This is a genomic window from Micromonospora sp. NPDC023888, assembly GCF_040639415.1.
Lineage (GTDB): Bacteria > Actinomycetota > Actinomycetes > Mycobacteriales > Micromonosporaceae > Micromonospora.
Genome location: NZ_JBEZZW010000001.1, coordinates 1 through 230,686 on the forward strand (window position 1 = coordinate 1; position 230,686 = coordinate 230,686).

General features: G+C 72.1%; 201 protein-coding genes, 1 pseudogene and 1 riboswitch (1 of these 203 cut by a window edge). Of the genes and pseudogenes, 133 read left to right on the plus strand and 69 right to left on the minus strand.

The window, feature by feature from the left end; translation table 11 throughout:
* Nucleotides 1-109: 109 nt before the first annotated feature.
* A complete protein-coding gene (locus AB0F61_RS00005; protein ID WP_357801485.1) occupies nt 110-952 on the minus strand; it encodes an endo alpha-1,4 polygalactosaminidase in 843 nt (280 codons plus the stop codon).
* A gap of 117 nt (nt 953-1,069) precedes the next feature.
* The gene (locus AB0F61_RS00010; protein ID WP_357801486.1) at nt 1,070-2,362 is read right to left on the minus strand and encodes a CAP domain-containing protein; all 1,293 of its coding nucleotides are present in this window, start codon (nt 2,360-2,362) and stop codon (nt 1,070-1,072) included.
* Between the two features lie 373 nt (nt 2,363-2,735).
* Between AB0F61_RS00010 and AB0F61_RS00015 the strand changes: the two genes are divergently transcribed.
* From AB0F61_RS00015 to AB0F61_RS00025, 3 genes are all read left to right on the plus strand, one after another.
* Nucleotides 2,736-2,930 carry a hypothetical protein gene (locus AB0F61_RS00015; protein WP_030487463.1) on the plus strand — a complete coding sequence of 65 codons (195 nt, stop codon included), beginning with the start codon at nt 2,736-2,738 and terminating at the stop codon, nt 2,928-2,930.
* 357 nt (nt 2,931-3,287) lie between these two features.
* Nucleotides 3,288-6,902, plus strand: coding sequence for a chromosome segregation protein SMC (smc, locus tag AB0F61_RS00020; RefSeq protein WP_357801487.1), 3,615 nt, complete (start codon nt 3,288-3,290; stop codon nt 6,900-6,902).
* The gene (locus AB0F61_RS00025) at nt 6,902-7,522 is read left to right on the plus strand and encodes an HAD-IA family hydrolase (RefSeq protein WP_357801489.1); all 621 of its coding nucleotides are present in this window, start codon (nt 6,902-6,904) and stop codon (nt 7,520-7,522) included. The genes smc and AB0F61_RS00025 overlap by 1 nt, the downstream gene beginning before the upstream one ends.
* A 7-nt stretch (nt 7,523-7,529) precedes the next feature.
* On the opposite strand, the gene AB0F61_RS00030 is transcribed toward AB0F61_RS00025, so the two are convergent.
* The 6 genes from AB0F61_RS00030 to AB0F61_RS00055 form a co-directional block, all read right to left on the minus strand.
* A complete protein-coding gene (locus AB0F61_RS00030; protein ID WP_357801491.1) occupies nt 7,530-8,051 on the minus strand; it encodes a DinB family protein in 522 nt (173 codons plus the stop codon).
* A 53-nt stretch (nt 8,052-8,104) separates the two neighbouring features.
* The gene (locus tag AB0F61_RS00035; protein ID WP_357801493.1) at nt 8,105-8,635 is read right to left on the minus strand and encodes a DinB family protein; all 531 of its coding nucleotides are present in this window, start codon (nt 8,633-8,635) and stop codon (nt 8,105-8,107) included.
* Between the two features lie 42 nt (nt 8,636-8,677).
* Nucleotides 8,678-9,172, minus strand: coding sequence for a universal stress protein (locus AB0F61_RS00040; protein WP_357801495.1), 495 nt, complete (start codon nt 9,170-9,172; stop codon nt 8,678-8,680).
* A 9-nt stretch (nt 9,173-9,181) separates the two neighbouring features.
* Nucleotides 9,182-10,801 (minus strand): MDR family MFS transporter, encoded by a 1,620-nt coding sequence (locus AB0F61_RS00045; RefSeq protein ID WP_357801497.1) that lies wholly within the window; start codon nt 10,799-10,801, stop codon nt 9,182-9,184.
* A 145-nt stretch (nt 10,802-10,946) separates the two neighbouring features.
* Entirely contained in the window at nt 10,947-11,387 is a 441-nt protein-coding gene (locus AB0F61_RS00050) for a MarR family transcriptional regulator (RefSeq protein WP_357250448.1), read from the minus strand.
* 10 nt (nt 11,388-11,397) lie between these two features.
* A complete protein-coding gene (locus tag AB0F61_RS00055) occupies nt 11,398-13,125 on the minus strand; it encodes an alkaline phosphatase D family protein (RefSeq protein WP_357801498.1) in 1,728 nt (575 codons plus the stop codon).
* Between the two features lie 116 nt (nt 13,126-13,241).
* Here AB0F61_RS00055 and ftsY point away from each other — a divergent pair, with 116 nt between their 5' ends.
* The 10 genes from ftsY to AB0F61_RS00105 all read left to right on the plus strand — a co-directional run bounded on the left by ftsY (nt 13,242) and on the right by AB0F61_RS00105 (nt 25,211).
* Complete coding sequence (gene ftsY, locus AB0F61_RS00060) at nt 13,242-14,429, plus strand: signal recognition particle-docking protein FtsY (RefSeq protein WP_357801500.1); 1,188 nt, start codon at nt 13,242-13,244, stop codon at nt 14,427-14,429.
* Nucleotides 14,430-14,435: 6 nt separating this feature from the next.
* A complete protein-coding gene (locus AB0F61_RS00065; RefSeq protein ID WP_357077819.1) occupies nt 14,436-15,299 on the plus strand; it encodes an aminoglycoside phosphotransferase family protein in 864 nt (287 codons plus the stop codon).
* A gap of 275 nt (nt 15,300-15,574) precedes the next feature.
* Nucleotides 15,575-16,987 (plus strand): ammonium transporter, encoded by a 1,413-nt coding sequence (locus tag AB0F61_RS00070; protein WP_357801501.1) that lies wholly within the window; start codon nt 15,575-15,577, stop codon nt 16,985-16,987.
* Between the two features lie 25 nt (nt 16,988-17,012).
* Nucleotides 17,013-17,351, plus strand: a complete 339-nt coding sequence (locus AB0F61_RS00075) for a P-II family nitrogen regulator (protein WP_172862163.1) — start codon at nt 17,013-17,015, stop codon at nt 17,349-17,351.
* Between the two features lie 16 nt (nt 17,352-17,367).
* The gene (locus AB0F61_RS00080) at nt 17,368-19,698 is read left to right on the plus strand and encodes a [protein-PII] uridylyltransferase (RefSeq protein ID WP_357801503.1); all 2,331 of its coding nucleotides are present in this window, start codon (nt 17,368-17,370) and stop codon (nt 19,696-19,698) included.
* A 280-nt stretch (nt 19,699-19,978) separates the two neighbouring features.
* The gene (locus AB0F61_RS00085; protein ID WP_357801505.1) at nt 19,979-21,139 is read left to right on the plus strand and encodes a sensor histidine kinase; all 1,161 of its coding nucleotides are present in this window, start codon (nt 19,979-19,981) and stop codon (nt 21,137-21,139) included.
* Nucleotides 21,136-21,792, plus strand: coding sequence for a response regulator transcription factor (locus AB0F61_RS00090; RefSeq protein ID WP_357801507.1), 657 nt, complete (start codon nt 21,136-21,138; stop codon nt 21,790-21,792). Before AB0F61_RS00085 ends, AB0F61_RS00090 begins: the two co-directional genes overlap by 4 nt.
* 114 nt (nt 21,793-21,906) lie before the next feature.
* The gene (gene ffh / locus AB0F61_RS00095; RefSeq protein WP_112581984.1) at nt 21,907-23,466 is read left to right on the plus strand and encodes a signal recognition particle protein; all 1,560 of its coding nucleotides are present in this window, start codon (nt 21,907-21,909) and stop codon (nt 23,464-23,466) included.
* A 68-nt stretch (nt 23,467-23,534) separates the two neighbouring features.
* Nucleotides 23,535-24,113 (plus strand): Uma2 family endonuclease, encoded by a 579-nt coding sequence (locus tag AB0F61_RS00100; protein ID WP_357801509.1) that lies wholly within the window; start codon nt 23,535-23,537, stop codon nt 24,111-24,113.
* 18 nt (nt 24,114-24,131) lie between these two features.
* A complete protein-coding gene (locus AB0F61_RS00105; RefSeq protein WP_357801511.1) occupies nt 24,132-25,211 on the plus strand; it encodes an amidohydrolase family protein in 1,080 nt (359 codons plus the stop codon).
* Between the two features lie 26 nt (nt 25,212-25,237).
* Here the strand turns inward: AB0F61_RS00105 and AB0F61_RS00110 are convergent, their stop codons facing one another.
* Nucleotides 25,238-25,840 carry a TetR family transcriptional regulator gene (locus tag AB0F61_RS00110; RefSeq protein WP_357801513.1) on the minus strand — a complete coding sequence of 201 codons (603 nt, stop codon included), beginning with the start codon at nt 25,838-25,840 and terminating at the stop codon, nt 25,238-25,240.
* Nucleotides 25,841-26,025: 185 nt separating this feature from the next.
* Between AB0F61_RS00110 and proS the strand changes: the two genes are divergently transcribed.
* From proS to AB0F61_RS00170, 12 genes are all read left to right on the plus strand, one after another.
* Nucleotides 26,026-27,432 (plus strand): proline--tRNA ligase, encoded by a 1,407-nt coding sequence (gene proS, locus AB0F61_RS00115; RefSeq protein WP_357801515.1) that lies wholly within the window; start codon nt 26,026-26,028, stop codon nt 27,430-27,432.
* Nucleotides 27,433-27,444: 12 nt separating this feature from the next.
* Nucleotides 27,445-28,092, plus strand: a complete 648-nt coding sequence (locus tag AB0F61_RS00120; protein WP_357801517.1) for a DUF402 domain-containing protein — start codon at nt 27,445-27,447, stop codon at nt 28,090-28,092.
* 229 nt (nt 28,093-28,321) lie between these two features.
* Nucleotides 28,322-28,810, plus strand: a complete 489-nt coding sequence (gene rpsP / locus AB0F61_RS00125; protein ID WP_357801519.1) for a 30S ribosomal protein S16 — start codon at nt 28,322-28,324, stop codon at nt 28,808-28,810.
* Complete coding sequence (locus AB0F61_RS00130) at nt 28,785-29,045, plus strand: RNA-binding protein (protein WP_172862164.1); 261 nt, start codon at nt 28,785-28,787, stop codon at nt 29,043-29,045. The genes rpsP and AB0F61_RS00130 overlap by 26 nt, the downstream gene beginning before the upstream one ends.
* Nucleotides 29,045-29,599 carry a ribosome maturation factor RimM gene (gene rimM, locus AB0F61_RS00135; RefSeq protein WP_357801521.1) on the plus strand — a complete coding sequence of 185 codons (555 nt, stop codon included), beginning with the start codon at nt 29,045-29,047 and terminating at the stop codon, nt 29,597-29,599. The genes AB0F61_RS00130 and rimM overlap by 1 nt, the downstream gene beginning before the upstream one ends.
* Nucleotides 29,600-29,610: 11 nt before the next feature.
* Nucleotides 29,611-30,384, plus strand: coding sequence for a tRNA (guanosine(37)-N1)-methyltransferase TrmD (gene trmD, locus AB0F61_RS00140; protein ID WP_357801523.1), 774 nt, complete (start codon nt 29,611-29,613; stop codon nt 30,382-30,384).
* Nucleotides 30,385-30,527: 143 nt separating this feature from the next.
* Nucleotides 30,528-30,884, plus strand: coding sequence for a 50S ribosomal protein L19 (gene rplS / locus AB0F61_RS00145; protein ID WP_030487486.1), 357 nt, complete (start codon nt 30,528-30,530; stop codon nt 30,882-30,884).
* 182 nt (nt 30,885-31,066) lie between these two features.
* A complete protein-coding gene (gene lepB, locus AB0F61_RS00150; RefSeq protein WP_357801525.1) occupies nt 31,067-31,936 on the plus strand; it encodes a signal peptidase I in 870 nt (289 codons plus the stop codon).
* Nucleotides 31,937-31,946: 10 nt separating this feature from the next.
* Complete coding sequence (gene lepB / locus AB0F61_RS00155; RefSeq protein ID WP_357801527.1) at nt 31,947-32,582, plus strand: signal peptidase I; 636 nt, start codon at nt 31,947-31,949, stop codon at nt 32,580-32,582.
* Nucleotides 32,583-32,629: 47 nt separating this feature from the next.
* Nucleotides 32,630-33,115: an NUDIX domain-containing protein gene (locus AB0F61_RS00160; protein WP_357801528.1), complete on the plus strand. Its 486-nt coding sequence runs from the start codon at nt 32,630-32,632 to the stop codon at nt 33,113-33,115.
* Entirely contained in the window at nt 33,109-33,921 is an 813-nt protein-coding gene (locus AB0F61_RS00165; RefSeq protein ID WP_357801530.1) for a ribonuclease HII, read from the plus strand. Before AB0F61_RS00160 ends, AB0F61_RS00165 begins: the two co-directional genes overlap by 7 nt.
* Nucleotides 33,918-34,241: a DUF2469 domain-containing protein gene (locus tag AB0F61_RS00170; RefSeq protein ID WP_007075222.1), complete on the plus strand. Its 324-nt coding sequence runs from the start codon at nt 33,918-33,920 to the stop codon at nt 34,239-34,241. The genes AB0F61_RS00165 and AB0F61_RS00170 overlap by 4 nt, the downstream gene beginning before the upstream one ends.
* 59 nt (nt 34,242-34,300) lie before the next feature.
* Here the strand turns inward: AB0F61_RS00170 and AB0F61_RS00175 are convergent, their stop codons facing one another.
* Nucleotides 34,301-35,428, minus strand: coding sequence for a sulfite oxidase (locus AB0F61_RS00175; RefSeq protein ID WP_357801532.1), 1,128 nt, complete (start codon nt 35,426-35,428; stop codon nt 34,301-34,303).
* 255 nt (nt 35,429-35,683) lie between these two features.
* Between AB0F61_RS00175 and AB0F61_RS00180 the strand changes: the two genes are divergently transcribed.
* Nucleotides 35,684-36,373, plus strand: coding sequence for a peptidoglycan DD-metalloendopeptidase family protein (locus tag AB0F61_RS00180; RefSeq protein ID WP_357801534.1), 690 nt, complete (start codon nt 35,684-35,686; stop codon nt 36,371-36,373).
* Here AB0F61_RS00180 and AB0F61_RS00185 read toward each other — a convergent pair.
* The 5 genes from AB0F61_RS00185 to AB0F61_RS00205 form a co-directional block, all read right to left on the minus strand.
* Nucleotides 36,294-37,475: an aminotransferase class V-fold PLP-dependent enzyme gene (locus AB0F61_RS00185; RefSeq protein ID WP_357801536.1), complete on the minus strand. Its 1,182-nt coding sequence runs from the start codon at nt 37,473-37,475 to the stop codon at nt 36,294-36,296. The two genes, AB0F61_RS00180 and AB0F61_RS00185, sit on opposite strands and share 80 nt — an antisense overlap.
* Nucleotides 37,476-37,518: 43 nt before the next feature.
* Nucleotides 37,519-38,631: a tyrosine-type recombinase/integrase gene (locus AB0F61_RS00190; RefSeq protein WP_357801537.1), complete on the minus strand. Its 1,113-nt coding sequence runs from the start codon at nt 38,629-38,631 to the stop codon at nt 37,519-37,521.
* Nucleotides 38,632-38,702: 71 nt separating this feature from the next.
* Complete coding sequence (locus AB0F61_RS00195) at nt 38,703-39,947, minus strand: DNA-processing protein DprA (protein WP_357801539.1); 1,245 nt, start codon at nt 39,945-39,947, stop codon at nt 38,703-38,705.
* Nucleotides 39,944-41,464 carry a YifB family Mg chelatase-like AAA ATPase gene (locus AB0F61_RS00200; protein ID WP_357801541.1) on the minus strand — a complete coding sequence of 507 codons (1,521 nt, stop codon included), beginning with the start codon at nt 41,462-41,464 and terminating at the stop codon, nt 39,944-39,946. Before AB0F61_RS00200 ends, AB0F61_RS00195 begins: the two co-directional genes overlap by 4 nt.
* A gap of 33 nt (nt 41,465-41,497) precedes the next feature.
* Complete coding sequence (locus AB0F61_RS00205) at nt 41,498-41,857, minus strand: YraN family protein (protein ID WP_355032957.1); 360 nt, start codon at nt 41,855-41,857, stop codon at nt 41,498-41,500.
* A 188-nt stretch (nt 41,858-42,045) separates the two neighbouring features.
* On the opposite strand from AB0F61_RS00205, the gene AB0F61_RS00210 reads away from it, so the two are divergent.
* The 5 genes from AB0F61_RS00210 (at nt 42,046) to frr (ending at nt 47,064) form a co-directional block, all read left to right on the plus strand.
* Complete coding sequence (locus AB0F61_RS00210; protein ID WP_357801543.1) at nt 42,046-43,185, plus strand: hypothetical protein; 1,140 nt, start codon at nt 42,046-42,048, stop codon at nt 43,183-43,185.
* Nucleotides 43,186-43,629: 444 nt separating this feature from the next.
* On the plus strand, nt 43,630-44,532 hold the full coding sequence (gene rpsB, locus AB0F61_RS00215) for a 30S ribosomal protein S2 (RefSeq protein ID WP_357801545.1): 903 nt from the start codon (nt 43,630-43,632) through the stop codon (nt 44,530-44,532).
* Nucleotides 44,533-44,666: 134 nt separating this feature from the next.
* The gene (tsf, locus tag AB0F61_RS00220; RefSeq protein WP_357801546.1) at nt 44,667-45,494 is read left to right on the plus strand and encodes a translation elongation factor Ts; all 828 of its coding nucleotides are present in this window, start codon (nt 44,667-44,669) and stop codon (nt 45,492-45,494) included.
* A gap of 161 nt (nt 45,495-45,655) precedes the next feature.
* Complete coding sequence (gene pyrH / locus AB0F61_RS00225) at nt 45,656-46,423, plus strand: UMP kinase (RefSeq protein ID WP_238433181.1); 768 nt, start codon at nt 45,656-45,658, stop codon at nt 46,421-46,423.
* 83 nt (nt 46,424-46,506) lie between these two features.
* Entirely contained in the window at nt 46,507-47,064 is a 558-nt protein-coding gene (gene frr / locus AB0F61_RS00230) for a ribosome recycling factor (RefSeq protein WP_204943784.1), read from the plus strand.
* Nucleotides 47,065-47,139: 75 nt separating this feature from the next.
* On the opposite strand, the gene AB0F61_RS00235 is transcribed toward frr, so the two are convergent.
* Complete coding sequence (locus AB0F61_RS00235; protein WP_357801549.1) at nt 47,140-47,583, minus strand: hypothetical protein; 444 nt, start codon at nt 47,581-47,583, stop codon at nt 47,140-47,142.
* A gap of 444 nt (nt 47,584-48,027) precedes the next feature.
* Here AB0F61_RS00235 and AB0F61_RS00240 point away from each other — a divergent pair, with 444 nt between their 5' ends.
* The 3 genes from AB0F61_RS00240 (at nt 48,028) to AB0F61_RS00250 (ending at nt 51,993) form a co-directional block, all read left to right on the plus strand.
* Nucleotides 48,028-49,467 carry a phosphatidate cytidylyltransferase gene (locus AB0F61_RS00240; RefSeq protein ID WP_357801550.1) on the plus strand — a complete coding sequence of 480 codons (1,440 nt, stop codon included), beginning with the start codon at nt 48,028-48,030 and terminating at the stop codon, nt 49,465-49,467.
* 104 nt (nt 49,468-49,571) lie between these two features.
* Nucleotides 49,572-50,729, plus strand: a complete 1,158-nt coding sequence (gene rlmN, locus AB0F61_RS00245) for a 23S rRNA (adenine(2503)-C(2))-methyltransferase RlmN (protein ID WP_357801552.1) — start codon at nt 49,572-49,574, stop codon at nt 50,727-50,729.
* Nucleotides 50,730-50,760: 31 nt separating this feature from the next.
* Complete coding sequence (locus AB0F61_RS00250) at nt 50,761-51,993, plus strand: DivIVA domain-containing protein (RefSeq protein ID WP_357801554.1); 1,233 nt, start codon at nt 50,761-50,763, stop codon at nt 51,991-51,993.
* 76 nt (nt 51,994-52,069) lie between these two features.
* Here AB0F61_RS00250 and AB0F61_RS00255 read toward each other — a convergent pair whose 3' ends face one another.
* The gene (locus tag AB0F61_RS00255; RefSeq protein ID WP_357801556.1) at nt 52,070-52,291 is read right to left on the minus strand and encodes a DUF2631 domain-containing protein; all 222 of its coding nucleotides are present in this window, start codon (nt 52,289-52,291) and stop codon (nt 52,070-52,072) included.
* Between the two features lie 291 nt (nt 52,292-52,582).
* Here AB0F61_RS00255 and AB0F61_RS00260 point away from each other — a divergent pair, with 291 nt between their 5' ends.
* From AB0F61_RS00260 to AB0F61_RS00270, 3 genes are all read left to right on the plus strand, one after another.
* Nucleotides 52,583-54,163, plus strand: a complete 1,581-nt coding sequence (locus tag AB0F61_RS00260; RefSeq protein WP_357801557.1) for a Rieske 2Fe-2S domain-containing protein — start codon at nt 52,583-52,585, stop codon at nt 54,161-54,163.
* Nucleotides 54,164-54,290: 127 nt separating this feature from the next.
* Entirely contained in the window at nt 54,291-54,980 is a 690-nt protein-coding gene (locus AB0F61_RS00265) for a TMEM175 family protein (protein ID WP_357801559.1), read from the plus strand.
* A 198-nt stretch (nt 54,981-55,178) separates the two neighbouring features.
* The gene (locus AB0F61_RS00270) at nt 55,179-55,583 is read left to right on the plus strand and encodes a hypothetical protein (protein WP_357801561.1); all 405 of its coding nucleotides are present in this window, start codon (nt 55,179-55,181) and stop codon (nt 55,581-55,583) included.
* A 70-nt stretch (nt 55,584-55,653) separates the two neighbouring features.
* Here the strand turns inward: AB0F61_RS00270 and AB0F61_RS00275 are convergent, their stop codons facing one another.
* Together AB0F61_RS00275 and AB0F61_RS00280 are read right to left on the minus strand one after the other, a co-directional pair.
* Nucleotides 55,654-57,249 (minus strand): NAD(P)/FAD-dependent oxidoreductase, encoded by a 1,596-nt coding sequence (locus tag AB0F61_RS00275; RefSeq protein WP_357801563.1) that lies wholly within the window; start codon nt 57,247-57,249, stop codon nt 55,654-55,656.
* 91 nt (nt 57,250-57,340) lie between these two features.
* Nucleotides 57,341-58,186, minus strand: coding sequence for a YhjD/YihY/BrkB family envelope integrity protein (locus AB0F61_RS00280; protein ID WP_357801565.1), 846 nt, complete (start codon nt 58,184-58,186; stop codon nt 57,341-57,343).
* 51 nt (nt 58,187-58,237) lie between these two features.
* Between AB0F61_RS00280 and AB0F61_RS00285 the strand changes: the two genes are divergently transcribed.
* Together AB0F61_RS00285 and AB0F61_RS00290 are read left to right on the plus strand one after the other, a co-directional pair.
* Nucleotides 58,238-58,789 carry a GNAT family N-acetyltransferase gene (locus tag AB0F61_RS00285; protein ID WP_357801567.1) on the plus strand — a complete coding sequence of 184 codons (552 nt, stop codon included), beginning with the start codon at nt 58,238-58,240 and terminating at the stop codon, nt 58,787-58,789.
* Between the two features lie 448 nt (nt 58,790-59,237).
* The gene (locus AB0F61_RS00290; RefSeq protein WP_357801569.1) at nt 59,238-63,206 is read left to right on the plus strand and encodes a CARDB domain-containing protein; all 3,969 of its coding nucleotides are present in this window, start codon (nt 59,238-59,240) and stop codon (nt 63,204-63,206) included.
* A 186-nt stretch (nt 63,207-63,392) separates the two neighbouring features.
* Here AB0F61_RS00290 and AB0F61_RS00295 read toward each other — a convergent pair whose 3' ends face one another.
* The 3 genes from AB0F61_RS00295 to AB0F61_RS00305 all read right to left on the minus strand — a co-directional run bounded on the left by AB0F61_RS00295 (nt 63,393) and on the right by AB0F61_RS00305 (nt 64,456).
* Entirely contained in the window at nt 63,393-63,836 is a 444-nt protein-coding gene (locus AB0F61_RS00295) for a hypothetical protein (protein ID WP_357801571.1), read from the minus strand.
* 114 nt (nt 63,837-63,950) lie between these two features.
* Nucleotides 63,951-64,217, minus strand: a complete 267-nt coding sequence (locus tag AB0F61_RS00300) for a hypothetical protein (RefSeq protein WP_357801573.1) — start codon at nt 64,215-64,217, stop codon at nt 63,951-63,953.
* Nucleotides 64,214-64,456, minus strand: coding sequence for a hypothetical protein (locus tag AB0F61_RS00305; RefSeq protein WP_357801575.1), 243 nt, complete (start codon nt 64,454-64,456; stop codon nt 64,214-64,216). The genes AB0F61_RS00300 and AB0F61_RS00305 overlap by 4 nt, the downstream gene beginning before the upstream one ends.
* Nucleotides 64,457-64,593: 137 nt before the next feature.
* Here AB0F61_RS00305 and AB0F61_RS00310 point away from each other — a divergent pair, with 137 nt between their 5' ends.
* From AB0F61_RS00310 to ispG, 6 genes are all read left to right on the plus strand, one after another.
* Nucleotides 64,594-65,475, plus strand: a complete 882-nt coding sequence (locus AB0F61_RS00310; RefSeq protein WP_357801576.1) for a helix-turn-helix transcriptional regulator — start codon at nt 64,594-64,596, stop codon at nt 65,473-65,475.
* Complete coding sequence (locus AB0F61_RS00315) at nt 65,465-65,662, plus strand: DUF397 domain-containing protein (protein WP_357801578.1); 198 nt, start codon at nt 65,465-65,467, stop codon at nt 65,660-65,662. Before AB0F61_RS00310 ends, AB0F61_RS00315 begins: the two co-directional genes overlap by 11 nt.
* Before the next feature lie 1,090 nt (nt 65,663-66,752).
* On the plus strand, nt 66,753-67,412 hold the full coding sequence (locus AB0F61_RS00320) for a Uma2 family endonuclease (protein WP_357801580.1): 660 nt from the start codon (nt 66,753-66,755) through the stop codon (nt 67,410-67,412).
* 169 nt (nt 67,413-67,581) lie between these two features.
* Nucleotides 67,582-68,793: a 1-deoxy-D-xylulose-5-phosphate reductoisomerase gene (gene dxr, locus AB0F61_RS00325; RefSeq protein ID WP_357801582.1), complete on the plus strand. Its 1,212-nt coding sequence runs from the start codon at nt 67,582-67,584 to the stop codon at nt 68,791-68,793.
* Nucleotides 68,793-70,043: a site-2 protease family protein gene (locus tag AB0F61_RS00330; protein ID WP_357801584.1), complete on the plus strand. Its 1,251-nt coding sequence runs from the start codon at nt 68,793-68,795 to the stop codon at nt 70,041-70,043. The genes dxr and AB0F61_RS00330 overlap by 1 nt, the downstream gene beginning before the upstream one ends.
* A 9-nt stretch (nt 70,044-70,052) precedes the next feature.
* Nucleotides 70,053-71,225, plus strand: coding sequence for a flavodoxin-dependent (E)-4-hydroxy-3-methylbut-2-enyl-diphosphate synthase (gene ispG, locus AB0F61_RS00335; RefSeq protein ID WP_357801586.1), 1,173 nt, complete (start codon nt 70,053-70,055; stop codon nt 71,223-71,225).
* A gap of 70 nt (nt 71,226-71,295) precedes the next feature.
* Here the strand turns inward: ispG and AB0F61_RS00340 are convergent, their stop codons facing one another.
* The gene (locus AB0F61_RS00340) at nt 71,296-71,877 is read right to left on the minus strand and encodes a PadR family transcriptional regulator (RefSeq protein WP_357801588.1); all 582 of its coding nucleotides are present in this window, start codon (nt 71,875-71,877) and stop codon (nt 71,296-71,298) included.
* 112 nt (nt 71,878-71,989) lie between these two features.
* On the opposite strand from AB0F61_RS00340, the gene AB0F61_RS00345 reads away from it, so the two are divergent.
* Nucleotides 71,990-73,330, plus strand: a complete 1,341-nt coding sequence (locus AB0F61_RS00345) for an MFS transporter (protein ID WP_357801590.1) — start codon at nt 71,990-71,992, stop codon at nt 73,328-73,330.
* A complete protein-coding gene (locus AB0F61_RS00350; protein ID WP_357801593.1) occupies nt 73,260-74,099 on the plus strand; it encodes a GNAT family N-acetyltransferase in 840 nt (279 codons plus the stop codon). The genes AB0F61_RS00345 and AB0F61_RS00350 overlap by 71 nt, the downstream gene beginning before the upstream one ends.
* 535 nt (nt 74,100-74,634) lie before the next feature.
* On the opposite strand, the gene AB0F61_RS00355 is transcribed toward AB0F61_RS00350, so the two are convergent.
* Nucleotides 74,635-75,195, minus strand: a complete 561-nt coding sequence (locus AB0F61_RS00355) for a hypothetical protein (protein WP_357801595.1) — start codon at nt 75,193-75,195, stop codon at nt 74,635-74,637.
* A gap of 749 nt (nt 75,196-75,944) precedes the next feature.
* On the opposite strand from AB0F61_RS00355, the gene AB0F61_RS00360 reads away from it, so the two are divergent.
* Complete coding sequence (locus AB0F61_RS00360; protein WP_357801598.1) at nt 75,945-79,451, plus strand: ABC transporter ATP-binding protein; 3,507 nt, start codon at nt 75,945-75,947, stop codon at nt 79,449-79,451.
* A 44-nt stretch (nt 79,452-79,495) separates the two neighbouring features.
* Here AB0F61_RS00360 and AB0F61_RS00365 read toward each other — a convergent pair whose 3' ends face one another.
* The 4 genes from AB0F61_RS00365 to AB0F61_RS00380 form a co-directional block, all read right to left on the minus strand.
* Nucleotides 79,496-80,563 (minus strand): NADH:flavin oxidoreductase/NADH oxidase, encoded by a 1,068-nt coding sequence (locus AB0F61_RS00365; RefSeq protein WP_357801601.1) that lies wholly within the window; start codon nt 80,561-80,563, stop codon nt 79,496-79,498.
* 71 nt (nt 80,564-80,634) lie between these two features.
* Nucleotides 80,635-81,939: a dicarboxylate/amino acid:cation symporter gene (locus tag AB0F61_RS00370; RefSeq protein ID WP_357802067.1), complete on the minus strand. Its 1,305-nt coding sequence runs from the start codon at nt 81,937-81,939 to the stop codon at nt 80,635-80,637.
* 200 nt (nt 81,940-82,139) lie between these two features.
* Nucleotides 82,140-82,814, minus strand: a complete 675-nt coding sequence (locus AB0F61_RS00375; protein WP_357801604.1) for a DUF998 domain-containing protein — start codon at nt 82,812-82,814, stop codon at nt 82,140-82,142.
* Nucleotides 82,807-83,772, minus strand: coding sequence for a glutathione S-transferase C-terminal domain-containing protein (locus tag AB0F61_RS00380; RefSeq protein ID WP_357801607.1), 966 nt, complete (start codon nt 83,770-83,772; stop codon nt 82,807-82,809). The genes AB0F61_RS00375 and AB0F61_RS00380 overlap by 8 nt, the downstream gene beginning before the upstream one ends.
* A 107-nt stretch (nt 83,773-83,879) precedes the next feature.
* Between AB0F61_RS00380 and pcaF the strand changes: the two genes are divergently transcribed.
* The 11 genes from pcaF (at nt 83,880) to AB0F61_RS00435 (ending at nt 99,619) form a co-directional block, all read left to right on the plus strand.
* Nucleotides 83,880-85,085: a 3-oxoadipyl-CoA thiolase gene (gene pcaF / locus AB0F61_RS00385; protein WP_357801610.1), complete on the plus strand. Its 1,206-nt coding sequence runs from the start codon at nt 83,880-83,882 to the stop codon at nt 85,083-85,085.
* Between the two features lie 100 nt (nt 85,086-85,185).
* Nucleotides 85,186-85,998 (plus strand): SAM-dependent methyltransferase, encoded by an 813-nt coding sequence (locus tag AB0F61_RS00390; RefSeq protein WP_357801613.1) that lies wholly within the window; start codon nt 85,186-85,188, stop codon nt 85,996-85,998.
* A gap of 5 nt (nt 85,999-86,003) precedes the next feature.
* Nucleotides 86,004-88,154 carry an EAL domain-containing protein gene (locus tag AB0F61_RS00395; RefSeq protein WP_357801615.1) on the plus strand — a complete coding sequence of 717 codons (2,151 nt, stop codon included), beginning with the start codon at nt 86,004-86,006 and terminating at the stop codon, nt 88,152-88,154.
* A gap of 127 nt (nt 88,155-88,281) precedes the next feature.
* Nucleotides 88,282-88,782: a DUF456 domain-containing protein gene (locus AB0F61_RS00400; RefSeq protein ID WP_357801617.1), complete on the plus strand. Its 501-nt coding sequence runs from the start codon at nt 88,282-88,284 to the stop codon at nt 88,780-88,782.
* Between the two features lie 348 nt (nt 88,783-89,130).
* Entirely contained in the window at nt 89,131-90,717 is a 1,587-nt protein-coding gene (locus AB0F61_RS00405; protein WP_357801618.1) for an amino acid permease, read from the plus strand.
* Between the two features lie 115 nt (nt 90,718-90,832).
* Nucleotides 90,833-92,197, plus strand: a complete 1,365-nt coding sequence (locus AB0F61_RS00410) for a glutamine synthetase family protein (RefSeq protein WP_357801621.1) — start codon at nt 90,833-90,835, stop codon at nt 92,195-92,197.
* Nucleotides 92,198-92,289: 92 nt separating this feature from the next.
* On the plus strand, nt 92,290-93,645 hold the full coding sequence (locus AB0F61_RS00415; protein ID WP_357801622.1) for an aldehyde dehydrogenase family protein: 1,356 nt from the start codon (nt 92,290-92,292) through the stop codon (nt 93,643-93,645).
* Between the two features lie 5 nt (nt 93,646-93,650).
* Nucleotides 93,651-94,418: a 3-oxoacyl-ACP reductase gene (locus tag AB0F61_RS00420; protein WP_357801625.1), complete on the plus strand. Its 768-nt coding sequence runs from the start codon at nt 93,651-93,653 to the stop codon at nt 94,416-94,418.
* An 11-nt stretch (nt 94,419-94,429) separates the two neighbouring features.
* Nucleotides 94,430-95,173 (plus strand): gamma-glutamyl-gamma-aminobutyrate hydrolase family protein, encoded by a 744-nt coding sequence (locus AB0F61_RS00425; protein ID WP_357801628.1) that lies wholly within the window; start codon nt 94,430-94,432, stop codon nt 95,171-95,173.
* 41 nt (nt 95,174-95,214) lie between these two features.
* Nucleotides 95,215-95,766 (plus strand): pyridoxamine 5'-phosphate oxidase family protein, encoded by a 552-nt coding sequence (locus AB0F61_RS00430; protein ID WP_357801630.1) that lies wholly within the window; start codon nt 95,215-95,217, stop codon nt 95,764-95,766.
* 259 nt (nt 95,767-96,025) lie between these two features.
* Nucleotides 96,026-99,619, plus strand: a complete 3,594-nt coding sequence (locus tag AB0F61_RS00435; RefSeq protein WP_357801633.1) for a SpoIIE family protein phosphatase — start codon at nt 96,026-96,028, stop codon at nt 99,617-99,619.
* A gap of 31 nt (nt 99,620-99,650) precedes the next feature.
* Here AB0F61_RS00435 and AB0F61_RS00440 read toward each other — a convergent pair whose 3' ends face one another.
* A complete protein-coding gene (locus AB0F61_RS00440) occupies nt 99,651-99,965 on the minus strand; it encodes an STAS domain-containing protein (RefSeq protein ID WP_357801636.1) in 315 nt (104 codons plus the stop codon).
* A 95-nt stretch (nt 99,966-100,060) separates the two neighbouring features.
* On the opposite strand from AB0F61_RS00440, the gene map reads away from it, so the two are divergent.
* Together map and AB0F61_RS00450 are read left to right on the plus strand one after the other, a co-directional pair.
* Complete coding sequence (map, locus tag AB0F61_RS00445) at nt 100,061-100,918, plus strand: type I methionyl aminopeptidase (RefSeq protein WP_357801639.1); 858 nt, start codon at nt 100,061-100,063, stop codon at nt 100,916-100,918.
* Nucleotides 100,915-101,628, plus strand: coding sequence for a VIT1/CCC1 transporter family protein (locus tag AB0F61_RS00450; protein WP_357801640.1), 714 nt, complete (start codon nt 100,915-100,917; stop codon nt 101,626-101,628). Before map ends, AB0F61_RS00450 begins: the two co-directional genes overlap by 4 nt.
* Before the next feature lie 6 nt (nt 101,629-101,634).
* Here the strand turns inward: AB0F61_RS00450 and AB0F61_RS00455 are convergent, their stop codons facing one another.
* The 7 genes from AB0F61_RS00455 to AB0F61_RS00485 form a co-directional block, all read right to left on the minus strand.
* On the minus strand, nt 101,635-102,372 hold the full coding sequence (locus AB0F61_RS00455; RefSeq protein ID WP_357801642.1) for a nucleotidyltransferase domain-containing protein: 738 nt from the start codon (nt 102,370-102,372) through the stop codon (nt 101,635-101,637).
* A 119-nt stretch (nt 102,373-102,491) separates the two neighbouring features.
* The gene (locus AB0F61_RS00460; protein ID WP_357801644.1) at nt 102,492-102,992 is read right to left on the minus strand and encodes a nitroreductase/quinone reductase family protein; all 501 of its coding nucleotides are present in this window, start codon (nt 102,990-102,992) and stop codon (nt 102,492-102,494) included.
* 81 nt (nt 102,993-103,073) lie between these two features.
* Complete coding sequence (locus AB0F61_RS00465) at nt 103,074-105,854, minus strand: ABC transporter permease (protein WP_357801647.1); 2,781 nt, start codon at nt 105,852-105,854, stop codon at nt 103,074-103,076.
* Nucleotides 105,851-106,585, minus strand: coding sequence for an ABC transporter ATP-binding protein (locus AB0F61_RS00470; RefSeq protein WP_355031867.1), 735 nt, complete (start codon nt 106,583-106,585; stop codon nt 105,851-105,853). Before AB0F61_RS00470 ends, AB0F61_RS00465 begins: the two co-directional genes overlap by 4 nt.
* The gene (locus tag AB0F61_RS00475) at nt 106,582-107,184 is read right to left on the minus strand and encodes a PadR family transcriptional regulator (protein ID WP_357801650.1); all 603 of its coding nucleotides are present in this window, start codon (nt 107,182-107,184) and stop codon (nt 106,582-106,584) included. The genes AB0F61_RS00470 and AB0F61_RS00475 overlap by 4 nt, the downstream gene beginning before the upstream one ends.
* A 52-nt stretch (nt 107,185-107,236) precedes the next feature.
* Nucleotides 107,237-107,674 carry a ferritin-like domain-containing protein gene (locus tag AB0F61_RS00480; protein ID WP_357801653.1) on the minus strand — a complete coding sequence of 146 codons (438 nt, stop codon included), beginning with the start codon at nt 107,672-107,674 and terminating at the stop codon, nt 107,237-107,239.
* Nucleotides 107,671-108,183: a hypothetical protein gene (locus AB0F61_RS00485; protein ID WP_357801656.1), complete on the minus strand. Its 513-nt coding sequence runs from the start codon at nt 108,181-108,183 to the stop codon at nt 107,671-107,673. Before AB0F61_RS00485 ends, AB0F61_RS00480 begins: the two co-directional genes overlap by 4 nt.
* Before the next feature lie 155 nt (nt 108,184-108,338).
* Between AB0F61_RS00485 and rimP the strand changes: the two genes are divergently transcribed.
* The 16 genes from rimP (at nt 108,339) to dapB (ending at nt 125,665) form a co-directional block, all read left to right on the plus strand.
* Entirely contained in the window at nt 108,339-109,028 is a 690-nt protein-coding gene (rimP, locus tag AB0F61_RS00490) for a ribosome maturation factor RimP (RefSeq protein ID WP_357802068.1), read from the plus strand.
* Entirely contained in the window at nt 109,025-110,068 is a 1,044-nt protein-coding gene (gene nusA / locus AB0F61_RS00495; protein ID WP_357801658.1) for a transcription termination factor NusA, read from the plus strand. Before rimP ends, nusA begins: the two co-directional genes overlap by 4 nt.
* Nucleotides 110,069-110,084: 16 nt before the next feature.
* Complete coding sequence (locus tag AB0F61_RS00500) at nt 110,085-110,417, plus strand: YlxR family protein (protein WP_355031873.1); 333 nt, start codon at nt 110,085-110,087, stop codon at nt 110,415-110,417.
* Nucleotides 110,418-110,510: 93 nt separating this feature from the next.
* Nucleotides 110,511-113,531 (plus strand): translation initiation factor IF-2, encoded by a 3,021-nt coding sequence (gene infB, locus AB0F61_RS00505; RefSeq protein WP_357801662.1) that lies wholly within the window; start codon nt 110,511-110,513, stop codon nt 113,529-113,531.
* Between the two features lie 90 nt (nt 113,532-113,621).
* Nucleotides 113,622-113,918, plus strand: coding sequence for a DUF503 domain-containing protein (locus tag AB0F61_RS00510; protein ID WP_030489481.1), 297 nt, complete (start codon nt 113,622-113,624; stop codon nt 113,916-113,918).
* 126 nt (nt 113,919-114,044) lie between these two features.
* Nucleotides 114,045-114,545, plus strand: coding sequence for a 30S ribosome-binding factor RbfA (rbfA, locus tag AB0F61_RS00515; RefSeq protein WP_357801665.1), 501 nt, complete (start codon nt 114,045-114,047; stop codon nt 114,543-114,545).
* Nucleotides 114,546-114,598: 53 nt separating this feature from the next.
* Nucleotides 114,599-115,600 (plus strand): bifunctional oligoribonuclease/PAP phosphatase NrnA, encoded by a 1,002-nt coding sequence (locus tag AB0F61_RS00520; RefSeq protein WP_357802070.1) that lies wholly within the window; start codon nt 114,599-114,601, stop codon nt 115,598-115,600.
* A 101-nt stretch (nt 115,601-115,701) separates the two neighbouring features.
* Nucleotides 115,702-116,109, plus strand: coding sequence for a hypothetical protein (locus AB0F61_RS00525; protein WP_357801668.1), 408 nt, complete (start codon nt 115,702-115,704; stop codon nt 116,107-116,109).
* Nucleotides 116,109-116,318 (plus strand): DUF6186 family protein, encoded by a 210-nt coding sequence (locus AB0F61_RS00530; RefSeq protein WP_357802072.1) that lies wholly within the window; start codon nt 116,109-116,111, stop codon nt 116,316-116,318. Before AB0F61_RS00525 ends, AB0F61_RS00530 begins: the two co-directional genes overlap by 1 nt.
* Nucleotides 116,319-117,017: 699 nt before the next feature.
* Nucleotides 117,018-118,346, plus strand: coding sequence for an MATE family efflux transporter (locus AB0F61_RS00535; protein ID WP_357801671.1), 1,329 nt, complete (start codon nt 117,018-117,020; stop codon nt 118,344-118,346).
* A gap of 31 nt (nt 118,347-118,377) precedes the next feature.
* A complete protein-coding gene (gene truB, locus AB0F61_RS00540; RefSeq protein WP_357801674.1) occupies nt 118,378-119,262 on the plus strand; it encodes a tRNA pseudouridine(55) synthase TruB in 885 nt (294 codons plus the stop codon).
* A gap of 76 nt (nt 119,263-119,338) precedes the next feature.
* A complete protein-coding gene (locus AB0F61_RS00545; RefSeq protein ID WP_357801677.1) occupies nt 119,339-120,268 on the plus strand; it encodes a bifunctional riboflavin kinase/FAD synthetase in 930 nt (309 codons plus the stop codon).
* A 192-nt stretch (nt 120,269-120,460) separates the two neighbouring features.
* Entirely contained in the window at nt 120,461-120,730 is a 270-nt protein-coding gene (rpsO, locus tag AB0F61_RS00550) for a 30S ribosomal protein S15 (protein ID WP_030337594.1), read from the plus strand.
* Between the two features lie 227 nt (nt 120,731-120,957).
* Entirely contained in the window at nt 120,958-123,348 is a 2,391-nt protein-coding gene (locus tag AB0F61_RS00555) for a polyribonucleotide nucleotidyltransferase (protein WP_357801680.1), read from the plus strand.
* Nucleotides 123,349-123,395: 47 nt separating this feature from the next.
* The gene (locus AB0F61_RS00560) at nt 123,396-124,790 is read left to right on the plus strand and encodes a pitrilysin family protein (RefSeq protein ID WP_357801682.1); all 1,395 of its coding nucleotides are present in this window, start codon (nt 123,396-123,398) and stop codon (nt 124,788-124,790) included.
* Between the two features lie 107 nt (nt 124,791-124,897).
* Complete coding sequence (gene dapB / locus AB0F61_RS00565; RefSeq protein WP_357801685.1) at nt 124,898-125,665, plus strand: 4-hydroxy-tetrahydrodipicolinate reductase; 768 nt, start codon at nt 124,898-124,900, stop codon at nt 125,663-125,665.
* 49 nt (nt 125,666-125,714) lie between these two features.
* Here the strand turns inward: dapB and AB0F61_RS00570 are convergent, their stop codons facing one another.
* Together AB0F61_RS00570 and AB0F61_RS00575 are read right to left on the minus strand one after the other, a co-directional pair.
* Nucleotides 125,715-127,289, minus strand: a complete 1,575-nt coding sequence (locus AB0F61_RS00570; RefSeq protein WP_357801688.1) for an MFS transporter — start codon at nt 127,287-127,289, stop codon at nt 125,715-125,717.
* 146 nt (nt 127,290-127,435) lie between these two features.
* The gene (locus AB0F61_RS00575; protein WP_357801690.1) at nt 127,436-128,032 is read right to left on the minus strand and encodes a GNAT family N-acetyltransferase; all 597 of its coding nucleotides are present in this window, start codon (nt 128,030-128,032) and stop codon (nt 127,436-127,438) included.
* A gap of 35 nt (nt 128,033-128,067) precedes the next feature.
* Here AB0F61_RS00575 and AB0F61_RS00580 point away from each other — a divergent pair, with 35 nt between their 5' ends.
* Entirely contained in the window at nt 128,068-129,342 is a 1,275-nt protein-coding gene (locus tag AB0F61_RS00580; protein ID WP_357801692.1) for a glycosyltransferase family 87 protein, read from the plus strand.
* Here the strand turns inward: AB0F61_RS00580 and AB0F61_RS00585 are convergent.
* A complete protein-coding gene (locus AB0F61_RS00585) occupies nt 129,241-129,792 on the minus strand; it encodes a GNAT family N-acetyltransferase (RefSeq protein WP_357801694.1) in 552 nt (183 codons plus the stop codon). The two genes, AB0F61_RS00580 and AB0F61_RS00585, sit on opposite strands and share 102 nt — an antisense overlap.
* Nucleotides 129,793-129,871: 79 nt before the next feature.
* On the opposite strand from AB0F61_RS00585, the gene AB0F61_RS00590 reads away from it, so the two are divergent.
* The 5 genes from AB0F61_RS00590 to AB0F61_RS00610 all read left to right on the plus strand — a co-directional run bounded on the left by AB0F61_RS00590 (nt 129,872) and on the right by AB0F61_RS00610 (nt 135,659).
* Entirely contained in the window at nt 129,872-131,101 is a 1,230-nt protein-coding gene (locus AB0F61_RS00590; RefSeq protein WP_357802073.1) for a crosslink repair DNA glycosylase YcaQ family protein, read from the plus strand.
* Nucleotides 131,102-131,156: 55 nt separating this feature from the next.
* Nucleotides 131,157-131,702 (plus strand): DUF2752 domain-containing protein, encoded by a 546-nt coding sequence (locus tag AB0F61_RS00595; protein WP_357802076.1) that lies wholly within the window; start codon nt 131,157-131,159, stop codon nt 131,700-131,702.
* A gap of 501 nt (nt 131,703-132,203) precedes the next feature.
* A complete protein-coding gene (gene thyX / locus AB0F61_RS00600) occupies nt 132,204-132,944 on the plus strand; it encodes an FAD-dependent thymidylate synthase (protein WP_357802078.1) in 741 nt (246 codons plus the stop codon).
* Nucleotides 132,945-132,991: 47 nt separating this feature from the next.
* Nucleotides 132,992-133,918 carry a 4-hydroxy-tetrahydrodipicolinate synthase gene (gene dapA / locus AB0F61_RS00605; RefSeq protein WP_357801697.1) on the plus strand — a complete coding sequence of 309 codons (927 nt, stop codon included), beginning with the start codon at nt 132,992-132,994 and terminating at the stop codon, nt 133,916-133,918.
* 52 nt (nt 133,919-133,970) lie between these two features.
* A complete protein-coding gene (locus tag AB0F61_RS00610) occupies nt 133,971-135,659 on the plus strand; it encodes a ribonuclease J (RefSeq protein WP_357801698.1) in 1,689 nt (562 codons plus the stop codon).
* A gap of 81 nt (nt 135,660-135,740) precedes the next feature.
* Here the strand turns inward: AB0F61_RS00610 and AB0F61_RS00615 are convergent, their stop codons facing one another.
* The 3 genes from AB0F61_RS00615 to AB0F61_RS00625 form a co-directional block, all read right to left on the minus strand.
* The gene (locus AB0F61_RS00615) at nt 135,741-136,823 is read right to left on the minus strand and encodes an LPXTG cell wall anchor domain-containing protein (RefSeq protein ID WP_357801700.1); all 1,083 of its coding nucleotides are present in this window, start codon (nt 136,821-136,823) and stop codon (nt 135,741-135,743) included.
* A gap of 123 nt (nt 136,824-136,946) precedes the next feature.
* On the minus strand, nt 136,947-138,515 hold the full coding sequence (locus AB0F61_RS00620) for a YbjN domain-containing protein (protein WP_357802080.1): 1,569 nt from the start codon (nt 138,513-138,515) through the stop codon (nt 136,947-136,949).
* 95 nt (nt 138,516-138,610) lie between these two features.
* On the minus strand, nt 138,611-139,090 hold the full coding sequence (locus tag AB0F61_RS00625) for a YbjN domain-containing protein (protein ID WP_357801702.1): 480 nt from the start codon (nt 139,088-139,090) through the stop codon (nt 138,611-138,613).
* 113 nt (nt 139,091-139,203) lie between these two features.
* On the opposite strand from AB0F61_RS00625, the gene AB0F61_RS00630 reads away from it, so the two are divergent.
* Nucleotides 139,204-141,663, plus strand: coding sequence for a DNA translocase FtsK 4TM domain-containing protein (locus tag AB0F61_RS00630; RefSeq protein ID WP_357801705.1), 2,460 nt, complete (start codon nt 139,204-139,206; stop codon nt 141,661-141,663).
* Nucleotides 141,664-141,690: 27 nt separating this feature from the next.
* Here the strand turns inward: AB0F61_RS00630 and AB0F61_RS00635 are convergent, their stop codons facing one another.
* Nucleotides 141,691-142,005 (minus strand): SMR family transporter, encoded by a 315-nt coding sequence (locus tag AB0F61_RS00635; protein WP_357801708.1) that lies wholly within the window; start codon nt 142,003-142,005, stop codon nt 141,691-141,693.
* 60 nt (nt 142,006-142,065) lie between these two features.
* Nucleotides 142,066-142,132: riboswitch (guanidine-III (ykkC-III) riboswitch) on the minus strand.
* Nucleotides 142,133-142,252: 120 nt separating this feature from the next.
* On the opposite strand from AB0F61_RS00635, the gene AB0F61_RS00640 reads away from it, so the two are divergent.
* From AB0F61_RS00640 to AB0F61_RS00670, 7 genes and pseudogenes are all read left to right on the plus strand, one after another.
* On the plus strand, nt 142,253-143,176 hold the full coding sequence (locus AB0F61_RS00640; protein ID WP_357801711.1) for an ornithine cyclodeaminase family protein: 924 nt from the start codon (nt 142,253-142,255) through the stop codon (nt 143,174-143,176).
* Nucleotides 143,177-143,279: 103 nt separating this feature from the next.
* Nucleotides 143,280-144,788, plus strand: coding sequence for a 30S ribosomal protein S12 methylthiotransferase RimO (gene rimO / locus AB0F61_RS00645; RefSeq protein ID WP_357801714.1), 1,509 nt, complete (start codon nt 143,280-143,282; stop codon nt 144,786-144,788).
* A gap of 77 nt (nt 144,789-144,865) precedes the next feature.
* Nucleotides 144,866-145,456, plus strand: coding sequence for a CDP-diacylglycerol--glycerol-3-phosphate 3-phosphatidyltransferase (gene pgsA / locus AB0F61_RS00650; protein WP_357802083.1), 591 nt, complete (start codon nt 144,866-144,868; stop codon nt 145,454-145,456).
* A gap of 203 nt (nt 145,457-145,659) precedes the next feature.
* Nucleotides 145,660-146,124: pseudogene (locus AB0F61_RS00655) on the plus strand (CinA family protein); the annotation flags it as partial.
* A gap of 306 nt (nt 146,125-146,430) precedes the next feature.
* Complete coding sequence (locus tag AB0F61_RS00660) at nt 146,431-146,871, plus strand: helix-turn-helix transcriptional regulator (RefSeq protein ID WP_357801716.1); 441 nt, start codon at nt 146,431-146,433, stop codon at nt 146,869-146,871.
* 202 nt (nt 146,872-147,073) lie between these two features.
* The gene (locus AB0F61_RS00665) at nt 147,074-147,946 is read left to right on the plus strand and encodes a PspA/IM30 family protein (RefSeq protein WP_357801719.1); all 873 of its coding nucleotides are present in this window, start codon (nt 147,074-147,076) and stop codon (nt 147,944-147,946) included.
* Nucleotides 147,947-147,969: 23 nt separating this feature from the next.
* Nucleotides 147,970-148,755: a hypothetical protein gene (locus tag AB0F61_RS00670; protein ID WP_357801722.1), complete on the plus strand. Its 786-nt coding sequence runs from the start codon at nt 147,970-147,972 to the stop codon at nt 148,753-148,755.
* 40 nt (nt 148,756-148,795) lie between these two features.
* Here AB0F61_RS00670 and AB0F61_RS00675 read toward each other — a convergent pair whose 3' ends face one another.
* Together AB0F61_RS00675 and AB0F61_RS00680 are read right to left on the minus strand one after the other, a co-directional pair.
* Complete coding sequence (locus AB0F61_RS00675; protein ID WP_357801725.1) at nt 148,796-152,413, minus strand: hypothetical protein; 3,618 nt, start codon at nt 152,411-152,413, stop codon at nt 148,796-148,798.
* A 164-nt stretch (nt 152,414-152,577) separates the two neighbouring features.
* A complete protein-coding gene (locus AB0F61_RS00680; RefSeq protein ID WP_357801728.1) occupies nt 152,578-153,387 on the minus strand; it encodes a DNA-formamidopyrimidine glycosylase family protein in 810 nt (269 codons plus the stop codon).
* A 109-nt stretch (nt 153,388-153,496) separates the two neighbouring features.
* On the opposite strand from AB0F61_RS00680, the gene AB0F61_RS00685 reads away from it, so the two are divergent.
* Nucleotides 153,497-154,762 carry a hypothetical protein gene (locus tag AB0F61_RS00685; protein WP_357801730.1) on the plus strand — a complete coding sequence of 422 codons (1,266 nt, stop codon included), beginning with the start codon at nt 153,497-153,499 and terminating at the stop codon, nt 154,760-154,762.
* A gap of 25 nt (nt 154,763-154,787) precedes the next feature.
* Here the strand turns inward: AB0F61_RS00685 and AB0F61_RS00690 are convergent, their stop codons facing one another.
* From AB0F61_RS00690 to AB0F61_RS00700, 3 genes are read right to left on the minus strand one after another with little or no spacing between them, the layout of a single operon-like run.
* Nucleotides 154,788-155,030, minus strand: coding sequence for a CPCC family cysteine-rich protein (locus AB0F61_RS00690; RefSeq protein WP_110566168.1), 243 nt, complete (start codon nt 155,028-155,030; stop codon nt 154,788-154,790).
* Nucleotides 155,031-155,055: 25 nt separating this feature from the next.
* The gene (locus tag AB0F61_RS00695) at nt 155,056-155,847 is read right to left on the minus strand and encodes an SAM-dependent chlorinase/fluorinase (RefSeq protein WP_357801733.1); all 792 of its coding nucleotides are present in this window, start codon (nt 155,845-155,847) and stop codon (nt 155,056-155,058) included.
* Between the two features lie 9 nt (nt 155,848-155,856).
* Complete coding sequence (locus AB0F61_RS00700; RefSeq protein ID WP_357801735.1) at nt 155,857-156,354, minus strand: GNAT family N-acetyltransferase; 498 nt, start codon at nt 156,352-156,354, stop codon at nt 155,857-155,859.
* A gap of 145 nt (nt 156,355-156,499) precedes the next feature.
* Between AB0F61_RS00700 and AB0F61_RS00705 the strand changes: the two genes are divergently transcribed.
* Nucleotides 156,500-157,096, plus strand: a complete 597-nt coding sequence (locus AB0F61_RS00705) for a hypothetical protein (protein WP_357801738.1) — start codon at nt 156,500-156,502, stop codon at nt 157,094-157,096.
* Between the two features lie 103 nt (nt 157,097-157,199).
* On the opposite strand, the gene AB0F61_RS00710 is transcribed toward AB0F61_RS00705, so the two are convergent.
* A complete protein-coding gene (locus AB0F61_RS00710; protein WP_357801741.1) occupies nt 157,200-161,840 on the minus strand; it encodes an ATP-dependent helicase in 4,641 nt (1,546 codons plus the stop codon).
* A 177-nt stretch (nt 161,841-162,017) separates the two neighbouring features.
* On the opposite strand from AB0F61_RS00710, the gene AB0F61_RS00715 reads away from it, so the two are divergent.
* The 10 genes from AB0F61_RS00715 (at nt 162,018) to AB0F61_RS00760 (ending at nt 172,229) form a co-directional block, all read left to right on the plus strand.
* Nucleotides 162,018-162,380, plus strand: coding sequence for a hypothetical protein (locus AB0F61_RS00715; RefSeq protein ID WP_357801742.1), 363 nt, complete (start codon nt 162,018-162,020; stop codon nt 162,378-162,380).
* A gap of 104 nt (nt 162,381-162,484) precedes the next feature.
* Complete coding sequence (locus tag AB0F61_RS00720; protein ID WP_357801745.1) at nt 162,485-165,319, plus strand: Na+/H+ antiporter subunit A; 2,835 nt, start codon at nt 162,485-162,487, stop codon at nt 165,317-165,319.
* Between the two features lie 55 nt (nt 165,320-165,374).
* Nucleotides 165,375-165,854: a Na(+)/H(+) antiporter subunit C gene (locus AB0F61_RS00725; RefSeq protein WP_357801746.1), complete on the plus strand. Its 480-nt coding sequence runs from the start codon at nt 165,375-165,377 to the stop codon at nt 165,852-165,854.
* A complete protein-coding gene (locus AB0F61_RS00730; protein WP_357801749.1) occupies nt 165,854-167,359 on the plus strand; it encodes a Na+/H+ antiporter subunit D in 1,506 nt (501 codons plus the stop codon). The genes AB0F61_RS00725 and AB0F61_RS00730 overlap by 1 nt, the downstream gene beginning before the upstream one ends.
* Entirely contained in the window at nt 167,356-167,967 is a 612-nt protein-coding gene (locus tag AB0F61_RS00735; protein WP_357801750.1) for a Na+/H+ antiporter subunit E, read from the plus strand. Before AB0F61_RS00730 ends, AB0F61_RS00735 begins: the two co-directional genes overlap by 4 nt.
* Nucleotides 167,964-168,227, plus strand: coding sequence for a monovalent cation/H+ antiporter complex subunit F (locus tag AB0F61_RS00740; RefSeq protein WP_357801752.1), 264 nt, complete (start codon nt 167,964-167,966; stop codon nt 168,225-168,227). Before AB0F61_RS00735 ends, AB0F61_RS00740 begins: the two co-directional genes overlap by 4 nt.
* Complete coding sequence (gene mnhG / locus AB0F61_RS00745; RefSeq protein WP_357802086.1) at nt 168,227-168,586, plus strand: monovalent cation/H(+) antiporter subunit G; 360 nt, start codon at nt 168,227-168,229, stop codon at nt 168,584-168,586. The genes AB0F61_RS00740 and mnhG overlap by 1 nt, the downstream gene beginning before the upstream one ends.
* A gap of 172 nt (nt 168,587-168,758) precedes the next feature.
* Complete coding sequence (locus tag AB0F61_RS00750; protein WP_357801754.1) at nt 168,759-170,114, plus strand: hemolysin family protein; 1,356 nt, start codon at nt 168,759-168,761, stop codon at nt 170,112-170,114.
* Nucleotides 170,111-171,175 carry a hemolysin family protein gene (locus AB0F61_RS00755; protein ID WP_357801757.1) on the plus strand — a complete coding sequence of 355 codons (1,065 nt, stop codon included), beginning with the start codon at nt 170,111-170,113 and terminating at the stop codon, nt 171,173-171,175. Before AB0F61_RS00750 ends, AB0F61_RS00755 begins: the two co-directional genes overlap by 4 nt.
* Nucleotides 171,176-171,299: 124 nt before the next feature.
* On the plus strand, nt 171,300-172,229 hold the full coding sequence (locus AB0F61_RS00760) for a sporulation protein (protein WP_357801759.1): 930 nt from the start codon (nt 171,300-171,302) through the stop codon (nt 172,227-172,229).
* Between the two features lie 19 nt (nt 172,230-172,248).
* On the opposite strand, the gene leuE is transcribed toward AB0F61_RS00760, so the two are convergent.
* Both leuE and AB0F61_RS00770 read right to left on the minus strand, forming a co-directional pair.
* Entirely contained in the window at nt 172,249-172,920 is a 672-nt protein-coding gene (gene leuE / locus AB0F61_RS00765) for a leucine efflux protein LeuE (protein ID WP_357802088.1), read from the minus strand.
* Complete coding sequence (locus AB0F61_RS00770) at nt 172,920-174,161, minus strand: bifunctional pyridoxamine 5'-phosphate oxidase family protein/GNAT family N-acetyltransferase (RefSeq protein ID WP_357801760.1); 1,242 nt, start codon at nt 174,159-174,161, stop codon at nt 172,920-172,922. The genes leuE and AB0F61_RS00770 overlap by 1 nt, the downstream gene beginning before the upstream one ends.
* Nucleotides 174,162-174,197: 36 nt before the next feature.
* On the opposite strand from AB0F61_RS00770, the gene AB0F61_RS00775 reads away from it, so the two are divergent.
* The 8 genes from AB0F61_RS00775 (at nt 174,198) to rny (ending at nt 184,407) form a co-directional block, all read left to right on the plus strand.
* Nucleotides 174,198-175,538, plus strand: a complete 1,341-nt coding sequence (locus tag AB0F61_RS00775) for an aminotransferase class I/II-fold pyridoxal phosphate-dependent enzyme (protein WP_357801762.1) — start codon at nt 174,198-174,200, stop codon at nt 175,536-175,538.
* Nucleotides 175,539-175,839: 301 nt separating this feature from the next.
* Entirely contained in the window at nt 175,840-176,544 is a 705-nt protein-coding gene (locus AB0F61_RS00780; protein ID WP_357801764.1) for a UdgX family uracil-DNA binding protein, read from the plus strand.
* A gap of 178 nt (nt 176,545-176,722) precedes the next feature.
* Nucleotides 176,723-178,327, plus strand: a complete 1,605-nt coding sequence (locus AB0F61_RS00785) for an FAD-dependent oxidoreductase (RefSeq protein ID WP_357801766.1) — start codon at nt 176,723-176,725, stop codon at nt 178,325-178,327.
* A 231-nt stretch (nt 178,328-178,558) separates the two neighbouring features.
* On the plus strand, nt 178,559-179,869 hold the full coding sequence (locus tag AB0F61_RS00790; RefSeq protein ID WP_357801768.1) for an MFS transporter: 1,311 nt from the start codon (nt 178,559-178,561) through the stop codon (nt 179,867-179,869).
* Between the two features lie 5 nt (nt 179,870-179,874).
* The gene (locus tag AB0F61_RS00795; RefSeq protein WP_030336777.1) at nt 179,875-180,075 is read left to right on the plus strand and encodes a DUF3046 domain-containing protein; all 201 of its coding nucleotides are present in this window, start codon (nt 179,875-179,877) and stop codon (nt 180,073-180,075) included.
* A 184-nt stretch (nt 180,076-180,259) separates the two neighbouring features.
* Entirely contained in the window at nt 180,260-181,306 is a 1,047-nt protein-coding gene (gene recA, locus AB0F61_RS00800; protein WP_053656326.1) for a recombinase RecA, read from the plus strand.
* 14 nt (nt 181,307-181,320) lie between these two features.
* Nucleotides 181,321-182,019, plus strand: coding sequence for a regulatory protein RecX (locus tag AB0F61_RS00805; protein ID WP_357801770.1), 699 nt, complete (start codon nt 181,321-181,323; stop codon nt 182,017-182,019).
* A 621-nt stretch (nt 182,020-182,640) separates the two neighbouring features.
* On the plus strand, nt 182,641-184,407 hold the full coding sequence (rny, locus tag AB0F61_RS00810) for a ribonuclease Y (protein ID WP_357801773.1): 1,767 nt from the start codon (nt 182,641-182,643) through the stop codon (nt 184,405-184,407).
* A 129-nt stretch (nt 184,408-184,536) separates the two neighbouring features.
* On the opposite strand, the gene AB0F61_RS00815 is transcribed toward rny, so the two are convergent.
* The 4 genes from AB0F61_RS00815 to AB0F61_RS00830 all read right to left on the minus strand — a co-directional run bounded on the left by AB0F61_RS00815 (nt 184,537) and on the right by AB0F61_RS00830 (nt 187,859).
* Nucleotides 184,537-185,421: an amino acid ABC transporter permease gene (locus tag AB0F61_RS00815; RefSeq protein WP_357801776.1), complete on the minus strand. Its 885-nt coding sequence runs from the start codon at nt 185,419-185,421 to the stop codon at nt 184,537-184,539.
* Nucleotides 185,421-186,095: an amino acid ABC transporter permease gene (locus AB0F61_RS00820; protein WP_357801778.1), complete on the minus strand. Its 675-nt coding sequence runs from the start codon at nt 186,093-186,095 to the stop codon at nt 185,421-185,423. Before AB0F61_RS00820 ends, AB0F61_RS00815 begins: the two co-directional genes overlap by 1 nt.
* A gap of 84 nt (nt 186,096-186,179) precedes the next feature.
* Nucleotides 186,180-187,046 (minus strand): glutamate ABC transporter substrate-binding protein, encoded by an 867-nt coding sequence (locus AB0F61_RS00825; RefSeq protein WP_357801780.1) that lies wholly within the window; start codon nt 187,044-187,046, stop codon nt 186,180-186,182.
* A gap of 57 nt (nt 187,047-187,103) precedes the next feature.
* On the minus strand, nt 187,104-187,859 hold the full coding sequence (locus AB0F61_RS00830) for an amino acid ABC transporter ATP-binding protein (RefSeq protein ID WP_357801783.1): 756 nt from the start codon (nt 187,857-187,859) through the stop codon (nt 187,104-187,106).
* Nucleotides 187,860-188,054: 195 nt separating this feature from the next.
* Here AB0F61_RS00830 and selD point away from each other — a divergent pair, with 195 nt between their 5' ends.
* Both selD and AB0F61_RS00840 read left to right on the plus strand, forming a co-directional pair.
* The gene (selD, locus tag AB0F61_RS00835) at nt 188,055-189,044 is read left to right on the plus strand and encodes a selenide, water dikinase SelD (protein WP_357801786.1); all 990 of its coding nucleotides are present in this window, start codon (nt 188,055-188,057) and stop codon (nt 189,042-189,044) included.
* Between the two features lie 249 nt (nt 189,045-189,293).
* Nucleotides 189,294-189,773, plus strand: a complete 480-nt coding sequence (locus AB0F61_RS00840) for a hypothetical protein (RefSeq protein ID WP_357801789.1) — start codon at nt 189,294-189,296, stop codon at nt 189,771-189,773.
* Between the two features lie 91 nt (nt 189,774-189,864).
* Here AB0F61_RS00840 and AB0F61_RS00845 read toward each other — a convergent pair whose 3' ends face one another.
* Nucleotides 189,865-190,113 carry a DUF2277 family protein gene (locus AB0F61_RS00845; RefSeq protein ID WP_357247470.1) on the minus strand — a complete coding sequence of 83 codons (249 nt, stop codon included), beginning with the start codon at nt 190,111-190,113 and terminating at the stop codon, nt 189,865-189,867.
* A gap of 162 nt (nt 190,114-190,275) precedes the next feature.
* On the opposite strand from AB0F61_RS00845, the gene fxsA reads away from it, so the two are divergent.
* From fxsA to fxsT, 6 genes are all read left to right on the plus strand, one after another.
* Nucleotides 190,276-190,464: an FxSxx-COOH cyclophane-containing RiPP peptide gene (fxsA, locus tag AB0F61_RS00850; protein ID WP_357801792.1), complete on the plus strand. Its 189-nt coding sequence runs from the start codon at nt 190,276-190,278 to the stop codon at nt 190,462-190,464.
* Between the two features lie 63 nt (nt 190,465-190,527).
* Nucleotides 190,528-192,792: an FxsB family cyclophane-forming radical SAM/SPASM peptide maturase gene (locus tag AB0F61_RS00855; RefSeq protein ID WP_357801795.1), complete on the plus strand. Its 2,265-nt coding sequence runs from the start codon at nt 190,528-190,530 to the stop codon at nt 192,790-192,792.
* Nucleotides 192,776-193,600 (plus strand): AAC(3) family N-acetyltransferase, encoded by an 825-nt coding sequence (locus AB0F61_RS00860; RefSeq protein WP_357801797.1) that lies wholly within the window; start codon nt 192,776-192,778, stop codon nt 193,598-193,600. The genes AB0F61_RS00855 and AB0F61_RS00860 overlap by 17 nt, the downstream gene beginning before the upstream one ends.
* Before the next feature lie 52 nt (nt 193,601-193,652).
* A complete protein-coding gene (locus AB0F61_RS00865) occupies nt 193,653-194,312 on the plus strand; it encodes a TIR-like protein FxsC (RefSeq protein ID WP_357801799.1) in 660 nt (219 codons plus the stop codon).
* Nucleotides 194,309-195,577 carry a TIR-like protein FxsC gene (locus AB0F61_RS00870; protein WP_357801801.1) on the plus strand — a complete coding sequence of 423 codons (1,269 nt, stop codon included), beginning with the start codon at nt 194,309-194,311 and terminating at the stop codon, nt 195,575-195,577. The genes AB0F61_RS00865 and AB0F61_RS00870 overlap by 4 nt, the downstream gene beginning before the upstream one ends.
* The gene (gene fxsT / locus AB0F61_RS00875) at nt 195,574-199,443 is read left to right on the plus strand and encodes an FxSxx-COOH system tetratricopeptide repeat protein (protein ID WP_357801804.1); all 3,870 of its coding nucleotides are present in this window, start codon (nt 195,574-195,576) and stop codon (nt 199,441-199,443) included. The genes AB0F61_RS00870 and fxsT overlap by 4 nt, the downstream gene beginning before the upstream one ends.
* 66 nt (nt 199,444-199,509) lie before the next feature.
* Here fxsT and AB0F61_RS00880 read toward each other — a convergent pair whose 3' ends face one another.
* The gene (locus AB0F61_RS00880; RefSeq protein ID WP_357801807.1) at nt 199,510-200,418 is read right to left on the minus strand and encodes an alpha/beta hydrolase; all 909 of its coding nucleotides are present in this window, start codon (nt 200,416-200,418) and stop codon (nt 199,510-199,512) included.
* Between the two features lie 220 nt (nt 200,419-200,638).
* Here AB0F61_RS00880 and miaB point away from each other — a divergent pair, with 220 nt between their 5' ends.
* Nucleotides 200,639-202,132, plus strand: coding sequence for a tRNA (N6-isopentenyl adenosine(37)-C2)-methylthiotransferase MiaB (gene miaB / locus AB0F61_RS00885; protein WP_357801809.1), 1,494 nt, complete (start codon nt 200,639-200,641; stop codon nt 202,130-202,132).
* A 39-nt stretch (nt 202,133-202,171) separates the two neighbouring features.
* On the opposite strand, the gene AB0F61_RS00890 is transcribed toward miaB, so the two are convergent.
* The 3 genes from AB0F61_RS00890 to AB0F61_RS00900 all read right to left on the minus strand — a co-directional run bounded on the left by AB0F61_RS00890 (nt 202,172) and on the right by AB0F61_RS00900 (nt 207,147).
* Nucleotides 202,172-203,545 carry a cellulose binding domain-containing protein gene (locus AB0F61_RS00890; RefSeq protein ID WP_357801812.1) on the minus strand — a complete coding sequence of 458 codons (1,374 nt, stop codon included), beginning with the start codon at nt 203,543-203,545 and terminating at the stop codon, nt 202,172-202,174.
* A gap of 235 nt (nt 203,546-203,780) precedes the next feature.
* Nucleotides 203,781-205,388, minus strand: a complete 1,608-nt coding sequence (locus AB0F61_RS00895; RefSeq protein WP_357801814.1) for a cellulase family glycosylhydrolase — start codon at nt 205,386-205,388, stop codon at nt 203,781-203,783.
* Between the two features lie 547 nt (nt 205,389-205,935).
* A complete protein-coding gene (locus AB0F61_RS00900; protein ID WP_357801815.1) occupies nt 205,936-207,147 on the minus strand; it encodes a DUF349 domain-containing protein in 1,212 nt (403 codons plus the stop codon).
* 150 nt (nt 207,148-207,297) lie between these two features.
* Between AB0F61_RS00900 and AB0F61_RS00905 the strand changes: the two genes are divergently transcribed.
* The 3 genes from AB0F61_RS00905 to dapF are packed head-to-tail and all read left to right on the plus strand — an operon-like array spanning nt 207,298 to nt 209,847.
* Nucleotides 207,298-208,065, plus strand: coding sequence for a class III extradiol dioxygenase subunit B-like domain-containing protein (locus tag AB0F61_RS00905; protein ID WP_357801818.1), 768 nt, complete (start codon nt 207,298-207,300; stop codon nt 208,063-208,065).
* Nucleotides 208,062-208,985 carry a tRNA (adenosine(37)-N6)-dimethylallyltransferase MiaA gene (gene miaA / locus AB0F61_RS00910; RefSeq protein ID WP_357801820.1) on the plus strand — a complete coding sequence of 308 codons (924 nt, stop codon included), beginning with the start codon at nt 208,062-208,064 and terminating at the stop codon, nt 208,983-208,985. The genes AB0F61_RS00905 and miaA overlap by 4 nt, the downstream gene beginning before the upstream one ends.
* A 7-nt stretch (nt 208,986-208,992) precedes the next feature.
* Nucleotides 208,993-209,847, plus strand: coding sequence for a diaminopimelate epimerase (dapF, locus tag AB0F61_RS00915; RefSeq protein WP_357801822.1), 855 nt, complete (start codon nt 208,993-208,995; stop codon nt 209,845-209,847).
* A gap of 84 nt (nt 209,848-209,931) precedes the next feature.
* Here the strand turns inward: dapF and AB0F61_RS00920 are convergent, their stop codons facing one another.
* Nucleotides 209,932-211,398 carry an NAD-dependent malic enzyme gene (locus AB0F61_RS00920; RefSeq protein WP_357801825.1) on the minus strand — a complete coding sequence of 489 codons (1,467 nt, stop codon included), beginning with the start codon at nt 211,396-211,398 and terminating at the stop codon, nt 209,932-209,934.
* Between the two features lie 183 nt (nt 211,399-211,581).
* Here AB0F61_RS00920 and hflX point away from each other — a divergent pair, with 183 nt between their 5' ends.
* The gene (gene hflX, locus AB0F61_RS00925; RefSeq protein ID WP_357801827.1) at nt 211,582-213,036 is read left to right on the plus strand and encodes a GTPase HflX; all 1,455 of its coding nucleotides are present in this window, start codon (nt 211,582-211,584) and stop codon (nt 213,034-213,036) included.
* Nucleotides 213,037-213,086: 50 nt separating this feature from the next.
* On the plus strand, nt 213,087-214,904 hold the full coding sequence (locus AB0F61_RS00930; protein ID WP_357801830.1) for a hypothetical protein: 1,818 nt from the start codon (nt 213,087-213,089) through the stop codon (nt 214,902-214,904).
* A gap of 67 nt (nt 214,905-214,971) precedes the next feature.
* Here AB0F61_RS00930 and lexA read toward each other — a convergent pair whose 3' ends face one another.
* Nucleotides 214,972-215,757 (minus strand): transcriptional repressor LexA, encoded by a 786-nt coding sequence (gene lexA, locus AB0F61_RS00935; RefSeq protein WP_357801833.1) that lies wholly within the window; start codon nt 215,755-215,757, stop codon nt 214,972-214,974.
* A gap of 542 nt (nt 215,758-216,299) precedes the next feature.
* Between lexA and nrdR the strand changes: the two genes are divergently transcribed.
* Nucleotides 216,300-216,800 (plus strand): transcriptional regulator NrdR, encoded by a 501-nt coding sequence (gene nrdR / locus AB0F61_RS00940; protein WP_145784926.1) that lies wholly within the window; start codon nt 216,300-216,302, stop codon nt 216,798-216,800.
* A gap of 34 nt (nt 216,801-216,834) precedes the next feature.
* Nucleotides 216,835-219,732, plus strand: coding sequence for a vitamin B12-dependent ribonucleotide reductase (locus AB0F61_RS00945; RefSeq protein ID WP_357801836.1), 2,898 nt, complete (start codon nt 216,835-216,837; stop codon nt 219,730-219,732).
* Nucleotides 219,733-219,917: 185 nt separating this feature from the next.
* Here AB0F61_RS00945 and AB0F61_RS00950 read toward each other — a convergent pair whose 3' ends face one another.
* Both AB0F61_RS00950 and AB0F61_RS00955 read right to left on the minus strand, forming a co-directional pair.
* Nucleotides 219,918-220,058 carry a hypothetical protein gene (locus AB0F61_RS00950; protein ID WP_357801837.1) on the minus strand — a complete coding sequence of 47 codons (141 nt, stop codon included), beginning with the start codon at nt 220,056-220,058 and terminating at the stop codon, nt 219,918-219,920.
* A 40-nt stretch (nt 220,059-220,098) separates the two neighbouring features.
* Nucleotides 220,099-220,989 (minus strand): bifunctional 5,10-methylenetetrahydrofolate dehydrogenase/5,10-methenyltetrahydrofolate cyclohydrolase, encoded by an 891-nt coding sequence (locus tag AB0F61_RS00955; RefSeq protein WP_357801839.1) that lies wholly within the window; start codon nt 220,987-220,989, stop codon nt 220,099-220,101.
* Between the two features lie 255 nt (nt 220,990-221,244).
* Between AB0F61_RS00955 and AB0F61_RS00960 the strand changes: the two genes are divergently transcribed.
* Both AB0F61_RS00960 and AB0F61_RS00965 read left to right on the plus strand, forming a co-directional pair.
* Complete coding sequence (locus AB0F61_RS00960; protein ID WP_357801842.1) at nt 221,245-221,814, plus strand: sigma-70 family RNA polymerase sigma factor; 570 nt, start codon at nt 221,245-221,247, stop codon at nt 221,812-221,814.
* Between the two features lie 18 nt (nt 221,815-221,832).
* Entirely contained in the window at nt 221,833-222,798 is a 966-nt protein-coding gene (locus tag AB0F61_RS00965) for a CU044_5270 family protein (RefSeq protein WP_357801845.1), read from the plus strand.
* On the opposite strand, the gene AB0F61_RS00970 is transcribed toward AB0F61_RS00965, so the two are convergent.
* Entirely contained in the window at nt 222,754-223,524 is a 771-nt protein-coding gene (locus AB0F61_RS00970; RefSeq protein WP_357801848.1) for a hypothetical protein, read from the minus strand. The genes AB0F61_RS00965 and AB0F61_RS00970 overlap by 45 nt on opposite strands.
* A 143-nt stretch (nt 223,525-223,667) precedes the next feature.
* Entirely contained in the window at nt 223,668-224,780 is a 1,113-nt protein-coding gene (locus AB0F61_RS00975; RefSeq protein ID WP_357801849.1) for an FAD-dependent monooxygenase, read from the minus strand.
* Nucleotides 224,781-224,921: 141 nt separating this feature from the next.
* Between AB0F61_RS00975 and AB0F61_RS00980 the strand changes: the two genes are divergently transcribed.
* On the plus strand, nt 224,922-225,857 hold the full coding sequence (locus AB0F61_RS00980; protein WP_357801852.1) for a DUF2332 domain-containing protein: 936 nt from the start codon (nt 224,922-224,924) through the stop codon (nt 225,855-225,857).
* 83 nt (nt 225,858-225,940) lie between these two features.
* Here the strand turns inward: AB0F61_RS00980 and AB0F61_RS00985 are convergent, their stop codons facing one another.
* Together AB0F61_RS00985 and AB0F61_RS00990 are read right to left on the minus strand one after the other, a co-directional pair.
* Nucleotides 225,941-226,882 (minus strand): MerR family transcriptional regulator, encoded by a 942-nt coding sequence (locus tag AB0F61_RS00985; RefSeq protein WP_357801855.1) that lies wholly within the window; start codon nt 226,880-226,882, stop codon nt 225,941-225,943.
* Between the two features lie 124 nt (nt 226,883-227,006).
* Entirely contained in the window at nt 227,007-228,281 is a 1,275-nt protein-coding gene (locus AB0F61_RS00990) for an MFS transporter (RefSeq protein ID WP_357801858.1), read from the minus strand.
* Between the two features lie 177 nt (nt 228,282-228,458).
* On the opposite strand from AB0F61_RS00990, the gene AB0F61_RS00995 reads away from it, so the two are divergent.
* Both AB0F61_RS00995 and AB0F61_RS01000 read left to right on the plus strand, forming a co-directional pair.
* On the plus strand, nt 228,459-228,713 hold the full coding sequence (locus tag AB0F61_RS00995) for a DUF5522 domain-containing protein (protein WP_357801862.1): 255 nt from the start codon (nt 228,459-228,461) through the stop codon (nt 228,711-228,713).
* A 111-nt stretch (nt 228,714-228,824) separates the two neighbouring features.
* The gene (locus AB0F61_RS01000; RefSeq protein ID WP_357801864.1) at nt 228,825-229,373 is read left to right on the plus strand and encodes a hypothetical protein; all 549 of its coding nucleotides are present in this window, start codon (nt 228,825-228,827) and stop codon (nt 229,371-229,373) included.
* A gap of 19 nt (nt 229,374-229,392) precedes the next feature.
* On the opposite strand, the gene AB0F61_RS01005 is transcribed toward AB0F61_RS01000, so the two are convergent.
* Complete coding sequence (locus AB0F61_RS01005) at nt 229,393-230,082, minus strand: metal-dependent transcriptional regulator (RefSeq protein ID WP_355032859.1); 690 nt, start codon at nt 230,080-230,082, stop codon at nt 229,393-229,395.
* Nucleotides 230,083-230,183: 101 nt separating this feature from the next.
* On the opposite strand from AB0F61_RS01005, the gene AB0F61_RS01010 reads away from it, so the two are divergent.
* Nucleotides 230,184-230,686, plus strand: the 5' portion of a protein-coding gene (locus AB0F61_RS01010) for a sulfurtransferase (protein WP_357801868.1). Its footprint extends 358 nt past the window's final position; only the first 503 of its 861 coding nucleotides appear in the window; its start codon is at nt 230,184-230,186; its stop codon lies beyond the right edge, outside the window.

Sequence of the window (230,686 nt, forward strand, 5' to 3'; positions counted from 1 at the left end):
CGACGGGGTGCACCCGTTGGAATACAAGCCGGATGTCTGCTGGCAGCTACCGATCCGCCGTGATCAGGAGTGGGTCAAGCGTCCGGACAACTCCACGGCCACCGCCGTCTCAGGGCAGTGGGCAGGCTTCCCGCCACGCATCCAGGTTGCGGTCCTTCCGGATCGAGGCGAAGCCGTAGCCGACGGTGGTGACACAGAAGTCGTCGGTCGAGGCGGCGTACTCCACGTGGAAGACCGGCTTGCCCGCGTCGACGAACGGCAACAGCTTGGCGCACTGGCCCAGCCGGACACACTCCTCGTTTACCGCGAAGTCGAAGTCCGGGGCCAGCGCGGCGAGCTGCGGCACGTCGTTGACCAGCCCGGGGGAGAGGCTCAGCGCGCGGGCCAGCTCGGCGAGTCGGCGGTTGAACAGCAGTTGGTCGTCGAAGTCGAGTGGGAAGCCGGTGCGGGACGCGTACCCGTCGGCGTCGGCGAACGCCACCGCCCCGAAGCCCTTGCCCCGGCACAGCCGGAACCGGTCGGCCAGCACGGGCTCCAGCGCGTCCCAGCTACGGACGTCCAGCCAACGGCTGTCCGGTCGACGGGCTGCCGCGCCCTGCACGGCGTTCGGCAACCGGCTGGCGTCCGGGTCGGCGGAGCGGACCGAGCCGACGTGCACCTGGCAGATCAGCCGGCGGTCCCGGGACCGCAGCTCGGCGGTCTGCGCGGCGGTGGTGTCCACCGGATCGAGCAGGAAGACGTCCGCTTCCACCGCCGGGTCGAGCGGGCCACTGAGCTGCCACTGCCACTGCCACAGGCGGGCCTGCGCGGCCGGCCACTGGGTGGGTGCGCCGGGCGGGGTCAGCTCGGGTCGGCATCCGTACGCCGGCATCACCAGGACGAGTGCGACACCGGCCGACAGGACGCGGCGCAGTGGGCGTACGGCGACGCGTCGCCGCGGCCGGATCCGCATCGGCAGCTCCCGGGTCCCGGACGGCCCGTCGCCGTCCTCACCGGTACGCCGCCCCCACGCTCCGGCCCGGCGTACCTCACCGGGTCAAACGAGCGCGGGGGCGCGAACGACGCGCGGTCAGCGCGGCGCCGCGAAGACCTGGGTCCAGTACGGCCCGTTGCTGCTGGCGATTCCGACGCCGATCTCGGTGAACGCGCAGTTCAGGATGTTGGCCCGGTGACCGGAGCTGTTCATCCAGGCGTCCATCACCGCGGCCGGGGTCTGCTGGTTCCAGGCCACGTTCTCGCCGTACGTGCGCCAGGCGTAGCCGACCCGGTCCAGCCGGACGCCGGCGTTGCTGCCGTCGCTGCCGGTGTGCGACATGTTCTTGTGGTCGGCCTGGTCCTGGCTGTGCTTCTGGGCGGCGGTCATCAGCTTGTCGTCGATGCTCAGCGCCGCGCAGCCGGCCTTGGCCCGCTCGGCGTTGACCAGGTCCACCACCTCACGGGCCTGGGCGCTGACGGTGCCAGTGCCGCTGGAGCCGCTGGAACCGCTGGAACCGTTGCTCGTGCTCGGCGCGCTTGTGCGCGGCGTTCCGCGCCGGGACGCGGCGGTGGTACGCGACGCCTCCGGTGTGGGCTTGACGGCTCTGCTCGGTGTCGGGCTCGGCCGGGTCGGGGTGGGCGTGCTTGTCGGGGACGGCGCGGCGAGGGTGTCGAGGGTCGGCTCCTCGGTCGGTGCCGCGGACGCGGCGAAGGTGTCGTCGACGGCCGTCGGCTGGCTGGCCCCGTCGTCACCGCCGGGTAGTCCGAGCGCGCCGACGCCGAGGCTCACCACGAGGGTGGCCGCCGCGGCGGCGCCACCGATCATCAGCGGCCGTCGCCAGCGGCGGGGGGAGCGGTGTCGCCCCTCGCCGGGCCGGCTGGCACCGGCGGACCAGTCATCGGTCGGCCCCGGGCCGGCGTCGGGCCGCCAACCACCTGTCGTCTCCGGGCCGGCGTCGGCGTGCCAGCCGTCACTCGTCGTCCCGGCGGGGCTGCTGCCGTGCCAGCCGTCACCCGTCGTCCCGGCGGGGCTGCTGCCGCGCCAGCCGTCGCTCGTCGGCCCAGCAGTGCTGTCGTGCCAGCCCTCGGTGGTCGTCCCGGCGGGGCTGCTGTCGTGCCAGCCCTCGGTCGGCTCGTGCTCCGGGCGGTGGTCCGGCCAGGCGGCGGGGTGAGCGCCGGCCGGCCCGTCGGGGGTCTCCGGGGTCGACTGCCAGCCGGTTGTGGGCTGCTCCCGGTGCCACTCGTCGCCGGGCTGGTCCGGGTCGTCACCGAACAGGTAGGCCGAGCGGGGCTCCGGACGGTCGTGCAGCCAGGTCGGCTCGTCGGTCTGCCGGTCGGCGCGCCGGGAGGCGCCGTTCGGGTCCATCGGGTCGGTCCAGCCGTACACGCCTATGCCTCCACGGGTCGGTTGCGGGCCGGGGTGACGCTACGGCGCGCCCGCGACCTGCGGCAACGTGGCTAAGGAAGAGTTAAGGGGAACTCGGACGCCAGGGTGCGGAATTCCGCGGATCCGGGCGTACAGTAAAGGTGTCCGGACAGAGCGTGTCCGTGCCATTGCGGCAGCCCCCCGACAAGTGGACAGGTCGACGTAGAGATGATCTACGGCCTGCGAGAACTTGACGAAGGAGGGGTTTGCGGCTCAATATATAGGTGTCGCCAGTCGCGCCCGGTCATGCCCAGATACAGCCTGGAATGACAGCCGCGTACAAATGGGCGCGCGTTGGTCCGGCCTTTCCGGCAGCGCATATCAAGGAGTCAGCATGGCGAAGGCCCTCTACGGCCACGTAGGTGCAGCGCCCGACCGGCGTCTGCTCGACGAGGTCACCCGACTGCGTTCCAGGGTTCAGGCACTGGAGTTCGAGATCACCCGGTTGCGTGCCGACAATGATCGGCTTGCTGCGGCCGCCGCGGAGGCAGACGATCTGCTCCGTCTGGCCGAGCCGGCGTTGACCTGATCTTCGTGTCGCAAAACTGAATCGCACTCTCGCAAAATGCGCGCCGACACCTCTGTGCCGGCGCGCAACGCTGTCCGCGCCCTTTCGCTGCCGACGATTTATGATCTTGCGGTCGGTTCCGCCGTTACCGCGTGCCCCGTATGCGAATAGCACGCCGAGCGATAAGCCGATCATGAACGGCTCTCGTCCCTGTCGTGATCGCCAGAACAACGGCACGCTCGCGTCTCGGCCTCGCGCCGCACGCGGCCCGGGGCGGGTCGCGTGCCCGCCCGCTCCCACCACCGGGTTAGTCTGCGAGTTCACCCAGGTCCCCACAGCCGGCGACGGTACGGCGGCCACCGGACGAGGATCGAGAAGGTGTATCTCAAGAGCCTGACGGTGAAGGGCTTCAAATCCTTCGCCTCCGCCACGACGTTGAAGCTGGAGCCCGGGATCACCTGCGTGGTGGGCCCGAACGGCTCCGGCAAGTCCAACGTCGTCGACGCCATCGCCTGGGTGCTCGGCGAGCAGGGCGCCAAGGCGCTGCGCGGCGGCAAGATGGAGGACGTCATCTTCGCCGGCACCGCCGGCCGCGCGCCGCTGGGCCGTGCCGAGGTCACCCTCACCATCGACAACACCGACGGCGCGCTGCCCATCGAATACACCGAGGTCTCCATCACCCGCCGGATGTTCCGCTCCGGCGAGAGCGAGTACGAGATCAACGGCAACACCTGCCGACTGCTCGACATCCAGGAGCTGCTGTCCGACTCGGGCATCGGCCGGGAGATGCACATCATCGTCGGGCAGGGCCGCCTCGACGGCATGCTGCACGCCAAGCCGGAGGACCGCCGCTCGTTCATCGAGGAGGCGGCCGGCGTCCTCAAGCACCGCAAGCGCAAGGAAAAGGCGCTGCGCAAGCTCGACGCGATGCAGACCAACCTGAACCGCCTCACCGACCTCACCGCCGAGCTGCGCCGCCAGCTCAAGCCGCTGGGCCGGCAGGCCGAGGTGGCCCGCCGGGCAGCCGCCATCCAGGCCAACCTGCGCGACGCCCGGCTGCGCCTGCTCGCCGACGACCTGGCCACCCTGCGGACCACCCTGGACCGGGAGATCGCCGACGAGACCGCGCTGCGGGAGCGGCGTGAGCAGATCGAGGGCGAGCACGCCGAGGTGCAGGGCCGGCTCGGCGAGCTGGAGGCCGCCCTCGCCGAGGACGCTCCGCTGCTCGCCGCCGCCCAGGACACCTGGTACAAGCTGTCCGCCCTCCAGGAACGCTTCCGCTCGATCGAGCAGTTGGCGCGGGAGCGGCTGCGGCACCTCAGCGCCAGCGGCGACGACGAACGGCCCGGCCGCGACCCCGACCAGCTCGAAGCCGAGGCGGAACGCGTCCGCGAGCAGGAGGAGGAGCTGCGCGCGGCGCTCACCGACGACCAGATCCGGCTGGCCGAGGCGGTCGAGCACCGCCAGGAGCTGGAACGGCAGCTCGCCGCCGCCGAGCGGGAGCTGGTCGCCGCGGCCAAGGCCATCGCCGACCGGCGCGAGGGAATGGCCCGGCTCACCGGTCAGGTCAACTCGGCCCGAGCCCGGACCACAAGCGCCGGTGAGGAGATCGAACGGCTCGCCGTCGCGCACGCCGACGCGATGGGCCGCGCCGAACAGGCACAGGCCGACCTGGACGCGGTGGCCGCCCAGTCCACCGAGGCCGACCGGGACAACGCGGACCTGGACGCCCGGCACGCCGAAGCGGTTGCCGTGCAGGAGCGGGCGCAGGCCACCGTGCGATCGCTTGCCGACGCCGAACGGACCGCGGAGAAGGACGCCGCCACCTGGAAGGCCCGGGAGGAGGCGCTGGCCCTGGGTCTGCGGCGCAAGGACGGCGCCGGGGCGCTGCTCGCCCGCGCCGGCGACGTGCCCGGCCTGCTCGGCAGCCTCGCCGGGCTGCTCACCGTCGCGCCCGGCCACGAGGCCGCGCTGGCCGCCGCGCTCGGCGGTCTCGCCGACGCGGTAGCCGTCAGCGGGGTGGACGAGGCCGTCGAGGCGATGCGGCTGTTGAAGATCTCCGACGCCGGCCGGGCCGGTCTGCTCGTCGGCAGCCCGGCGGGGCCCGGCATGACCGGCTCCGCCGACGCGCTGCGCCCGAAGCTGCCCGATGCCGCCAGGTGGGCCCCCGACCTCGTGGAGTGCAGCGCCGAACTGCGTCCGGCGGTGCACCGGGCACTGCGGGACGTGGCGCTCGTCGACGATCTCGCCGCCGCGGCCGACCTGGTCGCCAACAACCCCGAGCTGCGGGCGGTCACCCCCGACGGCGACGTGGTCGGGGCGTACGCGGCGGCCGGCGGGTCGGCCAAGGCCCCCAGCTACATCGAGGTGCAGGCGGCCGTCGAGGAGGCGCGCAGCAACCGGCTCACCGCCGAGCGCGGTGGCGCCGAACTACGCGATCAACTCGTGGAGGCGCGCGCCGAGGTGGCCGCCGCCAAGGAGGCCGTACAGCACGCCGCCGCCGAGAAACGCGAGGCGGAGAGCCACCGCAACGCCGCCGCCCGCCGGTTGGCCGAGCTGGGCGCGGCGGCGCGTTCGGCGAAGGCGGAGACCGACCGCCTCGGCGAGTCCCGAGCCCGTGCCGAGGCGGCCCGGCAGCGGGACCTCACCGCGCTCGCCGAGCTGGAGGAACGGCTGCGGCTGGCCGAGGAGACCCCGGTCGACGCCGAGCCGTCCAGCGAGGAACGGGACCAACTCGCCGCGATGGTGCCGCAGGCCCGGCAGAACGAGATGGAGGTCCGGCTCGCGGTGCGTACCGCCGAGGAGCGGGTCTCCTCGATCGCCGGTCGGGCCGACTCGCTGACCCGGCAGGCCACCGCGGAGCGGGCCGCGCGGGAACGCGCCGCGGCCCGGCGCGCCGCGCGCACCCGGGGCGCGGGCATCGCCCGTGCCGTCGCCGGCGGCGCCCGGGAGGCGCTCACCCGGCTCACCACCTCTATCGCGACGGCCGAGGAGCACCGCGACGCGGTCGCCCGGGAACGCGCCGCCCGCGAGGCCGAGCTGCAGGAGGTACGCGGGGCGGCCAAGCGGCTCGGCGCTGAGCTGGAGCGGCTGACCAGCCAGGTGCACCGCGACGAGGTGGCCCGCGCGGAGCAGCGGCTGCGCATCGAGCAACTGGAGGCGAAGGCCGCCGAGGACTTCGGGTTGGACGTGGAGACGCTTGTCGCCGAGTACGGTCCGACTCAGCCCGTTCCGCCGACCCAGGTGGACGTCGCGGCGGCCGAGCGTGACGGTCTGCCGGTGCCCGAGCCGGTGCGCTACGAGCGGCCGGTGCAGGAGAAGCGGGCCGCCAAGGCGGAACGTGAACTGGCCCTGCTCGGCAAGGTCAACCCGCTCGCGCTTGAGGAGTTCGCCGCGCTGGAGGAGCGCTTCAAGTTCCTCTCCGAGCAGCTTGAGGACCTCAAGGCCACCCGTCGGGACCTGCTCACCGTGGTCAAGGACGTGGACGAGCGGATCCTGGAGGTCTTCGCCAGCGCCTTCGAGGACACCGCCCGGGAGTTCGAGCAGGTGTTCACAGTGCTCTTCCCCGGCGGCGAGGGCCGACTGATCCTCACCGACCCCGAGGACCTGCTCACCACGGGCGTCGAGGTGGAGGCCCGCCCGCCGGGTAAGAAGATCAAACGGCTGTCCCTGCTCTCCGGTGGCGAACGGTCGCTGACCGCGGTGGCCATGCTGGTGGCGATCTTCCGCGCCCGGCCCAGCCCGTTCTACATCATGGACGAGGTGGAAGCGGCGCTTGACGACGTGAACCTGGGCCGGTTGATCACGTTGCTGGCACAGTTGCGGGAGAAGAGTCAGCTGATCGTCATCACGCACCAGAAGCGGACGATGGAGATCGCCGACGCGCTCTACGGCGTGACGATGCGCAGCGGGGTCACCCAGGTGATCAGCCAACGGCTCAACCGGGCCGACGAGGACGACCAGCGGCACCGCCGCGGCGAGGAGAACGGGTAGTGGCTCGGGAACGCGCGACGGCGCTCCTGCTGGACTTCGACGGCGTACTGCGCCGGTGGGACCCGGCGGTGGCCGCCGTTGTCGAGCGGGAGTACGGCCTCTCCGAGGGGGTGCTCGGCGAGATCGCCATGCAGTGGGGGCGGCTCCAGCCGGTGCTCACCGGCCAGGTCAACCACGCCGAGTGGATGAGCAGCGTGGCGGACGCCCTGACCGAGTCGGTGGGCAGCCCGGAACGGGCCCGCGCCGCCGTCGAGCAGTGGCAGAGCTACCGGGGCGAGGTCGACCAGGAGGTGCTGGCGTTCGTCCGGGAGGTCCGTGCCGCCGGGATCACGGTCGGCCTGGCCACCAACGCCACCGACCTGCTCGACGCCGACCTGGCCGCGCTCGGCCTGGTCGGCGAGCTGGACGTGGTGGTCAACTCCTCTACCATCGGGGTGCACAAGCCGGCCCCGGAGTACTTCCAGGCCGCCTGCCAGGCGCTCGCCACCCCGCCGGCCCGGGTCCTCTTCGTCGACGACGAGGACTGGGCCGTGCGGGGTGCCCGCTCCGCCGGGCTGTCGGCGCACCGCTGGGGCGGCCACGCCGACCTGCGCTACCTGCGGGCGGCCCTGGACCACTGAGCGTCTGTCAGTCGCCGGTGACGCCGTCGATGCGTTCCCGGATCAGGTCGGCGTGACCGTTGTGCCGGGCGTACTCCTCGATCATGTGCACGTACACCCAGCGCAGGTTGAAGGTGCGCTTCTTCGCGCCGACCTCGGTGAACGTCTCGTCGAGCGCGTGGCCGGCGGCGGCCTCGCGGGCCAGCGCCACCTCACGGTGGAAGGTGGCGAAGTCGGCCTCGGCGTCGGCGGCGCTGACGTCGTGGTCGGCGTCCGGGGTCTCCGGGGTGAAGTACGGGTAGTCGACAGGCTCGCCGGCGAAGTTCTCCCGGAACCACCAGGCCTCCACCTCCGCCAGGTGCCGGACGAGACCGAGCAGCGTCAGCCCGGATGGCTGCACGCTCGGCGTGCGCAACTGCTCCCCGGTCAGGCCGGCGCACTTGAGCAGCAGCGTCTGCCGGTGGTAGTCGAGCCAGCCGTCGAGCATGGTGCGCTCGTCGCCGACGTACGGTTCGGGGGTCCGGGTGATCTCCGGTGCGATCCAGGTCATGCCGCGCATCCTGCCTGGCGCCCCGGACAGATCGCGAAGGATTATCAGTTGGGTTAGTCGCCGGTGACGCCGTCGATGCGTTCCCGGATCAGGTCGGCGTGCCCGTTGTGCCGGGCGTACTCCTCGATCATGTGCACGTACGCCCAGCGCAGGTTGAAGGTGCGGGTGCCGTCGCTGCGGGTCAGCGTGAACGTCTCGTCAAGTGACCGACCGGCGGTCGCCGCCCGGGCCGCGTCGACCTCGGCGCGGAAGGCGGCGAAGGCGGCCTCCGGGTCGGCGTCGGTCGCGGCGTGGAAGTCGGCGTCGTTGTCGGTGTCGAAGTCGTAGAGGTCGGGCAGGTCCTGGCCGGTGAAACGCTGGCGGAACCAGGACCGCTCGACGGCGGTCATGTGCAGGACCAACCCGAGCAGGCTCAAGCCGGACGGCTCGACACTCGCCGTGCGCAGCTGCTCGGCGGTCAGGCCGGCGCACTTGTGCAGCAGGGTGTCGCGGTGGTAGTCGAGCCAGCCCTCCAGCATGGTGCGCTCGTCACCGACGAGGGGCTCGTGGGTGCGGTCGATCTCCGGTGCCGTCCATGTCGTCATCGGGCCATCCTGGCGCTCGGGTACGACACTCGCGACAGGATTTCAGGGCACCACGACGACGGGCCAGTGGCCGGTACGGACCAGGCGGGTGGCGACCGAGCCGATCAGCCGGTGCCCGGCCTGCTCGGAGGTGCCCACCACCACCATGTCGGCCTGGAACTCGTCGGCCGCCGCGCACAACTCGCCGTACGCGTCGCCGCGCCGGAACAGGAAGGTCACCGGGATGCCCCACTGCTCGGCCCCGCGCCGGCACTCCCGGCGCAGCTCGTCGGCCAACTCGTCGTGGGTGCGCTGGACCGCGCCGGCGTCCATGCCGGGCACCAGCGCGGTCAGGCCGCTCGCCGAGCTGACGAAGACCACCACCAGGGCGGCGCCCTGCCGGCGGGCCAGGCCTGCGGCGTAGGCACCGGCCCGCTCGGAGGTGCGGGTGCCGTCCACGCCCACCATGATCACCCGAGGGCCGTCCGTGCCCCGTTCGAAGGGCAGCGGGCGGGTCCTGGGGCCGTAGTCCTCGCGGTCCGGTGCTCCCACGCCCATCGTCCTACCTCACCTCTGGTCGCCGGTGCGGATCACTGCCGCGCCCGCGCCGGCTGCGACTGTCGATTCCCGCTCGACCTCGTCGGAAACCGGGTTGCCGTTGTGCTGGCGCAGCGGCACCTCCTTGATGAAGGCCACCGCGATCAGTGCGACCAGCGCGAAGGGGGCGGCGGTCAGGAAGATGTCACCGGCGCCGTGGCCGTACGCGCTCTCCACCACCGCCCGCAGCGGGCCGGGCAGCGTGTGCACGTCGGGCAGGGTGCCACCGCCACCGGAGCTGGAGGCGGGGATACCGAGCTGAGCCAGCCCGTCGGCGGTGTAGTCCTTGACCTTGTGGGCGAGCACCGCGCCGAGGGCGGAGACGCCGATCGCGCCACCCAGGCTGCGGAAGAACGCCACCACCGAGCTGGCCGCGCCGAGTTCGTGCGGGCCGACGGTGTTCTGCACGGCGAGGACCAGGTTCTGCATGGTCATGCCCAGGCCGACGCCGATCAGCAGCATGTAGACGCTGAGCAGTGTGAAGTTGGTGTCCGCGCGGAGCGTGCCCATCAGCGCGAAGCCGATGGTGAGCAGCGCCGACCCGATCACCAGGTACCGCTTCCAGCGGCCGGTCTTGGTGATGACCCGTCCGATGACCGTGGAGGCGACGAGCAGGCCGAGGATCATCGGCAGGGTCATCAGGCCGGACATGGTGGGGCTCTGCCCGCGGCTGATCTGGAAGTACTGGCCGAGGAAGATCGACGCGCCGAACATGCCGACACCGACCGCGATGCTGGCCACGACGGCGAGGGTGATGGTGCGGTTGCGGAACAGCCGCGGCGGGATCATCGGCTCGGCGGCCCGGGTCTCCACCCGGATGGCGAGGGCACCGAGGAGCAGCGCGCCGACGACCATGACGGCGGTCTGCCAGGAGGCCCAGGCGAACTGGTCACCGGCGAGGGAGACCCAGATCAGCAGGACCGAGACGGCCGCGGTGATCAGGGTGGCGCCCCACCAGTCGATCTGCGCCTTCCGCTTGACCACCGGCAGGTGCAGGGTCTTCTGGAGCACGATCAGGGCGACGATGGCGAACGGCACGCCGACGTAGAAGCACCAGCGCCAGCCGAGCCAGGAGGTGTCGACGATCACGCCGCCGATCAGCGGGCCACCGATGGTGCCGACGGCCATCACGGCACCGAGGTAGCCGCTGTAGCGGCCCCGCTCGCGCGGCGCGATCATCGTGGCCATGATCACCTGGGCCAGCGCGGTCAGGCCGCCGGCGCCGACGCCCTGGAGCACGCGGCAGGCGATCAGCTCTCCGGTGCCCTGCGCGAGACCGGCCAGCACCGAGCCCAGCACGTAGATGCCCAGGGCGAGCTGAACGAGGGTCTTCTTGCTGGTCAGGTCGGCGAGCTTGCCCCAGATCGGGGTGGTCGCGGTGGTCGCGAGCAGGGCCGAGGTGACCACCCAGGTGTACGCGGACTGGCCGCCGTGCAGTTCGGTGATGATCCGCGGCAGCGCGTTCGAGATGACCGTGGACGAGAGGATCGCGACGAACAGGCCGAGCAGCAGGCCGGAGAGCGCCTCCAGGATCTGCCGGTGGGTCATGGTGACGGCGGTCGCCGGGCTGGGCACTGTCGCCTGGCTCATCGTTGTTGCCTCCGAGCGGAGTTGAGGTGGAGCGGCGGCTGGTGGTGCGTACGGGCCGCCTGAGAGTTGCCTGAAGCAACCGTATGCCTTGGTTGCCTGAAGCAACAACTTGGCGGATTGACGCTCTATTCCCCGCAGTGGGACGCTACTGCCAGGAGTCGTTGAACCGGCCGAGCAGCCTGGCGAACTCCTCGACGTCCCGGCTCGGCCAGCCGTCAAGCGCGCGCAGGAACTCGCCCAACCGGGCCGCACGAGCGACGTCGAACCGGCGCTGGCCCTCCTCGGTGAGGCGGATCTGCGCGGCCCGCCGGTCGCTCGGATCGGGGTCGCGATGGACCAGCCCGAGGGCTTCCAGCGCGTTGATCTGCCGGCTCAGCGTGCCCTTGCCCACACCGAGCCGCGACGCCAACTCGGTCAACCGGATCGACCCACTGCGCCGCAACCAGAGCAGCAGCCCGTAGGTGTTCGGTTCCAGATTCGGGTGTACCTCCCGGGCGATCTCCCAGGAAACCGCCCGCCCACGACGCAGCAGAGCGGTCAACTCGTGCTCAACCGCCCGGATCGGCTCCGGCAGGTGCTCGTCCACGGCGTAGAGACTACGGCGCGGTCGGCTCCCCGCCGCCGGAGAGTCGACGCCGCATCACGGGGCGTAGGTGCCCGTCCTTCGTGGTGCCCTCGATGACCACGTCCGCCCCACGCCCCTGATGGGTCAGGGTGGCGACCGCGTTGCCGAAGTAGGGACCCGCGAGCTTGCGCCAGCGCACACCCGGCCGCCGTACGCCCGCCGAACGGGCCAACGCCCGGGTCGCCCCCGCCGGGCCCGACGACCAGCCCAACCGCATCAGCGGACGGATGCCGGCCGGCACCTGGTTGTGGATCGGCGAGCAGGTGAGCTGGTGCACGGGCGTGACCACCGCCGGGTCGAGGAACCGGGCCCGAGCCACGTACGAGTGGTGCACATCCCCGGACAGCACGCTGATCGACGCCGGAGGGGCGTACGCCGGACCGGCGCCGACCCGCGCGCCGGACTGCCGCGGAGTGCCGGTGCCGATCCGGGCGAAGGTCTCCGCGAGTGCCTCGAACGAGCGCCGGAACGCCGCCCAGTGCTCCAGGTCAAGAGCGCGGCGCAGCTTCTCCGCCCCGCGCGCCACCCACGGTCGGCGTGAGTCCGCCAGTTTCTCGTTCCACGCCTCGATGTGATGGATGCCCTGCGGGAGCAGCCAGGGCAGCGACGCGCCGACCACCAGGTGGTCGTAGATCCCGTGCGCCTGGTCGAGGAACCAGGACCACTCGCCCGGTGGCAGCATGGCCCGGCTGCCCGGGTCGAGCACCCGGCTGCACCTGTTGTCGAGCATGACCAACCGGGTCCGGCCCAGATCCAGTGCGTAACTCCACTGGTACTGCACCGCGCGCCACCGCTCGGTGTCGTGCGCCAGGTCCGACTCCTGGTCGACCCGGTGCCCGAACTCGCGCAGCACACCCGTGGCGTCCTCGGCGGCGGCGACCTTGGCGAAGACCGGGTCGGCGGCGATCTCCTCCGGGGACAGGTTGCCCAGGTGCTGGTAGACCCAGTACGAGGCGAGCCCGCTGCCGATCCGCTCCTGCCACCATGGCTGCTCGCGCACCTCCGCGCGCCAGGCCGCCGAGGTGTTCCAGTCGTCGATGATCTCGTGGTCGTCGAAGATCATCACACTCGGCACGGTGGAGAGCAGCCAACGGATCTCCGGATCGCGCCAGGACTCCAGGTAGAGCTTGGTGTACTCGTCGAAGCTCACCACCTGGTCGGCCGGGGCGCCCTTCGGCCGCCGCCGCCGCCGACGCAGCAGCCGGCGCACCGTGGGCGAGGTGACATCGGCGTAGACCTGGTCACCGAGCAGCACCAGCAGGTCGGGCAGCGGGTTCGACTCCGGGTCGGCCATCAACCGCCGGGCGTACGCGTCAAGCGCGTCCGGCGGCAGCTTCCGGGTGGTGGCGTGCTGGGTGGTCTCCCGGCACGAGCCGAAGATCAGACTGACCGGCTGGTCCCGGTCGTCGGTGGCCCGGGTGCGGATCACGCTCGGCGGGAAGCCGCTGCTCGGCACCGGCCAGACCACCTCGTCGTCGACGAGCACCTCGTAGGTGGTCGCGCTGTCCGGGGTGAGCCCCTCCACCACCACCAACGCGTAGTGGTGCTCGTACGCCGAGAAGGTGGCCGCGGTGCCGGTGGCGCCGTCGGCGGTGCGGACGGTGACCACGGCGGGCGCCGCCGTCTCCACCCAGATGGTCGCCCGGGTGTCGACGACTCGCCGCAGGAGGGGGCCGATGAGGAGGTGGGCGGCGGGCATGCGGCCGAGCCTACCGCCGGTTCTCGGCACCAGCCGGGTGCGGTGGCTGAGACTCCGGGCACCGGTCGGGGTGCGGTGGCTGGGACGCCGTCGCCGCCATCTGACAGGATTCCGGCATGGCCGAATATCTCGTCCTCGCTCTGGTCCTGCTCGGTGTGTTGATCGCCGGCACGGTCGGGCTGGTCGTGCCGCGACTGCGGCGGCGGCCCGAGCCCCCGCTTCCCCGCACCGAGGTCGACACCAGAGCCGAGGAGGATCTCGCCGGCCCGCCGGTGGAGGCACCGGAGTCCGATCTGTCCACCGGCGTCCTGGTCGAGCCACCGCCGGTCATCGAGGCGCCCGCACCGGTGGAGGTGCCCGAGCCGACCGCCGGACGGCTGGTCCGGCTCCGCTCGCGGCTGTCCCGCTCGCAGAACGTCTTCGGCAAGGGCCTGCTCGGCCTGCTCGCCCGCGACCACCTCGACGAGGACGTCTGGGAGGAGATCGAGGACAGCCTGATCACCGCCGACGTCGGCGTCGACGCCACCCGCGACATCGTCGACCGGCTCCGCGAGCGCACCCGGGTGCTCGGCACCCGCTCAGCCTCCGAGCTGCGGGCGCTGCTCGCCGCCGAACTGGTGAACGCGCTCGACCCGAGCCTGGACCGGTCGCTGCGGACCACCCCGAAGGACGGCGTGCCGGCCGTGGTCCTGGTCGTCGGCGTCAACGGCGCCGGCAAGACCACCACCTGCGGCAAGATCGCCCGGGTGCTGGTGGCCGACGGCCGGAGCGTGCTGCTCGGCGCCGCGGACACCTTCCGGGCCGCCGCCGCCGACCAGCTCGAGACCTGGGGCTCGCGCGTCGGCGCGGAGACCGTCCGGGGGCCCGAGGCCGCCGACCCGGCCAGCGTCGCCTTCGACGCGGTCAAGCGCGGCATCGAGACCGGCGTGGACACCGTGCTCATCGACACCGCCGGCCGCCTGCAGAACAAGGTCGGCCTGATGGACGAGCTGGGCAAGGTCAAGCGCGTGGTGGAGAAGCAGGGCCCGATCGACGAGACACTGCTCATCCTGGACGCCACGACCGGCCAGAACGGCCTGGAGCAGGCCCGGGTCTTCACCGAGGTGGTGAACGTGACAGGGGTGGTGCTGACCAAGCTCGACGGGACCGCCAAGGGTGGCATCGTGATCGCCGTGCAACGCAAGCTCGGCATCCCCGTGAAGCTGGTCGGCCTCGGCGAAGGCAAGGACGACCTGGCCCCGTTCGACCCGGCGCAGTTCGTCGACGCGTTGCTGGGGACCGAGGCCACCGGACGGGACGCGTAGTCTCGGGTGACCACCGACGATCGCGCGTACGCGGGCTGGCGCGAGCCCGGCCACCCCTCGCAGCGCCTCGGGAGACCGTACGTGACTTCGCAGGAGATCCCGCTGCACGGCGGCAACGTGAGCACCGTCGTCCGCGTCGGTGACACGGTCCGCCGCAACGCCGGGCCGTGGACCCCGTCCGTGCACGCCCTGCTGCGACACCTGGAGTACGTGGGTTTCACCGGCGCGCCCCGGGCGCTCGGGATGGATGAGCGCAACCGTGAGGTGCTGTCGTACCTGGAGGGGGAGTGCGGCGAATACCCGCTCGCCCCGCACTGGGTGACCGACGAGGCGCTTGTCACAGTCGCCACCATGCTGCGGATGTTCCACGACGCGCAGTACGGGTTCACCCCGCCGCCGCAGGCGGTCTGGCGCTCGTTCGGGCCCCCACCACCGGACACCGAGGTGATCTGCCACCACGACGCCGCGCCGCACAACGTGATCTGGCGGCCGGACGGCACCCTTGGGCTTATCGACTTCGATCTCGCCTCGCCCGGGGCGCGGATCTACGACGTGGCGTACGCGGCCTGGACCTGGGTGCCGATCTTCGCGGACCGGGACTCGATCACGCTGGGTTGGAAGCACCCGGACCGGCCGCGCCGGCTCCGGCTCTTCGCCGACGCGTACGGGTTGATCCCGCGCGACCGGCATCGGCTGATCCGGACCATCCGCAAACGGATCGTGGACCACGTCGAGGGGATCCGCCGGATGGCCGCCGCCGGTGAGCCGGCGTTCGTCCGGATCGTGCACAAGGGCCACCTGCGCCGGCCGATGCGGGATCTGCGGCTGCTCGACTACGAGCGGCACGCCCTGGAGAACGCCCTCCGCTGAGCGCCGAGGAGTCGATGCTCGGCCGGTCCCGTCAAGCGGACCGGTCGATGGGTCTGGCCGGTCAGCCATCGACGTCCGCCGTCCGAACGATCCACCATTGTCCATGCTGCTGACTGTGCGGACTTCGTGACACGTACGAAACAACCCGTCACGAACCGGAAACCCGCACGGGACCGTGGGTGAAACAGCCGGCCGCGAAGCTTCCGCGCAACCGGCCTACGGGCGACGCTGCCCCGGAAAGCCGCGAAGGAGGACTTCACCTTTAGGAGGCCAGCGTGCCTGAAGCACCGACGATCGACGGCGCCAATACCACGTGGCTGCTGGTTTCGACCGCGCTCGTGCTGCTCATGACCCCCGGCTTGGCGCTGTTCTACGGCGGCCTCAACCGGGCCAAGGGCGTACTCAACATGATGATGATGAGCTTCTCGGCTATCGGGCTCATCTCTATTCTGTGGTGGTTCTACGGTTTCAGCGTCGCCTTCGGGACCGACGTGAACGGCTTCTGGGGTGACCCGGGCGCGTACCTCGGCACCAAGACCTTCCTCGCCGAGAGCGACCTGTGGGGTGCCACGGCGGAGAACCCCAGCGGCATCGGGATCCCGCTCTACGTGTTCATGGCCTTCCAGATGGTCTTCGCGGTGATCACCGTCGCGCTGATCAGTGGTGCCATCGCCGACCGGGCCAAGTTCGCCGGCTGGCTGCTGTTCGCCTTCGGCTGGGCCACGCTCGTCTACTTCCCGGTCGCGCACTGGGTGTGGGGCGGCGGCATCATCGGCGGCGACATCCACGCGCTGGACTTCGCCGGTGGCACCGCTGTGCACATCAACGCCGGTGCGGCGGCCCTGGCCGTGGCGCTGGTGCTCGGTAAGCGGCTCGGTTGGCCGCGCGAGGGCATGAAGCCGCACAACATCCCGCTTGTCGCGCTCGGTGCGGGTCTGCTGTGGTTCGGCTGGTTCGGGTTCAACGCCGGTTCGGAGTTGACAGTCGACTCGGTCGCCGGCCTCGCCTTCATCAACACCCAGCTCGCCACGGCGGCTGCGGTGCTCGGCTGGATCGCTGTCGAGTGGGTCAAGGACCGTAAGCCGACGATGGTCGGTGCCTCGTCCGGCGCCGTCGCGGGTCTGGTCGCCATCACCCCGGCCTGCGGCTTCATCGCCCCGTGGGCGTCCGTCCTGCTCGGCATCGTCGCCGGTGTCGTGTGCGCGCTCGCCGTCAGCCTCAAGTACAGGCTCGGCTACGACGACTCCCTCGACGTGGTGGGCGTGCACTTCGTCGGTGGTTGGATCGGCTCGCTCTGGCTCGGTCTCTTCGCCACCAACTCGGTGAACGCCGCGATCACCGACGTGGTGGGCGCCTCCGACGGTCTCTTCTACGGCGGCGGCGTCACCCAGCTCGGACGGCAGGCCCTCGCCGGTCTGATCGTCACCGCCTGGTCGTTCGGCATCGCCTGGGTGCTCGCCTTCGTCATCGAGAAGACGATCGGGTTCCGGGTGAAGGCCGAGGCCGAGGTCGAGGGCATCGACATCGGCGAGCACGCCGAGAGCAGCTACGACCTGTCCCCGGCCGGTGGCGGCACGGGCAGCGCGTTCGCGATGGCCGGCATCGGCACCCCCGGTGGCGGCACGACGAGTGGCGCGAAGTCGGAGGCGGAGCCCGCCGAGCCGGTAAGCGAAAAGGTCGCCGGTTAACGTTCCTGGGATGGAGGGGTTGGACATGAAGCTGGTGACCGCGGTCATCAAGCCGTACCAGCTGGACGCGGTGAAGGAGGCCCTGCACGCCCTCGGGGTGGCCGGGCTGACCGTCAGCGAGGTTCAGGGGTACGGGCGGCAGAAGGGGCACACCGAGGTCTACCGGGGTGCCGAGTACACGGTCGAGTTCCTGCCCAAGATTCGGGTGGAGGTGCTCACCGACGAGATCGACGTGGACAAGGTGGTGGACGCCATCGTCGGGGCAGCCCGCACGGGCAAGATCGGTGACGGCAAGGTCTGGGTCACCGGTGTCGAAGAGGTCGTCCGGGTGCGTACCGGCGAACGCGGCCTCGACGCACTCTGATCTGACCACGACCGACATGACCTCGTTGATCAAGAAGGACGCGTCAGGCGACACCGCTGACGGGGACGCGAACCTCTTGATCAACGAGGTCGTCGGCGTTCCCGGGGGGATCGGGGAGGCCGCCCGGCTGGCTCGGGCGGCCTCCTACGACACCTTTCTGCGCGGTCTGCTGCCGGCGCGCGACGGAGTGGCACTGCTCGCCGTCGGGGGGTTGGGTCGCCGCCAGTGCGCCCCGTACAGCGACCTCGACCTGGTGTTGCTGCACGCCGGGGTGCCCGGCATCAACGAGTTGGCCGCCTCGATCTGGTATCCGATCTGGGACGCCGGCCTGCGCCTCGACCATTCGGTACGAACCGTCGCCGAGGCGCTCTCCGTTGCCCAGGACGACGTCAAGGTCGCCCTCGGGCTGCTCGACGCCCGCCTGGTGGTGGGTGACCAGACGCTTGCAGACGCGCTGTGCCGGACCGCCGCCGATCACTGGCGGCGCACCGCCGTACGGCACCTGCCCGGCCTGCGGGAGGTCACCACCGCGCGCTGGCAGGCCCACGGTGAGCTGGCGTTCCTGTTGGAGGGCGACCTCAAGGAAGCCGCCGGTGGCCTGCGCGACGTGGGTCTGCTGCGCGCGATCTCCGCCGCCGGCATCACCGACGCCCTGCGTCCCGCCGTACGCGCCGCCCACCTTCGCCTGCTGGACACCCGGGACGCCCTGCACCAGCAGGTCGGCCGCCGGGTCGACCGGTTGGTCGCCCAGGAACGCGACGGGGTGGCCGCCCTGCTCGGTCTGCGACAACTCCAGCCCGGCGCGTCTGACGCCGCGCGGCGGCCTGGAGCCGTCGTGGAGGACGGCGACGCCCTCCTGCGCCGGGTCGCCGGTGACGCCCGCACGGTCAGCCACGCCCTGGATGACGCCTTCCGCGCCGCCGACCGGCTGCGCTCCGGTCGGTCCCGAGGCGGCAACGGCCGCCCGGCACGTCGACCGGTGGCCCGTGACGTGGTCGAGCACGACGGCGAACTGGTGCTGGCCCGGACGGCGATCGGGGCACGCCCCGATCCGAGCCTCAGCCTGCGGGTGGCCGCCGCCGCGGCCACGACCCGCCTGCCCATCGCACGGGCCACCTGCGAGTGGCTGGCGGCCTACTGCCCGCCGCTGCCCGCGCCCTGGCCGGCCGAGGCCCGGGCCGCGCTCACCACTCTGCTCGGCGCCGGGGCCGGCCTGGTGCCCGCCTGGGAGACCTGCGACCGGTACGGCCTGGTCGACGGCTGGCTGCCCGAGTGGACCCGGCTACGCAGCCTGCCCCAGCACAACCCGGTGCACCGCTACACCCTGGACCGGCACCTCGTGCAGACCGCTCACGAGGCCAGCCGGCACGCCCGCGAGGTGGAACGCCCCGACCTGCTGCTCCTCGGTGCCCTCCTGCACGACATCGGCAAGGGCCTCACCGGCGATCACAGCACCGTCGGCGTGCCAGTGGCCCAGGCGGCGGCGACCCGGATCGGTCTGCCCCCCAGCGAGGTCGAGCTGATCGGCACGCTGGTCCGTCTGCACCTGCTGCTGCCCGACGTGGCGACCCGCCGGGACCTGGCCGACCCGGTCACCATCGCCTCGGTGGCCGAGGCGGTCGGCGACACCGGCACCCTCGACCTGCTGCACGCGCTGGTCCGGGCCGATGCGGCGGCGACCGGGCCGGCGGCCTGGTCGGACTGGAAGGGCCGGCTCGTGGCCGAGCTGGTCGGCCGGGTCCGCACCGCACTCGACACCGGCGTGCTGCCCGAGCCGCCGGCACCGGACCCGGAGCTGCTGGCCGGGCCACTGCCGGTCGTCCACCTGACCGGGGACCGGGTGTCGGTCGCCGCAGCCGACCGGCGGGGCCTGCTCGCCACGGTTGCCGGCTGCCTGGCCCTGCACCGGCTGGAAGTGATCTCCGCGGACGCGTCGGTGGTCGACGGCCGGGCTCTGGTCGAGTGCCGGGTGCAACCCCGCTACGGCCTGCCGCCGGATCCGGTGCCGCTCCGCGCCGACCTGCGCCGGGCGGTAGGCGGTGACGTGTCGGTCACCCAGCGACTGCGCGGCCGGGCGCTCGCCGCCCGTGGCAGCGGTGCCGCACCCCGCGTCGTCTGGCACCGCGAGGCGGCCACCGACGCCGTTTTGCTGGAACTCCGCGCGGCTGACGCGGCCGGGCTGCTCTACCGGGTCACCTGCGCGCTCGACGAGGCGGGCGCACTGGTCCGCGCGGCGCGCATCTCCACTCTCGGCGCCGACGTGGTGGACGCCTTCTACCTGGTCGGCGGTTGGCCGGACGACGCCACCCGGGCCCGCCTGGAGGAAGCGGTCCTCGCCGCCGTCTGATCCCCCGACGGCGCCGTGCGGGCAGTCGCTGGCCGCCCGCCGTGCGGTGGTGCTCTGCTCGGCCGTCGGACGCTCGTGCCAACCGGTCACTCCCACGAGCGTGATGCCACACAGTCATCTTGATGCCTCAGAGTCATCAGGCTCATGCGGGTGTCCGCCGCCGAAACGGTGCGGTCGGGCGTGCCGGCCGCTCCCGGGTGGCGGGTACGCCCGGGGGCGTAGCGGCGATACCGCCCGTGGACGCACGTCGGAGGGCGCCGGCGCGGGCAGAATGACGGCCATGCGGTGGAGTGGGCAGTGGGCGAGGCGGGCGGTTCCGGACGCCGCGCTCGCCCTGGCGCTGCTCGGGTTCGGACAACTCGCCACCGGTCTGGCCGGGGACAACCAGCCGGGGTCGAGGCCGGTGGACGGGGTCTGCCGGGTGCTGATCGCGGTCGCCGCGATCGCCCTGCTGGCCCGGCGGCGCGTCCCCGTCACCACCCTCGCCCTGGTGAGCGCGGCGAGCGTGACGTACCTGGTGCTCGGCTTCCCGTACGGGCCGATCCTGCTCACCTTCCTGGTCGCGGTGTACACGGTGGCCGTGCGGCTGCCGGTGCGTCCGGCGGCGCTCGCCACCGGGGGCGCGTTCGTGGTGTTGCTGACGCACGTCTTCTGGTCCCGGGGCCCCGCCACGGGCTGGGCTGGAGTGCTCCCGGCGTCGGCCTGGGTGGCCGTACCGTTCGCGGTGGGGGTCGTGGTGCGGGTCAACCGCGAGGTGGCGGCGCGCGGCCGGGCCGAGGAGGCCCGGGGTCGCGCCGAGGAGGCCCGGCGGCGGGCCGACGAGGAGCGGTTGCGGATCGCGCAGGAGGTGCACGACGTGGTGGGGCACGGGCTGGCCGCGATCAGCATGCAGGCGGAGATCGCCCTGCACCTGCTGCCGAAACGACCCGAGCAGGCGGAGACCGCGCTGGCCGCGATCAGCCGGACCAGCCGTGAGGCGCTTGACGAACTCCGGGTCACGCTCGGCGCGGTGCGGCAGGGTGCGGAGCGCGAACCGGTGCCCGGTCTGGCCCGGCTGCCGGCCCTACGCGACCGGCTTGCCGGAGCCGGGCTCGCCGTCGAGGTACGCGTGGTCGGTGCCGCACGGGAGCTGCCGGCCGCGCTGGACCTGGCCGCGTACCGGGTGGCGCAGGAGGCGCTGACAAACGTGCTGCGCCATGCGGGGGTGGCGAACGCGGAGGTGACCGTGAACTACCGCGCCGACGAGGTGACGATCGAGGTCACCGACCGGGGGGTGGGTGCCCGGCCCTCCGGGACGGACCCGGCCGACGACGAGCGCGGGCACGGTCTGGCCGGGATGCGGGAGCGGGTCACGGCGCTGGGCGGGTGGTTGACCGCCGGGCCGCAGGCCGGCGGCGGATTCCGGGTGTACGCCCGGCTGCCCGCGGAGCCGACCACGTGATCCGGGTGCTGATCGCCGACGACCAGGACCTGGTCCGGCTCGGTCTGTGCGCGCTCGTGGAGAGCGAGGACGACCTGGCGCTGGCCGGCGAGGCGGCCGACGGGCTGCGGGCGGTCGAGCTGGCCCGTCGGGAGCGACCGGATGTGGTGCTGATGGACATCCGGATGCCCGGCATCGACGGCATCGAGGCGACCCGGCGGATCGTCGCGGACCCCGAACTGACAGGTACGCGGGTGGTGGTTTTGACCACCTTCGAGCTGGACGAGTACGTCTTCGACGCGCTGCGGCACGGCGCGAGCGGGTTCCTCACCAAGGACACCCGACCGACCGAGCTGCTGCGCGCGATCCGGCTGGTCGCCGAGGGGGAGGCGCTGCTGTCGCCGTCGGTGACCCGTCGGGTGGTGCGGGAGTTCGCCACCCGACCGTCCCGGGTGCCCCGGCCGCACCCTCGGCTGGACGCGCTCACCGACCGGGAGCGCCAGGTGGTCGGCCTGGTCGGTGAGGGGCTGAACAACGAGGAGATCGCCGCCCGGCTGGTGGTCAGCCCGGCGACCGCGCGTACCCACGTCAGCCGGGCGATGGGCAAGCTGGGAGCCCGGGACCGGGCCCAGCTCGTCGTGTTCGCGTACCAGTCGGGGTTGGTGTCGGGGTGAGGCCCGGGCCGGGCGACAGCGGCCTTGCGGCGGGGCGGCTACCCTAGCGGTGGCCGGACTCCGCAGTGCCGGCCGCGTTGTGCCCGCCGGAACACTGACAAACGGGATGTTCGCGTGTTTGACACCTTGAGTGACCGCCTGTCCGGGATCTTCACCAAGCTCCGCGGCAAGGGTCGGCTCACCGACGCCGACATCGACGCCACCGCGCGCGAGATCCGCCTCGCGCTGCTGGAGGCGGACGTCGCGCTGCCGGTGGTCAAGGGCTTCATCGCGGCCGTCAAGGAACGGGCCCGCAGCTCCGAGGTCTCCCAGGCGCTGAACCCGGCCCAGCAGATCATCAAGATCGTCAACGAAGAGCTGATCACCGTGCTCGGCGGCGAGGGCCGGCGGCTCCAGTTCGCCAAGCAGCCGCCGACCGTGATCATGCTGGCCGGTCTCCAGGGTTCCGGTAAGACCACCCTGGCCGGCAAGCTGGCCCGCTGGCTCAAGGGCCAGGGGCACCAGCCCCTGCTCGTCGCCGCCGACCTCCAGCGCCCCAACGCCGTCGGGCAGCTCCAGGTGCTCGGTGGCCGGGCCGGCGTCGAGGTGTACGCCCCGGAGCCCGGCAACGGCACCGGTGACCCGGTGCAGGTGGCGCGCGCGTCGATCGAGCACGCCAAGCGGGCGGCCCGCGACATCGTCATCGTCGACACCGCCGGCCGGCTCGGCATCGACGCCGAGATGATGCAGCAGGCCGCCGACATCCGCGACGCCGTCTCGCCGGACGAGGTCATCTTCGTCATTGACGCGATGGTCGGTCAGGACGCCGTCCGCACCGCCGAGGCTTTCCGCGACGGCGTCGGCATCACCGGCGTGGTGCTCTCCAAGCTCGACGGCGACGCCCGTGGTGGCGCCGCGCTGTCGGTGCGCGAGGTGACCGGGCAGCCGATCCTGTTCGCCTCCACCGGTGAGAAGTTGGAGGACTTCGACGTCTTCCACCCCGACCGGATGGCCAGCCGGATCCTCGGCATGGGCGACGTCCTCACTCTGATCGAGCAGGCCGAGCAGGCCTTCGACTCCGATCAGAAGGAGAAGATGACCGCCAAGCTGATGGGCGGCGAGCAGTTCACGCTCGACGACTTCCTCGACCAGCTCATCGCGGTGCGGCGGATGGGCCCGATCGCCAACGTGCTGGCCATGATGCCGGGCATGGGGCAGATGAAGGACCAGCTCGCCGACCTGGACGACAGCCACTTCGACCGGGTCACCGCGATCATCCGGTCGATGACCCCGGGCGAGCGCACCAACCCGAAGATCATCAACGGTTCCCGCCGGGCGCGCATCGCCAACGGCTCCGGAGTCACGGTGATGGACGTCAACCAGCTGCTCAACCGCTTCGCCGACGCGCAGAAGATGATGAAGCAGATGGGCGGCATGATGGGCCTGCCCGGCGGCGGTCGGCGCAAGGCGACCAAGAGCCCGAAGAACAAGCGCAAGGGCACCAAGGGCGGCGGTCGGCCGCGTACGGGCGCCGGTGCCGGGATGCCCGCGGGCTTCCCGGGCGGCATGCCGCAGCTCCCGCCGGGGATGGACCCGAACGACCTCGCTGGCGGCCAGGGCCTACCGCCCGGCTTCAAGCTTCCGAAGATCGACTTCAACAAGCTCGGCAAGGGCGGCGACAAGGGCCCGCGCTGACGCGTGTCGGTGACGGCGGGCGACGTCATCCTTGCCTAGGGTGATGTCGCCCCCTGGAAGGAGATGTCATGACCGCGGCCCCGATCCTGCCCGAACGGCACGAGTGGACGGTCGACGACCTCGGCGATCTGCCGAAGGACCTTCCGTACGAACTGATCAACGGAAGGTTGATCGTGCCGTCCCCCACTGCCGTGCACCAGGACCTCTGCGTCCGACTGCTACTTGCCGTCGAAGTCAACTGCCCGCCGGAGTACCTGGTCAGCATCGACCTGTCCATGCGGGTCGACCGGCGCAACGAGCCGCGCCCCGACGTGGTGGTCATCCGCCGCAAGCACGCCGGCCGGTCACCCGTCCCGGTCGAGGACGCCCTGCTCGCCGTGGAGGTCGTCTCGCCGACCTCCAGTTTCCGCGACATGTACGACAAGGCGAAGGTCTACGCGCACGCCGGCGTTCGGTCCTACTGGGTGGTTGACCCGCTCCAGGAACGCGTCACGCTCACCGAGTACACCCTCGGCGCCAACCGCGAGTACGAGCAGGTCGCCCACACCGAGGACCTGTTCGTCACCGAGCGGCCGTGGAAGGTCTCCGTAGATCTGCCCGCCCTGACCTCCCGGAAGAACGACCTGCTCGCCCCCGACGAGGAGTGATCGGGTAGGACTGTGCGCATGGCTCTTCACGTGCGCGGTGTGCTGCTCCCCGACGACGAGGTCCGTGATCTCTGGCTGGTCGGCGACCGGGTGACCTTCACCCCGGTGCCCGGTGCGGAGACCGTCGTGGACGGCGGATTCGTCCTGCCGGGGCTTGTCGACGCGCACTGCCACATCGGCATCGCCCGCGGTGGCGCCCCGATCACCTCGCTCGACCAGGCCCGCGAGTTGGCCCACGTCGACCGGGACGCCGGTGTGCTGGCGATCCGCGACGCCGGCTCGCCGTACCCGTACCCCGAGCTCGACGACGAGCCGGACCTGCCGCGACTGGCCCGCGCCGGCCGACACGTCGCGCCGCCGAAGCGCTACCTGCGCGACATCGGCGTCGAGGTCGCCGCGACCGAGGTCGCCGCGACGGTCGCCGCCCAGGCGAAGGCCGGCAACGGCTGGGTCAAGCTGGTCGGCGACTGGATCGACCGGGGCGTGGGCGACCTCGCGCCGGCCTGGGACGCGGACACCCTCACCGCGGCCGTGCGGGCCGCGCACGACGCCGGGGTACGCGCCGCCGTGCACACCTTCTCCGAGTCGGCCGTCGAGATCATGGTGCGGGCCGGGGTGGACTCGGTGGAGCACGGCACCGGGCTCAGCCTCGACCTGATCGACGAGATGGCCCGCCAGGGCACCGCGCTGGTCCCCACGATGATCAACATCGCCACCTTCGGGGGCATCGCGGAGCAGGCGCGGGCCAAGTTCCCCGGGTACGCCGAGCACATGCTCGCGCTGCGCGACGGCTTCCCCGAGGTGGTGCGCGCCGCGCACGAGGCAGGTGTGCCGATCTACGTGGGCACCGACGCCGGCGGCGGCATCGACCACGGCCTGGCCGCCGAGGAGATGCTGCTGCTGCACGAGCAGGCAGGCATGGCGCCGACCGACGTGCTCGCCGCCGCGTCCTGGGGTGCCCGGGAATGGCTCGGCTTCCCCGGCCTGGTCGAGGGCGGCCTCGCCGACCTGACCGTCTACCCCGAGGACCCCCGCCGCGACCTGCGCGTCGTCCGCGCCCCGTCCCGCACGATCCTGCGCGGCCGAGTGCTGCGCTGACCTCGCGCTTCACCGCGCGGGTGGGGTCAGGGGGCCGGGCGGGTGGCGGCGCTGAAGAGGTGTACGGCAAGGTCGGCGAGGGCCGCGGCCGTTTGGTCGATCGGGGAGCGGGGGAGCACGATGTGGCTCACCACCAGCCGGACGATCGTGTCGGCGGCGAAGGCCAACGCGGCCTGGTCCGCCCCCGGAAGGTGGTCGCCGGCCCACTCGATCAGCGCCCCGGACGCCTCGGTCAGCACCACCTCGGCGCGGGTGGTGAGGTACGGAAGCAACTCGTCCGAGCCACCCCGGGCGCTCGTCAGGATGGCCTTGACCAGCGGGTTGTCCGCCGCGGTGGCGAGGGTGTGTTCGATCGCGGCGTACGCGCCGGCCCGGACGTCGGAGCCGTGTGCGCGCAGCGCGGCACGGACGTTGCCGACGAAGCGGTCCACCTCGCGCCGGGCGAGCGCCTCGGCCAGGCCGGCCTTGGTGCCGAACTCGTTGTAGACGGTCTGCCGGCTCACTCCGGCCGCGGCGGCCACCCCGCCCATCCGTACCGCGTCCCAGCCGGCGGCGATGGTCCGCGCGCGGGCCGCGTCCACGATCGTGTCCCGTAGCCGCTGGCGTGGCGAGTCGGTCGTTGCAGTCATCGTGGTCGAATTCTACGGGCGCGGCGCGGGCCCACCCAGGGCGTGCCCCGCCCCGAGGACGCGTGGGCCGTCCGGCGTGGTGCGGGTCGGGGGCGACCCGCTCAGCGTGGGCGTCACAGTCGTGGGAGGGGTGCGGCGCCTCCCGGGCGCGGTGGGCTCCCGCGTGGCGCATAGGATGTGCGGTCATGGCACGCGTGCTCACTCCCCGTGCGGAGGATTTCCCCCGCTGGTACCAGGACCTGATCGCCAAGGCGAAGCTGGCCGACAACGGCCCGGTCCGCGGCACCATGGTCATCCGCCCGGCCGGCTACGCCATCTGGGAACGGATGCAGGCCGAGATGGACGCCCGGATCAAGGCGGCGGGCGCGGAGAACGCGTACTTCCCGCTCTTCATCCCGGAGAGCTACCTCAAGCGGGAGGCCCAGCACGTCGAGGGCTTCTCGCCGGAGCTGGCCGTCGTCACGCACGGTGGTGGCAAGCCCCTCGCCGAGCCGATCGTGGTCCGTCCCACCAGCGAGACGGTGATCGGCGAGTTCATGGCCAAGTGGATCGACTCGTACCGGGACCTGCCGCTGCTGCTCAACCAGTGGGCGAACGTGGTTCGGTGGGAGCTGCGTCCGCGGATCTTCCTGCGGACCAGTGAGTTCCTCTGGCAGGAGGGGCACACCGCGCACGCCACCCGTGAGGACGCCCGGGCGTACGCGCGGCGGATCCTGCACGAGGCGTACGAGGACCTGATGGTCAACGTGATCGGCATTCCGGTGGTGGTGGGCCTGAAGACGGCGCGTGAGCGGTTCGCCGGCGCGACGGCCACGTACACCTGCGAAGGCATGATGGGTGACGGCAAGGCGCTCCAGTTGGGCACCAGCCACGAGCTGGGGCAGAACTTCGCCAAGGCGTTCGACATCAGCTACTCCTCGAAGGAGGGCGGCCGGGAGCACGCCTGGACCACCTCCTGGGGCACGTCGACCCGGATGCTCGGCGGCCTGATCATGGCGCACGGCGACGACAACGGTCTGCGCGTGCCGCCGAGGTTGGCGCCGATCCAGGCGTACGTCATGGTGGTCAAGGACGGCGACGGCGTGGGCGAGGCGGCGGCCAAGCTGCGCGACGGCCTGCGCGACGCCGGTGTCCGGGTCGCGCTCGACGACCGGACCGACACCCCGTTCGGCCGCCGGGCCGTCGACGCCGAGCTGCGTGGTTATCCGGTACGCGTGGAGGTCGGCCCCCGTGACCTGGCCGCCGGTAACGCGGTGGTGGTGCGTCGTACCGACGGCTCGAAGTCTCCGACGCCGGTGGCCGACGTGGTCGCCGCGGTGCTGGCCGCGCTGGAGACCGATCAGCAGGTGCTGCACGACCAGGCGTTGGCCAACCGGGAGTCGCGCACGGTGGAGGTGGCCACCCTGGCCGAGGCGATCGAGGCCGCCGCGACCGGCTGGGCCCGGGTGCCGTGGTCGGCGGTCGGCGTGGCCGGCGAGGCCGAGGCGAACGGTCAGGGCGTCACGGTGCGCTGCCTGCTGCGCGCCGACGGTTCGGTGCCGGACTCGGAGGACGAGCCCGACCTGGTCGCCATCCTCGCCCGCGCCTACTGAGCGTAGGAGGCAGTGCGCTTCGCGCCGGGTCGGTTGATCCTGCACCGCAACGTGCGGCACGGTCGGATCGGTTGGGTCCGACCGGGCCGGGTGGTCAGTGACGACGAGCGGGGTCTGCTGGTGTGGATCGCCCGGGACTCGCCGGTGGCCCACGAGGTGACCGAGGCGGGGCTGGGGATGCGGGCGATGCCGTTCGCCACGTGGATCTCGTCGTCGTACCGGTTGGCGCACGGCCGCTGGAACGGCCCGCCGCTGCTGAAGTTCCTGCCCACCGGGGCGGCGCACTCCGTCTGGTGGTTCCGCGACGCGCAGGGTCGCTTCGCCCACTGGTACGTGAACCTGGAGGAGCCGGGCGTCCGCTGGGACGACGGCCCGGTGGCCGGTGTCGACGTGGTGGACCAGGACCTCGACGTGGTGGTGCGCCCCGACCTCAGCTGGGAGTGGAAGGACGAGGACGAGTTCGTCGAGCGGCTCGCCTTCGGCGACGACTACTGGGTGACCGACGAGAAGGCGGTCCGCGCCGAGGGGGAGCGGGTGATCGCGCTCGCCGAGGCCGGTGAGTTCCCGTTCGACGGCACCTGGTGCGACTTCACCCCTCCAGCGGATTGGGACGTACCGGACGAACTGCCGCCAGGGTGGGACCGCCCGCCGGTGCGCTGAGAGGTGTTCCGGGTCACCGCTGGCGCGGTGTCCGGGTCCGATGCGCGTGATCGGCGCTCCATCTGGCAGAATAGGTCGCTGGTATCCGGCGCGCGTCCGGCGCCCTCTAACCCGGGCACGTCGCCAGTCCACCGAGTAGTCTCCGGCCCAACCCCACGGGTCCGGTCGGCGCTCACCCATGCACACCGCCCGCACGGGCCGGTGAGATCGCAACAGGAGCGAAACAACTGTGGCCGTAAAGATCCGGCTCCTGCGGATGGGCAAGATCCGCAACCCGCAGTACCGCATCGTCATCGCCGACTCGCGCACCAAGCGTGACGGTCGGGCGATCGAGTTCGTCGGGGTTTACCAGCCCAAGGAAGACCCCTCGATCATCGAGGTCAAGTCGGAGCGGGTCCAGTACTGGCTGTCCGTCGGCGCTCAGCCGAGCGAGGCGGTGCAGCGGCTGCTGGAGCTGACCGGTGACTGGCAGAAGTACAAGGGCCTGCCGGCCCCGCCGCCGCTGCTGGTCGCCCCCGAGCGGGCCGACCGCAAGGCCGCGTACGAGGCTGAGGCGAAGGCCGCCGCCGGGCTCGCCCCGGAGACCCCGGCCAAGCCGGCCAAGAAGGCCGCCAAGGCTGCCGAGGCTCCGAAGACCGAGGCTGCGGCCGAGGCGCCGAAGACCGAGGCTGCTGCCGAGGCTCCCGCCGCCACTGCCGACGCCGGTGAGCAGGCCTGACATGCCTCTGCGTCCGGCGTTGGAGCACCTGGTCAAGGGCATCGTCGACCACCCGGACGACGTCCGGGTGCGGATGGTCGATTCCCGTCGGGGCAAGCGGCTCGAAGTCCGCGTGCACCCCGAGGACCTCGGCACTGTGATCGGGCGGTCCGGTCGGACCGCCAAGGCGCTGCGCCAGGTGATCGGCTCCATCGGCGGGCGCGGGGTACGCGTCGACATCGTCGACTCGTACTGATGCAGCTCGTCATCGGAAGGATCGGCAAGCCGCACGGCGTCCGCGGTGAGGTCACCGTGGAAGTGCGGACCGACGAGCCCGAGGCACGGTTCGCCCCCGGTGCAGTGCTGCGCACTGAGCCGGGGGCGACACCCCCTCCAACCACCGACGAGCCCGGGGTGCCGTTCCGGGTTCCGGCGGAGCTGACCATCGAGGAAGCCCGCTTCCACCAGGGTCGGGTGCTTGTCGCGTTCGAGGGCATCCTGGACCGCAACACCGCCGAGGCGCTGCGCGGGACGCTGCTCGTGGTGGACAGCGCCGACGTGGCCCCACCGGACGACCCGGAGGAGTTCCACGACCACCAGTTGGTCGGTCTTGCCGTGGTGACCCCGGCCGGCGAACGGCTGGGTGAGGTCGCCCGGATCGACCACGCGCCCTCCTCGGACCTGCTGGTGCTGCGACGCCCCGAGGGGCGCACCGCGTTGATCCCGTTCGTCCGGGCGATCGTTCCGGAGGTCGACCTGGCCGGTGGACGTGTGATCGTCGACCCGCCGGCCGGACTGCTCGACCTTTAGGACCACCCCCCATGCGCGTCGACGTCGTGTCGATCTTTCCGGAGTACTTCGCCCCGCTCGATCTGTCGCTGATCGGGCGGGCGAGGGCCAACGGCGTACTCCAGCTTGCCGTGCACGACCTGCGGACCTGGACCCACGACGTGCACCGCACTGTCGACGACACCCCCTACGGGGGCGGGCCGGGGATGGTCATGCGCCCGGAGCCGTGGGGGGAGGCGCTCGACGCGCTCGCGCCGGCCGACGCACCGCCGCCCCGGCTGCTGGTGCCGTCGCCGGCCGGTGCCCCGTTCACCCAGGCCATGGCGTACGAGCTGGCGGCCGAGTCGCACCTGCTCTTCGCCTGCGGCCGGTACGAGGGCATCGATCAGCGGGTGCTGGCGCACGCCGCCACCCGGATGCCGGTCACCGAGGTCTCGCTCGGCGACTACGTGCTCTTCGGCGGCGAGGTCGCGGTCCTGGTGATGCTGGAGGCGGTCACCCGGCTGCTGCCGGGAGTGCTGGGCAACGCGGGCTCGCTGGACGAGGAGTCGCACGCGCACGGGCTGCTGGAGGCGCCGATCTACACCAAGCCGCCGAGCTGGCGCGGGCACGACGTGCCGGAGGTGCTCCGCTCCGGTGACCACGGCAAGATCGCCCGCTGGCGGCGCGAGGAGGGCCTGCTGCGGACCGCGGCCCGCCGCCCGGATCTGCTCGCCGCGCTGCCGGCGGATCGGCTCGACAAACGGGACATCGCGGCCCTGGACCGGGCCGGATTTCAGCCACCACCGGGGGATGTGGCAAAGTAGGGGGGTTGCCGCATCCGTCCGCGCCCGTGGGCGGCTGCGAGGATCACCGACCGGGGTCGGCCCGCCGACCACCACCCGGGGATCAGAATCACCCACCCGCGCACCGAGTGACGGTGCGCCGTGAGCCTTACGAGGACGCAGCGATGAACATCCTGGACGCCCTTGACGCCCAGTCGAAGCGGACCGACCTTCCCGACTTCCGGGCCGGTGACACCGTCAAGGTGCACGCCCGCGTCGTCGAGGGCAACCGGTCCCGTGTCCAGATCTTCCAGGGCGTCGTGATCCGTCGCCAGGGTGACGGTCTGCGCGAGACCTTCTCGGTCCGCAAGGTCAGCTTCGGTGTCGGCGTTGAGCGGACCTACCCGATCAACGGCCCGGGCATCGACCGGATCGAGGTCGTGACCCGCGGTGACGTGCGTCGCGCCAAGCTGTACTACCTGCGCGAGCTGCGCGGCAAGAAGGCCAAGATCAAGGAGAAGCGGGAGAAGCAGCCCAGCTGACTTCCCGCTCGCCACGCCGCCTGAGCTGCACGTATGCCGTAACGACCAGACCGCACTACCCTGGTCGTTACGGGCGCAGCCGGCGGCGGGCCCGCCCCTCTGGGCGGGTAGCTGTCCACTGCCGCCCGTGGAGCCTCGACGAGGCTCCCGGGCGGTGGTGTTTCTGCGGACCGGGGAGTGGCGTGGTGCAGACGCTTGACGAGGACGGCACCGTCGATCCGTGGCGCCGGCGCGCCCGCCGTACCCGCCGGCAGATGCCGCTCTGGCAGGAGCTTCCGCTGCTGCTGGTGGTGGCGTTCTGCCTCGCGGTGCTGATCCGCACCTTCCTGCTCCAGGCGTTCTTCATCCCGTCCGGCTCGATGGAGGACACGCTCCTCATCGGCGACCGGGTGCTTGTCAACAAGGTCGTCTACGACGTCCGTGACCCGGTCCGTGGCGAGGTGGTGGTCTTCCGGGGCACCGACCGCTGGGCGCCGCAGGTCGACGAGGAGCCGGAGCCGGGCTTCGCCGGCAAGTTGACCCGGACCGTCGGCGACCTGGTCGGTGTGAGCCGTCCCGGGGAGAAGGACTTCATCAAGCGGGTGATCGGTCTGCCCGGCGACCGGGTCAAGTGCTGCGACAGTCAGGGGCGGGTGACCGTCAACGGCACGCCCCTCGACGAGCCGTACGTCCTGCGGGACTCACCGCTGGACCTGCCGCCCAACCCGTCGGAGTGCCGCTCCCGGCGCTTCGACGAGGTCGTCGTACCGCCCGGTCAGATCTTCGTGATGGGCGACCACCGTGAGGTCTCCCAGGACGCGCGCTGCCAGGGCCCGGTGCCGATCGACAACGTGGTCGGCCGGGCGTTCATGGTGGTCTGGCCCTCGTCCCGGTGGAACCCGCTGTCGGTGCCGGCGACGTTCGACGACGTGTCCGGGCCGGGCGCGGCATCCTCGGGCGCGCCCCCGGCGCGACCGACCCCGCAGGGCGGTGTGCTGCTGATTCTCCCGTTGGCGGCCGCACTACGTGCTTCCCGCGCGTTCCGGTCGGTGACGTCCAGTTCGGCAACGTAGGCTCCTTGGCGTGATTGACGAGCAGACCGACAAGCCGCGCAGCTCCTTCTGGAAGGAGCTGCCGATCCTGCTGGGTGTGGCGATCCTGGTCGCGGTGCTGGTCCGCGCCTTCGTGCTGCAGACCTTCTTCATCCCCTCCCCGTCCATGGAGAACACTCTCAAGATCGATGACCGGGTGCTGGTCAACAAACTGGTCTACGACTTCCGGTCGCCGCACCGCGGCGAGGTGATCGTCTTCAAGGCTCCGATCGAGTGGAGCGGCAACCCCGACGGCGAGGACTTCATCAAGCGGGTGATCGGCATTCCCGGTGACCACGTGGTCTGCTGCGACCCGCAGGAACGGCTGATGATCAACGGCAAGTCGTTGGACGAGCCGTACATCTTCTCGCTGGACGGCGTCCGCGACAAGCCGGCCGACCAGGAGTTCGACATCACCGTGCCGAAGGGGCGGCTGTGGGTCATGGGTGACCACCGCTCGGCTTCCGGTGACTCCCTGGAGCACTGGCAGCAGTCCGGGCAGAACATCACCGAGGCCACGATCCCCGAGGACGACGTGGTCGGGCGGGCGTTCACCGTCTTCTGGCCGGTCAGCCGGGCCACCTGGCTGACGGTGCCCGATCAGTTCGACGGTATTCCCAAGCCGTAGACCGGCGGGGCGTGGGCGATCCGCCGTCGGTCTGGCAGGCTGGGGCGGTGACCGTCTACACCCCTCGACGCGCGGCCCGCGTGCTGCTCGTCGACGCGGCCGGCAAGGTCCTGCTGTTCGAGGGCTTCGACCCGGCTCGACCAGGGCACCGCTACTGGTTCACCCCGGGCGGTGGGCTCGACCCGGGGGAGACGCCGGCGGTGGGCGCGGCCCGAGAGCTGGCCGAGGAGACCGGGTTGCGGCTCGACCCGGCCGAGTTGGGCGAGCCGGTCTGGTCCGACACGACCGAGTTCTCGTTCGACGGCATGTGGTATCGCCAGGTGCAGGATTTCTTCCTCCTCCGGGTGCCGTCCTGGCAGGTGGACACGGCCGGCTTCAACGACGTCGAGCAGCGCAGCATCGCCGGCCACCGCTGGTGGCTTCCCGACGACCTGGCGGCCAGCGGTGACCGCTTCTACCCCGCCGAGCTGCCCGCCCTGCTGACCCGGTTGGGGCAGTCGACCGTCACCGCCCGCAGGGAGGCGTCGTGCTGACCCCACCGCGCACCGTCGTGCGCCGCGAGGCCGGCCTGTACGCCCTGGAGCGGGCGCTGCAACGGCGCGGCTTCCGGCACGTCGCCGGTGCCGACGAGGCGGGCCGGGGCGCCTGTGCCGGTCCGCTCGTCGCCGCCGCCGCTGTGCTGCCCGAAGGCCGGCGCGGCGAGATCGAGGGGCTGGCCGACTCGAAGCTGCTCACCCCGGCCAGCCGGGAACGGGTGTACGCCGAGGTGGTGGACCGCGCGCTCGCGTACGCCGTGGTGGTCATCCCCGCCGAGGAGGTCGACGCCCGGGGGCTGCACGTGTGCAACCTGGCCGCGATGCGCCGGGCGCTCGCCTCACTCACCACCCGACCGGAGTACGTGCTGACCGACGGCTTCGGCGTGGACGGCCTGGGCGTGCCGGGGCTGGCGGTGTGGAAGGGTGACCGGGTGGCGGCGTGCGTGGCGGCGGCCAGCGTCCTCGCCAAGGTCACCAGGGACCGGATGATGGTGGAGCTGGACGGGGTGTTCCCGGCGTACGGCTTCGCCGAGCACAAGGGTTACATCACCCCGGAACACTCGGCGGCGCTGCGCGAGCACGGGCCGTGCCGGGAGCACCGGTTCTCGTACGTCAATGTCGCAGCGGTCTCCGGCCGCGACGGACGGCCGCCGCGCGCCCGACGGCCCGGCGGCCACGCGCTGGAAGAGCCGATGGAGCGCTCCGGGGCGTCAGGGGGTACCGTCGGCGTGGCGTTGGGCGAGCAGCCTCGGCCTCCGACGTCGGTGGGGGAAGATGTGGCCATGGAAGGCGGAGTGCGATGAGCGCGGAAGATCTCGAGAAGTACGAGACCGAGATGGAGCTGCAGCTCTACCGGGAGTACCGCGACATTGTCCGCCAATTCTCGTACGTGGTGGAGACGGAGCGTCGGTTCTACCTGGCCAACCAGGTTGACCTGCACGTGCGCAACTCCGACGGCGAGGTCTACTTCGAGGTCGAGATGCACGACGCCTGGGTGTGGGACATGTACCGTCCTGCCCGTTTCGTCAAGAACGTCCGAGTGATGACGTTCAAGGACGTCAACGTCGAGGAGCTGGAGAAGCCCGACATCTCCTTGCCCGCCGACTCCGGCTTCGGCGGCTGACCGCAGCCACAGCGCTCGGCCACGCCGCGGGCCCCCACCCGTGGCGCAGCACCTGCCGGTCACTCGGCCGGCACCACGACCTCGACCCGCTGCACCAGATTGTTGGCGAAGCCGCCACGGTTCCACGGCTGCTCGACCGGCTGGGTCCGTCCGGACGCGTCGGTCGCCCGCGCACCCAGCACGTACCGGCCCGGGGTGGCGGTCCACTCGTACCGCCAGCGCCGCCAGGCGAAGTCACCGCCGTCCGCCGGGCCCAGCTCGGCCGGCGACCAGCTCTGCCCACCGTCGGTGGTGACCTCCACGGCGACCACCGGTGCGTGCCCCGACCAGGCCCGACCGTCCAGTGTGCACGCGCCGGCCCGCACGACCCGGCGACGGGACATGAAGTCGGGAAAGCCGGGCGGTCGGACCAGCGCACGCGGCTCGATCCGGGTCACCGGGACACCCGGGTCGTCGGCGTCGGTGCGCACCCGGTAGGCGACCGCGTTCTGGTAACCCTCGAACGGCTCGGTCCGGACCTCGACGGAGTGCAGCCACTTCACGTGCGCCATGCCGTACCAGCCCGGCACGATCAGCCGCAGCGGCGCCCCGTGCTGCGGCAGCAGGGGAGCGCCGTTCATCTCGTACGCCAGCAGCACCTCGTCGCGCAGCGCGTCGGCGACCGGAAGCGCCCGCTGGTAGTCCTGCTCGATCCCGCGCTCGACGCCGTGGTCGGCACCGGTGAAGACCACGTCCACCGCGTCCGGGCCGAGGCCGGCCTCCCGCAGCAGCGGAGCGAGGGGGGTGCCGGTCCACTCGGCGTTGCCGACCGCCTCGACCAGCCACGGCTGGCTGACCGGCCGGGGATGCAGCAGGGCCCGGCCGTTGCCGGCACACTCAAGCGTCACCCGGTGGGTGACCCGCGGCCGTTCGCGCAGCTCGGCGAGCGTGACCGTCAGCGGCCGGTCCACCACGCCGCCGATGGTGAGCGCGTGCGTCGCCGCGTCCAGCTCCGGAATGTCGTAGTGGATCAGCAGATAGTGCAGCCCGGCCGGGGTGACGTCGTAGCGCAGCGCCTCCAACGGGATGCCGTGGTTGCGGGCGGCGAGCTGCAGCTCCTCGGCGCTGATCGCCTCGTCCGGCCCCGCGAGCCGGGACGGGCCGCTCACGTCGGCCACCGTCGGCGTCCGGTCATCGACAGTGGTCATGGCTGGGCCTCCCCGGTCCACACGGCGGCACCCGCCGCACGCGGCCCAGCCTAGGCCCTCCGTCAGCGCTGGAAAACGGCCCCGCCGTGCCGGCCGGCGCCGCGACGTCCGAGCGGCTCACCAGCGAGGAGACGCGCTCGTCCAGGCATAGCAGATCACCGAAGCCGCTGGGTGGTCGTCCACAGGGCCCCCGGTTGTCCACAGCTCCGTCGACCGGGCTGGCGAACGGCACGTCTCCGGCCGGAGGCTGCCGTCATGCGACAGCCATCCGCCGCCCGTGTCGGCTCGACCCGCCGTGCCCTGCCGCTCCGCGCCGCGCTTCCCCTCGCGCTGATCGTCCAGCTCTGCGGGCTGGCCGTGCTGGTCGCGGCGGTGCCTCGCCGCCCACCGGCGTCGACAGTGCCGGTCGCGGCCCTGGCGTCCGACCCGACGCCCGCCGGGCGGTTCCGCTGGCCGGTCGACGGGCCGCCTCGTCCGGTGCGCCGGTTCGACCCGCCGCCCCGGCCGTGGCTGCCCGGCCACCGGGGTGTCGACCTGGCCGCCCCGGCCGGCGCGGTGGTCCGCAGCGCCGGGCCGGGCACCGTGCTCTTCGCCGGCCTGGTGGCCGGCCGGCCGGTGATCACCGTGGGGCACGCCGACGGGCTGCGGACCACCCACGAGCCGGTTCAACCGGCGGTACGCCCCGGTCAGCCGGTCGCCGCCGGCACGCCACTGGGTGAGCTGCTACCCGGACATCCGGGTTGCCCGGCCGACGCCTGCCTGCACTGGGGTCTGCGCCGTGGCCCGGACTACCTGGACCCGCTGGCACTGCTCGGCCTCGGCCCGGTGCGACTGCTCCCGGTCGGGGCAGCGGACGCCCGTGAGGTCAGCGCTGGGCGAGCAGCGCCGGCAGCCGCACGGCCAGCCGCTCGTACTCGTCGGCGGTGTTGTAGACCTGACCGGTGAGCCGCAGCCACCCCCGGCCGTTCCAGCTCATCACCGCCACCTCGGCGGAGAGGCGCTCACCGATCCGCGTCTGCAACGCCCGCGCCGCGTCGATGGTGGCGGCCAGGCCGGCCGGCAACGGAATGAGGCGCAGAGACACCCCCGGCCCGCCGGGGTCGGGCAGGTGGGCGGGAGGCACCCCGAGCGCGTCCCCCACCACCCGCTGGCCGTACGCGGCGAGCGCGGCGTTGTGCGCCCGCACCCGGTCGACGCCGAGGCTGCGCAACGTGAACAGCCCCGCCGGGGCGGCCAACCAGGACGTGTAGTCCAGAGTCGCCTGCCACTCGATCCGGGCCGGGAAACCCGACTCCTGCTCCCAGGAGACCACAAGCGGCTCGATCCGGTCCCGCCAGCGCGGTGCCACCGCCAGCAGGGCGGTCCCGCGTGGGGCGTACGCCCACTTGTGCAGGTTGCCTACCCAGAAGTCGGCACCGATGCCGCTGACCGGGGTGGCGAGCATTCCGGGGGCGTGTGCGGCGTCCACCAGGACCGGTACGCCGTGTTCGCGGGCCGCCCCCACGATGGCGGCGACCGGGAAGAGCTTCGCGGTGGCCGAGGTGAGCTGGTCGACGACGAGCAGCCGGGTCCGTCCGGGGCGCAGGCCGGCGCGGATGATCTGCACGATCTGCTCGTCGGTGGCGGCCAACGGGATCGGCAGGACCCGGCCGACCGCACCGGTGCGGCGACACTCACGTTGGATGGCGAGGCTCACCGCCCCGTACCCGTGGTCGGTGCTGAGCACCTCGTCGCCGGGTTGCAGGCCCAGCGACTGCAGGACCACTGCGACACCTGTGGTGGTGTTGCCCACCAGGGCACTGCCGTCCGGGTCGGCGCCGAGGAACCCGGCGAGGTGCCGGCGGGTGTGCGCGATCCGGTCGACCAACCCCTGGGTGAAGAAGCGCAGGGGGTTGGCCTCCATCTCGTCGCGCAGCCGCTGCTGCGCTCGCTGCACGGCGATCGGGACCGCGCCGAACGAGCCGTGGTTGAGATGGCTGACCGCCGGGTCGAGCGAGAAGAGCAGGCGGGCGCCCGGGATCGGCTCAGGGGGCTGCGGGACGCTCACTTGATGATCGTAACCGTCGGGGTCGTTCGCCTCCGGCGGTCGATCAGGCGCGCGGGTGGGCCTGGCGGTACGCGGCGCGCAGGCGCTCCACCGAGACGTGCGTGTAGATCTGCGTGCTGGCCAGCGACGAGTGGCCCAGCAACTCCTGCACGGCGCGCAGGTCCGCGCCACCCTCCAGCAGGTGGGTGGCCGCGGAGTGCCGCAGACCGTGTGGGCTGGTCCGGGGCAGCCCGGCGGCCTCGGCGTAGCCGCCGACGATCTGCCGGGCGGTCGTCGGGTTGAGCCGCCCGCCCCGGGCGCCGAGCAGCAGCGCGTCGCCGGAGCGGCTGCCCACAAGTGCCGGGCGCCCCCGGCGCAGCCAGTCGTCAAGGGCCCGTTGGGCGGGCACCCCGTACGGCACCGAGCGCTCCCGCCCGCCCTTGCCGAACACCCGGATCACCCGCCTCCCGTGGTCGACGTCGCCGACGTCCAACCCGCAGGCCTCGCTGACCCGTACCCCGGTCGCGTAGAGCAACTCCAGGAGCACCCGGTCACGCAGCGGCACCGCCTCCGTCGCGGTGTCCTCCGCCGCGGTGTCCTCTGTCGCACCCGATGGTGGCGTGGTCGCGAGCGGGGCCTGCTCGGCCGGTGCCTCGCCCGGTCGTGGTGCGGCCGATGGCGCGGCCGTGCGCGGGGCCTGCTCGGCCGGTGCCTCGCCCGGTCGTGGTGCGGCCGTGCGCGGGGTCTGTCGGGCCGGTGCCTCGACCAGAGCGGCGGCCTGGTCGGCGCGCAGGACGGCGGGCAGCTCCCGGTGCGCCCGAGGGCTGGCCAGCGCGGCCCCCACGTCGGCGGGGAGCAGCCCGGCCCGGTGCGCCCAGGCGCTGAACGCCCGCGCCGACGCGGCCCGCCGGGCCAACGACGTGCGGGCCGCACCGGTGGTGCGCTGCCGCGCCAACCAGCTCCGCAACACCGACAGGTCCAGGTCGGCGAGGTCGACGCAGCCCATCCGTACGGCGTGGTCGAGCAGCGAGACGAGATCGGTGACGTACGCGCGGACGGTGTGCGCCGACCGGTTACGCACCCGGGACAGGTGCTCGGCGAAGTCGTCGACCGCCTCGCGCAACGCTGGCGGCAGCGCCTGGTGCAGGGCCCGGGTGCCCCGGTCGGGCCGGCTCATCGCCGCCGCACCAGCCTGCTGGTCGGCTCATCGGCCCTGACACCCGTACTGACAACCGGCACGGCACCAGCCTACGGCCGTTGGTCTCCCGTCAGCGGCTGCGCGGTACCGGTGTTCGTCGACCCTGGCTGTCGGGCACCTTTCGGTTTGGCGGGCGGGGTGAGGGCGTAGCCGTCGTCTCGACGGACCACCATGGACAGCTCCTCCAGCAGGGACAGTTTGCGCAGCGCGGTCCGTACGTCGACACCCGCGCGGGCGGCGAGCCGGTCCACGCCCATCGCCCGTCGGCGGGGCAACACCTCCAGCAGTGACCGCGCTTCGTCGTCCAGCGCGTCGGCGAGACGCTGCGGGCCGCGCGCCAGCGGGGCCAGGTCCGCGCCGATCCGTCCCACCTCCTCGAGCACGTGCGCCACCCCGGTGACCAGCCGAGCCTTGGGAAACTCGCGGAGCAGCTCGTGCGCGCCGACGGACATCGCCGAGGTCACCGGCCCAGGCACCACCATGGCCACCCGATTGGTGTAGATGGCCCGCCGGGCGGTCTGCGTCGCACCACTGCGCGCCGACGCCTCGACCACAACGGTGCCCAGGGTGCCTCCGGCGATCACCCGGTTGCGGATCAGAAACCGGGGCCGCAACGGGTCGGCGCCCGGCGGCCACTCGCTGACCAGCAGCCCGGTGTCAGCGATCCGGTCGAAGAGCGCGGCGTTGCCCATCGGATACGGCCGGTCCAACCCACAGGCGAGCACCGCGACGGTCAGGCCGCCCGCGTTCAGGGCACCCCGGTGAGCGGCGGCGTCGATGCCGAACGCGCCACCGGAGACGACCGTCCAGTCCCGTTCGGCCAGGCCGTATCCCAGCTCGGTCGCGACGTGCTGGCCGTAGCCGGTGGCCGCCCGCGCTCCGACCACCGCCACCGAACGATCCAGCGCCTCACCGAGCGGCCAGCCCCCGCGTACCCAGAAGCAGAGCGGTGGGGCGGTCTCACCGTCCACCCGGCGGGTGACGTCCGGCAGGCGCAGCGTGGACAGGCCCGCCACCCGTGCCGGCCACTCCTCGTCGTCAGGTGTGACCAGGCGGGCACCGAGCCGGTCCGCCCGCTCCAGCGCCTCGGCCGCCACCGCGCGGGCATCGCCGGCCGCCGAGCGGGCGGCCACCGTGGTGTGCAGCCAGCCGTCCGGGCTGCCGCCGTCGAGCAGCAGGTCCAGGGTCGCCACCGGGCCGAGCCGTTCGACAAGTTGGTGCACCACGCGGGTGCCCGGTTCAGCCAGCCAGGTCAGTGCGACCCGGGCAAGCCTGCGTTCGTCATCGGCGCTCACGTCGTCTCTCCCGTCCGTAGTTGAAGCGCCTCCCGGACGTCGTCCAGGTCTGGTCGGTCCCGACCGTCCAGGTCAGCGATGGTCCAGGCCATCCGGATCACCCGGTCGAAGCCGCGCGCCGACAGCGAGCCCGAGTCGAGCCGGCCACGCAGCTCGGCGGTGACCCGGGCGGGCAGCCGCCACGGCGGTCGACGTAGGTGCGGGCCTTCCACCTCGGCGTTCAGCCGCCGGCCGAGGCCGGCCCAGCGGGTGGCCGCCGCCTGCCGGGCGGCCGACACCCGGGCGGCGACCGTCGCCGAGGGCTCGACGCCGCCGTCGGGTGCCATCAACTCCGCCGCCCGCACCGGCATCAACCGCACCTGTACGTCGATCCGGTCGAGCAGTGGCCCGGAGAGCCGGCCCAGATAGCGGCGGCGGGCCAGCGGGGTGCACTCACAGTGCGCGTCGCCTGCCGGTTTTGCACAAGGGCATGGATTGGCGGCCAGGACCAACTGGGTGCGGGCCGGATAGACAGTGCCGCCCCCGCTGCGACTGAGCTGGATGCGGCCGTCTTCCAGCGGTTGGCGCAGCGCCTCCAACGCGCCCTTGCTGAACTCGGGGGCCTCGTCGAGGAAGAGCACGCCGCGATGCGCCAGCGACACCGCGCCGGGTCGGGCCAGCCCGGAGCCGCCACCGACAAGCGACGCCACGGTCGCGGTGTGGTGCGGCGCCTGGAACGGTGGGCGACGCAGCAACCGACCACCCGGCGGCAGCAGCCCGGCGACCGAATGCAGGGCGGTGACCTCCAGCGCCGCGTCGTCGTCCAGCTCGGGCAGGATCGACGGCAGTCGCTCGGCGAGCATCGTCTTGCCGGCGCCCGGGGGCCCGAGCAGCGCCACGTGGTGCCCGCCCGCCGCGGCGACCTCCAACGCGCGCCTACCCATCTGTTGTCCGGCGACGTCGGCGAGATCCGGTCCGTCGACGACAGGTGTCGGGGTGGCCTCCGGCGGCTCGATGAGCGGGGCGCCGTCCCGCACGAACGCGACCAGCCGGTGCAGGGAGTCCACCGCTCGCACCCGTACCCCGGGGATGACCGCCGCCTCGGCGGCGTTGCCGACCGGGACGATCACCCGCCCGACGCCGGCCTGGGCCGCGGCGGCGACCATCGGGAGCACGCCGCGTACCGGCCGGACCGTGCCGTCCAACCCCAACTCGCCGAGGACCACCACCCCCTCCAGGGGGAGCAGCGGCAGCTCACCCGAGCCGCCCAGGAGAGCCGCGGCGATGGCCAGATCGAAGGCCGAGCCGAACTTCGGCAGCGTCGCGGGCAGCAGGTTGAGGGTGATCCGACGGTTGGGCCAGCGCTGGCCGGAGTTGACCACGGCCGCGCGGACGCGGTCGCGGGCCTCGTGCAGGGCGGTGTCCGGCAGGCCGGAGATCACCACAGCCGGCAGGCCGGCGGCCAGGTCGGCCTCCACCTCGACCAGGTGGCCGGTGACCCCGACCAGCCCGACGCAGAGCACCTTCGCGTAGCTCACGGCGCCGTCACCGATCCTTGCGAGTGCGGCATCTCAGAACGCGCCCTTGAGGTGGTCGACCCGCGCCGGACCGGCGTCGGGCAGCCGCACCGACAGCACGTCGAACCGCACCTCGTCGGCGGTCGTGCCGGTCTCGGTCAGCCAGCGCGCGGCGAGCCCTCGCAGCCGGCGGGCCTTGGCCGGCACGACCGCCTCGGCGGGGGTGCCGAAGTCGTCGCCCCGGCGGGTCTTCACCTCGCAGAAGGCGAGCACCGGCCCGTCCCACGCGATGATGTCGATCTCCCCGGCCGGGCAGCGCCAGTTTCGGGCGATCGGGCGCAGACCGGCCTCGGTCAGGTGCCGGGCGGCGCACCGCTCGCCGTACGCGCCGACCGCCTGGTTCCGCTTCGTCATGCCCGGAACCGTGCCCGCCCGGGTACCGGCGCGGCTAGCCCGGCGGTGGCCCGGCTGTGGACAACGGGCGCCCTGTGGACAACCGGACGATCATGCCCGCGCTGTGCTACCGCGCCCCGACCGGCGGCCGGCGCAACCCGGGCGGGGTGAAATGGCGCGGGCGCAGCCGGTCGCATACGGTGCCTGACGTGGACGGACGACGGAGCTTTCCGGAAGATCAGGAGTCACGCTGGTACCCCGACGAGCGGGGTCCCGGTTACGGCGAGTCGGAGTGGCGCGGCACCGGCGAACCGCGCTACCGGGACAGTGAGGTCCCCGAGCAGCGTGGCACCGACGAGGGCCGCTCCGTCGAGGACACCGGTGTCGGCCGACGCCGGGAACCAGACTCCGGCCGCTTCGGCGCGGTCGACGCGGGTCGCTTCGGCGGTACGCCCGAGTCGGACCCCGCTCGGCTGAGTGCGGTGGATCCGGGCCGTTTCGGCGGTACGCCCGAACCGGAATCGGGTCGCTTCAGCGCCGTGGGTGCCCCGCAGCCGGTTCGATTCGGTACGCCCGAGCCCGATTCCGGGCGGTTTGGTGCGGTCGACCCGGTGGGGGACGGACGGTTTGGTGCGCCTGAGCCCGACTCCGGGCGGTTTGGCGCGGTCGACCCGCTGGGGGACGGACGTCCGGAGACCGACGGATACCGGGCGACCCGCTCGCGGAGGGCGGATCGGGACCCGTCGGAGATCTCCGGTGAGTTGCCAGGTCGGCGGGCCGCCCGGGAGTCGGCCGCTACCGGGTCCCCGCTGAGCGGTCCCGCGCCGGAGGCCGCCCGTGACACTCCGTCGACGGCCGTCACGCCGGGCGGTGTGTTCGCCGATCAGGCCCGTCCCGCCCCGCTCGCCGGCTATCCGATCATCGAGCCGGCCCGGGCCGGCGACACGCCGAACCCCCTGGAGATGCCGACCGGCCCGATGCCGGGGATCGGCCCTCGCCCCGACCTGCCCACCGCGGAGCCGCCGTCGTACGCCCCGGTGGCCGACGGTGTCTACCGGACCCGCCGGCCGGTGCTGGCCGTGCTCTTCGCGCTGCTCGTGCTGATCTTCGAGATCCCCGCGCTGCGGGTGCTGCTGGCGGGCGTGACCGGCGATCCGGTGGACGCCGGGAACGTGGTGGTGGGTATCGCCCTGGTCGCCGGGCTGCCGATCTTCGCGACCGGCCTCTACGGGCTGCGAACCGGAGGTCTGGCGCTCGCCGACGGTGGTCGGGGCTGGTTGCGCCCGCCCACTGCCTACCTGACCGTCGGTCTGGTGCTCTTCCTCGCCGCCGCACTCGCGGCTGGCTGACCCACGGCCGACTCCGTCGCGACCCGGCCCCCCGGCCGCGAACCCGCCCGCCGGGTCATGGTCGCGACCCGGCTCCCCGGCCGCGAACCCGCCCGCCGGGTCATGGTCGACTCGGTTTTCAGGAAATCGCGGTGTCCGGGTCGGCGGGAAGCGACGGTTTTCAGGAACGCGAGTTGATCACCGCGGTCGCCGTGGGGCGCCGCGCCGATCGCCGTGGCCTGGCTCCGCACCCCGGGGCGGCTGGACGGGTGAGGGGCGTACACTTGCCAATTGGCGACCGCCTCGTGCGGTCGACCTCGCGCGCCCTCTTCACGAATCGTCGTGGAGCGACGGCCTCCCTGGTCCCGATCTTGGTCGGGTCCACCATGGGTCGGCGACCAGGCGCCAGGACGCCCGGCCACCGGCCGGGCGTGACAACCAGGGATCTTGAGGAGTACCCCCACCATGGCCGTCGTGACCATGCGCCAGCTGCTGGAGAGCGGTGTCCACTTCGGGCACCAGACCCGGCGCTGGAACCCGAAGATGAAGCGCTTCATCATGACCGAGCGCAACGGCATCTACATCATCGACCTGCGCCAGACCCTCGAGTACATCGAGAAGGCGTACGAGTTCGTGCGTGGGACCGTCGCCGAGGGTGGCAGCATCCTGTTCGTCGGCACCAAGAAGCAGGCCCAGGAAGCGATCGCCGAGCAGGCGACCCGGGTCGGCCAGCCGTACGTCAACCACCGTTGGCTCGGCGGCATGCTCACCAACTTCCAGACGGTGTACAAGCGGCTCCAGCGGATGAAGGAGCTGGAGGGTCTGGGTGACCTCAGCGGCACCGCCGCCGGTTACACCAAGAAGGAGACCCTGCAGCTCTCCCGCGAGAAGATCAAGCTGACCCGCACCCTCGGTGGTCTGCGGGACATGCAGAAGCTTCCCGCCGCGGTCTGGATCGTCGACACCAAGAAGGAGCACATCGCCGTCGACGAGGCCCGCAAGCTGGGCATCCCGGTGATCGCGGTGCTGGACACCAACTGTGACCCGGACGAGGTCGACTTCCCGATCCCGGGCAACGACGACGCGATCCGCTCGGCCGAGCTGCTGACCAAGGTCGTCGCCGCCGCCGTCGCGGATGGTCTGATCGCGCGTTCCGGCCGCCGCCGGGGCAACGACGAGAAGCCCGAGGGTGTCGCGAGCGACGAGCCGCTGACCGAGTGGGAGCGCGAGCTGCTGGAGCCGAAGAAGGCCGACGAGTCGGCCGCCCCGGCCGAGCAGCCCGCCGCTGCCGCCGCCGAGCAGCCGGCCAGCCCGGAGCAGCCGGCGCAGGCCGCCACCGAGCAGCCGGCGGCCGCGACCGCGGAGTGATCGCACCGTCGCTGCCCCGCCGTCCGTTTTCGCGGACGGCGGGCAGCGGCGGTACGCCGGGCACGATTCGCCCGGATCCGGGTAACCGGCACCTCTGACCATCCACACGCCGTCTCAACACCGAAGAGAGAGCCATGTCCCAAATCACCGCCGCGGACGTCAAGAAGCTCCGCGACCTCACCGGCGCCGGCATGATGGACAGCAAGAAGGCGCTGACCGAGGCCGAGGGCGACTTCGACAAGGCCGTCGAGATCCTGCGCGTCAAGGGCGCCAAGGACGTTGGCAAGCGGGCCGGCCGTACGGCCGCCAACGGCCTGGTCGCCCACTCCGGCAAGGCGCTGCTGGAGCTCAACTGCGAGACCGACTTCGTCGCCAAGACCGAGTCGTTCATCGCGCTGGCTCAGCAGTTGGTCGAGCACGGCGAGCGCGCCGGCGTGAACAGCGCCGAGGAGCTGCTCGCCACCGAGCTCGACGGCAAGGTCGTCGCGGACCTGATCCAGGAGCAGTCCGCCAAGATCGGCGAGAAGCTGGTGCTCAACCGGTTCGCCCGGGTCGAGGGCACCACCGCCGTCTACCTGCACCGCAAGGCCCAGGACCTGCCGCCGGCCGTTGGTGTGCTGGTGTCGTACACCGGCAAGAGCGACGAGGCGGGTGACGCCGACGCCCGTGGCGTGGCCATGCAGATCGCCGCGATGCGGCCGAAGTACCTCACCCGGGACGAGGTTCCGGCCGAGGTCGTCGAGTCCGAGCGGCGCATCGCCGAGCAGACCGCCCGCGAGGAGAACAAGCCCGAGGCGGCCCTGCCGAAGATCATCGAGGGTCGGGTGAACTCCTTCTTCAAGGACTTCGTCCTGATCGAGCAGGCGTCCGTCGCCGACAACAAGAAGTCGGTGAAGCAGTTGCTGGCCGAGGCCGGCATCGAGGTCACCCGCTTCGTGCGGTTCGAGGTCGGCCAGGCCTGAGCCGCCATCGGGCGCCACGTGCGCCCGTGGGCAGAAGACGTCAACGAGGAGGCCGCCGGTGTACGTGACAGGCACCGCGGCCTCCTCGTCACATAGGGTCGGCAGCGGCAGGTTCGCGGTACGCGCCGCACGGGGCGTGCGCGTGGGGAAGGGCGGGGCGGATGACGCAGGTTGTGAGTGACCGGACGCTGGCGATGGACGATCCGACGGCACCGCCGCCGGGGCGCGCCCGCCGGGTGGTGCTGAAGCTCTCCGGTGAGGTGTTCGGTGGCGGCGCGATCGGCGTCGACCCGGACGTCGTCCAGGCCATCGCCCGGCAGATCGCCACAGTGGTCCGCCGCGGCGTGCAGGTCTCCGTGGTGGTCGGCGGCGGCAACTTCTTCCGCGGCGCGGAGCTGCAGAAGCGCGGGATGGACCGGGCCCGCGCCGACTACATGGGCATGCTCGGCACCGTGATGAACTGCCTCGCGTTGCAGGACTTCCTGGAGAAGGAAGGCATCGAGACCCGGGTGCAGAGCGCCATCACCATGGCCCAGGTCGCCGAGCCGTACATCCCGCTGCGGGCGATCCGGCACCTGGAGAAGGGCCGTGTGGTCATCTTCGGCGCGGGCGCGGGGATGCCGTACTTCTCCACCGACACGGTGGCCGCCCAGCGGGCTCTGGAGATCCGGGCCGACGTGGTGCTGATGAGCAAGAACGGCGTGGACGGCGTGTACACCGCCGACCCGCGGATCGATCCCACCGCCAGCAAGCTCGACTCGATCACCTTCTCCGAGGCGCTGCGCCGCAACCTGCGGGTTGCCGACGCGGCGGCGTTCAGCCTCTGCATGGAGAACGGCCTGCCGATGCTGGTCTTCGGCGCGCAGGGTGACGACACCATCATCCGCGCGGTGGGTGGCGACAAGATCGGCACCCTGATCACCGCCTGAGCCCCGCCGACGGCGACGGCAGCGGCGGCCCTGACGACTTTCAGCAGAGCCCACCACGAGCACAGAAGGAGGCGAGGAGACCGGTGATCGACGACACCCTCCTCGAGGCCGAGGAAAAGATGGAGCGTGCGGTTGAGCACGCCAAGGAGGAGTTCGGCGCCATCCGTACCGGTCGCGCCAACGCCGCCATGTTCTCCAAGGTCATCATCGACTACTACGGCACGCCCACTCCGCTGACCCAGATGGCGTCCATCGCGGTTCCCGAGCCGCGGATGGCCATCATCAAGCCGTACGACAACTCGCAGATCAATGCGATGGAGAAGGCGATCCGCGACTCGGACCTCGGGGTGAACCCGAACAACGAGGGCAACCAGTTGCGCATCCTGCTCCCGCAGATGACCGAGGAACGCCGCCGCGACATGATCAAGGTGGCCCGGCACAAGGGCGAGGAAGCCAAGGTGGCGATCCGCAACGTCCGCCGCCGTGGCAAGGAGGAGCTGGACCGGATCGTCAAGGACGGCGAGGCCGGCGAGGACGACGGTCGCCGTGCCGAGAAGGAACTCGACGACCTGACCCAGCGCTACGTGGCCAACATCGACGACCTGGTCAAGCACAAGGAAACCGAGCTGCTCGAGGTCTGAGGACCGACCGGCGTCCGCCGGGTGTGCAGTCGACGTGAGGCCCGATCCCGGTTCTGGGAGCGGGCCTCGTGCCGTCTACCGGGGGATCCGGACGGTACGGGTCGTCTCGGTCAGGGTCGTTCCGACGTACGCGTCGTGCAGCTCGAAGCGCACGGTGGCCCGACCCGGGTGTAGTACCGGGTCACCCCGGTAGAAACCCATCGAGATGCTGGCGGTGCCGCCGTCGCAGACGATCTCGCCGGCGCCGAGGCCGCTGGTGGCCCAGTAGGTCGGCAGGCCGTCCTGGGTCAGTGACGCCGACAGGAAGTACACGCCGGCCGGGCAGTTGCGCACCTCCCCCCGGGCGGTCGTGGCCGGGTACGCCGGCCCGGTGCCGTCGGGGCTCCCGTCGTACAGGTAGATCTCGCCGGCGCGGTGGTCGATCCTGATGCTGGCCGTCCGCGTCGCCGCGGTGGCCGGTGAGGCCACCGCCAGGACGAGGGCGGCAACCGTCAACACCGCCAGGCTGACTCTTCGCACGAGCGCTCCTTCCCCGCTGATGTGGTGTGAGCCGCCGGCGGAAGCCGGCACACGACAGCCGACCATCGATCGGCGGCGTGGGTCATCCCCTGTTCGCCCGGATGCTTGGTCGGATAGCCGTCGATGTCCCGACGGCGTTCGTCAGGGCGACGGTTGCGATCCTCGTGCCCGCCGGCCGGCGACCGCCGTCGCGGTAGCGCGGCGACCCGCCGGATCTCGCCCACCGCGACCCCGGAGGGGCTCCGACGGTCAGGGCGCCATCGTCCGCCTCGCCCCGCCGGCGGGTGCAGTAGGCTCGGCAGGATTCCCGGCCACCCGGCGGTGCACACCGGGAATCGACCGACCGTCGGGGCGGTCGAGCCGGAGGAACACAGTCGCGCGCGTGTAGGGGATGCTTGTGGTCTTGCGTCATGTGGTGGTACTCGTGCCGTGTCGCGGTGCGTGATGTCCCACCCCGACCCCTACACCGACGACCCGCGCGGCTGGGACCGGCCCGAGCGCCCGGTGGCCCTGCCCTGGCCCGAGCAGGAGCTTGAGGCGGGCCAGCGGAGTCGCCGTCCGGCCGCCGGGCCCGAGGTGTACGCCGAGCCACGCACCCGCCCGTACGCCGAGCCGTACCCGGCAGACCCGTACGACGAGCGCGGTCGGGCGGTCCGCCCGGACGACCGGGACCGTTTCGAGGACCGGGACCGGCGCGACCGTTTCGACGACCGGGACCGCTTCGAGGACGACCGGAACCATCCCGACCGTTTCGACGACCGGGGTCGCCCCGGCCGCTACGGCGACCGCCCGCCAGCGGGTGACGCTTCGCCACGTTACGCCGAGCCCGGGGCCGGCCAGCGTTACGACGACCGTGACGCCGCGCCGCACCTCGATGACCATGGTGGGCCGGTCCGCTACGACGACGACGCTGATTACCCGACCGCGCAGCTCGCGCCCATCGGGGCCGAGATCCTGCCCGACGAGGACCTGACGCCGGAGACCGAGCCGGAGCCGCCGGGCGGCCGACGGACGAAGGGTCGACGGCGGGCCACCCCCGACCGACCGGCCACCCAGCAGGCGGGCAACGGGCGGGCCGGCCGCAACCTGCCGGCGGCGATCGGTGTGGGGCTCGGCCTCGGTGCGCTGATCGTGGTGCCGCTGATCGTCTACCCGTTGGCGTTCCTGCCGGTGATCGCCGCCGCCGTCGCCGTTGGAAGCTGGGAGATGGCCCGGGCGGTCCGCCGCAGTGGCGCGCACCCGCCGCTGGTGCCGTTGATCGCCGGTGGTGTGCTGACCGTGGGTCTGGCCTGGTTCGCCGGCCCGGACGCGCTCAGCCTGGGGCTGCTGGTCACCGTGCTCGGCACCATGATCTGGCGGTTGGGTGACGGCCCGGCCGGCTTCCAGCGGGATGTCACAGCGGCCACCCTGATCGCCGTCTACGTGCCGTTCCTCGCCGGTTTCGCGGCGCTGCTCGCGGCGGCCCCCGACGACGGTTGGATGCGGATCCTGGCGACCCTGATCGCGGTGGTCCTCTCCGACACCGGCGGGTACGCGGCCGGCGTCTCGTTCGGTCGTCATCCGATGGCGCCGTCGATCAGCCCGAAGAAGTCCTGGGAGGGTTTCGCCGGTTCGGTCACCGCCGCGGCCCTGGGTAGCGCGTTGCTGCTGTGGCTGATGTTCGACCTGGCGCCCTGGTGGGGTGCCCTGTTCGGGGTGGCCGTCTCCTGCGCGGCGGTCCTCGGCGACCTGGCCGAGTCGATGATCAAGCGGGATCTCGGTGTGAAGGACATGAGCAACCTGCTGCCCGGCCACGGCGGCCTGATGGACCGACTGGACTCGATCCTGTTCGCGGTGCCGACGGCCTACCTGCTGCTGGCGATCTTCGTGCCGGTGGTGAACTGAGGTATGAATCACGGCGTCCTGGTCATCCGGCTCCGGCGGTCGCGGCCCGTTCGGCACCTCCGGACCGGCGGTTGCCGTCGAGGGCGTGACACACTGGACCAGCCATGACGAGCCTGCCGTTGATCCCCGCCCTCTCGGACGCCTCCGCCGCGCGCCGGGCCTCCATGCCGCCACGACACCTCGCCGATCTGGACCTGGCCGGCCGCCAGGCGCTGGTGACCGAGTTGGGTGAGCCGGCATTCCGCGCCAAGCAGGTTTCGAACCACTACTTCGGGCGGCTGGTCCGGGACCCGCAGGCGATGACCGACCTGCCCGCGGCGACCCGGCAGCGGTTGTCCGAGCAACTGCTGCCCACGCTGCTCACTCCGGTGCGTGAGTTGGCCTGCGACGACGGCGCGACCCGCAAGGCGCTCTGGAAGCTGCACGACGGTGCGCTCGTGGAGAGCGTGCTGATGGGCTATCCGGACCGGGTGACGGTCTGCATCTCCAGCCAGGCGGGCTGCGGGATGGCGTGCCCGTTCTGCGCGACCGGCCAGGCCGGGCTGACCCGCAACCTGTCCACCGCCGAGATCGTCGACCAGGCGGTGTATCTGGCCGGCGTGGCGGCCTCCGGTGCCGTGGCCGGCTCCCCGCCGCGGCTGTCACACGTCGTGTTCATGGGCATGGGCGAGCCGCTGGCCAACTACAACCGGGTCGTGGCGGCCATCCGCCGCCTGGTCAGCCCAGCTCCGGAGGGGCTCGGCCTGTCCCAGCGGCACATCACCGTTTCCACGGTCGGCCTGGTCCCGGCCATCCACCGACTGGCCAGCGAAGACCTCTCAGTGACCCTTGCGCTGTCGTTGCACGCCCCCGATGATGATCTGCGCGACGAACTCGTGCCGGTGAACCAGCGCTGGAAGGTAGCTGAGGTGCTGGACGCAGCGTGGGACTACGCCGCCCGGACGGGCCGTCGCGTGTCGATCGAGTACGCGATGATCAAGGACGTGAACGACCAGCCGTGGCGAGCCGACCTCCTCGGGCGGCTGCTGGCCGGCAAATTGACCCACGTGAACCTCATTCCACTCAATCCGACGCCGGGCAGCCGCTGGGACGCGAGCCCGAAGCCGGTCGAGCGGGAGTTCGTCCGTCGGTTGCGCGACGCCGGGGTGTCCACCACCGTACGGGACACCCGAGGTCGCGAGATCGACGGCGCGTGTGGTCAGCTCGCCGCCGCCGAGGACAACGACACCTTCACCGACCGCGCCGGAGAGGCACCGGCGTGACCGGGCGTGGCGAACGAGACCAGGAGACATAGTGGCGAGTCAGGGTCAGCGTTTCCGGCGCAAGGCGCTCCGCCGGGGATACAAGGTCGACGAGGTGGATGCCTTCCTCGACCGGGTCGAGGCGACGCTCGACGGCCGACAGGTCGGCGCTCCGGTGGCCTCCCAGGAGGTCCACGACGTCGTCTTCCGGGTCCGCTTCAACGGCTACGACGAGTGGCAGGTCGACCTGCACCTGGACCGGGTCGAGCGGCAGTTGGCCGAACTTGAGGAGCGCACCAGCGCCGGTCGCGGTGGCGACCCCCGAATGGGTGACCGGATGGGTCCACCGGACCGCATGGGGCCACCGATGCGCGATGACCGGGGCATGATGCCGCAGCCGATGCCGCCCCGGCCGATGCCCGCGCAGGCCGGTCCGCCCGCCGATCGCTACGGCCGCTACGACGAGCCGACAGGTGCCTTCACCGGTGGGTACGACGCCCCCCGGGGCGGCTACGACGCGCCGCGAGGCCCGGCCGGTCCCGGCCCGATGGGCCCGGGCGGCCCGATGGGTCCCGGCCCGATGGCGGGCCACGGTGTTCCGCCGCGCAGCCTGCCCGCCGGCCCCAGTGGTTACGGCCCCGACGACCAGCGTGCGCCCGGCGGGTACGGCCCGGACGACCAGCGTGCGCCTAGCGGGTACCCGGATGACCAGCGCTCTCCCGGCGGGTACGGTCCGGACGATCACCGCTCTCCGGGCGGGTACGGTCCGGACGACCAGCGTGCGCCCGGCGGCTATCCCCCGGAGGAGCCACGCTTCGACGGTTTCGAGGCTGGACGGCACGGCCGCACCGACATGACCGCTGAGATCCGGATGCCGGAGCGGGACCTGCGCGACATGCGCCGGGGTCCCGCCGGTCCGCCTCCGCTGCCGCAGCAGGGCATCGGTGGGCCGCCGATGGCCGGTCCGCCCGCCGTCGCCGGTCCGCCGATGGGTGGCCCTCCGATGGGTGGCCCCCCGATGGCTGGCCCGCCCGGCAGCGATCTCTACCGGGTCGACCAGATCCGGCGGAGCTTCCAGGTGCGCCGGTTCGGCAGCGGGTACGACCCCGACCAGGTGGACCGGTTCTTCGACACCCTGCTCGGCGGCATGCAGCGCCGCAACCCGATGCCTGTCGACCCGAAGGATCTGGACACGCTCCGGTTCGGCCTGGTGCCCGGTGGCTACTTCGAGGCTGAGGTCGACGCCGCGCTCAAGGACGTGCAGGACATCCTCTTCGGGCGCTGACCCCGACGCGTACGGACGAGGGCCCGTCCCCCGGGTGGGGGCGGGCCCTCGGCGTTGTCGTCCGGTGCGGGTCGGGTCAGGAACGCAGACCGTTGCGCCGCAGCACGACGTCGCCGATCACGATGATCAGCAGCAGTGCGGCCAGGCCGGCCAGCCAGATGTCCTCGACCTTGCCCTCGTGGTTGCCGCAGATCATCGCCAGCAGCGCCAGTGCGGAGAGCACGGCGCCGATCTGCCCGGCCTTGCGGTGCCCGGGCTTGTGCTGGTCTGGCGACGTTACCGGCTCGCTTCCTGCCACTGTCGGTCCTTCCCTCGCGATCGGATCTTTGGTTAGTCTGGCACGCCTCGTGCCGGCCCCGGCGCAGGGTCCGACCAGTAGAGGGGACGGCATGACCCGCGAGGGGGACCGGGGGTGCGCGGCCGCGCCAACACGGCGGAGCTGGACGCCTCCGACGCCGGCGGTGAGTAGATCGTTGGAGCCCTTTCCCGGCCGGGTCGAACGGCACTACCGGCGTCGCGGGGCGGCGGTCAGACTGGCTCCGGTAGCGTTTGGCGTACACCTGATTGTCTGTTTGAGGGGGACTGTGCGGTGCGAGTGACCGGAACCGGGCACGCCAGCATGCGGATCGACACGGCCGCGGGCAGCATCCTGTGCGACCCGTGGGTCAATCCGGCCTACTTCGCGTCGTGGTTCCCGTTCCCGGACAATTCCCTGCTCGACTGGGACAGCCTGGGCCAGGTCGACTATCTGTACGTCTCCCACCTGCACCGGGACCACTTCGACGCGAAGCACCTGCGAGATTTCGTCTCCAAGGACGCCACCGTCCTGCTCCCCGAGTTCCCCACCTCGGAGATGGAGGACGAGTTCCGGGCGCTGGGCTTCACGAAGTTCCTGAAGACCCCCAACGAGCAGGTGGTGGAGCTGCCCGGCGGTCTGAAGATCATGATTCAGGCGTTGACAAGCCCGACCGACGGGCCGATCGGTGACTCGTCGCTGTGGGTGGAGTACGACGGGGTGCGGCTGCTCAACCAGAACGACGCCCGCCCGACGGACCTGAGCGTCTTCGCCGAGTTGGGTCACGTGCACGCGCACCTGCTCCAGTTCTCCGGGGCGATCTGGTACCCGATGGTCTACGAGTTGCCGCAGGCGGCGAAGACCGCGTTCGGCAAGCAGAAGCGTGACCGGCAGTTCGACCGGACCTGGCGTTACATCGACGACCTGAAGGCCGACCACGTCTTCCCGATCGCCGGCCCGCCGTGCTTCCTCGACGACGCGCTGTGGCAGTTCAACGACATCCACGGCGACGAGGGCAACATCTTCCCCGACCAGTCGGTCTTCCTGTCGGAGTACGCGAAGGTCGGCGGCACCAACGGCATCGTGCTGCTGCCGGGCAGCGTCGCCGAGGTCACCACCGAGGGCGCGAGCACCACCCACCCGGTGCCGGTCGAGGAGTTCTTCGCGAACAAGGTCGCCCACCTGGAGGAGATGCGGGAGCGCAAGCGCCCGATCATCGAGGCGGAGAAGGCGTCCTGGCGGCACCCCGAGGTGGACGTGCTCGGCGAGATGAAGCGTCGGATCGAGCCGCTGCTCGACGAGTCGATCTACCTGGCCAAGGGCGTGGGCGGTCCCGTCCGCTTCGACCTGGTCGGCTACGACGGTGAGAGCGTCGAGTCGATCGTGGTGGACTTCCCGGGCAAGGAGGTCCGGCCGTACGCCGACGAGAAGGTCCGCTACCGGTTCCGTACCGAGCGGTCGCTGATCGAGCATTTGCTCTTCATCGACGAGGTGGACTGGGTCAATTCGCTCTTCCTGTCCTGCCGGTTCTCGGCGGCCCGGATCGGCCAGTACAACGAGTTCGTCTACGCGTTCTTCAAGTGCCTCTCCGAGGAGCGACTCCAGTACGCCGAGGGCTGGTACGACGAGCACGAGCGCAGCACCGACGCCGAGGACATCACGCTTGGCGACTGGGTGGTGCAGCGGCGCTGCCCGCACCTGAAGGCGGACCTGACCCGCTTCGGCATCGTCGAGGGTGACCAGCTCACCTGCCAGTTGCACGGCTGGCGCTTCGACCTGCCCTCCGGCCGGTGCCTGACCAGCGTCGGCCACAAGGTCCGCGCCCACCGGGTGGACGCGGAAACCCCCGCCCCAGCCGGCGAAGCCCTGAGCTAGCCCCCGGCGCCCCGCCCGCCCTCGCCCACGATCTTGCACTTCCTGTTGAAGCAAAGCGGGGCAATGGCCCCAGAGCGGCGACAGAAAGCGCAAGATCGCGGGGGAGGGGCGGCGGGAGGGGGCGGGCGTGGGCGCGCGGGAGAACGAGTACCGGTACGGGCGCGGCCGGGAGAAGGCCCGGGACGCCGCCCGGGTGGAGACGTTCAGCGACGGCGTCTTCGCGGTCGTACTGACGGTGATGGCCGTCGAGCTGCTCCAGACCGGCCCTGCCAGGGAGAGCGGACGAGAGCTTCCGGACGCCCTGGCCCACGCGTGGCCCTCCTACCTGGCGTACGTCATCACCTTCGCGATCGCCGGTCAGGTCTGGCTCGCGCACCACAACCTGTGGCGGTACGTGGCCCGGGTCGATCAGATGCTGCTGGTGTTCAACCTGGGCGTGTTGCTCTTCATCGCCACGATCCCGTTCACCGCCGACCTGCTGTCGGACAACCTGCGCGGTGGCGTGACCGAGCAGCGGCTGACCGCCGCGCTCTACGTCGGCACGGTGCTCGGTGAGTCGATCTTCGTCAACCTGAGCTGGTGGTGGGCACGCCGGCGCGGGCTGCTGCACCCCGACCTGGATCCCCGGCTGGCCCGTGCCATCGCCCATCGGGTGCTGCTCAAGCCCCTGCTCTACCTGGTCGCGTTCGCCGTCGTCTTCATCGACCCCATCCTCAGCCTCTGCGCGTATCTCCTGCTGGTCGGCTACTACCTGGTCGGCGGCCCGGGTGATCTCCGACCGTCCGCCGGCGCGACGCATGAGGGGTCGGCGGCCTAGCAGGCCGGTTCTGGCAGGCCCGGCCGGTCCGGAAAGTACTGTCGGTTCGCCTGCCGGCCACTACCGAACGGGCCCGAACACCCCTCGTGACCACCCCGGACACGGCGCGGCTGTTCGGCACACGTGCGATCTCTGTGCTGCGCTCCGGGCGCTCGCCAGCCTGGTGGAGCAAGGTTCACCAACTGCGAGGGAGTCACCGTGTCAGCACGAACGATCCTCAGGATCACCGCAGCCGCATCCGCCGCCGTGGGAGCAGCGCTCGTCTTCGGGGCCGCACCCGCCACCGCCCAGCCCGCAGGGTCGGTCGTCAGCGCGGCCGCCTGCCACTCGGAGGCCTGGACGCCGTCTGACCCGGGCTACGCCTACACCGTCAGTGGCAAGTCGTCGCCGCTGCGGACGGGCCCGTACTCCGGATGCAGCTCGTACTCGGTGCCCGGCAACACCGAGTTCTCCATCGACTGCCGCCTGTACAACGACGTCGGAAACGTCTGGTACCACGGTGACGTCTACGTCAACGGTCAGTACCGGTCCGGCTGGATGTTCGCTGGCAACCTTGGTCCGGTGTACCAGTCCAACTACGCCTACTGCCCGAACGGGGTGTGACGACGCGGCACCCGCCGGCTTGACGCAGCCGGCGGGTGCCCCCGCGCGCACCATCCCCGGCGGGGACCGGTCAGCGCCCCAGGTCGGCGAGGATGCGGCGGGCGGCGTTGTGGCCGGCGGCGCCGATGACGCTGCCGGCCGGGTGGCAGCCGGCGCTGCCGGCGTACACGCCGTCGATGCCTGTGGCGTAGGGCATCCGGTCGGTGAACGAGACGGTGTTGTCGACGTGGTGGATGTGCCCGCCGGTGATGCCGAAGTGCGCCTCGATGCCGGGCGGGGGGAGCGGCACCGCGTCGGCGATCAGGTCACCGGTGCCGGGGGCGTACCGTTCGACGATCCCGATGAGCCTGTCGACGTAGCCGGGCAGCGCCGCGTCCCAGGTGGTGCCGGCCAGCTCGTAGGGGACCGACTGGACGAAGAGCGCCGACGAGTGGTGCCCGGCGGGGTCGGAGAGCGACGGGTCGACGGTGGTGTGCAGGTACCACTCGATCGTCGGCTCCGCCGGCAGCCGCCCGGCTCGCACATCCGCCCACATGGCGCGCAGCGCGGTCATCGGCGAGGTGGCGTCCCCGCCGACGAGCGACGCCGAGCCGGGCAGCAGGTGGATGGTCGAGCCGAACGGGCTCGGCGCACCGGCCGGCAGGCAGGAGAAGCGGGGCAGCCCGGTGAGCGCCAGGTTGAGTTTCAGGGTGGTGCCGGGGCGGCGGACCGCCGCCATCCGTTCGCCGAGCGGCGCCGGGAGCGCGCCGTCGGGCAACAGGTCCATCAGCCGGTACGGGTCACACGCGCCGAGCACCACCCGGGCGGCGACCTCCCGACCGTCGGCCAGCACCACTCCGCTGGCCGCGCCGCCGTCCACTGTCACCGCGCTCACCGGCGTACCGGTCCGGATGGTCGCCCCGGCGGCGCGGGCGGCGTCGGCGAAGGTGCGGGAGACGGTGCCCATCCCGCCCTCGGCGATCATCCAGGTGCCACCCGAGCCGGGCAGTCGACACATGTTGTGCACGAGGAAGTTGTGGCCGGTGCCGCTGTCGTCCGGGCCGGCGTTGAGCCCGGAGAGCCCGTCGGTGACCGCGTACATGCTGACCAGCAGCTCGGAGCGGAACTCGAACCGGGCCAGGTAGTCGGCCACCGAGCCCCGCACGAGGTCGACGAAGACCTGCCGCAGCGCCGGGCGCACGTGCCGCTCGGCGGTCTCCTCGGCGGTCAGCGGCTCGGCCAGCCAGGCCGGTGCGAGGTCCTCGCGCAGCGCGGCCAACTCGGCCTGCATGGCGTCGTCGGCGGCCACGTCGGCGGGGGAGAAGAACTCGGCGAGCTGCGCCCGGGTGGCGGCGGTGTCGCTGCCGAAGAGCAGGTACGGCGAGCCGAGGCCACCCGGCGTGGGCAGGAAGTAGTGCGGGTCGCGGCGCAGCACCGGGATCCGTACGTCGAGCGTGGCGAGCAGCTCCGGCGGCATCAGCCCGAGCAGGTACGAGCCGGTGGAGTGCCGCAGCCCCGGCACCTTCGGGAACGGGTTCTCGGTGCGGGTCGCGCCGCCGATCACGTCGGCGGCCTCCAGCACCAGGACGTCCAGGCCGGCGCGGGCCAGCAGCACGGCGGAGACCAGACCGTTGTGCCCGGCACCGACGATCACCACATCGGCGCGGCCGGGAAGTTCACTGCTCATGCCGCCCCACCCTAGTCCGCGCCGTCCTCTGCCCGCGGTGATCAAGAGGTTTGCGTCAGCGGAGGGCCGCCGAATGACGCAAACCTCTTGATCACCGGGGCGGGGTGGGGGTGGGTCGGGTGGCTCGCCAGCGGGAGAGCGCCAGGGTGGCGGAGTAGCCGGCCAGGACGATCACGTGGAACAGGTAGAGCCAGAGGAGCACGGCCACGCCGGCGCCGATGTCGTCGAAGCCGCCGAACGGCGCGCCCAGGTCCAGCGGGAGCGAGGCGAAGAGCACGAAGCCGTGCAGGAAACCGGAGAGGTTGGCCGCAGTGAACGACCCGATCGCGACTGTGGAGAGCCAGTCCGGTGACGCCGGACCGACCACCCGGAACACCCACACCAGCACGGGCGTGAGCACCAGCCAGACCCCGAGGAACGACAGCACCACGCCGAGCACACCGAACCAGCCGCCTTGGCGGACGAGTCGGGTGGTGAGCGGCAGCGCCAGCAGGATCGACAGCAGCAGGGCGGGGGCCGGCGCGAGCAGGGGCAGCAACAGCAGCCGGCCCCGCCAGCCGATCAGATGCTCGTCGGAGCGGGGTGCGGCAACCGAGACGAACGCCCGGCGCAGACCCTCGCCGTACAGCGACGCGGGCAGGAGGGAGGCCAGTGCCAGCAGCGGGGTCAACTCCACCCCGGCGTCGACAAGCGCCTCCACCGCCCGCGGTGCGCCGATCGCGGTGGGCAGGGCCTCCACGGCGTACGAGGTGAGCCGGCGCACCCGGTCGGCTCCGGCCACCAGCGCGGTGAGCCAGATCGCCAGCAGGGCGACGGGCACCACCGCGATCGCGCCGTAGAAGGTGATCGCGGCGGCGTGCAGCGACAGGTCCCGTCCGCGCACCGGACGGAACGCGGCACTGGTGATCCGCTTCGCCCGCTGCCATCCGCCGCCCATCGCGATCTCTTTCCCTCTCGTCGGGTCCGCCACTCCCTAAGATCGCCTGTCATGACTGTTCTCACCACCGAACGTCTCATCCTGCGCGACTGGACCGACGATCCGGCCGACCTGGCCCGGATCTACGACATCTACTCCCGCCCCGACATCACCCGGTGGCTGGCCGTGTCGCCGGGCCTGCCGATGACCGACCCGGCGCAGGCCGCCGAGCGGTTGCAGATCTGGCGGGACCGGCACGCCGACGACGGCGGCCGCTACGGCACCTGGGCGATCGAGGTACGCGAGACCGGGCTGGTGGCGGGCACGGTGTTGCTCAAGCCGCTGCCCGGAACGCCCGAGACGCAGCTCACCGAGGACATCGAGACGGGCTGGCATCTGCACCCGGATTCGTGGGGTCACGGCTACGCCACCGAGGCGGCCCGGGCGCTCCTGACGCGGGAGTTCGCCGCCGGCACCTCGGAGATCTACGCGCTCGTGTCGCCGGGCAACGAGCCGTCGATGGCTGTCGCTCGGAGGCTGGGCATGAGCCATGTGGGCCAGCGCACCGACTGGTACGGCGGAGAGTTGCTGGAGACCTTCGTCCTGACGGCACCAGTTGCCTGATCGTTCCGGTACGACCTGACGCAAGATCCGCGCAACTTCGGGGAAGGTGTGGCCTCCAGTCGTCGGGAGGTGGCACCTTCCCCGAAATTGTGGGCAGGTCAGCAGGGGCGGCGGCTTCCAGGGCAGACAAGTCCGTCAATAGTCACGATGGTCGAAGTGTTGACGCTCCGGTAGCACGTCAGTAACCTTTGGGCCAAAGTAATGCAAGATTTCGACAAAGGCGTGCACGTTCTGCGCACGCTATCGGAAGATTCAACGGGCCTCCTGGGGAGGCCCGTTGATGGTCGTACCCGTCTGGTGTTTCCCGGACGAGCGGCGCCCCCGTGCCGCCCGTGCCACCCCGTCTCTCTCGACACCGGCCCGCTCGCGTCGGCCGGCGCTGCACCGCCGCACCCCACCCCCGTGGTCCAGCCACCGCGGCAACCGTCCCCCGACGACAAGGACAGTGATGAGACGAACGAATCTGTTCAGGATGGTGGCGGCCACGGCCGTCGCCGCGCTGATCGCCACGGCCGGGGCGACCGCCGTCGCGACCCCGGCCGTCGCCGCCCGCCCCACCGAGCCGGCAGCAGCACCGGGCGCCGGCTTCGCCGCGGCGGCCACCAACCTCGCCCAGGGCCGCCCCACCCAGGAGAGCGGCCACGCTGACGTCTACGACTCGTCGAAGGTCGTCGACGGCAACGCGGGCAGCTACTGGGAGAGCGTCAACAACGCCTTCCCGCAGTGGGTGCAGGTCGATCTCGGCTCGTCGCAGAGCGTCAACCAGGTGGTGCTGAAGCTGCCGACCTCCGGGTGGGGGACCCGGACGCAGACGCTGAGCGTGCAGGGCAGCACCAACGGATCGTCGTTCACCACACTGGTCGGGTCGCAGACGTACACCTTCAACCCGGCGAGCGGCAACACGGTCACGATCAACGTCAGCCAGACCGCCACCCGCTACGTCCGGATCACCGTCACCGCCAACAGCGGCTGGCCGGCCGGGCAGCTCTCCGAGCTGGAGGTGTACGGCAGCGGCGGCACCACCCCGGACACCACCGCGCCGAGCGTGCCGGGCAACCTCTCGTACACCCAGTCGGGCACCACCATCAGCCTCAACTGGGTCGCGTCGACAGACAACGCGGGCGGCAGCGGCATCGCCGGCTACGACGTCTACCGCAACGGCGCGTTCCTCCAGTCCGTCGGGAACGTGACCACCTTCAACGACACCCAGCCGGCCACGGCGACCGTGTCCTACTACGTCCGGGCACGTGACGCCGCCGGCAACCTCTCCGGCAACAGCAACACGGTGACCCGCACGGGCAGTGGTGACACCACCGCGCCGAGCACCCCGGGGACGCTGTCGCAGAGCACGTCGGGCAGCACGATCACGCTCACCTGGGGCGCGTCCACCGACTCCGGTGGCAGCGGGCTCGCCGGCTACAACGTCTACCGGGGCGGCAACCTGATCGCGACGCTGGGCACCGTCCTCACCTACCAGGACACCCAGCCCGCGACGGCGACCGTGTCGTACTACGTGCGCGCCCGGGACGGCGCGGGCAACCTGTCCGGCACCAGCAACACCGTCACCCGGACCGGCACCAACCCGCCCGCCTGCACCAACGTGGCATCGGGCAAGGCCATGACGGCGAGCGGCTCCACCTTCAGCTTCACCCCCGACAAGGCGAACGACGGGCAACTCGGCACCTACTGGGAGGGCGCGGCCAGCTACCCGCAGAACCTGACGGTGGCGCTCGGCGCGAACCACTCGATCTCCGCCGTCACCGTGAAGCTCAACCCGGACTCGTCGTGGGGCACCCGTACCCAGACCATCCAGGTCCTCGGCCGCGACCAGGCGTCGTCGGTGTACACCAGTCTGGTACCGGCGGCGGCCTACCAGTTCGTCCAGGGCACCAACGTGGTGAGCATCCCGGTCAGCGCGACCACCGCGGACGTGCAGTTGCGGTTCACCGGCAACACCGGTGCCCCGTCCGGGCAGGTGGCCGAGCTTGAGGTGTGCGGCACGCCGGCACCCAACCCGGACCTGGTGGTCAGCTCGGTGACCTGGTCGCCGACCTCGCCCAGCGAGGTCAGCGCGGTCACCCTCTCGGCCGTGGTGCAGAACATCGGGTCGGCGTCGGCCGGTGCCACCTCGGTGAACTTCAGCCTGGCCGGCGCGGTCGTCGGCAGTGCCACGGTGGGCGCGCTCGCCGCCGGTGCCTCGACCACCGTGTCGTTCAACGCGGGCACCCGCCCGATGGGCAGCTACGCCGTCACTGCGGTGGTGGACCCGACGAACACGATCGTCGAGCAGAACAACGGCAACAACAGCCTGACGGCGGCGTCGCCGCTGGTGGTGGCGCAGGCCCCGGGGCCGGATCTCCAGGTGCTCAGCATCGCCTCGAACCCGCCGAACCCGGCCGTCGGTGCGTCAGTCACGTTCACCGTGGCGGTGCGCAACCGGGGCACCACCGCGACCGGCGCGACCACCGTCACCCGGTTGGTGGTCGGCGGCACCACGCTCAACACGAACACCGCCTCGATCGCCGCCGGCGCGACGGCCACCGTGGCCGTCACCGGAAGCTGGACCGCCACCAGCGGGGGCGCCACCATCACCGCCACCGCCGACGCCACGAACGTGGTCACCGAGACCAACGAGACGAACAACGCGTTCAGCCAGTCGATAGTGGTCGGGCGCGGCGCTGCCGTCCCGTACGTCTCCTACGAGGCGGAGGCCGGCCGTTACCAGGGCACGCTGCTGGAGGCCGACCCGCTGCGCACCTTCGGGCACACCAACTTCGCCAGCGAGTCCTCCGGCCGCAAGTCGGTACGGCTCACCGGCACCGGCCAGTTCGTCGAGTTCACCTCGGCCAACCAGGCCAACTCCATAGTGGTGCGCAACTCCATCCCGGACGCGCCCGGTGGCGGTGGCATCGAGGCGACCATCAGCCTCTACGTCAACGACGTCTTCTCCCGCAAGCTGACCCTGTCGTCGAAGCACAGTTGGCTCTACGGCAACACCGACGGGCCGGAGGCGCTCACCAACACCCCGCAGGCCGACGCCCGCCGGCTCTTCGACGAGTCGAACGCGCTGCTGGCGCAGTCGTACCCGGCCGGCACCCGGTTCAAGTTGCAACGCGACTCGGGTGACACCGCGTCCTTCTACGTCATCGACATGATCGACCTGGAGCAGGTGGCCCCGGCGGCGAGCCAGCCGGCCGGCTGCACCTCGATCACCTCGTACGGCGCGGTCCCCAACGACGGGCTCGACGACACCGCCGCCATCCAGCGGGCGGTGACCGACGACCAGAACGGTGTCATCGGCTGCGTCTGGATCCCCGCCGGGCAGTGGCGGCAGGAGCAGAAGATCCTCACCGACGACCCGCTGAACCGGGGTACGCACAACCAGGTGGGCATCAGCAACGTCACCATCCGAGGCGCCGGCATGTGGCACTCGCAGCTCTACACGCTCACCGAGCCGCAGAACGTGGTGGGCGGAATCAACCACCCGCACGAGGGCAACTTCGGCTTCGACATCGACAAGAACACCCAGATCTCCGACATCGCCATCTTCGGCTCGGGTCGCATCCGTGGCGGCGACGGCAACGGCGAGGGCGGCGTGGGTCTGAACGGTCGCTTCGGCACCGGCACGAAGATCAGCAACGTGTGGATCGAGCACGCCAACGTGGGTGTCTGGGTGGGTCGCGACTACGACAACATCCCCGACCTGTGGGGGCCGGCCGACGGGCTGGAGTTCAGCGGCATGCGCATCCGCGACACGTACGCCGACGGCATCAACTTCAGCAACGGCACGCGTAACTCGCGGGTGTTCAACTCGTCGTTCCGCACCACCGGTGACGACGCCCTGGCCGTCTGGGCCAACCCGTACGTCAAGGACCGCAACGTCGACATCGCCCACGACAACCACTTCGTGAACAACACCATCCAGTTGCCCTGGCGGGCGAACGGCATCGCCATCTACGGCGGCTACGACAACTCGATCGAGAACAACCTGATCTACGACACCGCGAACTACCCAGGCATCATGCTGGCGACCGACCACGACCCGCTGCCGTTCTCCGGCACGACGCTGATCGCCAACAACGGGCTCTACCGCACCGGTGGCGCGTTCTGGAACGAGGACCAGGAGTTCGGTGCCATCACCCTCTTCCCGGCCACCCGGGACATCGTCGGCGTCACCATCCGCGACACCGACATCATCGACTCCACGTTCGACGGCATCCAGTTCAAGAACGGCGGCGGCAACATGCCGAACGTCGCCATCACCAACGTGCGGATCGACAAGTCCAACAACGGCGCCGGCATCCTGGCGATGAGCGGCGCACGCGGTAACGCCAACCTGACCAACGTGACGATCACCAACTCGGCCGACGGCAACATCGTCATCCAGCCGGGCTCACAGTTCGTCATCACTCCCTGATCCACACGGTTTTCCAGGAAGTCGGGGTGTCCCACTGCCGGGGACACCCCGACTTCCGTAAGCCCGAGTCGATCACCGCCTTGCGCCGCGGCGGCCGGGCCGAAGCACGCCGGGCCGGGCGGATGTCCGGTCGGGCCCGCGACGGCGACGGGCTCCGGGCGATGCGCCGTTCTACCGCTCGCCCGATCAGGCTGTCGGCACCGGTGCCAGGGCTGCCGCGAGGGCCTCGGCGTTCTTCTTGTCCACCCGGGGGAAGGTCAGGGTGATGCCGTCTCCCGCGTCGCCGAAGGCGATGCGCAGCAGGCTCACGACGCCCATCTTCGCCTCGGCGAGCGCGACGTGTTCCCGGGGCACCTCGCCGAGCACACCGGTGCCGGGCCCGCCGAAGAAGGTCTGCGGCAGAAAGATCAGCCGCTGGTCGGTGAGGACGACGAACTGCTTCTTCGTCCGCGTCAGCGCGTGGCCCACCGCCCCGGCGCCCGCGGTGATCAGTCCCTGCGAGACGACCGTCCCGAGTCGACCGGCCGAGAATTTCCCGACCAACGCCCGGGTCGCGGTGACCGGCTGTTCCCCCGGTTGCAGGATCGACGCCACCCGCTCGAACGCGCGCGCCTGAAGCTTCTGGTTCATGTGGTCCCCTCCGTGTTTGACCGTGATCGCCGCCGATGCTCGCGGAGCAGGAAACCCGGGGCCATCCGTCGATCAGCCGCATGATCATGACGGTCGGCCATGGTTGGCGTCGGGTCACCCGCGGTGGTCGGCCTGCCCGCAGGGGCCGTCGTGGGCGTCGGGACGCCGGCACCGGCCGACGCCGCCGAGCCGGGCGTCACAAAACACTCGGGTACGCAGAAACTGCGCGTCCTCCTCGCTGAGCGTCGTCTCGCCGAAGTCGACGACGGCGAGGTGACCGAGCGAGTCGCGCAGTGCCACGGCCAGCGCGGTGGCCTCGTCGAGGCTGGTCAGCGTGGTCGGCAGGTGGATGATCCAGCGTTGCCCGGTCGCGAAGCTCATGGCAGGATCACCGTTCCTCCAGCGACCAGCGTCTGGATCTGCCCGTCGGTCAGGCCCCGCTTGTGCAGGACGCGACGGCCCCAGCGGTGTAGCCGGCACGGGTGTCGAGCGTCGTCCTTGCGGCAGCGCTCACCGTCGGGTCGCTGCACGGCGGCGTGCACGCTGACCGCCCGTAGCGCGAACACGACGTCCTCTTTGGTTACGTAGGGCGGCAATGGCAGTTCGTCGGTCGGTTCCATGGCCGTCCTTCGGTGGGATGTTCGCGGTTGCTGGTCATCAACGAGGGTCATTCCGATGCTGGCCTAGCGCAATCTTTCGGAGCAGAATGCGGACCAAGGGATGAGGTGTCTTACGCGCCGACAGCCAGGGAGATGACGTGGACGATTCTGGGAGCACGGTCCCACGGAGGCAGCTCGGCAGATATCTGAGAGAGCTTCGCGAAAATGCGTATGTGACGGTTACCGCGGCGGCCAAGGAATTGGAATGGTCAGCACCGCGGATCTGGCGCTACGAGACCGGCCAGGTCTCCATGCACCCGAACGACGTGGCGGCCATGTGTCGGGTCTACGGCGCGTCCCCGGAGACGATCGAGACGATGCGGGCGCTGGCCCGCGAGACCAAGGCGCACGGCTGGTGGCACAGCTACGGCGAGGCGATCAAGGACTGGTTCAAGCTGTACGTCGGCCTGGAAGCCGCCGCGATCCGCATCCGCAAGTACGAGGCCGATCTCATCCCGGGTCTGTTGCAGACGGTCGAGTACATGGCCGAGCTGATCGCCACCGACCAGCCGCAACTGGGCGAGTCGGAGCGTCAGGCCAAGGTCGACGTGCGGCTCCGCCGGCAACGCCTGCTGGCTCGGGCCATACCTCGCGCTCCGCGCCTCGACGTCATCCTGAGCGAGGCGGTGCTGCGCCGTCCGCTGCGCGACAGGTCGGCGATGGCCCGACAACTGGAGTCGCTTGTGGTGTCGTCACGGCAGCACAACATCGGCGTCCGGGTGTTGCCGTTCGATGCCGGCCTGGTCCGCTGGGCGCAGGCCGGCACCTTCACCATGCTCGACTTTCCGGCGGAGGTGCGCGAGCCGGAGCCGACGACGATCTACATGGACGGTCCGTGCGGCGCGGTCTACCTTGACAAGACCCACGAGATCGAGATCTACGAGGACGCGTGGCGCTCCCTGGGCGAGCGGGCGCTCAGCGCCGACGAGTCCCGCGAGCTGATCGCGGCGATAGCGAAGGAGATGACAGATGGTGCGTGACGGAGTCTGGCGCACGTCGTCCCGGTCCGGCAGCGAGGGCGACTGCGTCGAGGTGGCCGGGTTCGCCGACGCGATCGGCGTGCGCGACAGCAAGGACCGGCAGGGGCCAGAATTGACCTTCACCGAGTCGGCCTGGGCCGCCTTCATCGCGTCAGCCCGCGCGAGGCAGTTGAACAACCGCCGCTGAGCCCTTCGCGCCACTCGTTCACCGAGATCTTGGAAGAATCCGGCCCCGGGAGGGGCGGTTTCCCTCCAAGATCTGTCGCAGGTCCGGTTAGTCCCCCGCGATTTCTGAGGAGGGTGCGGGCTGCAACGACACCGGTCTGCGCGAGTCGACCACACTGCCGGCGGTCGGCAGCCTGCCGTCCGAGGAACTCCTCGTCCGCTACAAAAGGACGGCCTGTCACTCTCGGTGTCCGGTAAGGCGACCACCAGGGCGGCACGTACGCGGAAATCTGCCTGTGCGACACGGCGATGCCGGCGTAGATCCGTGGGCCTGACCGACTCGGCCCAGTCCAACGGGTTCGTGTATGCCCACAACAACCCGGTGACCCACTCGGCCCGCTCTTCGGAGATGACGGCTGCCGGGTGTTCACGGAAAGTAGGGGTCACGATGGCCGCAGGTGGACGGATGTTATTCGCCAGCAGTTCCAGAAATTTGTGAGCGATCGAGGGATTGAGTTCGACTACAGGCCGTGGGGTTGAGATGGGAAAGTGGATCCCGGTGGTGTATCGGGGGGACGGGGCGTGGATTGGGATCATGCCCGATGGCCGGATCGGCGTAGGCGTGGAGTCGGAAGGGCGGTCCTCCCTTGAAGGATCGGGATTCGTTCCCATGTGGCCGTATATGGAGCGTGACCTCGCTGCATGCTTGGTCGATCTTTCTCGTTCGTGGGAGTCTCTCAGTCAGGGCGGCGTTCCAACCCCTGAGAAACTCATCGAACTGACAGTGGAGACGGCGTGGAAGTCCGGGCGGTCATACTGGATGGAGTTAGCCGCAATGTGGGCTATGGAGATGGTTCGGCGCGAGGATTTCGATCAAGAGGCGCTTCGATTGCTTATCCTCGAAATGGCTGTCTCGGATAAGCTTCCGCCGGAACTGCGGGATCAGGCGCGGCGCGCTGGAGGGTAGGTGACCTGGTGTCATACGCGAAAGGCCGGGAGGTCATGAGTTCGGGTAGCCCTCAATGACGCACTGGCTGTGCGATGACGCACAACTGGGGCGACGGTGGTTAGGCTGAGCTGAGCAGAATGTCCCGCTGAGGGGGTGAGCCCGGATGGCCCAGGCAGCGTTCGTGCCGGAGCCGGCGCCGCAGCACACCGAGCCGTCATTCGACGTGCTGCGGTGGCACGACGAGCCGTGGACCGCCCAGCTCGCCCTCGACCTGTTGCCGGAGACCAACGGCCCCAAGGTTGAGGTCCTGAGCGGAAGCGTGATCGTGACACCACATGCCGGGTACGACCATCAGGACGCGGAGCTGGATCTCGCCTATCTGCTGAAGCAGGCGGCCCGCCGAGCAAAGCTGTGGCTCTATCTGGAGACGAACATCGTCTCGGGCCAGGATCTTTTCATCCCGGACATCGTCATTCTCGACGCTCCGGGCGGCGGTCGCACGACGATGAACATCGGGCACGCCGTGCTTCTCGGGGAGATCGTCTCCCCCGGAAACCGGCGCAAGGACATCATCGACCGCCCACGCGAGTACGCCGCCGCCCGCGTGCCCTTCTTCCTCCGGGTAGACCTGCGCAATCGGGTGCCCACCATAGCGTTGTACGAGCTGACCGAGGGGGAGTACCGGCCGGTGGCTGCCGCTGCGGCCGGGACGCGCTTCGTCATGCGGGAGCCGTTCGAGTTCTCCATCGATCCGGCCGACCTGCTCGGCGAGGAGGCACCCCCGGACTCAATCATTAGCGACTCCTCTGACGACAACGCTTGATCGACACGGTTCCGTTGAAGTCGGGGTGTCCGGGTGCCGGGGATAGCCCGGCTTCCTTGAAGCCGAGTTGATCAAGCGCCGGCGCCGGCGCGGGGCGGGGCGGAAGCACCGGGCGGGGAGGGCTGAGGCTCCCAGCGGGCGTTCAGTGACGGTGGGGGAGAATGGCCGGGTGACTTCCCCCCGCGACCTCGTTCTGCTCGGGTCCACCGGTTCGATCGGCACGCAGGCCATCGACATCGTCCGGCGCAACCCGGACCGGTTCCGGGTGGTCGCCGTGGGTGCCGGCGGCGGCAACGTCGAACTGCTCGCCGCGCAGGCCCTCGAACTGGGTGTCGAGGCGGTCGGGGTGGCCAAGGCGTCCGCCGCGCAGGACCTCCAGCTCGCGTTCTACGCCGAGGCGAGCCGACGAGGCTGGGCCACCGGCGACTTCAAGCTTCCCAAGATCGTGGCCGGCCCGGACGCGATGACCGAGCTGGCCCAGTGGCCGTGCGACATCGTGCTCAACGGGGTGGTCGGCTCGCTGGGCCTCGCTCCGACGCTGGCCGCGCTGCGCGGTGGTCGTACCCTCGCCCTGGCCAACAAGGAGTCCCTCGTGGCCGGCGGCCCGCTGGTCAGGGCCGCGGTGACGCGGCCGGGGCAGATCGTGCCGGTCGACTCGGAGCACTCGGCGCTGGCCCAGTGCCTGCGGTCCGGGTCGCGCGGCGAGGTGCGGCGGCTGATCGTCACGGCCAGCGGCGGCCCGTTCCGGGGTCGACGGCGCGACGAGTTGACGCAGGTCACACCGGAGCAGGCGCTCGCCCACCCGACCTGGAACATGGGACCCGTCGTCACGATCAACTCGGCCACCATGGTCAACAAGGCGCTTGAGGTGATCGAGGCGCACGAGCTGTTCGACGTGCCGTACGCCGACATCACCGTGATGGTGCACCCGCAGTCGGTGATCCACTCGATGGTCGAGTTCGTCGACGGCTCCACGATCGCCCAGGCCAGCCCACCGGACATGCGGCTGCCCATCGCGCTCGGCATCGGCTGGCCGGACCGGGTGCCCGAGGCCGCCACCGCCGTCGACTGGACGGCCGCGCACACCTGGGAGTTCGCCCCGCTTGACGACGTGGCGTTCCCGGCCGTCGCCCTGGCCAAGGCCGCCGGGGAGGCCGGACGCTCCCGTCCGGCGATCTACAACGCGGCGAACGAGGAGTGCGTCGAGGCGTTCGTGGCCGGCCGGCTGCCGTTCCTCGGCATCGTCGACACCCTCGAACGCGTGTTGGAGGACGCTCCGGACTTCGGCGAACCAGGTACCGTCGAGGACGTGCTCGCGGCCGAATCGTGGGCACGCGCGCACGCGCAGGAGATCATCGCGGGTTCGGTGGAAGGAGCTTGATGTCGTACCTGCTCGGGGTGGTCCTCTTCGCCCTGGCCATCCTCATCTCGGTGAGTCTGCACGAGGCGGGTCACATGGTGACCGCCAAGGCGTTCGGGATGAAGGTCACCAAGTTCTTCGTCGGTTTCGGCCCCACCATCTGGTCGTTCAAGCGCGGCGAAACCGAGTACGGCGTCAAGGGCATCCCGCTCGGCGGCTTCTGCAAGATCGTCGGGATGACCCCGCAGGACGACGACGTCGAGCCGGGCGACGAGTCGCGGGTGATGTGGCGCTACCCGGTGTGGAAGCGCACCATCGTGATGGCCGCCGGGTCGATCACGCACTTCGCGCTCGCCCTGGTCACGATCTGGATCCTCGCCGTCTCCGCCGGCCTGCCCAACCCGGACTTCCCCACCACCGACACGGAGGCCCGCAAGGAGCCCGCCGTGATCCAGCTCAGCCAGTGCGTGGTGCCGGAGAACGCGGTGCGGGCGTGCACGTCCGCCGACGCGGCCAGCCCGGCGGCCCAGGCGCAGCTACGCGACGGTGACCGGATCACCTCGATCAACGGCACCCCGATCGGCAACTACGGCGACCTGCTCACCACCCTGCGCAGTCTCAAGCCGGGGGAGACCGCGCAGATCCAGTACGTCCGTGACGGGCAGCCGGGCAGCACCAGCACCGTGCTCGCGCAGACCCAGCGTCCGCCGCTCGACGACCCGAGCGGCGCCGCCGTGCCGGTGGCCGCGCTCGGCGTCGGGCTCGTCCCCAGCACCCCGACCCGGGTGACGTACGGGCCGGCCGGAGCCTTCGGCGCGACCGCCGACTTCACCGGTGACCTGGCCGTCGGCACCGCGCAGGCGCTCCAACGCCTCCCGCAGAAGGTCCCCGCCCTGTGGACCGCCCTCACCGGCGGCGAACGGGACGCCGACACCCCGATCAGCGTGGTCGGTGCCAGCCGGCTCGGCGGCGAGGCGGTGCAGAACAACGCCTGGCTGGTCTTCTTCATGCTCTTCGTGTCGCTGAACTTCTTCATCGGCGTGTTCAACCTGCTGCCGCTGCTGCCGGTGGACGGCGGCCACATCGCCATCGCCTGGTTCGAACGGGCCCGCTCCTGGGTCTACGCGCGGATCGGCCGGACCGACCCCGGTCGGGTGGACTACCTCAAACTGATGCCCTTCACGTACGTGGTGATCCTGATCGGCGGCGCGTTCACGCTGCTGACCATCGCCGCGGACGTCGTCAACCCCATCACGCTCTTCTCAAGGTGAGTGCCTGAAGTGACAGCTATCAGTCTCGGTATGCCCGCCGTGCCGCCCCCGCCGCTCGCTCCCCGTCGGGCCAGCCGCCAGATCATGGTTGGTTCGGTGCCGGTCGGTGGCGGCGCGCCGGTGTCCGTGCAGTCGATGACCACGACCCTCACCTCCGACGTCAACGCCACACTCCAGCAGATCGCCGAGCTGACCGCGTCCGGCTGCCAGATCGTCCGGGTGGCCGTGCCCTCCCAGGACGACGTCGAGGCGCTGCCCGCGATCGCCAAGAAGTCCCAGATCCCGGTGATCGCCGACATCCACTTCCAGCCCAAGTACGTCTTCGCCGCGATCGACGCCGGCTGTGCGGCCGTCCGGGTCAACCCGGGCAACATCCGCCAGTTCGACGACAAGGTCAAGGAGATCGCTCGCGCCGCCGGGGACGCGGGGGTGCCGATCCGGATCGGCGTCAACGCCGGCTCGCTGGACAAGCGGCTGCTCGCCAAGTACGGCAAGGCCACCGCCGAGGCGCTCGTCGAGTCGGCGCTGTGGGAGTGCTCGCTGTTCGAGGAGCACGGCTTCCGCGACATCAAGATCTCGGTCAAGCACAACGACCCGGTCGTCATGATCCGCGCGTACCGGCAGCTCGCCGAGCAGTGTGACTACCCGCTGCACCTGGGCGTCACCGAGGCCGGCCCGGCCTTCCAGGGCACCATCAAGTCGGCTGTCGCCTTCGGTGCCCTGCTCGCCGAGGGGATCGGCGACACCATCCGGGTGTCGCTGTCCGCCCCGCCGGTCGAGGAGATCAAGGTCGGCAACCAGATCCTGGAGTCGCTGGGCCTGCGTGAGCGGGGCCTGGAGATCGTCTCCTGCCCGTCCTGCGGACGCGCCCAGGTGGACGTCTACAAGCTCGCCGAGGAGGTCACCGCGGGCCTGGAAGGGCTGCCGGTGCCGCTGCGGGTCGCCGTGATGGGCTGCGTCGTCAACGGTCCCGGTGAGGCCCGTGAGGCCGACCTGGGCGTCGCCTCCGGCAACGGCAAGGGCCAGATCTTCGTCAAGGGCAAGGTCGTCAAGACGGTGCCCGAGGCGCAGATCGTGGAGACGCTCATCGAGGAGGCGCTGCGGATCGCCGACGAGATGGGCGCCGAGCTGCCCGAGGAACTGCGTGGGCTGATCAGCGGCCCGACCGTCACCGTGCACTGATTCTGCATGTGGAAAAGCGGCCGTTCCCCGTGCGGGGAACGGCCGCTTTCGTCTGTGCTGGCTTGGCGCGTCACTCGGATTCGGCGAGGATCGCGTACAGCTTGCGCCGGGTCTCGTCGAGCACCTGGGCGGCCCGCTCACGCTGGTCGTCGGTGCCGTTCATCATCACCTGACGCAGGGCGTTCATCGCCTGCGCGCCGGAGTCGCGGATGTCGTGCCAACTGTTCACGGTGCCCTGGGCGACGTCCGCCCACGCCGGGGTCTGCGCGGCCTCGGTGGCCTCGGCCTGGCCGGCCTCGGTGACCGTGAACCGCTTCCGCCCGCCGCCGGACTCCTCCGTGCTGGCGACGATCACACCCTCGTCCTCCAGCAGCTGGAGGGTGGGGTAGATCGAGCCCGGACTCGGCCGCCACGCACCGCCGGTGCGGGAGTCGATCTCCTGGATCATCTCGTAACCGTGCATCGGCCGCTCGGTGAGCAGAGCCAGCACGGCAGCTCGGACGTTGGGGCGTCGGCCCCGACCCCGGCCACGGCCTCGACCGCCCCAGGGGCCGCCGTGTCCGTGCTCGTGCGGACCGGGCGGGATCGGCGGGAAGCCGAATCCCCGCATCCGGGCCTCGTGCATCGGGTGGTGCTGTCGGTGGAACCGCATCGGGTTCTTCCTCTCGTCGTACTGTCGCTGATGCATCAACGATATATCGGCAATGCATCGTCGACAAGTCCTCAATTGAAAACCGTACGTACGTCTTGCTAACGTCGCGGTCATGCGTCTGCTTCCACCGCCGGGTCCAGCCCGCGTCCTCACCCTCGGCACCCTGGTCAAGACCGTCGGCAGAGGGCTCTGGCTCGTCGCGAGCGCGCTCTACCTCACCCGATCGGTCGGCCTGTCGGCGACCCAGGTGGGCATCGGGCTGACCATCTCGGCGCTCGTCGGCGTGCTGGCCAGCACCCCGAGCGGCTACCTGGCCGACCGCGTCGGCCCACGCGGCGTGCAGGTCGGCGCGCTGTTCGCCGCCGGCACCCTGACCACCGGTCTGATCGCCGTGCGGTCGTTGCCCACCTTCGTGCTGGTCGGAGCCGCCACGGCGCTCGCCGACGCGATCGAACGCGGCGCCCGGGGCGCGCTGATCGCCGGAGCCATCCCCGCCGACCAGCGGGTACGTACCCGCGCCTACCTGCGGGCCACCACGAACGTCGGGATCTCCGTCGGCGCGGTCCTCGGCGGCTTCGCCATCGCCGCCGACACCCGGACCGGCTACGTCGCGCTGATCCTGACCGCCGCGGCGGCGTCCCTGGCCGCGGCGACGATCTTCCTCCGCCTGCCCGGCGTCGCCCCGGTCGCCGCCCCGACTCACGGCCCTCGACTGATCGCCCTGCGAGACCGCCCGTTCCTCGCCTTCACCCTTGTCGACGGGCTGATGTCCATGCACTTCAGCCTGCTCAACATCGCCCTGCCGCTGTGGATCGCCGGGCACACCCGGGCACCGATCTGGATGATCTCGGCGTTGATGCTTGTCAACACGGTGCTTGTGGTGCTCCTCCAGGTCCGCGCCGCGCAGAGCGCCACCACCCTGCCCGGAGCCGCCCGCGCCGCCCGTCGCGCGGGCGTGGCCATCGCCCTGGCCTGCGTACTCTTCGCCGCCAGCGGCGCACTGCCCACCGTCGGCGCGGTGGTCCTGCTCGGCGTCGGGGCGCTCGCCCACGTGACCGGGGAGCTGTGGCACTCCGCGGCCGGCTGGGGCATCTCCTTCGGGCTGGCACCGGCGGACGCCCAGGGGCAGTACCAGGGGACGTACGGCATGGGTTACGAACTGGGCAAGATGCTCGCGCCGGTGGTGGTGACCACCCTCGCGCTCGGTTGGGGCGTACCGGGCTGGCTGCTGCTCGGTGCCCTGTTTCTCCTGCTCGGGGCACTGGTGCCCCCGGTTGTCAGGTGGGCCGGGCGGACCCGGCCGACAAGCCGACCGGCCGAGCCGGTGCCGGCCTTGCCACTCGACCGGCGGAGCGGGGGGTCGATCTGGCAGGCTGGTAGTCGTGCTGACGGTGCCGGTACGCCAACTGGGGGAATCGGAGCGCCGCGCGGTCGAGCGACTACTCGACCATGACCCGTTCGCGGGCGCGCAGGTCGCCGAACGGATCGCCGCGCGCGGGCTCTCCTGGTGGCGGGCCGAGGGCAGAATCCTGGGGTACGGCACGCGCCGCAACCTGGAATCGCTGTGCTGGCTCGGCGGCAACCTCACGCCGGTGCTGGCGACCGACGCCGCGGTGGCCGCCTTCGCCGATCTGCTCGCCGGCGAGGAGCGGCTCTGCTCCTCAATCGTCGGCCGAGCCGATGCCGTGCTCGGGCTGTGGGACCGGCTCTCCGACACCTGGGGGCCAGCGCGAGACGTCCGCCCCAACCAGCCACTGCTGGCCACCGACACCCTGCCACCCGTACCGGCCGACCCGGAGGTACGCCAGGTCCGCTCCGGCGAGGTCGATCGACTCTTCCCGGCCGCGGTGGCCATGTACACCGAGGAGGTCGGCGTCTCCCCACTGGCCGAGGACGCCGGGCGCAGCTACCGCCGACGGGTCAACGACCTGGTCCGGGCCGGTCGGGCGTACGCCCGCTTCGTCGACGGCAAGGTCGTGTTCAAGGCCGAGTTGGCAGTGGTCACCAAGCGGACGGCCCAGGTCCAGGGCGTCTGGGTGGCACCGGAATGGCGGGGCCGGGGGATCGCGACGGCTGCCATGGCAGCCGTGGTCCGCGACGCGCTGCTGCGGGTCGCCCCCACGGTCAGCCTGTACGTCAACGACTTCAACCTCCCGGCCCGCCGGGTCTACGAGCGCTGCGGCTTCCAGCCGATCGGCACGCTCGCCACCGTCCTCTTCTGACCGCTGCCCGCTGGCTGCTGGCTGTTGGGCCGGGTGCCGCGTCGCCGCGTGCCGAGTGCTGCGTCGCCGCGTGCCGGGTGCCGGGTGCCGCGTGCCTGGTGCTGCGTGCCTGGTGCTGCGTCGCCGCGTGGCCGCGTGCGGCCTGCTGCATGCGGGTGCGGGCGTGCGGATGTGCGACGTGCGGCCTGCGGGTGCGGGTGCGGGTACCGCGTGCGGCATGCGGGTGCGGCGTGGCCAAGGGCGCCCGGCAACTCGCGGTCCACGGTGACCCGGTCGGCGGGCGTGTGCCGATGGGCCGATCTCTGCCGTTTCGCCGGTAGATCTTGGACAGTTTCCGTCTCGCGGGCCCGCCGCGCGAACGGAAACTGTCCAAGATCTCCGAGCAAACGCCGACCAGGCGGGCCATCACCTTCCCCGCGCCGCCGACGGCGCGTCGCACACCCCAACAACCCACCTGCGGAGCAGCCGAGGAACGCCGTTGGCCGGCACCCCGGTGTTGCGGGGTGCCGGCCAACGGTCGGTGTCGTGCGGTGGGTCAGCTGTTCCAGTGCTGGCCGACCAGGTCGGTGGCCTGCTGCTCCCACTGGGCGTAGGCGTCCGGGTAAGCGGAAACCTGGACGGTCTGCGCGGCCTGGGTCAGCGGCATGTCCTGCCAGCCGTCAACCTGGCGGAGGCCCTTGAGGAACGCGGTGGTCGAGTAGGCGGGGTCGGTGATCTGCTCCGGCGTACCCCAACCCGAGCTGGGGCGCTGCTGGAACAGGCCGAGTGAGTCGTGGTCGTTCATGTCGCCGAGGTGGCCCAGGTTCTCCAGCTTCGACTCCTGCAGGCTCGTCGCGATGGAGATGATCGCGGCGCGTTCGGGCAGGCCGGCCTTCTTCGTGGCGGCAATGATCGCCTTGGCGTTGGCGGTCTGCTCGTCGTTGAGGGTGATGTGGGACTGGTCGCCCTGCGGCTTCGGCGCGGCGGCCTGCACGGCCACGGCGGCGGGCTTGCCCTCGACCGGGTTGGCGTGGGCGGCGATCGGGCCGGCGAACACACCACCGGCGAACGCGAGACCAGCAACAGACAGCACACTCTTACGCATGATCGTGTTCATGGGGGTAGCTCCTTCGGGGGTAGGAAACACCCGCGCCGCCAAGGGGGGTCGGCGACACAAGGTGTGAGCACCTCGTCCGGCGCTGCACAAACAAAAACGGGAAAGTCTCGATATGACGCCTACCGGGCGTCGGGGTCGGCGACCTGCGAGCGGGGGGGCTCGCGGCGCCGGGACCGGTTGTAACGACCGCGGGGCCAGGGTCATTCCGGGGGACGGCCCCTCCACCGGCACCCACCTGGAGGCGGTGACCAGGGCGGTCGGTCGTGGGGACTGCAACGACCGGGGGCCGGGGGTCATTCCCGGTAGTCGCTGACCGGGGGCGGTCGGTCGTGGGGGACTGCAACGACCGGACCGGGGCCCGCATTCCAACCCCGGTGACCGGGGCGGCGGCCTCGTGGTGCTGCGATCGTCAGGGTATGTAACGACCCCGCCCCCGCCATGATTCCGGCCCACGGGTGCACCCGGTCACGGGCCAGACCTCACCAAACCGAACAAACCACGCACCAGCTTGCCCTCTCGCACCCGGGAAACCCGACATCGACCGCCAATCACCCAGGCCAGGGATGATCCACTCGACTTTGCGGAGATCGCGGTATCCGGGACGGGCTGAGACGGCGACTCTACGAAAGCCGAGTCGATCACGGGGTCGGCCAGGACTGACGCCCTGCTCAGGGCCGGAAATTCGGTTGAATCTGGGCGTCGGCGCCGCCAGGCTGAAGTCTCCGCCAACCCACATCCGGAGGACTTCCATGCGCCTGCTCCGTGATCTGTGGGGCACCTCGGCACGTCGGATGACGGTAGTGGCCGTCCTGATCGTGCTCGGCGCAGCCGGCCAGGCGGGCGCTTCGGCGCTGGCCGGTGCGGTGCTGGTGCACCGGTCGGCCGGCTTCTTCGCCGTGCTGGCCGCGGCGCTGGTCGCGGTGGTGCTCAGCGACCTCGCGGTGAGCCTGCTGATGGCCGGCCTGACCGCGGACTGGTCCGCCGACGTGCGCCGCCGGCTCTGCCGAGTCGCTCTCGGGCAGGACCTGCCCACCCTGGAGACCACCCCGGTGGGTGAGCTGCTCGACCGGATCGACGGTGACGTCTACCAGGTGGCGTCGGCGATCCGTAACCAGGGCACCCGGCTCGCCCAGGGCCTCTGCGTCGGCCTGTTGTCGATGATCGTGGCGTTGGCCGTGTGGTGGCCGGCCGGGGTCGCGATGCTGCTGCTCACGGTGCTGCTCGCAGCCGGCCTGCGCAGGCCCACCGCGCGGATCGCCCCGGCCCGGATGCGGGAGGAGGAGGCGTGGTCCGACCTGGCCGCCGTGATGGAGGAGGCGGTGCACGGCCAGGACGACGTACGCACCAGCCTGGCCCGGCCGTACGTGTTGCGGCTCTACGCCCGGCGGGCAGCCGCCGTGCTGTCCCGGGGCGGCCTGGTGTGGGTGTTGTCCGCCCGGGTGGCAGCGGCCGCCACCGCGACGATCCGGGCCGGCATCGGCGCGGTGGTGCTCGGCGGGGCCTGGGCGTTGACCACCGACCGGATCGACGCCGCCCGGCTCACCGCCATCTGGCTGCTCGCCCTGGCCTTCGGGGCCACCGCGGAACACGTCAGCCGGATGGTGCCGGAGATCCAGGAGGCTCTGGGCGCGTGGGCCCGGGTGCAGTTGCTGCACCGGGCTCGGCAGGAGCCCGTCGGCGGCGTCAGCCCGACCGAGGGTGACCTGCGCATCCGCGACCTGACCTTCGAATACGAGGTGAGCGGCCCCGAGGGTGGCCGGGGAGCCGCGCTGCGCGGGCTCAGCCTCACCTTCGCGCGCGGACGCTCGTACGCGCTCATCGGGCGGACCGGTTCGGGCAAGTCGACGTTGGCGAAGGTGCTCACCAGGGCGGTCGACGTGCCGTCGGGCACGGTCTTCCTCGGTGGCACCGACCTGTGTGACCTCGACGTCGAGCAGTTGCGCCGCTGGGTGGCACTGGTGCCGCAACGCACCGAGATCCTGGCCGGCACTCTCGCCGAGAACGTCGCGCTCTACGACCCGGAGCTGCTCGACGCCGCGGCGAAGGCACTTGACGAGTTGGGCCTGGCCGGCTGGATCGCCGAGTTGCCGGACGGGTTGGCGACCCGGCTGGGAGAGGGCGGGCACGTGCTCTCCGCCGGCCAGGAGCAGTTGGTGGCGTTCGCCCGGATCCTGGTCCGTGACCCGCACGTGGTGATCCTCGACGAGGCCACCGCACGGCTGGATCCGGTCACCGAGGCGCGGGTGCAGCGGGCCACCGAACGACTGCTGCGCGACCGGATCGGCATCGTCATCGCGCACCGACTCTCCTCCGTGCGCCGCTGTGACGAGGTGGTGGTGCTGGCCGACGGCGCGGTGATCGAGGCCGGTCCACTGGAGACGTCCACGCGTTTCGCCGAGTTGCTGGCGACCAGTCACGCCGCCGCGTACGCCGCGGTGGCACCGGCCGGCCGTGCCGGCGCGGGCACCGACCTGCTGGTCGGCCCCGGCCCGGCCGACGCCTGGCCCAGCGAGCCGACCACCGCGCGGGTCGAGCAGGTCGGGCCGACGCGTGCCGACCCGCCGCCGCTGCCACCCGTGCCGCCGGCGCGGACGCTGCGGGAGATCGTCCGGCTCTGCACGAACGACCCCCGGTACGGGCTGGCCGCGATCGGGTTGTTCCTCGGGCTGAGCCTGCTGGGGCTGGACGGCCCGGTGCTGCCCTGGCTCTGGGCCGACCTGGTCGACGGGACCGGCAACGCGTACCTGCCGGCGGCCGGCATCGTGGCCGGGCTGCTTGTCACACTGCCGCTGCCGTACTACACCCACGTCTGGTTCCCGCAGTGGTGGGTGCGGCAGATGCTGCGGATCGGCCTGCGTCTGGTGCACGGCCAGACCGGGCCGCGCCGGGTCAGTTCGCACACCCCGGCGGAGGTCGTGGCGCAGGGTGGCGACACCGAGCGGGTGGTCCAGCTCGCCGACAACGTGCTGGACCAGTCCGTCGCGCTGGTCCTGGTGGTCGCCATGACGGCGGTCACCGGCAGTGTCGTACCAGGGCTGTTCTTCCTCGGCACGATGGTCGTCTCCGGGCTGGCCGCGACGCTGTTCGGGCCGAAACTCGAACGCGCGGCCCGGGCGACTGTGTCGGCGCGGGCCGCCTTCGCCACGGCGCTGGTCTCCGCGCTCTCCGCGGCGCGGACGGTGAAGCTCGCCGGCGCGACCACGGCGGCGCTGCGCCACCTGGCGAGCCTGGACGTGCTGCGCAGCGACCGGCAGCGGCGGGAGATCTCGGTGCAGGTGTGGGCGCGTTCCACGCCGTCGATGGCCAGCGGACTGTTGCCGATCGGCGCGTGGGCGTTCTACCTGGGCGGCTCGCTCTCCGCCGGGGCGGTGCTGGTGGCCGTCTCCACGTTGGGCGCGGCGCGCTGGTTCGCCTGGACCACCGCTTCGCTGATCTCCCAGCTACCGTCGGCGCGGGTCTGGACGCGGCGCACGGTGGCGATGACCGGGGTGAGCACGTACTCCGCGGGGGTTGCCGCTGTCGACCTGGCCGCCGGGACGGCGCCCGCGCCGACGCCCGCGCCGCGGCATCCGCTGCGACGGTTGGAGCTGCGCGGTTTCGGGGTGGTGCACTCCGACGGCACGGTGGCCGTCCGCGACGTGGACCTGACCGTGCAGCGGGGGCAGTTGGTGCTTGTCGTCGGGCCGGTGGGGTCGGGCAAGTCCTCGCTGCTGCGGGCACTGGCGGGGATCGTGCACCACACCGGTGAGCTGGCCTGGAACGGCGACCCGGTCACCGAGCCGGAGCTGTTCCTGCGCCCCAACCAGGTCGGCTACGTCGGCCAGTTGCCCCGGGTGCTGTCCGGCACGGTCGCCGACAACATCGCGCTCGGGCACCAGGTGGACGCGGCCGACGCGGTCAGCACCGCCCAGCTCGACCACGACCTGGCCGCCGCCGGCGGTGGGCTGGGCCTGCTCATCGGGCACAAGGGCACCCGGCTCTCCGGCGGGCAGTTGCAGCGGTTGGCGTTGGCTCGGGCGCTGGCACCGCGTACCGAACTGTTGGTCGCCGACGACGTGTCGTCGGCGCTGGACGTCACCACCGAGCTGGCGTTGTGGCAGGCGTTGCGCGGACACGGGGTGACAGTGGTCGGCTCGACCGCCAAACGCGCCGCGCTGGTCCGCGCCGACCACGTGGTGGTGCTGCACGCCGGCACGGTGGCCGCCCAGGGCACCTGGCGGGACCTGGAGGGCGACTGGTCACATCTGGCCGGCTGACGGCCGGGTGGCGCCGGACACGGCAGCCACCCGGCCGACGGGGATCAGGAGGCGCGGAGGTACTGCGCCGGCCCGGTGTAGGCGACGCCGAGCTTGGCGGCGGCCCGGCGCGGCCAGTACGGGTCGCGCAGCAACTCCCGGCCGAGCAGCACCAGATCGGCGTCGCCGCCCGCGACGATCTGCTCGGCGTGCTCGGGCTCGACGATCAGGCCCACCGCGCCGGTGGGCACGCCGGCCTCGCGGCGGATCTGGGCGGCCAGCGGCACCTGGTAGCCGGGGCCGAACGGGACGCGCTGGTCCGTGCTGACGCCACCCGAGGAGGCGTCGACCAGGTCGACGCCGACACCGGCCAGCTCGCCGGCGAGCACCACGCTGTCCTCGATCGTCCAACCGCCCTCGACCCAGTCGGTGGCCGAGATGCGGGTCAGCACCGGCACGTCCTCGCCGACGGCGGCGCGTACCGCGCGGGCCACCTCCACTGTGAGTCGCATCCGGGCGGCCCGGTCGCCTCCGTAGCCGTCGGTGCGGTGATTGGTCAGCGGCGAGAGGAACTCGTTGAGCAGGTAACCGTGCGCGGCGTGGATCTCCACGGCGGCGAAGCCGGCGGCCAGCGCGCGTTCGGCGGCCGTCGCGAAGGCCTCGACCACACCGGCGATGCCGGCCTCGTCGAGAGCGGTCGGCGTCCGGTAGCCGGCGGTGAACGGCTCCGAACCGGGCGCGACGGGCGTCCAGCCGCCCTCGGCGTCCGGCACGCCACCACGTTCCGACGCCCACGGCCGGTAGGTGGAGGCCTTGAACCCGGCGTGCGCGAGCTGCACGGCCGGCACCGCGCCGTGGGCGGCGACGAACGCGGTCACCGGTCGCCACGCGTCGACGTGCGCGTCGGACCACAGCCCGGTGTCCTGCGGGCTGATCCGCCCCTCGGGGAGCACGGCGGTCGCCTCGGTCAGCACCAGCCCGGCGCCGCCGACCGCGCGGCTGCCCAGGTGGATCAGGTGCCAGTCGGTGGGCAGCCCGTCCGGGCCGGCGGAGTACTGGCACATCGGCGCCACGGCGACCCGGTTGGGCAGGGTGACGGCGCGCAGGGCCAGGGGAGTGAACAGAGAACTCATGGGGGTCATCCTCTCGACGACGGCGACCGGCCCCTCCAAAGAGGGGCCGGTCGCCGTCACATCTGCTCCGGTCAGGCGGGAACGGGGCTCAGCTCGTCCTGCCGGTCCGGCCGGGACTCCGTGGCCGGCTCCGGGTCGATCAGGTCACGCCGGCCGGCGGACTCGTACGCGACCCGGTCGAGGGTGCCCTCGCGGGCGGCGACCACTGTCGGCACCAGGGCCTGCCCGGCCACGTTGGTGGCGGTGCGGATCATGTCCAGGATCGGGTCGATGGCCAGCAGCAGGCCGGCGCCCGCCAGCGGCAGGCCCAGCGTGCTGAGGGTCAGGGTGAGCATCACGATCGCGCCGGTCAGGCCGGCGGTGGCCGCCGAGCCAACCACCGAGACGAACGCGATGAGCAGGTAGTCGGTGACGCCGAGGTGCACGCCGAAGACCTGGGCCACGAAGATCGCGGCAAGTGCCGGGTAGATGGCGGCGCAACCGTCCATCTTCGTGGTCGCGCCGAACGGCACCGCGAAGGAGGCGTACTCGCGGGGGACGCCGAGCCGCTCGACGGAGCGCTGCGTCACCGGCATGGTGCCGACCGAGGAGCGGGACACGAAGGCCAGCTCGATCGCCGGCCAGGCGCCGGCGAAGAAGCGCAGCGGGTTGAGGCGGCCGGCGAGGATCAGCACCAGCGGGTAGACCACGAACAGCACGATGGCGCAGCCGACGTAGACGGCGGTGGTGAACTTCGCGAGGGGGGCCAGCAGGTCCCAGCCGTACGAGGCGACGGCGTTGCCGATCAGGCCGAGGGTGCCGATCGGTGCGAGGCGGATGACCCACCAGAGCGCCTTCTGGACGATCTCCAGCAGGGAGCGGTTCAGCGCGACGAACGGTTCGGCGGCGTCGCCGACCAGCAGGGCCGCCGCACCGACGACGAGGGCGAGGAAGACGATCTGCAGGACGTTGCCCTCGACGAACGCGCCGACCGGGTTGGTGGGCACGATGCCGGTGAGGAAGTCGGTCCACGAGCCGGTGTTCTTCGGCGGGGTCGCGCCGCCCAGGTCGAGGGACACGCCCTTACCCGGGTTGGTGAGCAGGCCGAGGCCGATGCCGATGCTCACCGAAATCAGCGCGGTGATGCCGAACCACATCAGGGTCTTGAGCGCGAGCCGGGCGGCGTTCGCGACGCCGCGCAGGCTGACCACGCTGACCACGATGGCGGTGAAGACAAGCGGCGGTACGGCCAGCTTGAGTAGCTGGATGAAGAGGCCACCGACGGTGTGCAGGGTGCTGGTCAGCCAGCTCACGTCGTTGGCGCGGGCCACGAAGCCCAGCGCGACGCCGAGCACGAGGCCGAGCAGGATCTGCACGGAGAAGGGAATCTTGCGCAGGCTGAAGGGCATGAGGAATCTATCCAATTGTCCGGTCTGATCGGGGCAGGCGTGGAAACGCAGCTAGCCCGGACAGATGCCGCTGGCCTGTAGTCGGAGATCGACATACAGGCGGACGGTGAGGCCCCAGACATTGGTCATCGCTAGGCGAGAATACGCCGCTGGCCGGGTATCGCAAGGAGCGGTCGACGTGAGGATCCTTACAAGCGCCGTGCCGGCCGGCGGTCCAGGGCCAGCACGGTGGCGGTGGCGAGGCCCCAGACGACAAGCAGCACGAGGACCAGCCGCTCCAGCACCCCCACCACCGCGCCCCGGCCGACGACGAGCATGGCCAGCCCGGCCGTCGCGCAGAGCGGGAGGGCCAGCGCCGCTGTCACACCGGCCAGCCGGCGCACCGCCGGGCCGGCCGGCCCGGACACGGCGAGCGTGAGCATGGCGAAGACCACCGACGCGGTGGCCGCGATGCTCGCGCCGCCGTGCACCAGATCCGCGTTCGTGGCTCGCTCGAACGGTGGCAGCGGGCAGCCGGCGGAGCAGGTCACCGCCCCGGACACCGCCGTGAACACGGCACCGGTGGCGAGCAGCGCCGGCGCGGCCGCCCACACCCCGGGAGGCAGCGCGGCGCCGATCAACAGCAACGCGGCGGCCAGGGCGAGGATCCCGATCCGGTACGTCGCGGCCTGTGCACCGCCGGCGATGCCGGACTCGCTGACGTACCCGCTGAAACCGGGACCGGGACCGGCGACCACGGCGACCGTCACCGCCACCGCCCCGGCCAGCGCGCAACCCGCCGCGGCGGAACCGGCGGCCCGGCGGGCGACGTCCGCGCCGGCCCTCGGCGCGGTCGTGGTGCCGGAGCGACCCGGCTCAGCCACGCCCGTGTGGTGTGTGCCAGCCGGACTCGTCCGGGCCGAGTGGCACGATGCCGCTGGGGTTGATCTCCCGATGGGTGCCGTAGTAGTGCCGCTTGATGTGGTCGAAGTCGACGGTCTCGCCGAAACCCGGGGTCTGGAACAGGTCCCGCGCGTACGCCCACAGGACCGGCATCTCGGTCAGCTTGTCGCGGTTGCACTTGAAGTGGCCGTGGTAGGCGGCGTCGAAGCGGACAAGCGTGGTGAACAGCCGCACGTCGGCCTCGGTGATCGCCTCACCCATCAGGTAACGCTGCCCGGCCAGTCGCTCGGAGAGCGCGTCCAGCCGGGCGAAGAGCGCCCGGAACGCCTCGTCGTACGCCTCCTGCGAGGTGGCGAACCCGCACCGGTAGACCCCGTTGTTGACGTCGCGGTGGATCTCGGCCATCAGCGCGTCCATCTCCGGGCGCAGGGCGACCGGGTACAGGTCCGGCGCGTCGGGCGCGTGCAGCGACCGCCACTGCGTGGAGAAGTCGAGGGTGAGCTGCGGGTAGTCGTTGGTGACCACCCGGCCGGTAAGCGTGTCGACGAGCGCCGGCACTGTCACCCGGCCGGTGTAGTCCGGGTCGGTGGACAGGTACGCCTCGGAGAGGAAGCTCACGCCGAGGACCGGGTCGAAGCCGTCCGGGTCCAGGGCGAACGCCCAGCCCCGCTCGTCGCGGATCGGGTCGACGGTGCCCAGCGAGATCGCGTCGTCCAACCCGAGCAGGCCGCGCACGATCCTCGCCCGGTGCGCCCACGGGCAGGCCCGGCACCAGATCAGCCGGTACCGGCCGGCCTCCAGCGGCCAGCGGTCCTGCTCGTCCGGGCCGCCGCCGGGTGGGGAGGTCGAGTCGGCGGTGACCCGACCGGTGAACCGGTTGGGCTGGCGGACGAAACCCCCACCACTGTTGGTCTCTGCGCTGAACTGGGCCCGAGCCATGCCGCCAACCTATCCGCTGGGAGCGTGGATATCCTGGCGGCTCGGGAGTCCCCTGCGACCCGGCGGACGCCCGCACCCCCGCCCTTCCCACCCCCGAAGGACTCGCGATGACCGTGGCATACCTGGTGGCCGGTGTCCGTACCCCGATCGGCCGGTACGCCGGCGCGCTGGCCGGCGTCCGCCCCGACGACCTGGCCGCCCACGTGATCCGTGAACTGGTCGCCCGCCACCCGTCGGTGGACTGGGCGCGGGTGGACGACGTCGTGCTCGGCTGCGCCAACCAGGCCGGCGAGGACAACCGCAACGTGGCCCGGATGGCGGCGCTGCTGGCCGGCCTGCCCGAGGAGGTGCCGGGCAGCACCGTCAACCGGCTCTGCGGCTCGGGCCTGGACGCCCTGGCCACCGCCGCCCGAGCCATCGTGGCCGGGGACGCGGAGTTGATGATCGCCGGCGGGGTGGAGAGCATGAGCCGGGCGCCGTTCGTCATGCCGAAGGCGACGTCGGCGTACTCCCGCTCGGCCGAGGTGTACGACACCACCCTGGGCTGGCGGCTGGTCAACCCGTTGATGCGCGACGGGTGGGGCGTCGACTCGATGCCGGAGACGGCGGAGAACGTGGCCGCCGAGTACAACGTCAGCCGGGCCGAGCAGGACGCCTTCGCGTACCGCTCCCAGCAGCGTGCGGCCAAGGCGCAGGCCGACGGCCGGTTCGCCGAGGAGATCGTGGCGGTGTCCGTGCCGGCTGGTCGGCGCGAGACGCGGCTGGTCGAGGTCGACGAGCACCCCCGGGAGACCACGCTTGCGAAGTTGGCCGCGCTGCCCACCCCGTTCCGCGACGGCGGCACGGTCACCGCGGGCAACTCCTCGGGCGTCAACGACGGCGCGGTCGCGCTGCTGGTGGCGAGCGAGGCGGCGGTGCACCGGTACGGCCTCACCCCGCTGGCCCGGATCGGCGGTGCGGCGGTGGCCGGCGTGCCGCCCCGGATCATGGGGATCGGCCCGGTGCCGGCCACCCGCAAGCTGCTCGACCGGGTGGGCGTCGAGGTCGGCGCGGTGGACGTGGTGGAGTTGAACGAGGCGTTCGCCGCGCAGTCCGTGGCGGTGTTGCGGGAGCTGGGTCTGCCCGTGGACGCCGACCACGTCAACCCGAACGGTGGGGCCATCGCGTTGGGCCACCCGCTCGGCGCCAGCGGCGCGCGGCTGGCGCTGACGGCCGCCCTGGAGTTGCGCCGTCGCGGCGGACGCCTGGCGCTCGCCACCATGTGCATCGGCGTCGGTCAAGGCATCTCGCTGTTGCTGGAGTCAGCCGCCTAGAGTGGTCCACACCACACGACCCGCGGGTCGGCCGGTGCTCGCGCACGCCGTCGACGCCGGTGCTGTCCCGCGCCGCGGCGATGAACTGGGGAGCACGCTGATGCCGGACGGACTGCCGACCGAGATCGATCTGACCAGGCCGAGCGCGGCCCGGGTGTACGACTATTTCCTGGGCGGGGCGCACAACTTCGAGATCGACCGGCAACTGGCCGAGCAGATCGCCAGCATGACGCCGAATCTCGCCGCCACCATGCGCTCCGGCCGGGAGTTCCTGCGGCGGGCCGTCCGGGTGCTCCTCGATGCCGGCATCGACCAGTTCCTCGACATCGGCTCCGGAATTCCCACGGTGGGCAACGTGCACGAGGTTGCCCAGGCGGTCAACCCGAAGGCCCGGGTGGTGTACGTCGACATCGACCCGGTGGCGGTCGCGCACAGCCGGGAGTTGCTCGCCGGCAACGAGCTGACCGGTGTCATCCACGCCGACCTGCGGGAGCCGGAGCGGATCCTCGCCGAGACCCGGCGGCTCGGGCTGATCGACTTCAGTCGGCCGATGGGCATCCTGCTCGCCGGGGTGGTGCACTTCATCCCGGACGGCGACCGGCCGGAGGAGATCCTGGCCGCGCTGCGGGCCGTCGCCGCGCCGGGCAGCTTCCTGGTCATCTCGCACTCCACGTTCGAGGACCAGCCGCAGGAGATGCTGGACGCCCAGCGGCTCTCCGCACGGACGGACACCGAGATCACCCTGCGCTCCCGGGCGCAGGTCACCGGCTTCTTCGGCAACTGGACGGTCCTCGAACCGGGCGTGGTGCACATGCCGCTCTGGCGTCCCGACTCGCCGTCCGACGTGGACGAGCACCCGGAGCGGTTCGGCGCCTTCGGCGGCGTGGCCCGGTACGACCAGCCTGCCGGCTGATCGACGTGTCCGCCGTCGGGGACCCCGTCGACCGGGCCGACGCCCAGGGGTACGCCGCCGACTGGGCCCGCGCGATCCGCCGCCTCGGTTTCGTGCCGCTGAGCGTGGCGGAGACCGAGCGGCTGCTGCTGGCGCACACGATCCGACTGGCGCAGGCGGTGCGTGCGGAACCGTTCAGTGCCGGCCCGGCCGAGGCGGTCGGGCGGGCGCTCGTCGAGGCGCACTTCACCGCACCGCAGGCCCTGGACTGGACGCTGCGGGCCCTCGGCACGGATTTCCCGGACCGGGTGCTCCCCGCCGTCGACCGGCCGGCGGACCTGGCGGAGCGGGTCGCGGCGATGCAGGGCGGGCTGGCGGCGGGGTTCGCACGCGCGCTGCGCGACCGCACCTTCCGCCAGCAGGAGCAGATCGCCAGGTCTGCCTGGCAGGCACGTGACCAGGTGGAGCAGGCGCTGCGCGACAGCGAGGCACGCTTCCGGGCGGTCTTCACAGGTGCCGCGATCGGCATCGGCATCGCCGGCGTGGACGGCCAGATCATCGACGTCAACCAGGCGTTCGCCGACATGCTCGGCTACTCGATCGAGGAGTTGCGCGGCAGTGCCGTGGCGGCGCTGTTCCACGCCGACGACGCCGCCGGGATGTGGGAGCTCTACCAGGAGCTGATCGACGGCAAGCACGACGTCGCCCGGGTGGAGAAGCGCTACCACCGGAAGGACGGCAGTGTGGTCTGGACGGACCTGGCCGTCTCGCTGATCCGACACGGCGACGGGCGACCCCGGTTCACCGTAGCGATGATCGAGGACATCACCCAGCGGTACGAACTCCAGCAGCGGCTGCGCTTCCAGGCGCTGCACGACCCACTGACCGGGCTGCCCAACCGGACGTTGTTCTTCGAGACGCTGGGCCGGGTCCTCGACGCCGCGGGCGCCGGCCAGCGGGTCGGGGTGTGCTTCCTCGACCTGGACGGTTTCAAGGCGATCAACGACAGTCTCGGCCACGACCTCGGCGACCGGCTGCTGGTGATGATCGGCCGCAGGCTGGCCGCGTGCGTGGCCGACCACGGCCACCTGGTCGCCCGGATGGGTGGCGACGAGTTCGTGATCCTGGTCGACGGCGGGGACGACATCGACGACGCGGTGGCCGTCGCGGAGTCCGCGTTGGCCGCCGTCGCCGCCCCAGTGCACGTCGGTGACCACCAGTTGGCCGTGTCGGCAAGCGTGGGCATCGTGCAGTGCCCGGCGGCGGAGACCAGCCCGTCCGAGCTGATGAAGGCGGCGGACACCACGCTCTACTGGGCGAAGGGGGAGGGCCGGGGCCGCTGGGCGGTCTACGACCCGGAGCGCAGCGCCCGCGACATCGCCCGGTCGGCACTTGTCGCCGGGTTGCCGGCCGCACTTGACCGGGGCGAGTTCGTGCTGCACTACCAGCCGATCGTGTCGCTGCTGGAGGGCACCATGCTCGCGGTGGAGGCGTTGGTCCGGTGGGAGCACCCGGAGTTGGGCCTGATCCTGCCGGACCGGTTCATCGGCCTGGCCGAGGAGACCGGCCTGATCGTCCGGCTCGGCGAGTGGGTGCTGCGGCGGGCCTGTCACGACGCCGAGCGGTGGTGGCGGGAGTTTCCCGACGCCCGGCTGGTGGTGAGCGTCAACCTGGCCGCGCGGCAGGCCGACGACCCGGCCATCGTGGACACGGTGGCGGACGTGCTGCACACCAGCGGACTGCCCGCCGACCTGCTCCAGTTGGAGCTGACCGAGAGCGCCGTGATGGGCAGCGCCGGTGAGCCCCTGCGCAGCCTGCATCGGCTCGCCGCGCTCGGCGTCCGGCTGGCCGTGGACGACTTCGGCACCGGTTACTCCAACCTCGCGTACCTGCGGCGGCTGCCGATCCACTCGCTGAAGCTCGCCGGCCCTTTCGTCGAGGGGATCCGCGCCGACGGCACCGACGTCGTGGCCGACCACCGCGACGAACGGATCGTCGACGCGTTGGTCCGCTTGGCGCACGCCCTGGAGCTGTGGGTCACCGCCGAGGCGGTCGAGACCGGGGTGCAGGCCGAACGGCTGCGGGCGCTGCGGTGCGACACCGGGCAGGGCCGGTACTTCGGCGCCCCGGTCCCGGCCGACGCGATCACCGCGCGACTGCGCGACGGGGCGGCGTGAGCGGGGATCGGGTCGCCGACGGCTCGTGCGGGCGCGCAACCGCACCGCCCGCGGGACGGTGTGCGCGGCGGCCCTTCTGGTCCGGTTGGCTCGGTTCGGTCGGATGGCGGCGAGGGAAGGTGACGGCGTGGACCTGACGGATTCGCAGACGGCGGTGACGGTGGTGGCCGGGCTGGCCATCCTGGCCGGACTGGCCGGCGTGGTGGTGCCCGGTCTGCCGGCGTTGCCGCTGTGCTGGGGCGGCGTGCTGGTCTGGGCGATCTTCGGCGGTGCCGGGACGGGTGGTTGGGCGGTGTTCGCCGCCGCCACGGTCGTCGCGGCGGGCGGCGCCGTGATCAAGTACGCGTGGCCGGGCCGGAACCTGAAGAACACGGGCGTGCCGATGTCCACGCTGCTCGCCGGCGGGGTGCTCGGCGTCATCGGGTTCTTCGTGGTGCCAGTCGTCGGGCTGGTGCTCGGCTTCGTCGCCGGGGTGTGGGCGGCGGAGCGCCTGCGGCTGGGCAGCAACCGGCTCGCCTGGCCGTCCACCGTGCAGGCCATCAAGGCGGTCGGCCTGTCGATGCTCGTGGAGTTCCTGGCCGGTCTGACCGTCGCCGCCCTCTGGGTGACCGGCCTCCTCCTGACCTGACCGTTCCGGCTCCGTGCCCTCTCGGGTGGGCCCGTCGCCGTCGGGGGTCGCCGTGGACCAGGGCCGGCGGGCGTTGGAGTGGGCGCGGGGCACTTTTCGGGTACGGCGATGAGCCGTACGTGAGAGAGAGGCGTGCCCCGCGCCGCGGTCCGGGCGGTCCGAGCGCCCGGGGAGTGGCCCGAGGATCGGGCCTGGTCACGGGGTCAAGGATGCCGGCCGGGGTGGCCCGACGGCAACGCAATTAGCCCTGCGGCGGTGAGATTCCCACCGACGACGTATTGACCGCCTTGATCAGCCGGGACGACACTTTGCGCACTCGCACGCGGAACCACCTCAGGGAGGTGTGCAGTGGCCACGACGCCCGTGCCGACCGCCGAGCAACCGATGGACGACGACGCCCGACGGCTCGCCGAACTCGGCTACAAACAGGAGCTGCGCCGCAAGTGGAGTGGCTTCTCCAACTTCGCCATCTCGTTCTCGATCATCTCGATCCTGGCCGGCTGCTTCACCACCTTCGGCCAGGCGTGGAACAACGGCGGGCCGGTCGCCATCTCCTGGGGTTGGCCGCTGATCTCGCTGTTCATCCTGATCATCGGCTTCTGCATGGCGGAGCTGGTGTCGGCGTACCCGACGGCGGGCGGGATCTACTGGTGGGCGGCCACCATGGGTCGCCCGGTGCACGGCTGGTTCACCGGCTGGCTGAACCTGATCGGTCTGGTGGCGGTCACCGCCTCGGTCGACTACGGCTGCGCGACGTTTCTCAACCTCACCCTGTCGGCGCTCTTCGACGGCTGGGCCGGGACGCTGCGGCAGGCGTTCGTGCTGTTCGTGATCATCCTGATCCTGCACGGCCTGATCAACATCTTCGGGCACCGGATCATCGACGTACTCCAGAACGTCTCGGTCTGGTGGCACGTGGCCGGCGCGGCCGTCGTGGTGGCCATCCTGGTCCTCGTGCCCGACAACCACCAGAGTTTCCAGTTCGTGTTCACCGAGCGGTTCAACAACTCCGGCTTCGGCGACGGGGACATCGGTGGGCTCACGTTCTGGTTCTACGTGCTGCCGCTGGGCTTCCTGCTGACCCAGTACACGATCACCGGCTTCGACGCCTGCGCGCACGTCTCCGAGGAGACCCGGGGCGCGTCCCAGGCCGCCGCGCGGGGGCTCTGGCAGTCGATCTTCTATTCGGCGGTCGGTGGCTGGATCCTGCTGCTGGCGTTCCTCTTCGCGGCCACCGACGTCGAAGCGGTCAACGCGGCGGGCGGGTTCTCCGGCGCCATCTTCGAGTCCGCGCTGACCCCGGTCTTCTTCAAGATCGTCATCATCATCTCCACCATCGGGCAGTTCTTCTGCGGCATGAGCTGCGTGACGTCGATGAGCCGCATGGCGTACGCGTTCAGCCGGGACCGTGCCGTACCCGGATGGCGGCTCTGGTCGCGGGTCGACCGAAACGGCACCCCGGTCAACGCGATCATCGGCGCCACAGTGGCCGGCCTGGTGCTGACCCTGCCGGCGCTCTACGAGAGCTCCGCCGGCATCCCGATCGCCTTCTACGCGGTGGTCTCCGTCGCGGTCCTCGGGCTCTACCTGTCGTTCCTCATCCCGATCGCGCTGCGGCTGCGCCTGGGCGACCGGTTCGTGCCCGGCCCGTGGACGCTCGGGCCGAAATACAAGATCCTCGGCTGGATCGCGGTGGTCGAGATCGCGATCATCGCCGTCTACTTCGTGCTGCCGATCGTGCCCGCCGGGGTGCCCGGCGACGACGACTTCACCTGGTCGGCGGTGAACTACGCGCCGCTCGCCGTCGGCGGGGTGCTGCTGGTGGTCGCCGTCTGGTGGTACGCCTCGGCCCGCAGGTGGTTCACCGGTCCGGTCCGTACCGTCGAGGAACGTGCGCCGGCGGACGAGCGGGCACCGGTCGACGGCCCGGCCTGACCCGCGTCCGGCGGGACGGGCGGCGCGCCCGTCCCGCCGGGTTTGCCACAGTCGCCATCGGGGGCATTGACGGTGATCCGGTTTGCCAGTAGACCTTGGTGATGGAGGCCCGCGCATGACGAAAGCTCCGTTCACGCTTGAACAACTGCGGGTCGCCGTCGCCGACGGTGAGATCGACACGGTGGTGCTGGCTCTGGTCGACATGCAGGGTCGGTTGCAGGGCAAGCGGTTCCACGCGCCCTTCTTCCTCGACCAGGTGGTGACCAACGGCAGCGAGGGCTGCAACTACCTGCTCGCCGTCGACGTCGACATGAACACCGTCGACGGGTACGCGATGTCGAGCTGGGAACGCGGCTACGGCGACTTCGCCATGGTGCCGGACTTCGCCACGCTGCGCCGGATGCCCTGGCAGCCGGGCTCCGCGTTGCTGCTGGCCGACCTGACCTGGCTCGACGGCTCCGGCGACGTGGTCGCCTCACCCCGACAGATCCTGCGCCGGCAACTGGACCGGCTGGCCGAGCACGGGCTGACCGCGTACGCCGGCACCGAGCTGGAGTTCGTGCTGTTCCGCGACTCGTACGAGGATGCCTGGCGGCGCGGCTACCGCGACCTCACCCCGGCCAACCAGTACAACGTGGACTACTCGCTGCTCGGCACCGCCCGGGTGGAGCCGCTGCTGCGCCGGATCCGCACCGAGATGGCCGGCGCCGGGCTCACGCCGGAGAGCGCCAAGGGTGAGTGCAACCTCGGCCAGCACGAGATCGCCTTCCGCTATGACGAGGCCGTCGCCTGCGCCGACCACCACGTCATCTACAAGAACGGCGCCAAGGAGATCGCCGCCCAGGAGGGGATGGCGATCACCTTCATGGCCAAGCCGAACGAGCGGGAGGGCAACTCCTGCCACATCCACTTCTCGTTGCGCGACACCAGCGGGGCCTCGGCGATGCTCGGCGACGGGCCCGCGCACCTGTCCCAGACCGGGCAACGGGTGCTCGCCGGGCTGCTCGCCACCATGCGGGAGTTCAGCCTGCTGTTCGCCCCCAACATCAACTCCTACAAGCGCTACCAACCCGGCTCGTTCGCCCCGACGGCGCTGCGCTGGGGCGTGGACAACCGCACCTGCGCGCTGCGGGTCGTCGGGCACGGGCAGGGCATGCGTGTGGAAAACCGGGTGCCCGGCGCCGACGTCAACCCGTACCTGGCGATCGCCGGGCTGGTCGCCGGCGCGCTGCACGGCATCGACGGGGAGCTGGAACTGGGCGCGGAGTGCACCGGCAACGCGTACGACGACCCGGAGGCCGAGCGCGTCCCGGGGACGCTGCGCGACGCCCTGGCCCTCTGGGAGGAATCCACTGTGGCCCGGGACGCGTTCGGCGCCGAGGTGGTGGCCCACTACGCCAACCAGGCGAGGGTGGAACTGGCGGCCTTCGACGCCGCCGTGACGGACTGGGAGCTGACCCGTGGTTTCGAACGCCTCTGAAGCCCGTACCCCACCGCACCGGCGATCGTGTCGTTGACCGGCGAGTCGGGGCCGACACCGCGCGATCGCGCGGAGGAAGGGTGGGCGGGCACGTGACGGTTCTGCTGGATCCGGCCAACGGGGAGACCGTGCGGGAGGTTCCGGGGGCCTCCGTCGGCGAGGTCGACGCCGCCATCTCGCGGGCCGCCCGCGCCTTTGAGACCTGGCGGGGCGTGGCGCCGGGGGATCGGGCGCGACTCCTGCGGCGGTTCGCCGCCGTCGTCGACGCCCACCTGGAGGAGTTGGCCGCGCTGGAGGTGCGCAACTCCGGTCACACCATCGGCAACGCCCGGTGGGAGGCCGGCAACGTCCGCGACGTCCTGGACTACTACGCCGGGGCGCCCGAGCGGCTGACCGGGCGGCAGATCCCGGTGCCAGGCGGGTTGGACGTCACCTTCCACGAGCCACTCGGCGTGGTCGGCGTGATCGTGCCGTGGAACTTCCCGATGCCGATCGCCGCCTGGGGGTTCGTCCCGGCCCTCGCCGCCGGCAACACAGTGGTGCTCAAGCCCGCCGAGTTGACCCCGCTCACCGCGCTGCGGCTGGCCGAGCTGGCCCACGAGGCGGGCCTGCCCGAGGACGTGTTCACCGTCGTGCCGGGCGCGGGTGCGGTGGTGGGGGAGAGGTTCGTCAGCCACCCGGCGGTCCGCAAGATCTGCTTCACCGGCTCCACCGAGGTCGGTGCCCGGATCATGGCCGGCTGCGCGGCCCAGGTGAAGCGACTCACCCTGGAACTGGGCGGCAAGAGCGCGAACATCGTGTTCGCCGACGCCGACCTGGAACGCGCCGCCGCGACCGCGCCGGGCGCGGTCTTCGACAACGCCGGCCAGGACTGCTGCGCGCGGTCGCGGATCCTGGTCCAGCGCCAGGTGTACGACCGTTTCCTGGCCCTGCTCGAACCGGCGGTACGCGCCGTGCGGGTGGAGGACCCGTCCCGGGAGACCGCCGAGATGGGGCCGCTGATCTCCGCCGCCCAGCGGGACCGGGTCGCCGGCTACCTGCCCGACGCGCAGGTCGCCTTCACCGGCTCCTGCCCCGACGGCCCCGGCTTCTGGCACGCGCCCACCGTGCTGCTGGCCGACTCCCCGGCCGACCGGCACTGGCGGGAGGAGATCTTCGGCCCGGTGGTCTCGGTGCTGCCGTTCGACGACGAGGCCGACGCGGTCCGGCTCGCCAACGACACCGAGTACGGGCTCTCCGGCTCGATCTGGACCCGGGACGTGGGTCGCGCCCTCCGACTGGCCCGTGCCGTCGACTCGGGCAACCTCAGCGTCAACTCGCACTCGTCGGTGCGCTACTGGACCCCGTTCGGTGGGATGAAGCGTTCCGGGCTCGGCCGTGAGCTGGGCCCGGACGCGCTGCACTCGTTCACCGACGTCAAGAACGTGTTCATCGCGACAGAGGAGTGACGCCTGTGCAGGGTCGGTTGCAGGACCGGGTGGCAGTGGTCACCGGAGCGGGCAGCGGCATCGGGTTGGCCACCGTGCGGCGGTTCGCCGCCGAGGGGGCCCGGGTGGTCTGCGTGGACATCGACGCGGCGGCCGGCACGAGGGCCGCCGAGGAGTGCGGCGGCGAGTTCGTGCCCACCGACGTGGCCGACGAGTCGGCGGTCCGCGACCTGTTCGACGGGGTGGCCGACCGGCACGGCCGGGTGGACATCGCGTTCAACAACGCCGGCATCTCCCCGCCCGACGACGACTCCATCCTGGACACCGGCCTCGACGCGTGGGAGCGGGTGCTCCGGGTCAACACCACGAGCGTCTACCTCTGCTGCAAGTACGCGATCCCACACATGCGCCGCCAGGGCAAGGGTTCGATCATCAACACGGCGTCGTTCGTGGCGCTGATGGGCGCGGCGACGTCGCAGATCGCGTACACCGCGAGCAAGGGCGGGGTGCTGGCGATGACCCGGGAGCTGGGCGTGCAGTTCGCCCGCGAGGGCATCCGGGTCAACGCGCTCTGTCCCGGCCCGGTGGCCACCCCGTTGCTGCTGGAGCTGTTCGCGGCCGACCCGGAGCGGGCCGCCCGCCGGCTCGTGCACGTGCCGATGGGACGCTTCGGGCAACCCGAGGAGATCGCCGCCGCGGTGGCGTTCCTGGCCAGCGACGACGCCTCGTTCATGACCGCCGCGCAGTTCGTCGTCGACGGCGGCATCACCGGCGCGTACGTCACGCCGCTGTGAGCGCGCCCGCCGTGCGAGCCTCGCGGTCGCGAGCGGCGCCGGGCCGGCGGAGGCCGCTGATCGGGATCAGCGCGTACGTCGAGCCCGTCGACTGGGCGGCCTGGCGGGGCGTACGGGCCGTGCTGGTGCCGGAGGCGTACGCGCGGGCGGTGACGGCCGCTGGTGGCCGCGCGGTGGTCCTGCCGCCGGACGACGTGGACGCGGACGTGGTGGCCGTCCTCGACGGGCTGCTGCTGGCCGGTGGCGCGGACGTGGGGCCGGGGCGGTACGGCCAGCGGCCCGACCCGCGTACCGAGGATCGGCCGGACCGGGACGCCGGTGAGCTGGTGCTGTTGGCCGCCGCGCTCGCCGCCGAGTTGCCGGTGCTCGGCGTGTGCCGGGGGATGCAGTTGCTTGCCGTCGCCTACGGCGGCACCCTGCACCAGCACCTGCCCGACGTGGTCGGTCACGAGGGGCACCGGCCGGCGCCCGGCGTCTACGGAACCCATCCGGCGCGGTTCGTGCCGGGGAGCCTGGCCGCGTCGGTGCTGGCGGGGGTGGACCGGGTCAACTCGTACCACCACCAGGCGGTCGCCGATCCCGGTCGACTCGCGGTCACCGGGTGGGCGGAGGACGGGGTGATCGAGGCCGTCGAGGACCCGGCGCTGCCGTTCGTGCTCGGCGTGCAGTGGCATCCGGAGAACGACGAGGAGCCTCGGCCGATCACGGCGCTGGTCCGGGCCGCCGCCGAGCACGTGGGCAGCGGTGTGACGTAGGTCGCCCCGACGGGCGGTGGGGCCGATGGGAGGATCGCCGCATGGGCAAGGTCTATCCGGAGATCGACGGTCGGCTACGTGACTTCATCGCGGACCAGCCGGTCTTCTTCGTGGCCACCGCGCCGTCCGGCGCGGATGGGCATGTCAACGTCTCCCCGAAGGGCATGCGGGGCACGTTCGTGATCCTCGGCCCGCACCGGGTGGCCTACCTCGACTATCACGGCAGCGGGGCGGAGACCATCGCCCACCTGCGGGACAACGGCCGGATCACGCTGATGTTCTGCGCCTTCGACGGGCCACCGAAGATCGTCCGGTTGCAGGGCCAGGGCCGCAGCGTCGCGGTGACCGAGGACGGCTTCGCCGACCGGCTCGCCGAGTTTCCCGCGCCGCCGGGCGTGCACGGCGTCCGAGCGGTGATCATCGTCGAGGTGGAACGGATCAGCGACTCCTGCGGCTTCGCGGTGCCATTGATGGACTTCCGCGCCGAACGAGACCTGTTACTCACCTCACACTCCCGTCGTACCGCCGACGATCTGGCGGTCTACCGGGCCACCAGGAACGCGGCGAGCATCGACGGGCTGCCAATCTTCTGACTCGTCAGGGGCGCTGACGACCGCCGTTCGACGCCGGCGCGCGCCCGTACTGTCCAGTCCCCGACGGCTCGGGCGGACGTCAACAGCGCCCAACCGTCGTCTTGCGTTACGTTGCTGGTCCGCTGGGGTACAAGTCGAAGCACGGCGGGTGAAGATCAACGGTCGCGGGGTGCCGGCCGGAGCGGGAGGGTGTATGAGCTCGGCCCAGGGGGGTGCGGACATCGGGCAGTCCGTCGCGCCCGGCCCAGAGGCTCCTCCGATGCTGGCGGCGGCGTTCGCGGCCGGTGGTGAGATGGGTGAGCGGCTGAGTCGCTTCGACTGGTCCACCGGCCCGCTCGGCGAGCCCGGCCGTTGGCCGCTGGCGCTCTCCAACGCGGTCGGCATGATGCTCGCCTCCAGCGCGCAGATCGTGATGTTCTGGGGCGACGAGCAGCTCGCCTTCTACAACGACGCCTACCGACCGACGATCGGCAGCAAACATCCACACGTGCTCGGCCAACCGGCCCGTCACCACTGGGCGGAGACCTGGGCGGTGCTCGGCCCGCTGCTCGACGGCGTGCGGAGCACCGGGCGCTCCTACCGGGGCGACGACCACCCGTTCCTGCTCGACCGGCACGGCTTTGTCGAGCAGACCTACTTCAACGTCTCGTACGACCCGATCCGCGGTGAGGACGGCTCGGTGAGTGGCGTCTACTGCGTCGTCAACGAGACCACCGGCCGGGTGCTCGGCGAGCGCCGGCTGCGGGCACTTGCCGAGCTGGGCGCCGAGTTGACCGAGACGGGCAGCGCGACCGAACTCGGTCGGACCGCCGCCGGGGTGCTCGGCCGGCACCGGGCGGATGTGCCCTTCGCCTTGATCTACCTGGCCGACGGGAGCGGTCGTCTCTCCCTGGCCGGCTCCACCGGCACCGCCCCGGCCGTCGTCGGCAACACCGCCGACCTGCTGGCCCGGATCGCCGCCGGCACCGCGCCCGCGACAGTCGACGTGGCCGATCTGCTCAATCCGCCACCGGTCGACGCCGCCGACCAGGCTCTCGTGCTGCCCCTCAGGGCGACCAACCAGACGGTCGGCGCGCTTGTCGTCGGGGTGGCCCGCCAGCTTCCGCTCAGCGACGACTACCGCAACTTCCTGGAGCTGGTCGCCGCCCAGATCTCCCGTGCGGCCGGCACCCAGCGGGCGTACGAGCAGGAGCGGGCCCGCGCCGCCGAGCTGGCGGCGCTGGATCTGGCGAAGACGAACTTCTTCGCCAACGTCAGCCACGAGTTCCGCACCCCGCTGACCCTGGTGCTCGGGCCGCTGGAGGACATGCTTGCCGACCCGGCCCTGCCGGCGGCCGACACCGACCGACTCACCATGATGCACCGCAACGCGCTGCGCCTGCTCAAACTGGTGAACACCGTGCTCGACTTCTCCCGACTGGAGTCCGGGCGGCTCGCCGCCCGCTACCAGCCCACCGACCTCGCCAGCTACACCGCCCGACTGGCCAGCACCTTCCGTTCGGCGACCGAACGGGCCGGGTTGCGGCTGGTGGTGGACTGCCCACCGTTGCCGGCTCCGGTCTTCCTCGACCGGGACATGTGGGAAAAGATCGTCCTCAATCTGGTGTCGAACGCGGTGAAGTTCACCTTCGACGGTGAGATCCGGGTGCGGGTCCGGGCCGTCGACGGCATGGCCCGCCTGGAGGTGACCGACACCGGCGTCGGCATCCTGCCGGACGAGCTGCCGTACGTCTTCGAGCGGTTCCACCGGGTGCCGGGGGTGCGCGCCCGTACCCACGAGGGCACCGGGATCGGCCTGGCGCTGGTCCGGGAACTTGTCGAGATGCACGGCGGCTCGGTCGGGCTGACCAGTCAGGTCGACGAGGGCAGCACCTTCACGGTGACCGTTCCGTTCGGTTCGGCACACCTGCCCGCGGACCGGGTCGCGGCTTTCGACCCGTTGCCCCCGGGCGAGCTCGAACAGGCCCGGCTCTACGTGGCGGAGACCGCGTTGTGGACCGGCGTCGCGCCGACACCCGGGTTCGACGGCCGGCCGACGGACACCGTTCCGGCCGGCCGGATCCTGGTCGTCGACGACAACGTGGACCTGCGTGAGCACGTCACCAGACTGCTCTCCCCGACCTGGGAGGTGGTCACCGCCAACGACGGGCTGGTTGCCCTGCCGCTGGCCCGTGAGGGCGGCTTCGACCTGGTGCTCAGCGACGTGATGATGCCCCGACTGGACGGATTCGGGCTGGTCAGCGCGTTGCGGGCGGACCCGCGTACCCGTCATGTGCCGATCGTGTTGCTCTCCGCCCGAGCCGGCTCCGCGGAGGCCGTCGCCGGCCTCTCCGCCGGTGCCGACGACTACCTCACCAAACCGTTCTCCAGCCAGGAGCTGATCGCCCGGGTCCGGGCCAACGTCGAGCTGGGCCAGCTCCGTGGTCAGATCATCCGTCGGCTCCGGGCGCTTGCCGACGCGGCGGTGGCCGTGAACACCGCCCGGTCCACCGCCGAGGTGCTCCAGGTCGCCGCCCGGCACGCGCTGAGTCTCGTCGAGGCCGCGCGGGTGGTGGTCACCGCCACCGGGGCGCGGTCCGAGGCGGACAACGGCGACGCCACCACCACCGACCCGTCGTTCGTGACCGAGCTGACCGGCACCGCCGGCGAGCCGCTCGGCGAACTGCGGGTCTGGCGTCCGGCCGGCGACGGCGCGCAGGCCGACGAGGCCGCGTTGACGCAGTTGGCCCGGCTGGTCGGGGTGCGCCTGGAGAACGCCCAGCTCTACGAAGCCGAACACCGCATCGCGACCACCCTGCAGCACAGCCTGCTGCCCCGGTCGCTGCCGCAGTTGCCCGGAGCGGTGGTGGCCAGCCGGTACCTGCCCGGTACCGCCGACGTCGAGGTCGGCGGTGACTGGTACGACGCGATAAACGTCGAGGACGACGACCTGGTGCTTGTCATCGGCGACGTGGTCGGCAAGGGCGTCCAGGCCGCCGCGGCGATGGGTCAGCTCCGCAACGCTTTGCGGGCGTACCTGCTGGAGGGCTACGACCCGGGCGAGTCGTTGACCCGGCTCAACCGGCTGGTCGGATCCACCGACGGCCGCTCCTTCGCCACGGTGGTCTGTCTGCTGTTCAACCCGCGCACCGGCCGGCTGCGGTACGCGAGCGCCGGTCACCCGTCCCCGCTGCTGATCAGGGAGGGTGAGGTGTCGTTCCTGCACGACCGTGCGCTCGGCCCACCGGTCGGCGCGATCCCCGGGGCGACGTACGAGGCGGTCGAGGGCGAGTTGGCGCCGGGCAGCCGGCTGTTGCTCTACACCGACGGGTTGATCGAGGACCGGCAGCTCGGCATCGATGCCGCGCTGGCCCAGTTGTGCCTCGACGCGGCGACCCCGAGTGAGCACGTGGCGGACCTGATCGACGCGGTCGTCGAGCGGGTCGACGGGCGTCCACGCGGCGACGACGTGGCGGTCCTCGCCCTCGAAGCGGCCGAGCTGAACCGTTTCGCGTTGCGGCTGCCGGCGGACCCGACCCGGCTCAGCGTGCTGCGCAAGCGCCTGGAGGACTTCCTCGTGGCGCACGCGGTCGACGAGACGGACCTGTTCGACCTGACGGTGGCGGTCTCCGAAGCCGCGGCCAACGCCATCGAGCATCCGGTCCACCCCGCCGAGGCCGTGATCAGCGTGGAGGTGGCCATCGAGGATCGGACGGTGACGGCCACCGTGCGCGACAGCGGGCAGTGGCGTGAGTCGACCGGCTCCGGGTTCCGGGGGCGTGGCCTGGCGCTGATCAGGGCGTTGGGCGAGCTGTCGGTGCGGCGTACCGACGAGGGCACCGAGGTGACGTTGCGCCGGGAGTTGCGGGGCTGACCGGGCGCCCGGCGGCGGCCGGGTCGTCGTCTCAGGTTGGTCGGAGCCAGCTCTGCTCGCCCAGGCCGGAGATCTCCAGCACCCGGCGGACCTGCCGCGACGCCAGGACGGTGAGTGCGCCCGGAAACTGCTGGGCGAGCCGGACCAGGGCGTGGATGGCGGCCGAGTCGAAGAAGGTGACGGCGCTCAGGTCGAGGGTGATCCGCTCGGCGGGCTCGCGCAGCGCGGTCTGGAGCATGGTGTCGGCGGTGGCCATGTCGACCTCACCGGCCACCACCACGTGGAGGTGGTCACCGTCGATCTCCGCGCTGGCGGAGAAGACGGGTGGTGCTCCCCCTTGATCCACGTGGACACCATGGCACAGCCGATCTGGTGGGGCAACAACCCCCTCGGAGCGCCCGTGGCGCGGGTCACCAGCGACCCCGGCGATAGGCTGGCGGCATGACCGTCCGTCCGCCGCTGACACCAGGCACGCTCTCCCCGATGCGTCAGGTGCCATCCCAGATCGCCCGACCGGAGTACGTGGGCAAGAAGCGCCCCGTCCAGTGGCGCGGCTCGCACGTGCAGACGCCGGAGACCATCGAGAAGATGCGGATCGCCAGCCGGCTCGCCGCCCAGGCGACCCAGCTCGCCGGCGAGCACTGCAAGCCCGGCGTGACCACCGACGAGATCGACCGGGTGGTGCACGAGTTCCTCTGCGACCACGGCGCGTACCCGTCGACGTTGGGCTACAAGGGCTTCCCGAAGTCCTGCTGCACCAGCCTCAACGAGGTCATCTGCCACGGCATCCCCGACTCCACCGTGCTGCAGGACGGCGACATCATCAACGTCGACGTCACCGCGTACATCGGTGGGGTGCACGGCGACACCGACGCCACCTTCTGCGTCGGCGCGGTCAGCGAGGAGGCCCGGCTGCTGGTCGAGCGGACCCACGAGGCGATGATGCGCGGCATCCGCGCGGTCGCCCCGGGCCGGCAGATCAACGTGGTGGGCCGGGTCATCGAGTCGTACGCCAAGCGGTTCGGCTACGGCGTGGTCCGCGACTTCACCGGCCACGGCATCGGCGAGGCCTTCCACAGCGGGCTCTACGTGCCGCACTACGACAGCCCACGGCCCACCGACATCATGGAGCCGGGCATGACGTTCACCATCGAGCCGATGATCACGCTGGGCACCTACCAGTACGACATGTGGGACGACGGGTGGACAGTGGTCACGAAGGACCGGAAGTGGACGGCCCAGTTCGAGCACACGATCGTGGTGACCGAGGACGGCCACGAGATCCTGACCCTGCCGTGACCGACACCCCTGCGGCGTTGCGCGAGGCGCACCACGCGGACGTCTCCGGCGGGTGGCTGCGCCCGGCCGTCTTCGGCGCGATGGACGGTCTGGTCACCAACATCGCCCTGATCGCCGGTGTCGGCGGCGGCGGGGTGTCACCCCGCAGCATCGTGCTGACCGGCTCCGCCGGCCTGGTGGCCGGCGCCATCTCGATGGGGCTCGGCGAATACACGAGTGTCCGTTCCGCCAACGAGCAGGTCGCCGCCGAGGTGGCCAAGGAGCGGCGCGAGCTGGAACGGCACCCCGAGGCGGAGGCCCGGGAGTTGGCCGACGCCTGGGTGGCCCGGGGTCTTCCCCGGGACCTGGCGACCCAGGTCGCCGAAGCGGTGCGGCGCGACCCGGAGGAGGCTCTGCGGGTGCACGTCCGCGAGGAGTTGGGCGTCGACCCCGACGACCAGCCCAGCCCGTGGGCCGCGGCGATCTCGTCGTTCCTGTTCTTCTCGGTGGGCGCGCTGGTGCCGCTACTGAGCTACCTGTTCGGCGCCACCGAGCTGTGGCTGGCACTCGGCGTCGGCGGGCTGGGGCTGTTCGCCGCCGGAGCCGTGGTGGCCCGCTTCACCCAACGCCCATGGTGGACCAGCGGGCTGCGTCAACTGCTGCTGGGTGCCGCGGCCGCCGGCGCCACGTACCTGGTCGGCACGCTGATCGGTGTGCCGGGCGGGCTGTGACGCCCGTCAACCGCTGAGCAGGTCGTCGACTGTGCCGTCGACCGCCCGACCACGGGCGGCCAGCTCCTCGGCCTGGCGACCGAGCACCACACCCACCTCGGTCATGTCCGCGCCGGCCAACCCGGTACGTCGTACCGCGTCGCCGGGATCCCGGTAGTAGGTGCGGCTCAGCAGGCCCGTCACCGTGGCCGCCACCAGCCGGGCCTCGCCGAGCATCAGCAGGGCCTGGTCGGTCTCGTACCACTCCGCGAGCCGGGCGGCCCGAGCGTGCGCCGCGCTGCCCCGATACCAGGCCTGCCGTGCCGCGGTGCTGAATTCGCCCGGCCGGGCCCGCGCCAGTCGGCCGAGATGCTCGTCGCGCAGCGTCCGCAACCAGCCGGTCGGATCGTGCAACGGCTGGGTGGTGACGTACCGGTCGGCGGTCAGCGGCCAGAGCGGAGAGATCACCCGGGCCTGCGTCAGGTAGTCCTCGGCGGCGGCCACGGTCAGGTCGACGAGCACTCCGTCCACGCGCCGGGTCGCCGGTCGCGGACCGGCACCGGGCCGGTAGGTGACCACCAGCAGGCCCGCCTCGTGGTCCCCGCCGCCGTCGTCGTCACCGTGCGCCAGCGGCCCGTGCACCGCCACCGCGAGCACATCGGCCGGGAAGCGTCGGCGGACCGCCTCGGCGACCCGCTCCGCGACCGCCCACCGTCGATCGTCGAGGCCCCGGCCGACCTCGGCCTGCTCGCCGCCTGCGTTCACCCGGCCGCCACGGTGCGCGACCGCCAGGCTCGCGGGGCCGCCGCTGTCCGCGCGTCTCGCGACACCGGCTCACTGCTCGCGTCCACGGGACCCGCCTTCGTTCGCGACTGAGCGTCAGCCTAGCCAGCCGACGGGGGACCGGCCGGCACGCCGCGCCCGGTCGGCACGAGCCGGAAGATGTGGATCTCCCGGCCGCCGGCCCGTCGCACGTAGGTGCGGTACGCGGGCCACTCGGTGACCAACAACTCCCACAGCCGGTCCCGTTCGGCGCCGGACGCCCGCTCGGCCCGCACCGGCACCCGGCGGCCCTTCACCTGTACCTCCGCGGCGGGATCGGCGAGCAGGTTCATCGCCCAGCCGGGATGGTGGGTCTGCCCCCAGTTGGAGCCGATCACCACGAAGGCGTCGCCGTCGGGCACGTAGAGCAGCGGATTGCTGCGTGGCTTGCCCGAGCGGCGGCCGGTCGTCGTGATCACCAGGGACGGGATCAGCCCGAGCGCGACCACGCGCCCCCGGGTGAGTCGACCGACCATCCGGTCGGCGGGGACCAGCAGACGTGCGGCGGCGCCGAACCAGCGATGGTGACCGACTCGACGGGTGAGGGTTCCGAGCACTGACACGCGGATCAGTGTGCCGGCTGCCCGGCCCCGCCGGCACCCCCCGTACGCGCCCGGCTCGCCGACCGGGCGGTCACGTCACAGTCAGTCCAGCCGCCGTTCGATCGGCAGCCGGGCGCGGGTGAACAGGCCCGCCCCGAGCATCGCCACGATCGGCACCAGGACCAGGACCCCGAGCGCGGGCCACGGCACCAGATACGGATACCGGTCGGGTACCGGCCAGTCGTTGGCGTACTGCCGGTTCGCCGAGAACAGCACGATCGCGGCGGTGCCCAGCCCGGCCACGATGCCGAGCACCGAGCCCAGACCGGCGATCACCCCCGCCTGGCAGATTGCCAGCATCCGGCGTACCGCCGGTGCCGCGCCGACGGCCGCGAGGGTGGTCAGTTCGGCGCGTCCCTCGGCGGCGGCGAGCGCGGTGGCGATCCCCGCGGCACCCATCGTGATCACTCCGGCCGCTGCCGCGAGCAGCAGCAGCAGCGGTGAGATGTCCTGCGGACCGCCGCCGTACTCCACCGACAACGAGAACGTGCCGAAGGGCCGCAGCGCGGTGGCGAACCGTTCCCGCTGATGTCGGTCCGGCGGGGTGGAGGTGCCGATCACCCAACCGTTCGGTGACCAGGTCAGGCCGAGGTGCCGGGCCGCGGACGCGGAGAGCAGTAGCTGGGGTTGGCTGACCACGTTCTCCAACGCGTACCCGGGGAAGTCGGCTGCGGCGCGCGGCCGGTCGGTCCCGGGATCCACCTGGTTCACGCGCACGGTCACCAGGCCGTCGTGCAGGTAGCGCGGGTCGGTCACCACCACGCCCCCGGCGCGCAGCACGGCGGTGGCGGCGGCGGTCGTCGCCGGGTCCGCGCCGGTGAGCAGCGGCAGTGCGGTCCCGTCATCCACTCCGGTCTGCACGTAGCCGTCGGCCGAGGTCATCGCGCTGTTCCGGCAGCGCGGGTCGGCCCGAGCCTGCCGGCGCTGCGCGTCGGAGAGGTCGTCCCCGGGCTGCCAGGGGCAGACCTGCGCGGGCGGGAGCGTCGGGGCGACGTCGCAGTAACCCGTACCGTCCCCGCAACTCACCGTGTTGATCGGGGCGACCTCGCCGGGGCCAAGCTGTTCCCGGGCCGCGGCGGCGATCTGCTCCAGGGTGGGCTGCCGAGCCGACTCGCCCGCGTAGACAAGCACGTGGCCGGTCGGCAGCATCGGCCGGTAGGCGCGCGAGTACCGGGCGTCGTCGCTGGCCAGGAATCCGCCGAGCGCCACACTGCTGGCGACCGCTGCCATCACGGCGCAGATGGCGGGCGCGGCGGACGCGCGGTTGCGGCTGGCGTCGCGCAACGCGATTCGCGGTGCCAACGGCAACACGCGGCCGAGCCGGGCGAGCGCGCCGATCAGGGTGGGCGTGCAGCACACCAGGCCCAACTCGCCGAGGATCAGGCCGGTGAGGATCACCGGGGGGGAGGTGCGGGCGGCCCCGACCGCCGCCAACCCGGCTCCGCCGCCCACCAGCGCCAACCCGACGGCCAACCACCGGGTCCGGGACACCGGTGGGGTGCGCCGCCCGGCGAGGCCGGCGCTGACGTCCTGCCGCGCGGCGGTCCAGGCCGGTGCCAGCGCGGCGAGCACCCCGGCCAGCACCGCGACCCCACCGAGCAGCACCAGCGCGAGCGGCCAGCACCGGTACCCACCGAAGCGGGCGTTGAAGACGTACTGCTCCACAAGCGGACGACCGGCGAACGCCGCGCCGACGCCGACCAGCAGGCCGGTGGCGGCGCCCAGCACACCAAGCACCACGCCGTCCGCCAGCACGACCCGACGAAGCTGGGCGGCATCCCCGCCGGCCACCGCGACGAGCGCCAGATCCCGCCGTCGGCGACGGACGCCGACCGCGAAGGCCGGTCCGACAAGCAGCACGACCTCCAGCAGCCCGAGACCGGCGATCAGTACGCCGGTGCTCAGGTCGTTGGTGCCGCTCGGGTCGACGGAACCCAGCCACCTGCGCTTCCGTTCGCCGGCCGGGTCGGCCGGTGAGCGGGTGGCGACCACCACCCCCTGCTCGTTGAGCCGGGACACCTGTGCGGCATCGATGGTGCCCGGCACGTCCGCCAGCCAGTCGCTCTCCGGCTCGGGGTTGGCCCGCGGCGCCGCACCCGGATGCAGCGCCACCACCGCGTCGAGGTTGTCGGGAAACTCGACCACCCCCACCACGGTGTACGCCCTGCTCCCGTCGGCGAGGGCCACGGCGCGACCAAGGCGCAGGTCCAGGCGGCGCAGCGCCGCCGGGCTCACCGCGACCTCGCCGGGCTGCTCGGGCGCCCGGCCCGCCCGGAATCGCACAAGCCCACGGGCCAACGGGTCGCCGAGGTCCAGCACCCGCCCTTCCACGTCCTCGTCACGGTGTGGGCCCCGCAGGGTCAGCGGGATGCCGGTGCGCACCTCGGTGACCCGGCTGCCCGGCCCGAGCAGTGCCCTCACCTGGGCGGAGGTGACTCGGGTGCTGGGTGGTTGTTCGCCGTCCAGCGGGTACCCGCTGGCACCCCACTCGTGCTGTCGTACCGGGGTGTCGGCGATCCAGCGCAGTTCCGCGTCGGCCACGCCGAGCCGGCGGTCCACCTGTTCCTGCGGAGTCAGCGCGGCCATGTCGTAGCTGGCGGCCAGGAAGGCCAGCGCGGCCACCGGCAGGGCGATCATCGCGAGCACCAGGGCGGTCCGGCGTCGGGCCCGGCGGGACTCCCGCCGGGCGATCCGCAACGCCGTGCGCCAGGAGCCGGTCAGCTCGGCGAGGCGCCGCCGACCGGCCCGGACCGGTGGCGCGACCGTTCGTGTCGCGGGGGTGTCGAACCGGGCCGACGCCGGCCTGGTGCGGCGAACGGTCACCGATCGCTTCCGGACAGCAGTTGCTCGACGCTGCCCAGCGGTGCCGTCGTGTCGACGAGTACGCCGTCGCGCAGGAACACCACCCGGTCGGCCCAGCCGGCATGTCGGGCCTCGTGGGTGACGAGCACTCCGGCGGCCCCCGCGTCGATCCGGCGGCGCAGGAGGTGCAGCACCGCCTCGCCGGTCTGCGAGTCCAGGGCCCCGGTGGGTTCGTCGGCGAGCACCAGTCGGCGTTCGCCCACAAGAGCGCGGGCGATGGCCACCCGCTGCTGCTGCCCGCCGGAGAGCTGGTCGGGGAAGCGGTCACCCAGCGCGGGTAGACCCACCTCGGTGAGCGCGGCCATGGCCAGCGTCCGGGCCCGGCGTCCGCTGGCGCCGTCGAGTTCCAGGGGAAGTGCCACGTTCTCCAGCGCGCTCAGGCTGCCGAGCAGGTTGAGTTGCTGGAAGATGTAGCCGATCCGGCGGCGGCGTAGCTGGGCCAGCCCGCGACGGTCCAGCGCCCCCAGCGGTTGCCCCTCCACCCGGACCTCCCCGCCGGTCGGGCGGTCCAGCCCGCCGGCGAGGGCCAGCAACGTCGACTTGCCGGAGCCGGACGGGCCCATCACGGCGACCAGCTCGCCGGGCCGGACGACCAGGCTGACCCCGCGCAACGCGTGCACCGCCGCCGGTCCGGCGCCGTGAGTGCGGTGGACGGCGCGTAGTTCCAGCACCGCGTCGTCCGATCCGCTCACCGTCGCGCCTCCTCGCCGGCCCACCGCGCCGCGTCCCGCGCGTCGGCGTCACCCGGTGGGGGCGGGGGAGGTGCCGGGCCGCTGGGCTGGTGGCGCACCAGACTGGTCTCGCAGTGGTCCAGCCAGCGGACCTCGGCCTCGGCCTGAAACACCATCGAGTCCAGCACGAGGCGCCAGGGGAGGTCCTCCGGCCGGTTGCTGCCGTACTTCAACCGGGTCAGCTCCTGCAGAGCCCGCATCGTCGCGCTGCGCTGGGCCTGCACCACCGAGCGGACGTCCACCCCGGGGGTGGTCAGCGCCAGCGCCAGCTTGATCGCCAACTCGTCACGGGGTCGGTCGTTGCGGCTGACCGGGGTGGCGAACCAGAGCGCCAGATCCGCCCGGCCGGCGTCGGTGATCTCGTACGGGCGCTGCCCGGCCTCGCTCTCCGGCAGCGGGCGCACCAGACCGTCGCGTTCCAGCCGGGACAGCGTGGTGTACACCTGCCCGATGTTCAGCGGCCAGGTCGAGCCGGTCGACTCCTCGAACGCGGCGCGTAGCTGGTAGCCGTACATCTGGCCGCGTTCGAGCAGGGCGAGCAACCCGTGACGGATGGACATGGCAACGGAGTATGCATACCTGGTATGCGTACCGCAACCGGGGTGGAACGGTTCAGGTCGGCCGACCGGGAAACGGGACAGTCAGCGGGGTCACGCCGGCCGTCTTCCGCCACCGGGTGGCCCGCACCGCGTACTCGACGAGGGCGGCCAACGCCTGGTCCCGGTCGGCGCCGGTGGTGGACGCCAGAGCCGCCCGCCAGTGCGCGGCAGTGCGCTCCTCCACCTCGGCGGCGAGCCGCAGGGCGCTGACCCGGTCGGTGACCGGGAACGGCAGCGCGTAGCCGGCACGGTCCGGCGGCACGGCGCCACCGGTGGCGCTCAGTTGCACCACAAGCGCGTCGCGCCGGCTGCGGTGCGCGGCCTCGGCCTGGTGTGCGGCCTCCCGCGCCGCCCCGGTGAGTCGGACGCCGATCCGCCCGTAGGCGTAGATGGCCGCGTACTCGGCGGACAGGGCGGCGGCGAGCGCCTCCTCGGCGGACGGCTGCCTCACTTCAGGGCCTCCTGGTGGGTGGCTCGGGCGGCGGCGATCGACCCGAGCAGCGCTGCCCGCTCCGCGCTGGCCGCGGCGCAGGCGGCGGTGGCGGACTGCTGGGCGGCCTTCTCCAGGGCGCGCAGGGGGGCCAGCGTGTTCACCGGGTCGATCGCCGGAGCGGCGACCGCGGTGGGCAGGGCGACGCCGATCACCCGCGCCAGCTCGGTGGCGTGCGCGGTGTGCGCCTCGGCGATCGGGCCGAGCCGGTCGGCCAGCTCGGGACGCGCGGCCACCTGGGCCTGGTACGCGGCGGCGAGCCCGAGTGCCTCGTCCACCATCGGCCGCAGCGGGTCCGGTGGTGGCGCTGGCTGATCGTCACGGTCGAAAAGATCACAGCCGGTCAGCGGCGCCGCGGCACCGCCGAGTGCCAGCAGCGCCCCGGCCCGCAGGAGCTTTCGCCGGGAATGTCTGGATGCCTGGTAGCGCTGTGTCGTTCTGCCGGTCCCCACCCGGCAAGTCAACACCATCCCCGTCGGTCCGGGGGCCACCGACGTCGGTGCGCCGCCCGGTCCACCGACGGGCAGGCGCGTTACGCTCTGCGCAGCCACCGGCGCGTCCGCTCCGGTGGTGCGCCGGCATGTCGGGACGACCGATCACCGTCGACCAGGGAGAGGGTGCGGAGATGACGCAGCGTGGCCGTGCCACCAGGTCGACTGGGCGACCCCGCGATGCCGCGGGTCCCCGCGGTGGTGATCTCGCAGCGCGACGCACGCGGTTGCGGGCCGTGATCGAGCCCGTGGTCAACGACGCCGGCTACGACCTGGAGGACCTGTCGGTCTCCCGGGCCGGTCGCCGGCACGTGGTGCGGGTGATGGTGGACCGCGACGGCGGGATCGACCTGGACGCCGTCGCGGACGTCTCCCGCGCGGTCTCGGCCGCGCTGGACGCCGCCGAGGAGACCGGTGGCGACATCGTCGCCGGCGAGTACCAGCTCGAGGTCAGCTCGCCGGGCGTCGACCGGCCACTCACCCTGCCCCGCCACTGGCGGCGCAACGTGGGCCGGCTGGTCAAGGTCACCGCCCGGGGCGCGGCCGCGTTGCCCGGTCAGCGTGGCGAGCAGCCCACCGGTGACCGCCAGTTGACCGGCCGGATCATCGCGGCCGACGACGAGGGCGTGCACCTGGAGACCGAGGACGGCCGTGGCTCCTGGGCGTACGCCCAGCTCGGCCCCGGCCGGGTGCAGGTCGAGTTCACCCGGCTCGCCGAACTCGGCGAGCCGGACGAGGAGTTCGACGACGCTGACGACTCAGACGAGATCGACGATTCAGACGACATCGACGACGAAGATGATGTGGAGGACGAGGAGAGGTGAACATCGACCTCGCGGCGCTGCGCGCACTCGAGCGCGAGCGGGAGATCCCGTTCGACACGATTCTCGCGGCGATCGAGACCGCGTTGCTGACCGCCTACCGGCACACCGACGGCGCCGAGCCGCACGCCCGGGTGGAGATCGACCGTAGGTCGGGCGCCGCCCTGGTGTACGCGCAGGAGATGGACGCCGACGGCAGCCTGGTGCGGGAGTGGGACGACACCCCGCACGACTTCGGCCGGATCGCCGCCATGACCGCCAAGCAGGTGATCCTCCAGCGCCTGCGGGAGGCCACCGACGAGGTGCACTTCGGTGAGTACGTGGGCCGCGAGGGTGACCTGGTCACCGGCGTGGTGCAGGCGCACGAGACGCGTACCGAGAAGGGCATCGTCAGCGTCGACCTCGGCAAGCTGGAGGGCGTGCTGCCGCAGTCCGAGCAGGTGCCCGGCGAGCGGTACGCGCACGGCGAGCGGGTGCGCTGCGTGGTGGTGCACGTCGCCAAGGGCATGCGCGGGCCGCAGATCACCCTGTCCCGGTCGCACCCGGCGCTTGTCAAGAAGCTGTTCGCGCTTGAGGTGCCGGAGATCGCCGACGGCACTGTGGAGATCGGCGCGATCGCCCGTGAGGCAGGTCACCGCACGAAGATCGCCGTACGCTCCACCACCCCCGGGGTGAACGCCAAGGGCGCCTGCATCGGCCCGATGGGTCAGCGGGTGCGGGCCGTGATGAGCGAGCTGCACGGTGAGAAGATCGACATCATCGACTGGTCGGACGACCCGGCCACCTTCGTCGGTAACGCGCTGTCGCCGGCCAAGGCGCTGCGGGTCGAGGTGGTCGACCTGGCCGGTCGAGCCGCCCGGGTGACCGTTCCCGACTTCCAGCTCTCCCTCGCGATCGGTCGGGAGGGGCAGAATGCCCGACTCGCGGCGCGATTGACCGGTTGGCGGATCGACATTCGGTCCGATGCGGAGCAGACCGCCCCGGCCGCGCGTGCGGGAGCTGATCACGTGCGGGAGCCGGGCAGCGCGATCTCGGGCAGCTAGGGGTAGACTTCTTCCAGTGGTACGACGCGCAACGCCGGAACGCACCTGTGTGGGTTGCCGGCAACGTGCGCCGGCCAGCGAATTGCTGCGGATTGTCGCGGTCCGGGACGAGGCTGGTTTCAGTCTCCGGCCTGATCCGCGCCGCAGGCTGCCGGGTCGGGGAGCGAACATGCACCCGGATCCGGCCTGCTTCGCGCTGGCGGTGCGCCGCCGCGCCTTCGGGCGTGCGCTGCGCATCACCGAGGTCCTTGACCACGGTGTGCTGGCGGAGCACGTCGATGCGCCAACCACTACGTCCGGTCAGCCCGACCGGGCGAGGGTCGCTAGCAGGGTAGGACGACCGACATGAGCACACGATGAAGTCCCTGAAATGACCAGGCTTCAAGTGCACGAGTGAGGTCGCTGCGGGTGCTGCCCGCACGACCTCGGAGTGAGGAGTGCAGTGGCAGGCAAGGCCCGCGTACACGAGCTTGCAAAAGAGCTCGGGGTCGAGAGTAAGACCGTTCTCGCCAAGCTGAAGGAAATGGGCGAGTTCGTGAAGTCCGCGTCCAGCACCGTCGAGGCGCCCGTCGCCCGGCGGCTGCGTAACGCATTCGTCGCGTCCGCCGGTGCTCCGGCACCGGCCGCCCCGTCGGCGCCCGCGCCGACGCCGGCTTCGAACCCGACCCCGACGCTGTCCCCGACCCCGGGCGCGCCCCGGGTCTCGGCCAAGCCGATGCCGCCTCGGCGGCCGGCCGCGCCGGCGCCCGGCCCGAAGCCGAAGGGCCCGGTGCCTGGTGCGCCGCAGCCGGCGGCTCCGGTCGCCAAGCCGGCGAGTGCCCACGACATCGAGGTGGCGGCCGCCGAGGCGCGTGCCGCCGCGCTGAAGGCTGAGCAGGAGGCCGCGGTCAAGGCCGCACAGGCCGCCCGCCAGCAGCAGCGGGACAACCCCGTTCGCCGGGAGCCTCCGGCCGACGGCGGCAACCGTCCCGGTCCTCGGCCGGGTCCCGCCGCGATGCCACCCCGTCCCGGTTCGCCGGCCGCTCGTCCGAGCACGCCGGCTCCGGGTCCGGGTGCCCGACCCGGTGGTCGCCCACCGGCGCGCGGCGCCGGTAACAACCCGTTCGGCATCCAGGGTGGCCAGCAGCAGCGGCCCCCGGCCGCCGGTGCGGGTGGTCCCCGGCCCAACAGCCCGGCGGGCATGCCGCCGCGGCCGAGCCCGAACTCCATGCCGCCGCGGCCCAGCCCGGCGTCCATGCCGAGCCAGCGTCCGGCTGCCGGTCGTCCCGGTCCCGGTGGCGCTGGTCGCCCCGGTGGCGGTGGCGCCGGTCGTCCCGGTGGCGGCGGCGGTGGCTTCCGTGGCGGTCCCGGCGGTGGCGCCGGTGGCGGTGGCGGTTACCGCGGCGGCCCTGGTGGCGGCGCGGGTGCCGGCGGTGGCGGTGGCTACCGTGGCGGTCCCGGCGGCGGTGGCGGTGCTCCCGGTGGCGGTTTCCGTCCGGGTGCTCCCTCCGGTGGCGGCGGTCGTCCGGGTGCCGGTGGTCGTGGCCGTGGCGGCGGCGCCGCGGGTGCCTTCGGGCGTCCGGGTGGCCGGCCGACGCGCGGTCGCAAGTCCAAGAAGCAGCGCAGACAGGAGTTCGACAACCTGTCGGCTCCGACCATGAGCTCGGGTGCTCCCCGGGGTCAGGGTCAGGTCGTCAGGCTCTCCCGTGGCGCCTCGCTGTCGGACTTCGCCGACAAGATCAACGCCAACCCGGGTTCGCTGGTCCAGGAGATGTTCAACCTGGGCGAGATGGTCACCGCGACCCAGTCCTGCTCTGACGACACCCTGCAGTTGCTGGGTGAGCACCTGGGCTTCGACATCCAGATCGTCAGCCCGGAGGACGAGGACCGCGAGCTGCTCGCGCAGTTCAACATCGACCTCGACGCGGAGGTGGCCGAGGAGCGTCTGGTCAGCCGTGCGCCGGTGGTGACCGTCATGGGTCACGTCGACCACGGTAAGACCAAGCTGCTCGACGCGATCCGTAAGGCGAACGTCGTGGCCGGTGAGGCGGGTGGCATCACCCAGCACATCGGTGCGTACCAGGTGCACGTTCCGCACGATGGTGTGGACCGCGCGGTGACCTTCATCGACACCCCCGGTCACGAGGCGTTCACCGCCATGCGTGCCCGTGGTGCCCAGGTGACGGACATCGTGATCCTGGTGGTGGCGGCCGACGACGGCGTGATGCCGCAGACCATCGAGGCGTTGAACCACGCCAAGGCGGCCGACGTGCCGATCGTGGTCGCGGTCAACAAGGTCGACAAGCCGGAGGCCAACCCGGACAAGGTCCGCCAGCAGCTGACCGAGTACGGCCTGGTCGCCGAGGAGTACGGCGGCGAGACCATGTTCGTCAACGTGGCAGCCAAGCCGGGCATCGGCATCGAGGAGCTGCTCGAGGCGGTCCTGCTGACCGCCGACGCGTCGCTGGAGCTGACCGCTCCGATCGACGGGCCGGCGCAGGGTGTGGCCATCGAGGCGCACCTGGACAAGGGTCGCGGTGCGGTGGCGACGGTGCTCGTGCAGAAGGGCACCCTGCGGGCGGGCGACTCGATCGTCGCCGGTGGGGCGCACGGCCGGGTCCGGGCCATGCTCGACGAGAACGGCAACCAGCTCTCCGAGGCTGGGCCGGCGCGTCCGGTCATGGTTCTGGGTCTGACCGCGCCGCCCGGCGCGGGTGACACGTTCCTCGCCGCGGCGGACGACCGCACGGTGCGGCAGATCGCCGAGCAGCGGCAGGCGCGGCGGCGGGCGGCGGCATTCGCCAACTCCCGTGGTCGGGCCACTCTTGAGACGCTCATGGAGCAGCTCAAGGAGGGCGAGAAGACGTCGCTCAACCTCATCCTCAAGGGTGATGTCTCCGGTTCCGTGGAGGCCCTGGAGGACGCGCTGTTCAACCTCGACATCCCCGAGGAGGTCCAGCTCAAGGTCCTCGACCGGGGCGTCGGCGCGATCACCGAGAGCAACGTCATGCTCGCGAGTGCCTCGTCCGAGCCGGTCACGATCATCGGCTTCAACGTGCGGGCCTCGAACAAGGTCCGTGAGATGGCCGACCGCGAGGGCGTGGAGATCCGGTACTACACCGTCATCTACCAGGCCATCGAGGAGATCGAGGCAGCGCTCAAGGGCCTGCTCAAGCCGGAGTACGAGGAGGCCGAGCTGGGCACCGCGGAGATCCGCGACGTGTTCCGCTCGTCCAAGATCGGCAACATCTCCGGTTGCATCGTCCGGTCGGGCATCATCCGGCGCAACGCGAAGGCTCGCCTGCTTCGGGACGGGACGGTCGTGGCGGACAACCTCACGATCACCTCGCTCAAGCGGTTCAAGGACGACGCAACGGAGGTCCGCGAGGGCTTCGAGTGTGGTCTGACCCTGGGTGGTTACAACAACGTCCAGGTCGGCGACGTCATCGAGACCTTCGAGATGCGGGAGAAGGTTCGCGCCTGATCCGGCAGTGACACGCTGATCAAGGGGTTTACGCCGTTCGGCGTAAACCCCTTGATCATGCGGGGCGGGTTGGCGGTATCGTCCGGGGCGATGTTCACCGGAACCGCGGTCTTCGACCTGCTGCTGCCGGGCGACTCCCGGTCGCTCAAAGCCAAGAGATCATATGTACGGCCGATCGTGGCGGCACTGCGCCGCTTCGAGGTGTCGGCCGCCGAGGTGGGTGCGCTCGACCTGCATGGTCGAGCGCAGCTCGCGGTGGCCGTGGTGGCCGCCGAGACGGCGCACGTCCGCGAGGTGCTCGACTCCTGTGAGCGCCTGGTGGCCGGTCGCCCCGAGGTCGAGCTGTTGTCGGTTCGGCGCCGGCTGTACGGCGTGGACGACGACTGACCCCGGAGCCGGCTGTGCCGGGCGACCGGTGCGGCCGCGAAGGTAGTGTTCGAGATGTTGGCCGGTCGGCCGGCGACCCCCGGGTCGCCGGGTCGACCGGGAGCAGGACGCCGTGGAGGTGGCGAGATGTCTGATCCGGCCAAGGTACGCCGGCACGCGGAACGGGTGCGTGAGCTGGTCGCGTCGGTGGTGCGGAGCCAGATCAAGGACCCGCGGCTCGGGATGATCACCATCACCGACGCCCGGATCACCGCTGACCTGCGCGACGCGACGGTCTTCTACACCGTGCTCGGTGACGCGGTGGCCCAGGCGGACACCGCCGCGGCGCTGGAGAGCGCCAAGGGGCTGCTGCGCAGCACTGTCGGCAAGGCGCTCGGGTTGCGGCACTCGCCGACTCTCACGTTCGTCCTCGACGACGTGCAGGACCAGGTCAAGCACATCGACGACCTGCTCGCCGCCGCCCGTAACGCCGACGCGGAGGTGCAGCGGCTCGCCGCCCAGGCGAAGTACGCGGGTGAGGCGCAGCCGTACCGGGTTGACGACGAGACGGACGAGGGCGACGAGGCGGACGAGACCGATGCGTCCACCGACGTCAGGGACGCCGCGCGGGGTGGGGAAGCGCGGTGACGAGCACCGCCAGCGTCCCGCTCGCCGGGGCGGCCGGGGTCGGCCCGGCCGAGATGGACTGGGCCGCGGCCGAGGCGCTGGTGCGGGCTGTCCCGCCGGGTGGCCGGGTGCTGCTGATCTGCCACATCAACCCGGACGGTGACGCGCTGGGCAGCATGCTCGGCTTCGGCCTGGGGCTGCGGCAGATCGGCGTCCGCGAGGTGCAGGCGACGTTCCCCGGGCCGCCGGAGGTGCCCGAGCCGTTCCGAGGGCTACCCGGATTGGACCTGCTGGTCCCGGCGGACGTCGCCGACCCGGCACCCGACCTGGTGATCTGCTTCGACGCGGCGAGCCAGTCGCGCCTCGGTGAGCTGGCCGGGCGGTTGTCGTCGGCGGGTGCGGCGCTGGTGCTCGATCACCACGCTTCGAATGAGGGCTTCGGCACGGTCAGTCTGGTGGACCCGGGCGCCGCGGCCACGTCGGTGGTGGCGGAGGAGCTGCTGACCCGGCTCGGCGTCGTGCTGGACCCGGCCATCGCGGAGTGCCTCTACGTGGCGCTGACCACGGACACCGGCTCGTTCCGGTTCGCCGCGACCACTCCGGCCGTACACGAGCTTGCTGCCCGATTGCTGGCGACAGGCATCTCGCCCGGGGACATCTCCCGCCGGGTCTTCGACACCCGGCCCTTCGGCGCGGTGCGTCTCTTCGGTGAGGTGCTCGGCCGGGCACGGCTGGAGCCGGCGGCTGCCGGCGGCCGAGGGTTCGTCTGGACCTTCGCCACCCTTGAGGACCTGGCCCGGCACGATCAGCGGCCGTACGTGCTGGAGGCGCTCATCGACTCGGTGCGGTGCACCGCCGAGGCGGATGTGAGCTGCGTGCTCAAGCAGACCACGCCCGGCGAGTGGGCGGTGTCGATGCGCAGCAAGGGCGCTGTGGACGTCAGCCGGGTCGCGGTCACGCTCGGTGGTGGCGGCCACCGGTTCGCGGCGGGATTCACCGGCCGGGGCACCGTCGAGCAGGTGGTCGAGTCGATCCGCGACCAACTGGACGGGGCGTTGCTCGGCCCCGGTGCCTGACGTCGACGTTCGCGGTCATCGATTGACCGGACCGAGGATCACTGTCAACTCCGGGGAGTGTTGGTCTTCCCGCGCTCGGTGAGACCGGGAAGAATTGCGGGATGGAGCAGCCGCACGACCTCACCGTGGAGGCCCCCCGTGCCTGGGACCGGCCCGCCGTCTCCGTTCCCGTCCTCGTCTGTCTGTCGCTCGTCGGTGGTCGGTTCGCGTCGTTCTCCACCGAGGCGAATCTGTTCACCATCGGCACCGGCGGGGTGCTGATCTGGCTCGGTCTGAGCAATCGGGTGTCGCGCCGTCCGGCACCGCGCCGGCTGGGCTCGGGGGCGGTCTGGTGGGCGGTGCCGGTGGTGGTCTTCGGGGTCTTCGAGGGGGTGACCTTCGTGCTGGCCGTCGGTGACGACTTTCCCACCTTCTCCCGGCTGGCCGACCCTCTCCTGGAGGATGAGCTGACCCGGTCGGCGGCGTGGTTCGCCTGGCTGGCCGCCTTCTGGGGGCTGGTGCGGCGATGATGCGGGTGCTCGCCATCAGCGGTTTCCTCACCGCGTTGGTCCTCTTCGCGGTGGTCGAGTGGATGGCCCGGCGGGAGGGTTCCCGGATCCCCACCCTGGGCGAGGTCTGCGCGTACGTGATGCGCTACGAGGTCGGCTCGGTGCCGGTGGGCCGGATCGGTCTGTTCGGGTTCTGGTGGTGGCTGGGCTGGCACTTCCTGGCCCGTTGAGCCGGGTCGCCGCTTGTCCAAATGGCGGGAACCGAGAGCAGCATATGGACCTGAACGATAACTTGGGAGACGGCCGGGTACCGCGTAGCGGTGCAGGTCATGGGTGGTGGCGCCACACCTCGTGCTGCCTCCCTCCAGGGTCGGATCGACCCGGGCTCACGCTGCCCAGTCGGCTGCTCCGGTAATCCCGGACCGTCGTGGGGCGCGCAGCACGACCGCCCGCGAGGGCCGCCGCGCGCCGGTGGCTCGCTCCCTGGAAGGACCACCACCATGCCGAACAAGCCCAAGCCCGAAACCACTGACGACGCCCGCGAGCAGGCCCGCCGCGCTCTGCAGACCTCGATGGACACCCGTCAGTGATCCAACCCGGCCAGCGGTGACGTCGCCGTCGACCACGGTCGGGGCCGACCGGTCGGTGGCGAAGCGGCCAGGTGGGCACGCTGCGGTCAAGTAGGCACGCTGCGGTCACCGGGGCCGGGCCGTCAGGCGGCGCGGCCCGGGTTGGTCGGGCGCTCCCGCTCCCGCACGCCTCTGGAGCTGAATCGCTTGCGACATCGCGACCTGATTCGTTCACGACATCAGCTCCAAAGCGGTCAAGCAAGGGGTCCGATTCGCGACGAACCCGAGCGCGGCCCACCGGCTGAGTAAGCTGCCGGCTGGATTGCGATCCTTACCGCAGTCGTGCCAGGATCGGCGGCGATGAGCCAGACCGCCACCACCGCCGCCCAGCGAACCGCCTCGCCCCGGCGGATCGCCAGTCTCGCCCTGCCGGCCCTCGTGGTGCTTGCCGCCGAGCCGCTCTACGTGCTTGTCGACACCGCAGTGGTCGGCCACCTCGGCCGGGTGCCGCTCGCCGCGCTCGCCGTCGGCGGCACGGTGATGACGCTCACCGCATGGGTCGGCACCGTTGTCGCGTACGGCACCACCGGGCGGGCGGCCCGTCGCTTCGGCGCGGGTGACCGGGCAGCCGCGATAGCCGAGGGAGTCCAGTCGTCCTGGCTGGCGTTCGGTGTCGGTCTGCTGATCGCGATCGGCATGCAGTTCGGCGGTGGCGCGCTCGCGCGTACCCTCGCCGGCGGCGCTGGCGACGTGGCCGACGCCGCCGCGCACTGGCTGCGGATCGCGGCCCTCGGCGCCCCCGGCCTGCTGCTCGCCGCCGCCGGCAACGGTTGGTTGCGCGGTGTGCAGGACACCCGCCGCCCGTTGTTCTTCGTGCTCGGCCCCAACGTGCTCTCCGCGCTGCTCTGCCCGCTGCTTGTCTACCCGGCCGGCCTGGGGCTGATCGGCTCCGCGGTGGCGAACACCGTCGCGCAGACGCTCTGCGGGGGGCTCTTCGCCGCGGCGCTTGTCGCCGAGCGGGTGTCGCTGCGGCCCCGGCCGCGGGTGATCCGCCAGCAGTTGGTGCTCAGCCGCGACCTGCTGATCCGTGGGCTGGCGTTCCAGGCCAGCTTCCTCTCCGCGACCGCCGTCGCCGCCCGCTTCGGTGCCGCCGCCGTCGGCGCCCACCAGATCGCCCTACAACTCTGGTTCTTCACCGCGTTGGTGCTCGACGCGCTGGCCATCGCCGCCCAGTCCCTGGTCGGCGCCGCGCTCGGCGCCGGCGACGACGCGGGCGCCCGGGCTCTCGCCCGCCGGATCGGGCTGCTCGGCGGCATCTGCGGCGTCGGCTTCGCGCTGCTCGTCGCCGCCGGCGCGGGCGTCGTACCGTCCTGGTTCAGCTCCGACGATCAGGTACGCGAGCAGGCCATGGTGGCCTGGCCGTGGTTCGTCGCCATGCTGCCGCTGGCCGGGGTGGTGTTCGCCCTCGACGGCGTGCTGATCGGCGCGGGCGACGTGCGTTACCTGCGCAACCTCACCATCGTGGCGGCGCTCGGCGGTTTCCTGCCGGCCATCTGGCTGGCGTACGCGCTGAACCTCGGGCTGGGCGGCATCTGGGCCGGGCTCACCCTGTTCGTGATGATCCGACTGGTCGCCCTGCTGCTGCGTCTGCGCAGCGGCAGGTGGGCGGTGCCCGGGGCCGTCCGCTGACCGGCGTTCCCATCTGGCAGGCTTGGGCGTCGTGAGCACCGATGGTCTGATCGTGGTCGACAAGCCCGGCGGCATGACGTCGCACGACGTGGTGGCGCGGATCCGCCGGCTGGCGAAGACCCGCCGGGTCGGGCACGGCGGCACCCTCGACCCGATGGCCACCGGGGTGCTGGTGATCGGCGTGGGCCGGGCCACCCGGCTGCTGACCTACGTGATCGGCGCGGGCAAGAGCTACACGGGGACCATCCGGCTCGGTCAGGCCACCGTCACCGACGACGCCGAGGGCGACGTGGTCGCCACGACGCCGGCCGGGTTGGTGACCGACGACGCGATCCGGTCGGCGCTGGCGGCGCTCAGTGGCGAGGTCGACCAGGTGCCGAGCGCGGTCAGCGCCATCAAGGTCGATGGGCAGCGGGCGTACAAGCGGGTCCGCGACGGGGAGAGCGTCGAGCTGCCGGCGCGGCGGGTCACCATCTCCCGGTTGGAGGTGCTGGCGATCCGCCGCACCGAGCCGGACGTGGTGGACGTGGACGTGGACGTGACCTGCTCCTCCGGCACGTACATCCGGGCCATCGCCCGGGACGCGGGCCTGGCGCTCGGCGTCGGCGGCCACCTGACGGCCCTGCGGCGGACCGCTGTGGGTGGCTTCACCCTCGCCGAGGCGGCGACCCTCGACGAGTTGGAGCAGCGCGCCCCGGACGTGGTGAACCTGCCGTTGGACGCGGCGGCCGACAGGTTCTTCCCGCGCCGGGAGGCCACGCCCGACGAGGCCCGGGTGCTGGCCCACGGTGGGCCGCTCGACCCGACCGGCCGCACCGGGCCGTACGCCGTGTTCGGGCCGGCGGGCGGCCTGATCGCTATCGTCAGCGAGCGGGACGGCCGGGCCCGCGCGGAGATCGTGCTCGCCCCGGCCTGACGGCGGGACGCAGGTCCGCCGGCCCGTGGCCGGCGGTGTCGACCCGCCGGCCGGCGGGACAGCAGGAGGGAACGGCATGCAGCGGTGGCGGGGGTACGACGCGGCGCCCGGTGGGTGGGGACGCTCGGTCGTCACCATCGGCGTCTTCGACGGCGTGCACAAGGGGCACCAGGCGACCATCGGGCACACCGTGGCCCGCGCCCGGGAGTTGGGCGTGCAGTCGGTGGTGCTCACCTTCGACCCGCACCCGGCCGAGGTGGTCCGCCCCGGCTCACATCCGGCGGTGCTCACCGAGCAGGCCCGTAAGGCGGAACTGATCGAGCAACTCGGCGTGGACGTGCTCTGCGTGGTGCCGTTCACACCGGAGTTCTCCCGGCTGCCGGCCGAGCAGTTCGTCCACGACGTCCTGGTCGAGCACCTGCACTGCGCGTTGGTGGTGGTCGGCGGCAACTTCCGGTTCGGGCACCGGGCAGCCGGCGACGTGGCGCTGCTGGAGCGGCTCGGTCAGACCTTCGGCTTCGGGGTGGAGGGCAGCCCGCTCGTCGCCGAGGACGGCACCGTCTTCTCCTCCACGTACATCCGCTCCTGCGTCGACGCGGGCGACGTCGGCGCGGCCGCCGCCGCGCTCGGCCGCCCGCACCGGTTGGAAGGTGTGGTGGTCCGCGGCGACCAACGGGGGCGGGAGCTGGGCTTCCCCACCGCCAACCTGCTCTGCCACCGGTACGCGGCGGTCCCGGCCGACGGGGTGTACGCGGCCCGGCTGATCCGTCGCGGGCAGCACGAGCCGCTGATGGCGGCCGTGTCGGTGGGCACCAACCCGACGTTCTCCGGGCGGGAGCGGCGGGTGGAGGCGTACGCGCTGGACTTCACCGGTGACCTGTACGGCGAGCGGCTGGCCCTGGACTTCGTGGCGCACCTGCGCGGTCAGATCAAGTACGACTCGATCGAGCCGCTGATCGCCCAGATGAACCAGGACGTCGAACGCACCCGGCGCGCGCTGGCCTGAGCGTCGTGGTGCGGCCGCCGAGGCCCTTCGCCGGGTGTTACCGGCGAGTGCTGGTAGTCTTGCCGAGACGTCGGGTGACCGGCGTGGGGCCTCGCGTGCCTGCTCGACGCCGCGGGTGCGAGGTACCGGTCCGTTCCCGGTCCATCGGGACGACGGACACCTACTTGATCAACCCATCGAAACAGGGAGAACATGGCGCTCGACCAGGAAGCCAAGGCCAGCATCCGCGCGGAGTACGCGACCGCCGAGGGCGACACCGGTTCGCCGGAGGTCCAGGTCGCGGTCCTCACCAAGCGGATCGCCGAGCTGACCGAGCACCTGAAGGTGCACAAGCACGACCACCACAGCCGCCGTGGGCTGCTGCTGCTGGTCGGCCGTCGCCGTCGGCTGCTCAACTACGTCCAGAAGAAGGACATTGCCCGCTACCGGTCGCTCATCGAGCGGCTCGGCCTGCGCCGGTGACGTGACGGGGGAGTGGCCGACCGGCCGCTCCCCCGTACCGCGTCCCACCTGAGGAAACACGGGCCGCGCGACCACCCGAGAGGGAGCCGGTCAGCGTACCGGTCTCCGGTAGTGGCCCCCGGGAACCCCGGCATCAAGCCGGCCACCCGGGCGCTTCGATCGAAGACCGGCCGGCTGAGCAGCTTCCCGATGTCGTGGGCCCACGACGCGAAGGAGCACGACAGCACATGACCGAGACCAAACTCGGCACCGAATCCCGCACCGCCGTGATCGACAACGGGTCCTTCGGCACCCGCGAGATCACCTTCTCCACCGGCCGGCTGGCTCGCCAGGCCGCCGGTTCCGTCATCGCCCAGCTGGGCGAGACGGTCGTTCTCTCCGCCACGACCGCCGGTAAGCACCCGAAGGAGCAGTTCGACTTCTTCCCGCTCACCGTCGACGTCGAGGAGCGGATGTACGCCGCGGGCCGCATCCCCGGCTCGTTCTTCCGCCGTGAGGGTCGGCCCAGCGAGGACGCGATCCTCACCTGCCGGCTGATCGACCGGCCGCTGCGCCCGTCCTTCGTGAAGGGCCTGCGCAACGAGGTCCAGGTCGTCGAGACCATCCTCGCGCTCGACCCGCAGCACCCGTACGACGTCGTGGCGATCAACGCCGCCTCGATGTCGACCAAGCTCTCCGGCCTGCCGTTCTCCGGCCCGATCGGGGCGACCCGCGTCGCCCACATCGACGGCCAGTGGGTCGCCTTCCCGACCCTGGAGGAGCTGGCTCGCGCCACCTTCGACATGGTCGTGGCCGGCCGCACGCTCGACGACGGCGACGTCGCGATCATGATGGTCGAGGCCGAGGCCACCCCGAACGCCGTCGCCCTCATCTCGGCCGGCGCCACCGCCCCGACCGAGGAGATCGTCGCCAGCGGCCTGGAGGCCGCCAAGCCGGCGATCCGTGAGCTGTGCCGCGCGCAGAGCGAGCTGGCCGAGGTCGCCGCCAAGCCGGTCACCGAGTTCCCGGTCTTCCTGGACTACCAGGACGACGTGTACGACGCCGTCTCCGAGCTGGCTCGCGGTGAGGTCGCCGAGGCGATCACCATCGCCGGCAAGGCCGACCGCGAGGAAGCCCTGGACCGGGTCAAGGCCCGGGTCGCCGAGGAGCTGGGCGCGCGGTTCGAGGGTCGGGAGAAGGAGCTCAGCGCTGCCTTCCGGTCGCTCACCAAGTCCGAGGTGCGCAACCGCGTGCTGCGTGAGCAGGTCCGCATGGACGGGCGTGGCCCGCGCGACATCCGGGCGCTGACCGCCGAGGTCGGCGTGCTGCCCCGGGTGCACGGTTCGGCGCTGTTCGAGCGGGGCGAGACCCAGATCCTGGGCGTCACCACGCTGAACATGCTCCGCATGGAGCAGATGGTGGACACGCTGTCCCCCGAGAACCGCAAGCGCTACATGCACAACTACAACTTCCCGCCGTACTCGACCGGTGAGACCGGCCGGGTCGGCTCGCCGAAGCGTCGCGAGATCGGCCACGGCGCTCTCGCCGAGCGTGCGCTGATCCCGGTGCTGCCGTCGCGCGAGGAGTTCCCGTACGCCATCCGGCAGGTGTCGGAGGCGCTCGGCTCCAACGGCTCCACCTCGATGGGTTCGGTCTGCGCGTCGACGCTGGGCCTGCTCTCCGCGGGTGTCCCGCTGAAGGCGCCGGTCGCCGGCATCGCGATGGGGCTCATCTCCGACGAGGTGGACGGCAAGACCCAGTACGTGACGCTCACCGACATCCTCGGTGCCGAGGACGCGTTCGGTGACATGGACTTCAAGGTCGCCGGCACGCCGGAGTTCGTCACCGCGCTCCAGCTCGACACCAAGCTCAACGGCATCCCGTCGGACGTGCTGGCCGCCGCGTTGCAGCAGGCGAACGAGGCCCGGCAGGTCATCCTCGGCGTCATGAAGGCCGCGATCGAGGCTCCGGCCGAGATGTCGGACTACGCGCCGCGGGTCACCACCGTCAAGATTCCGGTGGACAAGATCGGCATGGTGATCGGCCCGAAGGGGCAGACCATCAACGCGATCCAGGACGAGACCGGCGCCGAGATCTCCATCGAGGACGACGGCACGATCTACGTCGGCGCCACCAACGGCCCGTCGGCCCAGGCGGCCGTCGACCGGATCAACGGCATCGCCAACCCGACGCTGCCGAAGCAGGGCGAGCGGTTCCTCGGCACGGTGGTCAAGACCGCCGCGTTCGGTGCGTTCATCTCGCTGCTGCCGGGCCGTGACGGCCTGCTGCACATCTCCAAGGTGGGCGACGGCAAGCGGGTCGAGCGCGTGGAGGACTTCCTCAACGTCGGTGACCGGGTCGAGGTCGAGATCGCGGACATCGATGCCCGCGGCAAGATCTACCTGGACAAGGTCCGCCCGGAGGGCACCGAGGCTCCGGCCGCCGGTGAGGCCGCCGCTGGCGACCGGCCGGCTGGTCGGGACCGGGGCGACCGGGCTCCGCGTGACCGTGGCGACCGCGAGCGTGGCGGCGACCGTGGCGGGCGTGGCCCGGAGCGCGGCGGCGAGGGCGGCAACGGTGGCGGCGGCGAGGGTGGCGAGGGCGGCGAGCGTCCGCGCCGCCGGACCCGGCACAGCTGACCGTCGTACAACGCATCACCCACCCCTCGTCGAACCGGGAGCACCACGTGAGTCGGGCCTTCAGTGCGCCGTTTCCACCGGATCGACGGGGGGTGGCCTCTCGGGACACCGGGGCGGGCCGCTCCGGCGGCACCGCCCGCGCGGTGACCCGAACGCTGAGCGACGACCCGCTGGGCGGCACGGTACGACGTACCGTGCTGCCCAGCGGCCTGCGCGTCCTCACCGAGGCGATCCCGACGATGCGCAGCGTCTCGTTCGGCGTCTGGGTGGCGGTCGGTTCTCGCGACGAGACCGGTCCGCAGGCCGGTGCCGCGCACTTCCTCGAACACCTGCTGTTCAAGGGCACCCACAAGCGCACCGCGCTGGAGATCTCCTCGCAGATCGAGGCGGTGGGTGGTGAGACGAACGCGTTCACCACGAAGGAATACACCTGCTACTACGCGCGGGTGCTGGACGAGGATCTGCCCCTGGCGATCGACGTCATGTGCGACCTGGTCGCCGACTCGCTGCTGGAGCCGGCGGACGTCGAAACCGAGCGTGGCGTGATCCTCGAAGAGATCGCCATGCACGACGACGAGCCCGGTGACGAGGTGCACGACCTCTTCGTCCAGGCCGTCTACGGCGACCACCCCCTGGGTCGGCTGATCTCCGGCACCGCCGAGACCGTCACGCCGATGACCCGCAAGCAGATCCAGAGCTTCTACCGGGGCCGCTACACCGCCCCGCAGATCGTCATCGCCGCCGCCGGCAACCTCGACCACGCCACTGTGGTCAAGATGGTCCGCCAGGCGGTGCGGGGCACCCCGCTGGACAGCGACCCGGCCACGCCGGCACCGCACCGGTCGGCCACCCCGGCGGTACGCACCAAGCCGGCGACCACCCTGGTGGAGCCGAAGGAGACCGAGCAGGCGCACGTCATCCTCGGCTGCCCCGGCATCGACCGCCTCGACGACCGGCGCTTCGCGCTCGGGGTGCTCAACAACGTGCTCGGCGGCGGCATGTCCAGCCGCCTGTTCCAGGAGATCCGCGAGCAGCGCGGCCTGGCGTACTCGGTCTACTCCTACGCCAGCCAGTACGCCGACACCGGCCTGTTCGCCGTCTACGCCGGCTGCGCGCCGGGAAAGGTGGACGAGGTGCTGGCCCTGACCCGCGCCGAGTTGGCCCGGGTGGCCGCCGACGGGCTGACCGAGGCCGAGGTGGCCCGGGGCAAGGGGATGAGCAAGGGCTCGTTCGTGCTCGGCCTGGAGGACACCGGTTCCCGGATGAGCCGACTGGCCAAGGGCGAGCTGCTCTACGGCGACCTGATGCCTGTCGACGAGCTGCTCCGCCGGGTCGACGAGGTCACCGTGCAGGACGTCAACGTCCTCGCCGCCGAGCTGCTCAGCCGGCCCATGTCGCTGGCCGTGGTCGGCCCGTTCGGCGCTGGCGACTTCACCGTCTGAGGTCTGCCGCCCGGCCCGGTCGAGGCGACCCGGTCGGGCGTCCCGGCCGGTGGAGCACAGCGGATCCGGCCGGGAGGGCCCGTCCCGATTGGGATAGGTTGTGCCCCGTGACTGACGAGCAGGGAAAGACCCCGGCCGAGCCGCTCCGGGTCGGTGTGCTGGGTGCCCGGGGCCGGATGGGCATCGAGGTCTGCAAGGCGGTCGACGCGGCCGCCGACCTCGACCTGGTCGCGGCGATCGACCAGGGTGACGACCTCTCCGCCGCCTCCGGTGCCGACGTGGTCGTCGACTTCACCACGCCGGACGTCGTCATGGACAACCTCCGGTGGTGCATCTCGCAGGGCATCAGCGCCGTCGTCGGCACCACCGGCTTCACCGCCGAGCGGCTGGAGCAGGTGCGCGGCTGGCTGGCCGACAAGCCCGGGGTGGGCGTGGTCATCGCCCCGAACTTCGGTATCGGCGCGGTGCTGATGATGCAGTTCGCCGCGCGGGCCGCCCGGTACTTCGAGTCCGTCGAGATCATCGAGCAGCACCACCCGCGCAAGCTGGACGCGCCGAGCGGCACCGCCACCCACACCGCCCGGCAGATCGCCCGGGCCCGCGCCGAGGCCGGGCTGGGGCCGGTCCCGGACGCCACCAAGGACGAGGTGCCGGGTGCGCGCGGCGCCCAGATCGACGGGGTACGCATCCACGCGGTACGCGCCACCGGGCTCGTCGCCCACCAGGAGGTGCTGTTCGGCACCACCGGCGAGACGCTCACCATCCGGCACGACTCGTACGACCGGGTGTCGTTCATGCCGGGTGTGCTGCTGGCCGTCCGCGCGGTGCGCAAACGCCCCGGCCTCACCGTCGCCCTGGACGCGCTTCTCGACTGACCGCCCCGGGCCCGTGCGGGGCGAAACCTGGTCGCGGCATGAGGGCGCATCAGTGCTGGCCGGCGGCCGGCGCTGTCTCCTCGGGCTGGGCCGGCTCGGCAGCGACCGGCGCGTAGGGCGGCACCGACCGGAACGCCAACGCGGCGACCACGGCGAGCCCGAGCAGCAGGACGGCACCGACGGTAGCCGTCGCGACCAGACCGCTCGTGTAGGCCGCCCGGGCGGCGTCGACAAGTGGGCCGCCCACCCCGCTTGGTAGCTCACCGGCGACCGTCACCGCGCCGGCCAGCCCGTCGCGGGCCCGCGCCGCCGCCTCGGCGGGCAGCCCCGCGGGCAGCTCCGGGCCCAGCTCGGCACGGTAGACGGCGGCGCCCACGCTGCCCAGGACCGCCACCCCCAGAGCGATGCCCAACTCGCCGCTGGTCTCGGAGATCGACGCTGCCGAGCCGGCCCGTTCAGGAGGCGCCGACCCCACGATCAGGTCGGTGACCAGAGCCGACGGCAATGCGATCCCGACCGAGGCGACGACGAAGGCGACCAGGACGACGAGGAGGGCGTTGTCGCCTTCCACTCCGGTGAGTAGCAGGAAGCCCGCCGCCGTGACCAGTTGCCCGACGGCCATCACGTGCCCGGGCCGGAACCGGCGGGCCAGCAACGGTGCCACTGTGGTCGCACCGATCATCGCCACCGCCTGCGGCACCAGCAGCAGCCCGGCGCGCAGCGGGGACAGCCCTTCGACCAGTTGCAGCCATTGGCTGACGAGCAGGAAGGTGCCGCCCATCAACAGACCGTTGAGCAGGAACACCAGCAGCGCGGCGGTGAACGTGCGGTTACCGAAGAGGCCCACGTCCAGCAGTGGGTGAGGCAGCCGGCGCTGCCGCCGGACGAAGGCCACCCCGACCAGCAGGCCGGTCACGATCGCCAGCGCGGGCAGCGGGCGCCAACCGTGCCGGGCCAGCTCCTTGAGGCCGTAGACCACCGGCAGGATGGTGGCGAGCGACAACGCGACGCTAACCAGGTCCAGTCGACCGGGCTGGGGGTCGCGGAACTCCGGAAGCAGCAGCGGCGCGGTCACCAGCAACACCGCCATCACCGGCACGCCCAGCAGGAACGCCGAGCCCCACCAGAAATTCTCGAGGAGCACCCCGCCGATCACCGGGCCGACCGCCATCCCGCCCATGAAGCAGCTCATCCAGACCCCGACCGCGACCGCGCGCTGAGCCGGGACCTGGAACATGTTGCTGATCAGGGCCAGTGTGGAGGGCATCAGCGTGGCCCCGGCGACGCCGAGCAGCGCCCGCGCGGCGATCAGCAGCGGCGGGTTCGGCGCGTAGGCGGCCACCACCGAGACCACGGCGAACGCAGCGGCCCCGATCAGCAACAGGCGTCGACGGCCCACCCGGTCGCCCAGGGTGCCCATCGTGACCAGGAAACCGGCGACCAGGAAGCCGTACGCGTCGGTGATCCACAACTGCTGGGTGCTGTCGGCGCCGAGGTCCGCGCTGAGGCTCGGCAGGGCCAGGTAGAGCACGCTCAGGTCGAGCGCCAGCAGCAGGGTGGGCAGGGCAAGCACCGCCAACCCGATCCACTCTCGACGCCCGGCCGCGGGGTGTGCTGTCCGCATGGTTCTCGCCCTCCTGGTGACGGTTGGTGACGGAGGGTGGCTGAGCTCATGCGCCTGACGGTAGGGGACCGGTCCGACATCAGCCGCTCAACTCTGGCCGGACGCGCCGGCCCGGGCCGGCGTCCGGGTCCGGGCGTCAGCGCGCGTCAGCCGGCGGGCTCGTCGTCGGCCGGAACCTTCTCCGCGGGTACGCCCACGTGCAGGCGCACCTGGGGCACGAGCATGTCGTCGACGTCGAGCGCCCGGGCCGCGCCGTCGGGCTCCCAACCGGTGCTGGTGAGAAACTTCCGGGTCGCCTCGTCACCCTCGAACGCCCAGGCCACCGCCCGGCTCAGGCCGTCCTCCCGCCACAGGTCGACGGTGGCGGCGAGCAGCCGGCTGCCGTGCCCGCGCCGACCCCAACGTGGCTCCACCAGCAGATCGGTCACGGCGGCCACGTCCGCGCCGAGCGCGTCGGCCGGCTCGCCCGGGGCCAGCGCCTCGGCGTCGGCCGGCCCGGAGGCGGCGAACCCCACCAGATACGATTGCTCGGCCTGTTCGACGGCGACCAGCACCCGGTGCGCGCCCGAGGGCGGCTCCAGCACCGCGGCGTTCCACCGCCGGGCGAGGAACGCCTCGTCCAGGTTGTCGAGCACGTGCCGAGGCAGGATCCGGCGGTACGCGACCCGCCAGGTCGCGAGTTGGATGCGTGCGATCTCGCCGGCGTCCTCAGGACGCGCCGGGCGGACGTACCCGAGAGCCATGGGACGGAAGCCTACGCAGGGCGAGGGAGGCGACGGTGGCGCAGGGTGCCAGGAGGACGACCGGGCAGGTCGTCGGGGTCGTGGTGCTCGCCGCGGCGGTCACCGCGTTCCTCGCCGTCGCCGCGGTGCGGCACGGCTTCTTCGACCTGAAGGTCTACTACGGCGCGTTGACCTGGTGGGTGCACGACGGCGGGGAGATCTACGACTACCTCAAGCCGGGCACCCAGTACGGCTTCACCTATCCGCCGTTCGCCGCGCTGGTGATGCTGCCGATGGCGTACCTGCCGTGGTCGGCCGCGATAGTGGTGAGCGTGCTCGCCAGCGTGGCCACCACCACGGTGCTGATCTGGTGGCTTGTCGACCCGATCGCCCGCCGGGCCGGCTGGACCCGGTGGTTCGCCCTCGCGGTGGCGCTCTGCCTGGTCGCCGCGTTCGAGCCGATGCGGGAGACGGTCAACTTCGGCCAGGTCAACACGCTGCTGCTCTTCCTTGTGGCGGTGGATCTGCTGCGGCTGCTGCCGGCCGGCAACCGGTGGGCCGGGGTGGGCATCGGGCTGGCCACCGCGATCAAACTGACCCCTGGCGTCTTCATCGTCTACCTCCTGGTGACCGGGCGATGGCGGGCGGCGCTCACCGCCTGCGGGACGGCCGCCGGGGTGTCGCTGCTGGCCGCTGCGCTCTTCCCGGACGCGTCCCGGGAGTTCTGGACCGAGGCGCTGTGGAACACCGGACGGGTGGGGGAGCTCGCCTTCGTCTCCAACCAGTCGCTGCGCGGGGTGGCCGCCCGACTCGACCCGGAGCACCCGAGCACCCTGCTGTGGCTGCTGCTGGTGCTCGGCACCCTGGCGCTCTGGGCCTGGCGGTCCCGGGCCGCCGTCGCCGCCGGTGACGAGGCGACCGGTCTGGCGTTGACCGGCGCGGTGATGTGCCTGGTCAGCCCGGTCACCTGGGTGCACCACCTGGTCTGGCTGCTGCCCGCGCTGATCCTGCTTGTCGACAACGCCATGGCCGCGCCGGACGGCCGCCGTCGGCGGGTCCTGCTCGTCGCCGCGACCATCGGGTACGCGCTGCTGATCAGCCGGACCGTCTGGCTGTGGGAGAAGGACTTCACCGGCCTCGACGGCTTCCTGGGCAGCAACGCCTACGTGTGGATCAGCCTGGCGCTGCTCGCCTTCCTGCCGATCCGCGGCTGGCTGACCCCGCCCGGGTCAGTTGTCGAGGAGCCCGGCGTACCGCAGCTCGACCAGACTGACCGGGGGCTGCCCACCGGCGAGCGGCACATGGTAGGTCGACCGCTCACCGTCCGCTGACAGCCCGGCCCGCGCGCAGAACCGGCGGGCCCGGTGGTTGTCCGCCAGCACCCACGCCCGGTACCCGCGTAAGCCCCGCTCGGCGAGCCCGGCCCGAGCGGCGGCCAGGAGCGCGGTGGCGCTCCCGTCCCCCCAGTACGCCGGCTCCACGTACAGGGCCACCACCTCGCCGACAGTCGGGTCCAGGTCGTCCCGGTCCTGGTTGCGGCGGTACGGCCCGAAGGTGGTGAAGCCGACGACCAGCCCGTCCACCTCGCCCAGCAGGGTGGTGAACGGATGCTCCGGGTCGGCGGTGCCGATGTCGCGGCGACGCTGCGCCCAGGCCGCCACGTTCAGCCGGTCCAGCACCTCGTCCGGCATGAAGCCGGCGTAGCCCGCCTGCCAGCCGTGCACGTGCACCCGGGCGACCGCTTCGGCGTCGTCCGGCTCCTCCCGACGGATGGTCAGCATTGCACCGTTCTATGCCCCGTTGGTCGTCGCGTCCAGCTTCCCGCACCGGCGTCGTACCGATGAATTAAGGTCGCCGACGATGGCCGCACCGGAATCACTCTCGCTCGCCCAGGCCCGTCGGGTGGCGCTCGCCGCCCAGGGCTTCGCCGACCCGGCGCCTGCCGGCGTGCCCACCCGCCGGCACCTGCGTCGGGTGCTCGACCGGGTCAACCTGATCCAGATGGACTCGGTGAACGTGCTGCAACGCGCGCACTACCTGCCGCTCTACAGCCGGCTCGGGCCCTACCCGACCACGCTTCTCGACCAGGCCGCCTACCGGCGCCCGCGGGAGCTGTTCGAATACTGGGGCCACGAGGCGTCGCTGGTGCCGGTCGAGCTGCACCCGATGCTGCGCTGGCGGATGGCTCGGGCGCAGAGTGAATCCTGGGGCGGCATGCGGCGGATCGCCCAGGAGCAGCCGGAGCTGGTCGCCTGGGTTCGCGACGAGGTGGCCGCCCGCGGCCCGCTGACCGCCGCCGAGATCGAGCACGACGCGCCGCGGGAGACCGGCAACTGGGGGTGGAACTGGTCGGCGGTCAAGCGGGCGCTGGAGTTCCTCTTCTGGGCTGGCGAGGTGACCGCCGCGGAGCGCAGCACCTCCTTCGCCCGCCGCTACGACCTGCCCGAGCGGGTGCTGCCCGCGGCGGTGCTTGCCGCGCCCACCCCGACCGACGCCGAGGCGTACCGCACGCTGGTGGCCCTCGCCGCTCGGTCGCTCGGGGTGGCCGCCGAGCCGGAGTTGCGCGACTACTTCCGGCTGCCGCTGGCCGGTGCCCGGCAGGCCGTCGCCGAGCTGGCCGAGGCCGGTGAGCTGGTGCCGGTCACCGTGGCGGGCTGGCGTCAGCCGGCCTGGCTGCACGCGTCCGCCCGGCTGCCCCGTTGGATCCGCGGCAACACACTGGTCAGCCCCTTCGACCCGCTGATCTGGGAACGGGCCCGCACCGAGCGGCTGTTCGGCTTCACCTACCGGATCGAGATCTATGTCCCCGCGCCACAGCGGGTCTACGGCTATTACGTGTTGCCCTTCCTGCAGGGCGACCGGTTCACCGCCCGGGTCGACCTGAAGGCCGACCGCAAGGCCGGGGTGCTGCTGGTGCCGGCCGCCTGGATCGAGCCCGGCGCGGACCCGGCGGAGACGGCGGTGGCGCTCGCCGCCGAGCTGCACCGGCTCGCCGGCTGGCTCGGCCTGGGCGCGGTGGCGCCGCCGCTGGCCGGCGACCTGGCCGGTCCGCTCACCGCCGCGTTGGCCGGCGTGTCCGGTGTACCGTGAGCGCGTGACGAGCGCTCCCGGTCCGGTCGACCAGCCGCAGCCCGCCCCCGGGGCGGTGCACACCGTGCCGGTTGGCCCGGCCGGCGTCGGTCCGTCTGGCGTCGGTCCGGGTGGTTGGCCGGCGACCCCACCGGGTGGCTACCCGGCGCCCGAGCCGGACCGGCTCACCCGGTTCGTGGTGCGCCTCTACGAGCGTTCACCGCGCTGGGCGGTGCCGCTGGCCGCCGTTGGCTGCGTCGCCGCGGGAATGGGTTACGCGCTGCTCAGCAACCCGGCCCACGCCGCCCCGGACGCCGCGCCCACCTGCCTGCTCAAGCTGACCACCGGGCTGGACTGCCCAGGCTGTGGCGGCACCCGTGCACTCTGGTACGTGCTGCACGGCGACCTGCCGGCCGCTGCCCGGCACCATTTCCTCTTCATCTTCGCGCTGCCGTTCCTCGCGTACCTCTTCGTGGCCTGGGCGGGCAACCAGGCGTTCGGTTGGCGACTGCCGGAGCTGCGGATCAGCTCGAAGGTCACCGTCGGGTTCCTGGGCGTGTGGCTGGCCTTCTCGGTGCTGCGCAACCTGCCCTGGGCGCCGTTCACCTCGCTCTACGTCTGACCCGCCCGCCCCTCCGGGCTCCCGAAGGGCGTCAACCGACGTCGTGGAGCCAGCACGGCTCCTCCGGCGGCAGGGCAGGACCTTGCCGTGTCCCTGTAGAGCTGCCCCAGTTGTGGGGCGCGGCCACGGACCCGCCTCCTGTGCGAGGCCCGCCCCCGGGTCGGGCCTGCTCTCTGAGATGCCTGCCTCCCGGGGATGCCTGCCTCCCGGGGATGCCTGCCTCCCGGGGATGCCTGCCTCCCGGGGATGCCTGCCGCCCGGGGGACGCCTGCCTCCCGGGGATGCCTGCCTCCCGGGGGACGCCTGCCCCAGATTCGGGGCAGCTCTACAGGCAATCGGAGAGGGGTCAGGGGCCGGCGCTGCGTCGTCGAGATCTTGGACACCTATGGTCGCCGGTGTTGGAAAGGCGTCGCTGATTTGGTGGTAGCTGGGCGGTTTCTGCACCGCGAGCCCGAGTTGGGCTCGGGACCGACGGCCACTACAGTCCCAGGAATGCCGGAGATGGTGCAGCCCCAGGTCAAGTTGATCGCGTGGACCCAGTTCGCGGCCCCGGACGATGTGCCGTGGTCGACGGATGCGGAGGGTGGCCAGGCGCTCGCCGAATTCGCCGGCCGGGCCTGTTACCAGTCCTGGAAGAAGCCGAACCCGGCGACCGCCACCAACGCCGGTTATCTGGCGCACATCCTCGACGTCGGGCACCTGTCGGTGCTGGAGCACGGGTCGGTCACCTTCTACTTCACCGGGGTGTCCCGCTCCTTCACCCACGAGTTGATCCGGCACCGGCACTTCTCGTACTCCCAGTTGTCCCAGCGCTACGTCCCGGAACGGGACGCGGCCATGGTCGAGCCGGCGGTCATCGCCGACGACCCGGAGCTGCACAAGAAGTTCGTGGCGGCCGCCGAGGCGAGCGTGCAGGCGTACACCGAGCTGCTTGAGGGCCTCGAGCAGCGCTTCTCCGACGAGCCGAACCCGACGCTGCGCCGCAAGCAGGCCCGGCAGGCGGCCCGGGCGGTGCTGCCCAACGCCACCGAGACCCGGATCGTGGTCACCGGCAACTACCGGGCCTGGCGGCACTTCATCGCGATGCGGGCCACCGAGCACGCCGATGTGGAGATCCGTGAGCTGGCCGTGGAGTGCCTGCGTCAGCTCCAGGGGGTCGCCCCGAACGTGTTCGCCGACTTCGTGATCTCCACGCTGCCGGACGGCACCGAGGTGGCGGCCAGCCCGCACGAGGCGTCCTGAGCCCTTCCCCGGCGGGCCCCGGCAGGTCGTCCGCTAGGTTGGAGGGTATGACGCACGACCACCTCGACGCCGCGGCCCGACCGGCGTCCCGCCCCTTCGGCCGGCTGCTCACCGCCATGGTGACCCCGTTCACCCCCGACGGTTCCCTCGATCTCGACGGCGCCGCCCGGCTGGCGAGCCACCTGGTCGACGAGCAGGGCAACGACGCGCTGGTGGTCAACGGCACCACCGGTGAGTCGCCGACCACCACCGACGCGGAGAAGGAGCACCTGATCCGGGCCGTGGTGGAGGCCGTCGGTGACCGTGCCAAGGTGGTCGCCGGGGTCGGCACCAACGACACCCGGCACACCATCGAGCTGGCCGCCGCCGCCGAGAAGGCGGGTGCACACGGCCTGCTGGTGGTAACCCCCTACTACAACAAGCCGCCGCAGAGCGGGTTGCTGCGGCACTTCACCGCCGTCGCCGACGCCACCGGCCTCCCCGTGATGCTGTACGACATCCCCCACCGCTCCGGCGTGCCGATCGACACCGAGACGCTGGTCCGGCTCGCCGAGCACGGCCGGATCGTCGCGGTCAAGGACGCCAAGAGCGACCTGATCGCCACCGGCTGGGTGACCAGCCGGGCCCCCCTCGCCTTCTACTGCGGCGAGGACGCCCTCACCCTGCCGGCGCTGGCCGTTGGCAGCGTGGGCGTGGTCGGCACCTCGACGCACTTCACCGGGGCACTGACCGCACAGATGATCGAGGCGTACGACGCGGGGGACATGCCGGCCGCGCTTGCCCTGCACCGGCGGCTGCTGCCGCTGTTCACCGGCATCTTCCGTACCCAGGGAGCCATCCTGGTGAAGGCGGGCCTGGCATCACTGGGCCTGCCGGCCGGCCCGGTGCGCCCCCCGCTCGTGGACGCCACCACCGACGAGATCGCCCAGCTGCGCGCGGACTTCGCGGCAGCGGGCCTGGAGCTGCCCGAATGAACGAACGACACGATGGGCGCCGAGTGACGGCGTCGCAGAATGAGGTGGACGCGTGACCGAGGCGCACAACGAGGCGGAACTACCCCCGCCGCTGCCGGAAGGCGGCCTGCGGATCATCCCGCTCGGCGGGCTCGGCGCCATCGGTCGGAACATGACCGTCTTCGAGTACGACGGCAAGTTGCTGATCGTCGACTGCGGGGTGCTCTTCCCCGACGTCGAGCAACCGGGCGTGGATCTCATCCTGCCCGACTTCGGCCCGATCCTGGACCGGCTCGCCGACGTCCAGGCGATCGTGCTGACCCACGGCCACGAGGACCACATCGGCGCGGTGCCGTACCTGCTCGCCCACAAACCCGACATCCCGCTGGTCGGCTCACAGTTCACCCTCGCACTGGTCGAGGCCAAGTTGGCCGAGCGGCGGATCCAGCCGTACACGCTCACCGTGCGGGAGGGCGGCCGGGAGCGGCTCGGCCCGTTCGAGTGTGAGTTCTTCGCGGTCAACCACTCGATCCCGGACGCCCTCGCGGTGGCGATCCGCACCCCCGCCGGCCTGGTGCTGCACACCGGCGACTTCAAGATGGACCAGCTACCGCTGGACGGCCGGATCACCGACCTGGCCGGCTTCGCCCGGCTCGGCGCCGAGGGCGTCGACCTGCTGCTGTCCGACTCCACGAACGCGGAGATCCCCGGCTTCGTCACCCCGGAGCGGGAAATCGGGCCGGTGCTCGACTCGATCTTCGCGAAGGCCAAGGGCCGCATCATCGTGGCCTCGTTCGCCTCGCACGTGCACCGCGTCCAGCAGGTCTTCGACTCCGCCGCGGAGCACGGCCGCAAGGTCGCGCTGATCGGCCGGTCCATGGTTCGCAACATGGGTATCGCCCGGGACCTCGGTCTGCTCAACATCCCGAACGGTCTGGTCATCAGCATCGACGAGGCGACCACGCTGCCGCCGGACGAGATCGTGCTGATGTCCACCGGCTCGCAGGGTGAGCCGATGAGCGCGCTGGGCCGGATGGCCAGCGGCGACCACCGGCACATCACCATCGCCCCCGGCGACACCGTCGTGCTGGCCTCCTCGCTGGTGCCCGGCAACGAGACCTCGGTCTACCGGGTGATCAACCGGCTCGCCCGGGCCGGCGCGGTGGTCGTCCACAAGGACGTGGCGAAGGTGCACGTCTCCGGGCACGCCCCCGCCGGGGAGCTGCTCTACCTGCTCAACGTGGTCCGGCCCAGCAACCTGATGCCCGTGCACGGCGAGTGGCGGCACCTGCGCGCCCACGCCCGGCTCGGCATCGAGTCCGGGGTCGCCGCCGACCGGGTGGTGATCTGCGAGGACGGCGACGTGGTCGACCTGGTCGAGGGTCGCGCCACCCTGGTCGGTCACGTGAAGAGCCGGTACGTCTACGTGGACGGCCTCGCCGTCGGTGACGTCAGCGAGTCGCTGCTCACGGAGCGGCGGATCCTCGGTGACGGCGGCTTCATCGCCACCACCGTGGTCGTGGACTCGGTCACCGGCAAGGTGGTCGCCGGCCCGACGCTCTCCGCGAAGGGTTTCTCCGAGGACCCGGAGGCGTTCAACCCGGTGGTCCCGCTTGTCACCGAGGCGCTCAACCGGGCCGCGGCGGACGGCATCACCGACCCGCACCAGCTCCAGCAGATCGTCCGGCGCACCGTGGGGCGGTGGGTCAACGACAAGTACCGTCGTCGCCCGATGATCGTGCCCACCGTCGTCGAGGTCTGACACAAACCGCTGACCGGGCCGGTCGCCGACATCCCCCGTGGCTGTCGGTGGCCGGCCCGGCCCGTACCCGGGTGTTGCCGCTCAGTCCCGGACCATCCGTCGCCGCCACCGCACCAGCAGCCCGACCCCGACGGCCAGCAGCACCGCTCCGGCGAGGCCGTACGTTCTGCCGGACACGCCGGTGCGGGGTAGTCGCGCGGCGTTCGGAGTGGACGGGCTCGGCGTGGCCGTCGGGGCGGTCGGGCTCGGGGTGGCCGTCGGGCTCGGCGTGGCGGTCGGGCTCGGCGTGGCCGTCGGACCGGCCGGCGGCGGCGTGGTGGCGGCACCGGATCCGCCCGATCCGCTCAGGCGCAGCGTCAGCGCGGTGTCCTTGTTGGTGTAGCGGCTGGCCGGGGAGAGCGCCAGGTGCACGCTCTTCGCGCCTCCGGTGACCGTCAGCCGTACCTCGAAGGTGTCGGTGGCGCCGTCGGCGAGCACGTCTTGCCGCACGATCTCGCAGCCCACGCCGTCCATCCGGCCACTGTTCGAGCACGCCGGCGCTGTCACCCGCACCCCGGCCGGCGTGGTGATGGCGAGCGAGTAACCGCTGATGTCGAAGGTGCCGGTGTTCGTGACCCGCACCCGCACCGTCGTCATCCCGTTGACGACCGGGGCGGCGGTGGGCCGCAACCGCAGGGAGGTGCTATCCGGCCAGTTGATCCGGAAGTCGAAGAACTGTTCGGTGACCCCGGCGGCGTCCCGGCCGGCGACGGAACCCCACTCCTGGAGCCCGAAGACCGGCTCCGGAGTCGACGACGTCACCGCCAGCCGGTACACCCGCTCACCTGCGGCGGGCAGTTCCGCGCCGCCGCACAGCCAGGTGCGCGGCGTGCCCTGGACGGCCCGGCAGTCCCCGCCCGAGGTCAGGTCGACGGAGGCCGGCAGGCGCAGCAGGAAGAAACCCTTCGCCGCCGTGCTGCCCAGATTTTTGACGATGACGGCCAGGGGGCTGGACGGCGACCAGGGGTCCCCGCCGAGGAAGACGAGGTCGCCCCGGGCGCTGATCGTGGGCGCTGCGGTCGCGCTCGGCGACGCGGCCGGCGCGGCGACGGCCGGCCCGGCGAGGGTGGGCACCAGGAGCAGGGCGGCGGCGGCGGCGAGGCCGGAGGCGAACAGCCGGTTCATTGATGACTCCCGGGGTGCGCGGTGGGTGATGCCTGTAGCACATCTAGGTGCCGCGTCCGGTTGCATCCTGTCGGATCTCACACAGTCGCGCCCCCGGGAGCAACCAGTCGCCCTGTGCACGACTCAGGGGAGCGCGGCGACCGCCTCGGCGTAGGCGACGCCGGTGGCGATGGCGGCGTCCACAAGCACCGTCAGCTGCGCCGGGGCCACGCCGTGGGTCAGGTCGGTGGCGGCGTCCCCGGCCAGCACCAACTCCCCGCCGATGTCGTGCACGTACGCCTTGGGTAGCAACCGGTCGTGGTTCCAGGCGTTGCAGAAGGCGTACGCCTCGGCGCGGCGGGTCGCCGGCAGCCGGCGGGCGGCCATGGCCCGGGTGTGCAGCACCTCACCGCGTTCGCCGGTCCGCCGGAACTGGATCACCACGCCACCCCACCGGCCGACGACCCGGTCATCCTCCTCCACCAGGTACCGGTCGCCGCGCCGGTCCAGCGCGGCGGTGATCATGTCGAGGGTCAGCGCCATCAGCTCGCCCCCGACCGACCCGGTCTCCTCGTCGGACCCGTCGGCGTCGAACTCGACGTACCCGTCCGGCTCGTCGTCGGCGGGTAGCGGGACCGGTGTCGCGAGCGGTCGCTCGGCGAGCCAGGCGGCCATCCGCCCGGAGTGGTGGCCGGTGCCGTTGCGGGCGTCGAAGCTGCCAGCCAGGTCGTTGGCCACGCCGAGCAGCAGCGCGCCGAGGGTGGCCACGTCCAGGTCGGTGGCGGGCCGCTCGCCGTACGCCGGCCGTGGCACCGTTCGCCCGCCCAGCCCGGCCGTCACGGCCAGACCGCAGACCAGCGCCCCGGCCGCGGCGAACTCCATGGCGGCGAGGTCGTCGGTCGGCCGGTCCAAGCGGGGCAGTTGCTCGACCAGGATGGTCAGCCCGCGTGCCAGGTGCCCGCCCAGGGCACAGAACCGCAGGTGCGCGGCGAGGTGCGGGAACGCGGCGGGCTCGTGCCGGTGCCGGCAGTACGCCCGCACGTGTGCGGCCGCGGCCCGCTGTGGCTCGCCGGCCCGTAGAGCGGGCAGCAGACTGGCGACGAGATTCCGTTCGGGCTGGTCGGTGCAGGCCTGCGGGTCGCCGTCGGTCTCCGGCAGCTCGGTGAGCGCGGCTCGCCACTCGCCCCACCCGGCCAGCAGTTCCGCGCGGCGGGCCGGGGCGCAACCCGGGCAGCCGCCGGCCGGGCCGGGCGGCCGGCCGGACCACCGCTCGTACCAGTGGCGGGCGGTGGGTTCGTCGCCCAGGTGGTCGGCGATCCGACAGTGCAGCTCCGCGACGGTTGGCGCGTCCGGACCATCCGCGCCGACCCGGTGGGCCAGGTCGTGCAGCAGGGACCGGGTCTGGTCCAGCCCGACCCGAGGGGTGCCCAGCAGTGCCTCCACCGCGTACCGCTGGTAGCGCAGCAGCAGCCCGCACTCGACGTCGGTGAGCAACTCGGGCCGGTGGTCGGCGGCGGCCCGGCACCGCCGGACCGGCTCGACCAGACGCCACCGCTCCCCGTGCAGCAGGTACGCCTCGATCAGCGCGAACCGTGCGTCCATCCCGGACCGGACGTCGCCGGTGGCGTCGGCGCGTTCGGCGAGCCGCTCCAGAGCCACCTGTCGGGCCGGGCCGTCGGGCAGGTCCCGGGCGTCGGAGAGCGCGGCCGCCAGGGTGCTCCCGCCGACCCCGTCGACGGGACCGGTGGGTGGGGCGTCGCGGTGGCCCGCCCGGTCGGTGCGACTGCCGGTGAACTCGTCCCGCCCGGTCACGACGGCACCGCGCCGGGCAGGCGACGGACCGCCACGGCGAGCTGGCAGCCGGTGGAGATGCCACAGTCGAGCAGGTGGTCGAGCTGGTGCGGGGTCACGCCGCGTTCCAGGTCGGTGACCACCTCGCCGTAGACCCGGGCCCGACCGTCGTCGTCGACGTGCACGAACGCCTTGGGCCAGAGCCGGTCGTGGTTCCACGAGTTGCAGAACGCGTACAGGGCGGGCACCTGCTCGATTCCGAAGGTGGGGGCGACCATCGTGCGGACCTGGAGCAGCTCGCCGTCCCCACCGAGGCGGAGGAACCAGATCATGTTGTCGTCGAAGCGACCCACCAGTTCGCCGTCCGGGGTCAGGCCGACGGACCGGCCACGGGCGGCGAGCACCGCGGCGACGAGTTCACCGCTCAGTGGGCGCAGCGTGCCCGGGTGCCCGGCCAGCGGATCGTCCGGATCGCCCTCGGTTCCCGGCGACGCCATGGGGCATCCCTTCTGAGGCGGATATCACGACTGGCGGCGGGGCCCGTGTTGCGACGCGCGGACACGACCCGGAAAAGCGGGGATCTGCCCGGCCCCACCGTTACCGTGACTCTATGGCGGGCCGTACCTCTCAGGCGAGCCGGCGACGCGGCGCGTCGCCGCGCGGTGGCACCAACAGTCGTGCCCGTCAACCGGCGAAGAAGACCCGGGCGCCGGTCCGGCGTCGTACAGTGCCGGCCCGGCCCGGCGCGGCTGTCTACGTGGGCCGTGCGGTGGGCGCACTGTGGATGGGCGTGGCACACGGGATGGGCTGGGCGGTGCGGGCCGCCGGTCGGCAGGCCGCCTCCGCCCGCGACCTCGACCCGGAGCACCGCCGGGACGGCGCCGGGCTGCTGATGTTCGGGTTCGCCCTGCTCACCGCCGTGGCGCTCTGGCTTTCCGGAGCGGGCCCGGTGGGCGCGCGACTGGCCGACTCGATCCGGTTGTTCCTGGGCGCGATCTCGGTGGTCGTACCGGTGCTGTTGATGATCGGGGCCTGGCGGTTGATGCGTCAGCCGGCCGATCCGGAGCACCGGGGCCGCGGGTTGATCGGCTGGAGTTCACTGCTCGTCTCGACCGCGGCGCTGCTCCACATCGGTCAGGCCCCGGCCAACCCGCTACAGCGGGACTTCGCGGGCGGGTTGGTCGGTGCGGGCATCGGCGGGCTGCTGGAGCGCGCGGTCACCGCCTGGGTGGCGGTGCCGCTGCTGATCCTGCTGCTGCTCTTCGGCCTGCTCGTGGTGACGGCGACACCGATCAACAAGATCCCGGAGCGGCTGGGCCTGTTGGCCGGCGGGCTGGTCGCCGCACCGGAGGAGGCCGCCGAGGAAGCCGACGAGCCGGCCGCCCAGCGTGCGCGTAGGCGGCCGGCGAAGCGGACGCCTCCGCCGGTGGACCCGGACGACTTCGAGGACCTGGCCGGCGTGGACCTCCAGGAGACCATGGTGCTGCCGCGCAAGTCTCCGGCGAAGGTGCCGGCGAGCCGCCGGCCGCCGGTCGAGCCGCCGGAGCACTCGCCCGTGCCGACGCGGGCCGAGCAGCTCGCGTTGACCGGACTGGCCGGGGACTACACCCTGCCACCGGCCAACATGCTCAGCGCCGGTGCCGCCGCGAAGACCCGCAGCAAAGCCAACGACGAGGTGATCGCGGCGCTGACCGGCGTGTTCGACCAGTTCGACGTGGACGCCGCGGTCACCGGCTTCACCCGTGGCCCGACGGTCACCCGGTACGAGGTCGAGTTGGGCCACGGCGTCAAGGTCGAGCGGATCACCCAGCTGTCCCGCAACATCGCGTACGCGGTGAAGTCGCCGGACGTGCGGATCCTCAGCCCGATCCCGGGCAAGAGCGCGGTCGGCGTGGAGATCCCGAACACCGATCCGGAGAACGTCGCCCTCGGCGACGTGCTGCGCTCACGTGCGGCGACAAGCGACCACCATCCGATGGTGGTGGCGCTCGGCAAGGACATCGAGGGCGGCTACGTGGTGGCCAACCTGGCGAAGATGCCGCACATCCTCATCGCCGGGGCCACCGGCGCGGGCAAGTCGTCCTGTCTCAACACCCTGCTGGTGTCCATCCTCACCCGGGCCACCCCGGACGAGGTGCGACTGCTGCTGATCGACCCGAAGCGGGTCGAGATGACCGGCTACGAGGGCATCCCGCACCTGGTGACCCCGATCGTGACGAATGCCAAGAAGGCAGCCGACTCGCTGGACTGGGTGGTCCGCGAGATGGACATGCGCTACGACGACCTCGCCGCCAACGGGGTCCGGCACATCGACGACTTCAATCGCAAGGTCCGCAACGGCGAGATCAAGGCCCCGCCGGGCAGCGAACGGGAGATGCGCCCGTACCCGTACCTGTTGGTGATCGTGGACGAGTTGGCCGACCTGATGATGGTCGCGCCTCGCGACGTGGAGGACTCGGTCGTCCGGATCACACAGCTCGCCCGCGCGGCCGGCATCCACCTGGTCCTGGCCACCCAACGGCCCTCGGTCGACGTGGTGACCGGTCTGATCAAGGCGAACGTGCCGTCCCGGCTGGCGTTCGCCACCTCCTCGCTCGCCGACTCCCGGGTCATCCTGGACCAGCCGGGCGCGGAGAAGCTGCTCGGCCGCGGTGACGGGCTCTTCCTGCCGATGGGCGCCTCCAAGCCGGTACGCATCCAGGGCGCCTGGGTCACCGAGCGGGAGATCGCCGACGTCGTGAAGTTCTGCAAGGACCAGCGCGAACCGGAGTTCCGCAAGGACGTGCTGGCCCCCGCGCAGGAGAGCAAGAAGAAGATCGACGAGGACATCGGTGACGATCTCGACCTGCTGGTGCAGGCGGTGGAGTTGGTGGTGACCTCGCAGTTCGGCTCGACCTCGATGCTCCAGCGCAAGCTGCGGGTCGGTTTCGCGAAGGCGGGCCGACTGATGGACCTGATGGAGACCCGTGGGGTGGTCGGGCCGTCGGAGGGGTCGAAGGCGCGTGACGTGCTGGTCAAGCCGGACGAGCTGGAGGAGGTCCTCGGCGGCCTGCGCGGCGACGTGGACTGACCGGCGGCACCCCGCCCCCACGGCCGCTCAGTGGAAGACCTTCAGGCCGATGACGCCGGAGACCACCAGCAGCAGGCACAGGATGCGGGGCAGGCTCGCCGACTCGCCGAGCGCCAGCATCCCGATCAGCGCGGTGCCGACCGCGCCGATGCCGACCCAGACCGCGTAACCGGTGCCGACCGGGATCTCCCGCAGCGCGTACGCCAGGCCGGCCATGCTCAGGGCAAGCGTCACCGCGAACACCACTGACGGGATCAGCCGGCTGAAGCCGGCACTGCGGTCCAGGGCGACCGCCCAGGCCGTCTCCAGCAGTCCGGAGATCACCAACACCAGCCAGGCCATCGTTCACCTCACGCGGGAGTGCCCGGGCCGCCGGGGCCGGGACGAGTCGGGTCTGCACGTCGCGGGGCGTCTTGGCCTGACCGGGTACGCCCACCACTCGTCCGGGGTGGCCGCGGGCGACCGGGCCACCGACGCCGACGCTAGCACCGGTCGCCCGTCGGGATGGACGGGTCGCGCATCGACGGGCACGTGACTCCAGCCACCCCGTCTTGACCTGCACTTGACTCCAACTTGCAGGATGACCACCATGACGCTGATCTATGCCGACCCCGAGGTCTCCGCCGCGCTGGACGCCGCCACCACCGTCGACGTCATGCGGACCGCCCTTCTGGCCGCGTACGAGGGACGTCTCGTGGCCCCGCCCCGGGCCGCGGCCCCGCTCAGCGGTGGGCGGCTGGTGCTCACCGCCGGGCACCTGGTCGGCGAATGGTACGGCTTCCGCTCCTACGACACCTTCGGCCACCCGCAGAGCGAGCAGGTGGTGGTGCTGCACGACGCGGGCACCGGGGCGATCCGGGCGGTCGCGGTGGGCGAGGAGCTGGGTTCCCGGCGTACCGGAGGGTTGGGTGGCCTGGCGGTCGACGCGCTGGCCCGCCCGGACGCGGCCACCCTCGGCGTGGTCGGCTCCGGCCGGCAGGCCTGGACCCAGGTCTGGGCCGCCGCCGCGGTCCGCCCGTTGCGCGAGGTGGTGGTGCACAGCCGCTCCACCGCCCGCCGGGACGCCCTCGCCGCGCGGATCCGCGCCGAGCTGGGCGTGTCCGCCCGAACCGTGCCCGACCCGGGCTCGGCCGTCGCCGGGCGGGACATCGTGGTGCTCGCGACGACCAGCCCGACCCCGGTGCTCCGCGCCGCCGACCTCAGCCCCGGCACGCACCTCAACGCCGTCGGCTTCAAGCAGCGTGACCGCAGCGAGTTCGGCACCGACCTGCTGGACGCCGCCGACCTGCTGGTCACCGACTCGCCGGCCCAGGCGGCGGACTACCAGCCACCGATGCTCGCGGCCACGCCGCCGTACGCCGGGCGGTTGCGGGACCTGGGCGCCATCCTGGCCGGGGCCGTCCCCGGCCGGACCAGCGCGGACCAGATCTCGGTCTTCTGCTCCACCGGCCTGGCCGGCACCGAGGTCTTCCTGCTCGATGCGTTGACCCGCATGGGTGCCGTGGCTCGCTGAGAGTCGGCGGGGGACCGGGGGCCGATTCGGCGCGAAGGCGCCCGTCCGGCCGTCACCGCAGCCCCGCGTGCGTGGGCTTCTCCGGACGGCCCGGTACCCTCGGATGGTGTCTGCCACCTCTCCTTCTCCCTCTGACAACGCCGAGGGCCGTCGCGTCGCCCTGCTGACCCTGGGCTGTGCCCGCAACGAGGTCGACTCGGAGGAGCTGGCCGCACGGCTGCACGCCGACGGCTGGCAGGTGACCACCGACGGCGAGGGCGCCGACGTGGTGGTCGTCAACACCTGCGGCTTCGTGGAGAAGGCCAAGCAGGATTCCATCCAGACGCTGCTCGCGGCCGCCGGCACCGGCGCCAAGGTGGTCGCGGCGGGCTGCATGGCCGAGCGGTACGGCCGGGAGCTGGCCGACAGCCTGCCCGAGGCGCAGGCGGTGTTGAGCTTCGACGACTACCCGGACATCGCCGCCCGGCTGAACGCTGTCGTCGCCGGTGAGCAGATCACCGCGCACACCCCCCGGGACCGGCGCGAGCTGCTGCCGTTGACCCCGGTGAAGCGGCGCGACAGCGGCGTCTCGCTCCCCGGACACGGCACCGTGACCCGCACCACCACCGACACCGACGAGCACACCCCGGCGCACCTGCGGCAGATCCTGCGCCGCCGACTGGACACCGGCCCGGTGGCCTCGCTGAAGCTCGCCAGCGGCTGCGACCGGCGCTGCGCGTTCTGTGCCATTCCCGCCTTCCGGGGGGCGTTCGTCTCGCGTACGCCCGACGAGCTGCTCGCCGAGGCGGAGTGGCTGGCCAAGTCCGGCGTACGGGAGCTGGTGCTGGTCAGCGAGAACTCCACCTCGTACGGCAAGGATCTCGGCGATCCCCGCGCGTTGGAGAAGCTGCTGCCGCAGCTCGCGGCGGTGACCGGCATCGTGCGGGTGCGGGCGAGCTACCTCCAGCCGGCGGAGACCCGACCCGGGCTGGTCGAGGCGATCGCCAACACCCCGGGTGTGGCCCCGTACTTCGACCTGTCGTTCCAGCACTCCAGTGAGCCGGTGCTGCGCCGGATGCGGCGTTTCGGGTCCACCGACCGTTTCCTGGAGCTGCTCGCGGGTGCCCGTGCGTTGGCACCGGACGCGGGCGCCCGGAGCAACTTCATCGTCGGTTTCCCCGGCGAGACCCGCGCCGATGTCGACGAGCTGGTCCGGTTCCTGACCGAGGCCCGGCTGGACGCGATCGGGATGTTCGACTACAGCGACGAGGACGGCACCGAGGCCGCCGGCCTGCCCGGCAAGGTCTCCGCCGCGACGATCAAGCGGCGCTACGACCGGCTGAGCGCGCTCGCCGACGAGCTGTGCTCGCAGCGGGCCGAGGACCGGCTCGGCTCGACCGTCGAGGTGCTCGTCGACTCGATCGAGGACGGCGTGGTGGAGGGTCGGGCGGCGCACCAGGCGCCGGAGGTGGACGGTTCCACCACCCTGGTCGCCCCGGCCGAGGGTGGGGTGGACCTCGCCGCGCTGCGCCCGGGTGACCTGGTGCGCGCGACGGTGACCGGCACCGAAGGGGTGGACCTGCTGGCGGTGCCGGATGAGATGATCTCGGCGGCGCCCGGCGCGGCACGGTGACGGTGGGCCCGAGCGGAGCGGGGGAGCCCAGTGGTGCGGTGCCGGGAACGCCAGGGCGGGCCGAGCGGGGTGCGGCGGTGACCGGGGCGGCGGAGTCGACGCCGGCCCGGGTGGTCGCCGTGGTGCCCGTCCTCAACGCGGCAAACGCGCTGACCGCCCTGCGGCTCGCGCTGGTGCCGGTCTTCGCCGCCTCGGTGATCATGTCCGGGATGACCCACTCCGGCTGGCGGATGGCGGCGTGCCTGATCTTCGCGGTGGCGTCGGCGACCGACCTGGTGGATGGCTGGATCGCCCGGCGGTTCGGGCTTGTCACGTCGGTCGGCAAGGTGGCCGACCCGATCGCCGACAAGGCGCTCACCGGTGCCGCCCTGGTGTTGCTGTCCTGGTACGACACGTTGCCCTGGTGGGTGACCGCGCTGATCCTCGTCCGCGAGCTGGGCATCACCGGGCTGCGGTTCTGGGTGATCCGGCACGGCGTGATCGCCGCCAGTCGAGGCGGCAAGGTCAAGACTGCGCTCCAGATCCTCGCCATCGCCTGGTATCTCTGGCCGATGCCCGCTGCCCTCGTCGCCGTCGGCCCGTGGATCATGGGGGCCGCCGTGCTGGTCACGGTCGCCACCGGCTTCGACTACGTGGCCCAGGCTCTCCGCCTCCGCCGCCCCCGCTGAAACCCACCCCGAGCGCTGCCGTCCCCGTGGCTGGCGTTGATCATGAGGTTGTCGGCACCCGGTGCGGCGTGTCGCGAGGCCAACTTCATGATCGATGCGACCACGGCGGCAGGGTTGGGGGCCGTTGGGTGGGGAAGGACGGGTTCATGCAGCGGAATACGGGTGTCGAGCGGCCGGCGGACGGCGCTGCGGCGGACGATGCCATGGCGGGCAGTGCGGCGGCGGGCGTGGTGCACCGGTTGGCGCAGCGGCACGAGACCCTGGCCACTGTCGAATCGCTCACCGGCGGATCGCTCGCCGCGTCGATCGTCGACATCGCCGGCGTCAGCGGAATCTACCGGGGCGGCCTCGTGGTCTACGCCACCGAGTTGAAGAGCACCCTGGCGGGCGTATCCGCCGACCTGCTGGCCGAGCGGGGCCCGGTGGACCCGGACGTGGCGGCGGCCCTCGCCGAGGGCGGTCGTCAGCGCTGCGGCGCGGACTGGGGGGTGGCCACCACCGGCGTCGCCGGTCCCGAACCGCAGGACGGCAAGCCCGTCGGCCTGGTCTACGTGGCGGTCGCCGGCCCCAACGGCGGGGAGGTCCGCCAGCTCGACCTGGACGGCGGGCGGGACCACGTCCGCGCGGCGGCGGTGGTCGAGGCGTTGCGGCTGCTCGCCGAGCGCATCCACGACGCCGACGTCCAGGACCCCGATGTCGACCCTGGCCTCCACCCGGCCCCCGCGACCGACGATCCCGAGGCCCGGGAGGTCGACGACGCGGAAGAGACCGCCGGGGGCGCCCGGGGCAGGGCGGGGACGGCCGACGCGGCCCGCCGGTGAGCCGGCGCCGGCGAACCGACGGGCGGGGCGGGATGTCGGCTGGGCTCGTAACGGGTACGGTTGCGGGAAGGCTCCGACGTTTCGGGGTCGGCGCGGTCCGCCGCGACCGGCCGCCCAGCGCCGGGCGCGAGGTATCCCTCAGGGGGAGGTGCGATGATCCTGCTACGCCGGGTGATCGGTGACGCACTGCGGGCGCGCCGGCAGGGCCAGCAGCGCACGCTGCGTGAGGTCTCCACCGCCGCCAACGTCAGCCTCGGCTACCTCTCCGAGATTGAGCGGGGGCACAAGGAGCCGTCAAGCGAGCTGCTCGCCGCGATCTGTGACGCCCTCGGTGCCCGTCTGTCCGAGCTTCTCCGTGAGGTGAGTGACACCGTGGCACTCGCCGAGCAGATGCCCGACGTGCTCGTCTCGATGCAGGACGAGCCGGCCGAGGCCGGGGCTGTGTCCAAGAGCACCGGCCGGGGCGTCCGCCAGGTCACCTCCGATGGCAAGGTCGCCGTCTCGGTCCGCCAGGACTCGCCGCTCAAGGCCACGCTGCGCAGCACGCGTGTCCGGCCGACCGAGCGGGACCGGGACGTGGTCTGCGCGGCCTGAGCCCGCCGCCCGGTTGACCATGGGAGGGCTGGCTTCGGCCGCGTAGGGTGGCCCACAGGAGCTGCCGGTGCGGTCGACCGACCGGTACGGATGCCTTGCTGGCGTTCGGCTGGGACGATGGAGATCGGCCGGTGGCGGCCAGTCGGTCCATCCGGCCCGGCCGGCCGTGGTGGAGCGACGCTACTGAGGGGATACCGCGGAGATGGCGAACCCGTTCGTCAAGGGTTGGAACTACCTGATGGCGCTCTTCGGTGCGAAGATCGATGAGCATGCCGATCCCAAGGTGCAGATCCAGCAGGCCATCGAGGATGCCCAGCGGCAGCACCAGGCGCTGGTCCAGCAGGCTGCCGCGGTGATCGGCAACCAGCGTCAGTTGGAGATGAAGCTGTCCCGGCAGATGACCGAGGTCGAGCGGTTGCAGGGCAACGCCCGGCAGGCCCTGGTGCTGTCTGACCAGGCGCGGGCCAAGGGTGACGAGGCCGAGGCCGTGCGGTTCGAACAGTCGGCGCAGACCTTGGCCACCCAGTTGGTCTCCGCCGAACAGGCCACCGAAGACCTGAAGACCCTGCACGACCAGGCGCTGGGCGCCGCCGCCCAGGCCCGCCGTGCGGTCGAGAACAACTCGATGATCCTCCAGCAGAAGCTCGCCGAGCGCACCAAGCTGCTCAGCCAACTGGAGCAGGCCAAGATGCAGGAGTCGGTGGCCCGCTCACTGGAGTCGATGTCGTCGCTGACCGCGCCCACCAACACCCCGTCGCTTGACGAGGTGCGTGACCGCATCGAGCGGCGGTACGCCAACGCGATGGGTCGCGCCGAGCTGGCTGGCAACTCCGTCGAGGGCCGGATGTTGGAGATCCAGAAGGCGACGATCGACTCAGCCGGTTCGGCCCGGCTGGAGCAGATCCGGTCCAGCATGGCAGGGGAGCAGCTCGGCGGCGCGTCGCAACGACCGGCCGTGCCGCAGGCCGAGAAGGCCAGCCCGGCCACCGACCCGACGGCCGCGGCCCGGCTGGACGAGCTGCGCGCCAGCATGGCCCGCGAGCGGGGCACCGGCGACCCGACCGCCGCCGGCTGAACGACCGGACCGAGGAGGTCACTGTGGCAGACGAGCGGACACGGTACTTCCGCAGACTGGGTCGGCTCCGCCGGTCCGCCCGACGGTGGAGCGTGCTGGCCGGTGGGCTCGGCGGCGCGGCCGCGGTGCTGACCCCGTACGCCGGCCTCGGTCTGCCCGACGCGGCCTGGGCCGGCGCCGCGGGCAGTGCGGTGGCGCTCGCCGCCTGGCGCTGGATCGACGTGCGTGCCCTCGCCGCCCAGCCGGCACCGCCCGCCCTCGACCCCGCGGAGGCGGCAGCCCGGTCGCGTGCCCGGCTGGTCGCCGCCGTCGAGCGGCTGCCGGTCGGCCCGGGGGTGCTGGCCGAGGTCCGCCGGGTCCGCTCCCGGATCGCCCTGCGCGGCACCAGCGCGGGCGAGCAGTGGGCCCGACTGGACCGGGCGGCGCTCACCCTGGCCGGTATGGCCCCCCGGCTCACCGGGCTGGCCGAGCCGGCGGTGCTGGAGGCCGCCGCCGCCGACCGTTCGCTGCGCGACCTGGCCGCGCGGGTGGCAAGCGTCGAACGCGCGCTGCGGCTGGCCCCGGCCGACGCCCGTCCGCCGCTGGCCGAGGCACACGCCGCGCTGACCACCCAGTTGGACAGTGGGGTCGCGGCCTACGAACGGCTGGTGGTGGCCGCCGCCGGTTACCTGGCCGAGGACGCCCGACCGGAGACCGCCCACCCGGCCGCCGACCGGCTCACCGAGGCGACCGACCTGCTGCACGGGGTGGCCGGGGCGCTGGCCGAGCTGCGCGCCGTCGGCACTCCGCTGCGCGCGCCGACCCGCTGAGCGACGCACACCGCCGCACCACGCACCCCACCCGGCCCGGTCACGGCGGTGTCGTGACCCGGATCGGCTCCGTGTACGGCGAACTGCCCACGACGTTGAACGACCGGATCCGGTAGTGGTAGGTGACGCCGCGGGCCAGTCCCGTGTTGCTGAAGCCGCGACCGGTCACCGTGAAGGTCGCCACCTCCCGGTCGAACGCCGGGTCCAGCGCCCGCTGCACGATGAACCCGGACCCCGGGCCGGCGGGGGTGCTCGCCGCCCATCCCAGGACCACAGTCGCGGTGTCCGGCCCCGGCGCGCTCGCGGTGGCGCTCACCCCGTTCGGGGTGCCCGGAGCGGGCGGGGAGGTCACCGTGGCGACCGTCGACCAGGCCGAGGCGGCACCCAGATAGGTGGTGCGTACCCGGTAGTAGTACGTGGTGTCCGGTGCGATCGTGACGTCCAGGTGATTGTCGCCGGCGCCGATCGCCGTGGTGCCCGGCCCGCTGGTGAACGTGGGGTTGGTGGCCCGCTGCACGTCGATGCCCGTGGCGAACGAGCGGTTCGTCCAGCGCAGGGCCACCCGCAGCGGCGCGGCGGGTGACAGCGCGGCGACCAGGCCGCTCGGCGCGGCCAGGTGCACCGAGGCGGGCACCCCGTTCGACCAGGACGAGTAGCTGACCGCGTTCTCCGCCCGGATCCGGTAGTGGTAGGTCACCCCGGGCGTGACTGACGCGTCCGTGTACCTGCTGGCGGCCGCCGCGACGGTGATCGTGGTGACCTCGCCGTCGAAGGTCGCGTCCGTGGCCCGTTGCAGCAGGTGACTGGTGGCCGGTGGCCGGCCGCCGTTGCTGGTCCAGGCCAGCGCGATCGCGGGTAGCGCGGTGGCCGAGCCCGGCACCGGCGTGGCGGTCAACCCGGTAGGTGCCTTCGGCGTCACCCGTAGCACCAGTGGCCGGGTCATCCCGCCGTCGCGGTGGCCGGCGAGTTGGCTGTGCCACCGGTATTCCCAGCCGAGGTTGACCAGGTGGTTGACCACGGTGGCGGGTCGCCCGTCGACCGGGCTGACCGGGGTCGACCCGGTCCGGGCGCCGGCCGGGCGGCTCGGGTCGAGCAACCGGACGCTGTCGCCCAGCTTGAACGGCAGCGCCGGGGCGACCGGGCGCAATGCCACGATCACGTCCTCCCGGGGGTTGACCCGGACGATCTGCTTCCAGCCCAACTCGGTGCCGTGCGGGAGCCGCAGCGTGCCGTCCCAACCGACCCGGTTGACCACCTGCACGTCGCAGCCGCCGAAGTGCAGCGGTTCGGTCTGCCGGCCGTTGCCGCTGATCCGCCAGAGCTGGGTGCCGTCGGTCGCGGAGCCCAGCGGCACGGCGGGGTCGGTGGCGAAGAGCACCTCGGTGACCGGGTCGGTCGGACCGAGGGGCAGGGTCGTCGGGTTGAGCGGCCCGGCGTGCGGGTGCCCGACGCCGAGTCGGCCGGCCAGCCGGCCGTGGTCGGGTTCGAAGACCTGCTGGACGGCCTTGACCGCGATCGGCAGCGGCACCGGGCCGGAGCCGGCCGCCGGTGTGATCGTCACCGAGGTGGCGTGCACCGGCACCGTCGTCGTCGACGCGGTGTGGGTGCCGAACGCCTGGTCGTACGCCGGCTGCGGCACGATCGGCGGACGTTGACTGGCCGCGTACGCCACGGGTAGCCGTTCGCGTAGCCGGCCCAGGTCGTACGGCGGCGTCGGGGCCCCCGCGACCCGGAACTGGAGCAGGGTGCGGGTGTTCGGGCCGTACCCCGGTTCGGTGCCCGGCGGCCCACCCTCGGCCGTCCGGTCCGGCGCGTCGGTGTGCTGGTCATAGCGGGGGTCGAAGCCGGGCAGCGGCGCCGGGGCGTCGTTGTACAGGATCAGCGTGCTGCCCGGCGGCACTGTGGAGAAGTCGACGAGCACGTCGGCCCGCTCACCCGGGGCGAGCAGCAGGGTGTGCCCGTCGACGTTCAGCACCGTCGGGTCGAGCCGGTCGTAGCGGTAGCCGACCGGCCGGTTCGGCAGCACCACCGGGGCGGGCAGCAGCCCGGCCTCGTTGCCGATCTGGACGAACTCCGGCCCGGCGGCGCGCGGATCCGGCACACCGCCGTCGCGTCCGTCGGTCGGCCATCCCGGCGGCCGGTCCGCCGCCCGCACCGCAGGCACCATCGGCACCTCCCCGGCTTCGGCGTCGGCGAGCGCCCCGTCGGCCGTCCACATCGGCGCGTCGGAGCAGGCCCGGTAGAGCTGGAGGTTGAGGCTGCGGTCCAGGCAGGCGTTGAGGATCCGGAACCGGTACGCGCGCGGCCGCACCTCCAGGTACGGGTAGGCGACGCCGTTGACGAGCGGGGTGTCTCCGTACGCCTCGGGCACCGCGGACGGGTGCGGCACGCCGGGGCGCATCTGCGGCTCGTCCGGTGCGTCGACCGGGTCGTGGTGCGGGTTGGCGACGCAGCCGTCGGCGCGGGTGCTGTCCGGGGCGGGATCACGCGACCAGGGGCCGTAGTCCCACCGGCCGGTGGGGTTGTGTCCGCCGGACCGGTACGGGTTCTGCCGCGGCTGGTAGACGTGCGGGTGCCAGAGGCTGCCCCGGGCGCCCCAGCGTTCCCGGTCCCAGGTCGGGTCCTCGGCGGCGAGCTGGGCGTCGTCGGGCACGAACGTCTTGTCCTCGATCACCAGCGGCAGTTGGTCGGCCGGCAGCACCGCGTCGGCGACGAGCTGCTCCTCGGCCGGGTCGGTGAGCAGGTAGAGCGCGAGTTGTCCGCCGTAGACGGTGAGCCGGGCCAGGCCGAGGGTGTTGTCGTGGAACCACAGCAGCCGGCCGCTCTGCTCGTTCGGGTAGTACAGGGTGGTGGCCCCGGCGCCCGGCGGCGGCATGTCCGGCACGTCTGTCACGCCCACCCCGGTCGGGTACGGGGTGATCTCCCCGGCCGGAGTGATCCACTGCCGCGGGTTGCCGGCGCTGTTCCAGCCGGTCTGCGCCCCGGCCAGGTGCAGCACCGCGCGGTTCTGCGGGAACGGTGCCGGCCCGTCGAGCGGGCCGACGCCGGCCCCCTCGACGGTGTCGTCGACCGGCAGGAACAGCTCACCGGCCCGGCCGGTCGGGAGGTGGTTGATGAACTTCACCCGGACCGGTCGGCCCCGCCGGGCGAGGATCATCGGACCGAGGTGCCAGGGCCGGTCCGGGGGTGCCACCGTGTTGTGGCCCGCCGGGTCGGTGCCCAGGTTGAGCTGCCGGTAGCCGCGCAGCCGGGTGGCTGGCAGGTCCCGGTGCAGCCGTTGCGCGTACTCCTGCACGACGATCTCGTAGTAGTCGCAGCCCGGATAGGTGATCGTGTCCGGCGTCGCCACCGGCAGGTGGCCGCCGAGGTCGGTGCCGTTCCGTTGGCCCGGAACGGGCAGTGGGTCGACGAACTTGCGCAGCCCGGTCCCGGGCACCACCCGCCCGCCGGTGTCGCGCGTCGGGCGAGGGCTGTGGGCGAAGTTCGGCACCGGGCCGAAGCAGCGGGGCGCCACGGCGGGGTCCAGGCTCGGCGCCGGGGCGGTCTCCTCGGCGGTACGCGCGGCCGGCACGGTCACCGTTGCGCCGTTGACGGCGCCGTCGGTGTCGTGGGTGGCCCGTTCGAAGAAGGTGGAGCGGAGTCTGCGGAACAACGCCATGACTCTCCCCGGGTCGGGGCGCGAGGGTCGCCACCCCGGCGTGGCTGCCTCGGCGCTCTGCTGACGAGCGGTGAGCACTCAACCGCAGCATGCGACCCCGGCGGCCGGATAGGAATTACCCAATCGTCCGTATCTGGGATGGCCTTGGCCGATGGCTGCCCTGGTCAGCCGGATGCCGGGGTGCCCGGACGGTCGGGCTGGCAGACCGGGCACCAGTAGGTGACCCGTTCGCCCAGTTCCTCCTTGCGGATCGCGGTGCCGCAGCGGCGGCACGGCTGGGCGCGGCGACCGTACACGTAGCTGGTCTGGCCCCGGTGCAGGGAACCGGTGCTGCTCTGCGTCCACCGGCCACGGTTGGCGGCGAGCAGCCGCTGCGCGAGGGCCACCAGGCCGGGCAGGTCGGGCACCGCGCCGACCGGCGTCCAGGGTGACACTCCGCGCAGGAACAGCACCTCGCACTTGTAGAGGTTGCCCACCCCGGCCAGGTTGCGCTGGTCGAGCAGCGCCTCGCCGATGGTCTGCTCCGGGTGGTCGCCGAGTCGGCGGACCGCCTCGGCCGGGTCCCAGTCCGGGCCGAGCAGGTCGGGGCCGAGGTGGCCGACCAGTTGGTCCTCCTCGGCGCTCGGCACGAGGGTCAGCTCGTGCAGGTGGTAGCCGACCGCGACAGCGCCGGGGCTGCGCAGCACCACACGGATCAGGTGCGCGGGCCGGCCGGTCCAGCGTTCCCCCGGGGCGTACGCCCGCCAGGCGCCGTCCATCCGTAGGTGCGAGTGCAGGGTCCAGTGCGCCTGGGTTGGGGCGCTGAGCCGCAGCAGCAGGTGTTTGCCCCGGCTTGCCGACTCGCGGACGGTCCAGCCGCTGAGATCGGTGGTCGCCAGCTGCGGCACCCGGAAATCACTGTCGGTGATCCGCGCGCCGGCGAGGGCGCGGTGCAGCACCCGCGCGGTGTTCCAGACGGTGTCGCCTTCGGGCACCCTCTCATCCTCCCTCATTTGAGCAGGATTCGCATGTGTCGCTATTTGTACAGCGGTTCCTCCTGATCTCCCGACATGCGAGGGTCAGGGGGTTCTGAGGAGAATGCCTATGTCACGGCTGCATTGTCGTACTCGATCCCTCTCCCTCGTCGCCTCCCTCACCCTCGCCCTCATCGCCACGCTCCTACTCACCACCAACCCCGTCCCGGCCGCATCCGCCGCCGGAAGCCCACTCACCTTCACCGCCGCCGCACCGGGCGGCGAGCGGTGGAACGCCGACCTGTCCGTCGTCGACCGCGACGACGTCAACGTCCGGCGTACCGGCGCCGGGCTGCGGCTGCGCGAGGCCCGGTCCGCCGGACGCAGCCCGCGCAGCCCGCACAGCTCGGTCGCGGAGGGGATGCTGCTGAGCGCTCCGCGGACCCTCAGCCGGCCGGCCAACCGGGTCCGCGCCCAGGTCAGTGCCGATGTGCCGGCGGGCGCCACCGTCGATGCCCAGGTCCGTGGTTGGCGGTCCAGCGGCTGGACCGAGTGGCGGTCCGCCACGGCCGGCGCGGCCTTCGACAGTACGGTGCGCCGGGTGCAGAGCCGCGTGGTGCTCACCGCGCCCACCGGCGGTGCCACCGCGACGGTACGCGCCGTCCAGCTCACCGCCGACACGGCCGCCGCCGTCGCCGAGGCCACGCCGGGCCTCACCTACCGGGTGTACGCCACCCGCATCGGCCTGGTCGGCCAGCAGACCGCCAACGGCCGCACCGTGCAGCCCCGGGACCACTTCGTGGCGCTACCGTCGCGGCGCAGCCTGTCCCCGCTCAACTCGGGCGACTACTCCGTGCGGGTCTGCACCAGCACCGGCTCCCGCTGCGAGTACGCCCCCGTCTGGGACGTCGGCCCGTGGAACACCCGCGACGACTACTGGAACCCGGCGGCGGTGCGCGAGAACTGGAAGATCCTGGGGCAGGGCCGACCCGAGGCGCAGGCCGCCTATCAGTCCGGCTTCAACGGAGGGCGGGACCAGTTCGGGAGGACGGTGCTCAACCCGGCCGCCGTCGACCTGGCCGACGGCACCTTCTGGGACGGCCTCCAGTTGACCACCAACGCGTGGGTGGACGTCGCCTACCTGTGGACCGGTGGCGGGCTGCGCGGCGTGGTCGGTGACGGGCCGCTCACCGTCCGCACCGGGGCCAGCACGTCGTACCCGAGCCGTGGCCTCGCCGCCCGGTTCGCCAACGTGCCGATCCAGTGCTACGTCACCGGTCAGTCCGTGGCCGGGCCCTACGGCACCACCACCCGCTGGGACCGGCTGGACACCGGCCAGTACGTCAGCCACGCGTACATCTCGACGGTGTACGGAGGCGTCGTGCCGGTCTGCTGACCCGTGCTCGCCCCGTCGGGTGCTCTCAGGGGCGCTCGTCGGGGCGGGCCGGGCGCACCATGTCCTGGTAGCGCGGGTGGCTGGCACCGTAGACGGCGTAGTTGAGTCTCGCGTGCGAGAGGCTCAGGTCGCCGTTGGGGCCACCCCGGACCGCGTCGGCGTCGGCGTCGGTCTGGCCGTCGTCGGTCCAGAAACAGACCGGGCAGGTCCCCCCGCCGGTCCGGGAGGCACAGCAGGGACAACCCACGGGAACCACTTGTTCACCCACCGGGGCAGCATTCCACAGTCGAATATCAGCGGGAAACCCGCAGGACGTCACCCGGGGCCACCCGCAGCAGGTCCACCGCCCGCCCACCGTTGACCGCGACCGCGACCAGCTCGGCCGAGTCGACGTACACCACCAGGCCATTCGCCGGGGCGTCGCCGAACGTTCGTCCCCGGACGGCTGGTCGGGCCGGCTCCGCACCGGGCGGCCCGACCCGCAGTGCCGCCGGCAGCCTGTCGAGCAGGTGCGCCGGCGCGGCCAACTGGACATTGCCGAAATGGTCCACTGTCAACACTTCGGCGGTGAAGCCCTCGTCGTCGGAGGTGAGCGTCGGCGGCGGCAGCCGGACCAGGCCCGCCGGATCGACAGGCGGCCCCGCCTCGGCCAGGGGTGCGCCGAGCGCCAGCCGGGCCGCCACCGGCGCGAAGACGTCGCGCCCGTGGAACGTGGCGGACACCCGATCGGCCAGCCAGCTCGGCTCGATCAGCCGCACCGCGGCGGTCACCCCGCCGAGAGCCGCGGCGGCGTCCGGCAGCAGCCCGTTGTCCGGACCGACGAGCAACCCACCCGGGGTGGCCAGCGCGACGCCCCGCCGGGCGGTCCCCACCCCCGGGTCGACCACCGCCACGTGCACACCCACGGGCAGGTGCGGCACCGTCTGCGCTAGCACGGCGGCGCCCCGCCGCACGTCCGCCGGTGGCACCAGGTGGGTCACGTCGATGACCCGGACGGCCGGCGCGAGCCGGGCGATCACCCCGTGGCAGGCGGCCACGAAGCCGTCGGTGAGGCCGTAGTCGGTGGTCAGCGAGATCCAGGGCATCCCCGCAGGCTAACCCTCGACGACGATGCGTCGTTCCAGGACCAGCTCGTCGTGCAGCGGTATGCCGTCCTCGCCCACCAGCGGGATCTCCGGCTTGAGCTGGCGGGCGCGGTCCACCGCTCCCCGGTCCACGTGGACCAGACGCATGCGGCGCCGTTGGTAGAACCGCAGCGCCCGCAGGTTGTCGTTCGAGGTGATCAGCCACACCCGGGCCAGCCCGGTCTCGGTCGCGATCGACGTCGCCGCCGACAGCAGGGCCGTGCCGACGCCCCCGCCGGGCACGGCCGCGACGAGGGTGACCACCTCCAGGGCGTCCTCGTCGACGCGGTAGGTGAGCGCGCCGACCACCGCCGCGGCGTCGTCGACCGCCACCAGCGTCGGCAGGGTACGCACGTCGTGCCGGGTGTCGTGGGCGACCACGTACGGGCCACCCCACTCCCGCTCGTGCAACGCGTCGATCGCGGCCCGCTCGGCAGGTCGCGCCGCCCGCACCTCGAACCCGTCCATGTTCCGCCTCCGCCCTTCGTCGCGTCCGCTCGTCGGCCCCGGAGCGTACCGGCCGACGGTGGTCGACGTGGGTGGCGAATATGGGACAGTGCGCTGGCCGACCGGCCACTCCCGCGCTCGGGTGGCGCCGGGGGAGACTGCCCTGGTGACACATCGGAGCCTGCCTGCCGTCGCGGTCGTGCTGGTCGCCGTCGCCCTCAGCGCCGGCTGCGGCGGTGACGACGGTGACCCGTCGAGCGCGGCTCCCACCGCCTCGTCCGCCTCGCCCGCGTCGCCCGCCCTGGCCCCGACGGCCGCCGTTCCGCCGAGCGCGCCGACGCCCTCGGTGGCCCCGCCCAGCACCGGCGGTGCGCCGACCCCGCCCTCCGTTGCCCCGCAGGGGCCCACGCAGCACCGGCCGGCCAGTCCACCGCCGGTGGTGCTGCCCCAACGCCCGGTCGGGGCACCCGGGGCGAAGCAGATCGTGGAAGCGTTCAGGGCCGCGGGCCTGAAGGTGCCGCACCCGAAGGACCGCTCGGTCGACTGTGGACCGGACGGGCTGGGCCTGGGTTGTTCCGAGCTGATCGCCACCGACGCCGTCACGGTGTACGTCTTCCCGGACGAGACAAGCGCCGGTGACATCGCGGAGACCTGGGGCGGCCAGTCGTACCGCCGTGGCGCGGTGGTGCTCAACTACCTGGAGGCGAAGACCCCGGCAGTCGACCGCCCCCGCTACGAGAGGGTGCTCAACGGCCTTCGCTGAGCGCACCGGCCCGTCGTGTCACGCTCAATCGTGTGTCCCGCGCCAGCCAGCCGGGCCGAAGTGCGGGTGCGGGACGGGCAGCCGGCCCGCCCCCGAGGACGGATCAGCCGCGTAGGCGTAGGCCGCGGGGGGTGGCCCGGAAGCCGGCGGCGGTGAGCGCGTCGCGCAGCGGCGAGGAGTGCACCGCCTCGCCGTCGGCCCGCTCCACCGACAACGCGCCCAACGCGCCGGAGTGGACGGCGTCGGCGAGGGCCTTGCCGGCCACCGCGAGCGTGTCGGTGTCGTCGCTGAAGGACAGCAGCGTCCGACCGCCGCGTTCCACGTACAGCACCAGGTCACCGCCGACCTGCACCACAAGGGCACCGGCCTTGCGGCCGGCCCGGTGTCCGGTCGCCGGGGCGGCCCCGTCGCCGGAGTCGACCACCCGTTCCGGCCAGGGCAGCGCCGCGCCGTACGGGTTGGCCGGGTCGGTCGCGGCGAGAACGGTGGCCGGCGAGCCCCGTCCCCGGGTGCCGTCCATCGGTTCGGCAAGTGCGCGCAGCCGGTCCACCGCACCGGGCACCGCGAACTGCGCGGCGCCCAGCCCTTCGACGAAGTAACCCCGGCGGGCCGCGCCGCGCTCCTCAAGCGCCGACAGCACCGGGTAGACCGCCGAGAACCCGCCGACCACCTGCTCGGCCATCACCGCGCCGCGGGTGACCACCCCGTGCCGTTCCAGCAGCACGTCGGCGAGGGCCGCGGCACGCCGGGTCGGGTCGACGTCCCGCTCCGGGAGGCGGGACCAGCGGCCGGCGACGGTCGGAGGCCCACCCCGGCTGGGCAGCGCCACCCGGCCGGGGCGCCGGAAACGGGTGCGCGGCGCGGATGGCCGGGCGCGGTGCGCGCCGCCGGCACCGAGCACCGCGCGCAGCGGGGCGAGGGTGTCGTTGGTGAGGTGCCCGGCCCAGACCAGGTCCCAGATCACCCCGGTCAGGACGGCGTCGTCGATCGAGCCGACACGGTCGGCCAGCGGCCGGAAGAACAGCGCCTGCCCGTCGCCGAGCGCGTCGAGCACCGCGTCGTGCAGCGGGGTACGGGTCAACGCCTCGTCGGGCGGCGGAAGCAGCAGCGGAGCGGTGTCCGCGTACGCCAGGGTGACCCAGCCGTCGCCTCCGGAGATCGCCCCCGACCCGGCCCAGAGCACCTCCCCGCTGGCGCACAGCTCGTCGAGTTGGGCGGGGGAGTAGTCGGCGACCCGTGCGGGCAGCACCAGCCGCTCCAGCGCGGACGCCGGCACCGCCGCGCCCTGCAACTGCTCCACCGTCGCGGCCAACGCCTCCACCCCCCGGGCGGACGAGCCGACCTGCTGCCAGCGGGGCAGGAACGTGGCGAGCGCCCGGGGTGGCACCGGCTCGATCTCCCGGCGCAGCGCCGCGAGCGAGCGCCGACGCAGCATCCGCAGCACCTCGGCGTCGCACCACTGGGCGCCGGCCGAATCCGGGGTGAACTCCCCGGAGACCACCCGCCCGGTGGCGCCGAGCCGGCGCAACGCCTGCTCGACGACGAACACGCCCAGCCCGAAGCGGGCCGCGCAGCCGGCCGCGGCGAACGGCCCGTGGGTGCGGGCGTAACGGGCCACCAGGTCACCGAGCGGGTCGACCACCGGGGCGAGGTACGCCTCGGCCACCCCGACCGGCAGCGCCACGCCGAGGGCGTCGCGCAGCCGGGCGGCGTCCTCGACACCCACCCAGCGCTGCTCGCCCGCGATGCGGACCCGCAGCACCCGGCGGGCCGCTTCCAGCTCGGTCAGCCAGGTCTCCGGCACACCCCGCTCGGTCAACTCGGCGTCGCTCAGGTCACCGAGCACCCGCAGCAGCTCGACCACGTCCTCCGCGTCGCGGGGGCGGCGCTGCTCGGTCAGCCACCGGAGCTGCCGGTCGGTCTCGGCGAGCACCGTCGGGTCGAGCAATTCGCGCAGGTCGACCCGGCCGAGCAGCTCACCGAGCAGGGTGGAATCCAGGGCGAGCGCGGCGGCCCGCCGCTCGGCGAGGGGGGCGTCGCCCTCGTAGAGGAACGCGCCGACGTAGCCGAAGAGCAGCGACCGGGCGAACGGGGACGGGGCGCTCGTCTCGACCTCGACCAGCCGCACCTTGCGGGTGGACAGGTCGCGCATCAGCCCGGCCAGCGCCGGCTGGTCGAAGACGTCCTGGAGGCACTCCCGGGCGGCCTCCAGGGTGACCGGGAAGTCCGCGTACTCGCGGGCGACGTCGAGCAGTTGCGCGGCGCGCTGCCGCTGCTGCCAGAGCGGTTGGCGGCGGCGCGGGTCGCGACGGGGCAGCAGCAGGGACCGGGCGGCGCACTCACGGAAGCGGGCCGCGAACAGCGCGGACGTGCCGACCGACTCCTCCACGAGCTGGGTGATCTCGTCGGGCTCGAAGACCACCACGTCGGCGCCGGGCGGCTCGTCGGCGGTGTCCGGCAGGCGCACCACGATGCCGTCGTCGGAGGGCATCACCTGGGCGTCCACCCCGTAGCGTTCGGCCAACCGGCGGCCCACGGCGAGGGCCCACGGCCCGTTGACCCGGGCACCGAGGACGCTGTGTACGGCGAGCCGCCAGTCGCCCAGCTCGTCGCGGAACCGCTCGACCACGACCGTGCGGTCGTCGGGCAGCGAGCGGGTGGCCTCCCGCTGCTCGCGCAGGTAGGCCATCAGGTTGCCGGCGGCCCAGTCGTCCAGACCGCCGGCACGCAACGCGGCCAGCGCCGCCTCGTCGCTCTGTCGCAGCAGGGTGCGCACCCGGGCGCCGATGGCCCGGCCCAGCTCCACCGGGCGGCCCAACTGGTCGCCCTTCCAGAACGGCATCCGGGCGGCCTGCCCGGGTGCGGGCGAGACCAGCACCCGGTCCGGGGTGATCTCCTCGATGCGCCAGGAGGAGGAGCCGAGCAGGAAGACATCCCCGACCCGGGACTCGTAGACCATCTCCTCGTCCAACTCGCCGACCCGGGCGGCCCGTTCGGCACCGGCCAGGAACACCCCGAACAGCCCCCGGTCCGGGATGGTGCCGCCGCTGGTCACCGCCAGTCGCTGCGCGCCGGGACGGCCGGTGAGCAGGTCGGTGGCCCGATCCCAGACCAGTCGGGGGCGTAGCTCGGCGAACGCGGTGGACGGGTAACGGCCGGAGAGCATGTCCAACACGGCGTGCAGCGCGGAGTCGGGCAGCTCGGCGAAGGGCGCGGCCCGGCGGACCAGCACCGCCAGGTCGCCGAGCGGCCACGGCTCCAGTGCCACCATCGCGACGATCTGCTGGGCCAGCACGTCCAGCGGGTTGCGCGGGTAGTGCAGCTCCTCGATCGCGCCGTCGGTCATCCGTTCGGCGACCACGGCGCAGGAGAGCAGGTCACCGCGGTGCTTGGGGAAGACCACCCCCCGGGAGACAGCGCCCACCTGGTGCCCGGCCCGGCCGACCCGTTGCAGCCCGGCGGCGACGCTCGGTGGGGCCTCGATCTGCACCACCAGGTCGACCGCGCCCATGTCGATGCCCAGCTCCAGGCTTGAGGTGGCCACCACCGCCGGGAGCTGACCGGACTTGAGCGCCTCCTCGATGTGCTTGCGCTCCTCCCGGGAGACGCTGCCGTGGTGGGCGCGGGCGATCACCGGCGCCGCGCCGGTGGCCGCGCCGGACTGGGCCATCACCTCGGCCGGCGGCCGGTTGCGCACCGGCCCGGCGGGGTCACCCCACCGCTGCGGGCCGCCGTCGTCCGCCGACAACCCCTCCGGTACGCCGATCGCGCCGTCGTCCGACGCGGCGGCCACCGCTTCGGCCGCGAGTTCGTTGAGCCGGGCGCAGAGGCGCTCGGCGCTGCGGCGGGAGTTGGTGAAGACGATTGTCGAGCGGTGCTGCCCGATGAGGGTGAAGACGCGCTCCTCGACGGCCGGCCAGATCGAGGCGCGGCGTGGCCCGGGGCCGCCCAGGTCGTCCTCCGGCGGCTGCTCCTGCTCGTCCAGGCGGGTCATGTCCTCCACCGGGACCTGCACGCTGACCTCGATGGTCTTCGGCGTGGCCGGCTGCACGACGTCGACCGGGCGGGCGCCGCCGAGGAACTGCGCGCAGGCGTCGATCGGCCGGACGGTGGCGGAGAGGCCGATGCGCTGCGCCGGCGCGGGCAGCAGCTCGTCGAGGCGTTCGAGGGAGAGGGCGAGGTGGGCGCCGCGTTTGCTGCCGGCCACCGCGTGCACCTCGTCGACGATCACGGTCTGGACGCCGCGCAGCGAATCGCGGGCGGCGGACGTGAGGAGCAGGAACAGCGACTCGGGCGTGGTGATGAGGATGTCCGGTGGGGTGCGGGCGAAGGCGCGACGCTCGTCGGCGGGCGTGTCGCCGGTGCGCATGCCGACGGTGATGTCGGGCGGTGCGACGCCCAGCCGGGTGGCCGCCTGCCGGATGCCGGCCAGTGGGGCGCGCAGGTTGCGCTCCACGTCGACGGCGAGGGCCTTGAGCGGGCTGACGTAGAGCACCCGGCACCGCTGCCGCGCCTCGGCCGGTGCGGGCTCGCGGGCCAGCCGGTCCAGTGACCAGAGGAAGGCCGCGAGCGTCTTGCCGGAACCGGTGGGTGCGACCACGAGGGCGTTGCGGCCGGCGGCGACCGACCGCCAGGCTCCGGTCTGTGCGGCGGTGGGGGCGGCGAAGGCCGCCTCGAACCAGGCGCGGGTGGCGGGGCCGAACCCGGCGAGCACCGCGCCGGCGTCTGCGTCTGCCCCGGTCACCGGTCCATCCTGCCCCGCCGGTACGACAACGACGACCGGCCGGCGGTGGAATGTGCCGGGCAAAAGCAAAAAGCGTGGAACGTGCGCTTAATACGTTAAGTCTCACTTAACTGCTTGCTTGTAAGGAGCAACATAAAGTAACTTCACTGCCAACGCGAACCGGGGTGAGGGGGTTTGATGGCCGGCGAGCAGCACACCGTCGAACCAGGCACCGACGTGCTGATTCGCAAGGTCGACAGCCACCTCGCCGCGCTGCGCTGCGGCCTGCACGGCGCCGAGTTCGAGCTCGCCGAACGCCTCGCCCGCTGCCTGCGGGAGCTGGTCCTGTGCACCGCCCAGGCCAGCGCCGCCGATCGTGGGCAGGTCCGCGCCGCCGTCCACTACTTCGTGTTGCGCCGGGAGAGTCGTGGTCGGCTGCTCTCGGTGCGGTCGCTTGCCGCCGCGGAGCGGGTGGTCGACCGGGTGGCGCGCCAACTCGGCCGAGCCGACCTGCTGACCGAGCTGCGCCAGGACCGCCCCATGCCAGGTCGGCTGGGGTAGCGCGGAAATTCCGGCAAAACCGCCCGGTGGGCGACGAACTGGCGTCTGATCGCTGCTAGGGGCCGCCGCTGCACGGGCGTCGGCCACCTGGATCGGGAGCGCAGGTGCTGGTACTGCTCGTCCTCCACCTCGTGGCGGCCCTCGTCGCACCCCTGCTCGTCCGGTGGTGGGGCTCCCGCGCGTGCTACCCCCTGGCACTGGCGCCGGCTGCCGCCTTCTGCTGGGCACTGGCCCGCACCCCGGCCGTCGGGGACGGCGGGGCGGTGGTCGAGACGTACCCGTGGATCCCGCAGTTGGGCCTCGACATCGCGTTCCGGCTCACCACGCTCTCCTGGCTGATGACCCTGCTGATCGGGGGCGTCGGCGCGCTGGTGCTGGTCTACAGCGCCCGCTACTTCAGCGCCGGGTCGAGCGGGCTGGCCCGGTACGTCGGGGTCCTGGTCGCCTTCGCCGGCGCGATGCTCGTCCTGGTCTTCGCCGACGACCTGCTGCTGCTCTACGTCGGCTGGGAACTCACCACGATCTTCTCGTACCTGTTGATCGGGCACAGCACCGAGCGGCGGTCCAGCCGCTGGGCGGCGGCGCAGGCGTTGACAGTCACCACGCTGGGCGGGCTCGCCATGCTCGTCGGGTTCATCATGCTGGGCGTGCACGCCGGCACCTACCGCTGGTCGGAGATCGCCGCCCAGGCACCGCCCGGCGGCGGGTACCTGGTGGTCGCCGTGCTGCTGATCCTGGCCGGCGCGCTGTCCAAGTCGGCGGTGCTGCCGTTCAGCTCCTGGCTGCCGGTCGCGATGGCGGCGCCCACGCCGGTCAGCGCGTACCTGCACGCCGCCGCCATGGTCAAGGCCGGCGTCTACCTGGTCGGTCTGCTCGCGCCGGTGCTCGCCACGGTCGGGCCGTGGCGGCCGGTGGTGCAGGTCGCCGGCGTGGCCACCATGTTGCTCGGCGGCTGGGCAGCGCTGCGGCAGACCGACCTGAAGCTGCTGCTGGCGTACGGGACGGTCAGTCAGCTCGGGCTGCTGGTCGCGGTGACCGGCTCGGGCACCCCGGACGCCGCCCTGGCCGGCACCGCGATGCTGCTGGCGCACGCCCTGTTCAAGGCGGCGTTGTTCCTGGTCGTCGGCATCATCGACCACGGGGCCGGCACCCGTGACCTGCGGGAGCTGTCCGGGCTGCGGCACTGGTCCCGGCCGCTGTTCGCGGTGGCGGTGCTGGCCGCGGCGTCGATGGCCGGCGTGCCGCCGTTCGTCGGCTTCGTGGCGAAGGAGGCGGTGTTCGGGGCGTTCACCGACCAGCCGGTGCTCCTCACCGGCCTGGTCGCCGGGACGGTGCTCACCGTCGCGTACAGCGCCCGCTTCCTCTGGGGCGCGTTCGCCCACCGGCCGGGTGTGGCACCGCCCGAGCCGGGCCCGATCGCCGCGTCACTGCTGGTCCCGCCGGCGGTGCTCGCCGGGGTGGGACTGCTCGCCGGCCCGGCCGCGAGCGTGCTGGACGACGTGCTGCGCCCGTACGCCGATCTGCTCGGTGGGATCGACGCGCACCTGGCGCTCTGGTCCGGGCCGACCTCGGCGCTCGGCCTGTCCGTGCTGGCGCTCGTCGGCGGCGGCCTGCTCTTCGCCGTGCGCGGGCCGCTCACCCCGGTGCTGGCCCGGCTCCGCGCGCCGGTGGGCGGCAACCAGGGGTACGAGTGGATCGTTGGCCGGTTCGACCGGTTGGCCATCGAGGTCACCGGCGCGACGCAGCGCGGCTCCCTGCCGCAGTATCTCGGGATCATCCTGGTCTCGCTGGTGCTGGTGCCCGGTACGGCGATGCTCTCCGCCGGCCCGTGGCGGGCCCGGATTCCGCTCTGGGACAACCTGCTCCAACCGGTGGTCGTGCTGGTGATCGCGGTCGCCGCGGTGCTGGCGGTGGGTGCCCGTCGGCGCCTGACCGCGATGTTGCTGGTGGGGATGACCGGCTACGGCACCGCGATGCTCTTCGTCCTGCACGGCGCGCCCGACCTGGCGCTCACCCAGTTCCTGGTGGAGACCGCGACGATCGCGGTCTTCGTGCTGGTGCTGCGTCGCCTGCCGGAGCGGTTCTCGGCCCGTCCGTTGCGGCGTACCCGCTGGGTCCGTCGGGCGATCGGGGTGGCGGTGGGTGTGGTGGCCGCCGGGCTGGCCCTCGCCGCCGCCGGGGCCCGCCGGGCACCGGACATCTCCGCCGCCTTCCCGGATCTGGCGGTGGCCGAGGGGTACGGCCGCAACGTGGTGAACGTGACACTTGTCGACATCCGGGCCTGGGACACCATGGGTGAGCTGGCGGTGCTGGTGGTGGCCGCGACCGGGGTGGCCAGCCTGATCTTCGAGCGGTCCCGGACCGGGCCCCGGCCGCGCCGGCCGGAGTCGGATCAGCGGGTCGACGAACCCGGCCGGCCGGTGTGGCTGCGTGGTGGCCCCACTCTCTACGAGGAGCGCCGCTCGATCGTGTTGGAGGTGGTCATCCGGCTGATCTTCCACACCGTGGTGCTGTTCTCCCTGTTCCTGTTGTTCTCCGGGCACAACGCGCCGGGCGGTGGGTTCGCCGGTGGTCTGGTGGCCGGTCTCGCCCTGGTGGTCCGCTACCTGGCCGGCGGCCGGTACGAGCTGACCGAGGCGGCGCCGATCGGCGCCGGTGCGATCCTCGGCGCCGGGCTGGTCCTGGCGGTGGGTAGCGGGGTGGTGGGGCTGCTGGTCGGCGGGTCGGTGCTGGAGAGCGCCAAGGTCGACTGGTCGCTGCCGTTCGTCGGTGACGCCCACCTGGTCACGTCGCTCTTCTTCGACATCGGTGTGTACCTGGTCGTGATCGGGCTGGTGCTGGACATCCTGCGCAGCCTCGGTGCCGAGGTGGACCGGCACATCGAGGCCACCGGGACGGCCACCGGTGGTCTGGCCGTCGACAAGGGGCAACAGGCGTGAGCGCGAGGAGTGAGCCGGGTTTGCGAGCCCCGCAGTCGCGATCAGAGGTGGCACCGTGACGCGGAGCGACGCGGGACCGACGCTGGTGCTGGTGCTGGCTGTCGCGGTGCTCGTCGGTTGCGGGGTGATCCTGCTGCTGGAGCGCACCATGACCCGGATCCTGCTCGGGGTGATCCTGCTCGGCAACGGGGTGAACCTGTTGATCCTGCTGGGTGGCCGACCGGGTGGGGCGCCCATCGTCGGCACCGGTGCGGTGGAGCGGATGAGTGATCCGCTGCCGCAGGCGATGGTGTTGACCGCCATCGTGATCACCTTCGGGTTCACCGCGTTCCTGCTCGCGGTGGCGTACCGCAGTTGGTATCTGACAGGTGACGACGAGGTGCCCGACGACCTGGAGGACCGGCAGATCATCCGGCGGGCGGTGCGGAACGAGGTGGGCGCTGTCGACCACGGCGGGGAGGGCCCGAACGGCGACCCGGAGCAGGTCGATCCCGAGCCCGCCCGCCGTCGGCTGCGCCGCGGGGAGGAGGCGTGATGAGCGCCCTGGTGCCGCTGCCGGTGGTGGTGCCGCTGCTCGGTGCGGCACTGACGCTGCTGCTGGCCGGGAAGCCGCGACTCCAGCGTGCGATAAGCGTGTTCTGCCTGGGCGGCACGCTGACCGTGGCGTTGCTGCTGCTCGTGCAGGCGTACCGGCACGGGCCGGTGGTGGTGGCGGTCGGCGGGTGGCCGGCGCCGGTCGGCATCGTGCTTGTCGCCGACCAACTCGCCGCGCTGATGGTGGTGGTGTCGTCGGCGGTGACCCTCTGCGTGCTGCTGTACTCGATCGGCCAGGGTCGCAGCGAGACGAGCGAGTCCAGCCCGGTGGAGATCTTCCACCCGACGTACCTGGTGCTCACCGCGGGCGTCACGAACGCGTTCCTGGCCGGTGATCTGTTCAACCTCTTCGTCGGCTTCGAGATCCTGTTGGCCGCGAGCTTCGTGCTGATCACCCTGGGTGGCACCGAGACGCGGATCCGGACCGGGTCGACGTACGTGGTGGTGAGCATCCTCTCCTCGATGATCTTCCTGGCCGGGGTGGGCCTGGTGTACGCGGCCACCGGCACGCTCAACCTGGCCCAGCTCGCCCAACGCCTCGACGACCTGCCCGACGGCGTCCGGCTGGCCCTGGAACTGATGTTGCTCCTGGCCTTCGCGATCAAGGCGGCGGTCTTCCCGCTGTCGGCGTGGCTGCCGGACAGCTATCCCACGGCACCCGCGCCGGTCACCGCCGTCTTCGCGGGTCTGCTCACCAAGGTGGGCGTCTACGCGATCATCCGTACCGAGACGTTGCTGTTTCCCGGTGGGCATGCCCACGTGCCGCTGATGGTCGTCGCCGGGCTGACCATGGTGATCGGCATCCTCGGTGCGGTGGCCCAGTCCGATCTGAAGCGGCTCTTCTCGTTCACCCTGGTCAGCCACATCGGCTACATGATCTTCGGGGTGGCGTTGAGCACCGCCGCCGGGCTCTCCGGGGCGATCTTCTACGTGGTGCACCACATCACCATCCAGACCACGCTGTTCCTCGTCGCCGGGCTGGTCGAGGAGCGCGCCGGCAGCACCGACCTGCGCCGCATCGGCGGGCTGGCCCGGGTGGCGCCGCTGCTGGGGGTGCTGTTCTTCGTCCCGGCCATGAATCTCGCCGGGGTGCCGCCGTTCTCCGGTTTCCTGGGCAAGCTCGGCCTGCTCCAGGCCGGGGTGGCGGCCGGCGGTCCGCTGCCCTGGGTGCTGGTCGCGGCGGGCACGCTGACCAGCCTGCTCACCCTCTACGTGGCGTCCCGGGTGTGGAACATCGCCTTCTGGCGGGCGCCCCGACTGGCTACCAGCGAGCCGGCCGTGCCGCTGCCGAAGCTGATGGTCGGGGCCACCGTGGCCCTGGTCGCCCTCGGGCTGGCGCTTACCGTACTGGCCGGTCCGCTCTTCGACGTCACCACGGACGCAGCCGCCGACCTGCGGCTGCGCACCCCGTACGTGCAGGCCGTGCTGCCGGACGGCGTGCCGTGACCGGCCCCCCTGAGCAGGCTCCCGACGCCCCCGCGCCCACCGTGGTGGGGCGCGGCCGGCTCGGGCGTCGGCGCGACCAGGTGGCGGCGCTCGGGTGGCTGGTGGTGGTCTGGAACCTGCTCTGGGGGGACATCAACTGGGCCAACGTGCTCGGCGGCCTGCTGGTGGGCGGCGCGGTGCTGGTCTTCTATCCGCTGCCGGCGGTCAGCTTCGGCGGCCGGCTGCGACCCGGGGCGCTGCTGGTGTTCGCCGGCCGGTTCGTCGTCGAGCTGGTCAGCGCGAGCCTGCACGTCGCCCGGATCGCCGTGCAGCCCGGCTACCGGCCGCGCGGGGCGATCATCGCGGTCCGGCTGCGGGTGTCCACGGACCTGAATCTGGCGCTCACCGCCGAGGTGGTCTCGTTGGTGCCGGGCACGCTGATCCTTGAGGTGGACCGGGACTCCGGGACGCTCTACCTGCACGTGCTGGACACCCACGGGCCGGCGGACCTCGACGTGGCCCGCGAACGCACCCGCACCGTCGAACGGCGAATCATCAGTGCGGTGGGCTCCGCCGCCGAACTGCGCCGCGTCGAGGCCGACCGATCCGAGAGGGGAACCAGCCCGTGACCACGTTCCTGGCCGTCGTCCTTACCGCCCTGCTGTCGGTGACCGCGCTGCTCGCGCTGGCCCGCCTGTACCGTGGCCCGTCGCTCGTGGACCGGGTGATCGCCGCCGACATGCTGCTCGCCACCATGGTCGGCGCGGTGGGCGCCGAGGCGGCGGTCAACCGGCATGCCACCACGCTGCCCGTGCTTGTGGTGCTCTCCCTGCTCGGCTTCGTGGGCTCGGTGTCACTTGTCCGCTTCGCCGTCCGGGAGCAGCGGTGATCGCGACGGTCGCGGACTGGCTCGGCGCCGCTTGCCTGGTGGCCGGCGCGCTGCTCGGCCTGGCCGCCGGGATCGGCGTGCTGCGTTTCCCGGACGCGCTGTCCCGGATGCACGCGGCCACCAAGCCGCAGGTGCTCGGGGTGCTGCTGTTGCTGGTGGGCATCGCGTTACGGTTGCGGTCTCCGGCGGACCTGGGCATGGTCGGGCTGGTGGCGGTCTTCCAGTTGGCGACCGCGCCGGTCGCGGCTCAGATGATCGGGCGGGCCGCGTACCGGTCGGGGCGGCTGGACCGGAGCCTGCTCGACGCCGACGAGCTGGCTGAACGGGGTTCGGGCGGTGGGTCGGCCGGACCGGCGTGACGGCCGGTGAACCGGACGTTGGTGCTCCTTCGGCCCACCCCAAGCGGAGTCCCAGCCAGCGCCGATAAAATAGCGGCATGATCGACTCTTCTGCCCAGGAGGGCAGCAGTAGCCAGCCGGGTCGTGCCCGGCATATCCCCGTACCGACGACCCCGGGAGCCCTGAGCGACCCGTGTTGATCGTCGTCGGTCTTCTTCTGATCATCCTTCTCACTGCCGCCACCGGTTACTTCGTGGCGCAGGAGTTCGGCTATGTCGCCGTGGACCGGGGCAAGCTGCGCCAGCTCGCCGATGACGGCGACCAGGCCGCCGCCCGGGCCCTGACCGTCACCAGCCGGCTCTCCTTCGTGCTCTCCGGCGCGCAACTCGGCATCACCGTCACCGCCCTGCTGGTCGGCTACGTCGCCGAGCCGTACCTGGGCGGTGGCCTCGCCGACCTGCTCGGCGTGGCCGGCGTCAGCGAGGCGGTCAGCCTGCCGCTGTCGGTGGCGTTGGCCCTGGTCATCGCCACCATCGTGCAGATGGTCCTCGGTGAGCTGGCCCCGAAGAACCTGGCCATCGCCCGGGCCGAGCGACTGGCCCGGGCGCTGAGCCGATCCACCCTGATCTACCTGGCCGTCGCCGGGCCGCTGATCCGGCTCTTCGACCGGGCCTCGGTACGGCTGCTGCGCCGGATCGGCATCGAGCCGATCGAGGAGCTGCCCAGCGGCGCCACCCCGGCGGACCTGGAACAGATCATCGCCGAGTCCCGCGAGGAGGGCAGCCTCGACGCCGAGATGTCCACGCTGCTCGACCGGGGTCTGGACTTCCGCGAGCTGACCGCCGGGGAGGCCATGGTGCCCCGCGTCGACGTGCACACCGTACGGGCGCACGAGCCGGTGAGCCGGGTGGTCGAGCTGCTGGACACCGGCCACTCCCGCTTCCCGGTGCGCGGTGCGGAGGGCGTCGACGACCTGCTGGGTGTCGTCGGCATCGCCGACGTGCTCGGCGTACCCCCGGGGGAGCGGGCCACCACCCCGGTGAGCGCGGTGGCCGGGCCGCCGCTGCTCGTACCGGAGACGTTGCCCCTGCCCACGGTGCTCGACCGGCTGCGGTCCGGGCATCGCCAGATGGCCTGCGTGGTCGACGAGTACGGCGGCTTCGCCGGGGTGATCACGCTGGAGGACATTGCCGAGGAGCTGGTCGGCCCGATCCGGGACGAGGACGACCCGCCCGACCGGGCACCGGCCCGGCAGGACGACGGGTCCTGGGTGGTGCCGGCGCGCTGGCGCATCGACGAGGTCGCCGACAGCACCGGCATCGCCCTGCCGGAGGCCCCGGAGTACGACACCCTGTCCGGACTGGTGATGCGGGAGCTGGGCCGGGTGCCGGAGGTCGGTGACCGGCTGGAGATCAGCCTGCTGCCCGAGGGCGCCGACGGCGAGGACAACGAGGCCGAGCCCCGGGCGCTTGTCGAGGTGCTGGCCGTGGACCGGCACGTGGCCGACTCGGTGCGGTTGCAGCTCACCAAGCCGGAGGTGGCGGCGTGAGCCCCGGGATCGCGCTGTTCAGTTCGGTGATCCTGCTGGCGCTCAACGGGTTCTTCGTGGCCGCCGAGTTCGCCCTGGTGGCCAGCAAGCGGTACCGCCTGGAGCAGGCGGCGGCGAACGGGGGCCGGGCGGCACGTGCCGCCCTGGACGGCGTCCGCGAGCTGTCGCTGATGCTCGCCGGCGCGCAGCTCGGCATCACGCTGTGCACCCTGGGTCTCGGCGCGCTTGCCGAGCCGGCGATCGAGCACCTGCTCAGCCCGCTGCTGCACGCGGTGGGCCTGCCGGACGCGGCAAGTCACCTCGTCGCCCTGGTCTTCGCCCTCGGGGTGGTCACCTTCCTGCACCTGGTGGTGGGGGAGATGGCACCGAAGTCGTGGGCGATCACCGACGCGGAGCGGTCGGCGACGCTGCTCGCGCTGCCGTTCCGTGCGTTCGCCCGGGTGTCCCGGCCGGTGCTCTCCGCGCTCAACGCGCTGGCCAACGCGATCCTGCGGCTGGTCGGCGTGACCCAGCAGGATCAGCTCGCCCAGGTGCACGGCCCGGACGAGCTGCGGATCCTGCTGGAGCAGTCCCGTGAGCACGGGCTGCTCGGCGCGGAGCAGCACCAGCTCCTGACCAGCATGCTCGAGTTGCAGGGCACGTCCGTGGCTCAGGTGATGGAACCGTTCGCCACCATGGTCACCGTCCGGCGGGACGACCCGGCCGAGCGGATCGAACAGGTGAGCCGGGACAGCGGTCGGTCCCGACTGGCGGTGCTCGACGAGGCGGGCGACGTCTGCGGCCTGGTGCACGTCCGGGAGGCGGTACGGGTGGTCACCGCCGGCCGGGTCGCCACCGCCGGGGCGCTGATGACGTCCGCGTTCACCCTGCCCGCGACGTCCTCGGTCACCGAGGCGGTGGCGGCGATGCGGGCCCGGCAGTCGCAGCTCGCGTTGGTGCGCAACGGCGGCGGCCCGGCCCGGCCGATCGGTTTCGTGGCGCTTGAGGACCTCCTGGAGGAGGTCATCGGCGAGTTCGACGACGAGACCGACATGGTGCCGCGCGGGCGGCGGTTGCGCTGAGCTGCCAACCCGGCCGCGCCACGCGGGTGCGGCCGGGTCGGCGCGGCGGGCTTGAGGTCGCCTCGACGGGGTAGGCGCTGCCCGTGCGGGGCCGGCGGGGCCTCGTCCCGGAGGGGGGCGTGCGGTGCGGCTGACGGGGGTGTCCCGGGAGTCCGGTCCGACCGGGCTGTCCGTGCAGACCACGCTGCCCAACCCGAGCACCCGGCCGGGCCTGCGCCTGCCGGGGCGGGTGACCCTCGCCGCGGGGCTGGAGGACGTGCTGGTGCGACACATCCGGCTCGGCCTGGTCACCACTGTCGAGCCGGACGACCCGGCCGCCGCCCGGCGGCTCATGCAGTTCCACCACCTGCCGATCGCCGGCCGGTTCGTCGTGCCCGCTGGGCGGCGACGGGCTGTGGACTTCGCGTTTCCGCTGCCGTGGGAGACCCCGGTGACCACGTTCGGTGGGGTGCCGCTGCTGAGCCTGCGGATGGGTCTGCGGACCGAGGTGTCCCTCGACCCCGACCGTGACCAGGGGGCCATGGTGCCGGTCTTCGTGCATCCGCTCCCGACGCAGCAGCACGTGCTGGCGGCGCTCGACACGCTGGGCTTCATGATCCGCCAGTCCGGATTGCAGGAGGGTGGGCTGCCCGGGGTGGAGCACACCCTGCCGTTGCACCAGCGCTGGGGCTACTGGGTGGGGCCGCTCTACGCCGGCCCGATCACCGAGCTGGAGGTGATCTTCGTGACCAACTCGGCGGGTCTGGAGGCGATCCTCTGGATGGATCGCCGGCTGGCGCTCGCCGGGATCACCCACCAGAGCATCAGCCGGTTCCGGATCTGGCACGAGGGCAGCGACCGGCGGGACTGGGTCGCCACCGTCGACGGTTGGATCCGACAGGCGATCAACAGGCACGCCGCCGCTGCCGCGGACTCCGACTGGTCGGCGCAGATCGCCGGGTCCGCGCACGTGAGCCGCCATCCCGACGAGCCGGTCCGGTCCGGCTACGGCCTCGGCGGCACCGCCGGCGCCGGGGGTGTCGGCGGTGGCGGCGGTGGCGGCGACGGGACCTGACCGGGCGGCCGGCACCAGGTCAGCCGGCGCTCGCGGTGGCGAGCTTGAGGCTGAAGGCCAGGAAGAGCGCGGCCACGGCGGTGGTGCCACCGGCGGCGAGCCGGCGGCGCTGGCGGAACTGGGCGGCCAGGAAGGTGCCCGCGAAGATCAACGCCGTGAGGTAGAGCGCGCTTGTCACCTGGGCGATCAGCCCGAGCAGCAGGAACGACAACGCTGGCCAGGCGTACCCGGGGTCGACGAACTGGATGAAGAACGAGATGAAGAACAGGATCGCCTTCGGGTTCAGCAGGCTGATCACCATCGCCTTGCGGAACGGGCTGCGCATCGCCTCCGGCTCCGCGGCGTCGATGAGCCGCGGCGTGCTCGGGTCGTTGCGGTCGCGCCAGCGCCGCGCGGCGCCGAGCAGCATGGTCACCCCGACATAACCGAGGTACGCGGCACCCGCGTACTTGATCACCATGAACAACGGTGGGTACGCCTTGAGCAGCGACGCCACCCCGGCGGCGGAGAGGAACATCAGCACCCCGTCGCCGACGAACACGCCAGCGGCGGCCCGGTAGCCCACCGCGACGCCCCGCTTGGCCGCGGTGGAGAGCACAAAGAGCGAGTTCGGCCCGGGCAGCAGGATGATGGCCACGGTGCCCAGCACGTACGTCCAGATGTCGTTGATCCCCAGCACGCCCGCCATCATCACGCCACCGGCGCCGTCCGCAGAAGTCTTTCACGCAGCCTGGCCTGTGCGTTCGGCCACTCGTCGACTGTCATCGCGTACTGCACGGTGTCCCGCCAGGAGCCGTCCGGGCGTTGCCGGTGCATCCGGAGCACCCCTTCCCGGGTCGCGCCGAGCCGTTCGATGGCCGCCTGGGAGCGAAGGTTGCGGATGTCGGTGTGCCAGGCCACCCGTACCGCGCCCAGGTCGTCGAAGGCCCGGCCGAGCAGCAGCAGCTTGGCCTCGGTGTTGATCCCGGTACGCCACCAGGGCCGCCCGAGGAAGGTGTGCCCGATCGCCACCGACCGGCGCTCCGGGTCGATCTCGTAGTAGGACGTGCTGCCGACCACGGCCCCGGTGGCCGCGCACCGCTGCACCCAGGCCACCCGCTCCCCCTGGTGCTGTGCGGCCAGGGCGGTGCCGATCACCTCGGCGGTCCCGGCGGGTGCGGTGGGCAGCGAGACGTTCAGGTGCCGCCACACCTCCGCGTCCGCGGTGGCGGCGTGCAACTCGTCGGCGTGCGCCAACTCCAACGGCTCCAGCCGGACGTGCTCGCCGCGCAGTGACACCGGCTCGTGCCAGGGCGTGCGGGCCGTCCGCAGGAACGCCGGCAGTGGTGCGGTGACCTCGGCGTCCGGCTCGGGTTGCCCGGCGGTCAGCCGCAGCGGCAGCACGCCGGCCCAGTGCGGCAGGTGCAGGTCGGTCTCGTCCTCGCGGACCCCACCGGTGCGGTTGCGGACGGACACCTCGTGCAGGGGCAGCGCCAGCACCGCGGTCTCGGCCAGCTCGCGCCGGCTGGGGGGACGGGTGTCCGTGCTGCGTCCCGAGCCGACCTTCTCGACGAGCGCGGTGAGCATGGCGCTCTTCTCCCGCTCGTCGGTGACCAGTCGGGCGGTGCCGAGCGCGACCACCGAGCGGTAGTTGGCGCTGTGGTGGAACTGGGAGCGGGCGTAGACCAGGCCGTCCAGCAGGGTCACCGCGACGCAGACCTCCAGCCCGTCGCCGCGGGCCGCGAGCAGCGGGCGGCTGCCGGTGGAGCCGTGCAGGTAGAGCGTGTCGCCGATGCGGACGTGCAGGGTGGGCAGCACCCGTGGCTGGCCGTCGACGGTGAAGCCGAGCGCACAGTGGTACGCCTCGTCGAGCACCGCGTGGGCGGCGGCCCGGTCGTAGCTCATCTTGTCGCGGGAGCGGTGGGGTGTGGTCCGGGCGGTGGGTGGATACATGCGCTCGCCCCTTTGTTCTAGTACAATCTCTTATTTGTGTCAGCACACTATCAGCTCAGTGGTACGACGGCCGCCGAGATTTCGGCGAGCATCGAGTCGGGCATCCGTACCGGCGACCTACCGCCGGGGGCCGCACTGCCGCCCGTGCGGGCGCTCGCCGCCGAGTTGGGCGTCAGCCCCGCCACCGTCGCCCGCGCCTACCAGGGCCTGCGCCAGGGCGGCCTGCTCGCCACCGCCGGGCGGCACGGCACCCGCGTGCGTCCACGCCCTCCGGTGGCCGCCCGCCGCTCCGCGCTGCGCCCCCCGCCGTTGCCCGGCGCCCGCGACCTGTCCCGGGGCGAACCCGACCTCCGGCTGCTTCCCCCGCTCGGCCCGCACCTGGCGGCCCTCGCCGCCGACAACGGCCCGTCGGTCGGCTACTCCGACGCCGGAGTGCTGCCGGAGCTTGCCGAGGCGGCCCGCGCCCGACTGAGCGCCGACGGCGTACCGGCCGGGGAACTCACCCTCACCGGCGGCGCACTCGACGGCATCGAACGGCTGCTCGGCGCACACCTGCGCCCCGGTGACGCGGTGGCGGTGGAGGACCCGGGCTGGGCCAACCTGCTCGACCTGGTCGCCGCGCTGGGGTTGCGCCCGATCGGCGTACCGCTTGACGACGAGGGGCCACGGGTGGCCGGGGTGGCCGCCGCGCTGGCCGCCGGAGCACGCGCGCTGGTGGTCACCAGCCGGGCGCAGAACCCGACCGGCGCGGCCGTCTCCGCCGCCCGCGCCGCAGCACTACGGGCGCTGCTCGCCGGTCGGCGGGACCTGCTGCTGATCGAGGACGACCACGCCGCCGAACTGGCCCGCGTACCCCTGCACCCGCTGGCCGGGGCCACCCCGAGCTGGGCCTTCGTCCGTTCCGTGAGCAAGCCCTTCGGCCCGGACCTGCGGCTCGCGGTGCTGGTCGGCGACGAGACCACTGTGGCCCGGGTGGCCGGCCGGACCCGGGTCGGCGCCGGCTGGGTCTCCACCGTGTTGCAGCGGCTGGTCCTCGCCCTCTGGCAGGACCCGGCGGTCGACGAGCAGGTGCGGCGGGCGGCAGAGAGCTACGAGCAGCGGCGCGAAGGGCTGCTCGCCGCACTGGCCGGGCACGGCCTGACCGCGCACGGCCGCAGCGGCATCAACGTCTGGCTGCCCGTGTCCGACGAGACAAGCGTGGTCACCGCCCTGCGCGACGCCGGCTGGGCGGTGGCCCCCGGCGCCCTCTACCGGATCGCCGCGCCACCCGCTGTGCGCATCTGCGTCAGCCCCCTGACCACCGGGGATCTGGCCCCACTGGCGGACGCCCTGGCCCGGGCCGAGAATCCCATCCCGTCCCGAGGCTTCCCGACCTGACACCCAGCCGCCGCAGTCTGGTGTCGCGGATACCTCCGTTGGTGATTCGGGACGGATTGGATGGGTATGCGGGGCGCCGGAGGTGGGGATCATGGCTTCAGGTGGGGCCCGTAAGGGAGTCTGGATCGCGATCGCAGTGGCGATCATCATCATTATCATCGTGCTGATCGCGATCGCTTCGGGCGGCGACGGCGGCGGTAACGGGTACTGACGCCTGTCGGTCGGCGTCGCGTCACGTGGCGTGGCACCGCGCCGCGGACGTACCCGGCGTCGGGCACCCGACGGGTATATAACAGTCGGCATGGCCGAGCAGACCGGGAGCGCTTTGGGCGCCCAGCGGTTCATCCCGCCCGACGCCGACACCATCGACGACCTGCGCACCGCGGCCGGTGGCTGCCGGGGCTGCGAGCTGTACCGCGACGCCTCGCAGACGGTCTTCGGCCGGGGTGACGAGAACGCCCGGGTGGTGCTGGTCGGTGAGCAGCCCGGTGACATGGAAGACCAGAAAGGGCTGCCGTTCGTCGGCCCCGCCGGACGGTTGCTGCGACGTGCCGTCGACGACGCCGGGCTGGAGCCGGGCCAGCTCTACCTCACGAATGCCGTGAAGCACTTCCGGTTCGAGTTGCGGGGCAAGCGGCGGATCCACCAGACACCGGACCAGGTGCACATCACCGCCTGCCGGCCGTGGCTGGTCGCCGAGTTCGCCCGACTGCGACCGGAGGTCGTGGTGGTGCTCGGCGCCACCGCCGCCAAGGCGCTGCTCGGCCCGTCCTTCCGGGTCACCCGGCAGCGGGGCGAGTTGCTGCCCTGGCCCGAGTCGGCACAGCACCCGGAGGACTTCCGGCGGGTGCCGGTGGACAACGCCGGAAAGCGCGCCGACGCGCCGACGGCGCGGCTGCTGGCCACCATCCACCCGTCCGCGGTGCTGCGCGCCGACGACCAGGACAAGGCGTACGAAGGGCTGGTCGCCGACCTCACCGTCGTCACCCGCGCCCTGCCCGGGTAGGTGACCCACAGCCTCGCCCGCCCGTCGTGCTCTCGCCCGCAGCGCCCGGGAGATCTCTGTCAAAAACTGCCACCACGGCCGGGTGGCCGAGGCGATACCCGCCAGAAACCACAATGCACGAGCCGCGTAACAGGCCCTCTGCAGACTCAGGCGAGTCGATCTTGTAGGGGAGGCCGTTATGAGTGATCAGACACAGTCGATGGTCAGCCGGCGTGGGTTCCTGCGGGCGGTCGGAGTCAGCGGCGGGGCCGGCGCGATGCTCGCCACGATGGGTGCCATGGGACTCGCTCCCAGCGCGGAGGGATCCGTGGTCCCCGCATTCCGGGCGCCGGAGCGATCCGATTTCACCCTGACCGGGCGGTCGGGCGCCAGCGTGGTCGTTCTCGGCGGCGGCGTCGCGGGGCTCACCACCGCGTACGAGTTGGGCAAGGCGGGCTACGACTGCACGATCCTGGAGGCGCGACACCGCGTCGGTGGGCGGAATCTGACCATCCGGGGTGGCGACGTCGAGACCGATCTCGACGGGCGCACCCAGCGGGCCGGCTTCTCCGACGGGGTCTACTTCAACGCCGGGCCGGGTCGGATCGCGCAGTGGATGCTCACCATGGACTACTGCCGGGAACTCGGCGTACCGATCGAGGTCTTCACCAACCAGAACGCCGACGCCTGGATCTACAACGAGTCCGCCGGGATGACCGGGCCGATCCGGTACCGCACCGCCAAGGCGGACGTCTACGGCTACGTCTCGGAACTGCTCGCGAAGGCCACCGACCAGGGTGCGCTGGACGGCCGGCTGACCACCGACGACCGCGACCGGCTGCTGTCGTTCCTCCAGGGCTTCGGCGCGATCGGCGGGCGGGCCAGCGACTGGGCGTACACCGGGACCAACCGGCGCGGGTTCTCCGGGTATCCGGGCGCGGGCAACGACGTGGGCACCCTGCTCGGCGCGCCGCCGCCGCTCTCCGACGTCTTCGCCAGCAACGTGGGCCGGTACTTCTCGTTCGAGCTCGGCTACGACCAGGCCATGCTGATGTTCCAGCCGGTCGGCGGGATGGACCAGATCCCGCGCGCCCTGGCCAAGGCCGTCGGCGCGAAACGGGTCCGGCTCAACGCCGAGGTGACCGGGGTGACCGACCGGGGCAGCCGGGTCGAGGTGACCTACCGGCAGGGCGGCCGGCAGTCGCAGATCACCGCCGACTACTGCGTGGCGGCGCTGCCGCCGCACCTGATGGCCCGGGTGCCGCACAATCTCGGCACCGAGGTGACCGCCGCTCTGGCCGACTTCCCGGTCACCGCCGCCGGCAAGATCGGCCTGGAGTACCGCAGCCGCTGGTGGGAGACCGACCAGCGGATCTACGGCGGCATCACCGAGACCGACCTGGACCTGTCGCACATCTGGTACCCGTCGTACGGCTTCAACGGCAAGCGCGGCCTGGTCGTCGGCTACTACAACACCGGGGCGAACGCCAGGACGTACAGCGGGCTCGCGCCGGAGCAGCGCAGGGAGCGCGCCATCAGCCAGGGTGTGAAGATCCACGGTGACAAGTACCGCACCGAGCTGGTCACCTCGTACTCCCACGCCTGGGACCGGACCCGCTACATCGAGGGCGCCTGGACCTCGCCCCGGTACGGCACACCCGGATACAACCTGCTGCTCCAGCCGGCGGGGCGGGTCTACTTCGCGGGGGACTGGCTGAGCCACGAGGTGGCCTGGCAGCACGGCGCGTTCGTGGCGGCCCGTTCGGCGGTCTCCGCGCTGCACCAGCGGGTGATGGCCGGCTGACCGACCCGGCCGTGAGGGGATGGAAGCGGTCCCCTCAACGTCCGGGAACGTGCTGCCTCCGGGCGCGCCGAGGCAGCAGCTTCACCGACGTTGCGCGGATCTTGCCGCCGCCGGGGCGGGTGGCGCGGGGGCGGCGCGGGCCGCGCCGGTGACGACCCGCTCCGGCAAAACCCACTGCCGCTGGTCCGGGTGGGTGCGCGAGGATGGGTCACCCCCACCTGAGGAGCGCCGATGGCCACCGACCTGACCGCGCCGCGTACCGTCGCCCGCCCCGACGTCACGTCGATCCAGCGCCGTACCCTGCGGTTGCTCTTCACCACCCAGATCATCGGTGGCATCGGCGTGACCATCGGCATCGCCGTGGGCGCGCTGCTCGCGGCGCGGATCGCCGGCACCGCGATGGCCGGTGTGGCGCAGAGCGCCGGGGTGGTGGGTGCGGCGCTGCTCGCCGTCCCGGTCACCCGGATCATGGCGCGGCACGGGCGGCGACCGGGCCTGGTGGTGGCGTACGCGGTCGGCGCCGTCGGCGGCGTCCTCGTGGTGCTGGCCGCGGCCACCCGCTGGGTGCCGCTGCTCTTCCTCGGGATGTTGCTCTTCGGTGGGGGCACCGCCGCGAACCTCCAGGCCCGCTACACGGCTGTGGATCTCGCCGAGCCGGCCCGCCGAGGGCGGCAGCTCTCCCTGATCGTCTGGGCCACCACCATCGGCGCGGTGGCCGCACCGAACTTCGCCGCGCTGGCCGACCGGATCACCACCGGCTGGGGGCTGCCCCCACTGGCGGGGCCGTTCGCGTTCAGTGCTGTCGCGTTCGCGCTGGCTGCCGCCGTACTCCTCGGGTTGCTCCGGCCCGACCCGCTGCTCACCGCGCGGCGGCTCGCGGCGGCCGCCGGGACCCCGGCCGCCGCGCCGGTCGGGGTGCGCGCGCCGCGCGGCGCCGGGATGCGGGCGGCCTGGTCGGTGGTACGCGGCCGGCCGGCCGCCCGGCTCGGCATCGCCGCGGTGGCGGTCGGTCACCTGGTGATGGTGGCGGTGATGGCGATGACGCCGGTCCGGCTCGGCGAGTCGCACGCCGACGCCGACGTGCTGCGGCTGGTCGGCATCGTGTTGAGCCTGCACATCGCCGGCATGTACGCGTTCTCCCCGCTTGTCGGCTGGCTCACCGACCGGCTCGGCCGGCGGGCGGTGATCCTCGGTGGGGTCGGGTTGTTGCTGGCCGCCTGCGCGGTCGCCGGCACCGCCGGGCACCACACCCCCCGGCTGTCGGTGGGTCTGGCCCTGCTCGGGTTGGGCTGGTCGGGCACGATGGTGGCCGGCTCGACGCTGCTGTCCGAGTCGGTGCCGGCCGGTGTGCGGCCGAGCGTGCAGGGGCTGTCCGACCTGATCATGGGTCTGGCCGGGGCGGGGGCCGCGGTGTCCAGCGGGTTTGTCATGCAGTCCGCCGGATATCCCGTGCTCACCCTGCTCGCGGCGGTCGCGGTGGTGCCCCTGGTGGCGCTAGCGTTGCGGCCGGTGCCGACCGGGGCACCGGACGAGGAGGGCTGATCACTGTGCGGCTGACCGACTTCTGGACGCGCCTTGACGAGGCGTTCGGGCCCGGCTACGCGGCCAGCATCGCCCGCGATCAGGTGCTGTCACAGCTCGGCGGACGGACCATCGAGCAGGCACTGGCGGCGGGGGAGCAGACGCACGTGGTGTGGCGGGCGGTTTGTGCCGCGTACCCCGACCGCGTGCCCGCTCGACTACGCTGAGCAGCCTTTTCGTCGCTTCCGCGTGTCGCTTGTCGAGTCGTACACCTGTTCGGCTATTGTCCACAGCGGGGTGCTCGTCCACAGCTCGCGGCCCGTCGGCTGGTTTTCTGTCGGACCTAGCGCCTAGCGTGTCCGCGTGACGCGAAGCTCAGCAAAGACGCCGGCGAAGGCAGGGGTGGCAACCATGGCAGCAGGGCCTGACCGGGAGAAGGCACTCGACCTTGCTCTCGCTCAGATTGACAAGCAATTCGGCAAGGGCTCGGTGATGCGGCTGGGTGACCGGCCGGTCGTCCAGACCGCAATCATTCCGACCGGCTCCATCGCGCTCGACGTGGCGCTGGGCATCGGCGGCCTGCCGCGTGGCCGGGTGGTCGAGATCTACGGTCCCGAGTCCAGCGGTAAGACCACTGTGGCACTGCACTCGGTGGCCAGCGCGCAGCGGCTCGGCGGCATCGCCGCCTTCATCGACGCGGAGCACGCGCTCGACCCGGAGTACGCGAAGGCCCTCGGGGTCGACACCGACGCGATGCTCGTCTCCCAGCCGGACACCGGTGAGCAGGCGCTGGAGATCGCGGACATGCTGATCCGCTCCGGCGCGATCGACATCATCGTGATCGACTCGGTGGCGGCCCTCGTGCCGCGCGCCGAGATCGAGGGCGAGATGGGCGACAGCCACGTGGGCCTCCAGGCCCGGCTGATGAGCCAGGCACTACGAAAGATCACCGGTGTGCTCAGCAACACCGGCACCACGGCTATCTTCATCAACCAGCTGCGGGAAAAGATCGGCGTCATGTTCGGCAGCCCGGAGACCACCACCGGTGGTCGGGCGCTGAAGTTCTACGCCTCGGTCCGGCTCGACGTGCGACGCATCGAGAGCCTCAAGGACGGCACCGACGTGGTCGGTAACCGCACCCGGGTCAAGGTCGTGAAGAACAAGGTCGCCGCGCCGTTCAAGCAGGCCGAGTTCGACATCATGTACGGCAAGGGCATCTCGCGTGAGGGCTCGCTCATCGACGTCGGCGTGGAGCAGGCGATCATCCGCAAGTCCGGAGCGTGGTACACGTACGACGGCGACCAGCTCGGCCAGGGCAAGGAGAAGGCCCGGGAGTTCCTGAAGGAAAACCCGGACGTGGCCGCCGAGATCGAGAAGAAGATCCTGGAGAAGCTCGGCGTCGGTGTCGGCGCGGGTGACGCCGCCGGTGGCCCCGAGCTGCCGCCTGTCGACTTCTGACCGGTCGCTGACCCATGGCAGGACGACGCGCCCGTACGGGGCGGGGCTGGGATGCCAGCCCACCCCGTACGGGCGACGCCACCGATCCACCGCGCCCCCGCCAGGGTCGCCGTGGACGCTCCGCCGAGACCGACGCGGTCGAGTCTCCCGGCCCTCCTCGTGACGAGTCGGAGGTGGCCCGCGAGATCTGCCTGCGGCAGCTCGCGATCCGGCCCCGCACCCGGGCCGAGCTGGCCGGTGCGCTGGCCAAGCGGGGCATCTCCGAGCAGGTCTCGGCCGAGGTGCTCGACCGGTACGACGAGGTCGGCATCATCGACGACGCCGCGTTCGCCCGCGCCTGGGTGTCGAGCCGGCATTCGGGGCGGGGGCTGGCCCGCCGGGCGCTCGCCAACGAGCTGCGCCGCAAGGGCGTGGACGGCGAGGTGGCCACCGAGGCGCTCGGTGAGCTGGACGAGGAGACCGAGGCGGACACCGCCCGCGCCCTGGTGGAGCGCAGGCTGCGTACCGCCCGAGGCGAGCCGGACGCGGTGTTCCGCCGGTTGGTGGGCATGCTGGCCCGCAAGGGTTACCCGCCCGGTGTGGCGATCCGGGCGGTGAAGGACGCGTTGGCCGCGCAGAGCGCCGAGGCGGCCGAGTTCGCCGAGCAGATCGACGCCGACGCGCTCGCCGACGCCGAGGGCGAGTTGGATCGCGACAACCGCTCGTCCGACTGACGACCCGCCGGGCTGCGCTGTTCGACGTCGGCGTGGATGCCGGGCGATCTGGGTGCGGTCCGGCGGGCATGTTCGCGGGCGGGCGCGGGGGTCATGGTTGTCACAAAGCTGGTTCTGCGCGTGGTGTGGCCGTCGCTGAACAGGTACGACATCCGGATCCGTAGCGGCGTAACGCCAGGTTTGTCACCGCGTGTCCGCAACAGCATCAGCTTTGCGTGACGGTGCAACTTCTCTCCGTCCGGGGGGTTTGATCATGAGTCCTTGACCAGAGCACCCCCGGCGACCTAGCCTCGCCATACAGGCTCACATTGCCCGACCAGCGCAGGCTAAGCGCACAACATAGATCGCGTAACAAGACAGCATCACTTTGGCCGACTCCGCGGCCTTTGGCGGCAGATCTGGACAGGCCGGTCCGGAACTCCGCGACAACTGCACCCGGTCGCCGACGATGCCCGAGGGCACCGCCGGCGGAGAGAGCTACCCACGGCCAGCCGCTCCGGTCGGGCGTCCACAGCCGCAGGAGTGTGCCCCCGGCACGGTCGCTGCGGTCTCGACGTTAGGGGAGGCGGCCATGGCGGGGCGGCGGCACAGGTTCATCGGTAGACCCGACGGGGTCCCGGCATGAACGCCTTCGACGTCGTGCTCCTCGCGGCCGTCCTCGTCCTCGCCGTGGTGGTGATCGGGGCCGTGCTCGTCGGCATCCGGACACTGCGGCGGATGGGTGCCGCGCCGGCCCCGGAGGATCCCGCCTTCATCGCCGAGAAGGACCGCCAGGAGCAGTCCCTCGCCGCCCTGCGGAGCGCAGCCGACGAGGCGAACAGCACGATCGACGTGGCGAAGTCCGCGGCTGCGGCGGCCCGAGCCGAGGCGGCGGCGGCGAAGGCCGAGGCGAAGGCCGCCCGCGCCGAGGCGCGCCGGGTGCTCGACGACGCCCGCGCCGAGGCGGACACCGTCCTGGAGCGCGCCCACAAGCAGGCCGAGGCGGACGCCGAGCAGTTGCGGACGGCGGCTCGGCGCAGCGGTGAGCGGGAGGTCGCGGTGCTCGCCGCCACCACCCGGGAGCAGGCAGCGGAGGTGGAGCGTCGGGCGGCCCGGATGGACGAGCGGGAGCGGATGCACACCGAGGAGGTGGAGCGGTTCGCCGAGCGGGAGCGGCAGCTCACCGAGGCGCGCGCCGCCCTCGCGACCCGGGAGTCCGCGCTGGCCCGACGGGAGGCCGAGCTCACCGAGTCCGAGGAGCTGCGCCGCCGTGAGCTGGAGCGGGTCGCCGGGCTCAGCGCCGACGCGGCGAGACTGGAGCTGGTCGAGGCGATCGAGACCCAGGCCAAGCGGGAGGCGGCGCTGCTGGTGCGCGACATCGAGTCCGATGCGCGCAACACCGCCGAGCAGCGGGCCCGCCACATCGTGGTGGACGCGATCCAGCGGGTCGCCAGCGAACAGACCGCGGAGAGCGTGGTCAGCGTCCTGCACCTGCCCGGTGACGAGATGAAGGGGCGGATCATCGGCCGGGAGGGGCGCAACATCCGCGCCTTCGAGTCGGTGACCGGCGTCAACCTGATCATCGACGACACCCCCGAGGCGGTGCTGCTCTCCTGCTTCGACCCGGTCCGCCGCGAGGTGGGTCGGTTGACCCTGGAGAAGCTGGTCCTGGACGGGCGGATCCACCCGCACCGGATCGAGGAGGTCTACGACCTGGCCCGGCAGGAGGTGGAGCAGCTCTGCATCCGGGCCGCCGAGGACGCCCTGGTCGAGGTCGGCATCACCGAGATCCACCCGGAGCTGGTGGCGCTGCTCGGCCGGCTGCGCTACCGCACCTCGTACGGGCAGAACGTGCTCAAGCACCTGGTCGAGACCGCGCACATCGCCGGCATCATGGCCGCCGAGCTGCGGCTGGACGTGCCGATCATCAAACGGTCGGCGTTCCTGCACGACATCGGCAAGGCGCTCACCCACGAGGTGGAGGGCAGCCACGCCATCATCGGCGCGGACCTGGCCCGCAAGTACGGCGAGCACGAGGACGTGGTGCACGCCATCGAGGCGCACCACAACGAGGTGCCGCCGCAGACCATCGAGGCCGTGCTCACCCAGGCGTCCGACGCCTGCTCGGGTGGTCGGCCGGGCGCGCGCCGGGAGAGCCTGGAGGCGTACGTCAAGCGGCTGGAGCGGATCGAGGAGATCGCGGCCGGCAAGCTCGGCGTGGACAAGGTCTTCGCCATGCAGGCTGGCCGGGAGATCCGGGTGATGGTCAAGCCGGACGACGTGGACGACATCGGGGCGGCCGTGCTGGCCCGCGACGTGGCCAAGCAGATCGAGGAGGAGCTGACCTACCCGGGTCAGATCCGGGTCACAGTGGTCCGCGAGTCCCGGGTCACCGAGATCGCCCGCTGACCGGCTTGATCGACACGAGATCAGCAATATCGGGGTATCCCGTCGTTAGGGATACCCCGATATCAAGGAAGCCGAGTCGATCACGAGCCGGGCGGCTCGGTCAGATGCCAGGCGCCGCCACGTTGTTGCTCAGCCCTGCGGTTCACTGACGGTGTAGCCGCCGACCGGAGTGGCGCCGGTGGCGATCCGCCGCTTCGCGCGGACGCCACGCTGACGGCTGCGCCGGTCCAGCCAGTTGGCCAGGGCGGTGAGCAGTGAGTTGATCACGATGTAGATCGCGGCCACCACGATCGCCGCAGCGACGATGTTGCCCTTGTTCGCGGCGAGGTCGTTGACCCCCCGTTGGAGCAGTTCCGGGTAGGCGACGATGTAGCCGAGCGCGGTGTCCTTGAGCAGCACCACCAACTGGCTGACGATGACCGGCAGCATGGCCCGGGCGGCCTGCGGGACGAGGATCAGCTGCATGACCTGGCTCTTGCGCATGCCGATGGCGTACGCGGCCTCGGACTGGCCGCCGGGCAGCGAGCGGATTCCGGCCCGGAACGCCTCCGCGAGGACCGAGCCGTTGTAGAGGGTCAGCCCGATCACGACAGCCCAGAAGGCGGTCACCGGCCCCTTGATCACGAACGGCACGCCGTAGAAGATGAAGAAGATCATGAGGAGCAGCGGGACAGCGCGGAAGAATTCGACCACGGCGCCGGACGGAATGCTGATCCAGCGACGCTCGGAGAGCCGGCCGACCGCGAAGATGATGCCGAACGCCAACGAGAGCACCATGCCGACCGCGGCCGCCCAGAGTGTGGCGAGCAGACCCGGCCCGATGAACTGGGTCCAGGTGGCAGCCTCGGTGAAGGGCTTCCAGAGTTGCCCGTCCCACTGGCCCGCCTCGTCGAACTTCGAATAGATCCACCAGAGCAGCCCGGCCAGGGCGACACCGAAGACGACGGTCAGTACCGCGTTGCGGATCCGCGCCCGAGGCCCCGGGTGGTCGTAGAGGACGGAGTCGGTGCTCATCAGCGCTTCACCGCCAGTCGGTTGGCCAGCCAGCCGAAGACGTAGCCGGTGGGGATCAGCAACGCGGCGAACGTGCCGGCGAAGACCAGGAAGATCATGATGACCGCGTCGCCGTTGTCATTGATCAGCTGCTTCATCACGTTTGAGGACTCCATCAACCCGATCGTGCCGACGATCGTGGCGTTCTTGCAGAGCGCGATCAGGATGCTGCCCAGCGGCGCGATCACGGAGCGCGTGGCCTGAGGCAGCACCACGATCCGTAGGGTCTGGGCGAAAGTGAGGCCGATCGCCCGGGCTGCCTCTGCCTGCCCGGCGGGCACCGTGTTGACCCCGGATCGCAGCGCCTCGCAGACGAACGCGGCTGTGTACACCGACAGGCCGACGACCCCGAGCCAGAAGTTGTTCAGGTCCAGGTCGTCGGAGAGGGTCAGGCCGAGCGTGGAGTACAGCCCGAAGAAGCAGAAGAAGATGACCAGGGTGAGTGGCGTGTTACGGAAGATGTTGACCCAGGCCGTTCCGAAGCCGCGCAGCACGGGGACCGGCGAGACCCGCATGGCGGCGAGCAGCACGCCGAGCGTCAGCGCGAACACCGCCGACGCACCGGTCAGCTTGAGGATCCAGATAAAGCCCGACAGGTAGGCGTCGAAGTTAGTCGGATCAGCGAATACGTGCATGCGTCGGCTCCCGAGGGCAGGTCGTCGGCGTCGTCACGGGCCGGGGGCCGGCACCCACGATCGGGTGCCGGCCCCCGGGACCGGTCAGACGCTGCCGCAGTTGGTCAGCTTGGTGGTGTCCAGCTCGGGCGCGGCCTTGCCGCTCTTGCCCAGACTGGTGTCCCAGGCGGCCTTGTAGGTGCCGTCCGAGGCGGCGGCCTTGAGGATCTCGTTGATCTTCTCGCAGCCGTCCTTGTCGTCCTTCTTCAGGCCGATGCCGTAGGGCTCACTGGAGAAGGGCTTGCCGACCACCTTGAACTTGCCGGCGAACTGCGACTGGGCGGCGTAACCGGCGAGGATGATGTCATCCGTGGTGACGGCGTCGACCTGGCCGTTCTCCAGCAGCGGCAGGCACTTCGAGTACGCGTCGAACTGCTGCAGCTTGGCCTTCGGGTAGTCCGACTGGATCCGCTTGGCAGGCGTGGATCCCGAGGCCGAGCAGACCTTCTTGCCCTCCAGGCCCTCGGGGCCGGTGATCGTCGAGTCGGCCTTGACGAGCAGGTCCTGGCCGGCGATGAAGTACGGGCCGGCGAAGTTGACCTTCTGCTTGCGCTCGTCGTTGATGGTGTACGTCGCCACCACCAGATCGACGGTGCCCTGCTGAATGAAGGGCTCCCGGTTGTTGGAGACCGTCGTCTTCCACTCGATGTTGTTCGCGTCGACGCCGAGGCCCTTGGCAATGATCTTGCCGATCTCGATGTCGAACCCCTCGTACTGGCTACCGGTCTGCAGACCCAGTCCCGGCTGGTCGGCCTTGACGCCGATCACGAGCTTCTTCTGGCTCTCCGCCTTGCCGACGATGCCCTTGGCGCCCGAGCTGCTGGTGCCGCTGCCCTCATCGCCGCCGCAGGCGGTCATGGTGATGGACAGAGCGGCGATCGCGGCGATCGCCGCCACGCGCTTCATACGCATACTCTTCTCCTTCTTTCACGGAGCCCACCGGTGGTCGGCGTGCTCCACTACGGACGCCTAGTGCGTGAGGATCTTGGAGAGGAAGTCCTTCGCCCGCTCGCTGCGCGGGTTGTCGAAGAACTCCGCCGGGGAGGCGTCCTCGACGAGCTTGCCGTCGGCCATGAAGATGACCCGGTTGGCCGCGTGCCGGGCGAAGCCCATCTCGTGGGTGACCACGACCATCGTCATGCCGTCGCGGGCCAGTGAGGTCATCACGTCCAGCACCTCGCCGACCATCTCCGGGTCGAGGGCGCTGGTGGGCTCGTCGAAGAGCATCGCCTTGGGCTGCATGGCCAGGGCGCGGGCGATGGCCGCCCGCTGCTGCTGGCCGCCGGAGAGCTGGGCCGGGAACTTGTCCGCCTGGTTGGCGATGCCGACCCGGTCGAGCAGGGCCAGGCCGCGCTCGCGGGCGGCGGCTGGCTTCTCCTTGCGGACCTTGATCGGGCCGAGGGTGACGTTCTCCAGGATGGTCTTGTGGGCGAAGAGGTTGAAGGACTGGAAGACCATCCCCACCTCGCTGCGCAGCTTGGCGAGGGGCTTGCCCTCGGCCGGCAGCGGCTGGCCGTCGAAGGTGATGGTGCCGGAGTTGATCGGCTCCAGTCGGTTGATGGCGCGACACAGCGTCGACTTGCCGGAGCCGGACGGGCCGATCACCACGACCACCTCACCCCGACCCACCGACAATGAGACGTCGTCCAGCACGTGCAGCGGCCCGAACCACTTGTTGACCGCGTCCAGCACGATGAGCGGTTCGCCCGTCGTCACGTCGTCCACCGTCCCCTGTCGTCTCCCGGATCGGGGTCGGTTGACCCCCGGTGCGGCCACTGTAGGCGGCCTGATGTGGCGGAATGCAACTCAGCGGGTCACGGAGCGGTAACACCGGTCACGATCGTCGACGAGCGTCCGATTCCGGTCACTGTGCGGATGACAACGGTGGCGATCGTGGCGGGTTGTCGAGATCATGGAGGGATGACCGAACCGGTACGCCTGACCCGTTACGCCCGTGGTGGCGGCTGCGCCTGCAAGATCCCGCCCGGTGAGCTGGAGATCATGGTGTCCGGTCTCGGCCCGGCTACCGGAACCGCGGAGCTGCTGGTCGGGTTGGACCACGGTGACGACGCGGCGGTGGTGCGCCTGGACGAGCGGACCGGCCTGGTCAGCACCGCCGACTTCTTCACCCCGGTGGTCGACGACGCGTACGACTGGGGTCGGATCGCCGCGGCCAACGCGCTCTCCGACGTGTACGCGATGGGCGGCACCCCGTTGGTCGCGCTCAACCTGCTCTGCTGGCCGCGCGACGTGCTGCCGATGGAGTTGGCCGGTGAGGTCCTGCGCGGCGGCCAGGACGTGGCCCGGGAGGCCGGCTGTCACCTGGCCGGCGGCCACAGCGTGGACGACGACGGCCCGAAGTACGGCCTCGCGGTCACCGGCACGGTCCGCCCGGAGGAGTTGATCACTCTCGACGCCGGGCGCGCCGGAGTGCCGTTGTCGTTGACGAAGCCGCTCGGGGTGGGTGTGCTCAACACCCGGCACAAGGCCACCGGCGAGACCTTTCCGGAGGCGGTGGCCTCGATGAGCGCGCTCAACTCCGATGCCGCCCGCGCGGCGGTCGCCGCCGGCATCCGCTGTGGCACCGACGTGACCGGGTTCGGGTTGCTCGGGCACGCCTCGAAGCTGGCCCGGGCCAGCCAGCTCACGGTCGCCATCGACGCGGCGAGCGTGCCGTACCTGGCGGGTGCCCGCGAAGCGCTACGGGACGGGTACGTCAGTGGCGGCAGCCGGCGCAACCTGGAGTGGGTGACGCCGTGGACGGATTTCGGCGCCGTGTCCGAGGACGAGCGGTTGTTGCTTGCCGACGCGCAGACCTCCGGCGGCCTGCTGGTGGCCGGCGAGGTTCCGGGCGCTCCCGTGGTGGGTGAGTTGCTGCCGCGTGGCGAGCACCTCGTCGTCCTGCGCTGACCGTTCCGCAGGCTGACGGCGGGACACGCGAGGGCCGCTCGCCGGACACGCGGTCGCGGTGGTGCGGTTGGCGCACCATAGCCGATAAACTGTCACCTTCCCGCTACTCCGAGCAATGTGGCTCAGGGAAATTTTGCCCGGAATGGTCACAGACCGGTAACTTGCCCCCGGCTGGGGTCAAATGCCCCCCACCATCGTGAGTAAGGCCCGATCCGGAGGCCGGTGGGACGAACGCAGCGAGGAGGCGGAATGACCGAGCTGTGGAACTGGAGAATCGACGGGGCTCGACCCGTGGAGGTCTACCCGGCGCTGGCCGAGGCGCTTGGTCGGGTGGTGATGCCGCTGGCGGTTGCCGACCCGGCTCGGCTGCCGGCGTACGCGGTGGTGTGCGACGTCTGGGAGGCGCCGGGCGAGTTCGCGACGGTCGTGGACTGTTACGGGGTGCCCGAGCGGCTCCCCGAGCACGCAAGCATCGCGGCGCTCGCTCGACTGCTGGGCCGCAATTGCCTGTTGCGCGACGACACGCTGGACGCGGGCCGGCACCTGCTCGTCGCCCCGGACGGCACGGTCCGTCCGGTGCACTTCGACGTGCGGGACACCGAGGACGGTGAGGTGCTCAGCAGGCACCGGCTCTGCACGGCGGGCGACCCGGGCTGCCGGGGCTGGTCGCAGTGCCACCGTTCGCGCTGGGCGCCGGACACTGTCGTCCCGGCGCTCGCCGCGGCCTGACCCGCAACCAGGGGCGGGCCTGACTCGCCGCGGCCTGACCCGCCATCGGGTGGGTCGGGTGCCGCGCCGGCGAGTCGGTCCGCGCCCGCGCTCAGGTGGTGGCGGCGGCCTGCCGGTCCGGGGTGCCCGATCCGGCGCCCCGCACCACCAGTTGATCGAGCAGGTCGCGTGTCGCCGCGGTCACGGCGGCCACCGCGGCGTCGAACGCGGCGGCATTGTGTGCGGCGGGCGCCCGGAAGCCAGAGATCTTCCGGACGTACTGCAACGCCGCCGCCTCGACGTCCGCGTCGGTCACTTGCGGGGTGAACGGCTCACGCAGCGTCTTGATGCTCCGGCACATGTGAGTTCCTCCTCTGCGGCACCCGGATCACCACCCGCGGTGCTGACGGTTGTACCGACGGTGACACTGGGTCGATATTTGTCTATCCTGGTCACGGACCAGAGCCTTTCGCGCAATTATCGCCGCTCGCGCTCTCAGCGCCCGGGCCCTCGGAGACTCATTGTGGACCATGCCCCCACCCGCTCGACCCGTCCCGACCTCGACAACCTCACCCGTAGCCTGCACATCCCCCTGGGGCGGATCGCCGCCGAGCACGCCGATCTGGTCGAGGCGGTCCGCCGGCGCGTCGTCGTGGACGAATCCGTGCCGTCCGGCAGCGTGCCTGTCGCCGCCTTCAACTCGTCCATCTGACTGATGGCCGGCCGGTGCGGTCCACCCGGTGCGGGCGGATCCTGCCGGCCGATCAGCCAGTTCGTGCTGAAGGTGCACAGCCGGTGCGACCTGAGCTGCGACCACTGCTACGTCTACCAGCACGCCGACCAGACCTGGCGGGGTCGGCCGGTGCGGATGGCGGCGGCCACGGTCCGGGCCGCCGCGCACCGCATCGCCGAGCACGCCCGCGAGCACGAGTTGCCGGTCGTGCACGTGGTGCTGCACGGGGGCGAGCCACTGCTGCTGGGTGCCGCCGGGCTGCGCGAGGTGCTGGCCGAGCTGCGTGCGGCGATCATGCCGTGGACGCGGCTCGACCTGCGGATGCAGACCAACGGAGTGCTGCTCGACGACGAGTTGTGCAGCCTGCTGGTCGACCACGACGTGCAGGTCGGTGTGTCGTTCGACGGCGACCGCGCCGCCAACGACCGACACCGGGTCTTCGCCCACGGCGGCAGCAGCCATGACCACGTCCGGCGGGCCCTGGCGCTGCTCCGGCGCCCGGAGCACGAGGCCAGCTACGCCGGCATCCTCTGCACCGTCGACGTCCGCAACGATCCCGACCGGGTGTACGAGGCACTGCTGGCCGAACGCCCGCCCCGGGTGGACCTGCTGCTGCCGCACGCCACCTGGGACAGCCCTCCGGCGCGCCCCGGCCCCGGGTCCACCCCGTACGCCGACTGGCTGGGGCGGCTGCACCGGCGGTGGGTCGACGAGGGGCGGCCGGTGTCGATCCGGCTGTTCGAGGCGTTGCGGCCCGGCGGCGGCGGCACCGAGGCCTTCGGCCTCGCGCCGGCCGACGTGCTGGTGATCGAGGCGGACGGTAGCTGGGAGCAGGTCGACTCGCTGAAGACCGCCTATCACGGCGCGGCGGGCACCGGTTTCGACGTGTTCGGCCATTCGGTGCACGAGGCGGCCCGGCACCCCGGGGTCGCCGTCCGGCAGGAGGGCGTGGACGGGCTCTGCGCGACCTGCCGGGCCTGTCCGGTGGTCGACCGGTGCGGCGGCGGCCTGTACGCCCACCGCTGGCGCACCGGCTCCGGCTTCGACAACCCGTCGGTGTACTGCGCCGACCTCCTCCGCCTCATCGACACCGTCGACGAGGCGGACCTGCGGCCGACGAGCCAACCGCCGCCGGCCGCGCCGGTTGACGAGCTGCTCGACGACCTGGCGACCGGCCACGGGTCGGCACCGACGCTGGCCTTGCTCGCCGCCACCCAGCTCTCCATCACCAGGGCGTTGCTGGTGGCCTGCCGGGACCGGGCCGGCCCCACCGCCGCCTGGGAGCTGCTCGTCCAGCTCGACCAGGCGGCGCCGGACGCGGTCCGGGCGGTCCTGGAGCACCCCTTCGTCCGGCCCTGGCTGGTGCATCGCCTCGACCCGTCGGCCCGGTCGGGCGTCCGCCCCGCGGTCGACCCGCTGCCGGCGCTCGCCGTCGCGGCGGCTCTCCGGGCGGGCGTCCCGGCCGCGGTGCGCGTGCCGGTACGGACCGACACGATCACGTTGCCCACGCTCGGCAGTCTGGTGCTGCCCGGCCTGGGGGAGAGCGCCGAGGTGACAGTCGTGCCGGGCGGCTTCCGGGTCCGGGGCGGGAGCACCGAGCGCACGGTGCTCCTCGATGCGGTCGAGCCGTCGGCCGACTGGCGACCGGCGCGCGGGGTGTCGGTGCCCGGTGGCTGGTTGCTGATCGAGGACGGCGACCCGTACCGGGACTGCTACGGCCAGTCGGTGGCGCCCCGCCTGGCCGAGCCGGCCGCGCGGGCGTTGGGGCGTACCGTGGCCGAGGCCTGGCGGGTCGTGCACCGCGACGTGCCGGCGCACGCGGCGGCGCTCGACGGCGGCCTGCGCGCCGTGGTGCCGCTGACACCCGACCCGGCGAGACCACTGCGCAGCGCGACCGCGCGGCACGCGTTCGGCGCGGTCGCGGTCACCGGAGATCCGGACGCGGAGACGATGGCGGTGCTGCTCGTGCACGAGTGGCAGCACGCGAAGCTCGGCGCCGCGCTGGACCTGTGCGACCTCGTCCACCCCGACCGGGGCACCCGGATCAGCGTGCCCTGGCGCCCCGACCCACGGCCGCCCGAGGGCGTCCTGCACGGGGTGTACGCCCACCTGGCCGTCACCCAGGTCTGGCAGTCCCGGGCGGCCCGCGGCGGGGGTGACGCGTCGGCCCACGCCGACCGTTACCTGACCTGGACCCGGGATGGCGTCGACGCGCTGCTGGCCAGCCGGTCGCTCACCGCAGCGGGTGAGCGGTTCGTCGGCCAACTGCGGCACGCCCTTGGGGAGACCCGTGTCGGGTCCCGATGAACGGCATCCGCCCACCCTGGGCCGTCCCCGCCTCGCCGCCGACCTGCGAGCGTTGGGTGTCCGCCCGGGGGCGTGCCTCGTGGTGCACTGTGGCCTGCGTCGGGTGGGCCGGCTGGAGGACGGGCCGGCGACGCTCGCCGGCGCGCTGCGGGACGTCCTCGGCCCCGCCGGCACGCTGCTGGTGCCCACGCACACCGACGGCAACTCGACCACCTCCCGGGCCCACCTGGCGGCCGTCGCCGGCATGGACCGGGCGCAGCGCGACAGCTACGAGGCGGCGCTGCCGGGCTGGGACCGCCGCAGCACGCCCTCCCAGCGGATGGGCGCGCTCGCCGAGTACGTCAGGTGTGCTCCCGGCGCCGTGCGCAGTGACCACCCGCAGACCTCGTTCGCCGCGCTCGGCCCTCGGGCCCGGCAGCTCACCGGCGACCACGACCTCACCTGTCACCTGGGCGAACGCTCACCGGTCGGTGGCCTGTACGCGGCCGACGGGCAGATCCTGCTGCTCGGCCTCGGGTATGAGGCGTGCAGCGCCCTGCACCTCGCCGAGTACCGGCTGCCCGTGCCGCCGCCCGAGCGCGACTACCGCTGCTTCCGGCTCGTCGACGGGCACCGGGTCCGCCTCGACTTCCGCGCACTGGACCTGGACGACAGCGACTTCCCCACAGTGGGCGCCGCGCTCGACGACGCTCCGTTCGTGCGGCACGGCCGGGTCGGTCTGGCCAGCGCCCGGCTGCTGCCGGCGCGTGCCACAGTGGACTTCGCCGTCGCCTGGTTCACGGCGAACCGGCTGGCGGCGCGACGTTGACGCGGGGTCTACGCTGATGGTCCGGCCGCGTGGGGAGGGCGGAGGGGCAGCGGTGAGCACAGCGGACGCACCCTCCCGAACGCGCGCCCCACTCTTTTTCCTCAGCTATTCCCGGGCGTCGGTCGGCCGGGCCACCGGCAAGCCCGCCGAGTACGTCTCCCGGTTCTTCGAGGACCTATCCGTCCATGTCAGCGAGCTGGTCGGCCCGGTGACCGGGGTGGACGCCGGCTTCCTGGACACCTCCATCGCGGGCGGGGAACGCTGGAGCCCGGAGCTTCTCGAGGCCGCCGGCACCTGCCAGGTCTTCGTGCCACTGGTGTCCAGCGCGCTGCTCGGCAGCGAGTGGTGTGGCCGCGAGTGGGACGCGTTCTCCCGCCGACGGATCGTGCCGCGGCACAGCTCCGCCTCGGCCCACGAGACGGCGATCGTGCCGGTCACCTGGTCGCCGACGAACGGCGCCGCACTGCCCCGGGTGCTCCGCGACATCCAACGGTTCTCCCCGACCGCCATGCCGGATCCCGCCATCGCGGTGCACTACCAGCAGGATGGGGTCTATGGCTTGCTGACCATGCAGTGGGAGAACGCGTACCGCGCGGTGGTCTGGCGACTCGCGCAACGGATCGTGGCGATCCACCGTTCCTACCTGGTGGAGCCCTGGGTGCCGGCGAGTGTGGACGAACTGTGCAACCGGTTCGCCGAGGAGCCGGGATGAGCCCGCCGGCGGACCGCCGCCGACCGGCGGCACGAGGGACGTACTTCTTCCTCAGTTACGCCCACTCGGCGCCGGCCCCGGGCGCCCGCGCCGACGCCGACGTCTGGGTCGGCCAGTTCTTCGCCGACCTGGCCGACGAGGTGCGCCGCCAGGCGCGACCGGTGGCCGGAATGCGGATCGGCTTCTTCGACCAGCACATCCCGTTGGGCGCCGACTGGAAGGCGGCGCTCGCCGAGGCACTCGGTGACGCCGAGGTGTTCGTCCCGCTCTACTCGCCCGGCTACTTCAGCCGCCCGTGGGCACTGGGGGAGCAGGAGTCCTTCCGGGCCCGGCTGGCCGCCGCCGGCCCGGCCCGGCGTACCGCGGGTCACCTCACCCCGGTGCTGTGGATCCCGTTTCCCCCATGGGAGGCCCATCCGGAGCTGGACGGCGCACTGGACCTGGGTCGCGACATCCCGGAGTACGCCGAGGACGGCCTGCGCGCCTTCTGCATGCTGGCCTCCTACCGGACGCAGTACGAGCTTCTGCTGAGCCGCCTGGCCGGTCGGATCGTGCACACCGCCGAGCGGCGACCGTTGGGCCCGTCCCGGGCGCCCGGCCTCGACGAGGTCACCCGCCCGGGGCCGTCCGACCCGGACTTCGTCGTCGCCGTCCTGGCCCCGACCCGGGACCGCCTCCCGGTCGACCGGGACCCGGCCGGCTACGCGGCAAGCGGCCGCCTCTGGCGGCCGTACGGGCGTCTCCAGGAGCTGCCCGCCGCCGAGTACGCGGTGAGCACCGCCGAGCGCCTCGGGCTGTCCGCCCGCACGGAGGACTTCGGGCAGGCCGCCGGTCTGCTTGAGCGCCGCCCTGCGGTGCTGCTCGTCGACCCGTGGATCGCGGCGGCGCCCGACGCGGCCGCCCTGCTCGGCCGCATGCTGCACGGCCTGCGGGAGTGGGTCGTCCCGCTGGTGGTCACCGACGACGACGACACCCAGGACGCGACCCGGTGGGCGACCGAGGTGACGCGGTTGCTGCACGACGCCGGTCTGCCCCAGGTGAAGCGGGCGTGCAGCATGCCGGAGTTCGTCGACCTGATGCCGGCGCTGGTCACCGAGGCCCGCCGCCAGTTCCTCAAGTACGGCCCGGTGGTCGGCTTCGAACCACCGCCGGAGCCGGTGCCGAGCCTGCGCGACGGCCTGCCGCCCGCCGGTTCCACCGCCGCCGACCCCGCGTCCACGCCTGATGATCCGGCCCCATTGCGTCCCCACGGAGAAAACCGATGAACAACGATCGCGAAGGCCAGGTCGTCACCTTCTACTCGTTCAAGGGTGGGACGGGTCGGACGATGGCGCTTGCCAACGTCGCCTGGATCCTCGCGGCCAGCGGCCGCCGGGTGCTGGTCGCCGACTGGGACCTCGAGTCACCCGGCCTGCACCGCTTCTTCCATCCGTTCCTGGACGCCGAGGCGATCCAGGGCACCAGCGGCGTGATCGACATGATCCGCGACTACGAGTGGGAGACCACCCGGGTCGACGACCGGCCGGACCGCTGGATGGAGCAGTACGCCCGGGTCGGGCGGCACGCGTTCTCGTTGCGTTGGAACTTCCCCGACGGCGGCGGCCTCGACTTCCTCTCCGCCGGCCGGCAGAACAGCGACTACGCCGTCTCGGTGAGCGGGCTGGACTGGGACAACTTCTACAACCGGCTGGGCGGGGCGCAGTTCTTCGAGGCGCTGCGGGCGGACATGAAGCGCCAGTACGACTTCACCCTGATCGACAGCCGGACGGGGTTGAGCGACGTCGCCGACATCTGCACCCTGCACCTCCCGGACACGCTTGTCGACTGCTTCACGCTCAGCGACCAGGGCATCGACGGGGCGGCCCGGGTGGCGCACTCGGTGCGGGACCGGTACCGGCGGCGCGACATCCGGGTCCTGCCGGTGCCGATGCGGGTCGACCAGGCCGAGAAGGAGCGGGCCGAGGCGGGTCGCCTGCTGGCCATGCGCCGGTTCGCCGGCTTGCCGGCGGGTATGACCGAGGCGGAACGGCGGCGCTACTGGGCCGCGGTCGAGGTCCCGTACCGGCCGTTCTACGCGTACGAGGAGACACTGGCGACCTTCGGCGACCCGCCCGGCTCGCCGACGTCGCTGCTGGCCGCGTTCGAGACCCTGACCGGGATCCTCACCGACGGCGCGGTGACCGCGCTGCCGGTGATGGACGAGTCGGTGCGGGAACGGGGCAAGGCCCGCTTCCGTCGGCGTACCGAGGCGATCGACGACCAGATCGTGCTCCGTTACGCCCCGGAGGACGCCATCTGGGCCGAGTGGCTGGAGCGGGTGCTCAGCTCGGCCGGGCTGCGGGTGGTGGAGCCCGCGACCGCCGTCGGGTCCGCCGGTACGCCCGCGCCGCGCACGCTGACAGTGGTCTCGCCGGCCTACGTGGCGACGCCGTCGGCCGGTCTGCCCGACCGGGACACGAGCACCGGCTCCACGGCCCTCGCCGTGTACGTCGCCGACCTGCGCCCGTTGGCCGAGTTTCCCGCCCAGAGCTCCACCAACCTGGTGAACGTGAGCGCCGCGACAGCCGTGGAACGGGTGTTGCGGCTGGTTGGCCGTCCGGTGCCGTCGTCGGCGGACGGTCCGGCCGCCGGGGCCACCCGTTATCCCGGCACCGAGCCGCTGATCTTCAACGCCCCCAACCGGAACGCCCGCTTCACCGGCCGGGAGGACGACCTGGCGCGGCTGCGCGCCCAGTTGCAGAGCGGAGGCAGCGCGGTGGTGCTGCCGGTCGCCCTGCAGGGCATGGGCGGCGTCGGCAAGACGCAGGTGGCCCTGGAGTACGTGCACCGGTTCCGGGCCGCGTACGACGTGGTCTGGTGGATCGTGGCGGACCCGCCGCAGTTCGTCGACACCGCCCTCGCCGACCTCGCCGGTCGGCTCGGCATCCTCGTCGGGCCCACCCTGCCCGACACGGTCCGGTCGGTGTTGCAGGTGCTGGGCCGTGGCGAGCCGTACGAGCGGTGGCTCGTCGTGCTCGACAACGCCGAGGAACTCGACCAGATCGAGCCCTTCCTGCCGCAGGGCCCCGGCCACGTGCTGCTGACCTCCCGCAACCGCGCCTGGGGTGACCGGGCGAACCCGATCCAGGTGGACGTCTTCGACCGCACCGAGAGCGTGGCGCACCTCGCCCAGCGGGTGCCCACGATCAGCGCGGAGGAGGCCGACCGGGTGGCCGAGGCGCTCGGTGACCTGCCGATCGCGGTGGCCGCGGCGGGCGCCTGGCTCGCCGACACCGGCACGTCGGTCGCCGACTATCTGCGGCAGATCGAGCGGCACGGCCCCAGCGCGCTCTCCGTGGAGGCCACCTGGGACCTGTCGCTGAACCGGCTGCTCGAGCAGGCGCCCGCCGCGTACCGGCTGTTGCAGCTCTGCTCGGTGCTGGCTCCGGAGATCGCCCTCGAACTCATCTACAGCGACGAGATGGCGGCGGCGCTGGTGCCGTTCGACCCGTCGGTGTCGGAGCGGCTGGTGCGCGGCGCGCTGGTCCAGCAGATCAACCGCCTGGCGTTGCTCAAGCTCGACGTGCAGGGCGGTCGGGTCCAGGTGCACCGGCTGTTGCAGGCGGTGGTCCGCGACCGGATGACCGAGGACGAGATCATCGCCGCCCGGCACCAGGTGCACCTGGTGCTTGCCGCGTCCCGACCGCGCGGCGACGTGGACGACCCGAACACCTGGGCCAGGCTGCGGATGCTCTGGCCGCACCTGGAGGTCTCCGAGGCGCTCACCTGCCCGGACGAGTCGGTGTGCCAGTTGCTCATCGACCGGGTCCGTTACCTGTGGCAGCGCGGCGGCCTGGACCAGGCCGACTCGTTCAGTCAGGAGGTGGACGACACCTGGAGCGCCCGGCTCGGTGACACGCACGACGAGGTCGAGGCGTCGGCGTTGGGCCGCCAGTTGCTGCACCTGCGGTTCAACCGGGCGAACATCCTGCGCAGCCTGGGCCGCTTCGACGAGGCCCGGGACCTGGACGAGGCGGTGCTCGCCGAGCAGCGCCGGTTGCTGGGCCCGCTGCACCCGCACAGTCTGATGACCGCCGGCAGCCTCGGCGGTGACCTGCGGGCGCTCGGCCGCTACGCCGAGGCGCTGGAACGGGACCGGTCCACCTACGCCTCCTGGCTTCAGGTGTTCGGCGAGGACCACCCCCGGACGTTGAGTGCGGCCAACAACCTGGCCGTCTCGTACCGGCTGGTCGGCGACTACCGGTCGGCCCGCCGGTGGGACGACGAGGTGCACCAGCGGCGGCGGCTGGTGCTCGGCCCCACCCATCCCTACACGCTCGTCTCCGCCGTGCGGCTGGGCAGCGACCTGCGGGAGGCCGGTGAGTACGAGAGGTCGGCCACCCTGCTGCGCACGGTCTACGACACCTACTGCGAGGTGCTCGGGCCGGACGACGGCCAGAGTCTCGCCGCCCAGGTCAACCTGGCGGTGTCGCTGCGCAGCGCCGGTCGGGGGAGCGAGGCCGCGCCGATGTTCGAGACGGCCTACCGGGAACTCGACGAACGCTTCGGGTCGGACAATCCGGAGACGGTGGCGTGTCGGTCCAGCCGTGCGGCGAACCTGTTGGCCGTCGGCGACGCGGCCCGGGCGTTCACCGAGATGACCGCGGTGAGTCAGGCGTACCAGGAGCAACTCCGGCTCGGCCCGGAGCACCCGCACACCCTGGCGACGCTGAGCAACCTCTCCGCCGCGCAGCGCGCGCTCGGGCGCAAGTCGGAGTCGCTCGCGTCGGCTTCCCGCGCGGCTGGTGAACTGCGCAAGGTGCTCGGCCCCGACCACCCGCACACCCTCGCCGCGGAGGTCAACCAGGCGGTGTGCCTCGCCGAGAACGATGACTGGGAGGCGGCACGGGACCGGCTGCGGGAGACCGCCGACCGGCTGGCCACGGTGATCGGAGCGGACCATCCGGACACGCTGCGCTGCCTCGGTGATCTCGCCCTGGTGTCGAGGCGGGCCGGTGACGGCGCCTCCGCCGAGGACGTCGGCGCCGTGGCGGACCGGTTGGCCGAGGTCATCGGCCCGGAGCACCCGACGGTCCAGACACTTCGTGAACGGCGGTTCATCGTCCGGGTCATCGACCCGCACACGATCTGACCGCAGCGGCGCGGCGGGTGGGTCGGGCGTCCGCCCCGGCCCAGCCGGTCGCGCCGCGTCGACCGTTCAGAGCCGTGGGCTGGTCGCCAGGTCCGGGGTGGCCAGCCAGGTCAGGGTCTGCGGCAGGATCTCCACCGCTCCGAAGTGCGCGGCACCGGGCTGCACCTGCACCTGGGCACGCGGGATCCGCGAGGCGAGCCAGTGGGAGTGCTCCACCGGGGAGAAGCGGTCCTGCTCGCCGTGCCAGAGCCGGACCTCGGCACGGATGGCGCCGAGGTCGAACCCCCAGCCCCGGCGGATCGCCAACACGTCGTCGATCCAGCCCTCGGGGCCGTGTCGCAGCGCCTCGGCGTACATGTCGGTGAGCAGTCGGCGGATCGCGACGTCGTCGACGACCCGGATGTCCTCGTCGGGCAACTGGGGGCGGAGGAAGTCCAGCAGCGTCATCGGGTCCCGTCGAGCCTCCTCGGCGCGGACCTTCAGGTTGAGGGTCAGCTCGGTCAGGTCCTCGTCGGCCTGCCCGTAGTCCGTCACGTTCGTCGCGGCCATCCCGGCGTACCAGTCCAGGTCGGGCGCGCCGGCCGGGGCGAGCCCCACCAGCACGGCGGCTCGGGTGACCCGGTCGGGCAGCAGCGACGCGCAGGCCAGGGCGTGCGGCCCGCCGCCGGATCTGCCGACCACCGCGAACCGTTCGATGCCGAGGTCGTCGGCGATCGCCGCGACGTCGGCGGCGGCGTCGGCCACCCGCCGACCCTCGTGCCGGTCGGAGTCGCCGTAACCGGGCCGGTCGTAGCAGACGAGGTGCACGCCGAGGCGGTAGACGACGATGCCGCGGGGCCGGGGGCCGCTGCGGCTGCCCGGGGTGCCGTGCAGCAGGAAGACCGCAGGCCCGTCGGGCGCACCGGAGGTCTCCACGGCGAGGCGCCGCCCGTCCGGAGTCGTGACGGTGCGCTGTGTCGCATCTTGTCGCGTCACGGTTGGCCTCCCGCGGGTCGTCATGTGCTCCCCCGTGAACGGAGCCGCGCATCGTCGGCGCCGAGTGCAAAGCCCCCGAAATCGCCCAGAACACATTCTTGTTGTGCAGCGTACTGCCCGTCGTGGATGCCCGCCATGGGCCGCCGGGTCAATGCCGGTGGGTTGGGGCCGCCAAACGGGCCGCTACCCTGGTAGCCCGAGGGGAAGGGGCACCAAGAGGGTGGCTAGGACCTACAACGTCGTGACGTACGGCTGCCAGATGAACGTCCACGATTCCGAGCGCATCTCCGGCCTGCTCGAACAGGCTGGCTACGTACGCGCGGTGCCCGCCGACGACACCCCGGACATCGTCGTGTTCAACACCTGCGCCGTCCGGGAGAACGCGGACAACCGGCTCTACGGCAACCTCGGTCGCCTGCGCCCGGTGAAGGACAAGCACCCCGGGATGCAGATCGCGGTCGGCGGCTGCCTGGCCCAGAAGGACCGGGGTGAGATCGTCCGTAAGGCGCCCTGGGTGGATGTGGTCTTCGGCACCCACAACATCGGCGCGCTGCCGGTGCTGCTGGAACGGGCCCGGCACAACGCCGCCGCCGAGGTGGAGATCCTGGAATCCCTGGACGTCTTCCCCTCCACGCTGCCCACCCGCCGCGAGTCCACCTACGCCGGCTGGGTGTCGATCTCGGTGGGCTGCAACAACACCTGCACGTTCTGCATCGTGCCCGCCCTGCGCGGCAAGGAGAAGGACCGCCGTCCCGGCGACATCCTCTCCGAGGTGCGCGCCCTGGTCGACGAGGGCGTGCTGGAGGTGACCCTGCTGGGTCAGAACGTCAACTCCTACGGCGTGGAGTTCGGCGACCGGTACGCCTTCGGCAAGCTGTTGCGGGCCTGCGGCGACATCGACGGGCTGGAGCGGGTCCGGTTCACCAGCCCGCACCCGAAGGACTTCACCGACGACGTGATCGCCGCGATGGCCGAGACGCCGAACGTCTGCCACTCGCTGCACATGCCGTTGCAGTCCGGCTCCGACGACGTGCTGAAGGCGATGCGCCGGTCCTACCGCTCCGAGCGCTACCTGGGGATCATCGAGAAGGTCCGGGCGGCGATGCCGGACGCGGCGATCACCACCGACATCATCGTCGGCTTCCCCGGCGAGACCGAGGCCGACTTCCAGCGCACCCTGGACGTGGTCCGCGAGGCCCGGTTCTCCTCGGCCTTCACCTTCCAGTACTCGAAGCGCCCCGGCACCCCCGCCGCGACGATGGACGACCAGCTACCCAAGCAGGTCGTGCAGGAGCGCTACGAGCGGCTTGTCGCCTGCGTCGAGGAGATCACCTGGGCGGAGAACAAGCGGCTGGTCGGGGAGACCGTCGAGGTGCTGGTCGCGGTCGGCGAGGGCCGCAAGGACGAGCGGACCGGGCGGATGTCCGGTCGGGCCCGCGACGGCCGGCTTGTGCACTTCGCGACCCAGGCGCCGGGCGCGGAGTCGATGGCCGACCAGATCCGGCCGGGCGACATCGTGCACACCACGATCACGTACGCCGCCCCGCATCACCTCAACGCCGACGGTGCGCCGGTGTCGCACCGGCGGACCCGGGCCGGCGACGCGGCCGAGGCGGGCCGCTCCCCGCGTACCCCCGGGGTGTTGCTCGGTCTGCCGACGATCGGCGCGCCGCCGGTCGCGCCCGCACCCACCGCGGGCTGCGCCACCCACTGACCGCAGGGAAGGGCCCCTCGTCGAGGGGCCCTTCCGCGCTCAGACGGTGATCCGGCCGGCGCCGGCGCCCGCGGTCACGATGGACTTGACGTTGCTCGCGGTGTCGAGCTGGTACGAGTACGGGATGGCTGCCACGCTGCCGCCGGTCTGCCCGGCGGGTGAGTTGACGAAGTGGTTGTTCCGGGCGACCAGACGGCCCGGCCCGGAGTCGGCCTCGCCCAGGTGGTACGTGTCGTTGACGTTCTCGAAGTAGTTGCCCTCGACGAGCACGCCGGCGTTCTCGGTGGAGGCCACGCCGTAGCCGCCGTTGGCCCGGTAGTAGTTGTTGAACACGTGCACCGGGTTGCCGAAGCGCACCCGGGGGTTGCGCTGCCTGCTCCCGTCGAACCAGTTGTGGTGGTAGCTCACCCGCAGGTGGCCGGTGTCCTGGGCGCCGTTGTCGTCGCTGTGGCCGAGCAGCATGGTCTTGTCGTGGTTGAAGACCCGGTTCCACGACACGGTGACGAAGTCCGATCCGCGCTTGATGTCGACCGCGCCGTCGTACCCGTTGCTGAAGGTGTTGTGGTCGATCCAGATGTTGGTGGCCGACTCCTGCACGTTTATCGCGTCGTCGTTCCAGTCCCGGAACGTCAGGTTGCGGATGATGACGTTGCGGTCACCGCTGACGTTGAGTCCGCAGCCGGCGATGGTGGCGCCGGAGTTGCCGAGGATGGTCTTGTTGGACCGGACCCGCAGCATTCCCGAGCAGGAGATCGTGCCGGACACCCGGATCACCGCCGCGCCGGTGGCGTTCAACGCGCTGGTCAGCGCCGAGGCGTTGGTGACGGTGGTGGTCGGTGCGCCGCCGCCGCCGGTGGTGCCGCCGTTCTGGGTGGCCCAGCCGACGAGACCTGTCGGTGGCGGGACGCTGGGCGGCGGATCGCTCGGGATCGGCGGGGTCGTCGGGGTGCCCGGGGTGCCCGGGGTGCCCGGAGTGGTCGGTGTGGTGGTGCCGCCGGTGCAGGCGACGGTGTTCAGGGTGAAGCTGGTCGGGTCGGGGTTGCTGGCGCTGTTCCAGCTCGCGTTGAAGCCGAACGAGGCGCTGCCGTTTGTCGCCAGGTTGCCGTTGTAGTCGACGTTGGCCGCGGAGACCTGGCTCCCGGTCTGCGAGAGGGTGGCGCCCCACGCCTGGCTGACCTGCTGCCCGGCCCCGTACGACCAGCGCAGCGTCCACCCGGAGACCGGGTCGCCGAGGTTGGTGACAGTGACGTTGCCGGTGAACCCGCCCGGCCACTGGCTGGCGACCGTGTAGGCGACCCGGCAGCCGGCGGCCGCCTGCGCGGAAACGGAGGTCAGCAGCCCGGCGGTGACGAGGCTGGCGGTGGCTGCGGCGGTGGTGGCGATCAGCGTCATTCGACGCCGTCCTGTGCGCATGCTGCTTCCTTTCGGTGTGGCGGACGGACCGTCGCGACGCCCATGCCCGTGGGCGGCGACATCGTGGCCGGGACCGGTGGTCCTCGGGCCCGCCGGTGCGATGACGTGAAGGAAAGCGGCTCCCGCGCTCGCGCCCGCCCTGCGGAGGCAAGCGCTTTCCCGATGGGAACATAGAAGTAGCTGGATGTAAATGGCCGGGACGGCCGATGCACACCGCATCGGCCGTCCCGGTGGTTCAGCAGCCGGCGCCGTTGAGCTTCACCGCACCCGGCGCGCTTGCGGTGCCGTTCGCGGTGAAGCCCACGGTGACCGACCCGCCCGCCGCCAGGGACGGGGCATGCCCCGGCGCGGCGGCGGTCACCGTCGTACCGGACTGGGAGACGGTGGCGTTCCAGCCACTGCCCAACGTCACCCCGGACGGCCAGGTCCAGGTGACCGACCACGGGTTCACCGCGGCGGAACCGGTGTTCTTCACCGTCAACTCACCCTGGAAGCCACCCTGCCAGGCGTTGACCTGCCGGTAGGTGGCCGTGCAGGCACCCGGCGGCGGGGTTGTCGGCCCACCGGTCGGTCCGCCGGTGGGTCCGCCGGTCGGTCCACCGGTCGGTCCGCCACCCGACGGGGCGATCAGGTACGGCTGGAGGATCGCCTGCTTCGTGGTGTTGACGTTCGTCCAGTCGTCAAGCGCGATGCCGCCGGTGTCACCCGAGTTGGGGTTCCACGACCAGTAGGTGAAGGACATGCCCGTCACCCCGGTGCCGGTGTACGCCATCAACTTCTCCAGCCACACCCGGTCCTTCGGGTCGGCCAGGGTGCTGCCGAACTCGCCCATCATGATCGGCGCGATGTTCTGCTTGTAGAGGTAACCGAAGTACTTGTCCCAGATGGCCGGCATGTTCGCCGGGTAGTCCGGGGCGTCGAACCAGGTCTGGTGGTAGACCGACGTGGCGTACTCGTGCGGCGAGTAGACCAACCGGTTGGCCACGTTCAGCCGCACCGGGAACTGGCCGGCCTTCGACAGGTTGCCGCCCCACCAACCGCAGTCCTCGTCGTTGCTCGGGTCGTTGTCCCAGACGTTGGAGAGACCACCACTCGGGCAGCTCACCCCCTCGACGAAGATCAACCAGTTGGGCTGGACGCCGAGGATGGCGTTGCCGGCCCGCTCGGCGGCGAGCCGCCAGTCCCGGGTGGTGTCGCCGCAGCCCCAGCACGCGCCGGTGGCCGCCGGGTTGGTGCCCTCGGCGTGCGGCTCGTTGTGCAGGTCCGCGCCGATCACCGTGGGGTTGCCCGCGTACCGCTGGGCGAGCATCTTCCAGTCGTTGATCCAGGTCGCCTCGGAGACCGTCGACGTGTACCACAGCGGCGACTGCCCGGCCGACGTCGGCCGGTGCCGGTCCAGGATGATCCGCATCCCCTTGCTGCCGGCGTAGTCGATCACCTTGTCCAGGATCTGCAACGGCGAGAGCCCGATCAGGTCCGGGTTGACGAAGTCGTTGATCCCGGTGGCGGTCGCGCCCGGCTTCAGCGCGTCGTTCGAATACGGCACCCGCAACGTGTTGTAGCCCAGCCGGGCCATCGTGTCGAGCTGCCCCCGCCACGGGTTGCTCGACCACAACCCGTGGAAGGTCTTGTTGTCGGTCTCCATGCCGAACCAGTTGATCCCGGTCAACCGGACGGTGGCACCGGTGCTGTCCACGATCTGACTGCCGTTGGTGTGCAGGTAGCCGGTGCCGGTGCCAGCGGCGACGGCCGGGCTGGTGCTGACGGCGGTGGCGATGAACACGCCAGCCGCAACGGTGGCGAGCGCGGTAAGCGCACCGCCGAGAGCTTTCGGACGGAACATTCGAGCTCCACTTCGGATGCCCGGCGTCGTCGGGCGACGACGCCGGCAGGCGGCCGTCCGCACGTCACGGTCCCCCAGGGGTACGCGGACAGTGCGCGACGGCCCATGTCACGCGGACGTGGTCACTCGCGGAGGCTCACCGGCGACCCTCGACGGCGGATGTTCCGCCCTCGTCGCCCTCGTGCCGGTGGCCCTACCTGGCTCCGTCGCTCATTCTGATCAGCCCACCTCGATGCGTCAACCTGCGCGCCGCCCACCCGCTCGCGCTGGCCGCTCGCGCTGCCCGGCCCGCGCCGCGCTCCGGGTCTCTCAGGACCGTGCTCGTCCTCAAGATCCGCGCAACATCAGGGATTTTGCTGTCTCACGGGCGTCGGAGGCAGCAACATCCGGGTACTTGCGCGGATCTTGACGCGGGCGCGGGCGCGGGTGCGAGCGCGCGGCGCGGGCGCGGGCGGCGGGCGCGCGGGCACGGTGCGCGACGCGGGGTCCTGACACGCCGGAGCCCCCGGTCCCGTCGAGGGACCGGGGGCTCCCGGACGACGTCAGCTCAGCCGGCTGCCTGCTCGGCGAGCTGGAGGAACTGCCGCTTGGCGGCGAGCGCCTGCTCGGCGTCCTTGATCCGGCGTGCGTCCCCGGCGCTCTGGGCCCGGGCCAGCCGTTCCTCGGCCTCCGCCACCTGCGACCGCATCTGGGCGAGCAGCGGGTTGTCCTCCTTGGTGGTGCGGCGCCACGCCGAGTCCATCACGTCGCGGACCTTGTCGTCGATGACGCGCAGCCGACGCTCCAGCCCGGCGGCTGCCTCGCGGGGCACCCGGCCGGCCTCGTGCCACTGTGCCTGGATCTCCCGCAGCTTGGCCTGGGCGCCCTTCGGGTCGGCGTCGATGTCCAACGCCTCGGCCTCGGCGAGCAGGGCCTGCTTACGCTCCAGGTTGCCGCGCTGCTCGTTGTCCCGTGCGGAGAAGACCTCACTGCGCCTGCTGAAGAAGGCGTCCTGCGCGCCCCGGAACCGTTCCCAGAGCTTCTGCTCGGCCTCCTTGGAAGCCCGCGGCGCGGCCTTCCACTGGGTCATCAGGTCCTTGAGCTGGTTGGCGGTCGCGGCCCAGTCGGTGGATTCCGAAAGCTTCTCCGCCTCGGCGACCAGCTCCTCCTTGACCGTCTGCGCCTGCTTACGCTGGGAGTCCAGCGAGGCGAAGTGGGCGCCCCGGCGTCGGGTGAAACCGTCCCGGGCGGCGGCGAAGCGCTTCCACAGCTCACCGTCGGCCTTCTTGTCGACCCCACGGATGGTCTTCCACTCGTCGAGGATCTCCTTGAGCCGGTCCCCGGCGGTCTTCCAACCGGTGGACTCGGCGGCGAGCTTCTCGGCCTCCTCGACAAGCGCGGTCTTGCGGGCCAGGGCTTCGCCGCGAGCGGCGTCCCGGGCAGCGCGCGCCTCGCCGGCCTTCTCCTCGGCGAGGGTGGCCAGCTTGTCCAGGCGAGCGGCAAGCGCGTCGATGTCGCCGACCACGTTGGCCTCGGGCAGCGTGGCACGGATCCGCCGGATCGTGCTCAGCGAGTGCCCGGCGTCGGCCGCACCCGACTTGAGACGCGCTTCGGTCAGGTCCACCTCGGTCACCAGATCGGCGAAGCGGCGCGCGAAGTGTGCCAGGCCCTCCTCCGGTGCTCCCGCCTGCCAGGATCCGACAACCCGCTCGCCCTCGGTGGTCTTGACGTACACGGTGCCGTCCGCGTCCACCCGTCCGAAGGCAGTCCAGTCGCTCATGTGCCCATCCTCGTTCTCCCGGCGTCGAGGGATCGATCCCCCGCCGCCGCCACGGCGCAGCCAAGTTGCTTCCGGCATTGTCACAGGTCCGACCCGGTCCGCGTCGAGCGCCTATCGCCGACCGTGACCATACGGTGTCCTAGGGGCCGAATGACCGGATCGGCGCGGAGACGCACCGACGATTCCCGCTACGGTAAATGGGTGCCCCTGGTCGCCGCTGCCGTCTGCCCACATCCGCCCCTGCTCGTGCCCGAGGTGGCCGGCTCCGCGGCCCCCGAGCTGGACGACCTGCGGGCGGCCTGCGACAGGGCCGTACGCCGGTTGCTTGCCGTCGACCCGGACACCGTGGTGCTGCTCGGCACCGGCCCGGTGACCGGCCCGATCCACACCCCGGCCACCGGTTCCCTCCAGCCGTGGGGTGTCGACCTGGACGTGCCGCTGGTCCCCGGCCAGCCCGACCGGGGTGCGGTGCTGCCGTTGAGCCTGACCATCGGCGCGTGGTTGCTGGCCCGGCACGACGCGCGAGCGCCGGTGACCGCCGTGCAGGTGGCCGCCGACGCCGGCCCGGCCGAGCTGGCTGCGCTCGCGGACGAGATCGGCGTCGCGGGTGACCGGGTGGCGTTGCTGGTGCTCGGAGACGGGTCGGCCTGCCGGGGCGAGAAGGCCCCCGGCTACGACGACCCGCGCGCCCTGCCGTACGACGAGCGGGTCGCCACGGCCCTGGCCGAGGCGGACCTGGAGGTTCTGCTCGACCTCGACCCGGTGGTGTCGGCGGAGCTGAAGGCCGCCGGGCGCGCGCCGTGGCAGGTGCTCGCCAGGGCGGCCGGCTCGGCCGACGGCGGGTGGCGCGGCGAGTTGCTGCACGACGCGGCCCCCTACGGCGTCGCCTACTTCGTGGCCTCCTGGGAGCGGGTGTGACAAGCGACGCGGGGGCCACTGTCGTCGCCGTGGTCGGCCCGACCGCGGCCGGCAAGTCGGCGCTGAGCATCGCGTTGGCGCACGCGTTGGACGGTGAGGTGGTCAACGCCGACTCGATGCAGCTCTACCGGGGCATGGACATCGGCACCGCCAAGCTGACCCCCGCCGAGCGGGAGGGGGTGCCGCACCACCTGTTGGACATCTGGGAGGTCACCGAGCCGGCGAGCGTCGCGGAGTACCAGCGGCTGGCACGCGCGGCGGTGGACGACATCCTGGCCCGGGGGCGGGTGCCGCTGCTGGTCGGTGGGTCCGGGCTGTACGTGCGGGCGGTGCTTGAGCGTTTCGAGTTCCCCGGCACCGACGCGGCGCTGCGCGAGCGGCTGGAACGGGAGTTGGCCGAGGTCGGCCCGGCGCCGCTGTACGCGCGGCTGCGCGCCGCCGACCCGGTGGCCGCCGAGGGCATCCTGCCCGGCAACGGTCGGCGGATCGTCCGCGCCCTGGAGGTGATCGAGCTCACCGGCGCGCCGTTCGCGGCGTCGCTGCCGCAGCCGACGCCGTACTACCCGTCCGTGCAGCTCGGCGTCGACCTGGACACCGCGCTGCTGGACGAGCGGATCGCCCTGCGGGTCGACCGGATGTGGGCCGACGGTCTGGTGCCGGAGACCCGTGAGCTGGTCGGGCGGGGGCTGCCCGAGGGGCGGACGGCGAGTCGGGCGCTGGGCTACCAGCAGGTGCTGCGGATGCTCGCCGGTGAGCTGACCGAGGCGCAGGCGCACGACGAGACGGTCCGGGCCACCCGGCGGTTCGTCCGCCGGCAGCGGTCCTGGTTCCGGCGCGACCCGCGGATCCACTGGCTGGACTCGGCCGCGCCGGACCTGATCGGGGCCGCCCTGCGTCTGGCGCCGGCCGCTGCGCGATGATGGAGGCGTGGAGTTCACCAAGGGCCACGGCACCGGCAACGACTTCGTCCTCCTTCCCGACCCGGACGGTCAGCTCGACCTGACCCCGGAGCTGGTCGCGGCGCTCTGCGACAGGCGGCGGGGCATCGGCGCGGACGGCGTGCTGCGGGTGGTCCGGGCGGCCAAGCACCCGGACGGCGCGGGGCTGGCCGGCGAGGCCGAGTGGTTCATGGACTACTGGAACGCCGACGGTTCGTTCGCCGAGATGTGCGGCAACGGTGCCCGCGTGTTCGTGCGCTACCTGCTCGACGCCGGGTTGGCCACGCCGGCCGGCGCGGCGCTGCCGGTGGCCACCCGGGCCGGCGTCGTGCGCGCGCTGGTCGAGGGTGACGCCGTGTCCGTCGAGATGCGCCGCCCCCTGGTGTACGACACGTCGACAGCCACCCTGGGCGGGCTGACCCTGCCGGGCACCGCTGTGGATCTTGGAAATCCGCACCTGGTGTGTGTCCTGCCGGCCGGCGTGGAGCTGTCCGCGCTGGACCTGACGGTCGCCCCCGGGTTCGACCCGACGGTCTTCCCCAGCGGGGTGAACGTGGAGTTCATCGTGGCGGGCGACCCGGTCGACGCCACCGACGCGCACAGCCTGATGCGGGTGTACGAGCGCGGCAGCGCCGAGACCCTGTCCTGCGGCACCGGTGCGTGCGCGGTGGGCGCGGTGGCCCTGCGCGACGCCGGCCGGGACACCGGAGTGGTCGCCGTGGACGTGCCCGGCGGTCGCCTCACGGTGACGGTCACGGCGGACTCCTGCTGGCTGTCCGGCCCCGCCGTCCTGGTGGCCACCGGCGAGGTCGACCTCTCCACCCTGACCCGCCACCCGGCCTGACCCGGCACCCGGGTTGATCAAGAGGTTCGCGTCAGGAACTACGCGGATCCTGACGCGAACCTCTTGATCAACAGGGGGAGTGCGTCACGGGGCGGCGCTGGCGTTCGCCGCGATCTCGGGGAGGTCCGCCGGGCCGGGGTCGGCTGCCGGGAGTGGGCTGGGGTTGTGCGCGGCGGCGCGGACGGCGGCGGCGACCGCCGGTGCGACCCGGGGGTCGAAGACGCTCGGCACGATCACCGTCGGGTTGATCTTGTCTTCGCCGACCACGTCGGCGATGGCCCGGGCAGCCGCGATCGCCATCTCCTCGGTGAACTCCTCGGCGTGCGCGTCGAGCATCCCGCGGAACACGCCCGGGAAGGCGAGCACGTTGTTGATCTGGTTCGGCTGGTCCGAGCGGCCGGTGGCGACCACGGCGGCGTGCTTACGCGCCTCCCGCGGGTCGACCTCCGGGTCCGGGTTGGCGAGCGCGAAGACGATCGAGTCCTTGGCCATCTGGGCGATGTCGTCGCCGGTGAGCAGGTTCGGCGCGCTCACCCCGATGAACACGTCGGCACCCCGGATCGCGCCCGGCAGGTCGCCCGAGTAGTTCTCCCTGTTGGTGTTGTCCGCCAGCCACTGCCACGCCGAGTTGAGCCCGGTCAGCCCACGGTGCAGGGCGCCCTGCCGGTCGTACGCGATGATGTCGCCGACGCCCTGGCGCAGCAGCAGCTTCATGATCGCGGTGCCGGCCGCGCCGGCGCCGGAGACGACCACCCGGACGTCCTCAAGCTGCTTGCCCACCACCCGCAGCGCGTTTGTCAGCGCGGCCAGCACGCAGATCGCGGTGCCGTGCTGGTCGTCGTGGAACACCGGGATGTCCAGCGCCTCGCGCAGCCGCGCCTCGATCTCGAAGCAGCGCGGCGCGGCGATGTCCTCCAGGTTGATCCCGCCGTACGCCGGCGCGATCGCCTTCACGATCTGCACGATCTCGTCGGTGTCCTGGGTGTCCAGCACCACCGGCCAGGCGTCCACCCCGCCGAAGCGCTTGAACAGCGCGGCCTTGCCCTCCATCACCGGCAGCGAGGCGGCCGGACCCAGATTGCCCAGGCCGAGCACCGCCGAGCCGTCGCTGACCACCGCGACGGTGTTGCGCTTGATGGTCAGTCGACGGGCGTCCGCCGGGTTCTCGGCGATGGCCATGCAGACCCGGGCCACCCCCGGGGTGTACGCCCGGGACAGCTCGTCGCGGTTGCGCAGCGCGACCTTCGACGTCACCTCGATCTTGCCGCCCAGGTGCAGGAGGAACGTCCGGTCCGACACCTTGCGCACGTCCACGCCGTCAAGCGCGGTGAGCGCGTCGACCACCTGGTCGGCGTGGCCGGCGTCGGCGGTGTCGCAGGTCAGGTCGACGATCACGTTCGTCGGGTCGGAGTCCACCACGTCCAACGCCGTGACGATCGCGCCGGCCTCGCCCACGGAGGTGGTGAGCCGGCCGATCGAGGACGCGTCCGCGGTCACGGCGATCCGGATGGTGATCGAAAATCCGGCGCTCGGCAGTCGGGTGATGGCCACGGGATCCCTCCGTCACGGCTGTGCGGCCGGTCGGCCGCCGCCCGCATTTCTACCGGGTTGTCGCAGCCGACCAGCATTCGCCCCCACTTTTGGCGACCCTGAGCATGGGCATATAGCGGGTGCGTTCGGCGTTGTGTCATGTCAGGATTACGTTCCACTTATCAAAACGGACAGGAGAACCGCTTGCGAGACCAGGAGAGCTTTGTCCCCGTCGAGGACGAGCTCGACGACGTCACCACCGGCGAGATGGAGCTGTCGGAGCGACAGTCCCTCCGACGCGTCCCGGGCCTGTCAACCGAGCTCACCGACGTCACCGAGGTGGAATACCGCCAGCTGCGGCTGGAGCGGGTCGTCCTGGTCGGCGTCTGGACCGAGGGCACGGCTGCCGACGCGGAAAACTCGCTCACCGAGCTCGCCGCGCTGGCCGAGACCGCCGGTTCGCAGGTGCTCGAAGGGCTCATCCAGCGCCGCAGCCGACCTGACCCGGCCACGTACATCGGCCGCGGCAAGGTCGACGACCTCGGCGCGGTGGTGCTGTCCAGCGGCGCCGACACGGTCATCTGTGACGGTGAGCTGTCCCCGTCGCAGCTGCGCAACCTGGAGCAGCGCACCAAGGTCAAGGTCGTCGACCGGACCGCGCTGATCCTCGACATCTTCGCCCAGCACGCCAAGAGCAAGGAAGGTAAGGCCCAGGTCGAGCTGGCCCAGCTCGAATACCTGCTGCCCCGACTGCGTGGTTGGGGTGAGACGCTCTCCCGGCAGACCGGTGGTTCCGGCCGTGGTGGCGGCGCCGGCGGCGGTGTGGGTGTGCGTGGTCCCGGTGAGACCAAGCTGGAGACCGACCGGCGGCGTATCCGCCACCGCATCTCCCGGCTGCGCCGCGAGATCAAGAGCATGCGCACGGTACGCGTCACGAAGCGCGCCCGACGCAGCCGTAACTCCATCCCCGCCGTGGCCATCGCCGGCTACACGAACGCCGGCAAGTCCAGCCTGCTCAACCGGTTGACCGGCGCGGGCGTGCTGGTGGAGAACGCGCTGTTCGCCACACTGGACCCGACCACCCGTAAGGCGACCGCCTCGGACGGCCGGCTCTACACCCTCTCCGACACCGTCGGTTTCGTCAGGCACCTGCCGCACCAGATCGTCGAGGCGTTCCGTTCGACGCTTGAGGAGGTCGCGGAGGCGGATCTGGTGGTGCACGTCGTCGACGGCACCCACCCGGATCCGGAGGAGCAGGTCCGGGCGGTCCACACGGTGCTCGCCGAGGTGAGCGCGGAGCGGCTTCCCGAGTTGCTCGTGGTCAACAAGACCGACGCGGCCGACGAGGACACTCTGCTGCGGCTCAAGCGGCTCTGGCCGGACGCGATCTTCGTCTCCGCGCACTCCGGGCGGGGCATCGACGAGCTGCGCGCGGCGATCGAGGAGCGGCTGCCGCAGCCGGCCGTCGAGGTCCGGGCTGTCCTGCCGTACGACCGGGGTGACCTGGTGTCCCGGGTGCACCGCACTGGGGAGGTGCTCAGCACGTCGCACCTGCCGGAGGGCACCCTGCTACATGTCCGCGTCGCCGCGGACCTGGCAGCGGAGCTGGCGCCGTTCGACGTCGAGCGACAGGGGCAGGCGGCCGGCAGCCGCTCCTGAGCGGCCACGGTGTCATCCGCCGGAAACGCGTGGCATGCGACACTGGCCGAATGCGCCGCGTTGTTTCCTCGGTCACGGTTGCCCTCGGCCTGCTCGGGGCAACCGTGGCGCTCGCCGGAGTCGCCGCAGCGGCTCCCGCCCCCGGGTCGTCCGAGCCGCCCGCCGCCACCGCCGGTCAGAAGCGGTGCACGATCGCCGACGAGCGGCTGCGGGAGCTGTCCGGTCTGGTCGCGACCAAGAGTGGCTACATCGTCATCAACGACAGCACCGAGCTCACGGCACGCGAGCGGATCTTCTTCCTCGACACCAAGTGCAAGCTCTCGAAGGAACCGGTCCGGTACCCGGGGGAGGGCCCGGTCGACACCGAGGATCTCGCCCTTTCCAAGGACGGCAACACGCTGTGGATCGCCGACACCGGTGACAACGCCGACGAGAAGGAGCGCCGCACCCGCGTCGCGCTCTGGTCGATGCCGGTCACCGGTGCCCGGCAGCCGACGCAGCACCGGATCTCGTACCCCGAGGGCAAGCCGCACGACGCCGAGGCGTTGCTCATCGGCGACGACGGCAAACCGCTGATCATCACGAAGGTCACGAGCGGCAAGGCCGAGATCTACGCGCCGACGGCAGCGCTGCGCGGCGGCGACGCCGAGGCGGTGCCGATGCGCAAGGCCGGCGAGATCACGCTGCCGAAGACACAGACGGAGAACCCACTCAACACGTTCGGCCGGATCGCCATCACCGGCGCGGCCCGGTCCCCGGACGGCTCCCGGGTGGTCCTGCGCACCTACGCGGACGCCTTCGAGTACGACGTGAGCGGCGGTGACATCGTCGGCGCGCTCACCACCGGCAAACCCCGGGTGACGGCGCTGGCGGACCCGTTCGGCGAGGCCATCAGCTACACCACGGACGGCAAGTCGTTCCTGACCGTCTCCGACGCGTTCCAGTTCGCCGACGACGAGGCCCTCGACATCCTCAGCTACACGCCGTCCACCTCGACCACTGTGCCGCTGGCGGCGGGGGCGGGGGGCGTCAAGCAGGCGTCCTCGACGTCCTGGACCGCCGGCCTGGACTTCGACGACATCACCTATCTGGTCGGCGCGGTCGGGTTGATCGGCCTGCTGCTTGTCGGTGCGGGCATCGTCGGCATCGTCCGGGCCCGCCGGCGGTTGCCGGCCGCTGACGCGTCGGAGACGTCGGACCAGGACGGCGAGCCGTTCAACCCGCGTACCGGCCGTGCGCCCGATGGGCCCCCAGCGGCGGGTGACCGTAAGGGCGGTGTCTACGGTGGCGGCGCGCCGGCGGGCGCCTACGGCGGCGGCCCGGGTCGCGGTGGCCCGACTCCGGCGGGTGGTGCCGTGTACGGCGGTGGCCGACCGGCCGCGGCCGACGGTGGCTACGGATCGGCGCGACCGGACGGCGGCGCTGCCGGTGTGTACGGCGGCGGTCGTCCCCCGGCGGGTGGCGGCGGTCGTCCTCCGGTCGGTGGCGGCGGTCGTCCTCCGGTCGGTGGTGGCGCTCGTCCTTCGGCGGCTGGCGGCGGTCGCCCTCCGGCCGTTGGTGGTGGTCGCCCCCAGGGCGGCGGTCGCCCTCCGGTGGCTGGTGGCGGTCGTCCCCAAGGTGCTGGCGGTGGCCGTCCGCAGGGTGCCGGTGGTGTGCCACCGGGCGGCGGCGGTCGCCCGGGCGGCGGCGTGTACGGCGGTGACGGCGGCCCACCCGGCACCGGTCGTGCGGAACCGCCCCGACGCGGTGGGCAGGAGCCCGACCCCCGGGGCCAGCGACCCGGCCGTCGCCGTGACGACGACGCGCCCGTCGACCCGTACGGGCAGTATCCCGGGGGCGGTCGTGGCCACCGGGGCGACCGTTACTGACGGGGCCTTCAGCGCCCCCTGACAGCCGACGCGGGTGAGCGCCTTTGGGCACTCACCCGGCGGTCGGTCAGATGCGGCGCAGCACCGCCACGACGCGGCCCATGATGGTGGCGTCGTCACCGGGGATCGGGTCGAAAGCCGGGTTCTGTGGCATCAGCCAGACGTGCCCGTCGCGCCGCCGGTAGGTCTTGACCGTCGCCTCGCCGTCGAGCATGGCGGCCACGATCTCGCCCGAGTCGGCTGTCGGCTGCTGCCGGACGACCACCCAGTCGCCGTCGCAGATCGCCGCGTCGAGCATCGAGTCGCCCTTGACCTGGAGCATGAAGACCTCACCCTCGCCCACCAACTCGCGGGGGAGCGGGAAGATGTCCTCCACGGCCTGCTCGGCGAGGATCGGCCCACCGGCGGCGATCCGACCGAGCATCGGCACGTACGCCGGGGTCGGTCGTTGGGCCCGGGACAGCTCGTCGTCGATGGCCTCGCTGGGGGCGCGGACGTCCACCGCGCGCGGCCGGTTGGGGTCGCGGCGCAGGAAACCCTTCTTTTCCAGCTCCTTGAGCTGGTAGGCGACGCTGGACGGCGACACCAGGCCGACCGCCTCGCCGATCTCCCGGACGCTCGGCGGGTAGCCGTGCCGTTCCACCCAGTTGCGGATGAACTCCAGGATGCGGCGCTGCCGGGCGGTCAGGTCGACCGTCGTCGGGTCGGGGAAGGCGCTGACGACCGGGGTGACCGGGCGCACGGCGGGCTGACCCGTCCGGCTGCGCGCGGCGCTGCGGCGTCGGGTGGCCGGGGGGCCCGCCTCGGTGATCTGCTGCGGGCTCTTCGGCCGGCTGGCCCGGTCCTCGGTCACGTCCGTCCTCCCTGGTCGGCGCTGGGTGCCTCGTCGGCTCGTGGTGCGTGCGGTGGTGCCACGTTGTTCATGACCGTATAGGTGAGATCGGTCATTTTCAAACATCTGTACGACCTCTCACCGGCGTGTCGGGGTGAAAAACGGCTCCCGTCGTACGGATGTTCTGATAAATGGTACGTCGGATAGCACTGGTGTTCGATCCTCGACCGTTTTCCGGGCTACTCCGGCCGGCCGGTCGGTAACCCGGGCGAGGTCTCGACGTTGGGGTTTTCGGACATGTCGGCGGGTGTGGATGACCGGATGGTCCGTGACGCGCCGGACACGCCGGCCAACTTGACCCGGCTTCCCCGGCGACATACGGTCGACCCCTAGATGTAGTAGTGACACGGGCGTAAGTTGCCCACAGGTTGGGTTCGACTACCGACCGCACTCCCGTAACGTCGATCACGGCGGGCGTCATCCGAGGATGGCACCGTCGCGGTGAGCCGTGCCCGGGGGTGCTCGGTACGGGTCGCAGTTGATCATTTTCAAGGAGGTGCGCGATGCGGTGTCCGTACTGCCGACACGCTGACTCCCGGGTGGTCGACTCGCGGGAGGCCGACGACGGCCAGCTCATTCGACGGCGGCGGTCCTGCCCGGAGTGCGGCAAGCGGTTCACCACTGTCGAGGAGGCGGTCCTCGCGGTCGTCAAGCGCAGCGGGGTGACCGAGCCGTTCAGCCGGACGAAGATCATCGGCGGGGTGCGCAAGGCGTGCCAGGGCCGGCCGGTGGACGACGACTCCCTCGCGCTGCTCGCGCAGCGGGTGGAGGAGAGCGTCCGGGCCAAGGGGGCCGCCGAGATCCCCAGTCACGAGGTTGGCCTGGCGATCCTGGGCCCGCTGCGCGACCTGGACGAGATCGCCTACCTGCGGTTCGCCAGCGTCTACCGCTCCTTCGACTCGCTCGCCGACTTCGAGCGCGAGATCGAGACGTTGCGGGCTGCTGCCCGCGCCCGGGAGCAGGGCCGGGCCGACGCGGTTGAGGCCGCGGGCCGTACCAGCTGAATCTGCACAGTTTTTCGAGAGATTGGGACGCGCGGTGGGTGACCGCGCAGACGAGGGGGGCGACGGCGTGACAACTAGCCGTTCACGGAGCAAGGCAGGCGCGGGGCTGAAGATCGACAGGGTGTGGACGACCGAGGGGGTCCACCCGTACGACGACGTCGCGTGGGAGCGCCGCGACGTCGTGATGACGAACTGGCGGGACGGCTCGATCAACTTCGAGCAGCGGGGCGTCGAGTTCCCGCAGTCGTGGAGCGTCAACGCGGCAAACATCGTCACCACGAAGTACTTCCGGGGCGCGGTGGGGACCCCGGAGCGGGAGTGGTCGCTCAAGCAGTTGATCGACCGGGTGGTCACCACCTACCGCACCGCTGGTGAGGAGTACGGCTACTTCGCCAGCCCGGCGGACGCCGAGATCTTCGCCCACGAGTTGACCTGGATGCTGCTGCACCAGGTGTTCAGCTTCAACTCGCCGGTCTGGTTCAACGTCGGCACGCCGTCGCCCCAGCAGGTGAGCGCCTGTTTCATCCTGGCCGTCGACGACTCGATGGACTCGATCCTCGACTGGTACAAGGAGGAGGGGCTGATCTTCAAGGGCGGCTCCGGCTCCGGGGTCAACCTGTCGCGGATCCGCTCGTCGCGTGAGCTGCTCTCCTCCGGCGGCACCGCCTCGGGCCCGGTCAGCTTCATGCGCGGCGCGGACGCCTCGGCCGGCACCATCAAGTCCGGCGGCGCGACCCGCCGCGCGGCCAAGATGGTCATCCTCGACGTGGACCACCCGGACATCGAGGAGTTCGTGGTCACCAAGGCGCGCGAGGAGCACAAGATCCGCGCGCTGCGTGACGCCGGGTTCGACATGGACCTCGGCGGCTCCGACATCGTCAGCGTGCAGTACCAGAACGCCAACAACTCGGTCCGGGTCTCCGACGAGTTCATGGCAGCCGTGGAGAACGGCGGCGGTTTCGACCTGCGCGGCCGGCTGGACGGCTCGGTGATCGACACCGTCGACGCCAAGAAGTTGTTCCGCACCATCTCCCAGGCCGCCTGGGAGTGCGCCGACCCGGGCCTGCAGTACGACGACACGATCAACGACTGGCACACCTGCCCGGAGACGGGCCGGATCACCGCGTCGAACCCGTGCTCGGAGTACCTGCACCTGGACAACTCCTCGTGCAACCTGGCCTCGCTCAACCTGATGAAGTTCCTCCGCGCCGACGGTGGCTTCGAGGTGGAGAAGTTCGTCAAGTCCGTCGAGTTCGTCATCACCGCGATGGACATCTCGATCTGCTTCGCGGACTTCCCGACCGAGAAGATCGGTGAGACCTCCCGCGCCTACCGGCAGCTCGGCATCGGCTACGCCAACCTGGGCGCGCTCCTGATGGCCACCGGCCTGCCGTACGACTCGGAGCAGGGCCGTTCGGTCGCCGCGTCGATCACGTCGCTGATGACCGGCACCGCCTACCGCCGCTCCGCCGAGCTGGCCGGAGTGGTCGGCCCGTACGACGGCTACGCCCGCAACGCCGAGCCGCACAAGCGGGTCATGCGCAAGCACGCCGCCGCGAACGACGAGATCAAGCCGACCAGCCCGGTGGCCACCGCGATCGTCCGTGAGGCGACCAAGCAGTGGACCCAGGGCAACAAGATCGGCGACAAGTTCGGCTGGCGCAACGCCCAGGCCAGCGTGCTCGCCCCGACCGGCACCATCGGCTTCATGATGGACTGCGACACGACCGGTGTGGAGCCGGACCTGGCGCTCGTCAAGTTCAAGAAGCTGGTCGGCGGCGGCTCGATGCAGATCGTCAACCAGACGGTGCCGCGCGCCCTGCGCAGCCTCGGCTACCCCGAGGAGCAGGTCGAGGCGATCGTCGAGCACATCGCCGACCACGGCCACGTGGTGGACGCCCCGGGCCTCAAGCCGGAGCACTACCCGGTCTTCGACTGCGCCATGGGTGAGCGGACGATCGCCCCGATGGGTCACGTGCGGATGATGGCGGCCATCCAGCCGTTCGTCTCCGGCGCCATCTCCAAGACGGTCAACATGCCGGAGGCGGCCACCGTCGAGGACGTCGAGAAGATCTACTTCGAGGGCTGGAAGCTCGGCCTCAAGGCGCTGGCGATCTACCGGGACAACTGCAAGGTCGGCCAGCCGCTCTCGGTGGCCAAGTCCAACAAGGCCACCGAGCCGGCCGCCGTCGAGGCCGCGCCGGTCGCGGTGGAGAAGGTCATCGAGTACCGGCCGGTGCGTAAGCGCCTGCCGAAGAAGCGCCCGTCCGAGACGGTCAGCTTCTCCGTCGGCGGTGCCGAGGGCTACCTCACCGCGTCGTCCTACCCGGACGACGGCCTCGGCGAGGTCTTCCTGAAGATGTCCAAGCAGGGCTCGACCCTGGCCGGCGTGATGGACGCCTTCTCGGTGGCCATCAGCATCGGCCTGCAGTACGGCGTGCCGCTGGAGACGTTCGTCAGCAAGTTCACCAACATGCGCTTCGAGCCGGCCGGCATGACCGACGACCCGGACGTGCGGATGGCGGCCTCGGTGATGGACTACATCTTCCGTCGCCTGGCGCTCGACTTCCTGCCCTACGAGCGCCGCGCCGAGCTGGGCATCTTCACCGCGTCCGAGCGGGCCGCCCAGTTGCGGGCCGAGGCCGACGCGGAAGCCGCCGCCGTCACCGGCGCCGAGCTGACCGCGATGGCGTCCTCCGCTCCGGTGGAAGCCCCGGCCAAGGCGGAGGCCGTCGCCCAGCCGGCCCAGGAGATGGCCGACGTGGCCGCCGCCAAGCCGGCGCCGAGCGTGGGTTCCAGCACCGAACTGCTGGAGGCCGTGATCGGCAAGGCCGCCGACGCGCCGCTCTGCTTCACCTGCGGTACGAAGATGCGCCCGGCCGGTAGCTGCTACGTCTGCGAGGGCTGCGGCTCCACCAGCGGCTGCAGCTGACGTACGCGAAACGCGGCGCTGCCCCGACTTCCCTCACCGGAGGTCGGGGCAGCGCCGTTTCCGGGTCCCCTGGAGGCTCGCGCGGGAGGGCATGTTGTCGTTGGCCGTGATGCCTGTGAGTCATCTTGATGACTCACAGGCATCACGCTCGTCAGGGTGTTGCGCTGTGGGCTGCCAGCTGAGGATCAGCGGTCTTCGTCGCCTTCGGTCAGGCGGGCCATCGGCTCAGGGAAGCCGGGGCGGCGGGTGATCTGCAGTACCCGCTGCCGCGACACGTTGAACAGGGCGGCCAACTCGCCAGGCCCGTACAAGCGCGGTCGCTTCACGGCCTGAAGGTAAGCACAACTCAAACTTGACGATCGCTACTTACAGCTCGGCGGCGCGCACGGCGTTGCGGAACAGCATCGCGACGGTGGTCGGACCGACCCCGCCGACCCGGGGCGTGATGGCGCCGGCGACCTCGGCGCACGCTTCGTCCACGTCCGGTAGGAGCCGCCGCCCTTCGTAGCGGACGCCGGCGCCGATGACGACGGCGCCGGGCTTGACGTGCTCGGGCCGAACGATCCCGGGTACGCCGGCGGCGGCGACGAGAATGTCGGCGCGGCGGGTGTAGCGGGCCCAGTCGGGCACGCCGGTGTGTACGACGGTGACGGCGGCGTTGGCGGTCGGGCGCTTCTGGGCGAGCAGCATCGCCAGGGGGCGGCCAAGGGTGGCACCGCGGCCGAGGATGACGACCTCACGACCGGCGACGGGGATCTCGTAGTACGCCAGGAGGGCTTCGATGCCCGCGGGGGTGCACGGCAGCGGGCCGGGCAGGCCGACGGCGAGACGCCCCATGTTCAGCGGGTGCATGCCGTCGACGTCCTTGTCCGGGTCGATGGTCTGCAGCGCCGCGTCGTAGTCCAGGTGCCCCGGCACGGGGTACTGCACCAGCAGTCCGTGCACGGCCGGATCGGAGTTGAACCGGGCGATGGCCTGGTGCAGATCGGCCTGGCTGACGGTGGCAGGCAGGTGCACGTGCGGGGAGGCGAACCCGAGCGCGGCGGCCTGACGCTGCTTGATGGCGATGTAACCGGCGCTGGCGTCGTCGTCGCCGACGAGAATGGTGGCGAGGCTGGGTGTGATCCCGCGGTCGCGCAGGCGGGCGGCAGCGGCGGCGGTCTCGGCCAGCACGGCTTCGGCGACGGGTGCGCCCGGCAGGAGCCGGGCGGTGCCGGACGGGGTGTGGTGCTCTGCGGATTCGCTGGTCGTGGTCATGATGATCCCTCGACGCAGGCGCCCAGGCGGTCGACGCCCGCGAGAGGCTCCCCGATGGTTCCACCATCCCCGTGCCGCCAGTCGCCGGTGCTTCGATAATGCCGCATCACCAGGGCGGCTGCCCAACTGACCAGCAGTGCCGCCTGCGGAGCCGGGCGGGCAGGTACGCGGACAGGTGCTCGTGTCGGACCTTCGGTAACACCCGCGCTCCGACCGACGAAGAAGGGGTGTGAAGGCTACGAGAGAGGACAGCCTGTGAGTGAGCCCAGCGCAGTGGAGGGTGACATCTCCGGCATCGGAGCCGATCCGGTGGCCTTCGAGGTCTTCTACCGGCGGCACCTGGAGGCGGTGGGCCGGTTCGTGGCACGGCGGGTCGACGACCCACACCTCGCCGCCGACCTGACCGCCGACGTGTTCCTGGCGGTGATCGAGTCGGCGGCCGGCTACCGGCCGGACCGGGGTAGCCAGGTCGGCTGGCTGTACGGGGTGGCTCGCCACGTCATCGGCGACGAGCGGCGTCGGGCGGCCCAACGGCTGCGGGTGACCGGCCGTCTGGCCGGACGACGGGACCTGGGCCCCGATGACATCGCCCGCATCGAGGAGCGGATCGACGCCGAGTCGGCGGCCCGCCACACCTATCGGGCGCTGAGCGAGCTACCCGAGGGCACCCGAACGCTCGTCGAACTCGTCGCCGTGGACGGCCTCACCGTCGCGGAGGCGGCGACCGTGCTCGGGGTGTCGCCGGTCGCTGCTCGAGTCCGCCTGCATCGGGCCCGTCGCGTCGTCCGCGCCGTGCTCGCCCGCCCGGCCACCACACTCGCCTGATGAGACGGAGCTGACACCATGCACAAGATCGAAGAGTCGCCGCAGGGTTTCGAGGAGCAGCTCCTGCGGGACCTGACCGCCCACGTCGCCCGACGGGCCGAGCTGGCTTCGGCGGCCAGTCCCGCCAAACTCCGTACCCGGTTCCTGCGCGGTTGGCGCCTCGCCGGAGCGTTCGGCCTGGCGGTCACACTGACCGCCGGTGCGCTGGCGGTCCAGACCATGAGGGTGGGCGACCGACCGCCGCCCACGGCAACCGCGTCGGAGATCCTCCGGATGGCGGCCGACGCCGCCCGACAGCAGCCCGAGCTCACCGCCCGACCCGACCAGTACGTCTTCACGGAAAGCCTGGCGACGATACGGGACCTGCCGGACAGCGGCCCTTACCAGACCATACGGAACCAACTGTGGCAGTCGGCCGGCGGAGTCGCGTACACGCGGGCACGCTACCGACCGGAGAGCGACCCGAACGGTTGGGGCGAGCTGAAGGTGCTCCGCATGGGCGATGCCGCCGATCCCACGAAGGAACTCGACGCGTTCCAGCCGCCCGCGTACCACGGCGACCTGCCCTCCGATCCGGACGAGCTGCTTCGATACCTTCGGGAACACCCGGTCGACCTGCATCTCCCCGAAGGAGCCGATGAGGAGGCCGTCTACGGGGACGAGAGCATGGCGTACACCACCGCGCGGTGGATGCTCGACGGCTACGTGCCGCCGCGAGCGCTTGCGGCGCTGTTCGAACTGCTGGCACGGGAGCCCGGAGCGGTCGTCATATCGGGCGACGTGGTGGACGCCGCCGGTCGACATGGGGTGGCGATTCGGATGCCCGGCGTGATCGGTGGTAACGAGGACTTCCTCTTTGACCGGGACACCCACGTCTTCCTCGGCCGCCGGGGGTCGGTGGTGCGCAACGGCAAGGAGTCCCTGCACACGGCCGTCGCGCTACTCCGCATCGCCATCGTCGACCGGCCGGGCCAGTTGCCCTGAGCGGTGCTGGTGCGTCGCGGCCTGCCGCCAGGACTGAGCTGTCGACTGGTCGTAGTAGCGGGTGAACCCACAACCCCAGGCGATGGCATCGTCGAGCGGAGATCCTCCGGGACGAGGCTGACGAGGCCCACCGCTGACAAGCAACCGCGATCCGACCGCGTACGAGGTGAAGGTCTCTGCCGTGGGGTCGTGCGTTCCCGTCACGGGCGGGGCCATGTCCACAGTGACGCGCGATGCTGTGCCAGCCGAGAACCACTCGCCGACGGTGAAGGTGACTCCCACGAGGTCCAGCCTGTCGACGCCCGGACGGTTGGTGCGGGCTGGTCCGATGGTGGCCACGACACCGTCGAACGCGAACGCTCGACTGGCGAGGGTCTCCGGGGTGAATACCTCCACACAGCTCGCCGCGCCACTGTCCGGCAGTGGCCCGGACCGATCCTTCGTCGGGTTGTCCCCGTCGGTCGCCAGGGAGCCGGACAGAGCCGTCCGGCTCCGCCCGTCGGCAGAGTCGTTTCCGCCAGTCGTTCCCGCACCGACGAAGTCCATGGCGACAACGCCGCCGCCAAGCGCGAGGGCTGTCGCCGCAGCAGCACCGAAGAGCCTGACGTGCCGCCTCCTGCGCTGTGCCGATCTGGCCGCGCGAAGCAGATGGTCCACCGGCGCGGGCCCGACGGGTACACGGTCCGCGAGCCGTTCGAGCAGTCGGCCGGCTTCCTCGTCGTTCATCCGTGACACCCTCCGCGCAGGCCGGACAGTCGGATTCGGCCGCCCCTCCTTAGACGGGCTACCGGCCGCTTTGGATCCACAACAGTCAGCTCCGCCCACCACGAGGAGTCGAGGCGGAGGGGCAGCGCCCTGCGACGGCGGGTTCAGGGCTGGGTGAACAGCGGGCCGTAGTTCGAGCGGAACATCCGCTCACCCAGGCGGCGCATCACCAGGTCGCGGAGCGCGGGCGGGAGCCCGGTGGCCTTGTCGCGGCGGTGGGTCTGGCTGAGCACCCAGTCGGTACGCGGACGTCGCCGCGCCTCAAAGCCGCGCACCGCGTCCGCGACGGAGTCGGCGTCGGCCAACGACGACGCGAGCACGACCGCGTCCTCCAGGGCCATCGCCGCGCCCTGGGCCATGTTCGGCGAGGTGGCGTGGGCGGCGTCGCCGATCAGCAGCACCGGCCCGCGGGACCAGGAGTCGAGCATGACCTCCTGGTTCGGCCCGGCGTGCAGGGTGCTGTCGTCGTGGTCGAGGGCCTTGAGCATGGTGGCGACCGGCTCGGTGAACGTGGCGGCCACCTCGTCGCGCCAGCCGGGCCGGTCGGCCACCGGGCCGTCGTTGTAGTAGCAGTACGTCAGCTCGGCGCTGATCGGGATCGTCAGGAACTGCCGCCCGCGCGCCAACTGCACCGACCAGACCGGCTCGGCGTCGATGCGGGGGGCGATCCACCGGTACGCGTACTGGCCGAGGTCGCGGGCCGCCGGGCCGTCGAAGGCGAGCCGCCGGACCGTCGAGTTCACTCCGTCGGCGCCGAGCACCAGGTCGTACCGTTGGGTGCTGTCGTCGTCGAACTCGACGGCGACCTGGTCGCCTTCCGTGCGCATTGCGACCGGCTGGCGGCCCCAGCGGATCGGGGTGCCCGCGACACCGGCGAGCATCGCCCGGTGCAGTTGTGCCCGGGGCAGCGACACGCACGGCCCGACGCCCTGCCACAGCGCGGCCACGTCGATGTCGAAGAGGCGGCGTCCGCGCTGGTTGGCGCTGCGCTGCCGGGTGATCTCCACGGCGACGTCGGCGACCGGCTCCCGCAGACCGAGGACGTCGAGCATGCGCGTCGCGTTGCCGGTGAGGTAGATGCCGGTGCCGGAGTCGGTCGGCCCGGGTGCCCGCTCGACCACGTCGATCGTCGCGCCCCAGTCCCGCAACGCGGCCACCGTCGCCAGCCCGGCGACACCGCCGCCGACGATCAGTACCCGGACACCGTCACCCCGCACGACATGTACCTCCCCGTTGCCTCTGCCGGCCGGCTGAGCTGCTGCTCAACGTTCCGGCCGCCGCAGCACTCTACGAGGTGGGTGAGTCGACGCACGGAAACGGGGGCTGAACGGCCGGGGAATGGCTGAGACGATGAGGGCATGACGACCGCCGAGGCGTACGTGGAATTCGGCAGCCGCGAGGCGCGTGGGGTGTCGCCCACCTACGAGCGTCTGTCGGGTGCCGTCGCCCAGGACGCCGCCCTGCTGACCCTGCTCGACACGCTTCCGCCCGGCAAAAGGCAGCCGAATCTGTTGTTCGGCGTCGTGCGCTGGCTCGGCGGCCCGGTCGACGACCCGGTCGCGTTCCACGACTACACGGTGACGCACTGGCCGGCCGTCGCGGCGGAGATGCGCACCCGGGCCACCCAGACCAACGAGAGCGGCAGGTGCGCGGTCCTGCTGCCGGTGCTCGCCGCGCTGCCGCAGCCCCTCGCCCTGTTGGAGGTCGGGGCGTCCGCCGGGCTCTGCCTCTACCCCGACCGGTACGCGTACCGCTACGGCGAGCACGAGGTCGGCTCCGGCGAGCCGGTCCTGGAGTGCGCGGCCAGCGGATTGGTGCCGCCGGCGCGCGTACCCCGGGTGGTGTGGCGGGCCGGCCTGGACCTCAACCCGCTCGACGTGACCGACCCCGGCGACGTGTCCTGGTTGGACGCCCTGATCTGGCCGGAGCACGCGCACCGGCGGGCCCGGCTGCGTGCCGCGGCGGGGGTCGCCGCCGCCGACCCTCCGCTGCTGGTCCGCGGTGATCTGGTGGACGACCTGCCGGCGCTGGCCGCCCGCGCGCCGGCCGGTGCGACGCTTGTGGTCTTCCACACGTCGGTGCTCTACCAGGTGCCGCCGCCGCACCGGGAGGCGTTCGTCCGGCTGGTCCGTGAGCTGCCGGGGCACTGGATCGCGAACGAGGCACCGGAGGTGCTGCCGTACGACGGGTTGCCCGACCCGCCGAACGACGCGCTGCACAACGTCCTCGCGCTCGACGGTGAGCCGCTGGCCTGGACCCGGGGGCACGGCCAGGCGATGACCTGGTTCGCCTGAGCGCCGAGCGACCCCGTCAGCCGACACCGACACCGACACCGACACCGACACCGGCACCGGCACCGGCACCGGCATCCGGCAGCTCAGCGAGCCGGATCCGGCATCCGGGCACCCACGGCTCGGATGAACCAGTCCACCGCCGGCGCGACCGCGTCGCCGCTCGACCAGCCGTTGATCACCGACAGCAGGTCGAGGTAGCGGTCCCGGCGGGGATCGTTCGCCATCCTCAGCCGGTCCAGCAGCCGGCGGCGCAGGTCGGCGTCGTCGGGAAGGTCGTGCAGGCGCGCGTACCGATCGGTGACCGCCGTGACCACCGGCTCGGCCTCGGGTCCGGTCGGATCGAGGCCGGCAGCCAGGGCGTCGGCCACCCCGTCCCGGACCACCGCGACGGCGTCGGGGCGGGGCAAGCCGGGCACGTCGTGGTCGGCGGCGTGCTGCCGCACCATCCGTCGCATGCTCGCCCGGAAGGTGGGCTCCCGGCACAACTCGGCCAGCTCCAGCCACGCCTGCACCTGCTCGGTGCTCGGGTCCTCGGGTAGCTCCGGGGTCATCGAGACGACGGCGCCCCGGTACGGGTGCTTGTCGTCCGGGCCCTCGAAGACGGTCGCCAGGAAGTCGCCCACCAGGTGTCCCCGCTCACGCGCGGTGAGCCGGGCCAGCCGGTGCAGGTCGTCCACCTCCGCCGGGCCCGATCCGCGTCGCGCCGCCACGGTGAGCACCGCCTGGCGCAGCCGCAGCACCCGGATCTGCACCGCCAGCGCCTCGGCGTGCGCCGCGGCCACCTCGGGCAGAGCTACTTCGCGGTCCACCACCCGACGGATGGTGGACAGGTCCACACCCAGATCGCGCAGCGTTCGGACCAGGTCCAGCCGGGCAACCGCCTCGGCGTCGAAGAGGCGATAACCGGTCGGGCTCCGGTCCGTCGGTGGCACGATGCCGCAGTCGGCGTAGTACCTGATGGTCTTGACGCTCAGGCCGGTCCGTCGGGCCAGGTCGCCGATCGGGTACCGCACTTCACCGCTCATGCCCCCACCCTGCGGTCTCCCCCCGGTGGAGACTCAAGCCCCGGCCGGACCGGTCAGGAACGCCGCGACCGATGCGGTCTCCTGCGTGCTCGTTCCGGCGATCGATCCCGAGCATCGTCGGACCCTACGATGAAACCGGCGGCGTGTCCCGCATTCGTCGCAGCGGAGAGCAGACCACGAACAGGCACGCCGCCCAGGTGCCCAGCACGCACACCCAGAGCGCGCCGCGCAGCCCCAGCGCGGTGCCGAGCGCGCCGCCGGTCAACGCGCCGAGGGGGATGACCCCGAAGCAGATCCAGAGGAACGCGGCGTTGACCCGGCCGAGGATCGCCGACGGGGTGATCCGCTGTCGGTACGACATCGCGGCCACGTTGAACAGCACCGCGTTCGCCGAGAACGCGGCCAGCCCGACCCCGTAGAGCAGCACTCCCCAACCGGGCCGTGCCAGCGGCATCAGCAGATAGAACGGGCCCGGGGCGGCCATCGCCAGCCAGATCACCCGGGCCGAGCCCAGCCAGGCCGACAGTCGGGCGGCCAGCACCCCCACCACCAACCCGCCGACGGCGCTCACCGAGAAGACCAACCCCACCTGCACCGGCGAGGCGTGCAGCTCACGCACCAGGAAGGTCACCTCGATCGAGGAGGACGCCATCACCCAGAAGTTCGACCAGGTCGTGCAGGCCAGGATGCTGACCAGGATCGGCTGCCGCCGGATGAAGCCGAGCCCGTCGGTCAGCTCCACCCGCAGCGGCACGCGGGCGGCCGGCTCGCCGTGTACCGGTGGCTGCCGGATCAGGATCAGCGTCAGCGCGCTGACCAGGAAGGCGAACCCGTTGGTCAGGAACGTGCGGGCGGCGCCGACCAGCCCGATGAGCGCCCCGCTGACCGTCGGGCCGACCAGTTCGGCGGCGTCCTGGCTGATGGTGAGTTTGGCGTTGCCGTCCACCAGCAGGTCCGCCGGCACCAGCCGGGGCAGCAGGGTCTTGTACGCCACGGTGAACAGCACGGTGAGCACGCCACCGAGCCCGACCACCGCGTACAGGAAGGGCAGGGTGAGGTGGCCGACCAGGGCGGCCACCGGCAGGGACAGCAGGAGCGCGGCCCGGCCCAGGTCACAGGCGATCATCAGCCGCCGCTTGTCGAGCCGGTCGGCGGCGATACCCGCCGGCAGCGAGAACAACAGGTACGGCAGCCAGGCCAGGACGGTCAGCAGGGAGATCTGGAAGACACTGGCGTGCAGGGTGTCGGCGGCCAGCAGCGGCACCGCCACGCCGCTGATCCGGGTGCCCAGCTCGCTGACCGTCTGACCGCCCCACAGCAGCAGGAAGTTCCGGCTGCGCCACAGCGACAGGGCCGTCCCCGCCTCGGCCGCCGGGCGCTGCTCCACCTGCTGACTCACGGTCGCTGCCTGTCCGTGCGGGTAGTGCCGCCGGTCGGCGGCCTGCGGACTGTATCGGGATGCGACCCGTCCGGCACCGCAATTCCACAGCCCTCGCCGCCCTGGCCCGGCACGGTTGAGTCGCCCACGCCGGGCCGCCCCTAGACTGCTGCGGGTGACCCGGAAGGACTGCTGCTGGTGACCGAGGAGCGACGACCCCTGGCGGATCGGCCGCTCACCGAGCCGCACCCGTCCCGGCTGTCGCCCGCGCACCCCGACCGGGCCCGGATCCTGGCCATCCACGCCGCCGCGCTGACCGCCGGGGAGGCTGGCTACCTCGACCCGGCGACGGGGCTGTTCGTGCTCAGCGCCGGTTTCCTGGCCCGGCGCGGCACCTGCTGCGGGCGCGGCTGCCGGCACTGCCCGTACGTGGACGATCCACCGTCCGGATAAGCACGGACAGACCGGCGCAACGAGGGCTTCCGCCGGACACCGACACCCCGTACGGTGTCCGACGGACATCCGGCGGGCGCCTTCCGCCGTCGGTCGGCGAGAGGGTGGAGCGTGCGCGGGCGGATCGTGGTCGGAGGGCTGGCGGGGCTGCTGGTGAGCGGCTGCGCCGCCGAGGCCGAGCCGGTGGCGGTGCCGCCGCCGGTGCCGATCGCGGTGGACGTGGTGGCGGCCTCCTCGGGCGGCGCCTGCCGGCTGTTGGACTTCGCGCTGATCGAGCAGGTGGTGAAGGTGCGCTTCGACGTGGCGGCGGCCAGCGAGCTGGGCGACACGCACACCTGCGTGGTGCGCGCCGGAGGCGCGGCGCTGCCGGAGCTGACGCTCAGTGTGTCCGAGACCAGTATCGACAAGACCACCTTCGGCGCGGACGTGGTGCCGGACAAGGCGGCGAAGCTCACCGGGTTGGGTCAGCAGGCGTACCGGCGGACCACCGCCGCGGCGAGTGGGCACGGGCCGGTCGCCGAAGTGGGCTGGCTGGCCACCGACGGGCGCCTGGCCACGTTGAGCTGGACCGGTGCGCGTGGCAGCGAACGCACGGCCGCGGAGAAGGTGGCAGGTGACCTGGCCGTACTGGCCAAGAAGGTGGACACCCGGGCGTTGTGACGCCCGGGTGGCCGGTTGGTCAGTTGGCGGCGACGAAGACCCGGGAGGCGACCTCGCGGGGCAGTCGCACCCGGTCGCCCGACCGGTCGATCGACACCCCGTCGCGCTCCTGTGCCACGGTCACCGTGGCGCCCGGGTCGACACCGGCGGCGTGCAGTTGACGCAGCACGTCGGCGTCCTTCTGCACGCTCTCGCAGATCCGGCGCACCACGACCGGCCCGGAGAGGCCGGGGAAGGCCAGGTTGCGCTCGCCCTCGACGGCCTCGGTGGCCTCCGCCGCCGGCGAGCCCAGCTCCTGTAGCCCCGGGATCGGGTTGCCGTACGGGGAGCGGGTCGGCCGGTTGAGCAGGTCGTACACCCGCTTCTCCACCGCGTCGCTCATCACGTGCTCCCAGCGGCAGGCCTCCTCGTGGGCCTCCTCGTAGGGCATCCCGATGACGTTGACAAGCAGCAGCTCGGCGAGGCGGTGCTTGCGCATCACCGACACGGCGCTGCCGCGGCCCTGCACGGTGAGCGTCAGGTGCCGGTCGCCCTCGACCGTGAGGAGGCCGTCGCGCTCCATCCGGGCGACGGTCTGGCTCACGGTGGGGCCGCTCTGCTGCAGCCGTTCGGCGATGCGGGCACGCAGCGGCGGCACACCTTCCTCTTCCAGTTCGAGGATGGTGCGCAGGTACATTTCGGTCGTGTCGACCAGGTCGTGAGACTTCATAACGTCAGCGGCCCTCCGGTGCACGATGGTACCCCGGGTGGTGGCCCGGCGGCCGCCGCCGAACCGCGTGCCCTCGACGTGAATGGTGTTGGATGGTCGCCATGTCCGATACCCAGGAGCCGCTGGTCGAAGCCGATCGGCTCGCCGCCGAGCTTGACCAGGCCGATCCGCCCACCCTGCTCGACGTTCGCTGGCGGCTCGTCGGCCCACCCGGTCGTGACGACTACCGCGCCGGCCACCTGCCCGGCGCGGTCTTCGTCGACCTGGACACCGCGCTCTGCGGGCCGCCCGGCGCCGGCGGCCGGCACCCGCTGCCCGACCCGGCCGCCCTCCAGGCCGCGCTGCGGGCCGCCGGTGTCCGCGCCGGTCACCCGGTGGTCGTGTACGACGGAGGCGACGGCCTGGCCGCCGCGCGGGCCTGGTGGACGCTGCGCTGGGCGGGGCACCGGCAGGTGCGACTGCTGCACGGCGGCTACCCGGCCTGGGTCGCCGCCGGCCGGCCCGTCTCCACCGATGCGCCCGCCCCGCCCCCCGGCGACGTCGTGGTACGCCCCGGTGACCTTCCGGTGCTCGACGCGGGGCAGGCCGCCGAGCTGGCCGCCGC

Coding starts and splice junctions, on each gene's coding strand:
- AB0F61_RS00005 (WP_357801485.1), bottom strand. CDS start 952: ATGCGGATCCGGCCGCGGCGACGCGTCGCCGTACGCCCACTGCGCCGC.
- AB0F61_RS00015 (WP_030487463.1), top strand. CDS start 2,736: ATGGCGAAGGCCCTCTACGGCCACGTAGGTGCAGCGCCCGACCGGCGT.
- AB0F61_RS00030 (WP_357801491.1), bottom strand. CDS start 8,051: ATGACCTGGATCGCACCGGAGATCACCCGGACCCCCGAACCGTACGTC.
- AB0F61_RS00035 (WP_357801493.1), bottom strand. CDS start 8,635: ATGACGACATGGACGGCACCGGAGATCGACCGCACCCACGAGCCCCTC.
- AB0F61_RS00040 (WP_357801495.1), bottom strand. CDS start 9,172: ATGGGCGTGGGAGCACCGGACCGCGAGGACTACGGCCCCAGGACCCGC.
- AB0F61_RS00045 (WP_357801497.1), bottom strand. CDS start 10,801: ATGAGCCAGGCGACAGTGCCCAGCCCGGCGACCGCCGTCACCATGACC.
- AB0F61_RS00055 (WP_357801498.1), bottom strand. CDS start 13,125: ATGCCCGCCGCCCACCTCCTCATCGGCCCCCTCCTGCGGCGAGTCGTC.
- ftsY (WP_357801500.1), top strand. CDS start 13,242: ATGGCCGAATATCTCGTCCTCGCTCTGGTCCTGCTCGGTGTGTTGATC.
- AB0F61_RS00075 (WP_172862163.1), top strand. CDS start 17,013: ATGAAGCTGGTGACCGCGGTCATCAAGCCGTACCAGCTGGACGCGGTG.
- AB0F61_RS00080 (WP_357801503.1), top strand. CDS start 17,368: ATGACCTCGTTGATCAAGAAGGACGCGTCAGGCGACACCGCTGACGGG.
- AB0F61_RS00085 (WP_357801505.1), top strand. CDS start 19,979: ATGCGGTGGAGTGGGCAGTGGGCGAGGCGGGCGGTTCCGGACGCCGCG.
- AB0F61_RS00100 (WP_357801509.1), top strand. CDS start 23,535: ATGACCGCGGCCCCGATCCTGCCCGAACGGCACGAGTGGACGGTCGAC.
- AB0F61_RS00105 (WP_357801511.1), top strand. CDS start 24,132: ATGGCTCTTCACGTGCGCGGTGTGCTGCTCCCCGACGACGAGGTCCGT.
- AB0F61_RS00110 (WP_357801513.1), bottom strand. CDS start 25,840: ATGACTGCAACGACCGACTCGCCACGCCAGCGGCTACGGGACACGATC.
- proS (WP_357801515.1), top strand. CDS start 26,026: ATGGCACGCGTGCTCACTCCCCGTGCGGAGGATTTCCCCCGCTGGTAC.
- rimM (WP_357801521.1), top strand. CDS start 29,045: ATGCAGCTCGTCATCGGAAGGATCGGCAAGCCGCACGGCGTCCGCGGT.
- trmD (WP_357801523.1), top strand. CDS start 29,611: ATGCGCGTCGACGTCGTGTCGATCTTTCCGGAGTACTTCGCCCCGCTC.
- rplS (WP_030487486.1), top strand. CDS start 30,528: ATGAACATCCTGGACGCCCTTGACGCCCAGTCGAAGCGGACCGACCTT.
- AB0F61_RS00170 (WP_007075222.1), top strand. CDS start 33,918: ATGAGCGCGGAAGATCTCGAGAAGTACGAGACCGAGATGGAGCTGCAG.
- AB0F61_RS00175 (WP_357801532.1), bottom strand. CDS start 35,428: ATGACCACTGTCGATGACCGGACGCCGACGGTGGCCGACGTGAGCGGC.
- AB0F61_RS00180 (WP_357801534.1), top strand. CDS start 35,684: ATGCGACAGCCATCCGCCGCCCGTGTCGGCTCGACCCGCCGTGCCCTG.
- AB0F61_RS00190 (WP_357801537.1), bottom strand. CDS start 38,631: ATGAGCCGGCCCGACCGGGGCACCCGGGCCCTGCACCAGGCGCTGCCG.
- AB0F61_RS00205 (WP_355032957.1), bottom strand. CDS start 41,857: ATGACGAAGCGGAACCAGGCGGTCGGCGCGTACGGCGAGCGGTGCGCC.
- rpsB (WP_357801545.1), top strand. CDS start 43,630: ATGGCCGTCGTGACCATGCGCCAGCTGCTGGAGAGCGGTGTCCACTTC.
- tsf (WP_357801546.1), top strand. CDS start 44,667: ATGTCCCAAATCACCGCCGCGGACGTCAAGAAGCTCCGCGACCTCACC.
- pyrH (WP_238433181.1), top strand. CDS start 45,656: ATGACGCAGGTTGTGAGTGACCGGACGCTGGCGATGGACGATCCGACG.
- AB0F61_RS00240 (WP_357801550.1), top strand. CDS start 48,028: ATGTCCCACCCCGACCCCTACACCGACGACCCGCGCGGCTGGGACCGG.
- rlmN (WP_357801552.1), top strand. CDS start 49,572: ATGACGAGCCTGCCGTTGATCCCCGCCCTCTCGGACGCCTCCGCCGCG.
- AB0F61_RS00275 (WP_357801563.1), bottom strand. CDS start 57,249: ATGAGCAGTGAACTTCCCGGCCGCGCCGATGTGGTGATCGTCGGTGCC.
- AB0F61_RS00280 (WP_357801565.1), bottom strand. CDS start 58,186: ATGGGCGGCGGATGGCAGCGGGCGAAGCGGATCACCAGTGCCGCGTTC.
- AB0F61_RS00285 (WP_357801567.1), top strand. CDS start 58,238: ATGACTGTTCTCACCACCGAACGTCTCATCCTGCGCGACTGGACCGAC.
- AB0F61_RS00290 (WP_357801569.1), top strand. CDS start 59,238: ATGAGACGAACGAATCTGTTCAGGATGGTGGCGGCCACGGCCGTCGCC.
- AB0F61_RS00295 (WP_357801571.1), bottom strand. CDS start 63,836: ATGAACCAGAAGCTTCAGGCGCGCGCGTTCGAGCGGGTGGCGTCGATC.
- AB0F61_RS00300 (WP_357801573.1), bottom strand. CDS start 64,217: ATGAGCTTCGCGACCGGGCAACGCTGGATCATCCACCTGCCGACCACG.
- AB0F61_RS00305 (WP_357801575.1), bottom strand. CDS start 64,456: ATGGAACCGACCGACGAACTGCCATTGCCGCCCTACGTAACCAAAGAG.
- AB0F61_RS00315 (WP_357801578.1), top strand. CDS start 65,465: ATGGTGCGTGACGGAGTCTGGCGCACGTCGTCCCGGTCCGGCAGCGAG.
- AB0F61_RS00320 (WP_357801580.1), top strand. CDS start 66,753: ATGGCCCAGGCAGCGTTCGTGCCGGAGCCGGCGCCGCAGCACACCGAG.
- AB0F61_RS00330 (WP_357801584.1), top strand. CDS start 68,793: ATGTCGTACCTGCTCGGGGTGGTCCTCTTCGCCCTGGCCATCCTCATC.
- AB0F61_RS00340 (WP_357801588.1), bottom strand. CDS start 71,877: ATGCGGTTCCACCGACAGCACCACCCGATGCACGAGGCCCGGATGCGG.
- AB0F61_RS00345 (WP_357801590.1), top strand. CDS start 71,990: ATGCGTCTGCTTCCACCGCCGGGTCCAGCCCGCGTCCTCACCCTCGGC.
- AB0F61_RS00355 (WP_357801595.1), bottom strand. CDS start 75,195: ATGAACACGATCATGCGTAAGAGTGTGCTGTCTGTTGCTGGTCTCGCG.
- AB0F61_RS00360 (WP_357801598.1), top strand. CDS start 75,945: ATGCGCCTGCTCCGTGATCTGTGGGGCACCTCGGCACGTCGGATGACG.
- AB0F61_RS00365 (WP_357801601.1), bottom strand. CDS start 80,563: ATGAGTTCTCTGTTCACTCCCCTGGCCCTGCGCGCCGTCACCCTGCCC.
- AB0F61_RS00380 (WP_357801607.1), bottom strand. CDS start 83,772: ATGGCTCGGGCCCAGTTCAGCGCAGAGACCAACAGTGGTGGGGGTTTC.
- pcaF (WP_357801610.1), top strand. CDS start 83,880: ATGACCGTGGCATACCTGGTGGCCGGTGTCCGTACCCCGATCGGCCGG.
- AB0F61_RS00390 (WP_357801613.1), top strand. CDS start 85,186: ATGCCGGACGGACTGCCGACCGAGATCGATCTGACCAGGCCGAGCGCG.
- AB0F61_RS00410 (WP_357801621.1), top strand. CDS start 90,833: ATGACGAAAGCTCCGTTCACGCTTGAACAACTGCGGGTCGCCGTCGCC.
- AB0F61_RS00430 (WP_357801630.1), top strand. CDS start 95,215: ATGGGCAAGGTCTATCCGGAGATCGACGGTCGGCTACGTGACTTCATC.
- AB0F61_RS00435 (WP_357801633.1), top strand. CDS start 96,026: ATGCTGGCGGCGGCGTTCGCGGCCGGTGGTGAGATGGGTGAGCGGCTG.
- map (WP_357801639.1), top strand. CDS start 100,061: ATGACCGTCCGTCCGCCGCTGACACCAGGCACGCTCTCCCCGATGCGT.
- AB0F61_RS00475 (WP_357801650.1), bottom strand. CDS start 107,184: ATGTCCATCCGTCACGGGTTGCTCGCCCTGCTCGAACGCGGCCAGATG.
- AB0F61_RS00485 (WP_357801656.1), bottom strand. CDS start 108,183: ATGGTGTTGACTTGCCGGGTGGGGACCGGCAGAACGACACAGCGCTAC.
- rimP (WP_357802068.1), top strand. CDS start 108,339: ATGACGCAGCGTGGCCGTGCCACCAGGTCGACTGGGCGACCCCGCGAT.
- AB0F61_RS00510 (WP_030489481.1), top strand. CDS start 113,622: ATGTTCACCGGAACCGCGGTCTTCGACCTGCTGCTGCCGGGCGACTCC.
- rbfA (WP_357801665.1), top strand. CDS start 114,045: ATGTCTGATCCGGCCAAGGTACGCCGGCACGCGGAACGGGTGCGTGAG.
- AB0F61_RS00520 (WP_357802070.1), top strand. CDS start 114,599: ATGGACTGGGCCGCGGCCGAGGCGCTGGTGCGGGCTGTCCCGCCGGGT.
- AB0F61_RS00525 (WP_357801668.1), top strand. CDS start 115,702: ATGGAGCAGCCGCACGACCTCACCGTGGAGGCCCCCCGTGCCTGGGAC.
- AB0F61_RS00530 (WP_357802072.1), top strand. CDS start 116,109: ATGCGGGTGCTCGCCATCAGCGGTTTCCTCACCGCGTTGGTCCTCTTC.
- AB0F61_RS00535 (WP_357801671.1), top strand. CDS start 117,018: ATGAGCCAGACCGCCACCACCGCCGCCCAGCGAACCGCCTCGCCCCGG.
- AB0F61_RS00545 (WP_357801677.1), top strand. CDS start 119,339: ATGCAGCGGTGGCGGGGGTACGACGCGGCGCCCGGTGGGTGGGGACGC.
- rpsO (WP_030337594.1), top strand. CDS start 120,461: ATGGCGCTCGACCAGGAAGCCAAGGCCAGCATCCGCGCGGAGTACGCG.
- AB0F61_RS00555 (WP_357801680.1), top strand. CDS start 120,958: ATGACCGAGACCAAACTCGGCACCGAATCCCGCACCGCCGTGATCGAC.
- AB0F61_RS00570 (WP_357801688.1), bottom strand. CDS start 127,289: ATGCGGACAGCACACCCCGCGGCCGGGCGTCGAGAGTGGATCGGGTTG.
- AB0F61_RS00575 (WP_357801690.1), bottom strand. CDS start 128,032: ATGGCTCTCGGGTACGTCCGCCCGGCGCGTCCTGAGGACGCCGGCGAG.
- AB0F61_RS00585 (WP_357801694.1), bottom strand. CDS start 129,792: ATGCTGACCATCCGTCGGGAGGAGCCGGACGACGCCGAAGCGGTCGCC.
- AB0F61_RS00590 (WP_357802073.1), top strand. CDS start 129,872: ATGGCCGCACCGGAATCACTCTCGCTCGCCCAGGCCCGTCGGGTGGCG.
- thyX (WP_357802078.1), top strand. CDS start 132,204: ATGGTGCAGCCCCAGGTCAAGTTGATCGCGTGGACCCAGTTCGCGGCC.
- dapA (WP_357801697.1), top strand. CDS start 132,992: ATGACGCACGACCACCTCGACGCCGCGGCCCGACCGGCGTCCCGCCCC.
- AB0F61_RS00615 (WP_357801700.1), bottom strand. CDS start 136,823: ATGAACCGGCTGTTCGCCTCCGGCCTCGCCGCCGCCGCCGCCCTGCTC.
- AB0F61_RS00625 (WP_357801702.1), bottom strand. CDS start 139,090: ATGGCGTCGCCGGGAACCGAGGGCGATCCGGACGATCCGCTGGCCGGG.
- AB0F61_RS00630 (WP_357801705.1), top strand. CDS start 139,204: ATGGCGGGCCGTACCTCTCAGGCGAGCCGGCGACGCGGCGCGTCGCCG.
- AB0F61_RS00635 (WP_357801708.1), bottom strand. CDS start 142,005: ATGGCCTGGCTGGTGTTGGTGATCTCCGGACTGCTGGAGACGGCCTGG.
- AB0F61_RS00640 (WP_357801711.1), top strand. CDS start 142,253: ATGACGCTGATCTATGCCGACCCCGAGGTCTCCGCCGCGCTGGACGCC.
- rimO (WP_357801714.1), top strand. CDS start 143,280: ATGGTGTCTGCCACCTCTCCTTCTCCCTCTGACAACGCCGAGGGCCGT.
- AB0F61_RS00660 (WP_357801716.1), top strand. CDS start 146,431: ATGATCCTGCTACGCCGGGTGATCGGTGACGCACTGCGGGCGCGCCGG.
- AB0F61_RS00665 (WP_357801719.1), top strand. CDS start 147,074: ATGGCGAACCCGTTCGTCAAGGGTTGGAACTACCTGATGGCGCTCTTC.
- AB0F61_RS00675 (WP_357801725.1), bottom strand. CDS start 152,413: ATGGCGTTGTTCCGCAGACTCCGCTCCACCTTCTTCGAACGGGCCACC.
- AB0F61_RS00685 (WP_357801730.1), top strand. CDS start 153,497: ATGTCACGGCTGCATTGTCGTACTCGATCCCTCTCCCTCGTCGCCTCC.
- AB0F61_RS00695 (WP_357801733.1), bottom strand. CDS start 155,847: ATGCCCTGGATCTCGCTGACCACCGACTACGGCCTCACCGACGGCTTC.
- AB0F61_RS00700 (WP_357801735.1), bottom strand. CDS start 156,354: ATGGACGGGTTCGAGGTGCGGGCGGCGCGACCTGCCGAGCGGGCCGCG.
- AB0F61_RS00715 (WP_357801742.1), top strand. CDS start 162,018: ATGGCCGGCGAGCAGCACACCGTCGAACCAGGCACCGACGTGCTGATT.
- AB0F61_RS00730 (WP_357801749.1), top strand. CDS start 165,854: ATGAGCGCCCTGGTGCCGCTGCCGGTGGTGGTGCCGCTGCTCGGTGCG.
- leuE (WP_357802088.1), bottom strand. CDS start 172,920: ATGATGGCGGGCGTGCTGGGGATCAACGACATCTGGACGTACGTGCTG.
- AB0F61_RS00770 (WP_357801760.1), bottom strand. CDS start 174,161: ATGTATCCACCCACCGCCCGGACCACACCCCACCGCTCCCGCGACAAG.
- AB0F61_RS00780 (WP_357801764.1), top strand. CDS start 175,840: ATGGCCGAGCAGACCGGGAGCGCTTTGGGCGCCCAGCGGTTCATCCCG.
- AB0F61_RS00785 (WP_357801766.1), top strand. CDS start 176,723: ATGAGTGATCAGACACAGTCGATGGTCAGCCGGCGTGGGTTCCTGCGG.
- AB0F61_RS00790 (WP_357801768.1), top strand. CDS start 178,559: ATGGCCACCGACCTGACCGCGCCGCGTACCGTCGCCCGCCCCGACGTC.
- recA (WP_053656326.1), top strand. CDS start 180,260: ATGGCAGCAGGGCCTGACCGGGAGAAGGCACTCGACCTTGCTCTCGCT.
- AB0F61_RS00805 (WP_357801770.1), top strand. CDS start 181,321: ATGGCAGGACGACGCGCCCGTACGGGGCGGGGCTGGGATGCCAGCCCA.
- rny (WP_357801773.1), top strand. CDS start 182,641: ATGAACGCCTTCGACGTCGTGCTCCTCGCGGCCGTCCTCGTCCTCGCC.
- AB0F61_RS00815 (WP_357801776.1), bottom strand. CDS start 185,421: ATGAGCACCGACTCCGTCCTCTACGACCACCCGGGGCCTCGGGCGCGG.
- AB0F61_RS00820 (WP_357801778.1), bottom strand. CDS start 186,095: ATGCACGTATTCGCTGATCCGACTAACTTCGACGCCTACCTGTCGGGC.
- AB0F61_RS00825 (WP_357801780.1), bottom strand. CDS start 187,046: ATGCGTATGAAGCGCGTGGCGGCGATCGCCGCGATCGCCGCTCTGTCC.
- selD (WP_357801786.1), top strand. CDS start 188,055: ATGACCGAACCGGTACGCCTGACCCGTTACGCCCGTGGTGGCGGCTGC.
- AB0F61_RS00840 (WP_357801789.1), top strand. CDS start 189,294: ATGACCGAGCTGTGGAACTGGAGAATCGACGGGGCTCGACCCGTGGAG.
- AB0F61_RS00845 (WP_357247470.1), bottom strand. CDS start 190,113: ATGTGCCGGAGCATCAAGACGCTGCGTGAGCCGTTCACCCCGCAAGTG.
- AB0F61_RS00870 (WP_357801801.1), top strand. CDS start 194,309: ATGAGCCCGCCGGCGGACCGCCGCCGACCGGCGGCACGAGGGACGTAC.
- fxsT (WP_357801804.1), top strand. CDS start 195,574: ATGAACAACGATCGCGAAGGCCAGGTCGTCACCTTCTACTCGTTCAAG.
- AB0F61_RS00890 (WP_357801812.1), bottom strand. CDS start 203,545: ATGCGCACAGGACGGCGTCGAATGACGCTGATCGCCACCACCGCCGCA.
- AB0F61_RS00895 (WP_357801814.1), bottom strand. CDS start 205,388: ATGTTCCGTCCGAAAGCTCTCGGCGGTGCGCTTACCGCGCTCGCCACC.
- AB0F61_RS00900 (WP_357801815.1), bottom strand. CDS start 207,147: ATGAGCGACTGGACTGCCTTCGGACGGGTGGACGCGGACGGCACCGTG.
- AB0F61_RS00905 (WP_357801818.1), top strand. CDS start 207,298: ATGACCGGATCGGCGCGGAGACGCACCGACGATTCCCGCTACGGTAAA.
- AB0F61_RS00930 (WP_357801830.1), top strand. CDS start 213,087: ATGCGCCGCGTTGTTTCCTCGGTCACGGTTGCCCTCGGCCTGCTCGGG.
- nrdR (WP_145784926.1), top strand. CDS start 216,300: ATGCGGTGTCCGTACTGCCGACACGCTGACTCCCGGGTGGTCGACTCG.
- AB0F61_RS00955 (WP_357801839.1), bottom strand. CDS start 220,989: ATGACCACGACCAGCGAATCCGCAGAGCACCACACCCCGTCCGGCACC.
- AB0F61_RS00965 (WP_357801845.1), top strand. CDS start 221,833: ATGCACAAGATCGAAGAGTCGCCGCAGGGTTTCGAGGAGCAGCTCCTG.
- AB0F61_RS00970 (WP_357801848.1), bottom strand. CDS start 223,524: ATGAACGACGAGGAAGCCGGCCGACTGCTCGAACGGCTCGCGGACCGT.
- AB0F61_RS00980 (WP_357801852.1), top strand. CDS start 224,922: ATGACGACCGCCGAGGCGTACGTGGAATTCGGCAGCCGCGAGGCGCGT.
- AB0F61_RS00985 (WP_357801855.1), bottom strand. CDS start 226,882: ATGAGCGGTGAAGTGCGGTACCCGATCGGCGACCTGGCCCGACGGACC.
- AB0F61_RS01005 (WP_355032859.1), bottom strand. CDS start 230,082: ATGAAGTCTCACGACCTGGTCGACACGACCGAAATGTACCTGCGCACC.